The following is a 185915-nucleotide window of genomic DNA, read 5'->3' as shown; positions in this document are numbered from 1 at the left end:
TCCTCTCCCGCCCCGGCGTTGCCGTCAGCGCGAAAGAGGCGTGATTCTAGGCAGCTCCCGCGCCGAGCGCAAGGGGGTTGGTGAAATAAATTTTAAACCCCACGTGCGCTGCCGCACACGGGGGCTTTTAAGCTGATGAAGCCGATCCCACTGCACCTGCCAAAGGCATTCACACATGCCCGTCAATTCGACTCTATATATAGGAACCCGCCTATGGGCTGAAGGTAGGGCGCACTGTCGAGTATCATGCCGCGATCGCACCACGCACAAAGACCGAAGATGGACAGCACCACCCAATCCGACGAAGCAGACCTCCGCGCCGAATACACGGCGCTCCGCCAACGCGCCACGATGCTGGAGGAACAGGTTCCGACTCTCCTGCAGCGCATTTCAGACGTGTTGCCTCGCATCGGGGGGCAATCCGAACAGGCAGACGATTACCGGGAATGGCTGGTCGGCGCGCGAAACGCGGCCTTGGTATCCATCGAAAACTATCAGCAGGCGATCCCTTTCCTGCAGACGGCCGAGTCGATTATCGAGCAGCTCGACAAGACGCCGGTGCGCGAGGAAGACACGGAATGGCGCGATGCGTTGCTGCAGCGCCTGGACGAGCTGATCGACGTGGCTGCCTTCATGGTCGACGACGCTGCGGCAAGTTACGAACATGCGCAGGAACCTGATCCCGCAGACGTGCCCCCATCCCTCCTCGACGATTGAACTGCCGGACGTGCCGCTGCAACCCAGTGAACAGACTTCACTTCGCAAGCGGCACCCACTCCCCGCACCGGCTATACGGCCACACGTCTCCAGCATCGCAGTCTCAGCCACTCCAACGGGAAGACACGACTGCTTCAGCTTGCCCCTTGCCGATGCGACGGCACGAATGGTCGGGTACAGTTTCACCGCTCGTCACATATATCGACGCGCTTCCCGTAAAAGCTCACCTCCTCCACGCCGGTGCATCACGCCGGTGCATCACGCCGCTTCAGAAATGTGATCCAGACTCGCCGAGCACGCCGTCCCGGAACACAACTGCCTTCAACATGCTGGCCAGTGCTGGCCGCCGTGCCTCTACAGACACAACCCGATCGAATCGACGCCATTGCACGCGCCCGCTCCGACCAAGCTACGGCGCAATACGACCGCCACTCGCGCCCGCCATCGGCACCCGTATGAACCCACCCTCCGCATCGCCGAAAGCGCACGCGCGTCCATCGAGCACGAACTGTGCAGTCAGCGCGCAGAGCGCTGCGTCTCTTGCATCGACGGAAGTCAGCGTCGCAACATCGATTCCCAGGCCGGCCAGCAATTGCTTGCGCTGAACGCGCTTCTGCTTCGCGGATGCAACGTCCTTGCCCAACAGCGCGCACGTGATCGCATGCGGATACGTCTCGAAACTCACACGTCCGCCGGCGTAGCCGGGCGCACTCAGAAGCGGATACGCATCGGCCAGCGCCCGATAAACCCGCTCCCCGGTGAACATCCAGTCGTAGAAGCCCGTCGTATTGGCAAGCGCCCGTTCCCGCGCAGGCGTCGAGAACAACGAAATCCGCTCGCGCACCAGCGCAAGTTCAGCCGGTCGGTGACCGTCGCCCGCCCACCATCGGCTCGGCGAATCGACGCCCACAGCCACGACATCATGTTCGACACACAGCGGGAGCAGCGCCTCCGGCGCGACCCGCTCGGCGCGATACAGGATCGACGTGCCCCTCAGGATCACGAGGTCGCATTGCTTCCTGGTTCCGCCGACGTCGACGCCCGCGACGGCCTGCATCGCCGACGCCGCAGCCCGTGCGCGCACGGTGCCGGACGCCGCCCGCTGCGCCGGCATGGTCATGCCGACGGCCGCGCGTCGTACGCGGCATCGAATATCGCCTCGAGCCCTGGATGCACGCCGCGCATGCGATCGACGACCGACTTGGCCCAGTCGAAGTACGCCTGCTTCCGTTCGAGCGGCCAGTCCGCTGGCGGATAGTTCGCGATGTCGCGCAGGTTGCAGATCTTGTCGGCCAGCTTCACGAGCTTCGCTCGACGGCTGATCTGCGCCGCGTGTTCGATCTGGAGACGCTTGCGCTCGTCTTTCGGCAGCGCCTTGTCGTCCGTCACCTCCATCACGATGTCCGCGACATCCTTGCCGAACAGGCGCAGCAACTCCTGCTCGGTCGTCTCCGTGTCCTCGACGGTGTCGTGCAGCACGGCGGCGACGATCACGCGCTCGTCCTCGATGCCAGCCTCGTTGGCCAGCACGTCGGCAAGCGCGATCGGATGATTGATGTACGGAGACGCGTCACCGTCCTTGCGCCGCTGATTGCGATGCCTGTCGGCGGCGAACGCAATCGCTGCTACCAGCTTGTTCATGATTCCCCTTGAGTGACCGGACCCGCCGGCCCGGCCGGTGGTCCGGCCAGTCCTGCACCAGCACATTCTCGCAGATACCGCGAACGCCGCGACGACGGCCCGCCTACGCGCGCCGCTGCGTTCGGGCGTCCGTGCATCCGTGCATCCGTGCATCCGTGCATCCGTGCATCCGTGCATCCGTGCATCCGTGCATCCGTGCGTCAGGGCGTCAGGGCGTCGGGGCGTTCGTGCGTTCGTGCGTTCGGGACGCCACCTGCCCGAACCTACGCGACAGCCGGCTCCCGCTGCAGCGCCACCACGTTGACCTGTTCGCCGAACACGTCCTTCACCATCGGCAGCAGGTGATCGTGGTGCGTGAGGAACAGCACCTGCGTCCGCGTGGACAGGTCCCGCAACGCCTCGAGCCCGGCCCGCGAACGCGCGTCGTCGAAATTGATGAACAGGTCGTCGGCGACGAACGGCAGCGCCATCCGGTTCGCGAGCTGCAATTCAAGCGCCGCGATACGCAACGCCAGGAACAACTGGTCGCGCGTGCCCTCGCTCATCCCGGTCACGTCGACCGACGTGCCCTTCGCGCGCCGCGCGGATAGCGCGGGCGGCGTTCTTTCGGTATCGATCGTGAGCCTCGCGAACTCGCCAAGCGTCAACCCCGCAAAGATTTCTCCCGCGCGCCTTAGCATCGGCCCCTGCTTCTGGTCGCGATAGCGGTCCGTCGCCCACTTCAGCAGCCGGCTCGCGGTCGCCGCTTCAAGATACTGTTCGGCGGCATCGCCCATCGATGCCAGCGCTTCCTGCCGCTTCGCCTCGGCCACGGCCGCGTTCGCCTGGCCGCTGATCGCGCCGAACGCCTGCTCGGCCACCACCTGCCTCTGCACGCATTCGTTCAGCCGCTTGCCGACGTCGGCCAGTTCCTGCTTCACCGACTCGAGGCGCGCGGGCACCTCGGCGATATCCTGCTCCGCAACCTCGACCTCGATCGCCTGCTGCGACAGCCCGTCGCCGTCCCGGACCAGCGCCTCCTGCGCCGCGCCGATCGCCTTCAGCAATTCGCGTCGCCGGTCGGAACGTTCGGCAAGCGGCAGCGCCGCATCGACCGAATCCAGGCCGGCCAGTTGAAGGAGCGGCTGAATCCGCGCATCCGCGCCCGCGACCGTCGCAACCGCGTCCGTGACCTTGCCCTCCGCGTGCCGGATCGCGTCATCGGCGCGCTCGATCGCTTTCGCGGTTTCCTTCGCGGCCGACAAACGCACCGTCAGCCGGCGCGCCACCTCGAACCAGTCACCAGCCGTCAGCCACGCAGGATCGAGCACTTCGGCAAGCCGACGCGCGCCGGACTCCAGTGCGGTGAGATCGGCACGCATCGCGGCCATCCGGTTCCGCGGCGCATCCGCTTCGGCGAGCTCCGCCGCGACCGCGTTCGCGAGTTCGACTGCGCCTTCCGCCGCCGCGAGGGTCACGGCGCTCGCGGTGAGATTCGCGTCTGCCAGCGCGTCGCGCCATTGCACATGCCACGCGTCGTAGGCCGCCTGCGCGTGATCGACCTTCAGTTGCGCGCCCGCGCATCCGCGTTCGGCCTGCCGCGCCTGGTCCTCGAGCGTGCCCTTTTGCGCGATCGATTTTTCCGCCGACTGGACGAACGATTCGGCCGTGACGACCAGCGCCGGCAGCCCGTCCGTTTCGTTCCCGCGCGAGACTGTTCGCAACGCGGCCAGCAGTGCCGCCTGCGCCACGGCGCGCGCCGCGCGCGTCTCGTCGAACTCGTGCTGCAGGCGGGCGAGCGTCGCTTGCGCGGTCATCACCGCATCGCGCTTTGCCAGCCAGTCGTTCATGTCGGCAAGCGGCATGCCCGGCACGCCGGCTGCCGCCGCGTGTTGCGCCCACGCGTCGCGGCCGGCGGCCAGTTCCCGCTCGCGTTCGCTCAACGCGACCTCCCTGCGCGTCAGATTCGCGCGGGTCGACTCGACCTGCTGACGCAGTGACTGCAGCGTCGCCGCCGCCTGCGTGGTGCCAAGGCGGGCGTCGACGAGTTCGTCCGCGAGGCGAATCGCATCGTCGACGGCCGGCGCGCCGGCTTCGACACTGACGGTCCCGCGCTTGACCTCGCCCCACGCATCGTCGCGGCGCGCACGCGCCGACAGCACGTCCGCGGTCGTCACGACCTTGTTGTTCTCGGTGAAATGCTTTTCCTGCAGCTCGAGCCGCTCGAGTTCTTCCTGCGCGTTCTCCAGCGCTTCGCGCGCCGCGGCAACCATGCTCGCCTGTTCGCTGTCCTCTTTCAGCAACGCGGCCAATCTGGACGCGGACGGCAGATCGAGCGTACGCAGCGCCTCCAAGGGCCGGCGCCATTGTCCGAGTCCGTCGAGCGCGTCCTGCAACGCACGACCGGCAGCCACGACTTCGCGTTCCAGCGCCTGCTCACGCTGCCCGCTGCTCCTGAAACCCTGTGCGTCGGCAAGCGCCGCGCGGAGCGCCTCCGGCACGTCGACGGTCGACAGCGTGTCGAGCCGATCGCTCAGTTGCGCATGCTCGCGCGTCTTCTCCTCGAATGCGTCGCGCGCGCCGATCAACGCCTGATGCAATGCACCGTGTTCGCGCAGCAGGTTGGTGACCGTCTTCAGCGACAGCGCCTTCGGCAGTGCGGCGCGCAGCGCCGCTTCGTCTGCCGGCCAGCCGAGCTGGGCGGCCGCACCGAAAGCGGCCGACAAGTGACGCTCGACTTCCGCCTCGCGCAACAGCAAGTCTTGCGGATGGTTCGCGCACGCGCTGCGCAGCGTGTCGAGCGTGTCGATGTCGCCCGCCAGCGCCAGCACGTCAGCGTCCGCGTCGATCGCGTCGCGCGTCTGGCGCTTGCCGGCCAGATCCGCACGCCGCTCCTCCAGCACCTTTTGCTCGGCCGCGAGATCGCCCTGCGCCTTCAGCAGATCCGCGTAGGCCGTCGGCGGCATGTCGACGACGTCGCCGAGCTCGGCCAGCACGGCCTCCTTGACCGTCAACTCCTTCAGGTATGGCGCCAGCCGTCGTACGCGCTCGAGCTTCGAGCGCAGCGATTCGAGCCGGCGCTGTTCGGCCCGCAAGCGCTCGATCTCCTGCTCGACCACTTCGCACGCTTCCTTGCGCTCGACCCAGTCGCGCGTGCGAACCTGCACCGCCTTCAGTTCGCCCACCGCTTCGTTGAAGGCCGCCTCGGCCAACGCAAACGCGCTGCCGCTGCGCCGCGGCGCCCACAGCTCGCCCGAGCGCGCTTCGAGCTCCTCGCGCACGGGCCCGAGGCTGCCGACGCCGGCCGCCGATTCGTACAGCACCTGGCCAAGCTTGTCCGATGCGTCGAGAATGCTCCTGCCGCCTTCGACGAGCCGCCCGTGATCGAGCCCGAACATCTGCTCGAAGAATTCCTTGCTCGCGCCGTCGAGGACGGCCGCAAGGTAATCGTCCGGCAACTTCTCGTCGGCAGGCGTGCGCAGCGGACTGCGGCCGCGCGCGCGATGGAACGCAAGTTCGCCGACACCGCTTTGCAGCACACCGCCGATCCGCAGCTCCGGCGTGCTGTGCAGGAAATCGAGCGGCGTCTGCAGCTTCATGCCGAACAGCAGTTCCGATACGGCCGTGCGAATCGTGGACTTGCCGGCTTCGTTCGGTCCGACGATCACGTGGAAATCGCTCGCCGCCTGCGGAAACCGCAGCGTTTCGTCGGTGAATTTGCCGTACTTGATCAAATCGAGTTGCTTGATGCGCATCGCTCATTCTCCCCGGGCCAGGCGCGCCAGCAGCGCGGGGCCCACCTGCTGCACCAGTGCCGCCAGTTCGCCGGACCTGGCGAGCCCGAGCAGCGGCGCCTCCTCCTTCACCTCGCTGCGCACCTTTCCGACGAACGGCCGCAGGTCGCGCTCGAGCAGCGCGAGGAACTCCGGATCATGCGCCGCGGCAGCGAGGATCTGCTTCAGGTCTTCCAGCGCTTCGAGCTGTTCGCTCGCCCCGTCCGACACGTCCGCGGCGGACGTCGCGAGCTTGACCTTCTCGAGCCAGAGCCGCTCGTTGCCGATGATGCCGATCTGGTTCAGCACTTCCGCGCGCAACTGCGTCGCTCGTCCGAAGAAGAGACCATGCGCGGGCGTCCGCCCGGTCACCGTTACGCGCACCGCGCGGGGCACGTGGCCGTCGATCGACAGCAGCGCCTCGAGCGACTGGCCGATCTTGCGCGACAGGTCCGCGACCGACGCGCAGTCGGACGCATCGACCGACACGGCTTCCCAGCGGAGCACGTCCAGATACAGACGCTCGACGTGCGTGTGCCCGTTCTCGACGGTGACGATGACGGCGCCGCGCCGCCCCGTCTCGCGAATATGCCGGCCCTGCAGGTTCCCCGGAAACACGATCGTGGACCGCTCCGACCACTGCTGGAATTCGTGCACGTGGCCGAGCGCCCAGTAGTCGTAGCCTTTCGCGTGCAGCTCCGCAAGCGTGCAGGGCGCGTAGCTCGCGTGGGCCGCATAGCCTTCGAGCGCGGTATGCAGCACGCCGATGTTGTAGTGGCCGGGCACCGGCTCCGGATAGCCGAGCACGAGGTTGTCGACGACCGACTTGTCCTTGAAGCTCTGTCCGTGCAACGCGACGTTGAATTCGGGCAGCACGTGGACTTCCGGCTTGCGGTGACTGAAGACCGTGACGTTGTCCGGCAGCGTCAGCTTCTTCGTCATTTCGCTCTCGGCGTCGTGGTTGCCCCACAGCACGAACGCGCGGATGCCCGCCTTGCGCAGGCGCCCCATCTGCTGGCTGAAGAAGATGCCGGTGTTGTGGTCCTTCCAGTCGCCGTCGTACAGATCGCCGGCGATCACCAGAAAGGCCACCTCATCGTCGATTGCGCGGTCGACGAGCTGCCGCAGCGCCTCGCGCGACGCATTGCGAAGCTGCGCGGCCGGCGCATCGGGATAGGCACTCAGGCCATGCAGCGGGCTGTCAAGATGTATGTCTGCCGCGTGGATGAACTTCACGACGATTCCTCAAATACGGTTCGGGTAGGGCGCAGGCGATGCCGACGGACGGCTGCCGCAGCCGTGGCGTCCGGGCGGCATCTCCGGAACCGCCAGATTGTAGTGGTCATTGCGCTGCACCGATCGTCATTGAACGGCGACAGTGTAGGGCCTTTCCGGTCCACGGCTTCCGTCGACGCGTGGATGACACCGCGCGGACCATCCGTGCGCGCTCCGCCTGAAGCGGTTGTCGCTGCCGGGGCGTCCGCACGGCACGTCGAGCCCGTCGACCGTCGAGACCGCCGCGTATGCGCGGATGCCCTGGTTGCGCAGCACGATCGCGTAGCGCGGACGCCACCGGACAGCCGTGTTGTAGAATACAGATATGCCGACACTTGTGAGCCCGATTTACCGCGCGGCCGTTACGGTTGGCAGGCACACATGTCATCCGGCGAGTGTCGGCAGCACGATGTGCGGGCCGCTGCGAACCCGGCAAACACCGTGACGCGCGCACCCGGAATCGCGGCCAAACACTGAATGAATCGGCGCCGCTGGCGCCCGAAGGATATCTGGAAAATGGCAGGCTACTCGTCATTGCTGCGGGAATCGCGACCGCGCGTACGTGAGACCAACGCACCCAAGCGAGCCGGGCTCACGGTCAACGACCTGTACGAGCAATTGAAGGCCATGGCCGTCCTCTACACCATCCGGCCAGGTGAAAGAATCAATGAGCTCGAACTCGCCGAAAAATTCCAGGTGAGCCGAACCCCGCTCCGGGAAGCGCTCAACCGGCTCGTCGCCGAGAACCTGCTGCATTTCGTTCCCAATCGCGGGTTCTTTATCCGGGAACTCAACCGGCAGGACATCTTCGACCTGTTCGAGTTTCGTCGCAGCATCGAGGCGTCTGCCGTCCAGCTTGCCGTCGAGCGCGCCGATGCCAAGGACATTCGGGCGCTGCGCAAGTTCTGGAAGGACGTGATGAAGAACAAGGCCCACGCCCCCGCGGCCGAACTGGTCATCCGGGACGAGGAGTTTCATGTCCGGCTCGTGGCCTTGTCCGGCAACAACGAGATGGTGCGCGCGCTTTACGGCGTGAACGCACGCATCCACTTCGTGCGCTGGGTCGATCTCGAACAGCGTGGGCACGATGCGTTCGCCGAGCATCTCGAGATTCTCGATGCGATCGAAGCACGCGATGCGCAGCGTTGCCGCGAACTGACGGAGACGCACATTACCTGCCGCATGGAAGAGATCACGAAAGTCGTCGACGCCGGGGTCGTGAAGCTCTTCTCGCAGTAGAAGCGGCTCGACCGGTTGCCATCGGAAGCCACGGCGGCATTCCGGGCTCCCCGGCCCCCGGCCGACGTCGGATCATGCGGCGCTCACACGCGTCGCGGCAAGCCACTGTGCGGTGTCGTTCAGCGCTCGCGTCGCCGCGTCGAACATTTCGTCGATCTGATCGTGCGTGATGATCAGCGGCGGGCAAAAATTCACGACGTCGCCTGACGCCCGCGTGATCATGCCATGCACACGCGCGCGATCGCCTGCGTAGGACGCAACCCCCGCGGATGGCGGGAACGACTTCCTCGTGTCCTTGTCGGCGACAAGCTCGACGGCGGCGATCAAACCGTGCCCGCGTGTCGTCCCGACCAGGGGATGCTCGCCGAGCGCCGCCACGCGCGCCTGAAAATGCGGCGCGATCGCCTGCACTCGCCCGACCATGTCGTCGTCTTCATAGATCCGCAACGCTTCGAGCGCCACAGCCGCGCACACCGGATGCCCGCTGCAGGTGAACCCATGCGCAAAAGTGCCGATCCTCTCGCTTTCGCCAAGCATCGCACGATGAATCCGTTCGGAAACCATCACCGCGGAAATCGGCGCGTATCCGGCTGACAGCTGTTTGGCGAGCGTGATCACGTCGGGTGTCATCCCGAACGATTCCGTGCCGAACATCTTGCCCGTGCGGGCGAATGCGCAAATGACCTCGTCGGCAATCAGCAGTATGTCGTGCTTTTTCAGCACGGCCTGGAGCTTTTCGACGTAGGTGGCCGGCGGAAGAATCATCCCGGCAGACGCCATGATCGGCTCGGCAAAGAACGCTGCGATCGTGTCCGGGCCTTCTGCCAGGATCAACTGCTCGAGAGATCTCACACATCGGGTCGCAAATGCCTCCTCGGTCTCGCCCGGCAGTCCATAGCGATAAAAGTCGGGGCAATCCGTGTGCAAGACCCGGTCGATCGGCAGATCGAAGTCCTGATGATTGGTCGGCGATCCGGTCAGGCTTCCTGTCGCGATCGTCACACCGTGATAGCTTCGGGAACGGGCGATGATCTTTTTCTTCTTCGGCCTGCCCAGTGCATTGTTGTAATACCAGACCAGCTTGATCGCGGTATCGTTGGCCTCCGATCCCGAGTTCGCAAAGAACACCTTCGACATCGGCACCGGCACCATCGATATCAGTTTCTCGGCGAGCCTGATGGACGGTTCCGACGATTTGTGGCCAAACGCGTGATAGAACGGGAGCCGGCGCATCTGCCGATCGGCAGCGTCCGCCAGGCGGGTTTCGCTGAAGCCAAGCGCCGCGCACCAGAGTCCGCTGAGGCCTTCAAGATAGCGGTTGCCCTTGTCGTCGTAGACATATACCCCTTCGCCGCGGTCGATCACCATCGGACCGACCGTCTGATGCGTACTCAGGTTGGTATACGGATGAATGTAGTGTTTGATGTCGCTGCTGTGCGTATCGGCACGTTGCATTTGCTGACTCCATCACTCGAGATCACTCGAGACAATTTGAAAAGGTATCCGAATCGCAGTGCGCGCCTTGGAGCGCGGCGACAATGGCGGCGACCTGGCCGTCACGCCATCAGGCCGTCCATCGGAATGGCCGGCTGGCGCCCGGCAATCAGATCGGCGGTTATCCGCGCGGATCCGTGAGACATCGTCCACCCGATATGACCGTGACCGGAGTTCAGGAACAGGTTCCGATACCGTCGGCGGCCGAAGCACGGCAGGTTGTTCGGCGTCATCGGCCGCAGGCCGGCCCACATCTCGGCACGATCGTAGTTCGCGCCGTCGGGATAGAGTTCCTGCGTCACGCGCTTCATGAACGCGAAATCCGACGGCTTGTGACTCGTGTCGTAGCCGGCGAATTCCGCGGTCGCCGTTACCCGGATCCGATCGCCGAATCGCGATACGGCGACAAGATTGTGCTCGTCGACCGCAGCGACGTTCGGCGGCGCAGCGTGCCCCTCGATCGGAATGGTGAGCGAGTATCCCTTGACGGGATAAATCGGCAGATGGATCCCGACCTGTCGGGCGAGAGCGGGGCTGTAGCTGCCGAGCGCGAGCACGTATGCATCGCCTTTCACGAGGCCGTTATCGGTGCGGACCCCAACGATTTCGCTGCCCGATGTCTCGAGGCTGCGAATCGTGGTGCCGGTGCGGATCTGCCCGCCTCGCGAAACGACCTTGTCGGCCAGCGCCCGCGTGAACTTCGCTGGATCGCCCGTCTCGTCGGTCGGACAATAGATCGCGCCGACGATCCCCTCCTTCGCCGACGAAAGCGCCGGGTCGAGCGCGACCACTTCGTCGCGGGATAGCACCTTGATGATCTGGCCGTCCGATTCGAGCAGTTTCATCTGCATTACGCCTCGGTCCAATGCCTGCTGACTCCGGTGGAAATAGAGGATGCCTCGATCGTTCCTGTCATAGTCGAGTGGATCGTCGGCGACGACCTGCTGAAGAACGGCCTGCGAGTACGCGGCAAGCCGGTGCTTGAGCAGCGTGTTGCGGCGAGCCTTTTCCGACGTGCACTCCATCAGGAAGCGCCAGGACCACGTGTAGAGGCGCGGGTCGGCGGAGAACCTGAAACGCAGCGCCTGATCCTTCAGGACCAGCGATTTCAGCAGCGTCAGCGGCGCCTTCGGCGACGACCAGACGAACGAGTGGCCCGGCGCAATCATCCCGGCATTCCCCCAGCTCGTCTCGCCAGCCACGACCTTCTGGCGATCGATCAACACGACTTCGTGGCCATCCCTTTGAAGTTGGTACGCGGTCGTGACGCCGACTACCCCGCCGCCCAGCACAATAACTCTCATGATGTCCTCAAGTCCGAAGCGTATTCGATGTGGGTCACGCAACGTCGCGACACACCCCAAAGTGTCGACAGCACTGTATATCTTACAAAAGACAAAATCAATGAGGGCAACAACGTCCCATGAAAATCGTGATGGAACGGGAGTTTCCCTATGTGTCGATAAAAGTGTCGACAGTTGTGTGTAGCATACAGTAGCCTATGACGGTAGTCATCGTGACTTTTTCAAGGAGAAGCAATGCAGATCAAGCGATACGAAAGCGGCAAACGCATGAGCCAGGCGGTCGTGCATGGCGGGTTGGCCTTTCTTGCCGGGCAAGTCGCCGACGACCCGAGCCAGGACGTGAAAGGCCAGACGGCCCAGATTCTCGCGAAAATCGATCGGCTGCTCGAGCAGGTCGGCTCCGAAAAGGCGCGGATCCTGTCGGCCACCATCTGGCTCGCCGACCACGCCACGTTCAACGACATGAATGCGATTTGGGACGCCTGGGTACCGGAAGGCGACGCGCCGGCGCGGGCCTGCGTGGAGTCGAAGCTCGCGTTCCCGCAATACACCGTCGAGATCGGGGTGATCGCCGCGGTGTGACCACGCATGCGCTGGCAGCCGCCGTATGGGATGTCAGCGCACACGACGCCTCGGGTCAACGCCCGGCGTATCGGGGACGCGACGACGGGGCGAATCGAACCACCTTGAATGGACTCCCTTCGAATGGACACCCTGGAATCTGTTGAGCGATACGAGCGGCTCGATTTCGCGCTCGATCGAGGCATCTCGCACCGTGCTGCGATCGGGCTGGTCGTGCTCGCGACCGACCATACGATAGAATACGAATGGCGCAAGCTCCTGGCGCTCGATGGCGTTGGCGTGTATGAGAGCCGCATTGCCAATTCGGCCGACATTACGCCGGAAACGCTCAGGAAGATGGACACGCTCATCGCGCCCGGCGTCGCCGTGATCCGGCCGGGCGAACGTCTCGACGTCGTCGCCTTCGGCTGTACGTCCGCGTCGATGGTTCTGGGGGAAGAGCGGGTGATGGACCGGATCAGGGAGGCGCGTCCGGAAGTCGCTTGCACGACGCCCATCACGGCCGCCCGTGTCGCGATGAATGCCCTTGGTGCGACGCGCATCGCGCTCCTGACGCCGTATGTGCGCACGATCAACGAATCGCTCCGTGAATACCTGGCCGGCCGCGGCATCGACGTCGTGCGCATGGGTTCGTTCGAGCATTCGGACGACAACGAGGTGGCCCGGATCGACGCCGACTCGATGCGAAACGCCATTCTCAAGATCGGCCGCCATGACGATGTCGATGCCGTGTTCGTTTCGTGCACGTCGCTTCGGCTCGCGGATCAAGTCACGGCGATCGAGCGCGAACTCGGCAAGCCGGTGACGTCGAGCAATCACGCAATGGCCTGGCACGCGCTTCGCCTAGGTCAGGTCAAGGACACACTCCCACAATTCGGCCGCCTGTTTTCCGTCTAGCGCTACCGCCGGGCCCACCGCAGTTCGCCGTCATCGTAGCGAAAGGCCTGCATTGCACGATATGTCGTGTCGGCATGTCCAATCATGGAAACCTCATGAAGAAACTCCCCCTGTTTGTCACTGTCACGCTGGCCGCCGGCGGCGCTTACGCCAAGGACTGGTCGACCCTCCGCTTCGGCGTGGATCCCACCTATGCGCCGTTCGAATCGAAGGCACCCGACGGCAAGGTCGTCGGCTTCGACATCGATCTCGGCAACGAGATCTGCCGCCGCCTGAATGCGAAGTGCGTGTGGGTCCAGCAGGATTTCGACAGCATGATCCCGGCCCTGAAAGCGAAGAAGTTCGACGGCGTGCTGTCATCGATGACGGTCACGCCAGAGCGGGCCAAACAGATTGCGTTCACGCAAAAGCTCTACAACACGTCGACACGTCTCGTCGCAAGGAAGGACGCGCATCTGGCGCCGACGGCCGAATCGCTGAAGGGCAAGTCGGTAGGCGTCCAGCAAGGCACGATCCAGGAAACCTACGCGAAGGAGAAATGGGCGCCGAGGGGCGTCAACGTCGTGTCGTACCAGAACCAGGACCAGGTCTACAGGGACCTGGAGTCGGGCCATCTGGACGCGACGCTGCAGGACGCACTCGGCTTCCTGAAAACACCGCGCGACGCAAGCCTCGCGTTCGCCGGCCCGGCGCACCAGACGGGGGATGCCGCGATCGGCCTGCGCAAGGAAGACGGCGACCTCAAGGCACGGATCGACAAATCGATCGCCGACATGATCAAGGACGGCACCTACAGGAAGATCGAGTCGAAGTACTTCGATTTCGACTTGTACGGCGGTTAAGCCCTTTCGCCATCGCCCGCGCCGGCACATGGAAGCGAGCCGCACCTGTGCGGCTTTCGGCCTGTCACGCGGGCGATGGAGCCCGACGTGATGCGAGCGGCCGGACGATGTGTCCGGCCGCCCGTTGCGACATCTACGCAACCTGCTTCAGCTCGACGACCAGCGGACGCGAAAGCTGCGCGACGGCAACGCGCCATTCGGCGTCCACCGATTCGAAGTTCCGCTCCTTCACATGTCCGTAGCCACGGATCTTTTCGGCAATCGACGCGGCGCGCAGCGCCGCCTGCAGGTTCCGGGCATTTCCGTGGCGGATGATCTCGTCGACGGTCTGCTCATAGCGGACGATGAGGCTGCGTTCCAGCTTGCGTTCCGCGCTATGGCCGAATACATCGAACGGCGTGCCACGCAGGAATTTAAGCTTCGCGAGCGTCCTGAAGACCGGGAGGATCCACGCACCGTATTCCTTCTTGCGCGGCTCGCCGGTCCGCTCGTCCTTGCCGGCCAGCAGCGGCGGCGCGAGATTGAATGCAATCCGGAAGTCGCCTTCGAACTGCTGCCTCAGGCTCTCGACAAACGCGGGCGACGAATGCAGCCGCGCCACCTCATATTCATCCTTGTACGCAAGCAGCTTGAAGTAGGCGCTTGCGGCTGCCCGGGTGACTGCATCCTCCTTGGGCACGATGCGCCGTTCCCATTCGCGAACCCTGCTCACCAACGAACGATAGCGTTGCGCATAGGCGGCGTTCTGGTAGGCGGTGAGGAACACGGCGCGCCGCTCGATCATCTCGTCGACCGTCACGGAAAGCTGCAGCGACTCGCGCACCGGCTTCGCCGCGACCAGCGCCTTCTCGGCCGCACTCGGCGACAGCGCGACGCGACGCCCCCAAAGAAACGCCTCCTGGTTCGAGGAGACTGCCGCCCCGTTCAGTTCGATTGCCGAATTGATCGCATCGGCACTGACCGGGATCAGTCCGCGCTGATACGCGTAACCCAACATGAACATGTTCCCGGCAATCGTGTCGCCGAACAGATTGAGCGCATATTTCGTTGCGTCGACGAACTCGACGTGATGCTCGCCGACAGCGGCGACCATGCCGGCTCGCAGGTCTGAAGCCGGGAACTTGAGGTCCGGATGCCGCGTGAACTCGCCCGTCATGACTTCGTGCGTGTTGACCAGCATGCGCGTTGCACCCTTGCGGGTGGTCGCGAGCGTCTTGCGGCTGGCGGCCACGACCATGTCGCAGCCGAGAACGACATCCGCGCCGCCGGCAGCGATCCGGATCGCGTTGATCGCAGCCGGATTCTTGCCGAATCGCAGATGCGACCATACCGAGCCGCCTTTCTGCGCGAGGCCGGCCATATCGAGGATGCCGCAGCCCTTGCCTTCCAGATGCGCGGCCATACCGAGAATCGCGCCGATCGTCACGACGCCGGTACCGCCGACACCCGTGACGATCATCGAAAACACGCCCCGTTCAAGCGACGGCAGTTCCGGCTCGGTCAACGCCGGGAAAAGTGTCGCGTCGGGTCGGATCGTGGCGGATTTCCGCAGACTGCCGCCATGCACGGTCACAAAGCTCGGGCAAAAGCCGTTATTGCACGAATAGTCCTTGTTGCACGCCGACTGATCGATCTCTCGCTTGCGCCCGAACTCTGTCTCGAGCGGCACCAATGACACGCAATTGGATTTCACGCCGCAATCGCCGCACCCTTCGCAGACGAGATCGTTGATCACCAGGCGCTTTGCGGGATCCGGAAATTGCTTGCGCTTGCGACGCCGGCGCTTTTCCGCGGCACAGGTCTGGTCGTAAACGAGCACGGTCACACCCGGGATGCCGCGCAATTCGTCCTGCACCTGCTGAATCTCCGAGCGATGATGAAGGGTCACGCCGGACGCCCATCCCGCATCGGCCGGATACTTCGACGGATCGTCCGAGACGACCGCGATGCGGCCAACGCCTTCGGCGCGCACCTGGGTGGTGATCGTCATCGGACTCAACTGGCCGTCGTGACGCTGCCCTCCCGTCATTGCAACCGCGTCGTTATAGAGAATCTTGAAGGTGATGTTCGTCTTCGCGGCAAGCGCGGCTCGAACGGCCAGCAGCCCCGAGTGAAAGTACGTGCCGTCGCCCATGTTCTGGAACATGTGCGTGCGCCTGGAAAACGGCGCCTCACCTACCCAGGCCATGCCTTCCGCACCCATCTGCGTATAGCCGAGCGTATTGCGGTCCATCGTCTGCGCCATCCAGCTGCATCCGATGCCCGCATACGCCTTGCTGCCTTGCGGGACCACAGTCGACGAGTTGTGCGGGCATCCGCTGCAGAAGTAGAAGCTGCGCTGCATCGCCTCCGGCGCAAACGCGACATGGCTCAACTCGCGCAGAAACGCCACGCGCTCCGCGAGTCCGTTAGCGCCTGCGAGAGGCGCGATGCGCTCACCGAGCGCGATGGCGATCTGTACCGAGTTGAGCGACATCTCCACCGGAAACAGCTTTCTGCCCTGCTCGTCGAGCTTGCCGATCACCGCGGGCGCGTTCGGTACGTGATAAAGGATGTCCTTGATCTGCGACTCGAGCAGGCTGCGTTTTTCCTCCACCACCAACAACAGATCCAGTCCGCTGGCGAATTCGCGCAGCCCTTCCGGTTCGAGCGGCCACGTACAAGCGACCTTGTAGATCGCGACACCCATGGACGCCAGCTCCGCCTCGGCAAGATTCAGATCGTCGATCGCCTGCAGCACGTCGAGATGGCTCTTGCCGTGCGTAACGATGCCAATGCGCGGATTGGCATTGCCGAGCACCACCTTGTCGAGCAGATTGGCGCGAACGAAAGCGCGCACCGCGTCCAGCTTGTAGTTGTGCAGCCGGTATTCCTGCTCCTGTGGCGTATCGGGCTGGCGCAGATTCAATCCACCCGGGGGCATTTCCACGTGATCCGGCAGAACGACGTTCACGCGCTCAGCGTCCACGTCAATGGTCGCCGAAGCGTCTGCCGTGTCCTTCACGCACTTCAGGCCGACCCAGCATCCCGAATAGCGCGACAAGGCCCAGCCGTACAGACCGTAGTCGAGAATCTCCTGCACGCCGCTCGGGCTGAGGATCGGGATCGATGCGTCGACCAGTGCGAACTCGGACTGGTGGCATGTCGTCGACGATTCACAGGTGTGGTCGTCGCCCATCAGGACGAGCACACCGCCGTGCTTCGAACTGCCTGCCAGGTTCGCGTGCCGGAACGCATCGCCGCTGCGGTCGACGCCGGGGCCCTTGCCGTACCAGATCGCAAACACACCGTCGTATTTGCCGTCGCCGCCGACCTCGACCTGCTGCGTACCCCAAACGGCGGTCGCGGCCAGATCTTCGTTCACGCCCGGGACGAACACGACGTTGGCATCGGCAAGGAATGGCTTCGCCTTGCCGATTTCCGCGTCATACGTGCCAAGCGGCGATCCACGATAGCCGGAAATGTAGCCGGCGGTGTCGAGTCCGCTGGCCTTGTCGCGGCGATGCTGCATCAGCGGCAGCCGGACGAGGGCCTGGACGCCGGTGAGGAAAATCCGGCCGCTGTCGAGCGCATATTTGTCGTCGAGGGTAACTTTACGCAGTGCCACGTTCACTCCTTTGCCCCGATGCGCGCATGCGCGGATCGAGCCTTCCTGTTCCACATGTCGAATCCAGGCCGTCCGCCGCAAAAATCGCCGACGGGGCCGTTTGAAGGTTCACGCAGCACGCTCGAGCGCGCCGTCCTTCGAGAACGGCGTAATCAGCGCCACGATGCTGCCGCGCGGCAACGTCGATTCGGCCGAAAGCGGCACCCGGGTCATTGAATAATCCATGCGTGTCTCCTGCGATGTTCCTGCTGCTTCACGAGCGTTACCGGCAAACTCGCTGATTTCCTCCTGCACCTCTGCCAGTGGCAGAAGGCAGTCTTCACAACACACTTAATAATACATAAGTGTCGACACTGCGGCGGAAAATTTGCCTCTTGAGCGGCACTTGTTCGATTTGATCTTCGGCGTCGTCCGCAGTTGATGGCGCGCGGCCGAGCGGACACCTCGGCGTCGCGCTAATCGCGCCGGTCGTTCCAGCGGTAATAGAGCATCGCGCCGATGGCAAGCTGCTTGACGAGCGCATGCGCGGAAATCGTCCGAAGCGGCGAGAACGGCAGCGGCGATCGGCTCTCATCCGCAGTCAGCGCGACTTCGGCAAGCTCACGCCCGGCAACCGTCGACAATGCAACGCCACGCCCGTTGCAGCCGAACCATGTGTAAAGACCGTCGTCGAGCCGCACGAAGCGCGGCATCCGGTCCGGCGTGATCGCGAAATCGCCATGCCACACATGCGTGAACCGAAGCGGAAAATCGTTCAGCTGCGGATACATGCGCCGCAGCCGGGCACCGATCCGCACGGGCAGTCGACGTTCATACCCGGCCGGTACGACGAGCGCTCCGCCGGTGACGAGCCGGCCATCCTGGTCGAAACGCGCGAAATGAAGATCGGCCTGCGTGTCGGACATCGCATGGTCGAACGGCAAGATGGTGGCACGCAGCGCGTCGGGCAACGGCTGTGTCGCGATCTGGTATGACCGCATCGGCAGAAGCGCGTGACCGATGCCGGGCCATGGCGCGCGCGTGGCTCGCCCGGTGTAGCTGTGGGTGGCAATCAACACCCGGCGCGCATGCACGCGGGCCGCGCCGTGCGCGGCCACCCAATGGCTCCCCGCCCGAGCGAGGGACGACACTGGCGTTCGTGTATGGAGGATCGCGCCCGCGTCCTGCGCGACTTGCGCGAGCCCGCGAACGAACGCCAGCGGATTCAGGTGCCCGCCGGTCGGGTTCTGCCAGCCGCCGTGCCAGAACGACGAGCCGGTCAGCTCCGCGGTGCGGTCCCGGTCGAGCATCTCGACGTCGATTCCGCGCCGCCGCCATTGGTCGACGCGCGACTGCGCGAGCTTGAGGCGGCTCGCGCGATGCGCAGGCTGGATCCAGCCCGCCTGTACGGCCGCGCAGTCGATCCGGTGCCGCCGCACGAGGTCGAACACGGCATCCGCAGACGTGCCGATGATCGAGACGAGCGATTCCCCCTTGTCCGAACCATGTTCCGCGACGATCGCGTCCGGATCTGCGCGCGTCATCGCCGGTATCACCTGTCCGTTGTTCCGGCCTGACGCGCCCCAGCCTATCTCGGCCGCTTCCAGCACGACGACTCGGGCGCCACGTTCGGCTGCATGCAGCGCGGCACTGACGCCGGTGAAGCCGGCGCCGATCACGAGCAGGTCCGCGACGCTCGTGCCGGCCGGAAGCGGCGTGGTCGGCACGGCCGGCGCCGATGTCGCTGCCCACAGCGACGGCGGGAGGCGGTCGAGATCGCGATTTGCATCAGGCATCGTCAGGTCCGGGAATGAAGCGGGTCAGCGGCCGCTGTGGCCTGCTTTCCTGCGAGGGCACGGAAGGTCCGGTTCAATGTGTCCGTCCGCCGAGGTACAGCTTGCGCATTTCGTCGCTGGCCAACAGGTCGGCGGCATTGCCTTCGAGCGCCACTTGCCCCATCGACAGGACATACGCTCGATCCGAGATACGCAGCGCTTCCGTCGCATTCTGCTCCACCATCAGCACCCCGACACGCTCCGTATCGCGCAGTTCGACTATCGCGTCGAACACTTCCGACAGCATCTTCGGCGAGAGCCCCGCGGAAGGCTCGTCAAGCAGCAGAAAGCGCGGACTCGGCATCAGCGCGCGGGCCAGCGAGAGGATCTGGCGTTCGCCGCCGGACAGGCTCGATGCGCGCGCCGCCGATTTGCGCTTGAGGACGGGATACATCGCGTAAAGCTGCTCGAGTCTGAGCCTGCGTGCCTGCTCCGGAACGAACTGGCCGCCGAGCGCGAGGTTTTCCCAGACCGATAGCGCACCGAACACGTTATCGGTTTGCGGCACGAAGCCGATCTCGCGCTGGCGAATCTTCCTGAATACCGGCACTTGCCCGATATCCGTGTCGTCCAGCGAGATCGATCCCTGTCTCGGCAGCAGGTATCCGGCGACGGTCTTGAGCAATGTCGACTTCCCGCAGCCGTTGGGGCCCAGGATCGTCACGATCTCCGGCTGCTTCGCGCCGATCGAAATGCCGCGGAGAATGTCGACGTCACGCGAGTATCCTGCCACTACGTTTCTGACCGAAATCATGCGGCTGCTCCCGCGGTTTGATAGTTCAGGGGGTTCTTCTTGCCGAGATAGGCCTCGACGACGCCTTCGTGGTTTTCCAGCTCCGCGGGCAGACAATCCGCGACCGTCTTCCCCTTGTCCAGCACGACGCACCGGCTGCAGGTTTCCGCAATGAAGTGCATGTCGTGCTCGATGATGACCAACGTAATGCCCTGCGCGTTGATCCGCTTGAGCGTGGTGACCAGTTCTGCGCGCAGGTTCGGGTGCACGCCCGCCATCGGCTCGTCCAGCAGAAGCAATGCCGGTTGCGCCATCAGCGCACAGGCGATGCCGAGCAGCTTCTTCTGCCCACCCGAAATCGATGCCGCGGGCAAGTGAGCAACCTGGGTCAGGAGCAGTTCGTCCAGAAGGTGATCCGCTCGATCGCGCGTCTCGCGCTCGATTTTCCGGGTCGCGGCGAACCCCGCCAGCGTACTCATCAATCCGTGACGACGAATCGATGCGGCCATGACGGTCTCCTTCACCGTCATCCGGGTCGGCATCGACGGGAGCTGAAACGTGCGCCTCACGCCTTTCTCGGCGATTCCGTGGGGTGGCAGCCCGTTGACGGCTGCGCCGCAGAATTCGATCACCCCTCGTTCGATCGCGCAATAGCCGGTAATCGCATTGAGTACGGTGCTCTTGCCGCATCCGTTCGGCCCCAGCAGCCCGACGATCTCGCCGGCCTGGATCTGGAAACTCAATCCCGTGAGCACGTGATTGCCCCCGAACGATTTGTGGACGTCATGCAAACGGAGAATGGTGCTCATTGCGGGCTCCGGATTCGTTCGGGAACAATGCCGCCAGGGCGAACGAGCAGGCATGCCAGAAGCACGCAACCGATCGTGCCGAGCCTCACGGCACCGGCGATATCGCTGCCGATGTCGAGGTAGTCCTTGGCAAACGGCACGGCGCTGTAGATCACCTGCACGAGCAGCACGCCAAGCACGACGCCGACGTTGTTCCCGAGCCCGCCGATCATGACCATCGTCCAGACGACGAACGTCTCGGACGCGAGCATATAGTCGGGCCCCACGAAGCTCATGTAGTGCGCGAGCAGCGCTCCGCCGATCGACGCAATGGCAGCACTTGTCATCGTCACCTTGATCTTGAGCGGAACCAGCCGATATCCGAGGCTCGTGGCGAGCGCCGGCTCCTCGCGCATCAGCCGGATTGCCCGCCCGAATCGTCCGCGCGCCAGCCGGTGGCATGCGAAGCAGGCAAGCGCGGTCAAGGCGAGCGCAAGCGCGAAGAACGCAAGATCGCCTTGCGCACCGGAATGCGTCGGGAAAATCGGACGCACACCGCTGATTCCCTGCGCACCCCCGGTCAGCCAGTTTTCGTTCAGCGCGACCGTCCGGATCAATTCGGCTACCGCCAGGGTTGCAATTGCCCAGTAGTCCGATGCAAGATTGCGGCCCAGATTGGCCATCACGAACCCGACAGCCATGGCGAGCGCGACACCCGCCATCAGCCCGACCGCCATCGGATAACCCAGCGACGACATGATGGCCGACGCGTATGCGCCCACCCCCGCAAACGCGACAAATCCGAAGTTGAGCAGCCCCGCGAAACCGGCCTGCAGGTTCAAGCCAAGCGCGAGAAGCGCGTAGATGCAGCTGAGGGTAGCAACGTGCAGAACGAAGCTATACACGGCGGACCTCCCGATCGAAGATGCCATACGGCTTGAGCAGCAGCGCGACGAGCAGGATGACGAACGATGCGGCACTGATGTACGTGACGGGAACATAGACATCCGACGTGCCGAACATCCAGCCGAAATCCAGATTCGTCACGAGCGTTTCCGCGATCGAGATCAGCAGGGCGCCGGCCGCCGCACCGAGCGGATTGCCGAGCCCGCCCAGAATGGCAGCGGCGAACACGGGCAGGAGCAGATTGCTCCCGAGTCCGACGTGTACGGTCTCGGTCAGGCCGAGCATCGTCCCGCCGAGCGCAGCGAGCACGCCACTCAGGAACGTAATCCCGTTCACCACGCGGGCGCCATCGACACCCGTCGCGGCAGCCAGCGCGGGATTCGACGACATCGCACGCATCGATCTCCCTACGCCGGTCCGGAACAGCAGGATAGCGAGCAGCACGACGCAGCCGAACCCGCACGCGATCGACGTGATCTGGTCGACCGAGATCGTCGTCGCGCCGACCTGCAGCGGGCTCGGCAGGGTCGATGCATAGCGCCACGGACGCGAACCCGCGACGCCGAGTATCGACGCAATCAGGATCATCGAAATCGCGAGCGAACCGATCATCGCGATCGAACTGCCAGAACGCAGCAGTCGTTTGAACACCAGCGCGTTCAGCGCCACCGCAAGCAGCCCGGTGCCGACACAGGAACCGATCACGGCAAGCGGGAACGGCAGGCCGGCCTTCGTGAATCCCAGCGTGGCAAAGGCGCCCAGCATCGCGTACTGGACGTGCGCGACATTGGGAAACCTGACGAGCGAATAGACGACACTCAGACCGACCGCGACGAGCATGATGTCGGACGTCCGGATCAGCACGTCGATGAGGAATTGCAGCATGGCAGCTCTCCTGGAGCCAGCCGCGCACATGCGCGGCCGGGCTTATCGGGCGACGACCTTCGTGTCGAACCTGACCTTGTCGTACGGCTGCTCCTGGCGCTGGCCGCCCGCGTCGAACGAGATCGTTCCGGTCGCGCCGTTATAGGCACCGAGCGCACGCATGGCCGCGCGAATTTTCGCGGGATCGGTCGACCCGGCCTGGTTGATCGCGGCAGCCGCGACCATGACGCCGTCATACGCATAGCTGCCGAACGACGACTTCGGGGCTTCCTTGTACTTTTGGCGATACGCGTCCTCGTACGACTTTCCGCCCTGGCCGGTCGATGCGACTTCGAGCCCCTGCTGCCCCTGTGCCGCCTGCGGCACGGTATCGCTGGTACACATCGTCAGGTAGATGCCATACCACTTCTTCTTGTTGAGCCCGAGTTCATAGGCCTCGCGATTGATCGTCGCCGCCTCCTGTCCGTAGGCGGTGTAGACGTAAGCTTGCGGCTGGGACCGGCCCATCTGCTGAAGCTCGCGGCGGTACGTCGATTGTCCTTCGCTATACAGCACGAGCGACGACACCTTCCCGCCGAGGGACTCGAAGCGCTTCTTGAACTCGGATGCGACGCCCTGTCCGTAAGCGTTGTTGGGGGCAATGAAGGCGACGTCCTTGAGGTTCTGACCAAACACGTCCGTCGCGGCAAAGCGGGCCGACAGGTCATCCAGGCCGATCACGCTGAACGACCCGTCGCCGATCTTGCGGACCTGAGGGCTCGACGAGCCGATGTTGATATGCACGTCACCCTGCTGGACCACATACTCGCCGACCGGAATGGTGATTCCCGACGAAAACTCCCCAATCACGACCGGCACCTTGTTGACCGAGACCAGTTTGCGCGCGGCGCCAAGCGCAGTTGCCGCGACGCCACCCGAATCTTCCACCATGACCTGCAGCTTCCGGCCGAGCACGCCATTGCGTGCGTTGACCTGCTCGACGGCGAGTTCGACGCCCCGCCGCTGGTCGTCGCCAACCGATGCGCTCGCACCGGTGAGCGGCAGCACGGCACCCAGGGATACGGTCTGGGCAAGCGATGCGCCGGCCGACATCAGCAGGACAGTCGCGGCAACACTGGTGGACAGCACTTTCGCAAACTTCATGGTGGTACCTCTTGAGCGGAGGGTTATAAACTACACAAGTGTCGACACATTAGCGCAAAAAAATGCGCGTCAATAAAGTTCATCAGGTCTGGAAAGCGGCGTCGGCCGCGCATCGCTTCAATCCTGTCACCCCAAGCGGGCAACTCGGCGATCCGGGCAGGCTCGATGCGCAGGCGCGAAGTGGATCGATGCTTTCAGGTTACCAGAGTGTCGACACTTTTGTATTCTAGTTTTCCCCGATTTCGGTTGCCCTGCTGGCGGATATCACCACGTCGCCGCTTGACCCTATTGCCGGGCGCGCGGCAATCCGTATATAAAACCGCGATGGACAAGGATCTCTGGATTCGCGACCCCGTCGGCGCCTTTCGCGCCTGGCAGGAAACGGAGGCGACCGGCGCGGACCGGCGGCCCTTCGCACCCCGCTCGATCGTCCAGCACGTGGCGATGTTCGACCGCTTCCTGCGCTATCTGCTCGCGCGCGGCGTGACGCCGGCGACGTTCGGCCCCGAGCACGTCGAAGGGTTCCTCGCGGATCTCGAGCGCACCTGTGCGCCGGACAGCTCGACGCGCGCACGCTACGCGAAGCTGATCGATCGGATCGGCAGGCAACTGGCGTCCGTGGGGCTGCGCGAAACGAATCCCGCCGAACGGATCGCGCGCTTCGTCGCCTGGCCGGACAGCGAACCGGAACCCGTCTGCCTGCCGCCGGCCGCCGACCACGCACTGCAGGCGTACGTGCAGCCGCATGCCGGCGACGGCCCGGTCGAATGCAGGAATCGCGCGATCGTCGCGCTGCTGCTTGGCTGCGGCATCACGTCCCGGGAAATCCGCACGACGACGATCGATGCGCTCGATCTCGACGCACGCAGCCCGACGCTTGACGTGCGCCGGCATGGCGCGCGGCCCGAACGGCGGATCCCGCTCGAGCGCTTCGCGCGCAAACCGCTCGCAGCCTGGCGCGCGCGGGTCGCCGGCGAACCGGCGGCCGCGCTGCTGTTTCCGGCGCCGCGCAGCGGACGTGCGATGAACGACATGTTCCTGCTGCTCGTCGTTCGCAATGCGCTGGCCGCGATCGGCTTCGACGCGCCTGACATGAGCCCGCGCGTGCTGCGCAACACGTACGCACGCCGCCAGCTGCTCGCAGGCCGCAGCCACGCGGACGTGAATGCGATGCTCGGCCTCGTCACGTCCCGGACTGTCGTCCGGATCCAGCAAACGCTTGCGCAGGATGCCGGCGCGCGCATTGCCGATCGTTCTCGCTGATTCCCGCGCGTTTGAGGGTTTGAGGAACGGCACGCGCTGCAACACCACCGCGCGCACCGCGTGCGCCTATCGGTTCGGCGGCTGCTGGCAGATCACGCCGTACCAGCCAAGCCCCTTGTACGTCTCGTAACCGGGCGTCGCCGCGAACGACACCATCGTACCGTTGTGCATCCGATAGAAGCCCGCCGCCTTGCCGTCCGTCTGCAGGCGGAACTGTTCCTGCAGCACGCCCTTGCCGTCCGAACTCGCGATCACGCGCGACGACGCGTCGACGATCATGCAGCGGGTGCGCGCCCATTCGTCGTCGCTCAACCGCACGCCGCCGACGACCGCCGCCGCCTGGGGCGCCCAGTCGAAGAAAATGACGAGCGCGCCGAGCACCTGGCCGTGTGCCTGGCCACCCGCGCGAATGGCGGTCGAATACGTCGCGACCTGCGCCTGTTTCAGCCACGGCAGCGTCTCGATGTCGGATGCCGCGTACTCGGCCCCGGAGCGCGTCTTCATGGCGGCCTTGAACCAGGGCGCGTCGTGCACGTCGCGTCCCTGCACCGGGTAAGTCGCGTCGCGCCCGCTCGCCACCACGATGCCGTCGGCATTCACGACCCACAAATCCTTGTAGACCGTGTAGCTGTCGAGGATCACCGACAGCCGCGCCGACGCATGCGCGCTCGCCTCCGGACTCTCGCGCATCACGCAATCGACGAGCGCCGAATCGGTCGCCCACCAGCGGACATCGCACGAGCGCTCGTACAGGTTGCGGTCGATGATGTCGATCATGTTCAGCGCGAGATCGGCGCAGCGCTGGCCTTCATGCGAACGCATCCGCTCGATCATGCTGTCGCCGAGTTCGGTCAGGCGTGTCAGCGCCCCCGCGAGTTCCTTGTTGAGCCCATCGGTGATGTCGCCGATGCGTTTCGAAACGTGCTTGACCTGGTTCGCGACCACCGCGAAGCCTTTGCCGGCATTGCCTGCGCGGGCAGCCTCGATCAGCGCATTCAACGCGAGGAAGGTCGTCTCGCGGTTGATGTCGTTGATGTCGCCGATCTTGCCGGTGGCCAGCTTCTTCACTTCATGGGTCAGGTCGACGATTGCTTGTGGATTGGCCATGTTTTGGGTCTCTCTCGTTGTCACGTGCGTGGTGTGTCGCCCGAAGAGGAACGCAAGTTCCGGGCCTGCTCCAGCGCGTGAAAATGCCCGTATCGCGGACGAATGCCCGCCACTCGTCCGTGCATGCACGCCAGTTGCACCGGCGATGCACCACGATGGGGGTGACCCAGGTACGGTTCGCTGACTGTCGTGTCCGGCGCGGTGCGGCCGAGGCCCATGCACCGTCAGCGCAGCGGCCAGTCGAGCCGCCATGACAGATTGCGTCGTGCCTGCGCTTCGCAGCGGTCGTGGAACAGGTCGGTGTGGTAGATGCGCGGACGTGCGAGCAAATCGCCGAGGATCGCGCGGACACTTGCGTCGTAGGCACGATCGTCGAGATCCGGGCGCTCGGCCCGGAGCCGCAGGCCGTCCTCGCGAAAGCGGCCGCGCGCCGCGCCGAGTACCGCGAGGTCGATGTCGACGGCGAAGCGGTCGTCCGGCTTGCCTGGCACGCCCCGGTGCCGGGTCGCGAGGATCATGTCGCGGACATGCGCGGCGGATGCGATCCGCCCCGCCGCCCGCTGCACGAACCAGTCGGCGCTGCGCGCCTCGTTGTCGCGCGCGCCGGGCCGGTAGATCACGTCGTGGCACCACAGCGCGAGTTCCACGGCATCGGGATGCGGGATTGCGCCGCACGCCCAGTCGAAATCGCGCAGACAGCGGCGGATATGGCGCAGCGTGTGGTAGTGACGCGTCGCTTCGCCATAGCACTGCGCGAGATCGGCATAGACGGCTTCGGCATCGCGGCCGCCGCTGCGTGACCACAGTGCGATGAAGCGCGCTTGCGTCTGGTTCATCGTCGCCTCTCTCCGTCGATCCGACGCGCACGGCAGCGCAGCGCCGCCTCGTTCCCGCGCTCGCCCGCCTCAGTGCCGACCGCAATGCCGGCCGCACGCAGCCGTCCCGCGACGGCGTTCAAAAGAACTCCTTGCGGATGTCGATGCTCGACCGCTGCCCGATATGCCGGTAGTTCTCCGCGAGCCACACTTCGGCTTCGCGCCGCCCGTTGTCGCGCAGGCTGCACAGAAAGTCCCAGTCCGCGTTGTACTTGCTGGACACGCTGAGCGCGCACATTTCCTCGTCGGAACGGATCGAATGGATCAGCATTTCCTTCATCTCGTCGCGCTTGACCTTGCCCTGCTGGATCAGCTCGGTCACGAACGCGATCGCGCGCATCTCGCGCATCAGCGACGAGTTGAAGCTGATCTCGCTGATGCGGTTCAGGATGTCGGCCGCCGTCCTCGGCACGCCGGGGCGCACGAGCGGATTGATGTGGACGATCACGACATCCTGCGTGTTGCAGTGGTAGATCAGCGGGTAAATCGCCGGATTGCCCATGTAGCCGCCGTCCCAGTAATGCTGGCCGTCGATCGTGATCGCCTGGAACAGCGTCGGCACGCAAGCCGACGCGAGCACCGCTTCCGCGCACACGTCGTCGCCCGTGAAGATCCGGATCTTCCCCGTCTCGACATTGGTCGCGCTCAGGTAGAGACGGATCGGGCAGTGCCTGCGCAACGCGTCGAAGTCGACGTGACGCTCGAGCACTTCGCGCAGCGGATTCAGGTTGTGCGGATTGAACTGGTACGGCGAGAAGATGCGCAGCACCATGTCGGCGAACACATACATCGGCGAGTGATCGAGCCCGAAGCTGTGCGTCCCTTTCAGCCACGGCGTCCAGCGCAGCGGGTTGTATTGCTCGGCGGACTGTGCGATCGCGTGCCAGAAGTCGTGCAGCGCGTCGCGCGCGCCGGGCGTGCCGCCCCGCAGCAGCCCGTCGGCCAGCACGGTTGCATTCATCGCGCCGGCGCTGGTGGCACTCACGCCTTCGATCGCGAGCCGGCCGTCCTCGAGCAGGCGGTCCAGCACGCCCCACGTGAACGCGCCATGCATCCCGCCGCCCTGCAGCGCGAGCGCGACCGGCTTGGGTTCGTCGCTGTCATGGTGTTTCGTGTTGTTCGTCGCCATCTCCCGTCTCCCGTCGTCGATGCTGCCTGTCGATGGCGCTTGCCGATGCCGATTCGCACCGTGCCCGTGACACGTGGCGTCCACCTGCGTTCATGCGCGCGTCGGCGCCGATCGTTCACCCGCCGGGTGCCGCCAACGACTCGAGCAATGCGCTGACCTCCTGCAGGTCGACCGTATCGAAGCCTTCCGCAAAACCGGCGCAGACGTCGGACAGCATCTTCCTCGCATCCGCGGTCTCCCCCTGGCTCACGCGCAGCCGGGCAAGGTCCCGCACCGCGCGCAGCTCAAACGAACGGGCGCCCTGTTCGCGTGCAATGTCGATCGCCTTGTGCAGGCAGCCTTCGGCCTGCTCCGCACCGGGCGGTTCGCCGACGCCGCTGCCGTCGTCCCGCATCGCGAGCAGCAGCGCTGCCTTGAGCCGATACAGCTCGGCCTCGTAGCAGCGTTCTCCGGACCGGCCCGCCATCGCGATCCCCTCATCGATCGCGCCTAGCCCCGCTGCCGTATCGCCAGCCTTCCGGTAACTGTCCGCGAGCAGCGCATGGAAATACGAGCAGCCCATCGCGGCGCCCGTCGCGCGATACCGCTCGATGCCCGTGCGAATCTGCGCGATCCCTGCGTCGACGCTGCCCTGCTCGCTCAGCGCCCAGCCGTGAAGTACCGCGCCCCACCCGGACCAGAACGGCAGCCCCTGCTCGGTCGCGAGCGTCATCAGCGCGTCGGCGCGCTCGCGAGTCGGCGCGACCTCGCGCCGGAGATGATGCAACTGCGCGGTATAGGCAAGCGTCAACGCGAGCGTCGGGACGTTGGGGGTCTGCCGGGCGCGCCCGAGCGCATCCTCGCTGCGCTGGTTCGCCTGATCTGCATAACCCTGGTGCCACAGCGTCCATGCGAGGAAACTCAGGCCACGGATGCACGGATCGATCACGACGTTCGCGATCGGCTCCGGACGCGGTTCCGCATCGAGCAGCGCAAGCGCCCGGTCCTGATGCGCGCGGGCGGTGCCGAGATCGCCTTCGAAGAACAGGGTGGCAGCGAGCGCGAGATGGCCCTCCACGAGCAGCCCCGGCTTGTGCGCGTGCCGCGCCATGCGCAGCAGCCGGTCGCCCAGTTCCCGTGCCGGGCGGTACTCCGCGCGCAGGTGGTAATAGGTCCTCAATCCGAGCAGCACCGGAAAGAGCTGCGACGTCTCGCCCGCCTGCTCGCACAGCGCGAGCGCGCGCGTGTAGTTCGCCTCGACCTCCGGCGCGCCATAGCCGCGCACGGCCATCAGCGCAGGCCCCAGCGCCAGCCGCAGTGTCAGTTCCTGATGCGCGCGCTCGCGCGTATCGGGCAAACGCTCGAGCAATTCCAGCGCCGTACCGAGGTGGCGCACCGCGTCGGGCTGTGCGGAATGCTGCAGCGCCTGTTGCCCGGTACGGTACAGATACTCGATGGCCTTCTGCACGTTGCCGCTCAGCCGGTAGTGATGCGCGAGCTCGTTGCAGTAATCGGCGATCCGCGTCGGAAACAGCGCCTCGATCGCCTGCGCGGTGCGCTCGTGCAGCGCACTGCGCCGCTCCATGAGCAGCGAGTGGCCGGCCACTTCCTGCGTCAGCGCGTGCTTGAACGAATATTCGACTTCCGGGAACGCGGGCCGCTCGTAGATGAACTCCGCCGTGTTGAGCCGGGCCAGCAGCCGGCGCAGGTCGTCTTCGGTCTGCGCGACCTGCGAGTCGCAGATGCGCCGGATCAGGCTGAACGGAAACTCCTTGCCGATCACCGCGAGCGTCTGCAGCAGCTCCTTTTCCTCGATGGCGAGCCGGTCGATACGGGCCGCCAGCACGCCCTGCACGGTCGTCGGAATATGCAGCGCGGCCGGCGTCTGCACGATCCGGTAGCGGCCCGGTTCGCCGACGAGTGTCTGCTCCTCGACGAGCGTCTGGACCACTTCCTCCATGAAAAACGGATTGCCTTCCGTCATGTCGAGGATGCGCGCCTTGAGCGGCCCGAGGCCGGGATCGTCGCCGAGCAGCGCGGTGAGCAATCCTTGCGCCTCGGCCGGGCCCAGCGGCTCGAGCCGCAGCCGGGTGCAATGCGCGGCGCCGTCCCAGACTGCCGGATACTCGGGCCGGTAGTTCACGAGCAGCAGGATTCGCGTGTCCGCGACGCGTTCGATCAGGCACGTGAGGAACGCCTCGGTCTCGCGATCGAGCCATTGCAGATCCTCGAACAGCAGTTCGATCGGCTGGTCGCGGCTCTCGCGCGTCAGCAGCCGGATGATCGCGTCGAACGTGCGATCGCGGCGGATCTGCGGATCCATTTCGGCGAGCACCGAACCGGGCTCGCCGGCGCCCAGCAGATAGAGCAGGTACGGCACGAGCTCCTCGAAGCTGCGCTCGAGCGTCAGCGCCTTGCCCATGACTTTCTCGCGGCAGCGCCGTTCGTCGTCCTGTGCGGTGATCTGGAAATAGTTCTTCAGCAGCTCGATCAGCGGCAGATACGCGAACGCCTTGCCGTGCGACACCGAGAAGGTTTCGAGCACCAGACAGCCGCGCCGCGAGCGTTCCTTGAATTCATGGAACAGCCGCGACTTGCCGACCCCCGCCTCGCCGACCACCGCGACGACCCGCCCGCGGCCCGCCTTGGCCTCCTCCAGCGCGCCGTGCAGGTGTTCCAGTTCGGCGTCGCGGCCGACGAACCGCGCAAGGCCGCGATGCGCGGACAATTGCAGCCGCGTGCGCAGCGCGCCGAGACCCAGCACCTCGTACACCGACAGCGGCTCGGGAATGCCCTTGACCTGGGTGGCCCCGAGCGCCTTGAACTCGAAATAGCCTTCGGCCAGCTTGTGGGTCGAATCGCTGACGAGGATCGACGACGGCGTCGCGATTCCTTCCATCCGCGACGCAATGTGGATCGTATGCCCGACCGGGTCGTAATCGGTATGCAGGTCGTCCGTGCGGATCGAGCGCACGACGACTTCCCCGGTATGCACGCCGACGCGAATCTGCAGCGGAATGCCCTTCTCCAGACGAATCCGGTCGCCGTGCCGGCGCATCGCGTCCTGCATCCGCAGCGCCGCGAACAGCGCGCGCTGCGGATGGTCCTCGTGAGCGATCGGCGCGCCGAACAGCGCGAGGATGCCGTCGCCGAGCGACTTGGCCACGTAGCCTTCGTAGTAGTGGACCGCTTCCATCATCAGCGCGACGACAGGCTCGATCAGGCGGTGCGCCTCTTCCGGGTCGAGGTCGTGGATCAACGCGGTGGAACCGGCCATGTCCGCGAACAGCGCGGTGACGGTCTTGCGCTCGCCGGCGGTCTCGCCCCGCGCTTCCATTGCCGCCTGTTCGGCGAGGATGCGCTCGGCGAGGTGGTGCGGCGTGTAATGAATCGGCGGGACCGGTGCGACCGAGGGTGCGGAAACCGTCCGCGGTCGCGACGACGGCACGTCGCTCGAATCGCCAAGCGGCGCGCCGCATTCGCTGCAGAACTTCGCGGTCGGGCCCGACTCGTGGCCGCAGCGCGGACACGCGCGCGTCAGCATCGTGCCGCACGCCTGGCAGAAGCGGGCCCCGGCGGGATTGTCGAATCCGCAATGTGCGCAGCGCATACGCTCCTTCCCTTGCCCGGTGCCAGCTTTTAATCATTCTAGTGCCGTACCCGGCTGCGGCAAGGCGCTGGTCGAACGCAATGCGCGCCGGCGCGCGAAGCGGCGCTTACGCCGGCTTCGCATGTGCGCGCGGTTCCGCTTCCGGGCGGTGAACCGCGACGGAAGCCGTGTCGCACGCGTTGCGGACCTACCCGCGCGGCACCGGCTGGATCAGCCTCAGGATTCGATTGTCGTAAGGCGATTGCACGACCTCCGCGATGCGAATGTCGGCCGCAGCCGGATGGAGGGGATTCAGCAGGAAGTTGTACGCATACGGCACGACTGCGCTCGGCACCCGCAGCAGCCCGCTCGGCTTCGTTTGCAGCCACTCGGTGCCGGCGCCTTTCGTCCAGTCGGGATTCGTGCGCCAATCGTCGGGCGCGTCGGCTTCGGCGATCTCGGCGACCGCGACCGAATCGGGCACGTCCACCCGCGACAGCTGATACCCGCTCGGCAACTGCGCGATCGAACCGATTTCCAGGTGGACGAGCGTCTCGAGCAGCGCGAGCGCCGGGTGCTCGGCAAGATAGACGACCGGCTGCCCGGCGAAATGCCAGCGTCCGCCGGCACGCAATCCGCCGATGCCCTTCAGGTCGGCGTAATTGCTGATCCGCCACAGCGTCGTCAAGCGAAGTACCCCTCGTCGATCTGCGTGAGGGCTTCTTCGACGAGCCGCGCGCCGTGCTCCGTGCTCGCCATGTCGAGCGCGGTGCGGCCGCCAAAGCGCTGGAGCCCGCTGCGCAGCCATGTCATCGCCTTGTCCTGCTCGCCGAAGGTGGCCGCCGCCTGCGCGACGATCCGCGCGAGACGGATCGCCTTGTCGGACTCCTCGGGCGACAGGCGCTCATGCGCCTGGCGGCGATGGCTCAACGTTCGCCGCGGGATGATGAATGCCAGTTCGTCGGACTTGAGGCCGTGCTCGGACAGCCGGTCGATCACGTCGACGTCGACACGCGCGCTTGCCAGCTCGGCGAGATCGGCGCCCGACCGGACACGGATCGCCAGCAGCTCTTCGAGAATCGTGAATTCGGCCTGACGCGGGTGCGCGATGCCTGTCGGACGAAAGGCGATGGTGCTCATGACCGCTCCTTGGCAATTTGCCCAATCAGTATAGGCGTTTTGCCTAAAGCGTGTGAGACGCGGGGGTGCGATCGATGCGACAAGGCCACGTGCGCTGACGCCATGCGGCTGGCCGCGGGGTCAGGCGAATCGAAGATTCGCTTCGGCGAGGCTTGGCGGAGATTCAGTATATAAAGGCGCTGATGGGTGTCTCCAAGTTGTCACGTAACAACTATTTACATCATAGAAATTCAATGGAGCCCCCTGTCGCACTCCTGGGCACGGATCCGAAACGCCCGGTTCAACGCGTCCGACTCTGCTCATTCGTTTCGTTTCCGCCCATAAATAATCAGACGAAATGCGCTTACCTCGCCGAATTGTTTACCCGGTTGCAACAATTTTTCACTGAAATCGGTATTTCCGGCCGATGCCGCCATCGCTACGATGCAATCAACCGCTCAGCACAACCAGTGAAGCGCGAAATCAATGAAACCGGAGGTCACCATGAAGTCGATCATTTACGCTGTCGTCGCAGCCACCGCCCTGACCGCCTCGTATGGCGCATTCGCCCAATCGAGCCAGGTGACGCGTGAACAGGTTCGCGCGGAACTCGTCCAGCTCGAACAGGCCGGCTACCGGCCGGAAGTGGCGGACCTGCAATATCCGCAAGCGCTGCAAACCGCGCAGGCGCGCGTCGCGAACGCCGACGCAGCCGGTTATGGCGCGCAGGCAGCCGCCGGCGTCCGCGCGGGCCGCGTCGTGCCGGTCACGCAGAACGGCCCCGGCTCGACCTACTTCGGCCAGTAAGCCGGACTGCCGCGTCGCGGATCGCGACGCGGATCGAACACCACGCCCCCGTTCACCGGGGGCGTGGTGTTTTTGCGTTCGACGTCGGGGAAAAAATCCTGTGGCCGCGCCCGACGTCACGGGATCAGGATCTCGCGGGAACGACTGACGCGCACAACGCGGGCTGGGCTGGGCGGGCGGTGCTCATTCGCCGCTCGCGGAATAAAAATGCTCAGGAATGCTTGCGTTTTCGCGGATCTCTCCATGCCACTCACGTGACACACGACACGAAGCCGAATCGGTCCCTGCCGTCCGTCCGCCTCCGCCCAGTCGTCACGGTTGCTAGGAACGCACGCAGCATTGACGCCCTGGACCAAAATCCTGCAGATCCGGTTTGCCGCCTGTTCGACCTGCCCCCTCGACGCGTCGTACCAATTCCGTACCGTGTCGATGCAGGCCAGGGTGAAGACGCGGCCCGGCGAAATATCAAGGTCGACTTTCCGCCACGCAATCGGCAATCGGGCCCACGCAAAAGCACCGCGTGCCGCACGACGATCGCGCACGTTTAAGCATAGAATTCCGGCGTGTGCCGAGCCGGTCGATGCGGGCGGAAGCGGGCCCGCAGCGGCATCTGCGGCGACGCCGAATGCCGTCGCGCCCGCCCGGCCGTCTTGACGCTGTATCCATGAGAATTTTCCACAAGGAGCGGTTTCATGTCTCAAACATCCGGATCCATGATCACCTTCCGCCGCCCGGACGGTCAGGAACTGCAGGGCTACCTCGCCACGCCGGAAAAGACCGAGGGCGCGCCCGCGGTCGTCGTCATCCAGGAATGGTGGGGCCTGAATGACCAGATCCGCGGCGTCGCGGACCGGCTCGCACGGTGCGGATACTTCGCGCTCGTGCCCGATCTTTTCCGCGGCAAATCGACGGTCGAGGAAGCCGAGGCGCACCACCTGATGACCGGACTCGACTTCGGCGACGCCGCATCGCAGGACATTCCCGGCGCGGTCCAGTATCTGAAGACGCGCGCCGCGCGCGTCGCCGTGACGGGATTCTGCATGGGCGGCGCGCTCACGCTGCTGTCGATGCAGTTCGCCGACGTGGACGCCGGCATCACGTGGTACGGCCTCCCGCCGCTCGACTACATCGATCCGTCGAAGATCAAGGTCCCGTTGATGGGCCATTGGGCGACGCAGGACGCATTCTTCACGATCGACCAGGTCGACGCGCTGGAGAAGAAGCTCGGCGATGCGCACGTCGGCTTCGAGTTCCACCGCTACCTCGCGCATCACGCGTTTGCGAACGAAACGGCCGTCGGCCCGGCGCGTCTGGCTGCGACGCAGTTCGATCCGGTGTGGTCGCAGCTGGCGTGGGACCGCACGCTCACGTTCCTGGGTCGTACGCTCTGGAGCGAACAGAGCAAGTAAGCGCGACTCCGCGCGCATGATCGCGCTCCGCCGACGCAGTAAATGCGGTCGGCTGAGCGCGGTTCACGCCAGACCTCGCCCATCCGTTTCACCGTCGGCTTTTCCGCCGCTAACCTCTGCGGAGCCGGGTCGGGATACCTGCGATCGCGCTCAGTCGTGGGTTGCGCACAGTGCCGCCTCGTCGGCAGCCAGCATCTCGGGCACGCATTCGCGCAGGAAATCGACAAACGTGCGGATCTTTGCGTCGAGGTACTGGCGTGACGCATACAGCGTGTAGACCGTCAGCTTCTGCAATCGGTATTCGGGCAGCACGCGAACCAGCGCCCCGCTGCTCAGCGCGGGCAGCGCGGTCGACATCGGCAGCGAGCCGATGCCGAGACCCGCACGCAATGCGGCGCCGAGCGCATCGGCGATGTTCACCTGAAAGTCGGGCTGCGGCAATTCGAACGTCTCGCGGCCGTTGGGTCCGTCGAGATGCCACCGGTCGCGCGGAAACACCGGCGTGACGATCTGCAGGCACGCGTGCCCCTCGAGATCCTTGACCGTCTGCGGCGTGCCGCGTTCGCGCAGGTACGCGGGCGACGCGCACAGCACGCTGTGTACGGCGCCGAGCCGCTGCGACACGAGCCCCGAATCGGGCAGTTCCGTCGTGCTCAATTGCAGCGACACGTCGTAGCCTTCGTCGATGATGTCCGGCACGTGTTGCGACAACGTCAGTTCGACCGCCACCGCCGGATATCGCTGCCGATAGCGCACGACCGCGGGCACCACATAAGCCTGGCCGAAACTCGTCGTCGCGTGCACGTGCAGCCGGCCCGACGGCTTGGCCTGCGCATCGGCTGCTTCCGCTTCCGCCTCGTCGATATAGGCGAGCACCCGCTGGCAGCGGTCGAGGTAGCGCTGCCCCGCGTCGGTCAGCGCAATGCGGCGCGTGCTGCGATTGAGCAGGCGCGTGCGCAGGTGCGTTTCGAGCTGTGCGACCGAGCGCGATGCGTACGCTGTCGTGATGTCGAGGCGCTGGGCGGCACTCGTGAAGCTGCCTTCCTCCGCCACGCGGACAAATATCCGCATCATCTGTAGCGTATCCATCGACATGCCCTCGGGAATGACATCGCCTCGCGCCGTGCGGACCCGGTGCGTCGCGACGCGTGGGCCCCGGTCCGTTCCTGTATCGTCGCAGCGCGAGCCATGCGACGCAACATGCCGCCACCGTCGTTGCGACGTCGGGCAGGTACCGCGTGCCGTGCGATCGCGCGACGTCGCTGCGGCGCCCGGCGAATCCGCTCCCGCGCCGATCAGGACGGCGATATCCGCTCCGGAACGAATGGTGCGGAACAGTACAACACCGGTCAGGGCGTGTCCAGTTCCGCCAACCGACAGCACTGCTTGCTACGCGCGCACCGGCGCGTCGAACGGATCCCGCAGCACGATCGTGTCGTCGCGCTCCGGCCCGGTCGTGATCAGCGAGATCGGCACACCCGCAACCGCCTCGACGCGTGCGATAAAGCGGCGCGCTGCCGGCGGCAGATCGCCGAGCCGACGCTTGCCGCCGACCGCTTCGGCCCACCCGTCGAACTGCTCGTAGACCGGCTTCGCGCGGGATTGCGCCGCGAGGCTCGCAGGCAAATGGTCGACGCGCATTCCGTCGAGTTCGTAACCGACGCAAAGCCGGATCGCGTCGAATCCGTCCAGCACGTCCAGCTTGGTCAACGCGAGCGAATCGATCCCGGACACCTTCACGGCCTGTCGAAGCTGCGCGCCGTCGAGCCATCCGCAGCGGCGTGGCCGGCCTGTATTGACGCCGTACTCGCGACCGCTTTCCCGCAGCCGGAGACCGACCGCGTCGTCGAGTTCGGTAAGGAACGGCCCGCCGCCGACACGCGTCGCGTACGCCTTGGTCACGCCCAGCACGTGGCCAAGCTTGGATGCGCCGAGCCCCGTGCCGGCCGCGGCCGCCGATGCGACGGTGCCCGACGACGTCACGTACGGATACGTGCCCCAGTCGATGTCCAGCATCACGGCCTGCGAGCCTTCGAAGAGAATCTTGCTGCCATGATCGTGCGCGTCGTTGAGGTCCGCCCACACCGGACGAACGAACGGCAGCACCTTCGGCGCGAGCGCAACGAGCGTGGCCAGCATCGCGTCCCGGGGGAATTCGTCGAGCCCCACGCCCCTGAACCACGCATTGTGATGATCGAGCAGCGCATCGAGCTTCTTCGCGAGCGTGTCGGGCTCGGCCAGATCGCCAACGCGCAACCCGCGGCGGCCGACCTTGTCTTCGTAGGCGGGGCCGATCCCGCGCAGCGTGGTGCCGATCGGTTCACGCCGCAGCTTTTCCTGCGCCGCATCGATCGCCCGGTGGAGCGGCAGCACGAGCGTCGCGTTCTCGGCGATCGACAGGTTGTCCGGGCTTACCGTCAGCCCGAGCGCCGCGACGCGGTCGATCTCGGCGAGCAGCGCCTCGGGATCGAGCGCAACGCCGTTGCCGATCACGCCGCGTTTGCCGCGCACGAGCCCGCTCGGCAACAGCGCAAGCTTGTAGGTCTTCCCGTCGACGACCAGCGTGTGTCCCGCATTGTGGCCACCGTTATATCGCGCGACGATGTCGGCCTGCCCGGCGAGCCAGTCCACCAGACGCCCCTTTCCCTCGTCGCCCCATTGTGCGCCCACCACCACGACATTCGGCATGTTCCGCTCTCCATGTGAGAAATTTCGACACCATTCCGGCCCAGTGAGCCGTTTGTGTGCCATATTGGCGGAGCCTTGCGCAGTGATCAAACGATTAAACCTGAGATATCGCGTGAGTTTATTTAACGCGAAATGACGTGAAGCGATGAGCCGGAAACTTCCTCCATTGAATTCTCTGCGTGCGTTCGAGGCGGCCGCGCGGCATGGCAGCTTCACGCTGGCCGCAGACGAGCTGTGCGTGACGCACGGCGCCGTCAGCCGGCATGTCCAGCAGCTCGAAGCCTGGCTCGGACGGCCGCTGTTCGAGCGCCACAACCGGCGGGTCGAACTGACCGACGCCGGCCGCGCATATCTTGCCGAAATCGGCGCCGCGTTCGACCGCATCGCGCTCGCTACCGCGCAGCAGCTTCGACTTGGGCAGCAGCAGGTGCTGCGCGTCAGCGCGCCGGCCACGTTTTCATTGCGCTGGCTCGTGCCGCGCCTGTCGTCGTTCCAGGTCGCCCATCCGAACATCGAGGTGCGGCTGTCCACGTCGAACGAGCCGATCGACAAGCTGCGCGACAAGGTCGACCTGATCATTCGCGGCGGCCCGCTGCCCATCGACGGGTACGTGGCCGAAGAGTTTCTTTCCGAAGTCCGCCTGCCGGTGTGCTCGCCGAAGCTGCTCGAAGGGAAGACGCTGCGGACACCCGCGGACCTCGTCGACTTCACGCTGCTGCACGCGGCGACCTATCCGGGGATGTGGCCGGAATGGCTGGCGGCGGCCGGGCACCCACAGCTCGCGCCGCGGCATTCGCTGACGCTCGAGCATTTCTATCTGACGCTGCAGGGTGCGCTCGACGGCCTCGGCGTCGCGATGGGGCCGATTGCGCTCGTCGCCGACGATGTCGCCGAAGGCCGGCTCGTGCAGCCGTTCAAGACGCCGGCATTGCCGCCGTGGCGGTACTTCACCTACGTCGCCGAAGCGCGCGCAGAAGACGGCGCCGTGCGCGCGTTCAAGGACTGGCTGGCACACGCGGGGAATGCCGCGGCGCCGCGCGACGGATGATTGATGATGGATGACGGCGCGTCGACGTGCGGCGCTTCGCAATGTCGGCGATCACGTCGACCGGAACGATATAAGTATCGGTCGCGCATGCAAGCGACAAGCTGGACGTTCGTGTGATACCGTCGGCGCCATCGCGGTCGCCGTGACGGGAATCACACGACGGATGTCGCTTCCGGCATGAAGTCGACCGGCACACGGGTGCACCTTCCGTGTGGATCCTGGATTTTCATGCAATTTCGTTAACGCGTAGCATACCGAAGCAAATTTTCCGGCCGCCAGCCGCATGAAATATCAAAAGGACAACCAATGTCTTTTCGGTGCGCTCACGGCGGACTCGACAACCGGTTCGCAAGAGACGCGATGTGCGTGACATCGCGAGTGGAAGCGGGCGATACGCGACGAATGCCGCGCATCGCCCAGGCATTGCTTACTGGCTGGCGCCAGCCGCGGCGTTGGCCTTCTTCTGCGCGTCCTGCAAGTTTTGCGGATAGTTCGGGTCGTTGACCGCCGGCTTGTAACCCGCGGCTTCGAGTTTCTTCAGCTCGGCGGTGTTCTTTGCCCGCGCTGCCTTGCGCTCAGCCTTGCGCTGCGCGCGCGCTTCCTTGCGTGCCTGACTCTTCGCTGCCTTGGCAGCCGCCTTCGCATCCTGCGTGGCGGTCGCAGCAGGCTCGCTGGCGGTTTGTGCGAACGACGAGGCCGTCCCGCCGATCAGGAACGCTGCTGCGGCAGCAACAAGCGTGAACTTTCTGAATTGAATTCGCATCGCTGGACTCTCTGTTCTGATTGGTTACGGTTTGACGTACGTAGAGATACCGCCCCTGCCCCGACGCGAGCATGTCTCACTCGGGGCTTCTGCATCATAACGCGTTGCAGCGCACGTGGTGCCGTCGAGATTGATCGTCCGGGCATTTACCGATGTGGCCCGCGGGGCATGCTGGGTTGAAACACGTCGACTGTCGTTGTCCCGGAACGATGAACGATGCTGGCGTTGTCGCCGATGGCCGAACTGGTGCGTTCGTCACGCGCTGCAAAGGGTGTTTCAATGCGTGGAAGGTTGACTTCTCGACGCGAAGAGCACGGTTTGACGCGATGTCCGATTCGCAGTGTCGGCGTCGCCCATGTGAAGCGTCGCGCAGGGTGTCGCGAGAAGGTCATGACGCTCCGTGAGAGACGGCACAATCGTCATGTGATTGTTCGCTGGCCGGTATCGCAACACATGCGCATCGCGCGACAACTTCGGGCATGCAGGCAGGCACGCTCCGATCACATCTCACTCGACGAGCGACCGACAACGACCCTGCAAAAGCACGACGGGGTGGAGCGCAGCAAGGTGATCGAGCCGCATCGATTCCGGCTCACGTGTAGGGACGGGAGGCAGACGAGCCATCTCGACCAATAGGTCACCACACCTGTCCGAGCGACGTTACCTGTAGCGCGTGCCGTTTTATACCTTTGGCTGGAACAGACCATGACCGGATACCTTGCGTGCGCCGCCGACGCCGAAGTGAAGATGGGCGAGTTGTTTCATTCACCGCGTCGGTCAATCGCACTGTGTCGTGATTGCGCGCGTCAGGTCGCACAACAGAGGTCGAATGCTGTGGGATCAAGGCGACGACGACGGGAGACAAACGTGGACAACCTCACAGGAAGAGCGGCGTCGTAAGGGTTCCGGGGTCGTGGAATTCGACAGTCTGTGTGCCTCCACTCCAGCTGACAGACGCCACAGAAATCGGCTCATTCAATTCGTGCAGAACATCATGACGGTGAGCTTTTCCGGGATCGGCTATGCCAGGAAGGTGAGCTTCTTCGGGAACCGGATGTCGCGTTGATTTCGGTGAGACGCTGCGGCATCAATCCACTCACGTCGACGGAAGAATCACGACGAGGTGGGCGTGCGCCACAGGAAACACGTTAGAGGTACGCCCGCGGGATGCAGCGTTTCATGAACGATCGTGGGAAGAAATGGATGAAGGGTCGATACGAACTGATGTAGGCATCTCGTAGGCGCGTCGATGCACAGGCGCGAGAGTGTCTGCACGTGGGATATTCGCCAACGCGCAACTGGATCCGCCAAGACTGATGCCTTCCGGTCCGCGATCGGCAAATTTTGCTGTGAGGCGTCGCAAGCATTCGAGTCACTCACAGGCCAGGCTGTGAAGAGTGCTTCGAATGGCGCACCGCTGTGTCACGGGAGACCCTCGGTCGGACGGCGCAGATCCGGATGTTGCTCACACCTGAAGTGGTGGTCGAGCCGCCAACCATGGATGGATACCTGACACCGAGACGGACGGTTGCACTCCCATAACAGGGAACCTATCGACTGGAATCAGCGTTTTTCACCCGATTTGCTCCCATAACTTTCTACGTTTCGGTGCTTGTAAGTAGGTACTCACGTCCTGATTTGGCGTTCAGGCGGCTGAAATACCGACGAGATGGTGCGTTGCGACCCGAGGAAGCGTCCACAGTCGCGGCTCCGGAGCCACCAAATACAGCTACCGGCAGCTACTGGGTAGCGGTTTATGGGGGCGTGGTCTTTCCTGGAGCGCACGTGTGTTTACATCTTTAGAAAGCAACGTTTACTACTTTAACTACTTTTAGACGGCTCACAGCCTTGACTGGCAAGGGTTTGACCAGTGTTCGGTACCCATTTATGGGAGCAGAGGTAGAAGGGTCTGGTGTCTCAGGTCTGTGGATTTGGGGAGATGGGTAGCAGGCTGTGGGGATTCGGGGATGTGGATATGGGGCAAGCGTAGCCGGTTATGGGATTTTGGTCGCGAAACTTCATGGGGAGCCGTCTATGGGAGCCTGTTGAGGTACCCATTTATGGGAGGTCGAGACGGGATCGGGCGAGGGTGATTGCTTCGGGCGTGTCCTTGGGTAGCAAGTTATGGGAACTCAGAAAGGTAGCCACTTATGGGCTGAAGTTGCCGGCGCGCCAACCAGTCTCTGCTAGCAGCTCGAACCGGGGTTCCCCATAAACAGGATCGGTCGACCGTAAAGGTCCCCTTTTATGGGGATTTTTGAAGGTTGCCTTCTATGGGACCGATCCTGCCGCATCGGCGCTGTATGATCGCACGCTCCAGAATTTGGACGTCTCCGAAGGTGCCCATCCATGGGAGCTATTCAAGGTAGCCCGTTATGGGAGGAAAGCAGCGTCGTGCTGCACAGCACCACGGATTCCACTGAAACCCGCAGTTTTAGTCGTTTGCTTACCATAAACGGGTACCTTAGACCGGGCCCTGGCGAAGCCCAACACGATTGCCACGTACGAAAGGTAGCTGCTTTTGGGATGGGTATTGGCGGATAGGTAGATGGTTATGGGGAAAAACGCGGGTCGCCTCGTCAAAAAAAACCCTTTGTCGCTGATAAGTTAGCTGCGATTGTGCAAGTGACATGCGAGCAAGGACGTTGCTCCCGGAGATGAAAAGGTATAAAGTCCGCTCTCAACAAGGCAACCTTATCCGGACATCACGATGCCGCGAAAGCCCGCAAGCAAAGGCTCCGACAAACAGGTCTCTCTGTTCCAGACGCCAGAGCCTCCCGACTTGCTGCGCAAGGCGGTCCAGGCGATTCACATCGCGCCCAAGTCGGGAAAGATCGGCCTGCAGCAGCGCAAGATGTTCAGTTCGCTGATCAAGAACGCGCTCCGGCAGGAGGCGTTCGAGCCGGGGCGCACGAGCTTCTCGATTTCGATCGCGTCGCTTTCGCACGAAAGCGGGCTGAACAGCAACAACACGAAGTACGTGAAGGACACGGTGAACTCGCTCATCAGCACCGTCGTCAACTGGGACTATCTGGCCGCGGATCGCTCGACGGTCTGGAAGGCGTCGGGCCTGCTGGCCGGTGCCGAGCTCGAGCAATCGGTACTGAAATACAGCTTCTCGGACCAGATTCGCAGCGAGCTGCTCAACCCCGAAATCTATGCGCTGATCGATATGCGAATTGCGCGCGAGTTCCGGCGTTCGCATTCGCTCGCGCTGTGGGAGAACACCGTGCGCTACGAAGGGATCGGCATCACCGCGAAGATTCCGCTGCCGAAATTTCGCGATCTGATCCTCGGCCAGGACAAGGCGTCGCAGTCGTACAAGGAATACAAGCTGTTCAAGAGCAAGGTCCTGGTGCCGTGCATTCAGGAGGTAAACGAAGTTTCGGACCACACGCTGGAACTGATCGAACACAAGTCCGGCCGCAGCGTGGAAGCGGTGCAGTTCAAGGTGATGCGCAAAACGAGCGCGGACACGGTGGAGGAAGGCGACGTCAAGAACGAGGCGCTCGTCGACGAAGTCGCGAAGTTCGGCATTCCGCGATCGGAGGCGCGCCGGCTGATTACGCAATACGGCGTACAGCGCATCAAGGCCGCCATCGCGTACACACTCAATCGGACCACGAAGAAGAATGCGGCGCCGATCGACAATGTGGGCGCGTATTTCCGCAAGGCGCTGACGCACGGCTACACATTGTCTGACGGACAGTCGACTGACGCGGCCGCCCCTGCGAAAGAAACCCAGCAGAGCAAGCAGGAACAGATCCGCGACAAGTATCTTGCGGCCAAGATCGACGAGGCAGGCGCGTACTTCCGAGAACTGGAGATCGATGACCAGACCAAGCTCATCGAGCGCTACAACGAGACGGTGGCAGGTTCGAAGGATCTGACGCTGTCGCCGAAGAAGAAGGCGAGCAAGCTCGCGCAAACGAGCTTCTTCCGGTGGCTCGCGCTGGACACCTGGGGCGAGCCGACTTCAGATGACCTGCTGGAGTTCCTGCTCCGAAGCAGTCTCGCCGGGAACTGAAAAAGAGGCCTCGCAATTTGCGAGGCCTCTTTATTTGGGCACCTTACTTTTGCGCGCTGGCGAGTTCGGCGACATACGTGTCAATCACCGCCTTGAGCTTGTCGGCAAGCGCCTCCTGATGCGCGGTGTCGACGCCCTTGAGCTGCAGATCGAGACGCCCGTCGGGGTAGGTCTTCAACTGGCCAATTGCGCGCGAATCGACTGCGAAGTCGTGACGAACACTGTAACGTGTCCGTCCTGCCTTCTTGTTTGCGTCGCTCTGCGTACGCAGGAAGTTCTCGAGATCGCGCACGGACTTCTTGCGGTCGATCACCGCGGACAGCAGCCGGTCGGCCGTCGGCTCGCCGAGCCGCTCGAAGATCAGCTTCAGGAAATACGCAGCCTGCAGGCCGACGACGTCGTTCGCCGCGGCCATCCGCTCGAGGAGCGTATTGGACAGCGCGTTGAGCGAAAGCGTCTTGCTGATCGTCGCCTTGTCCTTGCCGATCTTTTCGGCCAGCGTGTTCTGGTCGGGGAACACCTTCTCGTCGAGCAGCCGTTTCCACGCGACCGCATCGTCGAAGATCGTCTGGCGCTCGTGATCGTGGTTCGCGCGGTAGGCGATCGTATAGAGCTGCTCCGGCGTGTGATCCGACCGGAACGTCGCGTTGATGTATTCGTCGCCGTTGATGCTCGTGGCGCGCAACCGGCGTTGCCCGTCGATCACGACGAGCTTGCCGGGAAACTCCGGCAGCCGGGTCACCTTGATCGGCTCGATCTGCCCTTCCCGCTTCAACGTCAGCGCAAGTTCGTGCAGGCTCGATTCCGAATAGAAGATCCGCGGGTTGAACGGGTTCGGGATGCAATCCTTCACGGCAACCTTTTGAGGTGCACCGAGATCCGTTGCATCGACGGGCGCTGCCACGACCTGCTTGAGCACCGGCGTCTCGTTCGCAGCGGGTGCGGCCGGCGACGGTTCGGGCAGCCGTGTTTCCAGCGCCGCGTTTTCCTGCGCGAGGCCGCGCAGCAGACCGGCTGCGAGGTGGAGGTTGCCCGTCGCCTTCTTCTCTTTCGATGTGTCCTTAGCCATGAGCGGTTCCGGTAGCTCGCGTCGACGCGATGTATTGAGCCATTTCGGTGACCAGCCTCTCGATCTCCGCACGGGCTTCCTTGAGGCCCTTCAGGTACCGATTGTGGTGATGAATGGTGGTTCCGAGCGCGAAGGTCTGGCGATACACCTCGCGTTGGGCGATCTGGCTATCCAGCAGATGCTCCCCTATTTCTTCAGCCTTTAGAATTTTTAGAATTTCTTCACGCATTTTAGTTTTTCCATTGACACTATTGAGCATCAATGCGGAAGAAAGGCTCGGGTTACGGACTGCGCGCATGGATTCGATCATGCGGATCATCGCGACGGTGCTGTACAGATCCGCGGGCGACGGTGACAGCGGGACGAGGCAGAAGTCGGCGACTTCGAGCACCGACGCGATACGCGGGTCTTCGAGGTTGCCGGGGCAGTCGACGACGATCACGTCGAAATGCGCGTCCTGCTTCTTGATCTCTCCGCCGATGCCGCGCCCTGCAGGTGCCAGCGAGAGGACGGTCATCGGCAGGGTGTTCTCGCCGCTCGTGACCCAGCGCACCGAGGTGCCCTGCGGGTCGGCATCGATAAGCGCAACCTTGTTCCCGCCGGCCTCAAAGGCTGCCGCGATGTTGACGGAGATGGTTGTCTTTCCAGTTCCACCTTTTTGATTGCTGACGGCGATCTTGAAAGCCATTAAATTCCTCCAAGGAGTTTTGCGTAATATATTCAGTTGCTGGAGAAATGTCCAGACAAGACGTCTTTTGCAGCGAAATTTTCTAGATCGAGATGGTTGTCACGTGACAATCGGACAGATGGCCAACGTTCGTCGCGTGTCGTTCGAGAACGTACGTGAGAAAAAACGACGATAAGGCCCACTGCGAAAATTCGACTTGGAATCGAAGAGCGGGAAATTCAATCAAGCGGAAGTGTTATCGAAAAGCATTACAAATTTCGATCGATGACTCGATGCTGGTCTGATGGCACTCAACGAGTCGATGAGGTTTGGGGCTGGCTAATGAATGTGCAGTTGTCACGTGACAAATAACTATGCACCCGCGAATGGGAGTTGGCGCGACTGCAAGCATCGTTTATCTGCAAGGTGACACGTCGACGATGTCTCCACTTGGTGCGAGGAATTGATGACACTGCGGGTTCCGGTTGTCACGTGACAACCGCGGCCCAGGGGCGCGGGCGTGGTAACAGCTGTTCAGGTAATAGAAAGAAAAAGACGGCTGACGCCTTCCGTACACGGTGAAATTCCAGTGACGCGGAGAACATAGCGTTGACTCGGAATCTATCGCTGGTCGAAGAGTTGTCACGTGACAACTCTTCGAGCGGTCGAGGCTACAGTATCCCGACAGCATAGTGACGTCTATTATTGGATGCGCAGTAGCTGACCCGTTCATTCGGTCGGAGTGCGGTTCCTATTCCCAGAAATGCGTCGAATATGATTCGCCACTTCGCGGTAGGCCTCAGTGCTTCCCGCTTCCGGGTGACAGAGTGATTGCCGCGTGCTTGACAGCGTATGCAGTGTGGGTCGTGCGTTATGCACGGGGCAACAAGTTCATCGGCGCAGGCTATTCGCAGTGTTTGATGTGACCCCAATAATCTTGGCCTCATCGTTGGCGGTGAATACGCCGTCTGTCGGATCATGGATCCGTCGCGCTTGTCTTGGCGTCGACGGATGAGTGTCCGCATGGGGAGTTTCTGTCGCAATCACCAAACGTCGATAAGGCAGCGTCGCGCAGAAGCGGCGCTGGATCAAACGTTTGAGTTGCCGACGTGGAAGAGCCGCGACCCACATCGTGAAACAAATGTGAGAAATGGGGCATGCTCGCAAATCCTTGTGTGATAAGGGTTTACAGGAAAATCTTCACGTTGTTTCACGCATCCGGCCTGTTTTTGACTCGACGGGATAGGGGTGAGTGCTATTCCGTGACTAATTCCCACAGGAGTTGATGGGCAACGGCGAAACAGTGCATTTTGAAACGTGTTTTGTAGTGTTTGATACGTTTCGGCCGTCTGGCTAATCGATAACGCCGGGGTGCACGCGCTGAAACGAGGGCAGTTGTCACGTGACAACCGTGCATAACGCCCTTGGTCGTCCAATGAATTGTCATCAAAGCGCAAGCGCTTGTAAGGCGCCAGCGGTGATTCATGGCCCGAGCAGTCAGGTCAGTCGTGATGCATATGAAGCTGCAGCAATGGATCGACACTTCGTGAAGCAATTCAAGCGACGCGCGTCATTACAATCCATTGATTCAATAACCCGTGCAAACGATATGGTCGGCAGTCCAACGCTCGAGCCACTGCGCAAATTGTCGATTTCCCGACGCGGCATCGAGCCGTACCGACAGCATTAGCCGGCGCGGCTCATCGTGTTGGCTTGCGTCCCGATGGGCGCGTTCTGGTGGAGGCGAGCGCCCTAATCGCTCGTCGGTAGCAGGCAGCAGATTTCCCGTTCGGTATACGGTGCGAGAACGGGAAGCGCATCCGGGGCGTCAAGCAGCGCAAGCAGTCTGTTCAACGCGTCGCACAAAGGGACGGTCATGTCGACGATAACGACGCGGGCCGGCCGGCGGATCCGTGTGATCCGGCTTGACCTGGACCGACAGTTCGGTCGTTACCCGCAAGTCGAGTTTCAGAGCGAATCCGAGGTAGGGCCATTCGCGGCTCGCTTCGAGCCCTTACGTCGACGCGGGCAACTAGAACAAGGTGATCAGGATGCGACTGGCGTCGTATAAGATTTCGGTGCTCCGGGTCATTCGCTTGGTGCCCTGCACGATGTGAGCAAAGACTCCACCAGAAGGATCGGTGACGTCGGCGCCCCTTTCGGTAAAGGCTCAGTTTCGGAATCGCGGTAGGCGGATGCTCGACGCCCTCTGCCACCTCGCCACCCCGTCGACCAGTGCCTGCCGCAGATTCCCTTCGCGGTCCCGCTTTCGATGACCTACAATCGCCGGCCCTATCACGTCACTGCCCTCGGTTCGCTTCGCGCGGTTGTATCGAACTTTTGCGAATCGGATCGTGCACATTTACGGACGTGTGAAGATTCAGGCAAGCAAACGTCCCGAACGATTACTTGTACCGCACATTCGCCGGAGGTTTCGCCAAACCGTAGGATCGTTGCTCGTCCGCATTGGATTCTCGCGATGGGATTGCCAATTCTCAACAGTGCCGACCGGAAAAGTCGGGTTGGGAGGGGGCGTGACGGATGGGGTCTCCATGCACTGCGACGCGGAAAGGCGAGCGGATACTCGGGTTCATATACGGAACGATGCACCCTTCACCAAACCATCGTCAGGTGCGGATGACGCCAGCCAGCAACCAAAAGGCGCGGGGAATCGGGGAAATCCGGAAAACAGCATGTCGATCCGGCCGTTTACCGGCGGAACATCGTGACTCTGTCCGACACGCCAAGGGCGGCCCAAGCGGTCTAGGTCGTCGCGACCGTTCTCCCGACGGCCGAACCGGGCGACCCGCAGGCCGCCGTTTCCAGGCAGACAAACCTATTTGGCCGCACGCGATGCACAAACCGCGGGCCACAGCGACTTCTGCGTACGTGCCATTTCAGCCACCTTGCGCCACCAGCGCTCGCCGCGATGCGGCGAGGTCAGATCCAGCCGCTCGCCCATACGCGGCGTCGACAGTTCGACGCCGCGCGCAACCGCCAGCGTCGTCACGCGCTCGAACGGCTCCTGCCAGCGATGCATTGCCAGATCGAAGGTGCCGTTGTGAATCGGCACGAGCCAGCGTCCGCGCAGATCTTCGTCGGCGATTACCCAGGACGCCCACAGTGTGCTGTTGCCGTCGAACAGGCTGCGGCCGGAGAAGTGCTGGGCGGGCGTGGCGGTCAACGTCAGCCCGCCGATCTCTGCGCTCTGCCACCAGTCGAGCTGGCGCACTTTCGCTGCATCGATGCCCCATTCGATCAGGCGGTCGCCGACGCCGAGCGGCGTCACGAACACGCCGGTTGTTGCGGCGAGCGCGAGCACCGTGTCGCGGTCCAGGTGGTCATAGTGATCGTGCGACAGGATCACGCCGCGCAGCGGCGGCAAATCGGCAAGTGCGATCGGCGGCGCATGGAAGCGCCTGGGGCCGACGCGGCGGAACGGCGACGCACGCTCCGCGAAGACGGGATCGGTCAGCCAGAATTCGCCGCGCAGCTTGATCAGCAGCGTCGAATGCCCGAGCCGGTACAGGCTGCGATCAGGCGCCGCCTCGAGCTGTTCGCGGGTCAGCGAATCGACCGGGACGGGGCCCGCCGGCACCGCTTCTCGTGGCTTGTTGAACAGCATGTTCCACATGACGCGCATCATCTTGCCGAACCCTTCGACCGGCCGCGGTGCGACATTGCGGAAACGTTCGCCGTCGTGTTGCGGCGAGGCTGCGGACTGAGCACGGCCGCGCTCGACGGCGGCGAAGCCCAGCGTACGATAAATGAAATCGGGGAGCGATGTCATGGAAATCCGTCGGAAACGAAAGTACACCGGCCAGTGTAGTTTGTTTTCGAGAAAAGTAAACTGCCGGGTGTAAAATTTCAAGATGGATACGAACATCACTCATCAACGTCTGACCGATCGAAAGCGCGCGGCCATCGTCAGCGCCGCGATCGAGGAATTTCTCGCGGCCGGCTACGACGCGACCAGCATGGACCGGATCGCCGCACGTGCGGATGTGTCGAAGCGCACTGTCTACAACCATTTCCCGAGCAAGGAAGCATTGTTCGCCGCAATCCTTCGCCAGCTGTGGGATGCGACCCATACGGGCAACGCGCCGACCTATCGCGGCGACGTGCCGCTGCGCGAGCAACTGGTCGAATTGCTGGCGCGCAAGCTGCGCCTGCTCAACGACGATGCGTTTCTTGCACTCGCGCGGGTCGCGATCGCAACAGGCATCCATTCGCCGGAACGCGCGCGCGACATGGTCGAGCGCCTGGGCGAACGTGAGGAGGACGTGACGGTCTGGATTCGTGCAGCAGCGGCGGCAGGCCGGCTCGCGGTTCCGGATCCCGCATTCGCGTCGCAGCAATTGCAGGGTGTCGTGAAGGCTTTTGCGTTCTGGCCGCAGGTGACGATGGGGCAACCGCCGCTTGGCGAAAAGGCGCAGAGGCAGGTCGCGGAATCGGCGGCCGACATGTTTCTCGCGTACTACGAGCGGAACGCGAGTGAGGGCGGGAGCGGCACAAGGAACCGGCGTTGAAGCGCAATGCAGCGCCGTACCAGCCGGAACACGTCGCCAGGTGTCGCTGGTCGTTGCTCGATCTCGGAATTGGAGCGTTTGGCCTACATTGGAGGAAGCAACGCGCGTCACGCGATGCACGTCGCACGACCGAACCGCGCGTCGACACGTCGCCGGTTGCATCGTGAACGAGTCGACAACGCGCCGCCGCCGGCGCGATTCAGAGGACGGACAGTGAGCAAGCACGAATGAAGACGCTGCTGATCATCTACCATACGATGACCGGAGGCACGCGGCAGATGGCTGAAGCGGCCGCCGACGCAGCACGTGAGCAGCCCGGCGTGACGGTCCGGCTGCAACGCGCGGACGAGACGAGCCCGGACGATGTGCTCGCGGCCGATGCGTATCTGTTCGCGACACCCGAGAACCTTGCCGCGATGTCGGGGCTGATGAAGGATTTTTTCGACCGCTGCTATTACGCGGCGCTCGATCGCGTCAACGGCCGTCCGTATGCGGTGATGATCTGCGCCGGCAGCGACGGGCAGAACGCGCTGCGCCAGATCGACCGCATCGCGACCGGATGGCGGCTCAAGAACGTCGCACCGGGCCTGATCGTCTGCACCCATGCGCAAACACCCGAGCGCATTCTGGCACCCAAGTCGATCGACGCCGACGATCTCGCACGCTGCGCTGAACTCGGCGCCGGTCTGGCGGCAGGCCTCGCGCTGGGCGTCTTTTGAAGGCGAGATTGCGCGGTACAACCATGTCGCGCGTGGGGTTCGGCCGACATCGGCATTTCCCATAAATGGCTACCTGGCGAAAAGGCCGCCGGGAGTGCGCGGTGCTGATGCGATCTGCATCGTGAATTGACACGACTAGCGAAGCCTCGCCGCTTCGTGCCGACGCGGAACGCATGCTCCGTGAGATGCGTGTCGCGGCAGACCACCCACTCCGAACCGCACGATCCCATACGCGGCAACGTCGGTGTTCGCGTGCACCGGTCAGCGATTCACCGCGAATCCATAGCAGGAAATGCCCGTTCGAACGCGGGCACCGCTTGTTCCCTGACATTTCGAACTCCATAACAATGGAATACCAGCGCTTGCGCGGAGTCCGTACTGAGCTGCGTAGTAATGTGATGGGCACGCACGACCGAGCGATGACCCGCAGACGGGCGGTCACTTGGACCGTCCGTCCGGTCGACCAAACGGTTCAGAACTGCAAACCTGCTTGCAGTTTTGAAACGTGTTGCAATCGAACGCGCTGCCATTCGATAGTCAAATCAAGCACATAGGTGTGGCGATCGACGCTGGCCTGCCACTTGCTTGAGATGGCCCGCATCGCTTCAGACCGTGACACATCGTGTGGGCCGGTTTCGTCCGACGACCGTTGATCCTTGCTTACCATGACTCATACCCCCATCCAGTCCATCCTGATCGCGAACCGCTCGGAAATCTCGATTCGCGTGATGCGCGCCGCCGCGGAGCTGAACATCCGCACGGTGGCGATCTATTCGAAGGAAGACCGCCTCGCGCTGCACCGCTTCAAGGCGGACGAGAGCTACCTGATCGGCGAAGGCAAGAAACCGCTCGCCGCCTATCTCGACATCGACGATATCCTGCGCGTTGCGCGGCAGGCGAAGGTCGACGCGATCCACCCCGGCTACGGCTTCCTGTCCGAGAACCCGAATTTCGCGCAGGCCGTCATCGACGCCGGCATTCGCTGGATCGGCCCCGCGCCCGACGTGATGCGCACGCTCGGCAACAAGGTGGCCGCGCGCAATGCGGCGATCGCCGCAGGCGTGCCCGTGATGCCGGCAACGGCGCCGCTGCCGCACGATCTCGACGAATGCAAGCGCCTGGCCGCGGCGGTCGGCTATCCGCTTATGCTCAAGGCGAGCTGGGGCGGCGGCGGACGCGGAATGCGTGTGCTCGAAAGCGAACGCGATCTCGAGACGTTGCTCGCCGCCGCGCGGCGCGAGGCGCTGGCGGCATTCGGCAACGACGAGGTCTACGTCGAAAAGCTCGTGCGCAACGCACGCCACGTCGAGGTGCAGGTGCTCGGCGACACGCACGGCACGGTCGTGCATCTGTACGAACGCGATTGCACGGTGCAGCGGCGCAACCAGAAGGTGGTCGAACGTGCGCCGGCGCCGTATCTCGATCACGACGGCCGGCAGGCGCTATGCGAAGCGGCGCTGCGCCTGATGCGCGCGGTCGGTTATACGCACGCGGGCACCGTCGAATTCCTGATGGATGCCGACACTGGCCAGTTCTATTTCATCGAGGTGAATCCGCGCATCCAGGTCGAGCATACGGTGACCGAGATGATCACCGGGATCGATATCGTAAAGGCGCAGATCCGCATCACGGAGGGCGGCCGGATCGGCCTCGACGACGACGTGACGGACAGCAGCGGCGCGATCGTGCAGCGTGCGGCCGGCGTGCCGGCGCAGCCGGCGATCCCGTTGAACGGTCATGCGCTGCAATGCCGGATCACGACCGAGGATCCGGAGAACGACTTCCTGCCCGACTATGGCCGGCTCACTGCGTATCGCAGCGCGGCGGGCTTCGGTGTGCGGCTCGATGCGGGCACCGCATACGGCGGCGCAGTCATCACGCCGTACTACGATTCGCTGCTCGTGAAGGTCACGACCTGGGCGCCGACGGCGGCCGAATCGATCCACCGGATGGACCGCGCGCTGCGTGAATTCCGGATTCGCGGCGTCACGTCGAACCTGCAGTTCCTCGAGAACGTGATCAACCATCCGGCGTTCATCGCGGGCGACGTCACGACCCGCTTCATCGACCGGACGCCGGAACTGCTCGAATTCGCGAAGCGCGGCGATCGCGCGACGAAGCTGCTGCGCTATCTCGGCGAGCTGAACGTGAACGGCAACAGCGAGATGGATGGCCGCACGCTGCCGGCGTTGCCGCTGCCGAAGCCGGTGCTGCCGAAGATCGATACGACCTCGGCGACACCGCCCGGCACGCGTGATCGGCTGCGCGAGCTCGGGCCGGAGAACTTCGCGCGCTGGATGCTCGACCAGAAGCAGGTGCTGATGACCGACACGACGATGCGCGACGCCCACCAGTCGCTGTTCGCGACGCGCATGCGCACGGCCGACATGCTGCCGATCGCGCCGTTCTACGCACGCGAGCTGTCGCAGCTGTTCTCGCTCGAATGCTGGGGCGGTGCGACGTTCGATGTGGCGCTGCGCTTCCTGAAGGAAGATCCGTGGGAGCGTCTGGCGCTGCTGCGCGAGCGCGTGCCGAACATCCTGTTCCAGATGCTGCTGCGCGGCTCGAACGCGGTCGGCTATACGAACTACGCGGACAACGTCGTGCGCTTCTTCGTGAAGCAGGCTGCGCAGGCGGGCGTCGATGTGTTCCGCGTGTTCGATTCGCTGAACTGGGTGCGCAACATGCGGGTCGCGATCGATGCGGTCGGCGAGAGCGGGATGCTGTGCGAAGGCGCGATCTGCTACACGGGCGACCTGTTCGACACGTCGCGCGCGAAATACGACCTCAAGTATTACGTCGGCATCGCGCGTGAATTGCAGCAGGCCGGCGTGCACGTGCTCGGCATCAAGGACATGGCCGGCATCTGCCGTCCGCAGGCGGCCGCGACGCTCGTGAAGGCGCTCAAGGAGGAGACGGGCCTGCCCGTGCATTTCCATACGCACGACACGAGCGGCATCGCCGCGGCGTCGGTGCTCGCGGCGATCGGCGCGGGCTGCGATGCAGTGGACGGTGCGCTCGACGCGATGAGCGGCCTCACGTCGCAGCCGAACCTGTCGAGCATCGCTGCGGCGCTGGCCGGCAGCGAGCGCGACCCGGGGCTCGATCCGGACCGCCTGCACGAAGCGTCGATGTACTGGGAGGGCGTGCGCCGCTACTACGCGCCGTTCGAATCCGAGATCCGTGCGGGCACGGCCGACGTCTACCGTCACGAGATGCCGGGCGGCCAGTACACGAACTTGCGCGAGCAGGCCCGCTCGCTCGGCATCGACCATCGCTGGACCGAAGTGTCGCGCGCGTATGCGGACGTGAACCGGCTGTTCGGCGACATCGTCAAGGTCACGCCGACGTCGAAGGTGGTCGGCGACATGGCGCTGATGATGGTGGCGAACGACCTCAACGTCGACGACGTGTGCAATCCGGACAAGGACATCGCGTTCCCGGAGTCGGTCGTGTCGCTGTTCAAGGGCGAGCTGGGTTTTCCGCCGGACGGCTTTCCGGCGGACCTGTCGCGCAAGGTGCTCAAGGGCGAGCCGCCGGCGCCGTATCGTCCCGGCGACCAGATGCCCGCAGTCGATCTCGACGCGGCCCGGGTGCAGGCCGAGACGGCATGCGAGCGGCCGCTCGACGACCGGCAACTCGCGTCGTACCTGATGTATCCGAAGCAGACCGTCGATTACTACGCGCACGTACGCGCGTACAGCGACACGTCGGTCGTGCCGACGCCCGCTTTCCTGTACGGCCTGCAGCCGCAGGAAGAGGTCGCGATCGACATCTCGCCGGGCAAGACGCTGCTCGTGTCGCTGCAGGGGCAGCATGCGGACGCGCAGGACGGCGTGGTGAAGGTGCAGTTCGAACTGAACGGTCAATCGCGCACCGCGCTGGTCGAGCAGAAGACCACCGTGCACGCGGGCAAGGAGCGTCACAGCCTGCCGAAGGCCGATCCGGCTAATTCGCTGCACGTTGCCGCGCCGATGCCGGGTTCGGTGGTGACGGTGGCGGTGCAACCGGGCCAGCGCGTGACGGCCGGCACGACGCTGATCGCGCTCGAGGCGATGAAGATGGAAACCCACATCGCGGCGGAGCGCGATTGCGAAATCGCCGCCGTGCATGTGAAGGTCGGCGAGCGGGTCGCGGCAAAGGATCTGCTGATCGAACTGAAGGGAGCTGGCTGACGGGGGAGGGCACCGGCAGGCGTGCAGCGCGGAGGAGGCGGCGTACCACACCGCGCTGCGAGCCTGACGGCGCTGGTGCCGCTTTCCGGAATCCGTCGCCGCGCTCGAGTGGGTGGCGACGAACCGGTTCAATACATGAGCGCCGGCCCGATACGGGCGCTGCGCTCGCGACCGGCGCCGCGGACCGGTCAGTCCGCCGTTGCCGCCTGTGCCGGCTGATGGTATTCGGGCCACAGCGTCTTCACGAGATCGCGCGACGCGCCATGCGCATGGCAACAGTCGGTCTTGACCGGCTTGCCGCTGCCGTCCCGGTTGCCGAGCGACGACGGGCGCACGGCAACCATCGTCCGGAACGCAGTGGTCGCGAGCGGCGCATTCGCTGCAATCCGGTGCGAACATGTGCGACCGCGCCACCGTCTCTACCCCGGCGCTGCCACACGCCTGTCAGCCGTCGCGCCCGCGTACCGGTATACTTCACTCCTGCGTTGTATCCGGCATCCCGGCCGGGTGCCTGAAACACGGGGTGTGCGCCAGCCGCTCAGGCTGTGCGTTCCGCGTCGACGACGGATGCGCCGAAGGCGTCCGTGACGTGCTGCTGCGTATTGCGCGGCACGGCTTTGCACCGCGTCGACTAGCGCGCGAGCCGAGTCGCCGCGGAAGTCACGCCTTACCTATTCCTGGTGGATTGAATTTATGGGTTTTGAACAACTTGCCGAATTGCGGAACCAGCTCGCGGCCAAGGCCAAGCAGGAACGCAATGCCAAGCGATCGCAGTCCGAGGCGAAGCCGTCGTCCGGCGGCACGCCGCCGTCCGGGGCCAAGGCATCATCCGGGGCCAGACCGGCTGCCGGTGCTAAGGGACCTTCCGGCGCCAAGGCATCTTCCGGTGCAAAGGGGGCGTCCGGTGCAAAGGGGGCGTCCGGAGCCCGCTCGTCGACGCCGGTCGACCCGATCATCGTAGCGATCGGCAAACTGCAACGCCGTTTCCCGCTCGCGTTTCCGAAGAATCCGGCGCCGAAGGTGCCGCTGAAGGTCGGCATCTGGGCGGATCTCGCCAACGAAGCGCAAGCGGTCGGGTTGAGCGAAGACGAGCTGCGCGAAGCGATGGCGACGTGGTGCCGGGGCAACCGCTATTGGTCGTGCCTGGTCGAGGACGCGGTGCGCGTCGATCTGCAGGGCAACGAAGCCGGGCGGGTGTCGAAGGACGACGCGGCGCGCGCCAGACGACTGAAGGCGCGACGCCCGGGGAAGGGCGCTGCGCAATCGGCGAAGGCCGAGTCGAAGCCGGCGGAGGTCGCATCGCAGCAAGCGACGGCCGAACCGCAGCAGGCGGACGTCGCGCCGCAGGCGGAGAACGTCGACGTGCAAGCGGCGCAGGCTGAATCTCAAGCGGCAAAGACCGAGTAACGCGTCGCCGTGGCCGCCAGCGATGCCCCGGATCGCTGGCGGTATGTTTGAAGGTTGCCTTTCCGCGAGTCCGTATGCCACGGCGCAACGCCGATGGCAGCGAGCGATTCACGAACGATGTCGAGCGGAGCCGCCGGTCATCGTTCGTCTTATCGGACGCATTGCGATGTGTGAGTCCGGGCTAACCTCACGGGTGGCCTTGCGACACGGCACGATACCTCCCTGCTGTTGGGGAACGATATCGAACGAGGAGGTCGATGATATTCGCACGACTTCCGATTCTGATTATCAGTTTTCCTAACCATGGAGCCTGCCGAGTCGTCCGTCGACGAAAATGAAGACGGCGCGTGACCTTGCATGAAGGACGTGTGCCCAGCCGTGATGGCGGGGCGCGCATGGACTCCACGTCCGGAATGCGGCACTTTCGCGCATCACGGCTCCCGAAAGCCAATCGACAGGATCATATACCCCCGTACCCTATATGGAATTGGGTATTGAGATATACTCCCCCACCCTATCTGGAGGGTGGTGATGAGTCACACAGTTCGCGAGAAGCAGAAGCTGCTCAATCGGGTTCGCCGTATCAAGGGCCAGGTGGAGGCCATCGAGCGCGCGCTCGAGGAGGAGCGCGGCTGCAACGACGTGCTGCAGCAGATCACGAGTTGCCGCGGCGCGATGAACGGGCTGCTGGCCGTCGTGCTCGAGGACCATATCCGCACGCACCTGGTCGACGCCGAGCACGACGACGGCCATGACGAAGGCAGCGCGACCGAGCTGCTGATCGACGTCGTGCACAGCTATTTCAAGTGAGACACGACATGAGCGATTTCAACGACGCCGCATTCGGCGCCGGGCACGATCACATCTTCCTCGGCGCGGCGCACGAGCAGAACGAACGCAGGACGTGGGCCGTGATCGTGCTGTGCAGCGCGATGATGGTTGCGGAGATCGTCGGCGGAAGCCTGTTCGGTTCGCTGGCGCTCGTTGCCGACGGCTTGCACATGTCGACGCACGCGGGCGCGATGCTGATCGCCGCGATGGCCTATACGTATGCGCGGCGCCACGCGAGCGATCCGCGGTTCGTGTTCGGCACCGGCAAGCTCGGCGATCTGGCGGGGTTCACCAGCGCGATCGTGCTGGCGATGATCGCGCTGCTGATCGGGTACGAGGCTGTGTCGCGTTTCCTGTCCCCGGTACCGATTCATTTCGGCGAGGCCATTCCGATCGCGGTGCTTGGCTTGCTCGTCAACCTCGCGAGCGTCTGGCTGCTGAGCGGCGATCATCATGGCCACGGTCATCATCACCATCACGGGCACGGCCATGATCATGGCGAGCACGCGCACGACGACGAGCCGAAGCGGATCTTCACCCGCGCGGGCGTATTCGATGTCACCGTGTTCGAGGACGGCGTTCCGCCGGTCTTCCGGATCGCGCCGGCAACGGACGCAGCAACGTCGGGCGGCGAACCGGTCTCGGTGACGACCGTGCGTCCCGACGGCACCCGGCAGGTGTTCGCGATGGTGGATCGCGGCGGTTATCTGGAATCGCTCGACACCATTCCGGAGCCGCACGCGTTCAAGGCCGTCGTGCAAATCGGCGACGACGAGCATGCGCTCGAATTCGTCGAGCACGATCATGATCACGACGACGCGCACGCTGCCGCGGCGCGCGACCACAACATCCGATCGGCGTACATCCACGTGATGGCGGATGCTGCGGTGTCGGTGCTCGCAATCGTCGGGCTCGTGCTCGCGCGCGCATTCGGCTGGGTCTGGATGGATCCGCTCGCGGGCATCATCGGTGCGCTGGTGATCGCCAACTGGTCGTACGGCCTGATGCGCGACACGGGTGGCATCCTGCTCGACATGCGATCCGATCCACGAATGGAAGAGCGGGTGCGCGACGCGGTCGAGGGCGGCGGAGACCGCATCGCGGACCTGCACGTGTGGCGTCTCGGGCCCGGTCACATGAGCGCGGTCGTGTCGGTGGCGACCCGCGACGGCAGCCGCGATGCGCGCTTCTATCATGCGCTGCTCGGCCGCCTCAAGGGCCTGTCGCACGTGACCGTCGAAGTCGTGCGCGTGCAGCCGGGGGCGTGACAGATGGCCGTCAAGTCACCTTGCGTCGACATCTGCTCATTCGACGGACGAACGGGATTCTGCATCGGCTGCTTCCGCACACTGGAGGAAGCGCGCGCGTGGAAGAAGATGACGGATCATCGGCGGCACCAGATCGTCAATGACCGCGCGCGGCGGCAAGCGAAGCTCGAACGCGGGACGCCGACCGAACGTTAGTCGTCGAGCGCTGCGCTGCCTACGACTCGAACGGCGTCATCCCCGACTGCAGGTAATTCTCGATGCCGACCTTCTTGATCAACTCGAGCTGGGTCTCGAGCCAATCGATGTGGTCCTCGGTTTCGTCCAGAATGTTTTCGAGGATTTCGCGCGACGCGTAGTCCTGCACCGATTCGCAGTACGCGATCGCTTCCTTGCAGTGCGCCTGGGACGCGCGCTCGAGCTTCAGGTCGCACTCGAGGATCTCTTCCGTATGCTCGCCGACGAGCAGCTTGTGCAGGTCCTGCAGGTTCGGCAGCCCGTCGAGCATGAAGATGCGTTCGATGAGCGCGTCCGCATGCTTCATCTCGCCGATCGATTCGTCATACTCGTGCTTGCCGAGCTTGTCGAGCTGCCAGTGACGATACATGCGCGCATGCAGGAAGTACTGGTTGATGGCCGTCAGCTCGTTTTTCAATTGCGCGTTCAGATAGCCGATGACTTTCTTGTCGCCCTTCATAGCGATGTCCCCCAATCGAGCGATGTTCACTTTCGTGACGTCGTGCCGTTTCAACGATAGTCAGTGAACCGTCGAATCACAATCTCGCGACGCCAACGAGGCGGCGAACAGGACAACGAAAACGGAAGGAGAATCAGTCGCATTCCGTGCGCGATGATCAGGCTGGAATCTCCATCGGCGCGCGCAGTTTCGGATCGCGCAATGCGGCCGGCGTGTCGCTCGCCGTCGTGATGTCGCCGCCGGGCAACGCGCGCGGCGGAGCGCGGACACGCGGGCGGCAGCCGGCTTCGTCGAGAACCCCCGCGGCCGGCGCACCGCCGGCGCGTATGGGATAATGCCGCCTTTGCCCGGAGCGCAGCTCAAGAGGTTGTTCGCAAGGGCGTGTGTGGGGCCTTCAATCCCGTGGCCCGCTTCCTTACTGCGATATTCATTCAGCAACCACAATGCCCGCATACCGTTCCAAAACCTCCACCGCCGGCCGCAACATGGCGGGCGCGCGCTCGCTGTGGCGCGCCACCGGCATGAAAGACGACGACTTCTCGAAGCCGATCATCGCGGTCGTCAACTCGTTCACCCAGTTCGTGCCCGGCCACGTGCACCTGAAGGACCTCGGCCAGCTCGTCGCACGCGAGATCGAAGCCGCGGGCGGCGTGGCCAAGGAATTCAACACCATCGCGGTCGACGACGGCATCGCGATGGGCCACGACGGCATGCTGTATTCGCTGCCGAGCCGCGACATCATCGCGGATTCCGTGGAGTACATGGTCAACGCGCACTGTGCCGATGCGATGGTGTGCATCTCCAACTGCGACAAGATCACCCCCGGGATGCTGATGGCCGCGATGCGCCTCGACATTCCGGTGATCTTCGTGTCCGGCGGCCCGATGGAAGCCGGCAAGACGCGCCTCGCGAATCCCGTCACCAAGACCGTCGAGCTCAAGAAGCTCGACCTCGTGGACGCGATGGTGATCGCAGCCGACAGCGCCTATTCCGACGCCGACGTGGCCGAGGTGGAGCGCTCCGCATGCCCGACCTGCGGGTCGTGCTCGGGCATGTTCACGGCCAACTCGATGAACTGCCTGACCGAGGCGCTGGGCCTGTCGCTGCCCGGCAACGGCACGGTGGTGGCCACGCACGCGGACCGCGAGCAACTGTTCAAGCGCGCCGGCCGCCGGATCGTCGAACTGACGCGCGAGTACTACGAGCAGGAGAACGCGCGCGTGCTGCCGCGCGCGGTGGGCTTCAAGGCGTTCGAGAACGCGATGACGCTGGACATCGCGATGGGCGGCTCGACCAACACGATCCTGCACCTGCTGGCGATCGCGCGCGAAGCGGGCATCGACTTCACGATGACCGACATCGACCGGCTGTCGCGCGTCGTGCCGCAGCTGTGCAAGGTGGCGCCGAACACCAACAAGTACCACATCGAGGACGTGCACCGCGCGGGCGGCATCATGGCGATCCTCGGCGAGCTGGACCGTGCCGGCAAGCTGCACACCGACGTGCCGACCGTGCATGCGCCCACGCTGAAGGACGCGCTGGATCAGTGGGACATCGCCCGCACGCAGGACGCCGCCGTCAAGACTTTCTACCTGGCCGGCCCCGCAGGCATTCCGACGCAGGTTGCGTTCAGCCAGGACACGCGCTGGCCGAGCCTGGACCTCGACCGCGCCGAAGGCTGCATCCGCTCATACGAACACGCGTTCTCGAAGGAAGGCGGCCTCGCGGTGCTGACGGGCAACATCGCGCTCGACGGCTGCGTCGTGAAGACCGCAGGGGTGGACGAGAGCATCCTCGTGTTCGAGGGCACGGCCCACGTCACCGAATCGCAGGACGAGGCGGTCGAGAACATTCTCAACGACAAGGTCAAGGCCGGCGACGTGGTGATCGTGCGCTACGAAGGCCCGAAGGGCGGCCCCGGCATGCAGGAAATGCTGTACCCGACGAGCTACATCAAGTCGAAGGGCCTGGGCAAGGCCTGCGCGCTGCTGACGGACGGCCGCTTCTCGGGCGGCACGTCGGGCCTGTCGATCGGCCACTGCTCGCCCGAGGCGGCGGCCGGCGGCGCGATCGGCCTCGTGCGCGACGGCGACAAGATCCGCATCGACATCCCGAACCGCACGATCGACGTGCTGGTGTCCGACGAGGAACTGGCGCGCCGCCGCGAAGAGCAGAACGCGAAGGGGTGGAAGCCCGCGAAGCCGCGTCCGCGCAAGGTGTCCGCGGCCCTCAAGGCGTACGCGAAACTGGTGATGTCGGCCGACAAGGGCGCGGTGCGCGACCTGTCGCTGCTCGACGACTGACCCTGCGGCGGGCTGCGTGCCTGTCTGCTGCCAAACCGCTCTCCGGAGCGGTTTTTTTTTGTGCGCCGGGGGCGGCTGCGTGGATCGTGACGACGACGCATGTGTCGCCGTCACGCAATCGATGTGAATCGCAGCGATGCCGGCCCGCGTTTCGCGTCAGGCGAGCAGATCCTCGTAGAAGGCTCCGAACGGACGGCTCGGGTGGGCGATCTGGATTTCGAGGATCCACAGCCCGGCGTCGGGGCACGCGTCGAAATCGCCGAGGTTGCCGGCCTTGTAGATCGCATGCGGAAAGTCCGATACGCGATGGCCCTTGATGTCCACGTTGAGGCGCCAGCCGAGCTCGGCGGCGCGCCGTTCCGCGTACGCGTAAAGGGCGGTGCCTGCCGCGCCGGTCGACTGCCAGTGCTGCTTCACGTCGTCGAACAGCGTTCGCGCGGCATCCGCGCAGGCCTGCATTTCCGCATCGTCGCCGACGACGAACGTCGCACCCGCGTCGAGGGGTGGGCGGATTGTCCATGCATCTGCGTGCGCGGCGGCGTGTCGGCTGCCATCGGACGAAATCGAGCAGCGACTGACGGATAATGTCCGCGCCGATACGTCGACGCCACCCGGATTCAACGCGCCGTCAACGGAGCATGAGACAGTTCGGCTGCGCGTGGACGGCCGGGGCCCGCCCGGCCGGGCAACCCGCCCCGGGCGCCTCGGGCCGTACGGGCCCGCGTTGCAACGTTGATCACAACACGACCGCCGGTCCTGAACCGTGCACACCGACCCTGAATATATGAGTTCGAGATTCAACGCGATCATCATCGCTCTGACCGCCGCCGCGCTGTTCGGCGCCGCGACGCCATTTGCCAAAGCGCTGCTCGGCACGATGTCGCCGTTCATGGTGGCCGGCCTGTTCTACCTCGGCAGTGGCGTCGGCCTGGGTATCGGCATCGTCATTCGCCGGCTGCGCCGGCCCGCCGCACCGACCGGCACCGGGCAGTCGCTGACGCGATCGGAAATCCCGTGGCTGGCGGGTGCGATTGCCGCGGGCGGCGTAGCCGGGCCCGCGCTGCTGATGCTCGGCCTCGCGAGCACGCCTGCCGCCACGAGCGCGCTGCTGCTCAATCTCGAGGGCGTGCTGACGGCCGTGATCGCGTGGATCGTATTCCGCGAGAATGTCGATACGCAGGTGTTTCTCGGCATGGTGGCGATTGTCGCGGGCGGCGTGCTGCTGTCATGGACGCCCGGCGAAGCGCGCGTGCCGCTGGGCGCATTGCTGATCGCCGGCGCGTGCCTGTGCTGGGCGATCGACAACAACCTCACGCGCAAGGTGTCGGCCAACGACGCGATGGTCATCGCGTGCCTGAAAGGGTTGATTGCCGGTCCCGTCAACATCGCGATCGCGCTGGCGGCCGGCGCGACGCTGCCGCCGCTGACGGCAACCGCCGCCGCGATGCTGACCGGGCTCGGCGGCTACGGGATCAGTCTCGTGCTGTTCGTCGTCGCGCTGCGTCATCTCGGCACGGCGCGCACGGGCGCGTATTTTTCCGTCGCGCCGCTGTTCGGCGTCGCGCTGTCGCTGCTGATCTGGCCGGAGCTGCCGGCCGTCACGTTCTGGATCGCCGCGGCACTGATGGCGCTCGGGATCTGGCTGCACGTGCGAGAGCGGCACGAGCACGAACATACGCACGACGCGCTCGAGCATACGCATCGTCACCGTCACGACGAGCATCACCAGCACGAGCATGATTTCCCGTACGACGGTGCCGAACCGCACTCGCATCCGCACGTGCATCTGCCGATCACGCATTCGCATGCGCATTTCCCGGATATCCATCATCGGCATCGGCATTGATCGATTGCGCAGAGGGTGTCCTGACCGGGGCCGCACGTTAGTTCCGGGGCTATCGAACGGTCGACGGGAGATAGCCGAAGCATTCCTGGAATCGTTCGGTAAAGTGTGCGCGGGATTTGTAGCCGGACGCCTCTGCAACGCGTGCGATACCCCACGTGGTGGTCTGGACGAGCATCATCGCGTGGTGCATGCGGACGTCGATCAACAGGTCTTCGAATGAGCCGCGTGTCGACGTAAAGGAGACGTGCGAACACGGCGGTCGTGTTGCCAGCGGCTATCATGTGGCGTCAGTCACGGATCCGGAAAACCGTCAGGTGGCGCAATGACAACCAACATGAGTCCCGGCAACAGCGGAAGCGACGAGACCAGCAGCACGTTCGCGCAGCGCATGAGTTCGCAGATTCCGGCAATCGTGCCGGCGCGAACCGCGCTTGTCGTCATGCATTACCAGACCGACATACTCGGACTCTTTCCATCGGTTGCGCCTGCCTTGCTCGCCAATACGCGGAAACTCTGCGACGCGGCGCGGGCCAAAGGCGTCAGCGTCTATTTCGCGAACCTCCGGTTCAGCCCCGGCTATCCGGAGGTCAGCCCGTTGAACAAGAACGGGCAGGGAATCAAGCAACTCGGCCTCTTCGTCGACGATCGGACCTCGCCGGAGTTGGGCAAGCAGGCCAACGAACCGCTCGTCATCGCGCATCGCGCCAGCGTGTTCTTCGGCACCGATCTGGAGGTGCGGCTGTCCGCACAAGGTGTCGATTCGCTGATCATGGTCGGTATTGCGTCGACCGGCGTCGTGCTGTCGTCGGTTGCATATGCGAGCGACGCGGACTTCCGCCTGTACACGGTCAAGGATTGCTGTTATGACCCGGATCAGGTCGTGCACGAACATCTGTTTTCCACCGCATTCGATTCGCGGACAACGGTGCTGTCGCTGGCGGAGGCGTTGCTGCTGCTTGCCGATGCCGTTCGACACGATTGCGCAGATCAATGGACTCAGCCGTCGATCGACGGAAAACGATAAATAAAACTGCCGCGAGTTCATTAACATGGGCGAACGGGCTCGAGGCTGCGGCACCACGGAATTCGCTGGCGGAACGTTCATGTGCTTGGACACCTGAGGAGAAACAGCATGCGAGTCGTCGTGTTGGGGAGCGGTGTTGTGGGTGTGACGTGCGCCTACTATCTGGCACGCGCAGGCCACGAAGTGACGGTCATCGATCGTGAGTCGGGGCCTGCGCTCGAAACCAGCTTTGCGAACGCTGGCCAGATTTCCCCCGGCTACGCGGCGCCGTGGGCTGCACCAGGCGTGCCGCTCAAAGCGGTCAAATGGATGTTCCAGAAGCATGCCCCCCTTGCGATCCGGCCTGATGACGCAGACAAGCAATTCCAGCTGCAATGGATGTGGCAGATGCTGCAGAACTGCACGGCTGAGCGCTATGCGGTGAACAAGGGCCGCATGGTTCGACTGGCCGAGTACAGTCGCGATTGCTTGCAGGCACTGCGTGCCGACACCGGGATCGAATACGAAGGCCGCACTGGCGGGACGCTCCAGGTGTTTCGGACCCAGCAGCAGCTCGAAGGCGCCGCAAAGGACATCGCCGTGCTGAAGGAGGCGAACGTTGCCTATGAGCTGTTGATGCCGGCGGATCTCGCGCGGGTTGAACCCGCACTTGCGGCGACGTCGTACAAGCTGACCGGCGGGCTGCGCCTGCCCGGAGATGAAACCGGCGACTGCCAGCTCTTCACGACACGCCTTGCGGCACTTGCGGAACAGCTCGGCGTGACGTTCCGCTACAACACCGTCATCGATCGCCTTGTCGTCGAAGGTGGCCGGGTCGTCGGTGCGCTGCATGGCAGCAAGCTCGTGCATGCGGACGCATTCGTGGTTGCGTTCGGTTCGTATTCGACGAAATTCCTGTCCGGCGTCGTGAAGATTCCGGTCTACCCGCTCAAGGGTTACTCGATCACCGCGCCGATCGCGAATGAAGCGGCCGCGCCGGTGTCGACCGTGCTCGACGAGACCTACAAGATCGCCATCACGCGATTCGAGAAGCGCATCCGTGTGGGTGGCATGGCGGAAATCGTTGGCTTTGACAAACAGCTGCGTCTGGCCCGTCGCGAGACGCTCGAGATGTGTGTCAACGACCTTTTCCCGGGCGGTGGCGACACGGCGAAGGCGACGTTCTGGACCGGACTGCGCCCGATGACACCGGACGGTACGCCGATCGTCGGCCGGACAGGCCTGCCGAATCTGTTCCTCAACACGGGGCACGGCACGCTCGGTTGGACAATGTCTTGCGGCTCCGGACAGTTGCTCGCCGATCTGATCTCGGGCAAGAAACCGGCGATCCAGCATGACGACCTCAACGTGTTCCGATACGCGGATGAGCCTGCGCCGCCGGCTGACTTCGAATTGAACTGAACGGGATCGGGGGCGGCAGGCGGCTACAAGAGGGAGACGGAACGGAAGGCGCGATGGCCGGACCCGACAGGGTCGGATCCGAAGGTCGGCGGTACGATGCGGAGCAGCCGCTCGAATGGGCGGGTGACAGTCAAGACAAACGGCTGCGTTTGGCCGCGAAGCGTCGCCGTCATATAGAATGATTCGCTTTGCCTGTACGCCCATGTGGTTCAAAAATCTTCAGCTTCATCGTCTTCCGGCGCCTTGGGCCGTAACCCCCGATCAGATGGAAAAATGGCTGGCGCCCCACGCGTTTCAGCCGGGTAGCAGCGTCGAGATGCAGAGCGTCGGCTGGGCATCGCCGCGCGACGACGGCGCGCTCGTGTATTCGATCAACCGGCAGATGCTGCTGCTGTTTCGTGCCGAGAAAAAGCTGCTCCCGGCGTCGGTCGTCAATCAGGTGACCAAGGCCCGGGCGCTCGAAATCGAAGAGCAGCAGGGCTTCAAGCCGGGGCGCAAACAGTTGCGCGAACTCAAGGAGCAGGTTACCGACGAACTGCTGCCTCGCGCGTTCACCATCCGCCGCGATACCCGCGTGTGGATCGATACGGCGAACGGCTGGCTCGTCATCGATGCGGCTGCACCGGCTGTTGCCGACGACGTTCGCGGCCTGCTCGTGAAATCGATCGATCAGTTGCCGCTCGCGAGCGTTCGCGTGGCGCTTTCGCCGGTCGCCGCGATGACGGATTGGCTGCTGTCCGGCGAGGCGCCGGGTGGATTCACCGTGGACCAGGACGCCGAGTTGCGCTCGAGCGGCGAAGGCGGCGCCACGGTGCGATATGTCGGCCACGCGCTGGAAGCGGACGACATGCGCCGGCACATCGAAGCCGGCAAACAATGCATGCGCCTTGCGATGACCTGGGATGACCGGATCTCCTTCGTGCTGACGCCTTCGCTGACGATCAAGCGTGTCACGCCGCTCGACGTGATCAAGGAAGCGGCGGATCCCACCGCGCAGAACGACGATGAATGCTTCGACTCGGACGTCACGCTGATGACGGGTGAATTGGGACGGATGCTGACCGATCTTGTCGATATCCTGGGCGGCGAGCAGCTCGACTCGATTCCTCAGGCGGCAGCAGCCTGAACGCCTTCGGCTGTCGAGGATCATCGCCCCGCGACGGCGAGGTTTCGCGCCGTCGCGGCGGCCGGCAAATCTTCGACGAATATTCTTGATGGATGGCGAGGTCCGGCATCGTTGCCAGAATCCGGCGAGGATAATGAACCCCGCCGCTGGACAATGGCTGCTCGCGACGATGCCCATTTCAGCCGACCGTTCTAACGGCCCAATAGGCGACCGCCGCGAAGATAGCTGCTACCAGGAAGGCAACGGCCTTCCCGGAAGTCCTGGTCATCTCCCTTTCAGTCGCTGCATCCTTCAACGCGGCATCATGGGTGAAAAGTTCCGTTCGGCAGTGCTTGCACCGAACTGCCGAATCGGGATTGTCGACGTAGCAGAAGTAACACTTTTTCATTGGCTACCATAGCTTCGTTTATTGAGTCGCTGTCGACTCGGCTTTTCCCGCTACCGGAACGCCCCGCTTTGAAGAAGCCGGGCCACGCCGCGACATGCGGTATTGGCAGCATTGGAAGACGCCGTGCCAAGGCAAGCGGATATCCGTTTGTCCTGGCACGTCCCGTGGCCGCGCCCGATGAGTCAGCCGCGGCCGCCTGTCCGATCGCCTTGTCGGTCAGCGCTCCGATGAAGCGCGTCCAAGCTAGCGCGGCGCATAGCCGCTGGTAACCGAGTTGATCAGCAAGCCGTCGACATAGACGGAAACGGGCTCGCCATCCGGCGACGTCAGCAGGTTCGCGATGTTGTGCTGGCCCGGCAGTTTCATCATGCCTCCATGCACGGCGGCCATGCCGTGATGGTCGAGTTCGTCGGCGAAGGGCAGATCCGTGATCGCGAGGGTGTTCATGGCGTGCTCCTGATCGATGTGACGTGTCGTGTCGGATTGGGGGCGCAATACTTGCTTTGATCAGGGCAAAAGCCGTGCCAAAAGTTTGCTGCATCTGTGCGACACGCGGCCGGGGCCCGGCAGAACAAGGCGAACGCGTGAATCGAGTCAGTGCGCGCGATCGATCTCACCCGCCCTGATTGGCATGTGTGACGGATTTAGGCGGACAGGGCGCGTCCGACCGTTGCGGCTCTGCCAACAGCCCGAACAGAACAACTCAGCGTGTCGAAGCCCAACGATCAATCACGCGGCCAAGTGCTTGCCTGATCCGGCGTCTCTGTCTGAACGATCGGAACTGCCCGGCTGCTGCCTTACGCAGCTGGGGGCAGTCGACCCGAAGCGGTCGCTGGGCACGGCTTCCCAACTATGGCCGCTTTTCATTGCAAAACTGACACTTGCTCGCAAAGACTTTCTGCAGTTTCTCGCGAACTTCAACGGTCACCGGCCGAGGTTCGCCGGCCGCGGGATGCGGGTCGCGAATCGTGTCGCGCAAGCGTTCCGCGCGGACCGGATCTGTTTCGCGTCAAGGAGGGGGCCCCGTCTTCATAAGTCGTCGGGTGTATTCTGGGGAATCAGCGGAGGGCAGCGATGAATGCTACCTATGCTTACGACGAGATGAGCAACGGCCTCCAGACATTGTGGGAGGACGGCGAGCGCATCTTCAGCCGGACACGATGGCCGGCCAATGGCGGCGACGAGACACTACTCATCGCCCGGCCCGCCGTCGAGCAGCCCTCCCCCGCCAGCCTTGATCGGCTCGCTCACGAATTCGAACTGAAGGACGAACTCGATGGCGCGTGGGCTGTGCGGCCGCTGGCGCTGGTGCGCGAAGGCGGCGGGACGCTGCTGGTGCTTGAGGATCCAGGCGGTGAGCCGCTCGCGCGGCTGGTCGGCGCGCCGATGGCGGTGGGCAGTGCGGTGCGCGTCGCCGTCGGCATTGCCGCGGCGCTGGGCAAGCTTCACCAGCGCGGCCTCGTCCACAAGGACCTCAAGCCTGCCCATATCCTCGTGAACTGCACGGACGGGCAGCCGCGCCTGACCGGCTTCGGTATTGCCTCGCAGCTGCGACGCGAGCGACAGGCGCCCGAGCCGCCGGAGACCCTCGCCGGTACGCTTGCCTACATGGCCCCGGAACAGACCGGGCGCATGAACCGCTCGATCGACGCCCGCAGCGATCTGTATGCCCTTGGCGTCACGCTCTATCAGATGCTCACCGGTGCGCTGCCGTTCGCCGCAGCCGATCCGATGGAGTGGGTGCATTGCCATATCGCGCGAAAGCCCGTGGCGCCCAGCGAGCGGCTGGAGGGCGTCCCCGCCGCGTTGTCGGCCATCGTCATGAAGCTGATGGCCAAGACGGCCGAGGAGCGCTACCAGACCGCCGGCGGCGTCGAGCGCGATCTGCGGCGCTGCCTCGCCGGGTGGGAAACCCACGGTGACATCGACGACTTTGCACCCGGTCAGCAGGACACGCCCGATCGGCTGCTCATCCCGGAAAGGCTCTACGGGCGCGAGGGCGAGGTCGAGACCTTGCTGGCCTCCTTCGATCGCATCGTCAAAAGCGGCGCGCCGGAACTGGTGCTGGTCTCCGGCTATTCGGGCATTGGCAAGTCCGCGGTCGTCAACGAATTGCACCGGGTGCTGGTGCCGCCGCGCGGGCTCTTCGCCGCGGGCAAGTTCGACCAGTACAAGCGCGACATCCCTTATGCGACGCTCGCTCAGGCTTTTCAGAGCCTCGTGCGACCGCTTCTCGGCAAGCGCGACGCCGAGCTTTCCGGCTGGCGCGACGCCTTTGTCGAGGCGCTCGGGCCGAACGCACGGCTCATCGTCGACGTCGTGCCCGAGCTCAAGCTCATCATCGGCGAGCCGCCCCCTGTCCCCGAGCTTGAGCCGCAGCAGGCACAACGCCGTTTCCAGCTGGTGTTCCAGCGTTTTATCGGCGTCTTTGCCAGGGCGGAACATCCACTGGCGCTCTTTCTCGACGACCTGCAATGGCTCGACGCGGCCACGCTCGATCTGCTCGAGGACTTGTTGACCCGCTCCGATCTGCAGCACCTGATGTTGATCGGCGCCTATCGCGATAACGAAGTTATTGCTGACCATCCGCTGAGGCGCAAGCTCGAAGCCATCAAGGCCGCTGGCGGGGTGGTCGCCGAAATCGCGCTTGCGCCGCTTGAGCAAGCGCATCTGCGGCAATGGCTTGCGGACGCACTTCGCTGCGAGCCCGCGCACGTCGCACCGCTTGCGCAAATGGTTCATCAGAAAACCGGCGGCAATCCGTTTTTTGCCATTCAGTTCCTGTCGTCGCTCGCTGACGAGGGCATGCTCATCTTTGACCACGATGCTGCCCGCTGGTGCTGGAATCTCGACCACATTCACGCCAAGGGATATACCGATAACGTTGTCGACCTCATGGTCGCGAAGCTCACGCGCCTGCCGGGCGAAACACAGCATGCATTGCAGCAACTGGCCTGTCTTGGCAATAGTGCCGAGACGACGACGCTCTCACTCGTCCTCGGGGCGCCGGAGGAGCAGGTTCATGGGGCGCTCTGGCCCGCCGTCCGGCTGGAACTGGTCGAGCGTGGCGCGGCTGGCTACCGGTTCGCCCACGACCGCATTCAGGAAGCCGCGTATTCGCTGATCGCCCAAGCGCGACGAGGCGAAACTCACCTTCGAATCGGCCGACTGCTGGCGGAACACACGCCGGGCGGGAAGCGCGACGAGGTGATCTTCGAGATCGTCAATCATCTGAACCGCGCGATCCCGCTGATCGGGTCACGCGCGGAGCGGGATCAGCTCGCCGAGTTCAATCTGATCGCCGGGAGGCGCGCCAAGGCTTCCACCGCCTACGCCTCAGCGCTCAAGTATCTGGCTGCTGGCGTGGCGCTCGTGGGCGACGATGGCTGGGGTCGCCTGCGGGAGCTCATCTTCGCGCTGGAGTTGAACCGGGCCGAATGCGAATTTTTGACCGGTGCGCTGGCGGCGGCGGACGAGCGTCTGGCGGCACTGGCAAAGCGCACGAAAGATTCGGTGGAAGCCGCGCGCGTCGCGTGTCTGCGCGTGGATCTCCATGTGACCCTCGATCAAAGCGGCCGCGCGGCCGCCATCGGTCTCGAATACCTCAGACATCTGGGCATCGAGTGGTCGCTGCATCCGACGGAAGAGGAAGCGCGCCGGGAGTATCAGCGGATCTGGTCCACCCTCGGAAACCGCCCGCTTGAGGCACTCGTCGATCTGCCCTTGATGAGTGACCCAGCATCCCTCGCAACTGTCGATGTTCTGGCCAAACTGGCGGTGGCTGCCCTTTATACGAATCGGAACCTGCTTTGCCTGGTCACCTGTCGCATGGTCAATCTGATTCTCGAGCATGGCAACGCTGACGCATCCTGTTTCGCCTTTGTGTGGCTCGGCGTGATCGCCGGGCTGCACCTCGGCGACTACGAGACTGGATATCGATTCGGCCGGCTCAGCTACGAGCTGGTCGAGCAGCGCGGGCTGAAGCGCGACGATGTAAGGGCCTATATGATCTTTGGCGGTATGGTCCTGCCGTGGAAACAACCTGTCCGGGCTGGCCGTGAACTGGTGCGTCGCGCGTTCGAGGCGGCCAGCCAAAGCGGGGACCTCACTTGCGCGGCGTACAGTTGTAGCCACCTGAATACGAACCTGCTTGCCGCCGGCGATCCGCTCGAGCAGGTGCAAGGCGAAGCCGAACGGGGTCTCGCGTTTGCGCAGAAGATGCGATTCGGTGCCTTCATTGACCGCATCGGCGCCCAGCTCGGCCTGGTACGGACGCTGAGGGGGCTCACGCCGACGTTTGGCCGCTTCGACGATGCGACTTTTGATGAGCTTCGGATTGAGCGCCGCTTTACGGAGAACCCGAATCTGGCAATGGCCGAGTGCTGGTACTGGATCCGCAAGCTGCAGGCGCGGTTCTTCGCAGGCGACTATGGTGCGGCGCTCGACGCCTCATTGCGGGCGCGACGGCTGCTTTGGACGTCGCTAACCTTCGAAATCGCCGAGTATCACTTTTACAGCGCGTTGTGTCGCGCGGCCTCATTCGATACGGCGACGGCTGATGAGCGACAGGTTCACATTGACGCGCTTGCTGAGCATCAAAGACAACTCGAGATTTGGGCAGATATTTGCCCGGAGAATTTCGAGAACCGCGCTGCCCTCGTGGGCGCGGAGATCGCCCGGATCGAAGGCCGCGCGCTCGATGCCGAAGCGCTTTACGAACAGGCTATCCGCTCGGCCCAGGCAAACGGCTTTGTGCACAACGAGGCGCTTGCCAACGAACTGGCTGCACGTTTCTTTGCGACGCGAGGTTTGGAGAAAATCGCGCGCGTCTACCTGCAGGATGCCCACGACGCCTATCTGCGTTGGGGTGCCAATGGCAAGGTGCGACAGCTTGAACAGTGCTACCCGCACCTCAAGCCTTATGCGGACCATGCGCGCCAGACGGCCGCACCCGGAACGCCAATCGAGCAGCTGGATCTCGCTACCGTGCTGAGCGTCTCACAGATCGTGTCGGGCGAGATTGTGCTCGAGAACCTGATCGAAGCGCTGATGCGCACCGCCGTGGAGCACGCCGGTGCGCAACGCGGCCTGCTTGTGCTCCCGCGGGATGCCGGGCTATGGATCGAGGCGCAGGCCGATACAGACGGCTCCTCAGTCACGGTCGCGCTCCGCAAGGCGCCGATTGCTGCCGCCGAGCTGCCCGAGTCGATTCTTCAGTATTGCGCGCGTACGCAGGAGAGCGTCATCCTCGACGATGCCTCAGCTCGGGGCGCGTTCACCGACGACGCGTACATTGCCCGCGTGCGGGCGCGATCGATCCTCTGCCTGCCTCTCGTCAAGCAGGGAAGGCTGATTGCATTGGTTTATCTGGAAAACAACCTCGCCGCCGGCGCTTTTACCCCGGCAAGGATTGCGGTCTTGAAGGTACTGGCTTCGCAGGCCGCGATGACGCTGGAAAATGCCCGTCTGTACCGTGATCTCGAAGAACGCGAAGCGAAAATCCGGCGCCTCGTCGACGCCAACATCGTCGGGATCTTCATTGGGGATCTCGAAGGCGGAATCCTCGAAGCCAATGACGCGTTTCTTCGTATCGTCGGATACGACCGTGACGATCTCCTGGAGGGGCGTCTGCGCTGGAGCGACCTGACGCCACCAGAATGGCTTGAGCGCAACAGAAGAGAGTGGATGCCGGAACTGAAGATCACGGGGACATTGCAGCCCTATGAGAAAGAGTACTTCAGGAAGGACGGCAGCCGCGTGCCCGTGCTGATCGGCGTTGCGATGCTGGACGAGAGCGGGACTCAAGGCATTGTGTTCGTGCTCGATCTGAGCGAGCGCAAACGGGCGGAAGCGCAGGCACGCCAGATGCAGCTCGAGCTCGCGCATGCCAACCGCGTCACGGCCATAGGGCAGCTCGCGGCCTCGATCAGCCACGAAATGAAGCAGCCGATCGCTGCGACGGCCATCAATGCGTCAACGGGTCTGCGCTGGCTTGGTCGCGAACCACCCGATGTGGCAGAGGCCCGCCAGGCATTCGAGCGAATCGTCCGCGATGCCAGGCGTGCAGGCGAGGTGATCAAGCGCATTCATGGTCTTGTCAAAAAGGCCCCGACGTGCAACGAAATCCTGCAGCTCAACGACGTGATTCGCGAGGTCACGGTGCTCACGTCGGGTGAAGCCCACGGGAGCGGCGTCTCGGTTCAGCTGCGGCTTGCAGAGGATTTACCGTTCATCAAAGGCGACCGGGTGCAACTGCAACAGGTGATGGTGAACCTTGTTATCAATGCCATCGATGCGATGAGCACGGTGGACGTGGAGCCGCGGGAATTGACGATCAGCACCGCCATGGATAAGCCGGGTGCCGTCCTGGTGACGGTGTGCGATTCCGGGCCGGGTGTCGCGCTCGAGAACATCGAGCGCCTCTTTGAGCCGTTTTATACGACAAAGACCAGCGGGATGGGCATGGGTCTGTCGATCTGTCGCTCGATCATCGACGCACACGGCGGCCGGTTGTGGGCAAGCGCCAACGTACCTCGCGGCGCTATCTTTCATTTCACGGTGCCCGTCCATCCCGCTGTTTCGGCGTAAACCGGCCTCGTATTCCGGACCGCAAGGTAACGCGTCACCGGCGACCTCGACGACCGCGTCCCGGTCGCGTCCGCCCTGGAAACGGGGCGGACACGTCGTGCAGATTCAGATCACCTAGAATAGCTACCGTCATCGTCAGCGGTGACGTGCAACCGTCTGACAAAAAAAATGAAGTGCATGCCGGATGGGGAAAGGAGGCAAGATGAGTGCCGGGTCGCATTCTACTTCGGCCCAGAGCCCGCACGATCGCGAAGACCCGGTGGTCTACGTGGTCGACGACGACGAGGCGATGCGTTTTGCCCTCGACGGTTTGCTGCGCTCGGTTGGGCTACGTGTGGAGACATTCGAATCGTCACGGGACTTTCTTGCTTTCCCGAAGCCCGACGCGCCCAGTTGTCTGATTCTCGACGTCAGGTTGCGCGGCGAAAGCGGCCTTGCCTTGCAGGAGCAGATTGCAAAGATCGATGTGCGCATGCCGATCGTGTTCATGACCGGGCATGGCGACATCGCGATGACAGTCAAGGCCATGAAAGCGGGGGCTGTCGATTTCCTGGCGAAGCCGTTTCGTGACCAGGACATGCTGGACGCAGTCGCCAATGCGTTGGCGCGCGATGGTGAGCGTCTCGCCGCCGAACAATCGATCGCGGCGCTTCGGGCTGCCTATGATTCCCTGACACCGCGTGAACGAGAGGTGATGGGGTTCGTCGTCGCCGGCCTGATGAACAAGCAGATTGCCTCCGAGATGAATCTCAGTGAGATCACCGTGAAGATTCATCGCGGGCAGGTCATGAAAAAGATGGCGGCGCGCTCCGTCGCGGATCTCGTCAGAAAGTCGGAATCGCTGGGTGTCAATCCGCAGCCACCGAAGCATTCCTGAGAGGGGCGAGTTCGGAAGCGCCGTCCCGGCGTCTTGTCGATCCGCTACGGCCGGTCCAGCGCAACGTTGAGCCAATACGCGATGGCCTCGGGATCAACCGGCTTGTCGAGTACAGCCAGCACACCACTTGCCAAGGCCTTTTCCTTCAGGTTGGCCGATGGGAATGCCGTAATGAAGATGGTCGGCGGCGCATACCCGAGTGCAATGATGCGGTCGTGCATTTCGACTCCCGACATGCCGGGCATCATGACGTCGGAGATCAGGCATGACGTCGAGGCGACATGGCCGGATTGCAGGAACTCCTCTGCCGATGCGAACAGGCACGTATGCCAGCCGAACGAGCGTATGAGGCTCCCAGTCGCGAGGCGGACGGCCTCGTCGTCGTCAACAATCGAAACTACCTGATCGGAACGCAAGATTAGCCTCGATCTTCGGGAAACGGAGTTCACGCAGTAACAACGCCACTGCATGCACCACGCGTGCGTTTGCGATTCCCAGCGTAGTTCCCACGCCAGAGGCCGGGAATCATACACAAGTATTAGTCCGCCGCATTCGCATCGCCCAATCCTGCTCATATCCTGCGACGATTGCAGATCCGCAGATACGGCGAACTCATCCTTTGATATGAGTTGCGGCGTTCCCATCGGCGCGTGTCACGGCCCCGCGGGTTATACCCTCGTATGAGCGCTCGAAGCCTATGTAGGAGCTGCGCCACCCGTCCGTAGAATGGTCTTGAGGCGCCCGCGCGCCTACCCTTGTGTCATGACCGATGCGATCGCGCAGTGCGCCTCGCAAAACGTCGTGTGATGTGGTGGCCAGTCTCGAGAGGAAAACATCATGTTCAACGTGCTGAACAACTGGATCTTTGTCGGCGCGAATGCATACGACGAGTACACGTTCGTACCGTGGCTGAACCGGAACGTGTATCGGCGGACAGTGGAGCTGCACCGCATTTGCTTGCTCTAGCCGCTGAGCAACGCTCCTGCTTCGCCGGGTCTGGTAGCAACCGCGCTGCCGGTGCCGTTGCCGCTGCCGCGCTCTGGCCCGAATGACACATCCAGGTTCCTACGAATGGAGTTTGCAATGACACCAGCCCATGCAGCTGAACGCGAACTGGATTTGTCGTCGGCGCAAGCAACGCCGGTCGTCTTCGTCGTCGACGACGACATCTCGGTGCGTGAGTCGCTCGAAGCAATGATTCGCTATGCCGGTCTCATTGCAGAAACGTTCGCTTCCGCACAAGACTTCCTTGGCCGCCCCCGCACGACGGTCCCGAACTGCCTGGTGCTGGACGTCGGTCTTCCCGATCTCAGCGGCCTCGACCTGCAAAATCTCATTGCATCCGAGCGTACCGACATGCCCATCATCTTCATCACCGGCCGCAGCGACGTGCCGACAACGGTGCGGGCCATGAAAGCCGGGGCGGTTGAATTTCTCACCAAGCCCTTTGACGACCAGGTCCTGCTCGATGCCATCCGGCACGCCATCGAGCGTAGCCGCGCGGCATTGAGCGAAGGCGTAGAGCTGAAGGCGATCCAGGATCGCTACGACTCACTCAGTCGACGCGAGCGCGAGGTCATGGCATTGGTGGTGACCGGCCTTTTGAACAAGCTGGTGGGATGCGAGTTGGGCATCAGCGAGATCACGGTGAAGGTGCACCGAAGGCACGTCATGCAAAAGATGAACGCCCGCTCACTCGCCGAATTGATAAGTATGGCGGGAAGACTTCATGCTTGCCGCGCGCCACGGGCAGCGCTGCAAATCGCTGCGTGAGCGGTGGAGCCGACCCGCCCGAGCGCGCTCCGCGCCCTGAACGGCAGGTCCGCCATTTGAGGCTCGGTTATCTTGAACCGTACGGGCCGCTGTGTTTTCTGCTGCATGTCGGTTCATTTGATCCGGTGAAGGCAACTGCGTGGAGCAGATGTGAAATCGGCGATTCATAAGCCACTTGGGTTCAAGACTCAGTTCCGTCTCTTGATTGGCACCCTTGCGGTATGCTTTGTCGCATACGTCATGTGCTCGTTGGTTGTCCTCAATGGGTTGGAAGTAAACGGACCGTTGTACAAAAAGATAGCGCTAAGCAAGGATCTGACTTCGGACGTTCTGCCTCCACCCGAATACGTGATCGAGTCTTACCTGGTGTGCTTCCAGCTTGTCGAGGCGAGCGCGGCCGAGCAGCAGCGCCTGATCGACCGACTCAAGATGCTGAAAAAGGACTACGACGACCGTCATCGCTACTGGGAACGACAATCGCTGAATCCGGATACCCGACAAGCGCTCCTGGGACAGGCAAATGCCGCAGCGCTCTCCTTCTATCAGACTGTCTTCAATGACCTCATCCCCGCGGTGCAGCGCGCCGACCGGCTCGCGGCAATCGATGCGCTGGCCAGTATTTCGCGGGAATACGAAGTTCACCGCAAGGCGATCGACCGGGTTGTCCAACTAGCGAGAATGGACACCGAGACGGTGGAGGCCAAAGCCCGGCAAGGAATATGGGCTGGGTTCTTGTTGCTGTGCGCGGTCTTCGTCCTTGCGGTCGTCAGCAGCGTATTCATAACCCGTTGCCTGACAACACTGAACAGACAACTCGAAGCGCGCGAAGCGAAGATCCGGCGCCTGGTCGACGCCGACATTATCGGAATCTTCATCTGGGAGCTCGAAAGCATCATCGAGGCCAATGATGCGTTCCTCCGCATCGTGGGCTGCGAACGTGAGGATCTTGTCTCCGGTCGCGTCCGCTGGACAGACCTGACCCCGCCGGAATGGCTCGACCGCGATCTGCGACATTGGCTGCCAGAACTGAAGCGGACCGGCCGCCTGCAACCGTTCGAGAAAGAGCTTTTCCGGAAAGGCGGCGGCCGGGTACCCGTGCTGATCGGCGCGGCGAGCTTTGAAGCAGGCGGGAACCAAGGTGTCGCTTTCGTGCTTGATTTGACCGAGAGTAAGCGCGCAGAGGCCGAAGCACGCGAAAGTGAGCGCAGCTACCGCGAGATCCAGTCCGCGCTGGCGCACGCAAACCGCGTCACGACCATGGGGCAGCTCACGGCCTCGATCAGCCATGAAATCAAGCAACCTATCGTCGCGTGTGCCACCAACGCCGAGGCGGGTTTACGCTGGCTGAGCGCACGGTCGCCGAATCTGGAGGAAGTTCGGCAGGCGCTTGAACGTATCACCAAAGACGCAAGGCGCGCCAGCGAAGTTGTGAACCGCATTCATGGCCTCGTCAGAAAAACCCCGACGTGTATGGAGTCGGTGCAGATCAACGAGGCGATTCGCGAGGTCATTGCGCTGGCGCGCGGTGAGGCCGAGAAGAGCCGCGTTTCCGTACGGATGGAACTTGCGGAGGAATTACCGCTCGTTCAAGGCGACCGGGTGCAACTCCAGCAACTGATGCTGAACCTGACCATCAACGCCATTGAAGCGATGAGCGCGATGAACGTCGAGCCGCGGGAATTGACGATCAGCACCGCCGTGGATGAGCCGGGTGGTGTCCTGGTGGCGATGTGCGATTCCGGGCCGGGTGTCTTCCCCGAGAACATCGAGCGCCTCTTTGAGCCGTTTTATACGACCAAGACTACCGGTTTGGGCATGGGCCTTTCGATCTGTCGATCGATCGCCGAAGCACACGGCGGCCGCTTGTGGGTCAGTGCAAACGTCCCCCGTGGCGCTATCTTCCAGTTCACGGTGCCCGTCCTTCCAGCAGTTGCAGCGTAAGACAGCCCCGCGTTCCAATGCGCCGCGATCGTCGCGATTTGGCATGCTGAACATGACGCAGTGCCATGAGGGGTTGCGCGCATTGTCGAATGGAGACGTTTTCCGCGCGCCCGCGGTCAACATCGCCGGAAGACTTCATCCTGGCTGCACGTCCGAGTGACAGATAGCGCAGGTCCCTTCACGCCTATGGCCGCATCAGTCCGGATATCATGTCACCGCACCCTCAGCGCGACAGGTGCCTCGTCGCGATACCCGCCTCCGAGCGCCTTCGACATCGCGATGTCCTGACTCAGGCGCTGCCCGTCAATTTCCAGCATGGAGATGCGTTCGAGCAACACGGGCTGGCGGGCGTCCATCGCCGTCAGCCGGCTCGCGACGCCCCTTTCATAGCGTGCTTGCGCACTCGCCTCAGCGAACGATACCGCATCGATCTTCTGCGCCTGCAGCGCGGCTTCCTCATCGAGGTCCTGAAGCCTGCAGCCCGTCACGGCGACATCGCGCACGGCGTTCAGCACCGCCTGGTTGTACTGCGTGATCAGCGCGTTGCTGGCGGTGCGCGCGCCGCTCAGGTTCGCGTTGAGCCGGCCGCCATCGAAGCGCGATGGCGAACAAGCTCGCTCCGCAGATGACCATGAAGACCCCACGGGCAAAGCGCAGGTCGGCGATGGCGGCGGCGCCGATGAGGCAAAGCAGTACCTTCGACGCCACCAGGGCGAGCAGCGCGGTGGAATTGATCGACGCGTCCAGTTCCAGCGGCGCTTCAATCAATGCCCAGCCACAAGTCACGACTACAGATGCTTTGAACAGGCGCTGCGATCTGGGCGCCGATTCGCCCGGGTCCTTTGGAACGGGTTTCGAAAGAACTTCATTGCAGTCCAGCGCGTTGATGAAGTCGGCCGTTTTCCGGGGATTCGCGAGAATGTCTCCTGTGGGCGGGACGGGAGCCTTTGTCAGGCACGGCGTTGAATCCTTCCAGCGCGTCGTGCATGCCGAGAGCGCGCTTCGCCGGCTTGCCGGAGCCTTGACGTTGCATGTGCCGGAGCGGCGGTTCTGCCAGCCTGGCGGATAGCTTGCGCGCCGCACAGCGCGAGCCGCACGATACGCAGGCCGCGGGCGCCATATGGCTCGTTTCCGTCTTTCATCGGACAGTCCTCCACGCAGACATTGCCGGCCGCGATTGGGCGGGCGGATACACATTCCACGATCCGTCGTCGTGACGAAAAAAGAAGATCGACAGCAGACCGCCGGGACGCATCGCCTCGACGCACACATACCGACGATGCATCTGCGTGTGGCAGAAGCGCGCAACGTGCGCGGGCATCGCAGGCGTGGGCGCGAGCCATTTTTCGACGGCCCGGCGCAGTGTCTTTTCAGTCGCGCTCATGATGGTCTCCTTAAGATCTCCGTGTACTTCAAGCTCCAGTCGCGGCATTCATGCTGCCTGCGCCAACAACGGCGCGGACGGCTTTCACGCGGTCAACGATGAACGTGCTCACGAGGCACAGCAGCGCGTGGACGCCGGTGCGTGGATCCGCAAGGCAGGCACGAATCTGTTCGCTGCGGCTAGCGCCGAGCAGGCACCACGCGCAGAAGTGCTCGCAGTTGTTCGTCAGCAGGCGATAGCGGTTCTCCCCGAGGCGCGAGCGGGCACGCAGCACAGCTTCTTCGCCGCAATACGTCGGGAACGGATGCCGACGCACGGCAATGGCATGGCCGTCAGCGAACGCTTCGAGCGCGACTTCCTCGACGGGACCGCGGCGCTCGGACGTGGCGAAGCCAGCGTAGTGAATGACCTTGCCGCTACCGGCATAAATACCGTGATGCTGGTAGCCACGACGTTGCGTAATCAGGTGGGCACCGAGATCGGGCTCGTCGTTGAAACCGCGGAGCGCGACGTCCGACAATGGCAAAGCGGCTGGGCGGTTTGCGACCTGCTCGCTGCTTGATCGCTGGAAGTTACGGTTCATGGCGTGGCTCCAAGTCCGGGAGTGAACGGCTGATGCGACGAACGGCCGACGACGCAACCTGAGGAGTGAACGCGTCTGGTGCGTCGTCTTGCGAACCAATTTAGGTTGTGCCCCGCACAGTCGCAATTGCACTTTGGTTTAGGCATGACACGACATGCCTTCTCACCGACACGAAGGTGTAGCTAACACCATCGTGCAATGGCGCTCTGCACCGCCGTCGACCTAACCTCGTTTCCTGGACGACATCTTTCCATTTTGGCGAGTGGCTCATGGACACGTTTCAATGCATGCGCATCTTTGTAAAAGTGGCGAGTGACGGAGGATTCACCTCCGCGGCCAGGAGGCTCAACTTCCCTGTGCCACTCGTCTCACGTGCTATCAATCAACTCGAGACGCATCTGGGCAGCCGGCTGTTGCACCGGACGACGAGACACGTTGCCCTGACGGAGGCGGGCGAGCGTTACCTGCGCCGATGCGAGGGAATTCTCTCGAGCCTTGATGATGCGGAAGCCGAGGCCCGATCAGCTGCGGCGCATCCCACCGGGCGGCTGCGTGTTCACGCGCTTTCGAGCTTCGGCCATCAGCTGGTGGTGCCGGCAATACTGAAGTACCAGCAGCGGTTTTCCGAAGTCAGGGTCGAGGTCACGATGACGGGAACGATTCCCGACATGCTGGAGGACGGCTATGACGCGTCGATCGTACTCGCCCCGGAATTGCCAGGCTCCAGGTTGGTCAGCATGAGGCTCGGAACCATCCGCGGCGTGGTGTGCGCGTCCCCGCGATATTTGGCGAGCCACGGCGTACCCAGCGTGCCTGAAGACTTGCCCGATCATCAGTGCCTGCTGTTGACCACGGCCGTGTTCCCATTTGACAAATGGGTATTCGCAGGCGCCGGTGAGACCTTCCCGGTGAACGTCGGTTCGGCTCGCTTGACGGTCAACGCGATGGAAGCGCTGGAGCCGGCGGTAACAGAAGGACTTGGTGTCGCGATTCTGCCGGCTGGCGTTGCGCTGCCACATTTGCGCTCGGGTGCATTGGTACGGCTTCTTCAGGGATATGAGGCACAGCCCATGCACGTCTATGCGTTGTATCCGTCCCGGCGCTTCCTCGACGCGAAGATCCGCTTGCTCATCGATCTGCTTCGCGAAGAGGTGACGTCGATGCTGGAGGCTGACGAGCGTGCACTGGCAACGCTTGACGGATGCGACCTCATGAACCGCCAGAAGTCCGGTTGGCAACCGTGATGCACCCCCGATACTTCATGCCCTGAGAAATTTCCGCCACGGAACATGTCAGGAATTCTGCGCACGCCTTACTCAAGGCTGGCCACGTGTTCAAGGAAATTCGTTTGCGGCGACGTAGCACCCACCACAACCCCGGGCCGCATCGATTCGGTGCTGCTTGGAATGCAGGGCGTGCTCGCGACGGGCATGGTCACTTCTGCATTTGGTCACGCTGTCCAGGAGGCCGCGCGCCGCGGCGGCATGAAAGGCGAAGCCCGGACCAGCTGTGAGAAGACATTCCTTCCCACCGATACGAAGGTGTCGCTATACCAACGTGCAATGGCGTCGCGCACGGCTTACAACCTAAATTGAAATCCGGGAGCAACGAGTTCGCGACGCGAGCCGTGGTGCTGCCGCAACAGGATGATCATCATGCCGACCAACGTACTCGACCTCTCGCGCGCCCAGTTCGCGATGACCATAATCTTCCACATTCTGTGGCCGATCCTGACAATCAGTCTCTCGATATTCCTGCTGCTGATCGAAGCACTGTGGATCCGCACGAACGACGTGATGTACTACCGCCAGGCCCGCTACTGGGGCAAGCTGCTCGTGCTCAACTTCACCGTCGGCGTGGTCACCGGCATTCCGATGGAGTTTCAGTTCGGCACCAACTGGTCCGGCTTCTCGCAGTTCAGCGGCCAGTTCGTCGGCAATATCCTGGGTTTCGAAGGCGCCATGGCGTTCATGCTCGAAGCCGGATTCGTCGGTGTGATGACGCTCGGTTGGGGGCGCGTGCCACGTGGCGTCCATCTCTTCGCCACGGCGATGGTAGCGCTCGGTTCCAGCATTTCCGCGTTCTGGATCATGGTCGCCAACTCGTGGATGCAGACGCCCGCCGGCGTTGCCGTCGTCAACGGCAGGCTTGTGGTGACGGACTATCTGGCGGCCATCTTCAACCCCGACATGGTGTGGGGCGTCTCGCACATGTGGGTGGCCGCGATCGAAACGGGCATGTTCGTGATTGCGGGCATCTCCGCGTATCACCTGTTCCGCCGGCGGCATCCCGAGTTCTTTGCGCGTTCGTTCAGGATCGCACTGGGCTTGCTCGTCTTCGTTGCACCGATCCAGGTCTGGCTCGGCGACTCGAGCGGCACCAGCGTGTTCGCGACGCAACCCGCGAAGGGTGCCGCCATCGAAGGACACTGGGAGACCAACAAGCCCGGTACGGGGGCCGCATGGTCGCTCGTTGCGTGGCCGGACCAGCAAAAGCAGCGTAACGACTGGTCGATCGAAGTGCCGGGGCTGCTCAGCATCATCGGCACGCATTCGCTGCACGGACAGGTCAAGGGGCTGACGGACTACCCGCGCGCCGACCAGCCGCCGATGGTGCCGCTCCTTTACTACGCATTCCGCCTGATGGCGGGCATCGGCTTCGCGTTCACGCTGCTCGCGTTCTGGACGGCGTATGCGCTGCGTAAGGCACGCGGCAGTCTCGATGGCCTTCTCGCACAGCGCAAGCTCTTGCTGGCATGGGTGCTATGCATCCCGCTGCCTTACCTGGCTGTCGAGGCCGGGTGGATCGTGCGCGAAGTGGGACGTCAGCCGTGGGTTGTCTACGGACTGATGCGAACGAGTCAGGCCGTGTCCACGGTGCCCGCGGCCTCCGTAACGGCCAGCATGGCGATGTTCTTCGCGTTCGACGTCGTGTTGCTCGTCACCTTCTTCCTTCTCGCACGGAATTGGCTGAGGAACGGCCCCGATCTCACGGCCATACCACCCGCAACCACGATCGTTTCGCCGCAGACGGCGGCGAGCGAATACTGAAGTCTCTTTCTCCAACTGAAGGGGGATGGTTCGATGGATAGCACCACACATTCACTGCTTGCCGTCACGTGGTTCGGCCTGATCGGCCTGATGCTGGTCTTCTACGTCGTGACGGACGGATTCGACCTCGGTGTGGGCGTGCTCACGCTGCTGAGAAGAAAGCGCGAAGACCACGACGCGATGGTTCAGACCATCGGTCATGTGTGGGATGCGAACGAGACATGGCTTGTCGTCGTCGGCGGTGGCCTGTTCGGCGCGTTTCCCGCGGCCTACGCGATCCTGATGCAGGCACTCTATCTGCCCGTCATGGCGATGCTCGGCGGGCTGGTCATGCGCGGTGCGGCCATCGAGTTCCGTCATGGCGCCCGGTATGGAAGGCTGTGGGACACCGTGTTCGGCGTGGGCAGCCTCATCGCGGCAATATCGCAGGGCGTCATACTCGGCAAGGTGATCACGGGTTTCCTGCCTGGCGATCCCAGCACGGTGTTCATCACGGTGACAGCCATTGGCGTGGTGACCGGCTATACGCTGCTCGGCGCGACCTGGCTCGTGAAGAAGACGGTGGGCGCTCTCGAACTTTGGGCCCGGCGGCTGGCCTTGCTGAGCGCGCAGCTCACCGTGGCTGCCGCGATCGTGCTCACTGCGGCAACCTGGATCGACGGCGTGGCTGTCCATGCCCGCTGGTCCCAGCCGGGCGTGCTTGCCCCGCTTGCGGTACTCGGCGCGCTCGCCGTGCTGTCGTACGTCTGGCTCAACGCGTCGCTCTATCGGAGAAGCGAACGCGCGCCGTTCCGCGCAGCGGTGACGCTCTTCATCGTATCGTTCGCGGGCCTCGTGATCAGCCTCTATCCGGACTTCATTCCCGGCAGGCTCTCGGTCTTGCAAGCCGCGTCGGATACGCTGACCCTCGCGTTCATGCTGATCGGGATCGGCCTCGTGTTCCCGGTGATGATTGGCTACAACCTGTACCAGTACTCGATTTTCCGCGGCAAGGTGATCAGCAGCACGCGTGCGGAAGGTTAGCCGGCGCGGCGCTGCAGCGTGGCCGATCTGCCGCGCTCCGCCCGGAAAGCGGCGAAAGTGAAGATGGACCCGGGACCGCCTGCGCGGTCCCGTATGTTTTGAAAGCGGTTCGACGTTGGCGAGAAAGCCCGTCAAGCGAGCCGAATACCCGGCTGAGCCAGCCCGTTGATCTGCTCCGCTGTCCAGAGCAGCGTTGCCCTGCGAAAGCCGTGCAGCGCCTGCTGATGACGCCGGTACAACATCGCGTGACTGAGCTGCGCGAGTCTCCCCCGAATGAGCCCCCCTGGAAAGAAGCCAAAACGCCCAAGCGTGCCGAACGCATCGTATTCGCTCAATGACACGAGCGATCCAAAATCGCGGAATTCGAAGCCCGGAAGAGCCTTGTTTTGACGGACCCATTCCGGCAGGTGGCGCGCCAGGTGCTCGGCCTGTTGAGTGGCCACCTGCGCGGTGGGAGGAAGCGGTCGCTGCGCGCCTTCCAGCGTCAGGGCAGCGCAATCGCCGAGAGCAAAGATGTTCTCGTCGTGCAGTGCCTGTAGCGTACGCGACACCACGATCTGGTTTGCCCGGTTGGTTTCCAGGCCAGCCAGCCGGTTCATGAAATCAGGCGCCTTGACACCAGCAGCCCATACCATCAAATCCGCTTCGGCAAGCTTTCCGTCTCCGTACCGGAAGCCTCCCGGTTCCGCTGATGAGACTGCCGTCGAGGTCGCTACGCGAAAGCCGATTTTCTCGAGTCGTTGCTGGCTGGCCGACGAGATCTCCGGTGGGAAAGCCGGAAGCACACGTGGTCCAGCCTCGAGAAGCGTCAGGCTCAGCCTTTGTCTGATCGAGGGATCGCCATAGCCGGCAGCGAGTTCGAAAAGATGACTCAGCTCGGCGGATAACTCGACCCCGGTCGCACCAGCGCCCACAATCGCAACCCGGAGCTCCTCGTCCTTGACGACGGAGCGAAGCGCACGTTCGCGCAACGCGACGTTGAACGTCTCCGCTTGCTGCTGGCTGTCAATGAGATGGCAATGCTCGATGACGCCAGGCACGCCAAAATCGTTCGCGCGGCTTCCCAGGCACAGCAACAGCACATCGTATGGAACCGTTCGCGGCTCGAGCATCAAACCGCCCTCGTGCGCCGTCATCGCAGCAAGCCGCACTTCGCGCACTTGCCGGTCCAGCCCGCACATCTCGCCCGGTTGATATGTGAAGCCGTGCCGACGCGCATGTGCGAGATAGATCACGCGCTGCTGATTCACGTCGCGCGTACCCGCCGCAATCGTGTGCAGCATGGGTTTCCAGATATGCGTCGGGCTTCGGTCGATCAAGGTGACGGTTGCTTCACCCGGTCGACCCAATCGGTCGCCGAGTCTGGTGGCAAGCAGAATCCCGGCGATTCCGCCACCTGCGATAACGATGCGCGTTGGCTTTTTCATGGCAGGTTCCCAATGAACGATGGACGATTTCGAATGGCCCGCCATTAACCTGCAAACTCGATGACGTGGATCGTCTCCATGCGTCGCTCACGCTGCCTTGCCAAACCACTCCACCGACGAGAAGCGTGCAGCGGAAGGCTCGGACAGGTGCATATGCGTGATTGAAGCCGGACCACGGAAGAGTTCCGGAAACATGGCGGGAAAAGCATGCCGGAGGCATGGCACAGGCCGCGGCAAAGCGTCGGCCTGCGAACCAATCTAGGCGGCACACGACGCAGTCGCAATTGCACTTTGGGTTAGGTATGACGCGACATTCCCTCCACCGATACGAAGGTATCGCCGACACCATCGTGTAATTGAGTCGCGCACCGCTGACCGCCTAAAGTTGGTTCATGAGCAACGCATCCCCACTCTGGCGTAGCTCAAACGTAGCCGGTCACACAACGTCACATGAGCATCGCGCGCCGCGGGAACGACGACACCGATTCCCGGCGGCATTCGGCCTCTCGCTGACGTTCGGTGGCCCTGTCAATTGCAGCGACGCGAAAGGACACACGATGACTCAGTTTCAGACCAACGGAAGCAACGCTTCTCAGGGCGCGACCCGCTCCGGACGATTGTTTCTCCTCGAATTGAGCGGCGGCCGCATTCACTCGATGAATCCCGACGGCTCCGATCGCAGGACGATCGTCACGGACTGTCGGATGCCCGACGGCATTGCCGTCGATACGGATGCCGGTCATATCTATTGGACCAACATGGGTTCGATCGGCCCCCATGACGGCTCGATCGAGCGCGCCGACCTCGATGGCAAGAACCGCGTGCTCATCGTCCCGCAAGGCATCACGCATACGCCGAAGCAGATCCACCTCGACAAGGATGGCGGCAAGCTCTATTGGTGCGACCGCGAGGGCATGCGCGTGATGCGCGCCAACTGCGACGGCTCTCAAGTCGAAACGCTGGTCGAGGCCGGTCGCGGCGACACCGACCGGCACGACCAGATGCGGTGGTGCGTCGGGATCACCGTCGATCCGAAGCTCAAGAAGATCTACTGGACGCAAAAAGGCCCGGACGACGGCGGTCGGGGCCGCATCTTCCGCGCGAACCTGGAGATCCCGCAAGGCGAAAGTCCGGCGACGCGCTCCGATATCGAGGTGCTGTTCGATCATCTGCCGGAACCGATCGACCTCGAGCTCGACCTCTTGAACCGCGTCCTCTACTGGACTGACCGTGGCGATCCCCCGCGTGGCAACACCGTCAATCGCGCCCCGATCGACGAAGCGGCGGCGCCGGAGATCGAGATCACGCACCTGCTGGAGGGAATCGGCATCGCGCTCGACGTTCCCGGTAACCGGATGTTCTTCACGGACCTGGGCGGCTCGGTCTATTCAGCGGATCTCGATGGAAGCGGCGAGCGCAATTTCCTCTACGCCCAGGGCAATCTCGCCGGCATCGCCTACGCCGAAGTCTGACGCACACATTGGAGAAATCACATGAGCGACACCAAACCCATTCGCCGCATCACCATCATCGGAACGGGCGTGATCGGCGCGAGCTGGGCCGCGCTGTTTCTCGCCAAGGGATTGCACGTCGTGGCGACGGACATCGCACTGGACGCGGAATTCTCATTGAGGAAATTCGTGGACGCCGCCTGGCCGGCGCTCACGAGATTGGGCCTCTCGCCCGGCGCGTCGCAGGCGAACCTGACGTTTACGCCTGTGCTCGAGGAAGCGCTCGCAGGCGCGGACCTGGTCCAGGAAAACGGCCCCGAGCGGATTGATTTCAAGCAGAAGCTCTATGGACAGCTCGACGAACTGCTGCCAGCCGACGTGATCATTGCGTCGAGCTCGTCGGGACTCACCATGAGCGAAATCCAGAAGGGCGCCGCGACGCATCCCGAGCGTTGCGTCATCGCCCATCCGTTCAATCCGCCGCACCTGATCCCGCTGGTCGAAATTGTCGGCGGAGCCAGGACTTCCGAGGAGACGATCCGGCGCGCAGCGGAATTCTATACGTCGATCGGGCAGAGGACGGTGCGGGTCAACAAGGAGATGCCCGGCCACGTCGCAAACCGGCTGCAGGCCGCGTTGGCGCGCGAGGTGTATTACCTCGTCGCCGAGGGTGTGGTGAGCGCCGCCGACGTCGACACTGCGCTGTCCTGGGGCCCGGGCCTGCGCTGGGGGCTGATGGGCAACTTGATGCTCAACCATCTTGGCGGCGGTCCAGGCGGCATCGAGCACTTCTTCCAGCAGTTCAGCGGCCCGATGACGGCCTGGTGGAAGACCCTCGGCACGCCGGTGCTGACCCCGGAAGTGCAAGAGAAGCTCATCGGCAGCGTCCATGCCGAAGTCGGATCGCGCTCCATCGAGGAGCTGGAGGCGGAACGCGACGAGTTGCTGCTTGGTCTGCTTGAGCTGCGCAAGAAAATAAGCATGACGAATTAGACGATATCGATCTCGCCGGTCGCATAAGCGCTACCGCAACCGCCGGGATCGGTCACTCGACTGAGGCGCTTTTTTTCGGCTTCTAGCCACAGCAACAGGATTCGCAAAATGCCTACCACTGCCACTGCAGGCAACACCACCACGAAGCAGCTTCCGCCGCCGAACATTGATTTCTACCACTATGCAGACACCTTGGCCGGAAGCCAATCGACTCGCGTCGGGCGCCCAGTCCTTCCGGGACACCGCGCGCGTGTTCCTAGGAGGGCACGTACCAGATGCAGAACCTGATCGTCGGGATGGCGATCACGGGGTTCAGCGCATTCATCTGAAACCACAAGCGAGCCGGCGCGCTTTTCGCCGTCGCGCGAACCAGGAGGAAAGCTCAACATGTCATCGACAATCGCGACACCCGAATCTTATTCAGTAGCAGTACCAACCAACCAATATGAAGGATCAATGACGCTCGAAAACGTCCTGTACGAAAAGCGCGGCTCGATCGCGTACGTGACCGTCAACCGCGCCGAGGTGCTCAACGCCCTGAACATGCAGACATGGAAGGATCTGCGAATGGCTTTCGAGGATGCGCGCGAGGACGCTGCCGTGCGCGGTGTCATTCTCAGCGGAGCGGGCGACAAGGCATTCATCGCCGGCGCCGACATTGGCGAGCTCGCACACGCGAGCTCGATCGAAGCGGAGCAGGCGAGCCGCTCCGGGCAAGCGGTGCTCGACCTGATCGAGAACCTTGGCAAACCCGTGGTCGCGGCGATCAACGGCTTTGCACTCGGCGGCGGCTGCGAGACGGCAATGGCGTGCACCATTCGCATCGCCGCGGAGCACGCGAAGCTCGGCCAGCCCGAGGTCAAGCTGGGATTGCTGCCCGGCGGTGGCGGCACGCAGCGGCTGCCGCGCCTGATCGGAAAAGGCCGCGCGCTCCAGCTCATCTTGTCCGGAGAGGCGATCAGCGCACAGGAAGCTTATCGCATCGGGCTCGTCAACGAGGTCGTTCCGACAGCCGATCTGATCCCGCGTGCGGAAGCCATTCTGAAGATGATCGCGGCGAACGCCCCTGTCGCCGTGAAGTTATCGCTCGACGCGGTGAACAACGGATTGAACGCGAGCCAGAGCGAGGGCCTCGCCCTCGAAGCCTCCTACTTCGGACTGTGCGCCGGGACGGAGGACAAGAAGGAAGGCACGTCCGCCTTCCTCGAAAAGCGCGCCCCGCAGTTCCAGGGGCGGTGAAGCCAGCACGACGAATCAGGAGAGACTCCATGGCAAGCGACAACATCTTTTCCGAACTGAAGGTGGTTGACTTTTCGAGCTTCGTCGCGGCGCCCGGCGCTGCCGTGATCCTGTCGGACTTCGGCGCCGACGTCATCAAGGTCGAACCGCCGGGCGGTGACCCCTGGAGGCGTGGGCACAAGATTGCACCGCAGCCGGCGGCGGATGATCCCTATCAGTGGCATCTCGCCAACCGCAACAAGCGCAGTATCACGCTCGACCTGAAGTCGCCCGACGCCCATCGGGTCCTCCAGCAGCTTGTCGCGTGGGCTGACGTATTCATCGTCAATACGCCGCATCCCGCACGCAAGAAATTGAAGCTCGAATACGACGATGTGGTGCGCTGGAACCCGCGCCTGATCTATGCGGATCTCACCGGCTTTGGCGAAAGCGGGCCGGATGCCGCCATGCCCGGCTTCGATATCACGGCATTCTGGGCGCGTAGCGGCCTGCTGTCGATGACACGCGACGCCGGCGCGCCGCCGACCTGGCCGGTGGCCGGAAGCGGCGATAACGCAACGGCACTCGGAATCTATGCGGCGATCGTCACGGCGCTCTACCGCCGCGAGCGCACCGGCAAAGGATCTTACGTCACGACTTCGCTCCTGGCTTCAGGCGTCTGGTCGGCAAGCGTTGCGATCCAGGCCGCTTTGGTCGGCGCGAAGTTTGCCGCGCCGCACGATCGCATGCATCCGGCGAATGCGGCGCTCAACGTGTACCGCGCCGCCGACGGCACCTGGTTCGTTCTCGTCGTCACGCCCGACAAGCTGGCCGCCGTCGCGACCGCCATCGGTCGCCAGGATCTGCTGGCTGATGCACGGTTTTCCGATCCGGCGAAGCTGACGGCGAATATGCCGCAGCTCACGGCAATCCTCGACGATCTTTTCGCCGAGCAGCCGATGGAGCACTGGCACGAAGTTTTCGGCAGTGCACACGTCACGTACGGCGCCGTGCGCGGACCGGAAGAAGTGGTCCAGGATCCGCAGTTGCGCGCAAACGATGTCATCGTTCCGCTCGAAGGCGCCGGCGGCAAGCTGACCGAAACGATCAGCAATCCGCTTCAGGTGCATGGCGTCGACAAGGTTCCGGCGCGGCGCGCGCCCGACCTCGGTGAGCACTCCGAAGACATCCTTCGGGAACTGGGATTCGACGCAGAGGACATCGATGGCCTGCGCGCGAGCGGCGCGGTGCCGAAAGTCAACGAACACGCAGCGTGACACGGCGACCTGACACTGTGAAAGGAGCAGCAATGAGCGACATCATCACCGAGCGTACCGGCGGCATCCTGCGGGTCGCATTCAACCGTCCCGAGAAGAAGAACGCCATGACAGGAGGCATGTACACGCGCCTGGCGGATATCTTCAACGAGGCCGCCGACGACGACGAAATCCGCGTCGTGCTCTGGCATGGCGCCGGCACGGCGTTCTGCGCAGGCAACGACATCGAGGATTTCCTCAAGCATCCGCCGCGGCCGGGTGATTTTCCTCAGGGTCGCCTGATGGAGGCGCTGATCAGGTTCGAAAAGCCGATCGTCGTGGCCGTGCAGGGCGCGGCGATTGGCGGCGGAACCACGATGCTGACCCACTGTGACTTCGTTTACGCAGGCGAGAGCGCGAAGTTTCAGATGCCGTTCATCAACTTGGGACTGGTGCCGGAATTCGGATCGAGCTTTTCGGTACCGGCGTGCGTCGGCCATCTCAGGGCGGCGGAATTGTTCCTGCTCGGAGAGCCTTTCACTGCCGCGCGGGCGGTGGAGCTGGGGCTCGCGACTCGCGTAGTGCCCGACGCCGATCTGCTCGCGACCGCCACCGAAACGGCACTGAAGCTGGCGGCAAAGCCGGGCAGCGCGCTGCAGGCGAGCAAGCGGCTCATCAAGCAGGCTTCAATTGGCCAGCTCAAAGAGGCTGTGGAGAGTGAAAACCAGGCGTTCATGGTGCACGTAAGCTCGGCAGACGCCAAGGAAGCGTTGTCGGCCTTCCTCGAGAAGCGTCCGCCCGACTTTACGAAGAGCTCGACGCACGAGGCGGCCGAATAGTCCGTGCTCGACCTGCACGCTCCCGAAACCAGCAAGGAACCCGACGGCATCATCGTTGATGTTGGACACGATGCCTGTCGAATCGACCACGCCTCCGAGCGAGATTCATATGTTGACCGACATTCAACGCGACATCATCAAGGCCACTGTTCCGCTGCTGGAAACGGGCGGCGAAGCGCTGACAAGACACTTCTACAAGCTGATGCTCGACGGGTATCCGCAGGTGCGTCCGCTATTCAACCAGACTCACCAGGCCAGTGGCTCCCAGCAGCGCGCGCTTGCCAACGCCGTGCTCACGTACGCGCGCAACATCGACCACCTCGGGGCGCTCGGTCCGCTTGCCACACGGATCGTGAGCAAGCACGTTGCACTGCAGATCCAGCCCGAGCACTACCCGATCGTGGGCGCCTGTCTGCTGCGTGCGATTCGTGAGGTGCTGGGCCCGGACGTCGCGACCGACGCAGTCATCGACGCATGGGGTGTGGCCTACCAGCAGCTTGCCGATATGCTGATGAGCGCCGAGCGTCAAGCTTACGACGCGCTGGCCAGCGCGCCGGGAGGATGGCGAGGTGAACGAGCGTTCCGCGTGGTCCGCAAAGTCCCCGAGAGCGCCGAAATCTCCTCGTTTTACCTGGAGCCAGTCGATGGCGGTCCGATACTCGACTTCATTCCTGGCCAGTACATCGGGCTTCGCCTGAACGTGAACGGCTCGGAAATCCGCCGAAACTATTCGCTGTCGGCCGCGCCCAACGGGCGTAGCTACCGGATCAGCGTCAAGCGCGAGCCCGAAGGCGTCGCGTCCAACTTTCTCCACGACGAGGTGGCTATAGGAAGCACGCTCGAGCTCTTCCCGCCTGCTGGCGAATTCACCCTCCGCGATAGTGACAAGCCCCTCGTACTCATCAGTGGTGGCGTGGGAATCACGCCAACGCTGGCCATGGCCGAAGCGGCTTTGCACCGCAGCGAACGAGGTGTCGTCTTCATCCACTACGCGCGCAATGCGCTGGTGCACGCTTTCGCCGATGTACTCAGGGCATGGCATGCTCGTTTTCCGCGGTTTCAATCCTACGTCGTATATGAAGAAACCCAAGCACGGGAAGCGCGCGTTCCGGACGCGGTAGGCCGGCCGACCCTGGAGCAGCTGCGGCACTGGCTTCCGGCCGACGGCGACTTCGACGCCTATTTCCTCGGGCCGAAGCCGTTCATGGCGTTCATCAAGCGGACGCTGCGCGAACTGGGCGTACCCGAGGACAGAAGCCGATACGAGTTCTTCGGCCCCGCCGAAGAACTGAACTGAGATGCGAATCGGCCTGCCCCAACAGGGGCAGCCGAGCCGCCATTGACAGCGACAAGCCGTTGCCCGACGAAGAGCGGGTGATGTTCGCCATAACGCAAGCGCAGGCGTTGCGCGCGCAACTCGACGAGGGTCGCGACACGATCGCGACAATGAAGAGCGAAGCGCATGCGATGGAGCAGACCGTCCTGCGCACGATCGCCGTACCTGAGAGTATGCCGGCGGCACTCGAGCGCGCGCAGCGCAAGCGCATCGTGTACGTCGGCGGCCGCCCCGGATCGAATGCGGTGATCCGGCGGCTCGTGGAGTCTGCCGGCGGCACGCTGACCGTTCACGGTGGCGGCATCGAAGACCGCAAAGGCAAGCTGGCGGCGCTGATTCCCGGCGCGGACCTGGTCGTGTTCCCGGTCGACTGCATCGACCACGATTCGATGAATACGCTGAAGCGCATGTGCGAGCGGCATCGGATTGCGTATCGCCCGCTCAGGACTGCGAGCGTCGCAAGCTTCGTCGACCTGATGAGCGACGACCAGGATGATGCGGCGCAGCCGTCGAGCTGCGCACGCGTGTCGGCGTTCTGCCTGCGGCACGGATAGCGCCGCGCTTGCGTCAGCGCTGCATGAGCCCGGCGAGGACCGCGATCTGCTTCGCGCAATGCGCCTGCGCCTGACGCTCGATCTCGCGATAGACGCGGACGATCTCTTCGCCGACCGGCGTCAGCGTGCAGCCGCCGCCGCTGTGCCCGCCTTGCTCCGATACGGTGGCAGGCGACGTCAGCGAGCGGTTCAATTCGTCGATCAGCAGCCAGGCCCGGCGGTACGACATGCCGAGGCTGCGCGCGGCCGCCGAAATCGAACCGTGCTCGCGCACCGCTTCGAGCAGCGACACCTTGCCGGGCCCGAGCGCGACCGTGTCGCCCATGCGGATGCGCATGCGGAAACTGACCTGCGGTGCGTCGATCTCGGGCCGCGTCGCGGCCGGGGTGGGCTCAGTCTTGGGTTTCGTCATGCGCGACAGAATACACGAACGTGCCATGCGTGCGCGGGCGGCGCCACTGCGTGCGGGCGGATCGTTCGGGCCGCTAGCGGAGCGGCGGAAAGCACACCGTGTAGTCTTCGCAGCCGGGGCATCCGGGCGCCGGCGCGGGCGCCACGCCGAGGGATCGGGCGACCTCCCGCGCGAGGAATTTCTTCCAGCGCAGGTTGTGCACGTTGCGCGCGGCCAGCGCGGGGAAGTAGCGCTCCAGCATGCCGGTGACGGCTTCGCGTCCGTCCAGACCGAGATCGCGCCACAGGTGATCGGGACGCAGGCACGCGTAAGCGATGATCGATGCAACGCAATCGGCGTCATCTTCCCTGACCGCACGACTGACGTCGCGCAGCAGCAATGCGTGCAGTGTCGCGACGAAGTCCGCATGAGCGTGATCGGCGATCGCGATGGGTGTCGTGGTGACGGCAGCGAACACCGATCGCGGAAAATGCCGTGCGAGCAGGGCGGCCACCTGTGCACGCGACAGTCCAAGCCATGCCAGCTCGCCGCGGCCGGCGCGCGCCGCGATCAGCGCCGCAAACAGGATCGCATCGGGCGAACCGGCATCGCCCGCACCGGCCAGCAGCGCGCGCCGGTGCCGCTCGCAAGCCTGCGCGGCGACAGATTGATCGGAAGGCGCAGCGGACGTCACGGTGAAGCCGCGTACGACATGATCCGCGCACGGCCGTTCATGCGTTACTCGACGCCGACGATCACGCTCGACGCCTTGAAGATGGCCGTTGCCGCGTTGCCGCTCGCGAGCCCGAGGCGCTCGGCACTGTCGTTGGTCACGATCGCGACGACCTGCGCGCCGCCTGCCGCGGTGATCGAAACCTCCGAGTTGACCGCGCCCTTCGTGACCGACGAAACCGTCCCCGCGATGCAGTTGCGGGCCGAAACCTTGCTGCTGTCGACGTCGACCATCACGACGACCGACGACGCCTTGACCAGCGCGAACGCGGCGGAGCCGGCCGTGAGGCCGAGCGACGCGGCGCTGCCGTGCGTGATGACGGCGACGATGTCGAGGCCGTCCTGCGTGCGAAGCGTGACTTCGTCGTTGACGGCGCCGGCCTTGACGGCCGCGACCTGACCGACGAAATGATTACGGGCGCTGGTTCGCATGGTGAATCTCCGCTGAGGATGCCGCTGCCCGGCGGGCAGCGGAAAGTGGATGGCGTGCATCGGGCAGTTTACCGCCAATACGCTCGTCCGGCGGCATGCGGATGCCATGTCGCGAATCAGGAAAACCCCGCGAAATCGTCCGGCTGCGATGCAGCGGTCGTCATGTAGCGATCGCTACGACGCTATTCAACGCTATTACGCCGCGATGATCATTCGCGCGCAGCCGCATCCGTCGCATCCGTCGCATCCGTCGCAGCCTTCGCCGCTTGCGGCTGCGCGCGTTGCGCGTCCGGTGCCGCATCCGTTTCCCAGCCGCCGCCGAGCGCGAGGAACAGCCGCACCTGATCGGCGGCGACCTGCCCCTCGGCCGCCGCGACCTGCGCATGCACGCTCGTCAGCGTGCGGGTCGCATCGAGATCGGAGATGAACGATTCGCGGCCGGCCAGATAAAGCCGGTGCGTTTCATCGGCCGAACGCTTCGCCGATTCGTACGCGGTCTGCAGCGCGTCAGTGCGCTGCGTGTCGGCCGCGTAAGTCGCGAGGGCCGTCTGCGTTTCGCGCAGCGCGTTCAGCACGACGCCGTCGAAATGCGCGAGCGCGCCGCCGGTCGCGGCTTCGGCTTCGCGCACGCGCGCGCGCTGGCCGTTGATCGGGAACGTCCAGCTGATCAGTGGTCCGAACGACCAGCGGTTGGTCGCCGGCGAGAACAGGTCGCCGGCGATGCCGGTCGTGCCGGCCGAGGCGCCGATGCTGACCGACGGGTACAGCGCGCCCGTCGCGACGCCGATCCGCGCGGTGTCCGCGGCGAGCTGCCGCTCGGCTTCGCGCACGTCGGGGCGGCGGCGCAGCAGCGCGGTGCCGTCGCCGATCGGAATCGGCTGGCGCAGCTTCGGCAGGCGCTCGCAGGTGGCGACCGTTTTCGGCAGATCCGCGGGCGCGCGCGCGAGCAGCGCGGCGAGCTGGTATTGCGCGACCTTGCGGCGCCCTTCGAAGCGCGGGATATCGGCCGCGAGCGTGCGCACCTGCGTCACGCCGCGCGTCACGTCGGTCTGGTTGCCGCGTCCGGCATCGCGCAGCCGCTGTGACATCCCGACGCGCTGTTTCTGCAGCGCAAGCGACTCCTTCGCGATCGCCAGCTCGTCGCCGGCCGAGCACGCTTCGACATACGCACGCACGACGTCCGCGACGACCGTGATGCGCGCGAGATCGCCGGCGGCCTTGACGGCCTCGCTGTCCGCGCGCGCGGCTTCGACGCCGCGCCGCAGCTTGCCGAACAGGTCGAACTCATACGACACGTTGATGCCGAGCGTGCCTTCGTTCACGACCGGCAGCTTGTTTTCCAGCAGAAACTGCTCGGCCGACTCCTGCGCGCGTTGCACAGCGCCTTCCGCGCCGCCGGAGAACCCGCCTTGTTGGTTCGCGAAGTCGATCGCCGCGCGCGAGCGCGCGAGGTTCGCGGCCGCGACGCGCAGGTCGGTGTTCGATTTCAATGCGTCGCGGACCAGATCGTTGAGAACCGGGTCGTCGTAAAGCTGCCACCAGTTGCCGGGCACCGCGTCGTACGACACGAGCGTGCCGCCGGCACCGTCGAGCGCGCCGTTCGCGAGCGGCGCGTTCACGTACGCCTGCTGCGGCAGATGGTAGTCGGGGCCGACCGACTTGCAGGCGCCGAGTGCGAGTGCGAGCGGCGCGAGCGCCGCCGCGAGCCGGATGCCAGGCCGCGTCATTGCGACGCTCCCGCCGCGCTGGCGCTCACGCTGGCCGCCGCGCCCGAAACGGCCTGCGCAGCAGCTGCATCGCTTGCACCGTTCGATTTCGCCTTGTCGTCGCGGCGCGCGTCCGGCGCGCGCATCGCGACGGTCGCGGTGCGGCCGGCGATCATCCGGAAGTCGTCCGGCACCTCGTCGAGCGCGACGCGCACCGGCACGCGCTGCGCGAGGCGCACCCAGCTGAACGCCGGGTTCACGTTCGGCAGCAGGTTCGCGCTCTGCGTGCGGTCGCGGTCCTCGATTGCGGCGACGATGCTCTGCACATGGCCGCGCAGCGCACGCGGCTCCCCCATCACCGTGATGTCGACCGGCTGGCCGATATGGATGCCGCGCAGCTTGGTTTCCTCGAAGTAGCCGTCGACGCGGAACGAATGCTGGTCGACCACCGACAGCACCGCGCGCCCGGCCGGCACGTATTCGCCGACGCGCGGCGCGCGATCGCTCAGGTAGCCGTCCACGGGGCTCACGATCGTCGTGCGCTGCAGGTTCAGGCGCGCGGTGTCGAGCGACACCTGCGCATCCTCGAGCGCGGCCTCGCCCTGTTCGACGCGCGTGCGGCTTTCCTCGACCTGCTCGCTCGCGACGAGATTGCCGAGCTGCTGGTTGCGCGCGTATTCGCGCTTCGCCTGCGCGAGCGTCGCGCGGCGCTGGTCGAGCGTCGCTTTGGCGAGGCGCTCGGCGAGCGCGTAGCGGGCCTGGTCGATCACGAACAGCACCTGGCCGCGCTTGACCGGCTGGTTGTCGACGACGTCCACCGACGTGATGAGGCCCGACACGTCTGGCGCAACCTGGATCACGTTGGCGTTCACGCGCCCGTCGCGCGTCCACGGCGAGAACATGTAGTAGTTGATGATCCGCCACAGCACGAGGCCGGCCACGACGACGACGATCAGGGTGAGCAGGATCTGTCCTGCGGAGAGCCAGGATTTTTTCACGTTAGGTAGCCACGAAATGGTGGGACACGATCACGACGGCGGCCAGCACGAACACGTAGATGCCGAGGTCGAAGATCGAACGGTGCCAGACGAGGCGATAGAAGCCGATGCGCGTGAGCCCGGCGCGGATCGCGACGTTGATCAGGTACGCGATCAGCATCAGCACGAGCGGGGCCGGCACGAACACGCCGAAGATGTCGATTTCGCCGATCATGGTCGCGGTCGCAAAAGCGTGGAAAGGGAAAGCCGGTTCATGACTGCGCTCCACCCGGCGCCTGCGGCGGCTGCCCCGCCGCGGCAGGATACAGCGACAGCCTCAGCCCGACGAGCGCATGCAGCGTTTCGCGCAGCCAGCGGTGCGTCGTGGGCGCGGCCGGCCGTGCGTCTGCCGCAGCGTCGGCCGCCGGCGCAGGTGCCGGCAGGTGGCGGCCGGCAACCCGGCGCAGCGCGTCGTCGATCGTCTCGCGCAGCTCGGGCGGCGCGGGCTGGCGCTCGTTGGCCGCCGCGCAGCGCGTGAAATGGTCGGTCACGCCGGCCAGCACGCGATCGATCGCGTCTGGCAAGTCACCGACGAGCTTGCGGCGCGTGCGGCGCAGGTCGAGTGCGTTCAGCGCGATGCGCAGGTCGCGGAAACTTTCGATCGACGGATGGCGGTGGTCGTCGGACGCGCCGAGGCGCGGCAGCAGCAGGGTCACGCGGTCGAGCATCCGCGACGCGTGGTTGCGCTGGTCGTCGAGCGGCTGTGTCGACGCGGAGCGCGCGACGTCTTCCCAGCCCGAGCGCAACATGCGCCGCGCGGCCAGCTCCGCGCCGAACGGGCGGGTCGCGCGGGTCCACACGAACGCGAACAGCAGCCCGGCGACGCCCGCGAGGTTGCTGTTCAGGAACACGAGGAAATCGGCTTCGTATGCGCTCTGGATGCTGATGAACGTGGCCGTGTTGACCGCGACGAGCATCGTCACCATGTTGAATTGCGGGCGCGGCAACAGCGTGCCGACCAGGATGAACGGGCCGGCGAACATCAGCACGAGCATCTCGAAGTCATGCACGTGCGGCAGCACGACGAACAGGTACAGGCCCGCGAACACGACGCTCGCGCAGGTCGAGAGGAAAAACCGGAACACCATCGGCGCCGGTTCGTCGAGCGCCGCGAAGAAGCTGCACGCAACGGCGAGGAGCGTGACGGCGCCCGCGCCGTCGTGCCAGCCGGAGCTCACCCACAGCCAGCAACCGACCAGGATCGCGCAGACTACCGACAGCGTCGAGAACAGCATCATCCCGCGGTCGAAGAAACGCTCGGTGCCGCCGAGCCGCCAATGCCGGTAGCGCGGCTGCCACACGCCCGATTCGTTCGCGATCAGCGCGCGCAGCGAGCGGCAGTCCTGCCAGATGTCGATCACCTGGCGCAGCCGCCACAGCCCGTTCGACAGCAGTGCGCCGTCCCAGCTCGCGAGCGCGCTGTCCGGCGGCTGCAGCGCGGCGATGCGCTCGCGCAGCCGGTCCGCGGCCGGATCATGGGCCTCGTCGCCGGTGCTCGCGGCCTTCACGGTCGGCAGCGGCGCGTCGAACCACTGCGCCGCGTCGGCCAGCAGCTCGTCGAGCCCGGCGGGACGCAGGTGCAGGTCGCGCATCAGCGCGAGCAGCGGATCGGCGAGCGACGACATCAGCGGCAGGAACAGCTGCATCCGGCCGCACAGTGCCTGCGCGCGCGCGAGGATCCGCGGATGCGCGTGGTCATAGCCGAGCTGGCTCACGAGGAACTCGAGGCCTGTCACTGTCGACGCGAGACGCTGCCGGCACGCGGACAGTGCCTTGCCGGCGATGTGCCCGGACAGCGTCTCGCGGCCGTAGAACGCGGCATCCTTGAACCACGTGTCCGTGCGCTCGATCAACATCGGTGCGAGCCGGCTCGGGAAGATCGTGCTGCCGACCACGCTCGCGCAGACGATGCCGAGCACGATCTCCTCGGTACGCGAAATCGCGACGTCGAATATCGTGGTCGGGTCGGTGACGGTCGGTAGCGCGATCAGCGGCATCGAGTAGCCGGCGAGCATGAACACATAGCTGCGCGCGGTGCGGTCGGAGATCGCGAGGTAGAGCAGCGTCCCGCACCACGCGGCGACGATGACGCTGAACAGGAATGGTGTCTCGACGAACGGCGGCACGAACAGGATCGCTGCGGCGGCGCCGAGTGCAGTGCCGAGCGCACGGTACAGCGCCTTCGAGCGCGTCGCGCCGACGAACGGGTTCGACACGATGTAGACGCTCGCCATCGCCCAGTACGGGCGCGGCAACTGGAAGTACAGCGCGAGGAACAGCGCCAGCTGCGACGCTGCAAACGTCTTGACCGAGAACAGCCAGTCGCGAAGGCTCGGGAAAGTCATGACGGGCGTTGGTGCGGATCGGGATGGCGCGGCACGGCATCGTCCGCGCCGGGCTCGTTGAACGCGTTCAGCACGCGCAGCGCGGCCTCGAGATCGGCGCGCGTCACGCTTTTCAGCACGCGGGCGCGCAGCGTGCGCAGATCGTCCTCCATCATCGCGGTGACCGATCGGCCGGCGTCGGTCAGCGAGATCGTTTTCGCGCGGCGGTCGCTCGGATCTTCGTCGCGGCGCACGAGGTCCGCCGCGCAGAGCTGGTCGAGCAGACGCACGAGCGACGGCCCTTCGATGCCGACGTAGTCGGCCAGCGTGCCTTGCCGCACGCTTTCGCCGAGGCGCCCGACCATCAGCAGCGGCGCCGCGCACGCTTCGGAAACGCCGTATGCGGTCAGCACCGCGTCGCTGGTGCGCCGCCACTTGCGGGCGGACAGCACGAGCAGGCTGCTGACGGCGAGACGGAGGTCGTGCAGGTTTGTCATGGCCGAGATGATAGGGGCAAAACAATTCGATAGCAAACTATCGGTTTTTGTCACGCGGGCGTCATGTCGGCAGGCAGGCTGGCACCCGGATCCACGCAATTTAGGGGGTGAATCCGGTTTGGGTCAAGGCGGGTGGGGCGGGTGATGAGAGGGCGGGTGCGGAGATCGGTACTGCGTCCGTGGGGGCGGTGCGAGGCGCGCGCGATTGCCGGCATTCGTCTGAGGTAAGCCGCGGGGCGCGACGGCGGAACCCGGACGGCTCGAGCGTCACGATCGCTGCGGCTCGATGCGTGACGCGCTGACCGTCCGGGCCGCCGGCGGCCCGTTGAACCGGAGCGGGGCCCTTGTCAGGGGATGGGGGTCAAATGAAGTACCTGACTGACCAGGTAATTCACATTGAGCCAATTGGCCGCCAGGTTCGTGACGTTGACCGTTCCGATACCCGTGGCGAAATTCCAGCCGGTGCTGGTGCCATAGGCTTTCGCATAGCTGGCATTGCTCGTCGAAAGCACGCCGTACGTGCCGCTCGGGAGAAAGCAGTTGGTCGAACCCGAGCAATTCACGTCCATGTCGCCAGACGTGACGTTATAAAACACGCAGTTGCTGGCGACGCGATTGCCGATGCTCGAATTGCAGACGCTGCTGCCCAGCAGGACGTTCTGAACGGCGGCCAACTCGTAATAGACTGGGCCTGGATTGCCCTGGCGGGCCCCGCCGGTGTACTGGTTCACCAGCGCCTGAAAGCCGGCCCAGATCGGGGCGGCGAATGACGTCCCGCCACCGCCGGACCACCCGCTCGGTGCGCCCGTGCACGTTGCGCCGCCGTTGGACGTATCGGAGTCGCAGACAACGTAGTAATGGCCCCAGACGCCGCTGGCCGCGAACAGGGAAACATCAGGAATGTCGCGCACCCCGTCGATCGGATTGCCCGCGACCAGCGCCTGCCAGACTGGCTTGGCGTACCCTTGGCACGTTCCGCTGACCACACCGCCTAGCGACGGACTTCCCGTCGCGCAACCGCTCGGCCCGCCGCTGCCGGCCGATATCGTCAAGAAGGCGGACTTGCCCGTCGGACTGTTGCACAAGCCGTTTGCGCCATAAGTCGTGCTGTAGCCGAGGGCCCTGGCGATCAGCACGCTGGCGCACGAATTGTTCCAGGGGATTTCGGGAATATAGGAGATCGCGGAACCATAGGTCGACGTATTGCCTGAATTCCAGTAAGAACCGGTCACGCCCGCGGATGCATCGCCGAAATCGGTTCCGCCAACCGCGACGTTGTAGGGTGTCGAAGCCAGGCCGCTGACACCGATTCCATGAGTCGCATTCGACTGTCCTGCGTCACAGCTCGCCGCGCCCTGATCTCCCGCCGAGACGAACACCGAGATGCCGAGGGCGGCTGCCTGCTGATAAATGGCAGCGTAGGCCGCATTGGCCGCGGCGCCGTTCTTCGCCTCGCACTCCCCGTAGCTCACGCTGATGATCGCCGGCGGGTTGCTGCCGTTCACCAGGTTCTGCAGTGCGATCAAACCGCCGAACGTCGTGCTGGTATCGCCACAGGACGCCAGCATGATCGATGCGCCAGGCGCCGCCGCGCTCGCCCACTCTGCATCGAGCACGGCTTCTCTTTCGCTGGCAGCGACGACACCGGGATTGGAACAATTATTGGCACCGCTCGCGGGGGCCGGATGGACCTGCGCGAATGCACCGCTCGTATAGCCGGATAAGCCGAAGGCCGAGCGAAATGTGGTCCAGTCGGCCGTGCTGTAGACGTTGGTGTTCTCGATGACGGCAATCGTCTGTCCCTTGCCGGAGATGCCTGCGCGAAGCAACGGATTCGCGTTGTAGATGGTCGCGAGGTCGGCTGGAACAACCGCATGAAGCGTTGCGCTGCCGCCGGCGAACGTGTAATCGGAACGCGGCCTGAAATCCGTATGCGGCGTGAAATCGCTTAGCGAGACGATCCCGCGTACAACGTCCGCAAGGGCAGCGGGAATCTGCGGATTGCTTGCGTTTGCAATATGCGCCACGCCATTGGCCGCAATATGATGAATTTCCGTGCGGAACGCGTCACGTATTTGCCCCGCCGTTCCCGAGAAATCGATCACCATTCCGCCGGACTGGACGCCGTTTACCGTGAGCCCGTGCCGGGAAAGCCAATCGCTGACCGCGTTGACATCCGCGTCCGCCGGACCGAACCTCGAGCGGAACTGCGCGGCCGTGAGCCATTGATGGAACTCCGCCGATTTCGGATCGTGAAGCAGCGTCATGAATCTGGCGAGATCTGCGTCCCGTTCCGCCGGCCGCTTCAGAAGAAGCTGCACATGGGAAAGCACGCGCGTGTCGTCGATCGCGCCGTGGTCATTGACGGCGTTCACCTCCGGACGAATGTTGCCTGGCAACGTCACAGTCTTTCTGTCGTCGACAACCTGTGTGACAAGCTGTCGTGCCGACTGCGCCATTGCTACGGATACCTTGCCGAATATCACGAACGGCAAGAGAAGGCTCACTGCGATGACCGAGTCACGTCTTGTGAACATGGTGTATCTCCCGAATTCATTTACCGTCGTCAAAACATCGGGCGATGTGATGCGCTAGCTTGCTTGCAACGAGCGCAACAGCATTTCTCGATGTGGAGCGCTCCGATGTCCCGGGCGGTCCTCGTCTTGTTGATTGATTTCTGGTCTGATGAATGTTCGGCGGCGACAAGCAGATGGCAATCGTCGCCATGTCGGAAACGAGATTCAGTTCAACCCCATGGTTTACCGGCACGGATGGAGCGGCACGCAAGTTCTACGCCATTCGGCACAGGCCGGCTGAACAACTTCGGCAAATCAGCTCGGGCGAGCCTGTGCGAACAGCCTCGAGACTTTTCGGGCAACCGCAGGTGTCAATGTGTCGTAGAACACCGGGCGATCCACCACGCACGTAACGTAACGTGACGTAACGTCTCCACCTTCTCGCAGTACGGTCGTTCGATTGCGTCAATAGCCGTTGCAAACGGTCCTTTGAATTCGGCAATCACTTACCGACAACGACGGGTATTTACATTCACCGATAGCGATTGATGACAAGCACGGCGGGATTCACGACAGGGCGCAGGATTTGCCAGTGAATTTTTTTTGAAAATATGCAATTTTCAAGGGCCGCATCGAGAAAAAAACATGCTAAGAAAATGAAAGATATTTAAATTCCAGCACTCCGGCATACTATGGACAATCCTTGAATTTTCCATTGGCGGCGGCTTTAATTATTTCCGATGTCACCATAATTCACTCTGGTTGCCGCGCCGAGTATCGCCGCCTGAATTTCTGAAATCCACCGTATGGGGCCGCGCATTTTCGACGTCGCGGTCGTTACGCCACTAACGGCAGAAGTACGATTGCGGACGAGATGCGCACATGACAACACCGAAGCCCAACAATGCTTCGTCGGGAAATGTGGAGCCCCGGCCCCATGTCGAGCCTGCGACGCTCGACGAGGTTTACGACTGCGTGCCGGCAATGATGCACTCGATAGATGCCACGGGCCGCCTGATCCAGGTCAGCGACATGTGGCTCGCCACGCTGGGTTTCACACGGGGCGAGGTCATAGGCCGCCTTTCATCGGATTTCCTGACGGCATCATCGAGAAACCATGCCCGCGATGTCGTCCTGCCGGAATTTTTCCGGACGGGGCGATGCGACGACGTCGAATATCAGATGACCCGCAAGGACGGAACGATCATCGACGTGCTCCTGTCAGGAAAGCTGTTACGGGACGCGTCAGGGAATCCGTTTCGGTCCATTGCGGTCATCCGGGACATCACCGACAAGAAGAAGCTCGATCGCGCGTTGCTGGAGAGCGAGCAACGTTACAAAGCGCTCTTCCAACATGTCCAGGCCGGATTTGCATTGCTCGAACTGGATGCAACGAGCGGCGAAACACCGGCATTCGTGTTTCTGGCGGTCAATCCGGAATTCTCGATCTTGTGCGGCCTGCCGCAATCCCGAATCATCAACGCGCAAGCGGGCGTCGTGCTGTCCGGTCTGGTGCATGAGCCTTTGACTTGCGAGGCGATCCTGCGCGAAGTTGCCGAGACCGGTACGCGAAGGGAAATGACGAATGTGAGCGGGCCGCGAGACAGCTGGTTCGACATGGTCTGCTATCGCCCTGGTACGCGACAGTGCGCGATACTCGTTCACGAGACGACGCAACGCAAGCGGATGCAGGAAACGTTGGCGCAGCAGCACGAGCAGATTCGCGTGACATTGCACTCGATCGGCGATGCGGTGATTGCGACCGACACGGCAGGACGTGTGCAGTACCTCAATCCGATGGCGGAGCGCATGACGGGCTGGCTGTCGGAACAGGCCAACGGTCAGCGCATTGAGAACGTGTTCCATGTCTTTGACGAACGCACGGGCATTCAAGCGGCGAATCCCATCAAGCGATGCCTGCGTGAGGATCGCGCCATTCAACTCGACGATGGCACGGTGCTGGTATCCAGGAACGGCATGCGTTTCTCGATCGAAGATTCCGCCGCACCGATCAAGGATTCGAACGGCGTGACTTCGGGCGTCGTGCTGGTGTTTCGCGACGTCACCGACGAACGTCAATTCTCGAGGGAAATGGCATACCGGGCGACGCACGATGCGCTGACCGGCCTGATCAACCGGACCGAATTCGAGTCGTGCCTCCAGCAGGCATTGTCGGGGGCTCGCGGTTCCCCGAAGCCTGGTGCGGTTTTCTACCTCGACCTCGACCAATTCAAGCTCGTCAACGATACATGTGGCCACGCGGCAGGCGACGCCCTGCTCAAGCGCGTGGCGTCACAACTCGAAGCGGGCCTCGATATCCCGCATACGCTCGCCCGGCTGGGCGGTGACGAATTCGGCATCATCCTGCCGGACTGCTCGATCGATGAGGCCGAGGACATCGCCTCTCGCCTCTGCAAGCGCGTTGACGAGATGCGTTTCGAATACAAGGGCTGCCACATCTGTGTTGGCGCGAGCATCGGTGTCGTGCCGCTCGACAGCGATCTGGAGTCGGTGGACGCCATCATGCAGCATGTCGACAGTGCATGCTATGCCGCCAAGGATGCCGGACGCAACCGCGTGCATGTCTGGTCCGGCACGGATCAGGCGATGCGCGCGCGAATGATCGAGATGGACTGGGTGCGCCGGGTGAGGCAGGCGCTCGACGAGAATCGCTTCATGCTGTACGCGCAGGAGATCTTTTCCTTGCAGGTGCCCGCTACCGCAAAACGATTCGAGGTGCTGCTGAGGCTCCCCGGTGAAGACGGCAACCTCATCTCGCCCAGCGCATTCCTGCCGGCCGCGGAGCGCTTCAATATCGCCGGTCGTATCGATCGGTGGGTCGTCGATCAGGTATTCAGATGGATGGCCAGCTATACAGACAAGCTGGATCATATCGAGTACGTGTCGGTGAATCTCTCTGGCCAGTCAATCGGCGATTCGGATTTCTTCGATTACCTAAGGAATCTGTTGAGCACTTATCCGCTCAATGGAAGCAAGATTTGCTTCGAAGTAACCGAAACCGCTGCGGTGACGAATCTGGATATTGCCGCCACGTTCATCAACGCGCTGAGGAAGTATGGCGTGCGATTCGCCCTCGATGATTTCGGAAGCGGCGCGTCTTCGTTTGGATACCTCAAAGCGCTACCGGTCAACTATCTCAAGATCGACGGGAGATTCATCAAGAACCTTCATCGGGACGCGCTCGACAGGACGGTGGTCAGGTGCATTCAGGAGGTCGCGAACGTGCTCGGCAAGGAAACCATCGCCGAATTCGTCGAAACCGCGGAGATATCCACCATCCTGACCGAAATGGGCGTTGGCAGTGCGCAGGGATTTTTCCTGCATCGTCCGCAGCCGATATCCGTTGTCCTGACTTGTCGGTCATCCACTGCCCTCGACAGTCCTGAGCGACACCGCGACCTCTTGCTCGCGCGAGACAAGTCACAGCCGACCAAGCCTTCCATCGATACCGACCGGCCGTCGTGACAGTCGAACATCGTTGATACGGCGAGCGACGCGTGGCACCGAGAACGACAGGGCCGAATTCGCCCGCGTTCAGGCCAATGATGGCGCCGGAGCGACCGCTCGCGGCGCCCATTCGGTCGTTTGCTGCGTGACCGGCCACCGACGTAGCCGGTCCTCACGCAACGCGGGGGCCGTGCCAGCCGGTTTCACCTCATGAGCGAGTCAATGTTGATGCGGCTCCTCGTAATGAGGCCGCAGGCGCGGGTCGTCGTCATGGCGCCACGGATCGCGATCGTGCGGATGTCGATGCGCCCATTCGTCGTGGCGCCAGTATCGATGGCCGTCCCAATAGCGGTCACCATGCATGCCGGCGGTGACGTTGACGTCGGCCGGCATCCGGTGCATCTGACCGTACGGTTCAGGCGGCGGGCCTTCCTGAGCAATCGCTGTACCCGCGGTCAGCCACGCACTGCCTGCGATGAGCGCGATCCATGCCGCGCGGCAAAAAATGGAACGTACATGCATCGTAGCCTCCTTGTTCCGGACAACATGAATCCACTCTACCCACGATAGGCGCGCGCACTTGTGGCGACTTGTAAGCGCACATTTCACCGGGCGCGACCATCGCGACGACGCGCATTGCGCGGCATCGGACCGGCACATGGGAACGCAACCCGGACGGGAGGCAGCTTCGATGCGGCGGGCCAGTCAGAGACGGTTACATCTGTGCGGCGATATCCAGCATGACATGACGCGGCTTCAGCGCGTTACGACGCGCCACGCGCACCCGCAACACGTTGCAGCACGGTCATCGGGCCGAGCGTCCTGATGATCTGCATCTGGGCGGCGTCGCGCACGAACAGCGAGCCGGCAAAGCCCAATGCGTTGATCGAAATGCCGTCGACGCGCTCCCTGGATCTTGGAACGGCCAGCATGCCTTGCGGCATCACGAGCAGGTTGTAGGGCGCGGATTGATGCGCTTCGCCGGCGACATCGATCGCATGCAGGCCGATGGCATCCAGCAGGTCGCGATAGACGCCGAGCGCACGCTGCGCGATGTCGATCGGCGACGTGCCGGGTGACAGCGTCAGCCTTGCGAACGCGTGCGGAAACGCGAGACCCGCGACGGCGCAGACCGAACCTTCGTCGCGGGCGGAAGCGAGAAGCGGCGCGATCGGCGGCGTGGGTTCGCCTGCTGCAAACGGCAACGGGACGATCTGCAGATGCTTGTGCGGCTGGCTCGCACCGGCCGCTCGTCCGCCGTTGTAGAAACCGAGGCCCGGAAACTCGGCCATGCACGTGAACAGCGCGGTGAAGTCGGCCGCGTTCAGCAGCGCTTCCTGCGGCTCGAAGCGGCGCGTGACGATCAGCAGGTGATGGTCGATCACGTTGAACTTGTTGAGCAACGCAAGGTGCGTGTCCGTGATGTCGGCAACGAAGAGATCCGGGTCGCAGGGCAGAAACGGATCGCTCGAGCCGCGTTCCGGGGGCAGGCCGGCCTGTCGTTTCCGACCTTCGTCATCCTTGCGCGCAAGGCTCGATACCTGGCGAACCAGAAAGCGCACGCCGCCGTCTTCAAGCGTCGTCTGCGTGGTTTCGATCGGGCGCAGCGCACCGCAGGCCAATGCGTGTTCGCTCTGGCGCAGGACCGCGGGCCAGAGCATGCCGGGCTGAAGGCGCAAAGGGTGACGCATGGTGGCAAAGGCAACCGGCCGCGCTGGCTCAATGCGTCGAGATCACGATCGCCGCGCGGCGGTTCTGCGCACGCCCGGCGGCCGTGCGGTTGTCACCCACCGGGTCGCGCTTGCCTTTCCCGATGGTCTCGACGCGCCCGGCAGGAAGGCCGGTGTCGACGAGTTCGATCGCCACGACCTCGGCACGGCGTTGGGACAATTTGAAGTCGTAGGTGTCCGCACCCTCCGCGTCGGAGTAGCCATAGACGCGCACGCTGTTAAGCCCCACCGACACAAGCGTGTGGCCGATGCGCTCGACGATCCGGCGGACGTCGGGCTTGAGGTTGTAGCGGTCGAAGTCGAACAGGATCGGTCCGGTCGAGCCGAACTCGAAACCCTGCTCGGTCTCCTGGAATCCCGCCGACTTGAGTGCCTCGACCTGGGTATGCGTCAGACCGCGATAAAGCGGCGGCGTCTTGCAGCCCCCGAGCAGCATGCACAGGAGCAATGCGCTCCCAATGCCCATCCGCCAGAAGCCTGCAGGAAACGAGTGTCTGTTCATCGCATTCCCCTTGAGCGCGACCGCGTTGCGCGTTGTTTCGAATCCTTGCGACGGCCCGGGCTGCCGGGCCGGAACATCATGTCACGCCGGACCGGCGACACCTTCGGCAAGCTGCCATGAGCCCGGCCGTGCGCGCTTGGCCCGGTACATCGCTCCATCGGCGGCGCGCAGCAAGCCGCCCGCGTCGAACGCGTGATCGGGATACAGCGCAACGCCGATGCTCACCATGGCGGCCACCGTGCGGCCATCGGGCAACACGATCGATGGCGTCATGCTGGACAGTATGTCCTCGGCAATACGGGCGGCGCTGGCCGCATCGCGCATCGGCGCGAGCATGACGGCGAATTCGTCCCCGCCCAGGCGAGCAACCAGATCAGCCTCGCGCAACTGCGTGCACAGCCGTGCCGCGATGCCGATCAGCACCGCGTCGCCAGCGTCATGTCCGAGGCAGTCGTTGATCTCCTTGAAACGGTCGCAGTCGAGATACAGGATCGCGACCCGCTGCCCCGTCACCATGGCCTCGCCGAGGGCGCGCGTGAGGCGAGCCTCGAACTGCGCACGGTTGGGCAGGCCGGTGAGGGCATCGTGGGTTGCCTTGTGTTCGAGCGACGCGTTCTCGTGGCGCAGGTTGTTTTGCCAGTCCTCGAATTCGTCGAGCAACGCGTTGAAGTCGTCGCCGAGCTGGTTCAGTTCGGCAATTGCCGCGGGCTCGACCCGCTGCTCGAACGCGCGCTCGCGCCGCACTGCGTGGGCGACGCCGGCCAGCGCGCGCAGCGGCGCGATGATGTTGCGCAGCAGGCGCTTCGAGCTGACATACGCACCCAGCACGCTGACGGCGAGGCAAGTCAGGATGCCGCCGACGCCGCCGAGCAGGAAGGCGAAGAACTGGTGACCCTGGCCACGCACTTCGACATAACCGACGACGATGCCGTCGTGCGCCACCGGTACGGTCACGGGCCCAGGCAGCACGATGGCGGCGACTTCCCGCTCGAGTCTCGCGATTGCACTGCCGGCGGGCAACTGCCATGCCGCGAATGGCCGGCCGCTGCGATCCGTGACGACGATCTCGGCCACATCCTCGTCTTTCGCGATCATGCCGATCGCCTCGGTCGCCGCGATGCGGTCGCCGAACACCAGCGCCGCCTCGACCGTGTAGCCGAGCGAGCGGGCCAGCAGGTTCAGGTTGTTGCCGGCGTAGGCACGCAATGCGATCACCGCGACCACGATCAACGACACCGCGGCCATTGCGACGGCGACGAACGCCAGACGCAGGTGCGCGCGGCGCAACACGTTCTGCAGCGTCGGGCGCGGCGTGCGCGGAGGGAAAATGGGGGGCGCGGGCTGCGTCATGGCGTCACCGGCCGCCGCGACAGATTGAGCACGTTCGGATGAACCCGTACGCCGCTGCGCGCCACCGCGTCGAGATTGATATCGAACGTGACGCGTTCGCCATCGACATTGAGGCAGAACATGCTGCCCGCAGTGCAGGACGGATCGTGTTCCGCGATAGTCAGGACCGGATGGCCCGCCACGGTGGCTCTGACCTGCTGCCTCTGATCGTCGCTCAGGTCGCCGAGATAGACGACTTCGCAGTCTGCGCCGAGGGCGGAATCATCGAAGGGGACCTGCCGCACGTCGAGCGGCGTCGAGCCGGCCTGCAGCGTGTCGACCAGGCCGTGCGCGTAGTCGGGCCGGCCCGTCACGCACAGGTGCAGGCGGGCGGGCGGCGTCGGCCAGTGCGTGAAGCTGATGATGCCCAGCACGACCTGGCGCACGGCGGCGTCGCGTGGAGAAATGGCGGGATCGGCGCGGTTTGCAGTGGTGGCGACGGCCAGCACCGTTGTGACTGGTTCGACCGTATCGGCGGGTGTATCGGCGGGCGTGTCGGCGAGCGCAGCCGGCGCCGCGCCCAGCGCGCAAGCTGCTGCGAGCAGCGCATGGCGAAGCGAGGCCGTCCAGCAAAACCGGCGGCAGTTCGCCCGCGCGGCGATTGCCGCCGCGCCCCTTGGCGTCATTGCGGCCGCATGACAGGCTGCCGCCGCGCACACCCTCGCATGCATGATGAAAACATTCGTTGGCGTCGATCCAGGTGCTGCCTCCTGGCTCCCGCCATTCGCGGGCCTGCACCGCTTCACACATTCATCTTAGACACAAAGTCGCGCGATCAACCAGTTGGGAAACACCCGCGAGCATCCTGGAGAGAACGCCGACCTGGCGCTTGCGCCGCCGTGCCGGCGAGCGCGTTAGCCGTCGTCGACCCGATCGGGATTTTGTCAGCGGATACCAATGGTCAGTAGATACAGATGACGTCTACCTGGTGCTCACATGTAATCGCTATCCAGGCTGCGATTCGCTTCCACAGAAGCGGCTTGGGCGTGTATCCGAGCATTGCCTTGGCGCTGTCATTTGAAGCGCCGGTCAGCCGCGTATGGAGTAATAGACCGCTTCTTCGTCAGCCGAATTCAGCGCGTCGTCCACCCTGACGCCCGGCGGCGTCGGCGCGCCGACCCAGCGCGCGAACACCGGCAGTCATTCGGCGACGGGCACCGGGAACGAAACCGGAATGCGAACATAAACCGAAGAATTGGTCATGCGTAACGCAGGGTTGACGGGTGACGGGTTCACGACGTGGATTTCATGTGAGTCTCGCTTGCGCCACCTCTACGACAACCTGGCCGTGTTGCGCGCCCTGTAGGCGACTTCATCGCAGGACGGCCTCGCTGTTCGTGTATAAAGGAGGCAACCTTGGACAAGCGGAGGCCGGCGTGGCCGAAACCCCACCTTCGAACCCGAAGCCGGCTGCTGAAGGCTTGCGCACATCAGGTTGGCACCGCGCCAGGCCATGGGCCATCGTCGGCGGCATCGGCCTTCTGCTCGCGAGCTTGCTGGCGGTCTTGAGCCCATTGCGGGAAAAATCGGATGAACGGGCGCTGACCGACCTGGGATTTTCCAGGGGCACCTGCAACGACAGCGAAGGTTCAGGTATCGCACCCGATTCAGGGTGCCTGGCGTTGCGGGCAAAGCCGGAAACGACGACGGCGCAGGTCGCGGCTGCGATGCCACATCTGAGAAAGCTCGGCCTGAGGCTCGAGCTGAGTCTGGCAGACACCGAGGTCGATAGCATCGACTCGCTGAACGGACTGGATCGCCTGGAATCGCTCGACCTCACGGGCACGCCGGTCTGGAACATCGATGCGCTGAAGGGCACGCGTTCCCTCAGGAATCTTGTACTTCATCGCACCAAAGTCGAGAACGTCGATGCGCTAAAAGGATTGACCGGCCTGCAATCGCTCAATCTCTGGGAGACCCGGGTCTCGAATCTCGATGCGTTGAAGGACCTGACGAATCTGCGGCAACTCGACCTTCGGGACACGCAGGTGCGCGACCTCGACGCGCTCGAGAAATTGCCTCATCTGGAAACGCTCAAGCTGGGCGGTGCCAGGAATGTCCGCGACATCGAGCCGCTCGGCCGGCTCACCACGCTGACGACGCTCGACCTTAACGAGACCCGAGTCGAGCGCATCGATGCGTTGAAGACGCTGCATGATCTGCAGGCACTCTATCTGGCAAACACGCCAGTCCGGAACATCGATTTGCTGACGGAAATGCCCGCGCTGACCACGCTCGTGCTCGACGGCTCCAAAGTCGAGAACGTCGCTGCGACGCGGGGCTTGGTCCGGCTGGAAACGCTCGTGCTTGCGCGCACGCAAGTCACGAACATCGATGCGCTGAAGGGCCTGACGGGCCTGAGAAGACTCAATCTCGCCGACACCAGGGTCGACAACATCGATGCGCTGAGTGGGCTGACGGGCCTCCAGATGCTCAATCTCTTTCGCACCAGGGTTCGGAACATCGATGCGTTAAAGGGGCTGACCGGTCTGCAAGAACTCTATCTCGCCAACACGCCGGTCCAGAACGTCGAAGTCCTGAAAGGCCTGACCGGACTGCGAGAGCTCGTTCTCTATGGCACGATGGCCAGCAACGTCGATGAGCTCAAGGCAGCCTTGCCAAACACTCGAGTCGTTTGGTGAATGGCTCGATCAACGACGCCAGTCGAGCAGGCGCAGGCCGCGCACCCGGTTATGCGCCAAAGCAACGGTCACGCCTTCCCGGTATCGACCGGAGTCGTATTGATTCCGACCACGCGTTGTCCTTCCTTGCTGTCCTCGACTCGCCAGCCTCGCGCGTTCAACGTCTCCCGTATCTCGTCGGCCTTTGCCCAGTCCTTGGCCGCTCTGGCCCGCTCGCGCTCGCCGAGTAACGCCCGGATGCTGTCCGGAATGTCGGAGGCAACCGGCATCCAGTCGTGCAACCCAAGGCCCAGCACTTGATCGAAGCGGTCCACCGTCGCTCTCAAGGTTGCCGGTGGAAGATGGCTTTTGGCGAGTTCCCAAAGCACGGCCAGCGCCCTCGGAAGATTCAGGTCGGCATCCACTTCAGCATCGAATCGCGCGGCGAAATCCGGATCGACGCGGCCTCCTTCGGGCCATCCGGAATAGAGCTGTCGCAGCCTGTTCAACGCTGTCTGCGCGGCCTCGACAGACGCCCAGCTGAAATGCAGCTTGCTCCGGTAATGGGCCGTCAGGCACAGGTAACGGTAGGCGAGCGGTTCGATGTTGCGCGTCTGCAAGGTCACCAGACGAATGAAATCGCCACTCGATTTCGACATCTTCGTGTCGGCATCGAGCGTCAGAAAGTGCCCATGCATCCAGAAGTTCGCGAGCCGCGTGCCGTGAGCCGCCTGGGTCTGCGCAATCTCGTTGCTGTGGTGCACGGCGATGTGGTCTTCGCCGCCGCAGTGGATGTCGAACCAGATGCCGAGGTATTTGGCCGACATGGCCGAGCACTCGATATGCCAGCCGGGGAATCCGCGCCCCCATGGGCTATCCCATTCCATCTGCCGCGTGACGTCCGCCGGACTGAACTTCCATAACGCAAAATCCGTCGGGTTTTTCTTGGCGCCGACTGCGACGCGCTTGCCCGCCTGCAGGCCGGCAGGATCGAGCCGTGCCAGAAAGCCGTAATCGTCCTGCCTGCTCGTATCGAAATAGATGCCGTCATCGATCCGATACACGTAGCCGGCGCGTTCCAGCTCGCCGATGAACGCGATCTGCTCGGCGATGTGATCGGTCGCACGGCACCATACCGTCGGCTCCAGCAGGTTGAGGGCGCGCCAGTCGGCGACGAACGCGTCGGTGTAGCGCCGGGCGATGGCCCACGCCGATTCTCCGGTCCGCCGGCTGCCTTTTTCCATCTTGTCTTCGCCTTCATCGGCATCGGAAGTCAGATGACCCACGTCGGTGATATTGACGACGTGCCGCACGTCGTAGCCGTTGCGCATCAACGCGCGACGCAGGATGTCTTCGAACACGTAGGTTCTCAGATTGCCGATGTGCGCGTGGTCGTAGACGGTCGGGCCGCAGCAGTACATGCCGACCCGACCGGCGTGAATCGGCGTGAACGGGCGCACGGTACGCGACCAGGTGTCATGCAGCGCAAGCGGCATCGGGTTTCTCCGTCATGAACGTGTCGGGCCAAAACAAAAAGGCCGCCGGTTTTGCAACGGGCGGCCAGTAGGCAATTGATCGAATGCATCGCTAGATCGCTAGACGCATCTTCCCCCTGGCACGTTCTGACAACATGCGCGGACCAGCGAAGCGGGGAGTCGGGTTTGAGCGAGCATGACAACGATCCTAACGTCTGTGGGCTGCGCAGGTCAATCTCGCCGCATGACTGCATTCGGCGCCGGCGTTGCGAACAATGAGGCTGGTGTTGGACGGACAGGAATGACTCGCGACCCGCGCGATGCATTCCGGAGAAGGTACTTTTGACCGCAAGGAACTCATTGAAACGTACGAGGCGCCGGCGTAAATCGAAAATAAATCGAAAAAAAATCGGTGGTGCGAATTGCCCGCTATTCGTATTGCGTTAAAGCAGTCATCATCGTCCTGCAACGTATCGGCGTTACGCTGGACGTCATATCGACTGCGCTGAATGGTCTCGAGGAAGAGTTCACTCATCACGGATTTCAGGAAATCCGGCTGGCCAACCATTCACGTGAATGATTGCGGCATTCAGGAGAGCATCAGTCATGACAGAAAAAAAACGAATTCGGGCTGCGCTTTTCGCCGCAGCGATCGCGACGATTGCGCCGGCCTGTCAGGCGTATAACTCCACCGACTGGCTGGCGAACACCTATGGCACCCTCGCCGCCCACGTGGGCAATACCGCGCGTTCCATGTGGGTCGCGCCTGAAGGCGTCATCTATACGGCCTCCATGTGGGACGAATATGAGGGCGGCGTCGCCATCTACCAGAACGGCCGCAGCGCCGGCTCGATCGGCGTTCACGGTGAATTCCAGGGCAGCGCCATTACAGGCAATGCCACATCGATTTTCGCGGCGCTCCAATACAACAAGTCGTACGGAAGCGGTGCAGTGGGGCGATACAACCGCACCACCCGGATGCGCGATCGTTTCATTCAGGTCACCGCGTCGACCGACCAGCTTCGGGTCGACGTCGTTACCGGACTCGCCACCGCGGGCTCGCTCCTCTATGCGAGCGACTTTTACGGCAATCGCGTCCGGATCTACACGACCGATGGTGTCTGGCAGCGCGACATCAACGTGTCGGGCCCGGGCGCGCTCGCCGTAGATGGCGCCGGCAACGTGTGGGTCGCCCAGAAGCGTGCGGGGACGATCGTCGGGTTCAGTCCGAGCGGCGCGCTGCTGAACACCATCCGGATGCCCGGCGGGTCGCAGCCGTCGGCGCTGTATTTCGATGCGTCATCGAAGCAGCTCGTGGCCGGGGACGAGGGGCCCGACATGAACATCAAGCGCTACACGCTGTCGGGCACGCCGGCGCTGGCCGGCACGTTCGGCGTTCGGGGCGGTTATCTCGACACCACGACGGGAATCAAGGGGCAGGTGGGCGCGAAGCGCTTCACCCGCGTCGCCGGCATCGGCAAGGACACCGCCGGCAACCTCTATGTGCTCAACAACCCGTGGGGCGGCGGGTGGGATCTCGGCCGCGACGGCGGCACCGACATTCACGCATACGACGGTGCCGGCAACCTGCGGTGGGTGCTCCAGTCCGTCAACTTCGAGGGCGTCGCCGCGCCGGACCCGGCCACGGATGGCACGTTGTTCTATGGCGGCACCAACATCTACACCGGCAGCGCCGGCGGCACGTTCGTCGCGAACACCGTCGATCCGTTCACCTATCCGTCGGATCCGCGCATCAACGTGAACGACCCGCAGCGCGACGAGCATTTCGGGCAACTCGTTGCCGTTGGCGCGAACCGGATCCTCGTGGCGTCCGGCCAGAACCCGGCGATCTTCTACTTTTTCCATTTCAACGCGGCGAACGGCTACATCGCGATTCCGGATGCATCGATTCCAGGGCCTGCGTTCAATGCGACCCAGCGGGTCATGAACGGATTCTGCATCGACAGCAACGGAGGCGTGTGGGCCGGCCTCGACAAAACCGGTTCGATCTACCACTACCCGCTGACCGGCTTCGACGCGAGCGGCAAGCCGACGTGGGGGCCCGGCATCCCCATCCGCATTCCGCAGAGCATCCAGCCGCTGACGCGCATCATCTACCTCGCGGACAGCGACACGATGATTCTCGCGCAGGGCATCGTCGGGAGTACCGACTGGACGGCGGTCGGCACGCGGATCGAGGTGTATCACGGCTGGAGCGCGGGCAATACCACCGTACCGAATCCGGTGATCAATCTCGCCAGCTCCGGTGCCAAGTCGATCGACGCGGCCGGCAACCACCTGTTCGTCGGCTACTGGTTCAGCAGCAGCGGGCAGGCCAAGCCGAACGTCGACGCTTTCAATCTCGCGACCGGCAACCTCGACACCACGCTGGTCAACACCAGCAGCACGACCGTGGACGCCAGCAGCGCGCTCGATTCGATGTACGGCATCAGGGCATATCGTCGATCGACGGGTGAGTACGTGGTCACGAAGAACAACGTCAAGGGTTCGAGCATCACGGTTTATCGCTGGACGCCCTGATCTCCGTCAATGACCAGGGCGCCCACGCGACCGTCCGGGTCGAACGACACCTCCGCCTTCGGACGGAGAACGGAGCCGTAGCGCCAGTGACTGCTGCGTCGGGGCGTTGCCCATGGTTCTGCTGTCTGGTCCGCGTCGGGCCGGGCCGATCACACCGCACCCAGCAGCGCCTTCGGTTCGAGAAACGCCTCGAGCCCGAACGTACCGTATTCGCGGCCGATGCCCGATTGCTTGAACCCGCCGAAGGGCGCCGCGGGTTCGTGCGCGAGCGTGTTGACGAGCACGCGTCCCGCTTCGATCTGCGACGCTACCGCGCTGGCGCGCCGGGCATCGGACGAGCAGACGTAAGCCTGCAGGCCGTAGCGCGTATCGTTGGCGATTGCGATCGCTTCGTCGGTGTCGCGGTAGGCAATGATCGACAGCACCGGTCCGAATATTTCGTCGCGCGCGATGGTCATGTCGTTGCGCACGTCGCTGAACACGGTCGGACGCACGAACCAGCCCGCGTCGACGCCATCCGGACGTCCGCCGCCACCGGCAATCAGGCGTGCGCCTTCGTCGACACCGATGCGGATGTAGCGCTGCACGCGGTCCCATTGCTTCTGGCTCACCATCGGGCCGATGCGCGTGCGCGGGTCACGCGGGTCGCCGGACGGGTAATCCGCCACCGCGGCGGCGATTTTCTCCTCGAATTCCGCAAGCCTCGCCTGCGGCACCAGAATGCGCGTGCCGGCGATGCACGCCTGTCCGCTGTTCATGAAGCCGGCCTCGAGCGCGAGCGGCACGGCTGCGTCGAAATCGGCGTCGTCGAGCACGATCATCGGCGACTTGCCGCCGAGTTCCAGCGTCACACGCTTGAGCGTGTCTGCCGCCGTGCGCAGAATCGTCTTGCCGACGGCCGTCGATCCCGTAAACGACAGCTTTGCGACGTCGGGGTGCGAACAGATCTCCGCGCCGACCGTGTCGCCGCGCCCGGTCACGATATTGAACACCCCGGCCGGAAGCCCCGCTTCGTGCAGCGCCTCGGTGATCACGCGCGTCTGGATCGCGCTCATCTCGCTCGGCTTGATCACGGCCGTGCAGCCCGCGGCGAGCGCTGCCGCAAGCTTGCCGCAGATGAAGCCCGCATCGCTGTTCCACGGCGTGATCAGCCCGGCCACGCCGAGCGGATGCATCACCACGTCGGCTGACCCGGCGCGGCGGACGAACGAATACTGCTCGAGGGTGTTCGCCGCTTCCAGCAGCACGTCGCTCGCGTGGCGGGCCATCCAGCGGCCGCGCGACACGGGGGCGCCGTATTCGTCGATGATCGCTTCGAAAAGTTCATCCTCTTTTGCCGCGACGGCCGCATGCATGAGCCGCAGCATCTCCACGCGCTCGCGCTTGTCCGTGCGCGAGAACGCCGGGAATGCGCGCTTGGCCGCCGCGATCGCGGCGCGCGCGTCGTCGGCGTCGGCAAGCCGTACGCGGCCGATCACCTGCTCGGTCGACGGATTGAAAAGATCGAAGCGCTCGTTGCCGTGCGGCGTCACGAACGCGCCGTCGATGTAGATCTGGTCGATGGTCTGCATGGTCTGTCCAAAGATGCGTTGTCGTTCACGCAAGATAGGCCGTCGTTATTGAACTGACTAGCCGTACAATCGGGGATGACTTGTTGAGCAGAATGGGACAATGAAGACCTCCGGACTTGGCGAACTGGAAGCCGTTCTGGCCGTTGCGCGACATCGCAGCTTCCGCGCGGCGGCGACCGAATTGAGCGTGTCGACGTCCGCACTGAGTCATGCGGTCGCGGCGCTCGAAGCGCGCATCGGTGTGCGCCTGTTCAACCGGACGACCCGCAGCGTGTCGCTCTCCGAGGCGGGAGACCAGTTCGTGCGCAGCATCGCGCCAGCCCTGTCGACCATTCAGGCCGCATTCGAGCAGGCCGGCAGCTTCCGCGACACGCCGTCGGGCACGTTGCGCATCAATACATCGGTGGGGGCAGCGAATCAGGTGATGCCGGTCTTCATCGCGTTTCTGGAGCGCTACCCCGAGATGAAGCTCGACATCGTCACCGAGGGGCGGCTGATCGATATCGTGGTCGAAGGATTCGACGCGGGCATTCGTCTGATGGAATCCGTGCCGCAAGACATGATTGCCGTGCCGTTCGGTGACAGGCAGCGCTTTGCGGTGGTCGGCAGTCCGGCGTATTTTGAGCGGCACGCGCGTCCGCGCACACCCGCGGATCTCGCCGCACATCGATGCATTCGCAGCCGGATGCCGAGCGGGGCCATCTACCAGTGGGAATTCGAACGACACGGCGAGACGCTGCGCATCGATGGCGACGGTGCCATGACGCTGAACGACGCGGGCCTGATGCTTGCGGCGGCGCGCGCGGGGCTGGGTCTTGCCTATTTGGCCGAATGGCACGTCAAAGGGGATCTGGAGGCCGGCACGCTGGTGCGGGTGCTTGAAGACTGGACCCCGGCGCTGGACGGGTTGTGCCTGTACTATCCGGGCCGGCGCCATGTGCCCGCCGGGCTGCGCGCATTGATCGACACGATCCGCGCACATGCGGACGCCCATGCCGCACGCGTGGCCGGGAACAGAAAGCGCCGCTCGCCGCCGGCGCTTGGCACACGGCGCTGAAGGGGTGCCTGGCGATCAACCTGCCCGCGCGAGAAACTGCCGGATTTCATCGGCGAGCCAGTCGCGCAACGCGCACACCTTCGGGTCGTCCCGGCTGCCGATGCGATAGACGAGATCGTGGCCGCGCTCGGCCTTCAGGCGAACCTGGGGGAAGGGCGCAACCAGGCGCCCGGCGGCAATGTCGTCCGCGACGATCACGCTGCGTCCCAGCGCCACGCCTTCGCCGCGGATCGCAGCCTCGATGGCGAGGCTGCCGTGACTGTAGGCCGGACCGCGATCGCTGCGCACGCCAGCCACGCCGGCCAGCGCAAACCATTGCTCCCAGTTGGCCAGCATGCCGTCCTCGTGCAGCAGGGTACAGGCGGCAACGCTTGCCACGGACGACATGCCACCCATCTTCGCCAGATAGGCAGGACTGCAAACCGGAGTCACCGTCTCTTCCAGAACCCGCTCGGCGAGAACGCGCGGATAGCGGCCGCTGCCGTAGCGTATCGCCACATCCGCGTCGCCGTCGTTCAGGTCGACATACGTATCGGTCACATCGAGATGGATGTCGAGTTCAGGATGCAGTGCCTTCAGCCGATGCAGGCGCGGCGCGAGCCACTTGTTCGCAAAGGAAACGCTCGCGTTGATCTTCAGGCGCGCAATGTTGTCGTGCGCACGCAGGCGTTCCGATTCCTTCGTCAGCTCGGCAAGCACGCGGGTCACGGCAAGCAGGAACTCGGCGCCGGCTTCGGTCAGGGCGATCCGCCGGGTCAGGCGCTGGAACAGCGCGACGCCAAGATGGCTTTCGAGCGTCTTGATATGCCGGCTCACCGCGCCATGCGTGACGTGCAGCTCCGCCGCCGCCAGCGTCATGCTCAATAACCGTCCGGTTGCTTCGAAGGCGCGCAGCGTTTGCAGAGGGGGGAGCCGGTCGAACACGGTCGGGACATGTGTGAGTTTTGCTCACGCATTATATGACGACAAATGGTTTGTCAGGCAACGGGGGCGTCGTCAATATCTGTCCGTAGCCGCGGGGCGCCGTTGGCCGGGATGCATGGGAGTGGCGCTCGATCGCATCGGCAGCGGCACGTCGCTGTCGCCGGAATTGCGCTCGTGCTCGAGGTTGCGATGCGCTGCGCGCCCTTCGAAGTTATCGGTTTTCGTGTCGTTTCGCTGATCATGATTCTTGTTCTTTTCAAACTTCTCGTTACGCCGCTCCTGCTGTTGACTGCAACGATGGCCGCTCGCCGCTGGGGCGAAGCGGTTGGCGGGTTTCTGGTGAGCCTGCCGCTCACGTCGGGGCCGATATCCGTGTTCCTGGCACTGGAGCATGGCTCTGCGTTTGCGGCGCACGCGACGGCGGGTTCGCTGGTCGCAACGGCGGCGCAAGCGGCGTTCTGCATCGCCTATTGCAGATTGGCGACCCGTGGATGGCCGGTGGCCCTGGCGGGCGCGTGCGCGGCGTTTTCCGTCGTGGCCGGCTTTCTGCAATGGTGTGTGCTACCGGAAATCGGCCTGTTCATCGTCACCATTCTGGCCGTCGCGCTTGCGCTCAATCTCATCCCGAACATCACGGCCAGAACCGGCCGGCTCGATCCGGCCTGGTGGGATTTGCCGTTGCGCATGGCGCTGATTGCCGGCCTCGTGATCAGCGTGACGTTGATCGCGCCTTATGTCGGACCCGAAGCGAGCGGCGTGCTCGCGTCGTTCCCGTTCATGGCGATCATTCTTGCGGTGTTCGCTCACCGCATGAGCGGTCATGCGGCCGCGCAGCAATTGATACGCGGCATGGCCGCGGGACTGGTGGGCTTTGCTTCGTTCTTCTATGTGCTGAGCATGATGCTGACGCGGACAAACATGCTTGCCGCATACGGCACTGCGATCCTCTGCACGCTCGCGATACAGGCTGTTTCGTTGTACCGGATGCGTGTTCCGGCCGCTTTGCCGACCGAGTAAGCGCACTGCGAATGAATCCCGGATTTGCGCTGGCCGGCGGAAAGAGGAGGGTCAGAAGCCGCTTCTTATCGTGCGCAGGAAGTCACTGGCAGATTGATGCGTGTTGACTGCGTTGATGATGTCGGTGAGAAACCACGGCAGAATCAATTGCGTATCGGGGTCGCTGGCGCCGACGCTGAGCACGGTCGGTTTCGACGTGGTGGCCGCGCGCGTCGCACAGTGGCTGCCTCGCGGGACGCATGTATGGGTCTCGGGCGGGATCTGCTGGGCGTCTTGCTTGCTGGCGGGCACTGACGAGCAGCCGGCAGCGAGCACGACCAGCACAACGGTAGCGTAAAGCGGCGTCACGAAATGAACTCCAGCTACGTTACTTCGACAGAGTGGCTGGTGACGAGTTCGTCAATGCATGAAGTCGATCGTGGCAATGCGGAGACGCTTGTCCACCGTGACTTCCATCATTCTCCATGAAGGGCGCCGCGCTGCGCGGCGCGAGCGTCGTTGTCGCCGGTGCCGGCTGGTCTGGCGTGTGTTTGGCAGGCGGGGTATGCGCTGCAATGATTCGCGGCTTACTTGAGCTTCCAGATTCCCCAGATCGCAATCAGGAAGCCAAGGCCGAATCCGCAGCCCAGCAAGACGTATGTTTCCATGTGGTGCCTCTGAAATTGCGCCAGCCGTGCCGGCGTCAGTGTACGAGCAGCAATGTCGGTACCGTGTTGCCCGAGCCGTTGCATGGTGTCCCATGCTGTGTGGCGGCGCGGCGCGTGACGTTTGGTCGGCGAATACTACGCTTGGCAGCTTTCAGTTCGCATGCGCGATTCCGCCTCCGTTGCCGTCCCGTTTCCGGCGTTGGAAATAAGTCCGCTGCAATGGCGGCTCCCGGACTACAGTGAACATTTCCCCGGCACCATTGAGACGACCGCCTTCACACGACGGTTGACGTGAGGTCGAGCCATGCAACTTCAAACCGGTAACCTGTTCAGCTTCGACGGGAAGCGCGGCGACGACGAGCGGATCGACATGCTCGTCACGGGAGCGCGCCTGAACGTGGAGCGGATCGTGTCGATGGGACACGCGAGCCCCGAGGGGTTCTGGTATGACGACTCGCGCGCTGAATGGGTCCTGCTGCTGTCGGGTGCGGCCGCGCTCGAGTTCGAAGAGGACGCGACGCGGCTCGAACTGCGTCCCGGCGACTACGTGCTGATCGAGCCGCACTGCCGGCATCGCGTCGCGTGGACGCATGCAGAAGAGCAAACCATCTGGCTGGCGATCTATCACGAACGCTGAGTCGAGCGCCGATTCATATGGATTGGCCGGGACTCGATCCGACGGGTAGCGGACCGCCTTCAGCCTGCGATTGCAGACTGAAGGCCGGGCCGGCAGCGGAGTCGGATGCCAGCGGGGCGGCCGTTGGCATCCGTCGCGCTCAACTGCGGATAAACGCGAGCAAATCGGCGTTGATCGTTTCGGCGTTGGAGGTGGGCATGCCATGCGGGAAGCCCGCATAGGTCTTCAGCGTGCTGTTCCTGGCCAGCTTCGCCGACAGCAGGCCGGAATCGGCGTAAGGGACGATCTGATCGTCGTCACCATGCATCACGAGGACGGGAATCGTGGTGCTCTTCAGGTCTTCGGTGAAGTCGGTCTGCGAGAAGGCGACGATGCCGTCGTAGTGGGCCTTGGCGCTCCCCATCATGCCCTGCCGCCACCAGTTCCAGATGACGCCTTGCGACGGCGTCGCGCCGGCGCGGTTGTAGCCGTAGAAGGGGCCTGCCGGAACGTCGTAATAAAACTGCGCCCGGTTCGCCGCGAGCTGGGCCTGGAGGTTGTCGAACACCTCCTTGGGAAGGCCGCCCGGGTTGCTGTCGGTCTTGACCATCAGCGGCGGAACGGCGCTGATCAGCACGGCCTTGGAGACGCGGTCTTCCCCATGACGGGCGACGTAGTGGATGACTTCGCCACCGCCGGTGGAATGGCCGACATGGACGGCGCCCTGCACGCCGAGATGATTGACGACCGCGGCGACGTCGTCGGCATAGTGATCCATGTCATGGCCGTCCCACACCTGGCTGGATCGCCCGTGGCCGCGACGGTCGTGCGCGATGACGCGGAAGCCTTGCGCCAGGAAGAAGAGCATCTGGGCGTCCCAGTCGTCGGCGCTGAGCGGCCACCCATGATGAAAGAAGATGACCTGTGCGTCGCGCGGACCCCAGTCCTTGTAGAAGATGTCGACACCATCTTTCGTTGTGACGTATCCCATGATTGCTCCTGGTCAGTGGGCGATATCCATCAGTGACATGCTTGCCGGTTGCTGCCGATCAGTGATGGCGGGTTGATCGAACGGCAAGGTGGCCGCCGCGTTTCTGTTGGCGACGAAGCGACTCTAGGATTAAAGTTAGGTTTAATGTCAATACGCTGACGAGGCAAGCATGAGAATCGGGGAGCTGGCGAAGCTCAGCGGCCTGACGGCCTCCCGGATCCGTTTTTACGAGGCAGAAGGGCTGATCGCGGGCGTCGAACGCAGTACGAATGGCTATCGCGACTACTCCGAGGATGCGGTGTGGATGCTGGAGATCATCTCAAGCGCGCAGAGCGCAGGGTTCTCGCTCGAGCAGATCCGTCATCTGCTACCGGTGGGGGCCGGCGACTGGCAGCATGACGGGCTGCTGGAAGCGCTCGAACGGAAAGTCGCCGAAATCGACGCGATGCAGAAGCGCCTCAACGAGAACAAGGCGCAACTGCTGGTCGCCATCGACAGCATCAGGAACAGGCCGACCGATTTGAACTGCTCCGAGCGGACGCGGTGGGTGATGGATCGGCTGCGCGATCACGGGGTGGTGTCGAACCGGGGCAAGGGCCGTCGCTCAAGCGCGGAATGATTCGAACGCAAGATTCGCAGCCAGGACGACGACCGACGCGGTCCTCTATTCCGGCGCTTGACCTTAAAGTTGAGTTCAACCTTAAAGTGCTTGCTGACTGCAGTGCGTCAGCAGGCTTCGGGTGTTGCCTGCCACGGTCAATCATCGAGGAGGGGCAACGAACATGGACAGGCGGTTCACACAGGTCGAATTCGGGCCGCACAAGGTCGACGTGCCTGAAGGCGGGTACTACGACCGATTCCGGATGAACCCGAACCTGGACGAGGTGGCGCGCGATCCCGCCGCGGGGAACATCGATTTTTTCCGTCGGATACCGAAGCGCCAGGTTGCTTCGAGGGTCGGCCCGACGTGGGCGCCGAACTTCTACTATCGTTCCAGCAACATCCAGCTGTTGTTCCTTGCGCCGCTCGAACGCTTGCGGGCCATGCTGCCGGTGCCGCTCGAGCCGCTGCGGGCGCTTCCGGGGCACGGGCTGGTGGCGCTGACGTTCTTTTCCTATTCGGTCTGCGATAACGATCCGTATGACGAAGTGTCCGTCGCGGTGGTCATCCGCCGGCCCGGCGCGCGAGGGTCGCACGCGCTGGAGCTGATCGATTCGATGCGCCGCCGGAGCTTCTTTGCACATGTGCTGGCACTTCCCGTCACCACGGAGATTGCGCGGGTGCGCGGCGTACACGGCTATCAGCTGCCCAAGTGGCTCGCCGATATCGACGTGAACATCGGCGCCGACGCAAGCGCTCGCATCGCCGGTCCGGGCGGCCGGCCGGATCTGAGCCTGACCGCGCCGCTCCCTGCGCTGAGCAACGTTGCGCCCCAATCGCGGATGGGCACGACGACCATGATCAATCTCATCGACGGCGAATGGCACCAGACCTCGGTGCAGACCAATACGCTGTCGTTCGCGCAGCGTATGTTGCCGCGCGACGTCAAGCTGGTGCGGCATGGCGGACCGCTGAGCCAGTTGCTCGATGGATTGGGGGCCTCCTCCATCGTTCGTCTCGACGTGGTCAAGGACGCGCAACTGGTCCTCAATCTGCCGACGCCTTTAAACGCCTTCGATGGACCCGCAAAGTAAAGGCAGCGACGCTGATGCTCCCATACTCCCGCTCCGAAGGAATCGTCCATGACCACGCCGGCCTATGATCTCGTCGTATTTGGCGCCACCAGCTTTGTCGGGCAGATCCTGACCCGCTACCTGTCCGAACATCTGTCGGGCGGCGGCGAGACGCTGCGCTGGGCCATCGCCGGCCGATCGGAAACGAAGCTCAGGCGGGTCAGGGATTCGCTGGGCGCGGCGGGGCAGGCGTTGCCGATCATCGTCGCCGACGCGGCCGACGAAGCGCAACTGCAGGCGCTATGCGCGCAAGCGCGCGTGGTCGTGTCTACCGTCGGACCCTACGCGCTTCATGGGGAGCCGCTCGTCAAGGCCTGCGTGGAAAGCGGCACGGACTACTGCGACCTCACGGGCGAGACCCAGTGGATCAAGCGGATGATCGAAAGGTACGAGGCCGCGGCCCGGCAATCGGGGGCGCGCATCGTCCATTGTTGCGGCTTCGATTCGGTTCCGTCGGACATGGGCGTCTTTTTCCTGCAGCAACAGGCCATGCGGCAATGGGGTGGGCCGGCCGCGCAGGTGAAGATGCGCGTCAGGACGCTGAAGGGAGGGGCATCGGGCGGAACGGTGGCGAGCGTGATCAACGTTGTTCGGGAAGCGGCGGCCGACCCCGCGTTGCGCAGGGAACTGCTCGATCCTTATTCGCTGTGCCCGAAAGGTCACGGATTCACGGTGCGGCAGCACGCGGTCAGATCGGCCGAATTCGATGGCGACTGCGCTGCGTGGATCGCCCCCTTCGTGATGGCGGCCATCAACGAGCGGGTCGTGCATCGCTCCAATGCGCTTGCGGGCAACGCCTATGGCAGCCGGTTCACCTATGACGAAGCCGTCATGACCGGCACGGGCCTCAAAGGCCGCCTCGCCGCCCTGACGATGGTGGCCGGCCTGGGCGCGTTCATGGTGGGCGTCGTCATCAAGCCGGTGCGCAGCCTGATGGAGCGGTTCCTGTTGCCGAAGCCCGGTGAGGGGCCGAGCGTCGAGGCCCAGTTGGCCGGCCGCTACGATTTGCGATTCTTCGGCCGCACCGACGACGGGCGAACCCTGCGTGTCAAAGTCACCGGGGATCGCGATCCGGGTTACGGCTCGACGGGCAAGATGCTGGGCCAGGCCGCGATCAGTCTCGCGCTGGATTGCTGCAGGGACGGCGACAAGACAGGGCGCGGCGGCGGCTTCTGGACGCCTGCCACGATGTTCGGCGAGCGCTTTGTCGAGCGTCTGGTTCGCCATGCGGGGTTGCGTTTCGAGTTGATGTGACACGTTGCGTTCCGTGCGTGAACCCGCCTGCCGCGTTACAGGAGTGCGACGACCTGTTCGGCGGTCGCCTTCGCCGACTGCGGATTCTGGCCGGTCACCAGGCGACCGTCGACGACGACGTTCGACGTGAACGGCAGCAGCGCCTTCTCATAGCGCGCACCGCGCTGCTCCATTTCCTGCTCGACGTTATAGGGCACCTTCTTCGCGACGCCGGCCAAAATTTCTTCCACCCACGAATAACCGGTGATCCGGCGCCCGGCGACCAGCAGCGTGCCGTCCGACAGCCTCGTGTTCAGTAATCCGCAATATCCGTGGCAGACCGACGAGACGACTCCGCCGCGTTCATAGATCTCGCGCGTGAGCCGCTGCAACCCGGCATCGTCCGGGTAATCCCACATGACCGCGTGGCCGCCGGTGAAATAGATCGCATCGAAATCGGCCGGGTCGATCTCGTCGGGCCGCGCCGTGTTCGCGAGCAGCGCCTGGTTGGCCTTGTCGGCGCGCCATGCTTTCGCGGCGGCATCCGCGTGCGGCCATTTGAGCGAGCGGGGCTCCAGCGGCGACACGCCGCCCTTGGGACTCACGAGCTGCTGCTGATACCCTTTCGCCGCGAAGATGTGATGGGCATGGGTCAGCTCGGACAGCCAAAGGCCGGTCGGTTGCGACGGGTCGGCGTAGTGCGCGACGTTGCTGACGACGTGAAGTATGCGCTTGGTCATGATGCGATTTCCCCTTCATCGGCCACGGGCGGCCGTCGTCGACGCGCCGCCGTTTTGTCAGATGGCAGAACACATACCCATGGCCTCGATACGCTTGCCGAGGAAAACCATAACCTTTAAGTGAAGTTAAAGGTCAAGATCTTTTTTCCTTGCCCGCTCCAGCGCGCTTTTCAGGCAGAACGAGACCGTCCAGCAAGGTCGTCAACGCATCTTCGATCGCATGATCGCCGACTTTCTCGCGCACCAGCCGTCCGTCGATCGCGAGCATCGTCAGGCCGTGGAGATGCGCCCAGCAGGCTGTCGCCTGGCCGAGCGCGGGGCGCGGGCGGATCGTGCCGGCCCGCTGACCGTGCTCCAGGATGTCGACGACCAGCAGGAAGGGCGCTTGCGTGCGCGGATCGAGATGGATATCCGAAGGCTCCCCGGCATCCGCGGCGAACATCAGGCGATAAAGATCCGGGTTCCGTTGGCCGAATGCGAGATAGGCGTAGGCCAGCGCACGCATGACCGCTGGGGCGTCCGACGCAGGATCGACGGCTGCGGCGAGCGCATCGCGCAGGCGATCGAATCCGATCAGCGCCAGTTCGTGAAGCAATGCCGCCTTGTCCGGGAAATGGCGGTAGGGCGCGGAGTGGCTGACGTTCGCCCGTCGCGCAATCTCGCGCAGCGTGAATTGCCAGCCCTGCTGCTCGTGCAGCGTGTCGAGCGCCGTTTCGATGATCGCGCGCCGCAGATCCCCGTGGTGATAGGCCTTTTGCGCGGCGTCTGCGTCGGCATCTGACGGCATCGTGTTGCTCCAATGTTGACAGGGAACACATTGTGATCCTATGATCCGGATCAAGCAAGTTGACAGTGTCTACATCGACGCAACCCCGTGAGGTGCAACATGGCCGTTTCCGCAGAATCCAGCTCGAGCATCGACCCGGCGGCGTTGCTGGCCCGCCAGCGCAGTGCATTTGTCAGGGAGGGGCCGCCGAGCATGGAGCAGCGCAAGGCGCGGCTCGCCCGCCTGCGCGCCGCGGTACTCGCTCATCGCCGTGACGTGGAGGAGGCGGTCAGTGCCGATTTCGGGCATCGCTCGCGCCATGAGACAGCGATCATGGAACTGGTCGGCGTGATCCAGGCGATCGATTACCTGACGCAAAACCTGCGCCGCTTCATGAAGCCCCAGCGCCGGCACGTCGGGATCTTCTATCGCGCCGGGCAGGCTCAGGTGGAATACCAGCCCGTGGGCGTCGTCGGCGTGATGGCGCCGTGGAACTACCCGTTCTCGCTGACGTTCATTCCGCTGGCCACCGCGCTGGCTGCCGGCAACCGCGCGATGCTCAAGCCTTCGGAATTGACGCCGCGCACCAGCGAGATCATCCGGCGGATGCTCGCGGACACCTTCCCGAGCGAGGAAGTCGCGGTCGTACTCGGCGGCCCGGAAGTCGGCGCCGCCTTCAGCGGCTTGCCGTTCGACCATCTGCTGTTTACCGGCAGCACGCAGGTAGGCCGCAAGGTCATGAAGGCGGCAAGCGACAACCTGGTGCCGGTGACGCTCGAACTGGGCGGCAAGAGCCCCGTGATCGTGGCGAGGGGCCATGTCGATGGCCGGACGATGTCCGACATCGCGTTCGGCAAGCTGTCGAACGGCGGGCAGACCTGTGTTGCCCCCGACTATGCGCTGGTTCACGAAGACGATCTGGACGCATTCGTCGCACAATACGATGCGGCAGTGGCCCGCTTCTATCCGGACGGGCCAACCAGTTCGGATTACACATCGATCGTCAGCGACCGGCATTACGATCGCCTGAGAGGGCTCGTCGACGACGCGCGACGCAAGGGCGCGCGGGTGATCGAGGCGGGCGTGAGTCCGCAGAGCGCGGCCACCCGCAAGCGCACGCTTGCGCCCACGTTGATCGTCGGGGGAAGTGACGACAGCGCGGTCATGCAGGAAGAGATCTTCGGGCCGATCCTGCCCGTGCGCACGTACCGCACGATCGACGAGGCAATCGACTACGTGAACGCTCGGCCGCGGCCGCTTGCGCTCTACTACTTCGGCGCCCGGAATGGCGATTGCGAAACGGTGCTGAAGCGAACCACGTCAGGCAATGTCGGCATCAACAACACGCTCATGCATGTCGCGCAGGAAGACCTGCCGTTCGGCGGCATCGGGCCGAGCGGGATGGGCGCTTATCACGGCATCGAGGGATTCCGCGCGATGAGCCACGCCAAGGGGGTGTTCGTGCAGGGGCGCTTGAGTCTTCCGAGTCTGCTGCGTGCACCGTTCGGCAAGCTCGCCGATTTCGCGCTGGCGGCACTGCTCGGGCCGAGCCGAAACCCGGGCGGCGCACGCGTCTGGCGGCCGCGTGCGGACTAGCGGCAGCAATTAGCAGGACAGACCCTGGAGCGATGGAATGACGCTCGGCGACACCAGGTGGCAGATGGTTCTCCACGTGCCTGACGCCGCGCACGCCCTCGGCCGCGATGGATCGTAAAGTGCGCTCACAAACCTTGCGGCAACGCTTTGGTGTCGCGGGCCACGCTTGCCCGGCTCTTCAGCGAGCCGACGACGGCCACTCCGCCGGCTTGCTGCACGTTGGCCAGTTTCCGGGCCCAATACGCTTCGATCTCCGCGATCAGGTCCGACGGCGGGGTGCCGTAGTTTTCAGCGGCTGCGTCGCCCCGGCCCTCGACGATGGCCCACCGGAAGAGCGCCAGCGCTGCGGCCGAGCCAGCGTCGTCCCCGGGGTCGGCTTTCATCAGGATGAATACGACACCAGGAATCGGCCAGGCCTGGTCGCCGGGCGGATTGGTCACCGTCTGGTAGAAATCGTCATTGCCGCCCCAAGTCACGGATTCCACCGCAGCCTTGAAACTTGCGGCCGATGGCTCGACAAACGCGCCACTCTGGTTCTGAACGATCGCGTGGGCGAGGTGCGCCGGCGCGGCATAGGCCAGTTCGACATAGCCGATCGCCCCCTTCACCTGCCGGACATAAGTGGCGACGAGCTGGCTGTTCGTGGCGTTGACCCCCACGGGCCATTTGACCGTCAGGCCGCTGCCCACCTGGTCACGCCATTGCGTACTCACCGCGCAAAGGTAGTTTGTCCAGTTGAAGGTCGACCCGGAGCGATCCCCGCGATGCACCACGACGATTTTCAGATCAGGGAGCGCGAGACCGGGATTGACCGCCTTGATGGCCGCGTCATTCCATTCGGTGATCTTGCCCAGGTAGATGTCCGCCAGCAGCGCGCCCGTCAAGTGGAGCTGTCCCGCGGCAATGCCATCGAGGTTGACCACCGGCACGAGGCCGCCCGCCGCCACCGGAAACTGGATGAGTCCCGATGCGTGCAATTCGTCGGGTTTCAGCGGCATGTCCGACGCGCCGAATTTCACTTTCGCCGCTTTCAGCTGATCGATGCCGTTCCCGGAGCCAATGGCACGAAAACTGACCTGCTGGCCGGTCCTGTTGTAATAGGAGGCGGCCCACTTCTGCATCAGGGGATCGAAGAAGCTCGAGCCGGCGCCCGTGATCCCGCCCGCCGCCTGCGCTGCCAACGCATGACCCGCGACGACGCACGTCACCGCTATACATCGAAACAGCGGCCACAGGTAGCGCGCCGTCGGGGGAATCAGTGCGGAAATCAGAACGACAATGGTGCGCTGGAATTTTGTGTTCATGGCGGCGGCCCCATCAAGCGTTTGGGTTGCGCCTGCCCACCCGCCCAAGGATCGCGGCGCGCCGGCAGGTACGCATGCACTGTATGCGCTGGCCGCATGCGCATGAATCAGGCGCCCTTCCTAAACGAGGCTAGGGGATTGTCTTATTCGGGGGGCGGGCGCCGCCCTACTGGCTGTCGATCCACTGAATCGCGAAGCGCATCAGCTCCTTGCCGTTACGGATATTCAGCTTTTCCTTGATGTTGGCCTGATGCGCCTCGATGGTCTTCACGCTCCGATTCAGTTTCCCGGCGATTTCGCGGCTGCTGAAGCCGAGTCCGATCAGGTGCAGGATCTCGAATTCGCGTTCCGAAAGGTTCGCAATCGGGCCCTCCGGCTTTTTTTGTGGGACCGTAAGGGCCCGCGCCAGCTTTTCATGCATGGCGGCGCTCAAATAAATATTGCCTGCCAGCACTTCGCGGATGGCGCTCACGACGTGCTCCGTGGCCTCGAGTTTCATCAGGTACCCGTTTGCCCCGGAGCGCAGCGCGCGCTCGGCAAACAGGCTTTCGTCATGCATGCTGAGGACGAGGATGGCCAGATCCGGGTAGCGGTGGCGGAGGGTCTTGACGAGATCCAGGCCGGAGTCCGATTGCAGGCTGAGGTCCACAATGGCCATGTCGGGCCCGCAGGCCATCGCCGCCAGCGCTTCATCGGCGCTGCCGGCCGCACAGCAGACGTTCAGGTCCCCTTGCAGATTCAGCAGGTGCGTCATCCCCTCCCGGATGATCGGGTGGTCATCCACGATCAGGATGCGAGTCGCGCGGGCGGAACTAGACGATTTCCCGTGCATCGCCCGGGCCCTCCGGCAGCGGATAGCGGATGGCGACCGTGGTGCCGCCGAAAGCATTGCGGGTCACGGTGCAGGAGCCGCCCAGAAGGCTTGCCCGGTGACGCAGGTTGTGAAGTCCCGATCCCGACGCATGCGCCATTTCTTCCTGGCCAAGGCCCACCCCGTCGTCACTGATTGAAAGCGTCTGCATGCCGCCTGTCCGCTCCAGGTCGATCCACAAGCGCCGGCCCTGGCTATATTTCAGCGCGTTGTTGACCGCTTCCTGTGCCGCGCGGTAGAGGTTGATCTGCGTGAGCGGATCCAGCAAGTCCACATCCGGTGCGATCTGCAGCATGCAATCCACGCCGTTGAGCGTGCGAGCCGTCTCCGCCAGCCCATGCAGTCCGGCCGCAAGGCCACCATATTCCATGGCAACCGGGTCCAGGCCATGGGCGATTCTGCGGGTCATCAAGGCCGCCTGCTTCACCAATCCGACGATGATTGCGGCATCGGCGGCAGCCGGGTGGCCCAGGCTCTGCAGCTTCTGGTTCAGCGCGGCGCTGTACAGACCGAGGCTGGTCAGGTGCTGGCCAAGTCCGTCATGCAGTTCCCGGCCGATGAGCCGCTGCTGCTGGTCGCCGATCCGGATCAGTTCTCCTTCCAGCAGACGGCGTTGCGCCATCTCTTCCTTGAGTTCCTTGTTGGTCTTCTCCAGGTCTTCGGTGCGCTCCTGGACGCGCCGTTCCAGGTCGATGCGGGCGGCCTGCAGCAGGCTGAGGACACGCTGCTCCTGTGTACGCGCCGCCACCAGCAGCAGCCCGGCTACCGCCACGACGTTCGCGAAGATGCACCACCCGACGAGGCTATCCACCGGCGTGTCGGCGGCGAAGGGGCCCGTGCCGTGGGTGGTACCCCAGATGGCCACGATCGAGACCATCAGCGTCGTGAGGCTGATCCCCAGGTGACCGAAGCGCAGCGCCGCCCAGACGATGAACGGAAAGACCGCCAGGGCGGCAGGATAGTAGCCGTGCCCGGCAAATTGCGGGGCATCGAAGATGAGGTAGCTCACCCAGAACGTCGCAACGGCCAGTGCGCACGCCTCGACGGCCTGCTGTGTGGAGCGCAACGGGTTCGAATACGTGAGGACGCTGAAGAGGGGCGGCGCGGCGACCAGGACGCCCATCATGTCGCCGAGCCACCATTTCAGAAAGGTTGCGCCGTACTCGGCGGGCGGCACCAGGCCCGCGCCAAGCAGCGCGGTTACGCCAATCAGCGCACTGACTGCCGTGCTCGCCACCGCGGCGAGGCCGATGAAAGCCAGCACGTCGTGGATGCGGTCGAGGGTGAGCTGGAATCGGACCGCGCGGTTCAACAATATCGCTGCCGTCAAGGTTCCGACCATGGCGCCGGTGCCGATCACCGCGGCCACGCCTGCGGGCACACCCCCCGACACGTTGGCCAGGAAGGAGCCAATCGCAATGCCCGGGGCAACGGTGAAGCCCAGCGCGAGCAGCGCAACCAGCGCGATGCCGCTGGACGGCCACACCAGAGAGACTGCGCCGCCCACGACCGCAAAGGCAAGGCCAAGCTTTGCGCCCGCGTAATACGCCAATGCAACCATCCCGGTGCGCAGGAAGAGGCTGAACCTGGACTTGCCCCGAATGGTAAGCATTGTTCACACCATATCCTGAAGGACAGATCCTTGCGGGCGTCAACGCGTTCTTTCGTCAGCCAATTGGGTCGCTCGGCGCTTGCTCCCGGCCGGACTTGATGATTGTGGCGGCAGCCACTGCGTTAATCAAACGCTACACAGCGCAGCGCTCCCGGGTCTCTGCAGGACGCGCGCCGATCGCTGTTCGCTGTTCGCGTCATCGATATGCCTGCCGTCGTGGAGTCACGTTAGCCGAGACGCGCGACACGACGGCCATGCCCGTTCACGGTCTGTCCCACGGTGGCACGCCTGAAAACGCGTCGACCAGAAAATCGATTGCCGCACGGACTTTCGAACTGACGTGGCGACGGCTCGGATACAGCGCGAGCACGTCGATGTCCGGCAAGCGGTATTCAGGCAATACCCGAACGAGCCTGCCCGCGCGGAGATCGTCGCCAATCAGGAACGTGGGCTGCCAGATCACGCCTTGCCCTGCGAGTGCCGCCGCGCGTGCCGTGTCGCCGTTGTTGGTGCGGATGTGGCAGTTGACCTCGACAGCATGCGTGTTGCCGTCGTGGTCCATCAATTGCCAGACATCTGCCGTGGTGGCGTAGGTATAGCCGATGCATCGGTGTGCGAGCAGGTCCGCCGGTAAGGCCGGATGTCCGCTGCGCTTCAGATAGTCGGGGGACGCGCACAGGATGTTTGTCGATGTCGCGAGTTTGCGGGCCGCATGGTCGGCCGTGCCGGCGTGCGAGATGCGAATGGCCAGGTCGAAGCCCTCCTCGACGATATCGACGACGCGGTCAATCAGCGTGATGTCGAGTTCGACGTCCGGATATCGCTGCATGAATCGAGGCCATAGCGGCGCGAGATGCAGGATGCCGAAGCTGACCGGCGCATTGATACGCAGCCGTCCGCGCGGTTCGATCGACGTTGCCGACACGAGTCCTTCCGTTTCCGCAACGTCTTCGAGGATCGTCTTGCATCGCGAATAGAGTGTTTCGCCGCCTTCGGTCAATGACAGCTTGCGCGACGTGCGGTTGAGCAGTCGTGTACCGAGATGCGCCTCCAGTTCGTTCACATAGCGGGTTACGTTCGCGGGCGACGTTTCGAGCGCGTCGGCCGCGCGCGCAAAGCTGCCCCGATTCACGACGGTCATGAAGACCTCAAATGCGCGCAGCCGGTCCATATCTGTTCGCCTGTCGTTCACAAAAGCTGAATGTTACCGCCATATTTTTGCTATTTCCGTACAAAGAGATGAATCCTATAGTGCCTCTCACGGAGCCGACGCATTGGGCATCGGTCCATCAATGACGCAGGAGATTGAACATGCAACGCTTGACAGGAAAAGTCGCGATCGTCACGGGCGCCAGCGCAGGGATTGGTCGCGCGGCCGCAAAATTGTTTGCCGCAGAGGGCGCGAAGGTCGTGGTGGCGGCGCGCCGCGAAGCCGAACTCAACGCGCTCGTTGAAGAGATCGCCCGTGATGGCGGAACGGCCGTGTCGCTCGCAGGCGATGTGCAATCCGAAGCATTCGCGAAAGCGCTGGTCGAACTCGCCGTCAGCCGCTTCGGCCGTCTCGACATCGCGTACAACAACGCGGGGACGCTCGGTGAAATGGGACCGTCCACCGGGATCTCGGAAGCGGGCTGGTCAGCCGCGCTGGCCACCAATCTGACGAGCGCGTTTCTCGGCGCCAAGCATCAGATTCCGGAAATGATCAAGCAAGGCGGCGGGTCGATCATCTTCACGTCGACGTTCGTCGGCTATTCGTTCGCGTTTCCGGGCACCGCCGCCTATGCGGCGAGCAAAGCCGGGCTGATCGGACTGACGCAAGCGCTCGCGGCCGAATATGGCCCGCATGGCGTGCGCGTCAACGCCATCCTTCCGGGCGCCGTGGACACGGAGATGTACCGCGGCATGAACGACACGGCCGAATCGCAGGCGTTCGTGACAGGCCTGCACGCGCTCAAGCGAGTCGCGAAGCCGGAAGAGATTGCACGGTCGGCGCTCTACCTCGCATCCGACGATGCGTCCTTCGTGACGGGTACGGCTTCGTTGGTCGACGGCGGTGTGTCGATCACGCGCACATGATTCGTTGAAGGCAGTGTCTGCAGGTTCGCCGCCGCGTTCCGATCGACAGGGCGGCGCGTAATCGTGAAACGGCGGCGGATGTCATCCGGCCGCCGTTTTCGTTTTCACGTGACGGACGCGATCGTCAGGTCACTGACGATGCTTCGATTTCCGCTGTGCACGCCGACGGCATCGCACAAGGATGCACCGGAACGAAGCCGTCAGAACTTGTGCCGGATCCCGACGATCGCGAGTTCCTGCGTATCCGTGCCCGAGTTCACGCCGTACGAGCCGACCGATGCCGCGGCCTTCACGATCGCGCCGCTCGCGTTGAGCGTCCGGCCGCTCGCCTTCTGGTAGCCGAACAGCGCGTACAGGTCCGTGCGTTTCGACAGCGCGTAGTCGCCGCCGAGGTTGACCTGGTTGTAGTGCGCGGAAGTCGGCCCCGTCAGCGACGTGTAGTTGTAGCCGACACCCGCGCGCAGCGCCGGCGAGAACTGCCAGTTGAGGAACGCCGAGCCGTTGTTGAACTTCGCGGTCTGGTTGAACGCCGACAGCGTATCCGTACCGTATTGCGTATTCGAATACGCGAGGCCGAAGGTCGCCGGGCCGAGCACGTACTGGCCGCCGACGCGCACGATCTGAATCGACTTCGCGCTCGAGAAGCCCTGGTTGATGACGGTGTTGAACAGCGTGTCCGAGCTGCTCGACCACGTGCGCACGCCGTTCGCCGTGCTCGTGCCGCCGTTCGCGAAGAAGTAGCCGGCGCCGAGCGATAGCGGACCGTTCGCGTAGCTCAACCCGAAGCTGTACGTGCGGCCGCTGCCCGTCGCGCCCGCGACGCCGCCGAAGCCGTACAGCGCTTCGAACTGCAAGCCGGAAATCAGCGGGCTCGTGTACTTCACCGAGTTCGACACGCGCAGGCTGTTGTCGTAGTTGTCGAGATCGCCGGGCGTCGCGAATACGCCGCCGAAGTAGTTGTCCGCGGTGAGGCCCTGCACGAGATCGACAATCGGATCGTACTGGCGGCCGAGCGTCACGGTGCCCCACGTGTTGCTCGTCAGGCCGACCACCGACTTGCGGCCGAACTCGCGTCCGCCCTGGTTGAGCGTGCCCGTGCCGACGTTGAAGCCGTTCTCGATCTGGAACAGCGCGGCGAGGCCGCCGCCGAGATCCTCGATGCCGCGCAGCCCCCAGCGGCTGCCCGACAGGTTGCCGCTGCTGAACTTGATGAGATTCGACGCGTTGCTGCCGCTCGCGTTCTGCGCGTTGTGCACGTATGCAATGCCTGCGTCGACGATGCCGTACAGCGTGACGCTGCTCTGCGCGTGCGCATTGCCAGCGGCGAGCGCGGCCGGCAGTGCGAGAAGGGTGAGTCGCTTGAACGACGTCATGTTTTGGTTACCCCCGTGGTCGATTGGTCGGACGAATCGCTGAACGATACGGACCACGCACTTTCGAGGGAACCAATAATTTGTCGAATCGTTATCAGGGGCGGATGGGCTTGTGCCGGGGCGGGGGATGTGGCAGCGCGCGATGCGAGCAACGCGGAAATGCGGTACGGCAAGCGCCTACTGCACCACCTCTGCGGCCTCCCAAGACCGATGAACACGATCTTCTTCCATGTCAGCCACGCGAACTCGAGCTGATAGTCGGGCCAGGGTGCGCGCAGCAGCGCGTGGGGCGCACCGGGCAGGCCGACGAAGTGCCGGCGGATCATCCGAGGTATGCTGCAGCCGCAATGAAGCGCAGGAGGTTCGAGGGCGAAGGCGCCGCGAACGATCTGGCCATCTCGATCCGAGGGACTTTGAATGGATATCCGCGCAGTCATTTTCGATTTCGACCTGACGTTGGCGGACTCGTCCGCAGGCATCGTCGAGTGCACGCAGCATGCGCTGCGCGAACTCGGCTACGAAGCCGCGGCGAGCGAGCGGATTCACACGGTGATCGGGCTGCCGCTGCAGTCGATGTTCCATACGTTGACCGGCGACGACAGCGGGGCGCGCGCGGACGAATTCGCGCGCCGCTTCGTGGCGCGGGCGGACGTCGTGATGGTTGCGTCGACGAAGATCTATCCGGAAGTCCCGCGGCTGCTCGCGCGGCTGCACGAGCTGGAGATGGCCATCGCGATCGTGTCGAGCAAGTTTCGCTACCGGATCGAAGCGATACTCGATGCGGCCGGATTGCGGGAGCGGATCGACCTGATCGTCGGCGGCGAGGACGTGCAACGCCACAAGCCGGACCCGGAAGGGCTCGTGCTCGCGCTGGCACGGCTCGATATTCCACCGTCTGCGGCGCTCTACGTCGGCGACCACGCGGTCGATGCGCAAGCAGCGGAGCGGGCCGGCACGCGATTCGTCGGCGCGGTGAGCGGCTCAACGTCGTTCGACGCGTGGTCGCGCGTCGGCAAGGCGGCGGTCACGCGCGATATCGGCGAGCTTGCGGATCTCGTGCGGCAACCACTACGCTGACGATCGCCGCGCGTTACCGGCTTGCTTGCCGGTATGGCCACGCGCAGTGAATCACATCCCGGGCGGCGCGAACGTCAGCGTGTACGGGTTATACCGATGCTTGTTGTTCGAATCGTGCCGATCATCGCACCGAAGTCGAATCGGCGGCGCTCGCGTGCAACAGCGTCAGCGCGTCGCGAACGAGATGCGCGAAACCGGCCGGCTGATGCCGGTCGCCGGATTGCTGGCCGCCGATCAGGCACAGATGCGCGAGCCGCCCGACGAGCAGTGCCTTGACAGGGTCGTCGATCCGCGAGCGGCAGACCGACATCGCAAACGACAGCCGGGTATCGTCGACGCGGCGCTGGAATTCGGCCACCAGCGGATCGCGACGCGCCCACGCGCGGATCGCGATTTCCCGTTCGGGCCGCTTTTCCGCGGCGATCGTCATGTAGCGCGCGAGCACATCTTCCAGCCCGTCGCCTTGCGCGGCATAGGCGAGCATCCGCTCCACATAGTCGGATTCCCATTGCGCGAGCAGCGCGCGGACGTAGTCGGCCCGGCTGCGGAAGTGATGGTAGAACGACCCGCGCGTCACGTTCAGGCGTCGCGCCAGCTTCTCGGCGGACACCGCGGCATAGCCGTCGCGATCCAGCGCATCGAATCCTAGCCGAGCCGATCGTGTCTGTCGCTAACGCTTCGAAGCCCGGATTCCGCCCGGGTATCGAAGGCGCTCGTCGCGCGGTCGATCGATCGGTGAGCGCGGCGTCCGCGTATCGCCATCGAAGCACAAGCGTATCGTGCCGCGCACGCGCCGTCCGTGCCGCTCGCCGGCAACCCAAGCATGATCCATGCCTTCGACGGCCAGCGCCCCCCGGTCGCCACGGGCACCAGTTGTCCCGCCGTACCACGCGTCCACCGAACTCCACTACACTCGCGCTTATGAGAGGTCCGCCCCCGCGCGGCCCCGCACAATCAGGAGATTTTGTGGATCTGTTCCAGTCGATGGAAGCTTTCGTTCGCGCAGCCGAAGCGCAGAGCTTCGCCAACGCCGCGCGCCAGCTCGGCGTCGCGAAATCGGTCGTCACCGCGCGCGTCAAGCAGCTCGAGGAACATTTCGGTGTGCCGCTGTTCCATCGATCGACGCGCGCCGTGCGGCTGTCGGAGCTCGGCGAATCGTATTACCGCGAGTGCAGCGCGCTCGTGAACAAGGTGCACGAACTGTCGGCGCGCTCGTCGAACGATCCGCAGGCGCTCGCGGGCACGCTGCATGTGCACGTGCTGCCGGGTTTCGCGCTCGGCCATTTCTCGCGCGTGCTGACCGACTTCCGCGAAGCGTACCCGCGCATCGAGTTCGTCGTGACGGTCAACGACCGTGTGATCGATCCGGTGCAGGAGGGCTTCGATCTCGCGCTGCAGATCTATCCGGCGGCGTCCAACCTGCTGATCGAGCGGCGGCTGTTTCCAGTGCGCGGCACGCTGTGCGCCGCGCCGGACTACCTGAAGGAAGAGCCGCCCGTCGAAACCCCGCTCGACCTGCTGCGCCACGATTTCGCATGCTATTCGTATTACCCGTGGGGCGACCGCTGGCCGCTGATGCGCGGCAGCGAACGCTTCGAGATCGCGCTTTCGCCGGTGCTGAAGACCAACAGCGTGCATCTGCTGCTCGAGTTCGCGCGCGCGGGCGCCGGCATCGCGTACCTGCCGACGATGGTCGCCGCGGCCGACCTGCTCGAACAGCGCCTCACGCGCGTGCTGCCCGACTATGCGGCGCCGCCGCTGTGGCTGTCGGCGGTGTACCCGGCGTCACACCGGGCGACGGCGAAGGTCAAGGCGTTCGTCGATTTCCTGCGCACGCGCTATGCGCGCGAACCGCAATGGGACAAGGCGCTCGGCATCGCGACGGGCGAGGACGAGCCGGGCAGTATCGACGACGAACTCGCATAGAACGGGACCGGCACCCACGTTCGCAGCCCGCACCCATGCCCATGCCGGAGCCAGAGCCAGAGCCAGAGCGCAGCCGGCCCGACGCTCGCCGTACCCCCTCAAACCACCGATCCGGCCCACATTTAGGTAGTTTCCCTAGCCGCCGATCGGCGCACGCATGGTTCGCGAAACCCGAACCTCGAACCATTGCCGGGCCCCGGCCGCTGCGCCTAATCTTCATGCCAACGGACACCAACGTTCAACGGACATGGAGACAGACATGCAACGCACCCGCCTCGGCAGCCTCGACGATTTCCAGAAAGGCTCCATCGAAATCATCACCGGCCGCCCCGAACACTACGTGATGTCGAACGTGTTCGAGGTCGCGAGCCGCTCGGCGCCTTACGAGAAGGTCGTCGTCGGCAAGAACCTCAAGTACGTGATCGAGACGCTGCGCGCGGAGGGCGAATCGCCGTGGTTCGCCGCGTCGCACGACGAGTTCGCGATCGCGCTCGACGGCGAGATCACCGTGCATTTCATCAAGCCCGCCACCGCGCCCGCGTCGCCGGACGTCGAGGGCACCGTACGGCTCGACGCGCCGCCGCAGGGCGTCAGCATGGGCTACGTGCGGCTGCGCCGCGGCCACCAGGTGCTGCTGCCGGCGGGCGCCGCGTACCGCTTCGAGGCCACGAAGCCCGGCGTGCTGCTGCAGCAGACGATCCTCGGTGCGTGCTCGGTCGAGAAGTGGGCCGACATCTGCATCCATTGACCAGCGGCACGCCGCTGCCGCCGCCAGACGATTTCGACAGAATTTAGACAGGAGCCCGAAATGCAATCCGCACCGCACCAACAACACGTCACCGCGACCGACCCGGATTCGGTTACCGGCTATCGCACGTTCCGCCTCGGCGAGTTCGAGTTCAGCCGCGACGCTTACTTCGTCACCGTCAAGTGGCCGTCGAACGGCCAGCAGCGTTCGCACCAGATGCACGCGGACGACTTCCTGCGCGCCATGATGCGCGACGTCGCGTGGGGCTTCTTCTACGGCTGGGTGAACTTCGACGAAGTGATCGGCACGCGCAACCACTACGGCCGCGTCGACATGTACGCCGGCGCGTACAACGCGAGCTTTCGAGAAGCCGGCGCCGACTACAGCGAGCAGTTCGACACGCCGCTGATCATGGCGACGTTCAAGGCGATCCTGAAGGACTGGGTGAACGAAGGCTTCGATCCGTTCGCGGCACCCGAGGAAACCGGCTCCGCGTTCGGCCCGAAGCACGGCGACAACGTCGGCGCGATCGAGCGCACGCGCATCGCGACGAAGCGCATGCCGGGCCTCGAGGGCGATTCGCCGCTGCGCGACGACCTGCCGGTCAACCGCCAGTTCGCCGATATCGAGCAGGACGAGCCGGAGATTCACGCGGCGCCCGGCTTCGAGCAGGAACTGCACGCGTTCAACCTGTTCAAGTACCTGTCGCGCTCGGACGTCACGTGGAACCCGTCGGTGACGTCCGTGTGCAAGCAGAGCCTGTTCTGCCCGACCACCGAGGAGTTCGTGCTGCCGGTGTTCCATGGCAACGACCGCGTCGAGTGGTTCCTGCAGCTGTCCGACCAGATCATCTGGGACGTCGCGGACAAGGACACCGGCGAGCCGCGTGCGCGGATCACGATGAACGCGGGCGACATCGCGGCGATGCCGGCCGACATTCGGCACAAGGGCTACTCGCAGAAGCGCTCGATGCTGCTCGTATGGGAGAACGCGACGCCCGATCTGCCGAAACGCTACGAGAGCGGCGAACTGCCCCCTTACCCCGTCCAGATGTGAGCCGTGCGGCGCGCCGCGCCGCGTTTATCACAGGACGACTGATCCACTGGTGTTGCAGCGCACGGTGCCGGACCGCCGGCCCCGCAGGCGGCGTGTCGCCTGCGAATCCGCGCCGGCACCGCACGAATGCAGGACTGACATGCAAACCCAACTCTTCATCAACGGCCGTTTCGTCCCCGCCGCGAGCGGTGAGACGCTCGCCACGCTGAACCCGCACGACAACTCGGTGATCGCCGACGTCGCGATGGCCGGCCACGCCGACATCGATCGCGCGGTCGAGGCCGCGCAGGCCGCGTTCCCCGCGTGGAGCCGGCTCGCCGCGATGGAGCGCGGCCGGCTGCTGCTCAAGCTCGCCGACGCGATCGAGGCGAACGCCGACCGCCTCGCGCGGCTCGAATCGCTCGACACGGGCCACCCGATCCGCGATACGCGCAATCTCGACGTGCCGCGCACCGCCGCGACGTTCCGCTATTTCGGCGGGATGGCCGACAAATTCGAGGGCTCGGTGATCCCGGTCGAACAGGGCTTCCTGAACTACCTGCTGCGCGAGCCGGTCGGCGTCGTCGGCCAGGTCGTGCCGTGGAATTTCCCGCTGATGTTCACGAGCTGGAAGATGGCGCCCGCGCTCGCGGCCGGCAACTGCGTCGTGATGAAGCCGGCCGAGCTGACGCCGCTGTCGAGCCTCGCGATCGCGGAGCTGATGGCCGAAGTCGGCTTTCCGGACGGCACCGTCAACGTGCTGCCGGGGCTCGGGCAAGTCGCGGGGCAATACATCGCCGAGCACCCGGGCATCGGCAAGGTCGCGTTCACGGGTTCGACCGCGGTGGGCCGCAAGATCGTGCAGGCGTCGAGCGGCAACCTGAAGAAGGTTCAGCTCGAACTGGGCGGCAAGGGCGCGAACGTCGTGTTCGGCGACGCGAACATCGACGCGGTCGTGCAGGGCTCCGCGTTCGGCATCTTCCACAACCAGGGGCAGGCGTGCATCGCGGCGTCGCGGTTGATCGTGCATGAATCGGTTGCCGACGAACTGCTGGAGAAATTCACCGCGCTCGCGCGTTCGATCAAGCTCGGCGATCCGCTCGACCCGACTACCGAAATGGGGCCGCTCACGTCGCGCCAGCATCGCGACCGCGTGCTGTCGTTCGTCGACGTCGCGCGCGGCGAGGGCGGCCGCGTGCTGTCCGGCGGCAAGGCGCCCGATGCGGCCGCGCTCGCGAACGGCTGCTATGTCGAGCCGACGATCGTTGCCGCGAAGCCGACCGACCGCGTCGCACAGGAGGAAGTGTTCGGGCCGTTCGTGACGGTCACGACGTTCCGGTCCGACGAAGAAGCGCTCGCGATCGCGAACGGCACCGAGTACGGCCTCGGCGCCGGCCTCTGGACCCGCGACCTGCAGCGCGCGCACCTGTTCGCGCGCAACCTGAAGAGCGGGATGGTGTGGATCAACTGCTACAAGCGCGTGAGCCCGGCCTCGCCGTTCGGCGGTGTCGGCGCGAGCGGCTACGGCCGCGAGATGGGCTTCGAGGTGATGCGCGAGTACACGCAGGCGAAATCGGTGTGGGTCAACGTCGACGCACAGATCCCGCCGTACTACCCGCGTTGAAACCGCTCACGGAGCACAGGGAGCACACGACGATGCAATCGTTCATCTACAACGGCCTGCCGTCGCGGGTCATCTTCGGCGCGGGCAGCCTCGCGCAGCTGCCGCGGGAAATCGAGCGGCTCGGCGCAACGCGCGCGATCGTGCTTTCCACGCCGCCGCAGCGCGCGGATGCCGAGGCGCTCGCGCAGCGGCTGGCCGAGCGCGCGGCCGGCGTGTTCGCGGAAGCGGTGATGCACGTGCCGATCGAGACGGCGCGTGCGGCGCGCGACTATGCGGCGCAGGTCGGCGCGGATTGCGCGATCGCAATCGGCGGCGGCTCGACGACGGGGCTCGGCAAGGCGATTGCGCTCGATTCGGGGCTGCCGATCGTCGCGGTGCCGACCACGTATGCGGGCTCGGAGATGACGCCGATCTACGGGCTGACCGAAGCGGGCGTGAAGAAGACCGGCCGCGATCTGCGCGTGCTGCCGAAGACGGTGATCTACGACCCGGACCTGACGCTGTCGCTGCCGGTGCCGATGTCGGTGACGAGCGGGATCAACGCGATCGCGCATGCGGCCGAAGGGCTGTATGCGCAGGACGCGAACCCGATCGTGAGCCTGATGGCGCAGGACGGGATTCGCGCGCTGGCGGCCGGGCTGCCGCGCATTGCCGCCGACGCACGCGACGCCGATGCGCGTGCGGATGCGCTGTACGGCGCGTGGCTATGCGGCACGGTGCTCGGCAGCGTCGGGATGGCGCTGCACCACAAGCTGTGCCACACGCTCGGCGGCACGCTGAACCTGCCGCATGCGGAGACGCACACGATCGTGCTGCCGCACGCGCTCGCGTACAACCGCGACGCAGCGCCCGACGCGATGCGGCGCATCGCGGCCGCGCTCGACGCCGACGATGCCGCGCAGGGCGTGTTCGACCTCGCAAAGTCGAGTGGCGCACCGCTCGCGCTGAAGGACATCGGGATGCGCGAGACGGACATCGACACGGTGCTCGATCTCGCGTTGCAGAACCCGTACTGGAATCCGCGCCCGCTCGAACGTGCGCCGCTGCGCGCGCTGCTCGAAGCGGCGTACGAAGGCCGCCGGCCCGCGTAAGCGCACGGGCGAGCGTCGCGCCTTAACGCAACTAACGGTCGATCGTTCGCGCGACCGCCGACCGCGCGCCGAATGCTCGGCGCGCGGGGAAGATCCGCGGCCAGCCGCGACAGACGACCGGCGTCAGACCGGTCGGGACAAACCGCTTTGCATGGGACCGAAGCAGGCGACGACAGCCTTGCGCGAGACCCGACCTGGCGATGGAGCGCGAAGTGCGGCCGGCACCGATCGACCGCTTCGCATGGATTGGAGACAACGATGAAACGCTTACCCCACGACGGCGCTCGCCGCCGCTTCATGACGCTCGCCGGCAGCGGCCTGCTGCTTGCCGCCGCGCCTTCTCTCGCACCGGTCGCACGCGCGGCCGGCACGCGCACGCTGAAGATCGGCTACGTGTCGCCGCAGACGGGCCCGCTCGCGCCGTTCGGCGAAGCCGACCGCTTCACGATCCAGCAGATGCAGGCCGCGTTGAAGAACGGCATCGCGATCGGCGGCAAGACGTATCCGGTGTCGATCGTCGTGAAGGACAGCCAGTCGAACCCGAACCGCGCGGGCGAAGTCGCGAGCGACCTGATCCTGAAGGACAAGGTCGACATCATGCTGGTGTCCGGCACGCCGGAAACCGCGAACCCCGTCTGCGACGCATGCGAGCTGAACGAAACGCCGTGCGTGTCGACCGTCGTGCCGTGGCAGCCGTGGTTCTTCGGGCGCAAGGGCGACCCGAAGAAGGGCTTCCGCTTCACGTACCACTTCTTCTGGGGGCTCGAGGACGTGATCGCGGTCTACACCGGCATGTGGCAGGGGGTACAGACCAACAAGTCCGTGGGCGGCCTGTTCCCGAACGACGGCGACGGCAATGCGTGGGGCGACCCGAAGCTCGGCTTTCCGCCGGTGCTCTCGCAGAAGGGGTTTACGCTGAAGGACCCGGGCCGCTTCCAGAGCATGACGCAGGATTTCTCCGCGCAGATCGCCGCGTTCAAGCAGGCGAACACGCAAATCGTCACCGGCGTCGTGATTCCGCCCGACGCGAAGAACTTCCTGGTGCAGGCGCGCCAGCAGGGGTTCCGGCCGAAGGTGATCTCGATCGGCAAGGCGCTGTTGTTCCCGACGTCGATCGAGGCGCTCGGCGATCTCGGCAACGGCCTGTCGACCGAGGTGTGGTGGTCGCCGGCGCATCCGTTCAAGTCGTCGCTGACCGGGCAATCGGCGCATGCGCTCGCCGACGCGTACGAGCAGTCGACCGGCAAGCAATGGACGCAGCCGATCGGCTTCGCGCACGCGCTGTTCGAGATCGCTGTCGATGCGCTGAAGCGCGCGAAGGATCTCGATTCGAACGAGTCGGTGCGCGACGCGATCGCGGCGACGAAGCTCGACACGGTCGTCGGCCGCGTTGCATGGGGCAGCGGCCCCGTGAAGAACGTCGCGAAGACGCCGCTCGTCGGCGGCCAGTGGGTGAAGGGCACGAAGCACCGCTTCGACCTCGCGATCGTCAACAACCAGCTCGCGCCGGCCGTGCCGCTGACGGGGCCGCTGAAGCTGATCGGCTGACGGGGGGAGGGCAATGGACACGCTGCTCAGGCTGACCGGCGTCTCGAAGCGCTACGGCGCGTTGACGGTCACCGACGACATCAGCTTCGCGGTCGCGCGGGGCGAAACCTACGGGATTCTCGGCCCGAACGGCGCGGGCAAGACCACGCTGTTCAACCTCGTCAGCGGCGACGCGAAGCCGGACGCGGGGCAGGTCGAGTTCGACGGCGCTGACATCGGCGCGCTGCCCGCGCACCGGCGCTGCGCGGCGGGGATCGGCCGCTCGTACCAGGTGCCGCGGCCGTTCGGCGCGATGACGGTGTTCGAGAACCTGCTCGTCGGCGCAACGTTCGGCGGCACGCTCGCGGGCGACGCGGCCGATGCGCTGTGCATCGACGTGCTCGAACGCACGGGGCTCAAGCGCCGCGCGAACCAGCTCGCCGGCTCGCTGACGCTGCTCGACCGCAAGCGCCTCGAACTCGCACGCGCGCTCGCGACGCGGCCGCAGTTGCTGCTGCTCGACGAGATCGCGGGCGGGCTCACCGAGGCGGAGACGCACGCGCTGATCGACGAGATCCGCGAAATCAAGGCACGCGGCGTGACGATCGTGTGGATCGAGCACGTCACGCACGCGCTGCTCGCGGTCGCGGACCGGCTGCTCGTCATCAACTTCGGCAAGAAGATCGCCGAAGGGTTGCCGCGCGACGTGATGGCCGACCCGGAAGTCCGGCGGGTCTATCTCGGACTGGAGGCGTGACATGACACATGACGCAAGCGCCGGCGGCGCACTGCTGCGCACGGCCGGACTCACCGCGTTCTACGGCGATTTCCAGGCGCTCTACGGCGTCGACGTGACGATCGCGCCCGGCGAGATCGTCGCGCTGATCGGCGCGAACGGCGCGGGCAAATCGACGTTTCTCAAGTCGGTTGCGGGGCTGCTGCGGTCGCGGCCCGAGCAGATCGTCTATCGCGGCGAGCCGATCGGCGCCGCGCCCGCATCGCGCATCGTCGGCAAGGGCATCGCGCTCGTTCCCGAAGGGCGGCGGCTGTTCGCGAGCCTGTCCGTCGAGGAAAACCTGCTGCTCGGCGCGTATTCGGGCCGGCCCGGGCGCTGGGATCTCGCGGCCGTGTATGCGCTGTTCCCGGTGCTGAAGGAGCGCAGCGACCAGCCCGCGACCGCGCTGTCGGGCGGCCAGCAGCAGATGGTCGCGATCGGCCGCGCGCTGATGAGCAACCCCGACCTGCTGATGTGCGACGAGCTGTCGCTCGGGCTCGCGCCGGTGATCGTGCGCGAGATCTATGCGGCGTTGCCGTCGATCGTCGGCAGCGGGATGAGCGCGCTGATCGTCGAGCAGGACGTCGCGCTCGCGCGCAGCGTGTCGTCGCGGTTCTACTGCTTCCAGGAAGGACGCGTGTCGCTGTCCGGCGTCTCCGCGGACGTCTCCGACGACGCGATCACGCAAGCCTATTTCGGAGTCGCCGCATGAACGCGTTCGTCAATCTCGTCATCCAGGGCGTGCTGCTCGGTGCGCTCTACGGCCTCTTCGCGCTCGGCCAGTCGCTCGTGTTCGGCGTGATGCGGCTCACCAACACCGCGCACGGCGATTTCATCGTGCTGCTGGCGTTCGTGCTGTTCGCGCTCACGGGCGTCGCGCACGTGCCGCTCGCGATCGCGATTCCGGTCGCGCTGGCGGTGGCGTTCGCGGCCGGCTACCTGCTGCAGTTCGGCCTGCTCAATCGCGTGAGCGGCCGCGATCCGCTGCCGTCGCTGATCGTCACGTTCGGGCTGTCGATCGTGATCCAGAACGTGCTGCAGCAGCTGTTTTCGGCCGACCCGCGCTCGCTGCCGGTCGGCGGCTTCGAGACGCGCAGCCTGACGCTGCCGGGCGGCATTGCGATCGGCTACCTGCCGCTCGTCACACTCGCCGTCGCGGTGCTGCTGACGTTCGCGCTGCAGTGGCTGTTCGGCAAGACGCCGCTCGGCCGCGCGCTGCGCGCGACGTCGGACGACCGCGAGATCGTTCAGCTGATGGGCGTGTCGCACCGGCGCATGTACGCGCTCGCGATGGGCATCGCGTTCGTGCTGATCGCGGCAGCGGCCGCGCTCTATGCGATGCGCACCGCCGTGTCGCCGTCGGACGGGCCCGCGCTGCTGCTGTACGCATTCGAGGCCGTGATCATCGGCGGGATGGGCTCGTTCTGGGGCACGCTCGCGGGCGGCATCGCGCTCGGCGTCGCGCAGCAGGCCGGTTTCGCGTTCGACCCGGGCTGGGGCATCTGGCTCGGTCACGTGCTGTTCCTCGCCGTGCTGGTCGCGCGACCGCAAGGCCTCTTTCCGAAGACGAAGACCGCGTAAGGAGTGACGTCATGTTGATGCAATGGAAGCGCACGCCGTCGACGGCCTGCGCAGGGCCGCAGTGCGGGCAGCCGGCGGCCGCCGCGCGCGGATTCGACGTGCGCCGCACGACCCGCGCGAGCCGCGTCGCGCTCGTCGCGGGGCTCGCGGTGGCGGTGGCGTTCGCGTTCGCGCCGATGTGGGCAGGCCGCGACACGATGCACGACCTCACGCAGTTCGTCGCATACCTCGTGTTCGCGCTGATGTGGAACCTGCTCGCCGGCTACGGCGGGATGGTGTCGATCGGCCAGCAGGCGTTCTTCGGGATCGGCGGCTACGCGATGCTGATCCTCGCGAACGTGTGCGGCGTGTCGCCGTTCGTCGCGGTGCCGATTGCCGCGCTGATCGCGGCGGCGATCGCGGTGCCGGTGTCGCTCGTTGCGTTCCGGCTCGAGGGCGGGTATTTCGCGATCGGCACCTGGGTGATCGCCGAGGTGTGTCGGCTGACGTTCGCGAACGTGTCCGCGCTCGGCGGCGGGTCGGGCACGAGCCTCACCGCGCTCGCCGACGTGCCGCGTTCGCTGCGCGATTCGCTGACGGTCTGGCTCGCGCTCGCAATCGCCGTCGCGACGATCGGGCTGCTGTACGGGTTCCTGCGCTCGCGCGCCGGGCTTGCGCTCACCGCGATGCGCGACAACGCGGTGGCGGCAGGCAGCCAGGGCATCGACGTGCGCCGCGTGCGGCTCGGGGTGTACGTGGTGGCCGCGGCCGGCGCGGCGCTCGCGGGCGGCCTGTATTTCGTCGGCAACCTGCGGATCTCGCCCGATGCCGCGTTCTCGGTGAACTGGACCGCGTTCGGAATCTTCATGGTGCTGATCGGCGGGCTCGGCACGCTCGAAGGGCCTATCGTCGGTGCGTTGATCTTCTATTTGCTGAACAAGTTCCTGTCCGACTACGGGACGCTGTACCTGATCGGGCTCGGCGTGCTCGCGATCGCCGTGACGACGTTCTTTCCGCGCGGCATTTGGGGCTTCGTGTCGGAGCGCTACGGGCTGCAGTTGTTCCCGCTCGGCCGGCGCGTGGTGTTTGCCGATGCGCCGGCGTCGCCGGCCGGGACGCCCGGGACGCCGGAGGGCCACGCGCGTCGCGGGGCCGGCACGCAGGCCGCACGTCGTGCATGAGGAGGGGACGACATGGACACGCGATCCACGACGGGCTGTGCCGGAGCGGCGCACATGAGCGCCGCTCCGGCGCGCGGCCGGCTGTGTGCGCTCGACGATGTACCGGACGGCGGGGCGTTATGCGTCGCCCGCGGCGCGCACCGGGCGGAGGGGGGCGGCACACATTCCGCCGCTGTGGACGCTGCCGGTGATACGGGCAACACCGGCAACACGCGCAACACGGGCAACGCAGGCAACACGGACCTCGTCGTGCTGCGCCGGCGCGACGAAGCGTGGGCGTATCGCAATGTCTGCCCGCATTTCTCGATTCCGCTGAACTACGAGCCGGGCACGTTCTGGACCTACGACGCGCAATGGCTGATGTGCGCGCATCACAGCGCGATGTTCCGTTTCGAAGACGGGATCTGCGTCGACGGTCCATGCGAAGGCGCGGCATTGACGGCGGTGCCGGTGCGCATCGTCGACAGACAGATATTCCAACGAGAGACGGAGGAGACGTAAGTGAGGAGCAATACGATCAAATGGACGTGCGCATGCGCACTGTCCGTGCCGGCGCTCGCGTCGGCACAGAGCAGCGTCACGTTGTCGGGCCTGATCGACGCGGGCGTGACCTATGTGAACAACCAGCACGGCGGCGCGGCGACGCTGTTCGACAGCGGCGTGTTCGCGCCGAACCTGCTGACCTTCAAGGGCACCGAGGATCTCGGCGGCGGCAACAAGGCGCTGTTCGAGTTGACGTCGCAATTCGATCTCGGCAACGGTTCGACGATTCCGGGCGCCGGCCAGCTGTTCAATCGCACCTCGCTCGTCGGGCTGTCGAACGACCGCTACGGCACGCTGACGTTCGGCAACCAGTACGACTTCATGTTCGAGACGCTGACGCTCGGCCTGTTCGACGGCGCGTTCCTGTTCGGCGGCATCTACGATTTCCGGCAAGGGCCGTTTTCCGCGCTCGGCGTGCCGAACAACCCGACCGGATCGTTCGACTTCGACCGGATGGCCGGCGCGACGCGTGTGTCGAACTCGGTCAAGTACCGCAGCCCTGCGATCGCGGGCTTCACGTTCGGCGCGATGTACGGGTTCGGCGGCGTGCCGGGCGCATTCTCGGCGGATGCGACGACGAGCTTCGGGTTGAACTACGCGAACGGTCCGCTCGGCCTCGGCGCGGCGTATGTCGACGTCAAGTATCCGCAGCTCGGCAACGGCCACGAAGGCATCCGCAACTACGGGTTCGGCGCGCATTACCAGTTCCCGAGCGTGCTCGCGATGCTGCTGTACACGAACACGAAGAACACCGCGACCGGCGCGAAGATCGACGTGTACAAGGCGAGCGCGCTGTGGACCATCTCCGGGCCGTGGTCGGCCGGCCTCGACTATGCGTACATGCACGGCAATGCGGCGCTCGACGGCAATCGCGCGCATCAGGCGACTGCCGCGGTGCAGTATCACTTCTCGAAGCGCACGTTCGTGTACGTCGAGGCGATCTACCAGCGCGCAAGCGGCGACAACGCCGTGACGCAGGCGTGGATCAACGGGCTGCTGCAGCCGGGCGCCGCGGCAAGCAACCGCTCGCAGACGCTCGCGCGGATCGGTCTGTCGACGCGGTTCTAGCGGCAAGACTGTTTGGGGGGGCGGCGTCATGGCGGCGCCGGCCCATCCGCCGCCCCGCGTTCGAGGCCACATACGGGCCACATACGGGCCACATTCGAAGCCACATTCGACGCCGATGTGGCTCCTCTCTGGAAACGACGAGGTTCGACGCGCTGACGAATCAAGTCGGTAGATCGCATAAACCTCTCGCAGCGGCTCGAAGACGTTCCATCGCACCGTCGATCCCGGCGGCAGGATGACCCGATCGCCGGCGCTGATTTCGATGATTTCACCGGTCGCGTTGTCGGTCGGATTGGCGCGGTATGGTTGTCGTCCGGCTCAAGAACTACGAGATGCCGACGTGGCGATGCATGAGAAATTCCACGGCGGTTTCAGAGGACACGCGTAGCCGACAGAATTATTCAGGGCCGCTTGGATTGCCTCACAATTGCCTTATGAGTCGGGTAACATCTGGACCGCTTAAGCGAAGCGCTAGCGCTATTACTCGAACAACGTAACAACAGACATGAGCCCCCGACAGAGCACGCCCGATCAAAAAGAGCGAGCAACCATCGTTTGCCGCCAGGGGCGTCACGTCCTGCTCGTGGCGCGCACTGCGTCGCGTTGGGCGTTGCCGGGAGGCATCATCAAGTCTGAAGAATCTCCGCTAGACGCAGCGTGTCGCGAGCTCAGTGAGGAAACGGGCCTGGTGGGTCTGGAATTGACCTATGCTTTCCAGTTCGAGGGATTGACGAAGCTGCACCATGTATTCGTCACCGACGTCCCGGTGCACGCAAAGCCGCGACCTGGCAGGGAGATCACGCGGTGCCGATGGTTCGGAAGTTTCGAGGTGCATTCACTTCCGACCAGCGTGCCTACGCTGAAGATCGTAGAGCTTGTGTATCGCCGTTCACTTGTGGCAGCGGAAGAGGTGTCTCCGGGCCGATAGCGTCGTAATCGGATACCGGGACTGGATGGGCCGGCTTCACTGTAGATCTGCACTGTCGAGGCACCGATGAACAGTACGTACGACTATCACGGTTACACGATCGACGTGCGGTGCGAAGGCGAGGCAGGCCTTGCGGACACCGGCCCCAAGGCGTCGAGCGGCAATCCGGGATACGTTGCAGTCGTACAGGTCCGGATTCGCGACACGTCCTCTCTGCTTTTCACCCCCGTGCGGCTGGCAGGCGATCGCGGCAAGCCGTTTGCCGAAGGCCTGGACGCGTTGCGTGCCGGACGGGCGGCCGGACAGATCATCATTGACGACCTGCTGCTGAGCGTCCCGATGTGCGACCTGCAATCGCGGAACTAGCCGGCATGTATCGGCTCCTGGTCGAGGTGCCGCGCGACCGCGACGGCAGCTTCACGCCCATGCCGATTCCCTGCCATTCGAGCTGCTTCTTCGCTGGCGTATCCATCGGCGATCGCCTGCCAGAACGGCCGCCGCTCTGAACGATGCAGAGCGGGCGGCCGCCCCGGTGACCGCCTCTTTGCCAGCTTGCCGGGAAATGGCCGATGCAAGCGGCAAGCCGCCTGGCTGGCGGCTGTACGTCATGTCCCGCCGTCACCGCGTCCGGGAAACACCGATTGGTCCGCCATACTGAGGAATTCTGTCTCGCATGGGAACCCATTCCTCGTTCGCGACGACGCGTCTCACATGAGCGGCGATGTCTTCCATCGGCGCGAACCAGACATCGCCTCTCGCGACGAGCGCTTCGATGAATTGCGCCATCGCTTCCCATCGGGCGAGACGTCCGGTCGCGAACGGATGCAGTACGGGCACCCACAAGCCGCCATACTTGTAGCACGCATCGAACTCCTCGACGAACGCCTGAAGCCCGGCGTGCGGCGCCCGCACTGGCATCGTGTAGTCGAGGTCCATCGAATGCACGTACTGGGGCCAGTCGTCGAGTCCCCAATGCGATGGCAGCTCGACGAGCGTGCGGCCGCTTGCGCGGCTCTCGACCAGATACGGGATGTCGGCGCCCATCAACGACGCATCGTACGAGAAGTCGCGTTCGAGTAGCAGGTCGATCGAATGATCGGAAAAATTGTAAAGCGGCGCGCGCCAGCCACGCGGCCGCTTGCCGGTCGCGCGCACGATCGCGTCGATCCCGCGATCGAGCCAGTACGCCTCGTCGTCCGCGTCGCGCGTGGCGGGATTCTCGTGCAGATAGCCGTGATGGCCGATTTCGTTGCCGCCTTCCAGCATCGCTTCGATGGCCTCGGGATACGTCTCGATGCACCACGCCGGCACGAAGAACGTCTGCCGGATGCCGAGACGCTTGTACGTATTCACGATGCGCGGCACCGCGATGGTCGGCCCATAGCGCAGCATTGAAATTGCCGAGACGCGCTTGTGTGCGTCCGTCGGATGCTCGAGATGGATCAGGCTGTCGGCATCCATGTCAAACGTCAGGCATGCCGCGCATTTCGCGCCATTGGGCCAGGGAATCGGATTGTCGATCATGTCGATTGGACTCGTGAAAGGAAATTGATCGGGAGTGCGTCGGGTGTAGCGTGCGTTCACGCGAAAGGCGTTTCGATGTCGGTGGATGCGCCGATCGGGCGCGATGCCGTGCGAAGGGACGGATGTCGCCGTGCGAGCGCGTAGTACGCGAGGCCGGCGACCAGCAGGCCGAACTCGAAACTGAGGTCGCCCCAGCCGAGAGCGTCGCGCATCAACGGGCTGACATACGACGGCGAGTTCGAGAACAGTACCGATGCCGCCGTGCCGACCACGAGCGCGATCACGCCGGGCCAGAAGATGCCATTGCGGTACCAGTAGGCGCCGCTTCCCCACTTCATCCACGCGTCCGCCTCGTAGCGGCCGCGCCGCAGGAAATAGTCGACGATGACGATCGACGCCCATGGCGCGGTCCAGAACACCATGTAGTTGAGAAAGCCTTGATAAAGTTCGTAGAACTGGCCATAGAAGACGGTCACGATACGCACCACGAGCGTAAACAGCGCGATGATCGTCAGCGACGTGATCCGGTTGATCGGAATGCGAATCGCGAGCAGGCCCAGTCCCGCGGTGTAGCCGTTCGGGACGTTGACCGCGATGCCGCCGAGAATGATCGCCAGCAGCAGCGGCACCGTGAACCACGCAGGCAGGAAGGCGGAGAGCTGGCTCACGGGATCGTCGCCGAGCGAGCCGCCGAGCGCGGTCGCGCAGAGCACGCCGATCAGCTCGCAGAACACCAGCGCGATGAACTGCCCGCCGCCCGATGCGACCGTGAGCTTTTTCCAGCTTGTGTCGGCGGGGAAGTAGCGGCTGTAGTCGGACGCGAAATTGCACCAGCTGATCGGATACGCGAACACGATACCCATCGCGATCAGCCACGTGCCGAACGAGGCGCCGTCGTGATGGCCCGCTTTCGCGATGACCGCGTTCGCATGCGGAAACACGAGCACGGCGAGCGCGCCGAACAGCAGCGCGAGCACGACCGCGATCCATTTTTCGGCGGCGATGATCGTCGCGTGGCCGAAGATGGCCAGCAGGATTTCCGCACCGAGCACGATCGCGAGCGACACCCACACCAGCGCGTGGCTCTGCCAGCCCATGAGCTTCAGCAACGACTCGAGCGCTTGCGTGGCGACGACGGAATTGATCGAAAACCAGCTCAGCGCTGACACGACGCTGACCGAGTTGGGAAGGAACGAACCGAGCTGACCGAACGAACTGCGGGACGTCATGATGCCCGATGTGCCGGTGCGCGGGCCCATGATCGTCGTCAGGCCGAGCACGAGGCAGCCCAATGCGTTGCCGACCAGAATCGCGCCGACCGCCTGCCGGAACGACAGGCCCTGCGTGAGCACGAGGGCACCCGTCACGACGACCACGTAGTTGATGTTTGCGCCGATCCACATCTTGAACAGCTCGATCGGCGTACCGTGACGATCCCGTGCGGGAATCGGCTCGATCGCATGCTGCTCGATGCGCCACGCTGCGTCGGACTGCACGTCGCCGCACGGATGGTCGCTGTTGCGTGTCTGCATGACATCTCCTCGTGTTGTGGTTTGCGTCCGTACGCATCGTCCATCGTGTGTCGCGATTCGTTGCCGGAGCGAACGTCAGGATTCGTGCGGACGGGTTGGATTCTGGGTTGCAAAATATGTCGAGAAAATACGGAGTTTGCGAAGTGAACTTCGGGATTTCTCGAAATGGAAATACCGGCACGTCAAATCGTGTACACGGATCTTTTTGCGTCATTCGACGAACAGGCCGGCCGCCGTCTTCTCCGATGACGCGCGGCGAGGATTCCGCGTTCCATCCTGCATTCACCGTGCTTTTCTTGCTGGCCGTGTCGTCATCGCGACCGCGCACCCGTCGCGCACCCGCCGCGCACACTATTTTCAGGAATTTCCGCCAGCCGGAAATTCGGCCTTGAACTGCGAAATTCGCCGGACAAGACTAGTACCCGACATGCCGCAGCGGCCGGGTTCGAAACGGCCGCGAATCGCCGATGCCGGGCGTCGCCTGGCCGCGCACAACATCACTTCAACGCAGGAGACGAACATGGAGCAGCAGCTGGCGGACGAAGGCGCCGCATGTGGCGTCGTCCCGAGGTCGGGCGAATCGGGCGGGGAGCAGTCATTCGAGGAGCGGCTGTCGACCGGCCACGTGGTCGGGCTTGCGATGGCCGACGTATCGCCGACGATGGCGGTGTTCCTGCTGTCCGGCGCGGTGTTCGTCGCCGGCGGGACGTTCGCCGCGGGCGTGAACATCCTGATGATGGGCGTCGTGGTGCTGATCGCGCTCTGCCTGGGCGAACTGGCTTCGATGTTTCCGTCCGCGGGCGGCATGTACACGCTGGTGCGCGAGACGTTGCCGGCGCCGTTCAGCTGGATCACGAAGCTCAACTATCTGCTGCAGGGCGTGATCATCCCGGCGTCCATCGGTCTCGGCATCGCGCAGTTTCTGCGCGACATGATCCCCGCGCTTCCGATTCCGGACGCAATCGTCGCGACCTCGACGATCGCACTGGCGGCGCTCATCGCGACGACGAAGGTCGAGGTCGGCGCGTGGCTGACCGCGGTGATGGTCTTCGTGGAGCTGACCGTGCTCGGCATCGTGACGGTGGCGGGCTTCACACATGGCCATCAGCCGCTCGGGCAGCTGGTGTTTCATCCGACGATGCTGAATGCGACGAGCAACGGAACGCTCGCGGTCGGTCTCGCGGCGATGTTCGCATCGCTCGCGCCGGCATTCAACGTGATCAACGGCTACGACGCCGCGCTCGGGTTCGCGGAGGAGCTCAAGGGCGGGCGCAGGAATATCGGCAAGGCAGTCGTCTGGGCGGCGGTCATCGCATCGATCACGATCATCGTGCCGCTTCTCGCGGCGATGGTCGCCGCGCCCGACCTGAACGCGTTCCTGAAGGCGCCGTCGCCGGTTCTTTATTCGGTCGAGGCCGCGATGGGGCCGTGGGCGAAGTACGTTGTCGACATCGGCGTGACCGTCGCACTGTTCAACGCCGGCCTTTCGCTGCTGATGTATTTCGGCCGCGGCGTCTATGCAACCGGCCGGGACGGTGCGTGGCCCGACACCGTGAACCGCTACATCGGTTCGCTCAACCCGCATTCGGTGCCGGCGCGGGCGACGCTCGCCCTCGCGATTCCGGCGTGCGTGCTCGCGTTCTTCAGCTATCTCGACTGGCTGCTCAACTTCTCCGGGACGATGATCGCGGCCGTCTATTTCTGTATCGGGCTCGGTGCGCTGCGCTCGCGCGTCTCGATGAAGCATGTCGAGCGACCCTTTCGCATGCCGCTCTGGCCGTTTCCGCCACTTTTCGTCGTCGCGTTCACCGGCTTTGCGCTCTATTCACAGGACAGCCAGTACCTGATCGGCGAAGCCGTGCTGATCGTCGCGGGCATCGTGCTGTGGCGACTGTCGACGCGCTGGTCACGCCGCGCGCGATGACGAGGGGCACGCGTTGAAATGCATCAACTCATGGAGATCGACATGACACGGAACGTAGTCGCAATTACGGGCGCCGGGCGCGGCATCGGGCTGGCAACGGCGATGCGCTTCGCGCGCCAGGGCGCGCTGCTGAGTCTCAATTACGAGCAGTCGAAGGACGCGCTCGAGGAAGTCGTCGCGCTCGCGCGGCACCACGGCGGCGACGCGCTGCTCTATCGGGCCGACGTTGCTGACCATCGCCAGGTGGAGGCGTTCGTCGCGGCCACGGAAGCGCAATTCGACCGGCTCGACGTCCTCGTGAACAACGCGGGCATCCTGCACTCGGTCGCCACCGCGGACGAGTCGTGGGAGCGCTTCGAGCGCACGCTGGCCGTCAATCTTGGCGGGACGTTCGCCGCGATCCGGGCAGCGCTGCCCGGCATGGTGAAGCGCCGCAGCGGCCGGATCGTCAACGTCGGATCGGAACTCGGCCTGATCGGCTTTGCGAGCTACGCGTCGTACTGCGCGTCGAAGGGCGCCGTCATCGCGTTGACGAAGGCGGTTGCGAAGGAAGTCGCATCGGCGAACGTGCTCGTCAACTGCGTGGCGCCGGGCCCCATCGAGACACACATGCTGATCCACGACACGGTCGAGTTCAACGACGAAACGCGCGAGCAGGTGCCGCTCAAGCGCTTCGGCCAGCCCGACGAAATCGCCGCGGTGATCGAGTTCCTCGCGGGACCGGGCGGCAGTTTCATGGTCGGGCAGGTGGTGAGCCCGAACGGCGGCACCGCGATCTGACGGCGGCGGGCACGGACGCATGGGACACGACGCGAACGCGGCCGGCGTGCAGGCGCTGCTGCGCGGACTGACGATTCTCGACGTGCTGGCCGATTCGCCGGACGGCCGTGCGGGCCTCGCGGACATCGCGCGGCGGGCCGGCCTGTCTGCGAGCACGACGCACCGCCTGCTGGCAACCCTCGCCGAACGCGGCTACGTAGGGCGGGAGCCGGACTCGAAGGGATACGTGATCGGTCATCGGATGATCCATTTTTCGTCCACGGTCAGGCGGCGCACGGCGCCATTGCGGCGCCTCGTCAGGCCGCATCTCGAGGCCATTACCGCCGAGACCGGCGAGACCAGCAATCTGGTGGTGCTGGACGGGCAGAGCGTCGTCTACGTCGACCAGATCGAAGGCACGCGTGCATTGAGGATGGTGCCGGGCATCGGCTCGATTTTTCCCGCGCACACGTCCGCATCGGCGAAAGCCATCCTCGCGTATCAGATCGATGGCGCCGGTCTCGACGAAATTTTCGACGCGCAGCCGCTCGTCAGGCATGCGGCGCGCACGTTGATCGATCGGCGCGACTTCGAGTCGGCATTGCGCGACGTCGTGATGCGCGGATTCGCGGTCGAGGAGAGCGAGCTGGCGGAGGGCGCGAGTTGCATCGCGGCGGCGATTCGGGGACGAAGCGGCGTCGCGGTCGGGGCGATCAGCGTCCCGGGGCCGACGCACCGGGTGCTCGCGCCGGCGCCGGATCGATTGGGCGTGCTGCTCGGGAAGCACGCGCTCGCGGTATCGCATGCACTGGGGTTCAGGCAGCTCGCTCGGGCGGCCGTGTGACGCGGTGCATGCACAAGTGAGCCGAAGCCGGCATGCGCCTGTCGAAGCGGGCGCGAGGCGGCATCGGCGGAAATCGGCTTAACGCAAAGGAGACGCAAATGAGTGCAACGATGGTGACGGGCGGCCTCGGCTATGTCGGCCGCAAGATCGTGGGCCAGTTGATGGCGGCCGGGCAGACGGTCGTGTCGTTCAATCGCGATTACGCGGAGATCGGTGGCGAGCATCTGGTAACGGTGCAGGGCGAACTGTTCGATATCCCGTGCCTCGTCAGAACGATCCGGCAATACGGCGTGACGACCGTGATTCACACGGCGGCGATGTCGCACCCGGATCTGTCGATCGAGCTGCCGCTCACGACCGTCGCGGCGAACATCGACGGCACGGTGCACCTGCTCGAGGCGATGCGGCTCGGGGGCATCAAGCGGCTCGTCAATTTTTCGTCGGAGACGGTGTACGGGCACGTCGACGGCGAAGTGACGGAGGACCGCAAGCTGTCGCCGACGACGCCGTACGGCGTGACCAAGGTGGCGACCGAACTGTTCGGCAAGGTCTACAACGACCTGTACGGGATGGAGGTGGTATCGCTGCGCGTGTCCGAAGTCTACGGACCGGGCAACAAGATGCCGCAGATCACGCGCGACATCGTCAAGACGGTGCTGGGCGGGCAGCCGTTCGCCATGGAGGCCGGCGCCGATCACCCGTTCCAGCTCATCCACATCGACGACGTCGCGCGTGCAGCCATCCTCGCGTCGCGGGCGACCGGCGTGAAGGGTTCCGTGTTCAACATCACGGGCGGGGAACGGTGCTCGATGCGCGAAATGGCCGCGATCATCAGGAAGAAACTGCCGGACGCGCACATCACGATCGGCCCCGGCCACTGGCATCTCGATCGTCAGGGGCCGTGGAACAGCGACGCCGCCGCAAGAGAGCTCGACTACCGCGCGTCGTGGACGCTCGAAGGCGGGATTCACGACTATATCGACTGGCTGCGCCACAACGAATACTGACCGGGGCCGTCGGGCATTCGAACACTCTGGAGGAACGCATGTCGACAAACACGATGGCAGAAATGACGTGGGCCGAGTACCAGCGCCGCCTGGCGACTGAGCCGCTCGTCGTGTTGCTGCTGCTCGGCGCGCTGGAGCAGCACGGACATCATGTGCCGATGGGCACCGATCACCTGCTGCCGGGTGCGATCTGCAACGCGGTCGCAGAGCGAACCCCGGCGCTCGTCGCGCCGCCGGTCGCGTACGGATACAGGTCGCAGCCGCGCATGGGTGGCGGGAATCACTTCCCCGGTACGACGAGTCTCGGCGGCGGCACGCTGAGAGCGGAGCTCATGGAGGGCGCGCGATGACGAAGTCCGTTCCGCAGCACTACGTCGGCGTATGGCAGCGCGCGAAGCTGAGGCGCGGCACGTCGCCGCTGGACGTGACGACGCGCGTGTTCTGGCTGCAGACGCCGCGCTGGCATGCGGACATTCGCGTGCCGGCCGATCGCGTCGATTTTGCCCGCGTCGCGAGCATCGGCGAATGCGACGACCGGCAGCTCGACGCGTTGCTTCAGCAGGAGGCGTTTTGCGGGATCACGTCGGTCGACGGCGACGTCTGCCGCTGGCATCGCCAGATCGACTACCGTTTGCGCGAAACCGACGACTTCGGCCGGATGGCGTTCGAAGGCGACCGTGCCGAGGAGTTCGGCATCGCGACCGACTACTACGAGCTCTGGCACCGGCTGCCGGACAGCGCGGGGCCGAGCATCGCGCTCGAACGGATCGACTTCGCCGACGGCGCGTTCCGGCGCGCGTTTCTGTGCATCGCCGGCGACTATTTCATCTACGCGCGCGATCGGGCGCTCGGGACCTCGCCCGCCGTGCGCACGCGCAGCAAGATCGCGCTCGGTACCGCGACGCGCGCCGAGATCGAAGCGTTCGTCGATTTCGAGTCGTCGTTCGGGAAAATCGTGAGCGGTGCCGGAACAATCACGTTGTCGACGCTGCCGTGGCGCGAAGGCGCGATCGCGTTCGAGATCGAGTCGCTCGCCGTTGCCGTTGGCGGTACGCACGCGCGCGAAAGCGGCTGGCGGCCGATCGAAGGGTCGGGTGTATATCCGTCGGCCGGCTGTGCGCTGGCCGAATGGCGCTAGCGGCGGCGTCGTGCGCGACGACGCGCGTACGCGTTGGCACGTCGCCGCACGGAACGTGCGCGCGTATCTGGCGTGGATGCTGAGCGCGCGCGCGTCGGCGCGCACGCAGATCGGGGCCGTGCGACACGAGGCCGTCAGCGCTGCCGAAAGCCGAGCGCCTTCGACACGACGAGCGCCTGATCCTTGATCAGACTCCCGATTCGGTCGGCGTTGGGCGACAGCACGCGGACGGTCGGCCCCGGTACGCTGATCGCGGCGATCGCGACGCCGTCGCGGCCTCGTATCGGCGCGGCGAGGCAACTCACGCCGTCTTCGAGTTCATCCTTTTCGATCGCGTATCCGCGCGTCGCGACGGTGTTCAGATCGTCGACAAAGGTTTCGCGGTCCGTGATCGTGCCGCTTGCGATCTTCGTCAGCGGCGCGCTGCCGAAGATCAGCTCGAGCGAGCGTGTATCGCGCTGCCACGCGAGGATCGCCTTCGCCGACGCGGACGTGTAGGCGGGAAACGTCGCGCCGACGCCGGGAACCATTCTCAGCGTATGCGTCCCTTCGATCTGGTCTACGTAGACGGCGTCCGTACGGTCGAGCACGACGAGGTTGCTCGTTTCGCCGGTCTGCCGCGTGATCACCTCGAGTCGCGGGCGCGCAAGTTCGCGCAGCGCGGAAATCCGGCGCGTGATCGTCGACGCGAAACGCAGCAGGCGGTTGCCGAGCACGTACGACCGCGATTCGCCGTCGCGGCCGACGTACCCGTGGTCGACGAGCGTCGTGAGCAGCCGGTGCGTGGTACTCGGCGACAGGCCGGTGAGCCGCGTGACTTCGGACAGGCTGGCCTTGCCGTCCGGTGCGTCCGCGAGAACGTCGAGGATCTCGAGGCCGCGCAACAGTGACTGCACGTTGCTGCTCATCTGGTCTCCGATTCGGGTGAAGGGCGCCGCCGGAACGCGCGAGCGTGTCGCGACGACATGGCAAGTGTCGGCGTTCGATTCGCTCGATTCAATAGCGAATGCACCGGTGGCCGACGGGCGCCAGTGTGCCCAATTAGTTCGGAAATGGTCGAAGTTCGATTCCGAAATGCCGTATTTTACCGGCCTGACTCTTTCCCTAGACTGAATGCCGAAACACGATGACCGCGCGTCCCGCCTGAGGGCGCGCGGCGGCACGATCTTGACGACGATGGAGGAAACATGGGCGAGAACAGTTATGACAAGGGGCGGCTCGACTTGCCGTTCGTCGGAATCTGCACGTTCGCGAAGTCTTCGCTGTGCCTCGACTGGGACGCGATCGACGCGGACGTCGCGGTGATGGGCGCCCCGTTCGACTGCGGCACGCAGTGGCGCGCGGGCGCGCGCTTCGGGCCGCGTTCGATCCGTGAAGCATCGACGCTGTTTTCGTTCGGCCACAGCGGCGCTTATGACTTCGAGGACGACGTCGTCTACCTGCCGAACGACGAGGTGCGCATCGTCGACATCGGCGACGCCGACATGATCCACACCGACACCGAAAAGAGTCACGCGAACATCGAGTACGGCGTGCGCAAGATCCTGGCCGCCGGCGCGCTGCCGGTCGTGATGGGCGGCGATCACTCGATCAACATTCCGTGCATCAATGCGTTCGAAGGGCAGGCGCCCTTTCACGTCGTGCATCTCGATGCCCATCTCGATTTCGTCGACGAACGGCATGGCGTGCGGCACGGCCACGGCAATCCGCTGCGGCGTGCGGCGGAGAAGAGCGTGGTGTCGGGCATGACGCAGATCGGCATCCGCAACGTGTCGTCGACCGCGCGCGACGGGTACGCGCAGGCGCGACGGATGGGCTCGGACATCGTGTCGGTCCGGGAGCTGCGCCGCCTCGGCATTCAGGGCGTGCTGGATCGGATCCCGAAAGGCGTGCGCTACTACCTGACCATCGACATCGACGGCTTCGACCCGTCGATCGCGCCGGGAACGGGCACGCCGAGTCACGGCGGGCTGCTGTACTACGAGGGACTCGAGCTGATGGCCGGTCTTGCCGAGCAGGGCGATGTCGTCGGCATCGATCTCGTCGAAGTCGCGCCCGATTACGACCATTCGGGATCGACGTCGATCCTCGCGGCCCAGTTGCTGCTCAACACGATCGGCCGCGTGATGCATCAGCGCAAGATCCGACGCCAGCGCACGCGCTGACGGTTGTCTCCGGGCGCCGTCCCGGCGGCCTTGGCACGGCGCGACGGCGCTCAGGCCGCCGGTTTCCTGCGCGGGCGGGCGCGCTGGCCGCCGATCTCGGCGGCGGCCGCCAGCAGATGCTCGTGAAACGACTGCACGACACGCGCGGGCTGGCCGCCTTTGCGCGTGATGATGCTGAATTCCAGGTGCGTGACGTAGTGTTCCGGGTCGACGCGCAGGAGCAGGCCGCTGTCGACCCAGGGGCGCGCGTAGTGCGGCGGCAGAAAACCGATGTAGTTGCCCGACAGGATCAGCATCGCGCGGCCTTCGACATTGTCGACGAGCGCCGACGCGTGCGACATCCGCAGCAGTTTCAGTTCGAGGCTCCCGAGATAGGCGCGGGCGGCGAGCCGGCATTGGCTCAGCGCGCCGATCGGGATGCGCTCGTTTGCACGCTCGGCGAGCGGATGCATCGATGCGCAATAGAGCCCCTGTTCCTCGCGATAGAGCGGCGTGTAGTTGAGCCCGGCGATCTGTGCCGGGAACGGGCCGACCGCCAGATGCAGGCGGCCGTCGAGCACGTGCCGTTCCATGTCGCCCGGCGTCTCGATCTGAACCTGCAGCCGCACATCCGGCGCGGCGCGGCCGAAATTGCGAATCGCGACCGGCAGCGGCGATTGCTGGTCGGTCAGGATCGCCTCGACCATCCCGAAGTGCAGCGCGCCCTGTAGTTGATTGCGCAGCGCGCCGGCTTCCATCTGAAACGTGTCGACGGCGCCGAGCAGCCGCTGCGCCGCCTCGTGTAGCTGAACGCCGTCGTCCGTCAGGCGGAATCCGCCGCGCCCGCGTTCGCACAAGCGAATCCCGAGCCGGGTTTCGAGCTGGGCCATGTACTCGCTGATGCTCGACGCACCGATGTTCAGAATCGGCTGAGCGGCCGCGAAGCCGCCGCATTGCACGATCGTTTCGAAAATACGCAGCAGTTTGAGATCCGTGTCCTGGAGCTTCATGGTCGACTCGCTGGATTATTTCGGAAACTGCCGAAGCAAGTTCCGGGAATTGACCATTTTATTGAGGAAATTGATTGGCCAGAATCAATTTCGTGTCGGTGGGGACGATGGCGTCGCTCCCCGGCGCGACGAGGCCGGTGCGAGACCGGCGGCGATGCCAACCTGCGATTGAAGGGGAAAACGATGATGAGCAAGCGTAAAGCACACATGAAGCTGACGGCGGGAGTGGTGCTCGGTCTGGCGTCGATGTGCGCCGTCGCGGGTGACGAGCAGGTCGTCAGGATCGGCCTGACGGGGCCGTTGACCGGCCCGCAGGCAGCGATCGGCAAGGACGACGAGAACGGCGTGCGGCTCGCGATCGAGCGCCTGAACGCGCAGGGCGTCGTGATCGGCGGCAGGAAGACGCACTTCGAGCTGGATTCGCAGGACGACGCCGCCGATCCGCGCACGGGCATGACGGTCGCGCAGAATCTCGTCGATGCGAACGTCAAGATCATCTTCGGGCCGTTCAACTCGGGGGTCGCGATTCCGATCTCGAACCTCGTGAATAACGCGAGCATCGTGATGGCGACTGTCGCATCGAATCCGTCGATCACGCAGCACGGCTATCCGTTCGTCTTCAGGATTTCCGCCAGCGACACGCAGCTGGGCAGCCGGATGGGCACCTTCGCCGCGCAGCAGCTCAAGGTGAAGCGCATCGCGGTGATCGACGATCGTACCGCGTACGGCCAGGGCGTCGCCGACGAATTCATCCGGTCGGCGACGGCCAACGGGATCGAGATCGTCGACCGCGAATACACGACCGACAAGGCGACGGACTTCGTGTCGATCCTGACGCACATCAAGGGCACCGGTGCGGAAGGGATCTTCTATGGCGGCTACTACGCGCAGGCGGGCGCGCTGCGCCGGCAGATGAAGCGACTCGGCATGAACGGCTACCTGATGGGCGGTGACGCGATGTGCAACGCGGAACTCGGGAAGCTCGGCGGCGCCGCGGTCGACGAGCGGGTCTATTGCCCGCAGGGCGGGCCGGTGCTGGAGCAGACGCCCGAAGGCCGGCAATTCAGGGCGGACTACAGGAAGCGGTTCGCAACCGATCCGCTGACCTACAGCGCGGCGCTCTACGACGGGATGAACCTCGTCGCGCAGGCGATGGAGAAGGCCGGCTCGACCGATCCGGCGAAGTATCGCGCCGCGTTCGCCGACATCGATTTTCGGGGCGTTTCGGGGCACTACCAGTTCGACCGGAATCGCGATTTGCGAGATTCACCGATCACGATCTATACGTATCGGCAGGGCGTTCCTTCGCCAACGAAGCAGTAACCCGAAGCGGGTCGCGTCGCACGCGACCCGCACGATGCGCGACCGCGCTCTGCGCGAAAACAGCCCGCGAGCAGGGCCCGCATCGTGCGTGTCACCGGACGGCTTCGCCCCTGGCCTGCAGATCGGCGTGATACGAAGAGCGCACCATCGGTCCGGAGGCGACCTGGCTGAACCCGAGCGCCTGCGCGCGTTCTCGCAGTTGCGCAAATTCCGCCGGCGTGACGAAGCGCTGGACTGGCAGGTGGTGCCGGGACGGCTGCAGGTACTGGCCAAGGGTCAGCATGTCCACGCCATGCGCGCGCATATCGTGCATGACCCGTTCGACTTCCTCCAGACGCTCACCGAGGCCAAGCATCAGGCCTGACTTGGTCGACACGTGCGGCACCGCGGACTTGAACGCCTGCAGCACGTTGAGCGAATGCTGGTAATCGGCGCCCGGCCGCGCCTCGCGGTACAAGCGCGGCACGGTTTCCAGGTTGTGGTTGAAGACGTCCGGCGGAGCGGCTGCGAGTATCTTCAGCGCGACGTCGAACCGCCCGCGAAAATCCGGCGTCAGGGCTTCGATCTTGAGCAGCGGATCGATTTGCCGGGCCTCGCTGATGCAGGCGGCGAAGTGGGCGGCGCCGCCATCGCGCAGGTCGTCGCGATCCACGGACGTGATCACCACGTACTTGAGCCGCATGGCCGCGATGGTTTCGGCCAGCCGCACCGGCTCGTCCGGATCGAGCGGATTGGGGCGGCCATGCCCGACGTCGCAGAACGGGCAACGCCGGGTGCAGATGTCGCCCATGATCATGAAGGTGGCCGTACCATGGCTGAAGCATTCGCCGAGGTTCGGACAGCTTGCCTCTTCGCACACGGTGTGCAGCTTCTGTTCGCGCAGGATCTTCTTCAGCGCGAGCACCTCGCGCGAGCCCGGGAAGGCCGCGCGAATCCATTCCGGCTTGCGCAACATCCGGGCCGGCTCGGTCGCGACGATCTTCACGGGGATGCGTGCCATTTTCTCGGCGGCGGAGAGCCTGGTTCCCGCGGCCATCGAAATCTTGCTGGTTTGCGTGTTCGCCATCGCTCAACCCCGATAGTATCGTTGCGGCACGAACGGGGTTTTGGCCACCTCCATCCGCACTGGCTTGCCGCGTACGATGGCATTCAGCGCCGTACCGAGTGCCGCGAACTCGGCCGCGACATATCCGATGGCCACCGGGCCGCCGTGCGTCGGACCAAACCCGCCGCTGGTCACCTTGCCGATCGTCTGGCCGTCGAGGCTGGTGAGGTCGGCGCCTTCACGCACCGGCACCTTGTCGTTCACGCGCAGGCCGACGCGCTTTCTGCTCACGCCTTCCACGAGCTGCCGGGCAATCGTATCGGCGCCCGGGTAGCCGCCCGCGCGCGCGCCGTCCGGACGCCGGACTTTGGAGATGGCCCACAGCAAGCTGCCTTCGATCGGTGTGGTGCCGGTGTCGATGTCGTGGCCGTACAGGCACAGGCCCGCTTCGAGGCGCAGCGAGTCGCGTGCGCCCAAACCGATCGGCTCGACCAGCGGGTCGTCCAGCAGCAGGCGCGCCAGTGCTTCCGCGCGGCTGGCCGGAACCGAGATCTCGTAGCCGTCCTCGCCGGTGTAGCCGGAGCGGCTGACATAACATTGCGCACCGGCCAGTTCGACCCTGGTGCTCTGCATGAAGGTCAGCGAGGCCAGCCGGGGCACGAGGCGTCCCAGAACGGATGACGCGGCCGGGCCTTGCAATGCCAGCAGCGCACGGTCGGCAAGTTCGACGACCTCGCAACGGTGACCGATCTTTTCCTTCAGATGGTTGATGTCCTGAGCCTTGCAAGCGGCGTTGACGACCACGTACAGATCGCCGTCGCCGAGGTGGGTCACCATCAGGTCGTCGAGAATGCCGCCTTGTTCGTTCGTGAACAGCGCATAGCGCTGCATGCCCGCCGGCAGATCGATCACGTCGATCGGCACCAGCGTTTCGAGCGCGGCAGCGGCAGCCGTGCCCGACAGCATGACCTGCCCCATGTGGGAGACGTCGAAAAGGCCTGCCTTGTCACGTGTGTGCAGATGTTCCTTCAGTATCCCGAGCGGGTACTGCACCGGCATTTCGTAACCGGCGAACGGGACCATCTTCGCGCCAAGGTCGACATGCAGGCTGTGGAGTGGGGTACGGGAAAGTTGAGTGGTCATCGTCATTCCAGAAAATGTGGGGGGGGGGGGCGCGAGCATGCGTTGCGGGGGATCCGGGCGGGGACGCCGACGCGACGGCCCGGACGATCAGGACTCGCCGATTACCGGCCGTATACCGGGAATGCGGCACACAGTTCGGCAACCTGGCGCTTCACGCGCTCGATGACCGACGGGTTTTCCACGTCGGCCAGGATGTCGCAGATCCAGCACGCCACGACGCTTGCTTCGGCCTCCTTGAAACCGCGGCTGGTAATCGCCGGCGTGCCGATGCGGATGCCGCTGGTGACGAACGGGCTCTGCGGGTCGTTGGGCACGGCGTTCTTGTTCACGGTGATGCGTGCGCTGCCCAGGGCTGCATCGGCGGCCTTGCCCGTCAGCCCCTGGCGGATCAGGCTCACCAGGAACAGGTGGTTGTCCGTGCCACCGGAGATGATGTCGTAGCCGCGCTCGACGAACACGGCGGCCATCGCCCTGGCGTTGGCGACCACCTGCTGCTGATAGGCCTTGAATTCAGGGGAGAGCGCTTCCTTGAACGCCACCGCCTTGGCGGCGATGACATGCATCAGCGGGCCGCCCTGGATGCCGGGAAACACGATGGCGTTGAGCTTCTTCTCGATCGCCGGGTTCGCGCGCGCCAGAATCAGGCCGCCGCGCGGGCCGCGCAGCGTCTTGTGCGTCGTGGTGGTCACCACGTCGGCATGGGGCAGCGGGTTCGGGTAGAGTCCCGCGGCCACGAGGCCGGCCACATGAGCCATATCGACGAACAGGAAGGCGCCCGCGGCGTCGGCGATCCGGCGGAATCGTGCCCAGTCCACGACGCGAGAGTAGGCCGAGAAGCCGGCCGTGATCATTTTCGGCTTGTGCTGTTGCGCGAGTGCCTCGACCTGATCGTAGTCGATCTCGCCGGTTTCCACGTTCAGCCCATACTGCACGGCCCGGTACAGCTTGCCGGAAAAGTTGACGTGCGCGCCGTGCGTCAGGTGGCCGCCGTGAGCCAGGCTCATGCCGAGTATCGTGTCGTGCGGCTCGATCAGTGCCATGTAGACAGCGGCGTTGGCCTGGCTGCCGGAGTGCGGTTGCACGTTGGCGTAGTCGGCGCCGAACAGCGCCTTCGCGCGATCGATCGCCAGTTGCTCGGCGATGTCCACGAATTCGCAGCCGCCGTAGTACCGCTTGCCCGGATAGCCCTCGGCGTACTTGTTGGTCAGCACCGAGCCTTGCGCCTGCAACACGCGCGGGCTGGTGTAGTTCTCGGATGCGATCAGTTCGATATGGTCTTCCTGGCGCGTGCGCTCATGCTCCATCGCCGCCCACAGTTCGTTGTCGAAACCTTCGATCTGCATGTCTTTGCTGAACATTCGTCTTTCTCCCGACGTCGGAGCCGCGCGCGACGCCCGACAGGCGTTGCGCCGCATGCGTATCCTTCGTCTCGTTATGGGTTAAATGCGGTAATCGCCGGAACAGCCCGCTCGCATGCGGAGATCCGATCCGCCGGGCGAACGGGTGTGCCACGCTATGATCGATACGCTTCCATCGGCGGACACGAGCACACCAGATTGCGGTCGCCATACACGTTGTCGACGCGCGACACCGGCGGCCAGTACTTGCCGGCTGCCATCTTCGCTACCCCATACGGGTAGACGGCCTGCTCGCGCGAATAGGCGTGGCGCCACGCGTCCACCAGTTCGGCCGCGGTGTGCGGAGCGTGTTTCAGCGGATTGTCGTTCGCGTCCAGCGTGCCCGCTTCCACCGCGGCGATCTCGGCACGGATGGCGATCATCGCGTCGATGAAGCGGTCGAGCTCTGCCTTCGATTCCGACTCGGTCGGCTCGATCATCAGCGTGCCTGGCACGGGAAAGCTCATGGTCGGCGCGTGAAATCCGAAGTCGATCAGGCGCTTGGCGACGTCATCGACGCTGATGCCGCTGCTGTCCTTGAGCGGGCGCAGGTCGATGATGCATTCGTGCGCCACGCGGCCGTTCGGGCCCGTGTAGAGAATCGGGTAGTACGGCGCCAGGCGGCTGGCGACGTAATTGGCGTTGAGGATGGCTGCCTCGGTCGCGCGCTGGAGGCCTTGGGCCCCCATCAGCGTGATATAGGTCCAGGTGATCGGCAGGATGCTTGCGCTGCCGAACGGGGCCGCGGATACCGCGCCGATTCCCGCTACCCGGCCCGCGCCGTGCCCGGGCAGGAACGGCGCCAGATGGGCCTTGACGCCAATCGGACCCACGCCGGGGCCGCCGCCTCCGTGCGGGATGCAGAAGGTCTTGTGCAAGTTCAGATGAGACACGTCGCCGCCGAAGGCGCCCGGTTGGGCGAGGCCGACCAGTGCGTTCATGTTGGCGCCGTCGATGTAGACCTGGCCGCCATGGGCATGGACGATGTCGCACGCGTCGCGCACGCGCGCTTCGAACACGCCGTGGGTAGACGGATAGGTGATCATGATCCCGGCCAGGTCGCGGCTGTGCTGAGCGGCTTTCGCGTTGAGGTCGTCGATGTCGACGTTGCCGGCGTCGTCACAGTTGACCACCACGACCCGCATGCCGACCATTTGCGCCGATGCCGGGTTGGTACCGTGTGCCGACGACGGGATCAGGCATACGTTGCGCTGCGCCTCGCCGCGGCTCGCATGGTACGCGCGGATCGCCAGCAAGCCGGCGTATTCGCCTTGCGAGCCGGCATTCGGTTGCAGCGACACGGCGTCGTAACCGGTGACCGCACACAGCATGGCTTCCAGTTCCTGCGCCAGCGCGCGATAGCCTTCGGCCTGTTCGGCCGGCGCAAACGGATGCAGCTTCGCGAACGCCGGCCACGTAATCGGCACCATCTCGGTCGTGGCGTTCAGCTTCATCGTGCAGCTACCGAGCGGAATCATGGTGCGATCGAGCGCCAGGTCCTGGTCGGCGAGGCGACGAAGATAGCGCAGCATCCGGGTTTCCGAATGGTGGCTGTTGAAGACCGGATGGGTGAGAAAGGCACTGTGGCGCTGCAGGGGGGCGGGGAGTGCGTCGGCGGTAGTCGCTTCCACAACCGCAAAGTCAGGAACCGCCCGGCCTTCGGCGAAGATCGTCCAGAGCGTGCCGACGTCCTCGGGCGTGGTCGTCTCGTCCAGCGCGATGCCGACCTGGTGGTCGCTGATGGAACGCAGGTTGACGTGGCGCGCGCAGGCCGCGACGTGCACCGCAGCGGTACGACTGCCGCTGTTGACCGTGATCGTATCGAAGCAGTACTCGGTCGGCACGGCATACCCGAGCTGGCGCAGACCCGCGGCCAGGGTCGCGGTGAGGCGGTGGATACGTCGTGCAATGGTGGTCAGGCCCTGGGGACCATGGTAGGCAGCGTAGAAGCCGGCGATATTGGCGAGCAGCACTTGCGCGGTGCAGATGTTGCTGGTGGCTTTCTCGCGCCGGATGTGCTGCTCGCGCGTCTGCATGGCCAGGCGCAGGGCGGGGCGGCCATGGGCATCGACCGACAGGCCGACCAGTCGCCCCGGCATGCTGCGCTTGAACGCGTCGCGCGTCGCGAAATAGCCGGCGTGAGGGCCGCCGTAGCCGAGCGGCACGCCGAAACGCTGGGTGGTGCCAACCGCCACGTCGGCGCCGAATTCGCCCGGCGGCGTGAGCAGCGTCAATGCAAGCAGATCAGCGGCGAACACCGCCAGCGCACCGTTGGCATGCAGTGCGTCGACAACGCCGCGGTAATCGTGAATGTCGCCGTAGGTGCCCGGGTATTGCAGCAACGCTGCGAAGCAGTCGATGCCCGACAGGTCCCGGCGTGGATCGCCCACGATCACCTCGATGCCGATCGGTTCGGCACGGGTGCGGACGATTTCGATGGTCTGCGGATGGCAATCACGTGCGACGAAAAACACCTGGCTTTCCGACCTGGCGAGGCGCTGGCAGAACGTCATGGCCTCGGCGGCTGCCGTGCCTTCGTCCAGCATCGACGCGTTGGCGATTTCGAGGCCGCTCAAATCGGCGATCATGGTCTGAAAGTTGAGCAGGGCTTCCAGGCGGCCTTGCGAGATTTCCGGCTGGTACGGCGTGTAGGCGGTGTACCAGGCCGGGTTCTCCAGCACATTGCGCTGGATCACCGGCGGGGTGTGCGTGTCGTGGTATCCCATGCCGATGAAGGACTTGAAGACCTTGTTGCGGCTCGCCAGCTCGGCCAGCCTGTCCAGTGCCTCGGCTTCGGTGCAACTCTGCGGCAGGGCCAGCGGGGCGTCACTGCGGATCGCTGCCGGTACCACCTGCGCGATCAGTTCATCGAGGGAGCCCACGTTGAGTTCGGTCAGCATCGCGCGTTGTTCGTCGGCATCGGGGCCGATGTGGCGCCGGACGAACAACGCTCGCTGGGTGAGGGAGTCGAAAGGGATCATGGCAGTCTTCCTCAGGCGCCGATATAGGCACGATAGGCAGCCCCGTCCATCAAGCCGTCCAACTGTTCCGGATGGTCGATACGCATGCGGAAGAACCAGCCATCGCTTTCTGCCGCCTCATTGACGAGGCTCGGCTCGTCGGCAAGCGACGCATTGACTTCCAGCACGGTGCCGGACACGGGCATCTTGACCTCGCCGGCGGCCTTGACCGACTCGACGGCCGCGGCTTCCTCGTCCCGGGAAAAGGCACGGCCTTCGCCTGGCAACGCGACATAGACGAGATCGCCAAGCTGCGACTGTGCATGATCGGTGATGCCGACGGTGGCACTGCCGTCCGCTTCCAGACGCAGCCATTCGTGGGATTCGGTGTACTTGATCTCGCTCATTTGCTCACTTCCTGACAGGGTTGCGCTAAGTGAAATGGCAAACGCAAGCCGGAACGGCAACGGCGGGAGGATGATCGAGGGATCGGCATCCGGACCGGGGCATTCCAGGCTGCGTGCCTGATGCCCCCTCTGTCCATTTGCCTGAGAGATTACGCGTCCCGACAGGGCGCTTCTCCTTCGGCGAGGCGTGGTCGGCGACCAGTGGCCTACTCTCCAGAGCGCTAGTCGATATGTCGGTCCTTTTGCCTGAGAGTTTCTGGGGCGATTCCCCTTCGGCGCCGCCAATGGCGGTCTCTCCCGACACATCCCGATAGCTGGTGACAATCTAGTCGGACGCCATTTGCGTTGTCAACTCGTCTTTGTCACCCGGCTCGTGCGGGGCAGAGGTCGCGGCGCATGGCGCTCGCCATGCGATGCCGGTGCCGGGCCTTGCATGACAAGGCGTTGCCAGGATTGCCGTCGGCGCGATACTTCGGTGGAATCCGAAATGAATATCCGAGATTGTCTATGCGTCCACCGCGCGAGAACGCGGCGCTATGCGTTGGCCATCAGGTCGTCCATGAACGCGCGCAGAACGGTCGGCTGCGCCGCACCTCGCTTGGTGATCGAGGAAAACGGCCATGTCGAGCCGAGGCGCTCGGAGGCAATCTGGCGCATCTGGTCCGCGTCGACCCAATGCTGCGCGTAATGCTTGGGCAGAAAGCCGATATAGGCACCTGTCAGGATCAGGATCGCTTGTGCCTCGATATTGTCCACCGTGGCGGCGGCACTGCCGCTCTTGAGGAGTTGCAGATCTCGTTGCTGCAGAAAGCCGCGCGCGACGACCTGGCTTTGCCTGATCGCGCTGATCAGTTCGTCGCCTGCCGCGTCGCTCGAGAACAGCGGGTGGTACCGGCTGCAGTAGAGCCCATCGGGCTCTTCGTACAGTTGCGTGTAGGACAACCCGGCAACGGTAAGAGGGAAATGCCCGATCGCCACGTGCAGCCGCCCGTCGAGCACACGTTCCTCCAGTTCGGCGGGGGTCCCGATGTAGATGTCCAGCTGCACGTCGTGGCCACGAGAGACGAACTGGCGTAGCGTGCGCGGCAGCATGCTGTCCGTGTCGGTGACCGTGTTGTCGATGATGCCGAGATACAGCGTGCCCGAGATGCGTTGCTTGAGCGCATGGGTATCCATGCAGAAGGTCTCCACCGCCAACAACAGGCGTTGCGCCGACTCGTAGGTCGCAACGCCGTGTTCTGTCAGACGAAATCCGCTGCGGCCGCGTTCGCACAACTTGACACCCAGACGCGTTTCCAGGCTCGTCATCTGCTCGCTGATGGTCGACTGGCTCACATTCAGTGCCGCCTGCGCGGCGGCGAATCCACCGCATTTCACGATGGTCATGAAAATTCTGAGCAGTTTCAGGTCGACGTCCTGCAGTTGCTTCATTTTTCGCTCTCCTCCATGGTTTTCATCGGAAAAAGTCGATATGAATATCCGATGTCTCCTATTTTTTCGGTGCAAATTCTTCCCCATAGTCGCGGTAAAGGCAAGCGCGCAGACGACTGGCCTTGGGAGACGATCCACCGATGGAGACGGAGACAATGCAGAGCAATACGTATGAGAAAGGCCGGCTGAACCTGCCGTTTGTCGGCCATTGCACCTTTGCGAAGGCGCCGGTTTGCCTGGACTGGGAACGCATCGACGCCGATGTCGCGATCCTCGGCGCGCCGAATGACATGGGTACCCAGTGGCGTTCAGGTGCGCGCTTCGGGCCGCGCGGCATCCGCGAGGCGTCCACCCTCTTTTCCTTCGGGCACGCTGGCGCCTACGATCACGAAGACGACGTGCTCTACCTGACCGAGGATCAGCTGCGCATGGTCGACGTGGGTGACGCCGACATCGTGCACACCGACATGGGCGCGAGCAACGCGAACATCGAACTGGCCGTGCGCAAGATTCTCGCCGCCGGCGCAATGCCCGTGGTGCTGGGCGGCGATCATTCCGTGCATGCGCCGGTGATCAAGGCGTTCGAAGGCCGCGGGCCGATTCATATCGTGCATTTCGACGCTCACCTCGACTTCGTCGACGAGCGCCACGGCGTGCGATACGGCCACGGAAACCCGCTGCGCCGCGCGTCGGAAATGGAGCACATCGCCGGCATGACGCAGCTCGGCATCCGGAACGTGTCGTCTTCCAATCGCAGCGACTACGATGCCGCCCGTGCAGCGGGCTCCAACATATTGTCCGTGCGAGATGTTCGGCGCCTCGGTACCGAAGGCGTGCTGGAGCAGATTCCGGACAGCGGTGCGTACTACATCACCATCGATATCGACGGGTTCGACCCATCCATCGCGCCGGGTACCGGTACCCCCAGTCACGGCGGCTTCCAGTATTACGAAGTACTGGAAATCATTCAGGCACTCGCCAGACGAAGCCGCGGCAACATCATCGGCATGGATCTGGTCGAGGTCGCACCAGCGTATGACCCGACCGGAACGACGTCGATTCTGGCCGCGCAACTGCTGATGAACAGCATCGGCTTCATCTTCCATGCGCGCAGTCTGGCAAGAGGACGCTGAGCGTCCGCATCCGTAATCCGGGGGTGTCCCGCACGACGCCCGAAGTCATCACCGCAAAGCCCGACGGCCTTGAAGCGAGGTCCGGGGCGGGCATATCAAGGAAGATCAGAATGGATGCCGTTGTTGCGCAATATCTCGACCGCCATGGCGTTTCGCATGCGACCCGAAGCTTTCTTGCCTCGTCGATGAGGATGTTCATCGGCGGCGAATGGGTGGAGGGCGGCGACGGCCAGGTCAGCGCCGTCACCGAACCTTCTACCGGAGGCGTCATCACGCACATTCCGTTCGCGACGACGGCCGATCTCGACCGCGCGGTGGCGGCGGCGCGTCACCAGTTCGACCATGGCGAATGGCGTCGCCTGAAGCCGCTCGAGCGTGAGCGTCTGCTGCACCGATTGGCTGATCTGATCGAAGCCCATGCGGACGAACTGGCCGAGATCGAATCGATCGACATGGGAAAATCCGTCGTGCAGGCGCGCGCGATCGATATCCAGGGCACTGTCGATACGTTCCGCTATTTTGCCGGTTGGGCCTCCAAGTTGCATGGGCGTACGGTCGAGCCGTCGTTGCCAGGTAATTACCTGGCCTATACGCGAAAGGAGCCGATCGGTGTAGTGGGCGCGATCGTACCGTGGAACTATCCGTTGCAGACGATGGCGTGGAAACTGGCGGCTGCGCTGGCGGTCGGTTGTACCACGGTTGTCAAGCCGGCCGAGCTTACGTCGCTGTCGACGCTGCGTTTTGCCGAACTGGTTCAGGAAGCCGGCATTCCGGACGGCGTGGTCAACATCGTGACCGGGCGTGGCAGCGTGATCGGTGCCGCGATGGCAAGCCATCCAGGCATCGACAAGCTGACGTTTACCGGCTCGACGCCGGTCGGGCGCGCCGTCGGGCAGAACGCCGTTCAAAACATCAAGCGCGTCACGCTGGAACTCGGCGGCAAATCACCCGTCATCGTGCTGGACGATGCCGATATCGATGCCGCCGCACAAGCCGTGGCCAACGGCGTGTTCTTCAATTCCGGGCAGGTCTGCGATGCAGGGACGCGTGCCTACATTCACCGCAGCATTTACGATCGCTTCCTGGCCGCGCTCGCCGAATACACGTCGACGCTGAAGATTGCCCCCGGGCTGGACCGCGATTGCTTCATCAGCCCGCTCGTGTCGGCCAAACAGAAGGACACCGTGCTTTCGTACATCGAAGCCGGGATTCGAGAAGGCGCCGAATGCTACTACGGCGGGCGCCCCCAAGAGGGCCCGGGTCATTTTGTCGAGCCGACCATCTTTGCACATTGCCGTAACGACATGCGCATCGTCCGCGAGGAAATATTCGGACCGGTGCTGGTCACCGCGCCGTTCGATACGCTGGACGAGGCCGTGACGCTCGCCAACGATTCGTCGTTCGGCCTGGCTGCCGCGATCTATTCGAACGACCTCGGCCGGGTGCACGGCCTGATCCCGCAACTGCAGGCCGGCACGGTTTATGTGAACGCCCACAGCACCATCGATCCGTCGCTGCCTTTCGGGGGATTCAAGACGTCCGGGTTCGGCAAGGACCTGGGGCCGGAGCAGCTCGACTACCTGATGGAAACCAAGGCGGTCTGCATCACGCTGCCCTGAGCGCGCATACGCTGCGAGCCCTTCCGAGCCGGCACGCATGGCGACTGCCTGCGGCCGGCCGGAAGCGGCCGCCCGGACTATGAAGCCATCGAACTGTTGGTCCGACAGGGCTCGATGAAATTGCACGGCATCACCCTTTGAGATCATGGGGTACATCATGCAAGCAGAAACAAAGGCACTGAACGTGCCGCGTAGCGATCAGAGTGCCATTGAAGGGCGCTCGATCGATTTCGTTCCGGAAAGCGAACGTACCGACAAGCTGTCCAGCCAGGGCCCGTTCTGGTTCGTCGGAAACTTCACGTTCTTCACCATGACCATCGGCTTTGTCGGGCCGAGCGTGGGTCTTGATTCGCTCTGGACGACCATCGCCGGAACGCTGGGCATCATGTTCGGTACGCTGTTCATGGCCTTCCATGGTTCGCAAGGCCCGCACCTTGGTCTTCCGCAGATGATCCAGTCTCGTGCGCAATTCGGATATCGCGGCGTGGTGCTCGTGCTGTTGGCGACCTTGTTCGTCTTCGCGGGCTTCAACATCGTCAACCTCGTGTTGATGATGCAGGGGCTGAGGACGCTGTACAACTGGGACCCGATGCAAGTTGCGCTTGCGGTGACGGTGCCGGCCACCGTCCTGGCCATCCTCGGTCATGACTGGATGCACCGGACGTTCAAATGGTCGCTTTATCTTTCGCTGCCGCTTTACGGCATCGTAACGTTGGCGGTGCTGATGGGATGGATCCAGGACGCGCCGGCAGCGACGGGGGGCGCGCCGGCCGCGCCGCTGGGATTCAACTGGACCGGGTTCATCGCGCAGTTTGCAGCCGCGGCCAGCTACAACATCGCCTACGCCCCGTATGTATCGGACTATTCCCGTTACCTGCCGAAGAACACCTCGAGCAGCAAGCTGATCACGGCTGTGTTCGTGGGGGCATCACTATCCGGCGCATGGATGATCGCGGTTGGCGGCTGGCTTGGGGCACACCTGCATGCCACCGATGTCCTGGTGGCGCTCAACAGCGTCGGTGCAGGCATTGCCCCGAAATTGGGAGCCGTGGTCGTGGCCATCACGATCCTCGCGTTCCTTCCGGTGATTGCCATGAAAATCTACAGCGCCAAGCTCACGGCCATTACCAGCGTGGACTCGTTCAGGAAGGTCGAGCCGACCGCGAAGGCACGGATCATCGCGATCATCTTCGTCGTGCTCCTGCAGTTCGGCGTGGCAATGCGCATCTATACGTCGGGTTCCGGTCTTTCGGTGCTCAATATCTATCTGGTGGTGATGCTGTACTTCCTTGTGCCCTGGACCGCCGTCAATCTCACCGATTACTTCTTCGTCCGCAAGGGCCGCTATGCGGTACCGCATTTTTTCCGCCCGAACGGCAATATCTATGGGCGTTGGGGGGTCCGTGGCCTGCTGTCCTATCTCATTGGATTCGTGGCGATGATCCCGTTCTTCTGTGTCTTCGACGGCGATCGTGAAGTCTACGTCGGTCCGCTCGCCAGGGCGATGGGCAGCGTGGACCTGGCCTGGCTGGTCGGGCTGTTCGTATCTGCGCTGGTGTACTACGTGTTCTGCGGTTCGCTCGACTTGCAACGAGAGGAGGCGGTGATCAGGCACATCGAAGAGAACATGCCGGAATACACGACTGGCGAGAAACATCGCGCCTGACGCAGCGGCCCGGATCATTTATCGAGGTAGATAATCGTGACTACAAAATACTACGACTACATCATTGTCGGAGCCGGATCGGCTGGATGCGTATTGGCAAACCGCCTGACCGAGGATCCGAACGTCAGCGTCCTGATACTCGAATATGGCGGAAGCGATCGTAGCATCATCATCCAGATGCCGAGTGCGTTCTCCATGCCGATGAACACCCGGAAATACAACTGGCACTACGAGACCACACCGGAACCGCATTTGAACGGACGCCGCCTGCATTGCCCGCGCGGCAAGGTGCTCGGCGGGTCGTCGTCGATCAATGGTCTGGTTTATATCCGCGGTCACGCGTGCGACTTCGATGAATGGGAATCCCTTGGCGCGCGCGATTGGGGATACCGGCATTGCTTGCCGTATTTCCGCAAGGCGGAAAACTACAAATTCGGCGGCGACGACTACCGTGGCGCTGACGGCCCGCTTAGCACCAACAACGGCAACAACATGCAGAACCCGTTGTACGGTGCCTGGGTGGAAGCAGGTGCCCAGGCCGGCTACATCAAGACAGACGATTGCAACGGCTACATGCAGGAAGGGTTCGGGGCGATGCATATGACGGTCAAGGACGGCGTGCGATGGTCGACAGCCAACGCTTATCTTCGTCCGGCGATGCAACGGCCCAACCTGACCGTCGTCACGAATGCGATGACGCGCCAGATCGTGCTGGAAGGAAAACGTGCCGTCGGTGTGATCTATGAGCAGGGGGGTGTCACGCACACTGTTCGCTGTGCGCGAGAGGTGCTGGTGTCGTCCGGGCCGATCGGCTCGCCCCATCTGTTGCAGCGCTCGGGCATCGGCCCGTCCGAAGTGTTGCGCAACGCGGGTATCGAAGTCAGGCACGACCTGCCCGGCGTCGGTGAGAACTTGCAGGATCACTCGGAAATCTACATCCAGTTCGAGTGCAAGGAACCGGTGTCGCTCAATGGCAAGATGGGCTTGCTCGGAAAGGCGATGATCGGCCTGCGCTGGTTGCTGTTCAAGGATGGGCTGGGCGCCAGCAACCATTTCGAAGCGGGCGGGTTCATTCGTTCCGAAGTCGGCCTGCGCTGGCCGGACATCCAGTTCCATTTCTTGCCGGCGGCCATGCGCTACGACGGAGACAAGCCATACAAGGGCCACGGCTTCATGGTGCTGACCGGACCGAACAAGCCCAAGAGTCGCGGTCATGTTCGCGTACGGTCTGCCGATCCGTATGAACATCCCGAAATCCGATTCAACTACCTGGAGCGCGAGGAAGACCGCGAGGGGTTCCGCCGCTGCGTGCGCCTGACGCGTGAAATCGTCGGTCAGCCGGCGATGGACCGTTTCCGCGGGGTGGAACTGGCGCCGGGGCCGGATGTGAAAACCGACGATCAGATCGACGCCTTCGTTCGCGCCAACATGGAAAGCACCATGCATCCGTGCGGCTCGTGCCGGATGGGTGAGGATGACATGGCAGTGGTGGATTCCGAACTGCGCGTGCGCGGCCTCCAAGGCTTGCGTGTGATCGATTCGTCGGTGTTCCCGACCGAGCCGAACGGTAACCTGAATGCGCCGACCATCATGCTGGCCGAGCGGGCCGCCGATCTGGTGCGTGGCCGGCCGATGCTCGACCCATCCAATGTATCAATCGGCCTCGCGGAGAAATGGGAAACCCAGCAGCGCACCAGCGCTCCCAAGCGCAGGGTTGCCGTATAAATGGCGCATTCAGGCTGGCTCGCGCAGCCGGACACAATGCATGGCGGTGACAGGAACCCAATCGAGGAAATGATTGCGCTGCAGCCGCCTCTCAAATTGAGTTCGCCGGTTGGGAACTCAATTTGAGAAATTTCACCGTGCCGGCCACGTCGAGCGGCAATCCGGGATACGTTGCAGTCGTGCAGGTCCGGATTCGCGACACGTCCTCGCTGCTTTTTACCCCCGTGCGGCTGGCAGGCAATCGCGGCAAGCCGATTGCCGAAGCCCTGGACGCGTTGCGTGTCTCGATGAGCGTGTGACCATCGCGGACCTGCCGCACTGCCGACTCCGCCTAGCGAATTCGCGAGACAGCTTTCAGCACGGCACGTCCCTCGTCCGTTACCCGGATCGGCCGGCAGTCCGACGCCGATGGATCGAAGGCGACCAGCTGGCGCTCCAGCAGCGCGAAAAGCTCCTCGCGGTCGGAACCAATCTGGTCCGGGGCATTCCACACCATCATCAGCGTGGTGATTTCGTGCGGACTCAACATTGTGAGCATGGGGTCCTCGTATCGAAACTATCGGATTACGGGTACATGCGCCGACGCATGGCGCATCCACATCTCGGTGTTGTCAGCAATGGCTCGCACGATCACATGACCGCAGCCCAAATCGTCGCGTTCAGCGTGCGCGTCGCAGTTTTCGTGTGGACTGGGCGGTGCGTGCCGTGCGAAAGGTCTAAAAGCGCGGGACGCTTCGTGATTGGGTTTCGTATTGCGAGCCGACGACCTTCAACCATTCCGCGTGGGTGTGCGACGCAATGGCGGCAAGCTGACCACCATACGACCATGCCCGCTCGGCGCGCGACTGAAGGAGTTTCGTTTGCTGTGCGATAGCCTGTTCGGGTGCCTTGCACGACAGCGCTTCGGCCCAGTACGACCTGATTTCCGCAAGCGCCTGTCGGGCCACTTCCAGGTTGAGGTGAACCATTCGCTCGCAGCCTTCGAATGCCTGGTTCGACAGCGCAAACATGGCGGCTGCATTGGCTTTGCTCGACACGGCAAGTTGCTCCGGCGTGTACCCCGTCATTCGTCCCCTCCCAAGTATGGTTCGACGCGAATCTTGCATGCAGCTGCCAAGAGACAAGCCGGGCAAACCCCGACTATTTCCTGCGTGAACGTAATGTCGATTCGGAGTCGGCATTCTAGCTTGGTCGGATCGAATTCTGCGCGCCGGTTTCGTAGGTAGATGCCCGCAGAAAACGTTACCAGCCGTGTGGATCGAGCAGACGGAAAAATGACGTGAAGCCGAACAGGCGAGTCCGGCATCGGTCAATCATTCGCGCGATGCAATGGCCACGAAGCGCAGTCGTGCCCCCGCCCACCTGCCCGCAAAAACGAGTCTGCCGCGTGCACGGATGCACCGGCGCCCAGGGCAGGCCGGCACGGGTCACGTGCCGGCCACCATGCCCCCGCCCACTCAACGCTGCGCCACCGCGCCGCTATCCGCCGACCACCCGCCGCCGAGCGACTTGTACAGTGCGACGAGCGCGAGCGCCGTATCGCGTTCGGTCTGCGCGAGCTTGTCGTCGGCCGCGTGCAGCGCGCGCTCCGCATCGAGCACCGGCAGGAAGTCGGTGAGCCCCTGCCGATACAGCCGCGTTGCGACCGTCACCGCATCGCGATCCGCCTTTACTTCGTCGGCGAGCCGGTCGCGCCGCACCTGCGTGCGGCCGTATGACGACAGCGCCGTTTCGACGTCGCGCAGCGCGCCCAGCACCGTGCGGCGGTAGACGGCGGCCGCTTCGTCGGTCCGTGCCTGTTCGGCGCGCACCGCGAAGCGCACCTTGCCTGCATCGAAGATCAGCCAGCTGATGTTGGGGCCGACCTTCAGGTAGCGGCTCGGCATCGTGAGGAACGACGACGCGTCGAGGCTCTGGAGTCCGGCCACGCCCGTCAGCGAAAAGTGCGGATACAGGTCGGACTGCGCGACGCCGATGCGCGCGTTGGCCGCGGCGAGGCGCCGTTCGGCCGCGCGGATGTCGGGGCGGCGCTTCAGCAGGTCCGACGGCAGCCCGATCGGCACGTCCGCGACGGGCGCCGGAATCGGGCCGGGCGCGTCGAGCTCGGCCAGCACCTGTTCCGGCGGATGCCCGACGAGCGCGCCGATCCGGTAGATCGCCGCGCGCGCGTCCGCCTCGAACGCCGGAATGTCGGATTCCGTATCGGACACCTGCGCCTGCGCGCGCAGCACGTCGAGGCGCGACGCGAGCCCCGCGTCGAACTGCGAGCGCGTGAGCGCGAGCGCGTCGCGCTGCAATGCCGCGTCGTCGCGCGCCACCGCGAGACGGCGTTGCGCGCCGCGCAGCTCGACGTAGTTGCGCGCGATTTCCGCGAGCAACGTCAGCATCGCGTCGCCGCGCTCGGCAACCGCCGCGTCGTACGACGCATCGGCCGATTCGACGGTACGCCGCGTGCCGCCGAACACGTCGATTTCCCACGACGCGTCGAAGCCGGCCTGGTACAGGTTGCCGTTGGTGCCCTTGCCGAGCCCGCCGGGCTGCACGCCGACCGGCACGTTTGCGCTGCCGTGCGTGCGGTCATACGCGGCGCCGGCCTCGAGCGTCGGATAGTAGGCCGAGCCTGCGATCCCCTGCCGCGCGCGCGCCTCGCGCACGCGCGCTTCGGCCGCGTCGAGGTCGGGCGCCGAACGCAGCGCGTCGTCGATCAGGCGGTCGAGCACCGGGTCGCCGAGGTTCTTCCACCACAGGTCGGGCGCGGCCTGCGCGGTCGCAAGCGGCGGCGCGGCGGGCCGTTCCGCGTAGGTCGCCGGCAGCGCGGGATGCGGCGCGACATAGTCGGGGCCGACCGTGCAGCCGGCGAGCCACGCGCAGAATGCCGCAGCCGCGAGCGCGGCTATCGGCCGGCTGCGTCGCCCCGGCTGCACGGCCTGCTCAGCCTGCACAGGCTGCATGGACTGAACGGACCGCGCTGGCAGAACAGACTGAACGGCCTCCATGCCGCGCGCTGTCAATTCAGGAATCCGAGCCATGTCGGCCGCTCCCGAATGGCGATGCGCGTTTCGACCGACATGCCGGGCGAGATCCAGCGCAGCGCGTCGCCCGGCTTGTCGAACACGATCTTGACGGGCACGCGCTGCACGACCTTGACGAAGTTCCCGGTCGCGTTTTCCGGCGGGAGCAGCGCGAAGCGCGCGCCGGTGCCGCGCTGGATGCTGTCGACGTGGCCGCTCAGGCGCAGGTTCGGGAATGCGTCGACGCGGACCGTGACCGGCTGGCCGGGACGCACGTCGGTCAACTGCGTTTCCTTGTAGTTCGCGATGATGTACAGCGTTTCCGGCACGACCGACAGCAGCACCTGGCCCGGCTGCACGAAATTGCCGGGCTCGACGCTCTTGCGCGCGACGGTGCCGTTCTCGGCCGCATAGATCTTCACGTACGACAGGTTCAGGTTCGCCTGCGACAGCGTCGCGCGCGCCTGCTCGACCGCGGCCGCGGCCGTCAGCGCCTGCGAGCGGGCGAGCCGCGCCTGCGCCTGCGCGGCCTCGATGCGAACCTGCGCGGCGACCGCGGTCGCGCGCGTGCTGGCGGCCGCTGCCTTGCCTTCGTCGACGCGTTCCGACGATACCGCGCGGATGTCCGACACCGACTGCAGGCGGCCGAGATTGGCCTGCGCGAGCCGTGCGTTGGCCTGCGCGACGTCGAGCTCGGCGCGTTGCCGGGCGACGTCCGCATCGGCAACCGGAATCTGGTCCTGCGCTTCGCGCAGCTTGCCTTCCGCGTTCGCGAGGCTCGCCTGCGCCTGTGCGAGCTGTACCGCGTAGTCGCGCGGATCGAGCTCGACCAGCAGCTGGCCCGCGCGTACCTTGCTGTTGTCGTCGACGTACAGCGTCTTCACGTAGGCCGGGATCTTCGGGATGACCGACACGACATGCGCATCGACGTACGCATCGTCGGTGGTCTTCTCGTACAGATCGGGCACGACGAAATAAAGCGCGGCGAGCGCGAGGATCACGGCGCCGGAAATGGCGATCGTCAGCGAACGGCGGTTGTCCGCGGGCTTCTCGGCGGGCTTCGCGGGCGGCGCCGAAGCCGACGGCGCGGCGCTCGCCGGGGCGTCGGGCTGCTTGGGCGGCAATGTTTCGTTCATGGCGATTCTCGGCGGGGAGGGCGTGGTGGCGTCGTGAGACGGCAGGCGTTCACGTGGGTCCTTACTTGGTTTGAACAGGGGTGGGCGGGACGATCGGCAGCACGCACAGCGCGAGCACGCCGACGATCGCCATGAAGGCGAACGCGTCCGCGTACGCGTAGGTCGCGGCCTGGCGCGCGCCGTGCTCGGCGAGCACGCGCAGCGCCGCTTGTCCGCTTTCGAACGGCGTATAGCCGCCGTTCGTGCCGAGCGTCGACGCGACCTTGGCGAGCCAGTCGCGGGTGACCGGGTTGTCGACGCGGACATGGTCGTAGAGCCGCGCCGAGTGCAGCGTCTCGCGATGCGAGATCAGGATCGTGAGGATCGCGACGCCGAGCGACGCGCCGAACTGCCGGAACGTCATGTACAGCGACACGCCGTCGAGCAGCCGGTTCTGGTCGATGCGCGCGACCGTGCCGCTGCCGACGGCCGGCAGCAGCGGCGCGAGGCAGCACGCATACAGCATCAGCGGCACGATGAAGAACGGGCCCGGCGTGCCCGACGTCATCAGCCGGTTGAACGTGACCATCGACGCGATCAGCATCAGCAGCGCGATCGCGATCGCCTTGCGCTGGCCGATGCGTGCGATCAGGTCGACCATCGACGGCCGGATCGCGGCCGCGAACAGCGCATACACGCACATGATCTGCCCGGTCTGCGATGCGCTGTAGGTCTGGCCGGCGAGATTGCGCAGGAATTCGGGCAGCACGAATACGCTGCCCGACAGGATCATCCCCGTGAACACGCCGAGCACCGCCGACGACAGCACGTTGCGGTCGAGCAGCAGCTCGAGGCACAGCAGCGGCGTGCGGTTCGACGGGCTCGACTGCCACGCGACGAACAGGACCAGCGCGGCCGCGCACGTGAAGCCCAGTGCGCGCAGGTGCGCGGAGCCGAACCAGTCGTCGATCTCGCCGCGGTTGAGAATGATCTGCAGCGACACGAGCGCGACGCCGAGCAACACGATGCCGGGCCAGTCGGTTGCGACATGGCGCTCCGACGACGGCCGCGGCAGCGTCGGGAAATGACGTGAGATCAGCCACAGCGCGCCCGCCGCGTACAGCAGGTTCGGCAGGAAGATCAGCCGCCAGTGATAGTGCTCGGTGATGTAGCCGCTCGCGAGCAGGCCCGCGGCGCTCGACAGGTACAGCACCGTCGACACGCGCATCAGCGACGGGCTGCGCTGCGGCTTCGGCATCAGCACGTAGATGCTCGCGCGCCACCAGACGACGAGCCCCGCGCCGGAGAACCCCTGCAGCGCGCGCCAGAACAGCATCGCATCGAATTCGGGCGACAGCGCGACGCCGATCGACGTGGCCGCGAACGCGACGACGGTCGCGAGCAGGAAGCGCTTGTAACCGACGTGTCCTGCGAGCCAGATCGACACCGGCACGCCGAGGAACAGCGCGCTGCTGTAGATGGTCAGCAGCCAGCTCGCCTCGTCGGCGGACACGCCGAGCGAGCCGGTGAGGTCCGGCAGCACGAGGTTCATGCTGTCGAACGTATAGAACTCCATCCCGGTCGCGAGGCCGAGGCCGAGCAGCAGCAGGCGAACCTGCGCGGGCGTCATCGCGGTGGCGGCGGCAGGCGGCGCGGCCGCCGCAAGCGGGGCGGAGGAAGTGGTTTCGCTCATGTCTTGCCGGGCAGGCGCGGCGGCGCGTCGTGACCGGCGCGCCGCCGCGGTACAGGTCAATGCAGGTCAGTGGCCTTCGCTCGCGCCGAACATCGTCTTCGCGTAGATGATGCCGAGGCCGTATGCGCCGCCGAACTGCGCAGCGGTCGTCGTGGTCTGCACGTAGGTTTCCGTGCGTGCCCAGTCGCGCTGCAGTTCGAGCAGGTACTGCAGCGACGTCATCGGGCGTGCGCCGGCCTGGATCATGCGCTGCAGCGCGCGCTCGTGCGCTTCGTCGGAGACGTCGCCGCACGCGTCGGCGATCACGTAGACCTCGAAACCCTGGTCAATGGCGGACAGCGCCGGGCCGACGATGCAGACCGACGTCCACAGGCCGGCCAGCACGATGCGGTCCTTGCCGATCGCGTTGACGCGCTCGGCGATGCGCGGATCTTCCCAGGTGTTCATCGACGTGCGGTCGATCAGTTTCTCTTCCGGAAAGACCGACGTGATTTCCTCGAACATCGGGCCCGAGAAGCTCTTCTCGGCGACGGTCGTGAGGATCGTCGGCACGTTGAATTCTTTCGCGGCCCGCGTGACGAGCGCGGCGTTGTTGCGCAGCGAGACGGCGTCGATCGACTTGGTCGCGAACG

Annotated in this window: 160 protein-coding genes, 1 pseudogene and 1 riboswitch (1 of these 162 running past the window's edge); of the genes and pseudogenes, 81 read left to right on the top strand and 80 right to left on the bottom strand. The window is 64.4% G+C overall.

Annotated features, from left to right (window positions below; translation table 11 throughout):
* Positions 1 to 279 precede the first annotated feature (279 nt).
* Entirely contained in the window at positions 280 to 717 is a 438-nt protein-coding gene (locus ACV22Z_RS19545; protein ID WP_448077930.1) for an ATPase, read from the top strand.
* A 409-nt stretch (positions 718 to 1126) separates the two neighbouring features.
* On the opposite strand, the gene ACV22Z_RS19540 is transcribed toward ACV22Z_RS19545, so the two are convergent.
* From ACV22Z_RS19540 to ACV22Z_RS19525, 4 genes are all read right to left on the bottom strand, one after another.
* A complete protein-coding gene (locus ACV22Z_RS19540) occupies positions 1127 to 1774 on the bottom strand; it encodes a DUF429 domain-containing protein (protein WP_448077929.1) in 648 nt (215 codons plus the stop codon).
* A 59-nt stretch (positions 1775 to 1833) separates the two neighbouring features.
* A complete protein-coding gene (locus tag ACV22Z_RS19535) occupies positions 1834 to 2358 on the bottom strand; it encodes an HD domain-containing protein (RefSeq protein ID WP_448077928.1) in 525 nt (174 codons plus the stop codon).
* A 263-nt stretch (positions 2359 to 2621) separates the two neighbouring features.
* Complete coding sequence (locus ACV22Z_RS19530; RefSeq protein ID WP_448077927.1) at positions 2622 to 6092, bottom strand: AAA family ATPase; 3471 nt, start codon at positions 6090 to 6092, stop codon at positions 2622 to 2624.
* A 3-nt stretch (positions 6093 to 6095) separates the two neighbouring features.
* Entirely contained in the window at positions 6096 to 7346 is a 1251-nt protein-coding gene (locus ACV22Z_RS19525; RefSeq protein WP_448077926.1) for a metallophosphoesterase family protein, read from the bottom strand.
* Between the two features lie 555 nt (positions 7347 to 7901).
* Between ACV22Z_RS19525 and ACV22Z_RS19520 the strand changes: the two genes are divergently transcribed.
* A complete protein-coding gene (locus ACV22Z_RS19520) occupies positions 7902 to 8624 on the top strand; it encodes a GntR family transcriptional regulator (RefSeq protein ID WP_448077925.1) in 723 nt (240 codons plus the stop codon).
* Positions 8625 to 8696: 72 nt separating this feature from the next.
* On the opposite strand, the gene ACV22Z_RS19515 is transcribed toward ACV22Z_RS19520, so the two are convergent.
* Both ACV22Z_RS19515 and ACV22Z_RS19510 read right to left on the bottom strand, forming a co-directional pair.
* Positions 8697 to 10079 carry an aspartate aminotransferase family protein gene (locus tag ACV22Z_RS19515; RefSeq protein ID WP_448077924.1) on the bottom strand — a complete coding sequence of 461 codons (1383 nt, stop codon included), beginning with the start codon at positions 10077 to 10079 and terminating at the stop codon, positions 8697 to 8699.
* Positions 10080 to 10180: 101 nt separating this feature from the next.
* Positions 10181 to 11422, bottom strand: coding sequence for a D-amino acid dehydrogenase (locus tag ACV22Z_RS19510; protein ID WP_448077923.1), 1242 nt, complete (start codon positions 11420 to 11422; stop codon positions 10181 to 10183).
* A gap of 234 nt (positions 11423 to 11656) precedes the next feature.
* Between ACV22Z_RS19510 and ACV22Z_RS19505 the strand changes: the two genes are divergently transcribed.
* From ACV22Z_RS19505 to ACV22Z_RS19495, 3 genes are all read left to right on the top strand, one after another.
* Positions 11657 to 12004: a RidA family protein gene (locus ACV22Z_RS19505; RefSeq protein ID WP_448077922.1), complete on the top strand. Its 348-nt coding sequence runs from the start codon at positions 11657 to 11659 to the stop codon at positions 12002 to 12004.
* A 123-nt stretch (positions 12005 to 12127) separates the two neighbouring features.
* On the top strand, positions 12128 to 12901 hold the full coding sequence (locus tag ACV22Z_RS19500) for a maleate cis-trans isomerase family protein (RefSeq protein WP_448077921.1): 774 nt from the start codon (positions 12128 to 12130) through the stop codon (positions 12899 to 12901).
* A gap of 95 nt (positions 12902 to 12996) precedes the next feature.
* Entirely contained in the window at positions 12997 to 13743 is a 747-nt protein-coding gene (locus ACV22Z_RS19495; protein WP_448077920.1) for an ABC transporter substrate-binding protein, read from the top strand.
* A gap of 133 nt (positions 13744 to 13876) precedes the next feature.
* On the opposite strand, the gene ACV22Z_RS19490 is transcribed toward ACV22Z_RS19495, so the two are convergent.
* The 7 genes from ACV22Z_RS19490 to ACV22Z_RS19460 all read right to left on the bottom strand — a co-directional run bounded on the left by ACV22Z_RS19490 (position 13877) and on the right by ACV22Z_RS19460 (position 23619).
* On the bottom strand, positions 13877 to 17356 hold the full coding sequence (locus tag ACV22Z_RS19490) for an indolepyruvate ferredoxin oxidoreductase family protein (protein WP_448077919.1): 3480 nt from the start codon (positions 17354 to 17356) through the stop codon (positions 13877 to 13879).
* A gap of 449 nt (positions 17357 to 17805) precedes the next feature.
* Positions 17806 to 19125, bottom strand: coding sequence for an NAD(P)/FAD-dependent oxidoreductase (locus ACV22Z_RS19485; RefSeq protein ID WP_448077918.1), 1320 nt, complete (start codon positions 19123 to 19125; stop codon positions 17806 to 17808).
* Between the two features lie 73 nt (positions 19126 to 19198).
* Positions 19199 to 19918, bottom strand: coding sequence for an ABC transporter ATP-binding protein (locus tag ACV22Z_RS19480; protein WP_448077917.1), 720 nt, complete (start codon positions 19916 to 19918; stop codon positions 19199 to 19201).
* Positions 19915 to 20706: an ABC transporter ATP-binding protein gene (locus tag ACV22Z_RS19475; RefSeq protein ID WP_448077916.1), complete on the bottom strand. Its 792-nt coding sequence runs from the start codon at positions 20704 to 20706 to the stop codon at positions 19915 to 19917. Before ACV22Z_RS19475 ends, ACV22Z_RS19480 begins: the two co-directional genes overlap by 4 nt.
* A complete protein-coding gene (locus ACV22Z_RS19470; RefSeq protein WP_448077946.1) occupies positions 20703 to 21590 on the bottom strand; it encodes a branched-chain amino acid ABC transporter permease in 888 nt (295 codons plus the stop codon). The genes ACV22Z_RS19475 and ACV22Z_RS19470 overlap by 4 nt, the downstream gene beginning before the upstream one ends.
* On the bottom strand, positions 21583 to 22476 hold the full coding sequence (locus ACV22Z_RS19465; protein WP_448077915.1) for a branched-chain amino acid ABC transporter permease: 894 nt from the start codon (positions 22474 to 22476) through the stop codon (positions 21583 to 21585). The genes ACV22Z_RS19470 and ACV22Z_RS19465 overlap by 8 nt, the downstream gene beginning before the upstream one ends.
* Positions 22477 to 22518: 42 nt before the next feature.
* Positions 22519 to 23619, bottom strand: a complete 1101-nt coding sequence (locus ACV22Z_RS19460) for an ABC transporter substrate-binding protein (RefSeq protein WP_448077914.1) — start codon at positions 23617 to 23619, stop codon at positions 22519 to 22521.
* Between the two features lie 324 nt (positions 23620 to 23943).
* On the opposite strand from ACV22Z_RS19460, the gene ACV22Z_RS19455 reads away from it, so the two are divergent.
* Positions 23944 to 24882, top strand: a complete 939-nt coding sequence (locus ACV22Z_RS19455) for a tyrosine-type recombinase/integrase (RefSeq protein ID WP_448077913.1) — start codon at positions 23944 to 23946, stop codon at positions 24880 to 24882.
* A gap of 66 nt (positions 24883 to 24948) precedes the next feature.
* Here ACV22Z_RS19455 and ACV22Z_RS19450 read toward each other — a convergent pair whose 3' ends face one another.
* From ACV22Z_RS19450 to parS, 6 genes are all read right to left on the bottom strand, one after another.
* Positions 24949 to 26241: a methyl-accepting chemotaxis protein gene (locus tag ACV22Z_RS19450; RefSeq protein WP_448077912.1), complete on the bottom strand. Its 1293-nt coding sequence runs from the start codon at positions 26239 to 26241 to the stop codon at positions 24949 to 24951.
* Positions 26214 to 26825: an HD domain-containing protein gene (locus ACV22Z_RS19445; RefSeq protein ID WP_448077911.1), complete on the bottom strand. Its 612-nt coding sequence runs from the start codon at positions 26823 to 26825 to the stop codon at positions 26214 to 26216. Before ACV22Z_RS19445 ends, ACV22Z_RS19450 begins: the two co-directional genes overlap by 28 nt.
* A gap of 118 nt (positions 26826 to 26943) precedes the next feature.
* Positions 26944 to 27993 carry a patatin-like phospholipase family protein gene (locus ACV22Z_RS19440; RefSeq protein WP_448077910.1) on the bottom strand — a complete coding sequence of 350 codons (1050 nt, stop codon included), beginning with the start codon at positions 27991 to 27993 and terminating at the stop codon, positions 26944 to 26946.
* 115 nt (positions 27994 to 28108) lie between these two features.
* On the bottom strand, positions 28109 to 31582 hold the full coding sequence (locus ACV22Z_RS19435) for an adenylate/guanylate cyclase domain-containing protein (protein ID WP_448077909.1): 3474 nt from the start codon (positions 31580 to 31582) through the stop codon (positions 28109 to 28111).
* A gap of 187 nt (positions 31583 to 31769) precedes the next feature.
* Entirely contained in the window at positions 31770 to 32249 is a 480-nt protein-coding gene (locus tag ACV22Z_RS19430; protein WP_448077908.1) for an RES family NAD+ phosphorylase, read from the bottom strand.
* A complete protein-coding gene (gene parS, locus ACV22Z_RS19425; protein ID WP_448077907.1) occupies positions 32246 to 32701 on the bottom strand; it encodes a type II RES/Xre toxin-antitoxin system antitoxin in 456 nt (151 codons plus the stop codon). The genes ACV22Z_RS19430 and parS overlap by 4 nt, the downstream gene beginning before the upstream one ends.
* Positions 32702 to 33166: 465 nt before the next feature.
* Here parS and ACV22Z_RS19420 point away from each other — a divergent pair, with 465 nt between their 5' ends.
* Complete coding sequence (locus ACV22Z_RS19420) at positions 33167 to 33487, top strand: DUF4148 domain-containing protein (RefSeq protein ID WP_448077906.1); 321 nt, start codon at positions 33167 to 33169, stop codon at positions 33485 to 33487.
* Between the two features lie 692 nt (positions 33488 to 34179).
* A complete protein-coding gene (locus ACV22Z_RS19415) occupies positions 34180 to 34896 on the top strand; it encodes a dienelactone hydrolase family protein (protein ID WP_448077905.1) in 717 nt (238 codons plus the stop codon).
* Between the two features lie 150 nt (positions 34897 to 35046).
* On the opposite strand, the gene ACV22Z_RS19410 is transcribed toward ACV22Z_RS19415, so the two are convergent.
* Positions 35047 to 35985 carry a LysR family transcriptional regulator gene (locus ACV22Z_RS19410; RefSeq protein WP_448077904.1) on the bottom strand — a complete coding sequence of 313 codons (939 nt, stop codon included), beginning with the start codon at positions 35983 to 35985 and terminating at the stop codon, positions 35047 to 35049.
* Between the two features lie 300 nt (positions 35986 to 36285).
* The gene (locus ACV22Z_RS19405; RefSeq protein WP_448077903.1) at positions 36286 to 37584 is read right to left on the bottom strand and encodes an adenylosuccinate synthase; all 1299 of its coding nucleotides are present in this window, start codon (positions 37582 to 37584) and stop codon (positions 36286 to 36288) included.
* A 145-nt stretch (positions 37585 to 37729) separates the two neighbouring features.
* Between ACV22Z_RS19405 and gcvA (ACV22Z_RS19400) the strand changes: the two genes are divergently transcribed.
* A complete protein-coding gene (gcvA, locus tag ACV22Z_RS19400) occupies positions 37730 to 38632 on the top strand; it encodes a transcriptional regulator GcvA (RefSeq protein ID WP_448077902.1) in 903 nt (300 codons plus the stop codon).
* Positions 38633 to 39059: 427 nt separating this feature from the next.
* Here the strand turns inward: gcvA (ACV22Z_RS19400) and ACV22Z_RS19395 are convergent, their stop codons facing one another.
* Complete coding sequence (locus ACV22Z_RS19395) at positions 39060 to 39395, bottom strand: DUF4148 domain-containing protein (protein WP_448077901.1); 336 nt, start codon at positions 39393 to 39395, stop codon at positions 39060 to 39062.
* A 2710-nt stretch (positions 39396 to 42105) separates the two neighbouring features.
* Between ACV22Z_RS19395 and ACV22Z_RS19390 the strand changes: the two genes are divergently transcribed.
* Positions 42106 to 43422, top strand: coding sequence for a RepB family plasmid replication initiator protein (locus tag ACV22Z_RS19390; RefSeq protein WP_448077900.1), 1317 nt, complete (start codon positions 42106 to 42108; stop codon positions 43420 to 43422).
* Positions 43423 to 43465: 43 nt separating this feature from the next.
* On the opposite strand, the gene ACV22Z_RS19385 is transcribed toward ACV22Z_RS19390, so the two are convergent.
* The 4 genes from ACV22Z_RS19385 to ACV22Z_RS19370 form a co-directional block, all read right to left on the bottom strand.
* Entirely contained in the window at positions 43466 to 44491 is a 1026-nt protein-coding gene (locus ACV22Z_RS19385; protein WP_448077899.1) for a ParB/RepB/Spo0J family partition protein, read from the bottom strand.
* On the bottom strand, positions 44484 to 45179 hold the full coding sequence (locus ACV22Z_RS19380) for a ParA family protein (protein ID WP_042585344.1): 696 nt from the start codon (positions 45177 to 45179) through the stop codon (positions 44484 to 44486). Before ACV22Z_RS19380 ends, ACV22Z_RS19385 begins: the two co-directional genes overlap by 8 nt.
* Positions 45180 to 46910: 1731 nt before the next feature.
* A complete protein-coding gene (locus ACV22Z_RS19375) occupies positions 46911 to 47069 on the bottom strand; it encodes an AraC family transcriptional regulator N-terminal domain-containing protein (RefSeq protein WP_448077945.1) in 159 nt (52 codons plus the stop codon).
* A 925-nt stretch (positions 47070 to 47994) separates the two neighbouring features.
* Positions 47995 to 48948 (bottom strand): MBL fold metallo-hydrolase, encoded by a 954-nt coding sequence (locus ACV22Z_RS19370; protein ID WP_448077898.1) that lies wholly within the window; start codon positions 48946 to 48948, stop codon positions 47995 to 47997.
* Between the two features lie 82 nt (positions 48949 to 49030).
* On the opposite strand from ACV22Z_RS19370, the gene ACV22Z_RS19365 reads away from it, so the two are divergent.
* The 3 genes from ACV22Z_RS19365 (at position 49031) to ACV22Z_RS19355 (ending at position 54581) form a co-directional block, all read left to right on the top strand.
* Complete coding sequence (locus ACV22Z_RS19365) at positions 49031 to 49687, top strand: TetR/AcrR family transcriptional regulator (RefSeq protein ID WP_448077897.1); 657 nt, start codon at positions 49031 to 49033, stop codon at positions 49685 to 49687.
* 227 nt (positions 49688 to 49914) lie between these two features.
* Complete coding sequence (locus ACV22Z_RS19360) at positions 49915 to 50406, top strand: flavodoxin family protein (RefSeq protein ID WP_448077896.1); 492 nt, start codon at positions 49915 to 49917, stop codon at positions 50404 to 50406.
* Positions 50407 to 51071: 665 nt separating this feature from the next.
* Positions 51072 to 54581, top strand: a complete 3510-nt coding sequence (locus ACV22Z_RS19355) for a pyruvate carboxylase (RefSeq protein ID WP_448077895.1) — start codon at positions 51072 to 51074, stop codon at positions 54579 to 54581.
* A 188-nt stretch (positions 54582 to 54769) separates the two neighbouring features.
* Here the strand turns inward: ACV22Z_RS19355 and ACV22Z_RS19350 are convergent.
* Positions 54770 to 54982, bottom strand: a pseudogene (locus ACV22Z_RS19350) (DUF2889 domain-containing protein); the annotation flags it as partial.
* A gap of 292 nt (positions 54983 to 55274) precedes the next feature.
* On the opposite strand from ACV22Z_RS19350, the gene ACV22Z_RS19345 reads away from it, so the two are divergent.
* The 4 genes from ACV22Z_RS19345 (at position 55275) to ACV22Z_RS19330 (ending at position 58282) form a co-directional block, all read left to right on the top strand.
* Positions 55275 to 55988: a ProQ/FinO family protein gene (locus tag ACV22Z_RS19345; protein ID WP_448077894.1), complete on the top strand. Its 714-nt coding sequence runs from the start codon at positions 55275 to 55277 to the stop codon at positions 55986 to 55988.
* 531 nt (positions 55989 to 56519) lie between these two features.
* Positions 56520 to 56798: a metal/formaldehyde-sensitive transcriptional repressor gene (locus ACV22Z_RS19340; protein WP_448077893.1), complete on the top strand. Its 279-nt coding sequence runs from the start codon at positions 56520 to 56522 to the stop codon at positions 56796 to 56798.
* Positions 56799 to 56806: 8 nt separating this feature from the next.
* Positions 56807 to 58087 carry a CDF family Co(II)/Ni(II) efflux transporter DmeF gene (dmeF, locus tag ACV22Z_RS19335; protein ID WP_448077892.1) on the top strand — a complete coding sequence of 427 codons (1281 nt, stop codon included), beginning with the start codon at positions 56807 to 56809 and terminating at the stop codon, positions 58085 to 58087.
* A 3-nt stretch (positions 58088 to 58090) separates the two neighbouring features.
* Positions 58091 to 58282: a DUF1289 domain-containing protein gene (locus ACV22Z_RS19330; protein WP_448077891.1), complete on the top strand. Its 192-nt coding sequence runs from the start codon at positions 58091 to 58093 to the stop codon at positions 58280 to 58282.
* Between the two features lie 19 nt (positions 58283 to 58301).
* Here the strand turns inward: ACV22Z_RS19330 and bfr are convergent, their stop codons facing one another.
* On the bottom strand, positions 58302 to 58781 hold the full coding sequence (gene bfr / locus ACV22Z_RS19325) for a bacterioferritin (RefSeq protein WP_448077890.1): 480 nt from the start codon (positions 58779 to 58781) through the stop codon (positions 58302 to 58304).
* A 443-nt stretch (positions 58782 to 59224) separates the two neighbouring features.
* Here bfr and ilvD point away from each other — a divergent pair, with 443 nt between their 5' ends.
* The gene (ilvD, locus tag ACV22Z_RS19320) at positions 59225 to 61084 is read left to right on the top strand and encodes a dihydroxy-acid dehydratase (protein ID WP_448077889.1); all 1860 of its coding nucleotides are present in this window, start codon (positions 59225 to 59227) and stop codon (positions 61082 to 61084) included.
* 156 nt (positions 61085 to 61240) lie between these two features.
* Here the strand turns inward: ilvD and ACV22Z_RS19315 are convergent, their stop codons facing one another.
* Positions 61241 to 61543, bottom strand: a complete 303-nt coding sequence (locus ACV22Z_RS19315) for a hypothetical protein (protein ID WP_448077888.1) — start codon at positions 61541 to 61543, stop codon at positions 61241 to 61243.
* Positions 61544 to 61868: 325 nt separating this feature from the next.
* Here ACV22Z_RS19315 and ACV22Z_RS19310 point away from each other — a divergent pair, with 325 nt between their 5' ends.
* Positions 61869 to 62930: a DMT family transporter gene (locus ACV22Z_RS19310; protein ID WP_448077887.1), complete on the top strand. Its 1062-nt coding sequence runs from the start codon at positions 61869 to 61871 to the stop codon at positions 62928 to 62930.
* 49 nt (positions 62931 to 62979) lie between these two features.
* Here ACV22Z_RS19310 and ACV22Z_RS19305 read toward each other — a convergent pair whose 3' ends face one another.
* Positions 62980 to 63201 carry a helix-turn-helix domain-containing protein gene (locus ACV22Z_RS19305; protein WP_448077944.1) on the bottom strand — a complete coding sequence of 74 codons (222 nt, stop codon included), beginning with the start codon at positions 63199 to 63201 and terminating at the stop codon, positions 62980 to 62982.
* Between the two features lie 51 nt (positions 63202 to 63252).
* On the opposite strand from ACV22Z_RS19305, the gene ACV22Z_RS19300 reads away from it, so the two are divergent.
* The 3 genes from ACV22Z_RS19300 to ACV22Z_RS19290 all read left to right on the top strand — a co-directional run bounded on the left by ACV22Z_RS19300 (position 63253) and on the right by ACV22Z_RS19290 (position 66481).
* Positions 63253 to 63954: an isochorismatase family cysteine hydrolase gene (locus tag ACV22Z_RS19300; RefSeq protein ID WP_448077886.1), complete on the top strand. Its 702-nt coding sequence runs from the start codon at positions 63253 to 63255 to the stop codon at positions 63952 to 63954.
* An 81-nt stretch (positions 63955 to 64035) separates the two neighbouring features.
* Complete coding sequence (locus ACV22Z_RS19295) at positions 64036 to 65355, top strand: D-amino acid dehydrogenase (RefSeq protein WP_448077885.1); 1320 nt, start codon at positions 64036 to 64038, stop codon at positions 65353 to 65355.
* Positions 65356 to 65557: 202 nt separating this feature from the next.
* Positions 65558 to 66481, top strand: coding sequence for a recombination-associated protein RdgC (locus ACV22Z_RS19290; protein ID WP_448077943.1), 924 nt, complete (start codon positions 65558 to 65560; stop codon positions 66479 to 66481).
* Positions 66482 to 67112: 631 nt separating this feature from the next.
* On the opposite strand, the gene ACV22Z_RS19285 is transcribed toward ACV22Z_RS19290, so the two are convergent.
* Positions 67113 to 67316 (bottom strand): hypothetical protein, encoded by a 204-nt coding sequence (locus ACV22Z_RS19285; protein WP_448077884.1) that lies wholly within the window; start codon positions 67314 to 67316, stop codon positions 67113 to 67115.
* Positions 67317 to 67943: 627 nt separating this feature from the next.
* Here ACV22Z_RS19285 and ACV22Z_RS19280 point away from each other — a divergent pair.
* On the top strand, positions 67944 to 73457 hold the full coding sequence (locus tag ACV22Z_RS19280) for a trifunctional serine/threonine-protein kinase/ATP-binding protein/sensor histidine kinase (RefSeq protein ID WP_448077883.1): 5514 nt from the start codon (positions 67944 to 67946) through the stop codon (positions 73455 to 73457).
* A 202-nt stretch (positions 73458 to 73659) separates the two neighbouring features.
* Positions 73660 to 74334: a response regulator transcription factor gene (locus ACV22Z_RS19275; RefSeq protein WP_448077882.1), complete on the top strand. Its 675-nt coding sequence runs from the start codon at positions 73660 to 73662 to the stop codon at positions 74332 to 74334.
* A gap of 44 nt (positions 74335 to 74378) precedes the next feature.
* On the opposite strand, the gene ACV22Z_RS19270 is transcribed toward ACV22Z_RS19275, so the two are convergent.
* Entirely contained in the window at positions 74379 to 74750 is a 372-nt protein-coding gene (locus ACV22Z_RS19270) for a response regulator transcription factor (RefSeq protein WP_448077881.1), read from the bottom strand.
* Between the two features lie 421 nt (positions 74751 to 75171).
* Between ACV22Z_RS19270 and ACV22Z_RS19265 the strand changes: the two genes are divergently transcribed.
* The 3 genes from ACV22Z_RS19265 (at position 75172) to ACV22Z_RS19255 (ending at position 78048) form a co-directional block, all read left to right on the top strand.
* Positions 75172 to 75300, top strand: a complete 129-nt coding sequence (locus ACV22Z_RS19265) for a hypothetical protein (protein WP_448077880.1) — start codon at positions 75172 to 75174, stop codon at positions 75298 to 75300.
* 117 nt (positions 75301 to 75417) lie between these two features.
* Positions 75418 to 76107: a response regulator transcription factor gene (locus ACV22Z_RS19260; protein ID WP_448077879.1), complete on the top strand. Its 690-nt coding sequence runs from the start codon at positions 75418 to 75420 to the stop codon at positions 76105 to 76107.
* A gap of 150 nt (positions 76108 to 76257) precedes the next feature.
* The gene (locus ACV22Z_RS19255) at positions 76258 to 78048 is read left to right on the top strand and encodes a sensor histidine kinase (RefSeq protein ID WP_448077878.1); all 1791 of its coding nucleotides are present in this window, start codon (positions 76258 to 76260) and stop codon (positions 78046 to 78048) included.
* A gap of 212 nt (positions 78049 to 78260) precedes the next feature.
* Here the strand turns inward: ACV22Z_RS19255 and ACV22Z_RS19250 are convergent, their stop codons facing one another.
* On the bottom strand, positions 78261 to 78563 hold the full coding sequence (locus tag ACV22Z_RS19250) for a hypothetical protein (RefSeq protein ID WP_448077877.1): 303 nt from the start codon (positions 78561 to 78563) through the stop codon (positions 78261 to 78263).
* An 86-nt stretch (positions 78564 to 78649) separates the two neighbouring features.
* Here ACV22Z_RS19250 and ACV22Z_RS19245 point away from each other — a divergent pair, with 86 nt between their 5' ends.
* Positions 78650 to 79117 (top strand): hypothetical protein, encoded by a 468-nt coding sequence (locus ACV22Z_RS19245; protein WP_448077876.1) that lies wholly within the window; start codon positions 78650 to 78652, stop codon positions 79115 to 79117.
* Positions 79118 to 79186: 69 nt separating this feature from the next.
* Here the strand turns inward: ACV22Z_RS19245 and ACV22Z_RS19240 are convergent, their stop codons facing one another.
* Positions 79187 to 79432 (bottom strand): hypothetical protein, encoded by a 246-nt coding sequence (locus ACV22Z_RS19240; protein WP_448077942.1) that lies wholly within the window; start codon positions 79430 to 79432, stop codon positions 79187 to 79189.
* A 28-nt stretch (positions 79433 to 79460) separates the two neighbouring features.
* The gene (locus ACV22Z_RS19235; RefSeq protein WP_448077875.1) at positions 79461 to 80015 is read right to left on the bottom strand and encodes a lecithin retinol acyltransferase family protein; all 555 of its coding nucleotides are present in this window, start codon (positions 80013 to 80015) and stop codon (positions 79461 to 79463) included.
* Between the two features lie 269 nt (positions 80016 to 80284).
* On the opposite strand from ACV22Z_RS19235, the gene ACV22Z_RS19230 reads away from it, so the two are divergent.
* The 4 genes from ACV22Z_RS19230 to ACV22Z_RS19215 are packed head-to-tail and all read left to right on the top strand — an operon-like array spanning position 80285 to position 84088.
* The gene (locus ACV22Z_RS19230) at positions 80285 to 81259 is read left to right on the top strand and encodes a LysR family transcriptional regulator (RefSeq protein ID WP_448077874.1); all 975 of its coding nucleotides are present in this window, start codon (positions 80285 to 80287) and stop codon (positions 81257 to 81259) included.
* A gap of 45 nt (positions 81260 to 81304) precedes the next feature.
* Positions 81305 to 81610 (top strand): hypothetical protein, encoded by a 306-nt coding sequence (locus ACV22Z_RS19225; protein WP_448077873.1) that lies wholly within the window; start codon positions 81305 to 81307, stop codon positions 81608 to 81610.
* A 60-nt stretch (positions 81611 to 81670) separates the two neighbouring features.
* A complete protein-coding gene (locus tag ACV22Z_RS19220; protein ID WP_448077872.1) occupies positions 81671 to 83065 on the top strand; it encodes a cytochrome ubiquinol oxidase subunit I in 1395 nt (464 codons plus the stop codon).
* A gap of 33 nt (positions 83066 to 83098) precedes the next feature.
* A complete protein-coding gene (locus ACV22Z_RS19215; RefSeq protein ID WP_448077871.1) occupies positions 83099 to 84088 on the top strand; it encodes a cytochrome d ubiquinol oxidase subunit II in 990 nt (329 codons plus the stop codon).
* A 131-nt stretch (positions 84089 to 84219) separates the two neighbouring features.
* Here ACV22Z_RS19215 and ACV22Z_RS19210 read toward each other — a convergent pair whose 3' ends face one another.
* On the bottom strand, positions 84220 to 85515 hold the full coding sequence (locus ACV22Z_RS19210; RefSeq protein ID WP_448077870.1) for an NAD(P)/FAD-dependent oxidoreductase: 1296 nt from the start codon (positions 85513 to 85515) through the stop codon (positions 84220 to 84222).
* A 557-nt stretch (positions 85516 to 86072) separates the two neighbouring features.
* Here ACV22Z_RS19210 and ACV22Z_RS19205 point away from each other — a divergent pair.
* Both ACV22Z_RS19205 and ACV22Z_RS19200 read left to right on the top strand, forming a co-directional pair.
* Complete coding sequence (locus ACV22Z_RS19205) at positions 86073 to 86987, top strand: 3-hydroxyacyl-CoA dehydrogenase (protein ID WP_448077869.1); 915 nt, start codon at positions 86073 to 86075, stop codon at positions 86985 to 86987.
* A gap of 21 nt (positions 86988 to 87008) precedes the next feature.
* Entirely contained in the window at positions 87009 to 87959 is a 951-nt protein-coding gene (locus ACV22Z_RS19200) for a 3-hydroxyacyl-CoA dehydrogenase NAD-binding domain-containing protein (protein WP_448077868.1), read from the top strand.
* Here ACV22Z_RS19200 and ACV22Z_RS19195 read toward each other — a convergent pair.
* Positions 87956 to 88126: a hypothetical protein gene (locus tag ACV22Z_RS19195; RefSeq protein ID WP_448077867.1), complete on the bottom strand. Its 171-nt coding sequence runs from the start codon at positions 88124 to 88126 to the stop codon at positions 87956 to 87958. The two genes, ACV22Z_RS19200 and ACV22Z_RS19195, sit on opposite strands and share 4 nt — an antisense overlap.
* Before the next feature lie 289 nt (positions 88127 to 88415).
* On the opposite strand from ACV22Z_RS19195, the gene ACV22Z_RS19190 reads away from it, so the two are divergent.
* The 5 genes from ACV22Z_RS19190 (at position 88416) to ACV22Z_RS19170 (ending at position 93162) form a co-directional block, all read left to right on the top strand.
* The gene (locus tag ACV22Z_RS19190; RefSeq protein WP_448077866.1) at positions 88416 to 89198 is read left to right on the top strand and encodes an enoyl-CoA hydratase-related protein; all 783 of its coding nucleotides are present in this window, start codon (positions 88416 to 88418) and stop codon (positions 89196 to 89198) included.
* Positions 89199 to 89227: 29 nt separating this feature from the next.
* Positions 89228 to 90454 (top strand): CaiB/BaiF CoA transferase family protein, encoded by a 1227-nt coding sequence (locus ACV22Z_RS19185; protein ID WP_448077865.1) that lies wholly within the window; start codon positions 89228 to 89230, stop codon positions 90452 to 90454.
* Between the two features lie 32 nt (positions 90455 to 90486).
* Positions 90487 to 91272, top strand: coding sequence for an enoyl-CoA hydratase (locus ACV22Z_RS19180; RefSeq protein ID WP_448077864.1), 786 nt, complete (start codon positions 90487 to 90489; stop codon positions 91270 to 91272).
* A 109-nt stretch (positions 91273 to 91381) separates the two neighbouring features.
* Positions 91382 to 92569, top strand: coding sequence for an NO-inducible flavohemoprotein (gene hmpA / locus ACV22Z_RS19175; RefSeq protein WP_448077863.1), 1188 nt, complete (start codon positions 91382 to 91384; stop codon positions 92567 to 92569).
* A gap of 80 nt (positions 92570 to 92649) precedes the next feature.
* Positions 92650 to 93162, top strand: coding sequence for a DUF2325 domain-containing protein (locus tag ACV22Z_RS19170; RefSeq protein WP_448077862.1), 513 nt, complete (start codon positions 92650 to 92652; stop codon positions 93160 to 93162).
* 13 nt (positions 93163 to 93175) lie between these two features.
* On the opposite strand, the gene ACV22Z_RS19165 is transcribed toward ACV22Z_RS19170, so the two are convergent.
* The 9 genes from ACV22Z_RS19165 to ACV22Z_RS19125 all read right to left on the bottom strand — a co-directional run bounded on the left by ACV22Z_RS19165 (position 93176) and on the right by ACV22Z_RS19125 (position 102818).
* The gene (locus tag ACV22Z_RS19165) at positions 93176 to 93574 is read right to left on the bottom strand and encodes a winged helix-turn-helix domain-containing protein (RefSeq protein WP_448077861.1); all 399 of its coding nucleotides are present in this window, start codon (positions 93572 to 93574) and stop codon (positions 93176 to 93178) included.
* A gap of 73 nt (positions 93575 to 93647) precedes the next feature.
* On the bottom strand, positions 93648 to 94247 hold the full coding sequence (locus ACV22Z_RS19160) for a nitrogen fixation protein NifQ (RefSeq protein ID WP_448077860.1): 600 nt from the start codon (positions 94245 to 94247) through the stop codon (positions 93648 to 93650).
* Between the two features lie 44 nt (positions 94248 to 94291).
* Entirely contained in the window at positions 94292 to 94717 is a 426-nt protein-coding gene (locus ACV22Z_RS19155; RefSeq protein WP_448077859.1) for a TOBE domain-containing protein, read from the bottom strand.
* Positions 94718 to 94926: 209 nt separating this feature from the next.
* On the bottom strand, positions 94927 to 96444 hold the full coding sequence (locus ACV22Z_RS19150; RefSeq protein WP_448077858.1) for an efflux transporter outer membrane subunit: 1518 nt from the start codon (positions 96442 to 96444) through the stop codon (positions 94927 to 94929).
* On the bottom strand, positions 96441 to 97421 hold the full coding sequence (locus tag ACV22Z_RS19145; RefSeq protein WP_448077857.1) for an efflux RND transporter periplasmic adaptor subunit: 981 nt from the start codon (positions 97419 to 97421) through the stop codon (positions 96441 to 96443). The genes ACV22Z_RS19150 and ACV22Z_RS19145 overlap by 4 nt, the downstream gene beginning before the upstream one ends.
* A gap of 1 nt (position 97422) precedes the next feature.
* Complete coding sequence (locus ACV22Z_RS19140) at positions 97423 to 97635, bottom strand: DUF1656 domain-containing protein (protein WP_448077856.1); 213 nt, start codon at positions 97633 to 97635, stop codon at positions 97423 to 97425.
* 37 nt (positions 97636 to 97672) lie between these two features.
* Complete coding sequence (locus ACV22Z_RS19135; protein WP_448077855.1) at positions 97673 to 99805, bottom strand: FUSC family protein; 2133 nt, start codon at positions 99803 to 99805, stop codon at positions 97673 to 97675.
* Positions 99802 to 100281, bottom strand: a complete 480-nt coding sequence (locus tag ACV22Z_RS19130; RefSeq protein ID WP_448077854.1) for a MarR family winged helix-turn-helix transcriptional regulator — start codon at positions 100279 to 100281, stop codon at positions 99802 to 99804. The genes ACV22Z_RS19135 and ACV22Z_RS19130 overlap by 4 nt, the downstream gene beginning before the upstream one ends.
* 347 nt (positions 100282 to 100628) lie before the next feature.
* Positions 100629 to 102818: a S53 family peptidase gene (locus ACV22Z_RS19125; RefSeq protein WP_448077853.1), complete on the bottom strand. Its 2190-nt coding sequence runs from the start codon at positions 102816 to 102818 to the stop codon at positions 100629 to 100631.
* A gap of 861 nt (positions 102819 to 103679) precedes the next feature.
* Here ACV22Z_RS19125 and ACV22Z_RS19120 point away from each other — a divergent pair.
* Positions 103680 to 106283: an EAL domain-containing protein gene (locus tag ACV22Z_RS19120; RefSeq protein WP_448077852.1), complete on the top strand. Its 2604-nt coding sequence runs from the start codon at positions 103680 to 103682 to the stop codon at positions 106281 to 106283.
* 201 nt (positions 106284 to 106484) lie between these two features.
* On the opposite strand, the gene ACV22Z_RS19115 is transcribed toward ACV22Z_RS19120, so the two are convergent.
* From ACV22Z_RS19115 to ACV22Z_RS19095, 5 genes are all read right to left on the bottom strand, one after another.
* Positions 106485 to 106787 carry a hypothetical protein gene (locus ACV22Z_RS19115; protein WP_448077851.1) on the bottom strand — a complete coding sequence of 101 codons (303 nt, stop codon included), beginning with the start codon at positions 106785 to 106787 and terminating at the stop codon, positions 106485 to 106487.
* 242 nt (positions 106788 to 107029) lie between these two features.
* Complete coding sequence (locus ACV22Z_RS19110; RefSeq protein ID WP_448077850.1) at positions 107030 to 107956, bottom strand: ATP adenylyltransferase family protein; 927 nt, start codon at positions 107954 to 107956, stop codon at positions 107030 to 107032.
* Positions 107957 to 107984: 28 nt separating this feature from the next.
* Positions 107985 to 108497 carry an OmpA family protein gene (locus ACV22Z_RS19105; protein ID WP_448077849.1) on the bottom strand — a complete coding sequence of 171 codons (513 nt, stop codon included), beginning with the start codon at positions 108495 to 108497 and terminating at the stop codon, positions 107985 to 107987.
* An 81-nt stretch (positions 108498 to 108578) separates the two neighbouring features.
* Positions 108579 to 109847, bottom strand: a complete 1269-nt coding sequence (locus ACV22Z_RS19100) for a diguanylate cyclase domain-containing protein (RefSeq protein ID WP_448077848.1) — start codon at positions 109845 to 109847, stop codon at positions 108579 to 108581.
* Positions 109844 to 110557 carry a YfiR family protein gene (locus tag ACV22Z_RS19095; protein ID WP_448077847.1) on the bottom strand — a complete coding sequence of 238 codons (714 nt, stop codon included), beginning with the start codon at positions 110555 to 110557 and terminating at the stop codon, positions 109844 to 109846. The genes ACV22Z_RS19100 and ACV22Z_RS19095 overlap by 4 nt, the downstream gene beginning before the upstream one ends.
* A 705-nt stretch (positions 110558 to 111262) precedes the next feature.
* On the opposite strand from ACV22Z_RS19095, the gene ACV22Z_RS19090 reads away from it, so the two are divergent.
* A complete protein-coding gene (locus ACV22Z_RS19090; RefSeq protein WP_448077846.1) occupies positions 111263 to 112528 on the top strand; it encodes a leucine-rich repeat domain-containing protein in 1266 nt (421 codons plus the stop codon).
* 68 nt (positions 112529 to 112596) lie between these two features.
* On the opposite strand, the gene cysS is transcribed toward ACV22Z_RS19090, so the two are convergent.
* A complete protein-coding gene (cysS, locus tag ACV22Z_RS19085) occupies positions 112597 to 114003 on the bottom strand; it encodes a cysteine--tRNA ligase (protein ID WP_448077845.1) in 1407 nt (468 codons plus the stop codon).
* Positions 114004 to 114394: 391 nt separating this feature from the next.
* On the opposite strand from cysS, the gene ACV22Z_RS19080 reads away from it, so the two are divergent.
* Positions 114395 to 114562 (top strand): hypothetical protein, encoded by a 168-nt coding sequence (locus tag ACV22Z_RS19080; RefSeq protein ID WP_448077844.1) that lies wholly within the window; start codon positions 114395 to 114397, stop codon positions 114560 to 114562.
* A gap of 26 nt (positions 114563 to 114588) precedes the next feature.
* On the top strand, positions 114589 to 116523 hold the full coding sequence (locus tag ACV22Z_RS19075; RefSeq protein WP_448077843.1) for an SMP-30/gluconolactonase/LRE family protein: 1935 nt from the start codon (positions 114589 to 114591) through the stop codon (positions 116521 to 116523).
* A gap of 149 nt (positions 116524 to 116672) precedes the next feature.
* Here the strand turns inward: ACV22Z_RS19075 and ACV22Z_RS19070 are convergent, their stop codons facing one another.
* Complete coding sequence (locus tag ACV22Z_RS19070) at positions 116673 to 118094, bottom strand: aldehyde dehydrogenase family protein (RefSeq protein ID WP_448077842.1); 1422 nt, start codon at positions 118092 to 118094, stop codon at positions 116673 to 116675.
* Between the two features lie 100 nt (positions 118095 to 118194).
* Here ACV22Z_RS19070 and ACV22Z_RS19065 point away from each other — a divergent pair, with 100 nt between their 5' ends.
* A complete protein-coding gene (locus tag ACV22Z_RS19065) occupies positions 118195 to 119151 on the top strand; it encodes a LysR family transcriptional regulator (protein WP_448077841.1) in 957 nt (318 codons plus the stop codon).
* A 15-nt stretch (positions 119152 to 119166) separates the two neighbouring features.
* On the opposite strand, the gene gcvA (ACV22Z_RS19060) is transcribed toward ACV22Z_RS19065, so the two are convergent.
* Positions 119167 to 120075, bottom strand: coding sequence for a transcriptional regulator GcvA (gcvA, locus tag ACV22Z_RS19060; protein WP_448077840.1), 909 nt, complete (start codon positions 120073 to 120075; stop codon positions 119167 to 119169).
* A 174-nt stretch (positions 120076 to 120249) separates the two neighbouring features.
* Between gcvA (ACV22Z_RS19060) and ACV22Z_RS19055 the strand changes: the two genes are divergently transcribed.
* Positions 120250 to 121092: a hypothetical protein gene (locus ACV22Z_RS19055; RefSeq protein WP_448077839.1), complete on the top strand. Its 843-nt coding sequence runs from the start codon at positions 120250 to 120252 to the stop codon at positions 121090 to 121092.
* A gap of 51 nt (positions 121093 to 121143) precedes the next feature.
* Here the strand turns inward: ACV22Z_RS19055 and ACV22Z_RS19050 are convergent, their stop codons facing one another.
* Entirely contained in the window at positions 121144 to 121440 is a 297-nt protein-coding gene (locus tag ACV22Z_RS19050) for a hypothetical protein (RefSeq protein ID WP_448077838.1), read from the bottom strand.
* A gap of 603 nt (positions 121441 to 122043) precedes the next feature.
* Between ACV22Z_RS19050 and ACV22Z_RS19045 the strand changes: the two genes are divergently transcribed.
* Positions 122044 to 122376, top strand: a complete 333-nt coding sequence (locus ACV22Z_RS19045; RefSeq protein WP_448077837.1) for a cupin domain-containing protein — start codon at positions 122044 to 122046, stop codon at positions 122374 to 122376.
* A 139-nt stretch (positions 122377 to 122515) separates the two neighbouring features.
* Here the strand turns inward: ACV22Z_RS19045 and ACV22Z_RS19040 are convergent, their stop codons facing one another.
* Positions 122516 to 123346 (bottom strand): alpha/beta fold hydrolase, encoded by an 831-nt coding sequence (locus ACV22Z_RS19040; protein ID WP_448077836.1) that lies wholly within the window; start codon positions 123344 to 123346, stop codon positions 122516 to 122518.
* A 169-nt stretch (positions 123347 to 123515) separates the two neighbouring features.
* Here ACV22Z_RS19040 and ACV22Z_RS19035 point away from each other — a divergent pair, with 169 nt between their 5' ends.
* The 3 genes from ACV22Z_RS19035 (at position 123516) to ACV22Z_RS19025 (ending at position 126333) form a co-directional block, all read left to right on the top strand.
* A complete protein-coding gene (locus ACV22Z_RS19035; RefSeq protein WP_448077835.1) occupies positions 123516 to 123965 on the top strand; it encodes a MerR family transcriptional regulator in 450 nt (149 codons plus the stop codon).
* A gap of 163 nt (positions 123966 to 124128) precedes the next feature.
* Positions 124129 to 125040, top strand: a complete 912-nt coding sequence (locus ACV22Z_RS19030; RefSeq protein WP_448077834.1) for an acetoacetate decarboxylase family protein — start codon at positions 124129 to 124131, stop codon at positions 125038 to 125040.
* A gap of 48 nt (positions 125041 to 125088) precedes the next feature.
* Positions 125089 to 126333 carry a saccharopine dehydrogenase family protein gene (locus tag ACV22Z_RS19025; RefSeq protein WP_448077833.1) on the top strand — a complete coding sequence of 415 codons (1245 nt, stop codon included), beginning with the start codon at positions 125089 to 125091 and terminating at the stop codon, positions 126331 to 126333.
* Positions 126334 to 126368: 35 nt separating this feature from the next.
* Here ACV22Z_RS19025 and ACV22Z_RS19020 read toward each other — a convergent pair whose 3' ends face one another.
* Complete coding sequence (locus ACV22Z_RS19020; protein WP_448077832.1) at positions 126369 to 127052, bottom strand: type 1 glutamine amidotransferase domain-containing protein; 684 nt, start codon at positions 127050 to 127052, stop codon at positions 126369 to 126371.
* A 133-nt stretch (positions 127053 to 127185) separates the two neighbouring features.
* Positions 127186 to 127839, bottom strand: coding sequence for a TetR/AcrR family transcriptional regulator (locus ACV22Z_RS19015; protein ID WP_448077831.1), 654 nt, complete (start codon positions 127837 to 127839; stop codon positions 127186 to 127188).
* 99 nt (positions 127840 to 127938) lie between these two features.
* Here ACV22Z_RS19015 and ACV22Z_RS19010 point away from each other — a divergent pair, with 99 nt between their 5' ends.
* Positions 127939 to 129414 carry a coniferyl aldehyde dehydrogenase gene (locus ACV22Z_RS19010; RefSeq protein WP_448077830.1) on the top strand — a complete coding sequence of 492 codons (1476 nt, stop codon included), beginning with the start codon at positions 127939 to 127941 and terminating at the stop codon, positions 129412 to 129414.
* A gap of 125 nt (positions 129415 to 129539) precedes the next feature.
* Here ACV22Z_RS19010 and pstS read toward each other — a convergent pair whose 3' ends face one another.
* The 4 genes from pstS to ACV22Z_RS18990 all read right to left on the bottom strand — a co-directional run bounded on the left by pstS (position 129540) and on the right by ACV22Z_RS18990 (position 134372).
* Positions 129540 to 130718: a phosphate ABC transporter substrate-binding protein PstS gene (gene pstS, locus ACV22Z_RS19005; protein WP_448077829.1), complete on the bottom strand. Its 1179-nt coding sequence runs from the start codon at positions 130716 to 130718 to the stop codon at positions 129540 to 129542.
* A 166-nt stretch (positions 130719 to 130884) separates the two neighbouring features.
* On the bottom strand, positions 130885 to 131502 hold the full coding sequence (locus ACV22Z_RS19000; RefSeq protein WP_448077828.1) for a response regulator: 618 nt from the start codon (positions 131500 to 131502) through the stop codon (positions 130885 to 130887).
* A 28-nt stretch (positions 131503 to 131530) separates the two neighbouring features.
* Positions 131531 to 133201, bottom strand: coding sequence for an MASE1 domain-containing protein (locus ACV22Z_RS18995; protein WP_448077827.1), 1671 nt, complete (start codon positions 133199 to 133201; stop codon positions 131531 to 131533).
* Positions 133202 to 133463: 262 nt separating this feature from the next.
* Complete coding sequence (locus ACV22Z_RS18990) at positions 133464 to 134372, bottom strand: LysR family transcriptional regulator (RefSeq protein WP_448077826.1); 909 nt, start codon at positions 134370 to 134372, stop codon at positions 133464 to 133466.
* Positions 134373 to 134512: 140 nt separating this feature from the next.
* On the opposite strand from ACV22Z_RS18990, the gene ACV22Z_RS18985 reads away from it, so the two are divergent.
* Positions 134513 to 135277, top strand: a complete 765-nt coding sequence (locus ACV22Z_RS18985; protein WP_448077825.1) for an SDR family oxidoreductase — start codon at positions 134513 to 134515, stop codon at positions 135275 to 135277.
* 200 nt (positions 135278 to 135477) lie between these two features.
* On the opposite strand, the gene ACV22Z_RS18980 is transcribed toward ACV22Z_RS18985, so the two are convergent.
* Positions 135478 to 136650, bottom strand: coding sequence for a porin (locus ACV22Z_RS18980; protein WP_448077824.1), 1173 nt, complete (start codon positions 136648 to 136650; stop codon positions 135478 to 135480).
* A gap of 417 nt (positions 136651 to 137067) precedes the next feature.
* On the opposite strand from ACV22Z_RS18980, the gene ACV22Z_RS18975 reads away from it, so the two are divergent.
* Positions 137068 to 137727 (top strand): HAD family hydrolase, encoded by a 660-nt coding sequence (locus ACV22Z_RS18975; RefSeq protein WP_448077823.1) that lies wholly within the window; start codon positions 137068 to 137070, stop codon positions 137725 to 137727.
* 121 nt (positions 137728 to 137848) lie between these two features.
* On the opposite strand, the gene ACV22Z_RS18970 is transcribed toward ACV22Z_RS18975, so the two are convergent.
* Positions 137849 to 138361 carry a TetR/AcrR family transcriptional regulator gene (locus ACV22Z_RS18970; RefSeq protein WP_448077941.1) on the bottom strand — a complete coding sequence of 171 codons (513 nt, stop codon included), beginning with the start codon at positions 138359 to 138361 and terminating at the stop codon, positions 137849 to 137851.
* Positions 138362 to 138693: 332 nt separating this feature from the next.
* Here ACV22Z_RS18970 and ACV22Z_RS18965 point away from each other — a divergent pair, with 332 nt between their 5' ends.
* The 15 genes from ACV22Z_RS18965 (at position 138694) to ACV22Z_RS18895 (ending at position 152239) form a co-directional block, all read left to right on the top strand.
* The gene (locus ACV22Z_RS18965; protein WP_448077822.1) at positions 138694 to 139653 is read left to right on the top strand and encodes a LysR family transcriptional regulator; all 960 of its coding nucleotides are present in this window, start codon (positions 138694 to 138696) and stop codon (positions 139651 to 139653) included.
* 259 nt (positions 139654 to 139912) lie between these two features.
* The gene (locus ACV22Z_RS18960; protein ID WP_448077821.1) at positions 139913 to 140401 is read left to right on the top strand and encodes a hydroxyquinol 1,2-dioxygenase; all 489 of its coding nucleotides are present in this window, start codon (positions 139913 to 139915) and stop codon (positions 140399 to 140401) included.
* A gap of 60 nt (positions 140402 to 140461) precedes the next feature.
* Entirely contained in the window at positions 140462 to 141457 is a 996-nt protein-coding gene (locus ACV22Z_RS18955; protein WP_448077820.1) for a hydroxyquinol 1,2-dioxygenase, read from the top strand.
* 139 nt (positions 141458 to 141596) lie between these two features.
* Positions 141597 to 143060 carry an aldehyde dehydrogenase family protein gene (locus ACV22Z_RS18950; protein WP_448077819.1) on the top strand — a complete coding sequence of 488 codons (1464 nt, stop codon included), beginning with the start codon at positions 141597 to 141599 and terminating at the stop codon, positions 143058 to 143060.
* A gap of 32 nt (positions 143061 to 143092) precedes the next feature.
* Positions 143093 to 144151, top strand: a complete 1059-nt coding sequence (locus ACV22Z_RS18945; RefSeq protein WP_448077818.1) for a maleylacetate reductase — start codon at positions 143093 to 143095, stop codon at positions 144149 to 144151.
* A gap of 258 nt (positions 144152 to 144409) precedes the next feature.
* Positions 144410 to 145699 (top strand): ABC transporter substrate-binding protein, encoded by a 1290-nt coding sequence (locus ACV22Z_RS18940; RefSeq protein ID WP_448077817.1) that lies wholly within the window; start codon positions 144410 to 144412, stop codon positions 145697 to 145699.
* Positions 145700 to 145712: 13 nt separating this feature from the next.
* Positions 145713 to 146435 carry an ABC transporter ATP-binding protein gene (locus tag ACV22Z_RS18935; protein ID WP_448077816.1) on the top strand — a complete coding sequence of 241 codons (723 nt, stop codon included), beginning with the start codon at positions 145713 to 145715 and terminating at the stop codon, positions 146433 to 146435.
* 1 nt (position 146436) lies between these two features.
* Positions 146437 to 147165, top strand: a complete 729-nt coding sequence (locus tag ACV22Z_RS18930) for an ABC transporter ATP-binding protein (RefSeq protein WP_448077815.1) — start codon at positions 146437 to 146439, stop codon at positions 147163 to 147165.
* Entirely contained in the window at positions 147162 to 148034 is an 873-nt protein-coding gene (locus ACV22Z_RS18925; RefSeq protein WP_448077814.1) for a branched-chain amino acid ABC transporter permease, read from the top strand. Before ACV22Z_RS18930 ends, ACV22Z_RS18925 begins: the two co-directional genes overlap by 4 nt.
* An 11-nt stretch (positions 148035 to 148045) precedes the next feature.
* Positions 148046 to 149194, top strand: coding sequence for a branched-chain amino acid ABC transporter permease (locus tag ACV22Z_RS18920; protein WP_448077813.1), 1149 nt, complete (start codon positions 148046 to 148048; stop codon positions 149192 to 149194).
* Between the two features lie 54 nt (positions 149195 to 149248).
* Positions 149249 to 149695, top strand: a complete 447-nt coding sequence (locus tag ACV22Z_RS18915) for a Rieske (2Fe-2S) protein (protein WP_448077812.1) — start codon at positions 149249 to 149251, stop codon at positions 149693 to 149695.
* Positions 149696 to 150805 (top strand): porin, encoded by a 1110-nt coding sequence (locus ACV22Z_RS18910; protein ID WP_448077811.1) that lies wholly within the window; start codon positions 149696 to 149698, stop codon positions 150803 to 150805.
* Positions 150806 to 151310: 505 nt separating this feature from the next.
* Positions 151311 to 151733, top strand: coding sequence for an NUDIX hydrolase (locus ACV22Z_RS18905; RefSeq protein WP_448077810.1), 423 nt, complete (start codon positions 151311 to 151313; stop codon positions 151731 to 151733).
* A gap of 66 nt (positions 151734 to 151799) precedes the next feature.
* Complete coding sequence (locus ACV22Z_RS18900) at positions 151800 to 152099, top strand: hydrogenase maturation factor (RefSeq protein ID WP_448077809.1); 300 nt, start codon at positions 151800 to 151802, stop codon at positions 152097 to 152099.
* A gap of 5 nt (positions 152100 to 152104) precedes the next feature.
* Positions 152105 to 152239: a hypothetical protein gene (locus tag ACV22Z_RS18895; RefSeq protein ID WP_448077808.1), complete on the top strand. Its 135-nt coding sequence runs from the start codon at positions 152105 to 152107 to the stop codon at positions 152237 to 152239.
* Between the two features lie 112 nt (positions 152240 to 152351).
* On the opposite strand, the gene ACV22Z_RS18890 is transcribed toward ACV22Z_RS18895, so the two are convergent.
* Together ACV22Z_RS18890 and ACV22Z_RS18885 are read right to left on the bottom strand one after the other, a co-directional pair.
* Positions 152352 to 153257 carry a polysaccharide deacetylase family protein gene (locus tag ACV22Z_RS18890; RefSeq protein WP_448077807.1) on the bottom strand — a complete coding sequence of 302 codons (906 nt, stop codon included), beginning with the start codon at positions 153255 to 153257 and terminating at the stop codon, positions 152352 to 152354.
* 56 nt (positions 153258 to 153313) lie between these two features.
* Positions 153314 to 154789, bottom strand: a complete 1476-nt coding sequence (locus ACV22Z_RS18885; protein WP_448077806.1) for a purine-cytosine permease family protein — start codon at positions 154787 to 154789, stop codon at positions 153314 to 153316.
* 520 nt (positions 154790 to 155309) lie between these two features.
* On the opposite strand from ACV22Z_RS18885, the gene ACV22Z_RS18880 reads away from it, so the two are divergent.
* The 6 genes from ACV22Z_RS18880 to ACV22Z_RS18855 all read left to right on the top strand — a co-directional run bounded on the left by ACV22Z_RS18880 (position 155310) and on the right by ACV22Z_RS18855 (position 160461).
* On the top strand, positions 155310 to 156713 hold the full coding sequence (locus ACV22Z_RS18880) for an APC family permease (protein WP_448077805.1): 1404 nt from the start codon (positions 155310 to 155312) through the stop codon (positions 156711 to 156713).
* Positions 156714 to 156755: 42 nt separating this feature from the next.
* Positions 156756 to 157493: an SDR family NAD(P)-dependent oxidoreductase gene (locus ACV22Z_RS18875; protein ID WP_448077804.1), complete on the top strand. Its 738-nt coding sequence runs from the start codon at positions 156756 to 156758 to the stop codon at positions 157491 to 157493.
* Between the two features lie 19 nt (positions 157494 to 157512).
* Positions 157513 to 158316: an IclR family transcriptional regulator gene (locus ACV22Z_RS18870; RefSeq protein WP_448077803.1), complete on the top strand. Its 804-nt coding sequence runs from the start codon at positions 157513 to 157515 to the stop codon at positions 158314 to 158316.
* 98 nt (positions 158317 to 158414) lie between these two features.
* The gene (locus tag ACV22Z_RS18865) at positions 158415 to 159323 is read left to right on the top strand and encodes an NAD-dependent epimerase/dehydratase family protein (RefSeq protein ID WP_448077802.1); all 909 of its coding nucleotides are present in this window, start codon (positions 158415 to 158417) and stop codon (positions 159321 to 159323) included.
* A 38-nt stretch (positions 159324 to 159361) separates the two neighbouring features.
* Positions 159362 to 159673 carry a creatininase family protein gene (locus tag ACV22Z_RS18860; protein WP_448077801.1) on the top strand — a complete coding sequence of 104 codons (312 nt, stop codon included), beginning with the start codon at positions 159362 to 159364 and terminating at the stop codon, positions 159671 to 159673.
* Positions 159670 to 160461, top strand: a complete 792-nt coding sequence (locus ACV22Z_RS18855) for a hypothetical protein (protein ID WP_448077800.1) — start codon at positions 159670 to 159672, stop codon at positions 160459 to 160461. Before ACV22Z_RS18860 ends, ACV22Z_RS18855 begins: the two co-directional genes overlap by 4 nt.
* A gap of 134 nt (positions 160462 to 160595) precedes the next feature.
* Here ACV22Z_RS18855 and ACV22Z_RS18850 read toward each other — a convergent pair whose 3' ends face one another.
* Positions 160596 to 161369, bottom strand: a complete 774-nt coding sequence (locus tag ACV22Z_RS18850; RefSeq protein ID WP_448077799.1) for an IclR family transcriptional regulator — start codon at positions 161367 to 161369, stop codon at positions 160596 to 160598.
* A 279-nt stretch (positions 161370 to 161648) separates the two neighbouring features.
* Here ACV22Z_RS18850 and speB (ACV22Z_RS18845) point away from each other — a divergent pair, with 279 nt between their 5' ends.
* A complete protein-coding gene (speB, locus tag ACV22Z_RS18845; protein ID WP_448077798.1) occupies positions 161649 to 162626 on the top strand; it encodes an agmatinase in 978 nt (325 codons plus the stop codon).
* Between the two features lie 50 nt (positions 162627 to 162676).
* Here the strand turns inward: speB (ACV22Z_RS18845) and ACV22Z_RS18840 are convergent, their stop codons facing one another.
* On the bottom strand, positions 162677 to 163615 hold the full coding sequence (locus ACV22Z_RS18840; protein WP_448077797.1) for a LysR family transcriptional regulator: 939 nt from the start codon (positions 163613 to 163615) through the stop codon (positions 162677 to 162679).
* On the opposite strand from ACV22Z_RS18840, the gene ACV22Z_RS18835 reads away from it, so the two are divergent.
* On the top strand, positions 163614 to 163787 hold the full coding sequence (locus ACV22Z_RS18835) for a hypothetical protein (RefSeq protein WP_448077796.1): 174 nt from the start codon (positions 163614 to 163616) through the stop codon (positions 163785 to 163787). The genes ACV22Z_RS18840 and ACV22Z_RS18835 overlap by 2 nt on opposite strands.
* 14 nt (positions 163788 to 163801) lie before the next feature.
* Complete coding sequence (locus tag ACV22Z_RS18830) at positions 163802 to 164938, top strand: branched-chain amino acid ABC transporter substrate-binding protein (protein WP_448077795.1); 1137 nt, start codon at positions 163802 to 163804, stop codon at positions 164936 to 164938.
* A 91-nt stretch (positions 164939 to 165029) separates the two neighbouring features.
* Here ACV22Z_RS18830 and lipA read toward each other — a convergent pair whose 3' ends face one another.
* From lipA to ACV22Z_RS18800, 6 genes are all read right to left on the bottom strand, one after another.
* Positions 165030 to 166004 (bottom strand): lipoyl synthase, encoded by a 975-nt coding sequence (gene lipA, locus ACV22Z_RS18825; RefSeq protein WP_448077794.1) that lies wholly within the window; start codon positions 166002 to 166004, stop codon positions 165030 to 165032.
* A gap of 3 nt (positions 166005 to 166007) precedes the next feature.
* Entirely contained in the window at positions 166008 to 167132 is a 1125-nt protein-coding gene (gene gcvT, locus ACV22Z_RS18820) for a glycine cleavage system aminomethyltransferase GcvT (RefSeq protein ID WP_448077793.1), read from the bottom strand.
* 95 nt (positions 167133 to 167227) lie between these two features.
* Positions 167228 to 168484: a serine hydroxymethyltransferase gene (gene glyA / locus ACV22Z_RS18815; RefSeq protein ID WP_448077792.1), complete on the bottom strand. Its 1257-nt coding sequence runs from the start codon at positions 168482 to 168484 to the stop codon at positions 167228 to 167230.
* A gap of 155 nt (positions 168485 to 168639) precedes the next feature.
* Positions 168640 to 171504: an aminomethyl-transferring glycine dehydrogenase gene (gene gcvP, locus ACV22Z_RS18810; protein ID WP_448077791.1), complete on the bottom strand. Its 2865-nt coding sequence runs from the start codon at positions 171502 to 171504 to the stop codon at positions 168640 to 168642.
* Between the two features lie 11 nt (positions 171505 to 171515).
* Positions 171516 to 171890, bottom strand: coding sequence for a glycine cleavage system protein GcvH (gene gcvH, locus ACV22Z_RS18805; RefSeq protein WP_448077790.1), 375 nt, complete (start codon positions 171888 to 171890; stop codon positions 171516 to 171518).
* 224 nt (positions 171891 to 172114) lie between these two features.
* Positions 172115 to 172200, bottom strand: a riboswitch (glycine riboswitch).
* Between the two features lie 224 nt (positions 172201 to 172424).
* Complete coding sequence (locus ACV22Z_RS18800) at positions 172425 to 173321, bottom strand: LysR family transcriptional regulator (RefSeq protein WP_448077789.1); 897 nt, start codon at positions 173319 to 173321, stop codon at positions 172425 to 172427.
* Positions 173322 to 173476: 155 nt separating this feature from the next.
* Here ACV22Z_RS18800 and speB (ACV22Z_RS18795) point away from each other — a divergent pair, with 155 nt between their 5' ends.
* From speB (ACV22Z_RS18795) to ACV22Z_RS18775, 5 genes are all read left to right on the top strand, one after another.
* Complete coding sequence (speB, locus tag ACV22Z_RS18795; protein ID WP_448077788.1) at positions 173477 to 174454, top strand: agmatinase; 978 nt, start codon at positions 173477 to 173479, stop codon at positions 174452 to 174454.
* Between the two features lie 110 nt (positions 174455 to 174564).
* Positions 174565 to 176073 carry an aldehyde dehydrogenase family protein gene (locus ACV22Z_RS18790; protein ID WP_448077787.1) on the top strand — a complete coding sequence of 503 codons (1509 nt, stop codon included), beginning with the start codon at positions 174565 to 174567 and terminating at the stop codon, positions 176071 to 176073.
* A 157-nt stretch (positions 176074 to 176230) separates the two neighbouring features.
* Complete coding sequence (locus tag ACV22Z_RS18785; RefSeq protein ID WP_448077786.1) at positions 176231 to 177739, top strand: purine-cytosine permease family protein; 1509 nt, start codon at positions 176231 to 176233, stop codon at positions 177737 to 177739.
* A 36-nt stretch (positions 177740 to 177775) separates the two neighbouring features.
* Positions 177776 to 179464, top strand: a complete 1689-nt coding sequence (betA, locus tag ACV22Z_RS18780) for a choline dehydrogenase (protein WP_448077785.1) — start codon at positions 177776 to 177778, stop codon at positions 179462 to 179464.
* A 137-nt stretch (positions 179465 to 179601) separates the two neighbouring features.
* Positions 179602 to 179763, top strand: a complete 162-nt coding sequence (locus ACV22Z_RS18775; RefSeq protein WP_448077784.1) for a hypothetical protein — start codon at positions 179602 to 179604, stop codon at positions 179761 to 179763.
* Positions 179764 to 179795: 32 nt separating this feature from the next.
* Here the strand turns inward: ACV22Z_RS18775 and ACV22Z_RS18770 are convergent, their stop codons facing one another.
* The 6 genes from ACV22Z_RS18770 to ACV22Z_RS18745 form a co-directional block, all read right to left on the bottom strand.
* Positions 179796 to 179993, bottom strand: a complete 198-nt coding sequence (locus ACV22Z_RS18770) for a hypothetical protein (RefSeq protein ID WP_448077940.1) — start codon at positions 179991 to 179993, stop codon at positions 179796 to 179798.
* A gap of 187 nt (positions 179994 to 180180) precedes the next feature.
* Positions 180181 to 180531: a TIGR01841 family phasin gene (gene phaP / locus ACV22Z_RS18765; RefSeq protein WP_448077783.1), complete on the bottom strand. Its 351-nt coding sequence runs from the start codon at positions 180529 to 180531 to the stop codon at positions 180181 to 180183.
* 390 nt (positions 180532 to 180921) lie between these two features.
* Positions 180922 to 182415 (bottom strand): efflux transporter outer membrane subunit, encoded by a 1494-nt coding sequence (locus ACV22Z_RS18760; protein WP_448077782.1) that lies wholly within the window; start codon positions 182413 to 182415, stop codon positions 180922 to 180924.
* 56 nt (positions 182416 to 182471) lie between these two features.
* On the bottom strand, positions 182472 to 183611 hold the full coding sequence (locus tag ACV22Z_RS18755) for an HlyD family secretion protein (RefSeq protein WP_448077781.1): 1140 nt from the start codon (positions 183609 to 183611) through the stop codon (positions 182472 to 182474).
* 61 nt (positions 183612 to 183672) lie between these two features.
* Complete coding sequence (locus ACV22Z_RS18750; RefSeq protein ID WP_448077780.1) at positions 183673 to 185283, bottom strand: MFS transporter; 1611 nt, start codon at positions 185281 to 185283, stop codon at positions 183673 to 183675.
* A gap of 66 nt (positions 185284 to 185349) precedes the next feature.
* Positions 185350 to 185915: the 3' portion of a hydrolase gene (locus ACV22Z_RS18745; RefSeq protein WP_448077779.1), read on the bottom strand. It continues 88 nt past the right edge of the window; the window shows 566 of its 654 coding nt (coding positions 89-654); its start codon lies beyond the right edge, outside the window; the stop codon is at positions 185350 to 185352.

The organism is Burkholderia sp. PU8-34 (genome assembly GCF_053427725.1).
The sequence above is the reverse complement of the archived record's forward strand: the minus strand, read 5'-3'. Positions and strand labels throughout refer to the sequence as shown.

Excerpts from the sequence above, each read along its gene's own strand:
- ACV22Z_RS19520 (WP_448077925.1), top strand. The coding sequence starts at position 7,902 with ATGGCAGGCTACTCGTCATTGCTGCGGGAATCGCGACCGCGCGTACGT.
- gcvH (WP_448077790.1), bottom strand. The coding sequence starts at position 171,890 with ATGAGCGAGATCAAGTACACCGAATCCCACGAATGGCTGCGTCTGGAA.
- pstS (WP_448077829.1), bottom strand. The coding sequence starts at position 130,718 with ATGAACACAAAATTCCAGCGCACCATTGTCGTTCTGATTTCCGCACTG.
- ACV22Z_RS19445 (WP_448077911.1), bottom strand. The coding sequence starts at position 26,825 with ATGAACCAGACGCAAGCGCGCTTCATCGCACTGTGGTCACGCAGCGGC.
- ACV22Z_RS19450 (WP_448077912.1), bottom strand. The coding sequence starts at position 26,241 with ATGGCGGCTCGACTGGCCGCTGCGCTGACGGTGCATGGGCCTCGGCCG.
- lipA (WP_448077794.1), bottom strand. The coding sequence starts at position 166,004 with ATGGCGAACACGCAAACCAGCAAGATTTCGATGGCCGCGGGAACCAGG.
- ACV22Z_RS19370 (WP_448077898.1), bottom strand. The coding sequence starts at position 48,948 with ATGACATCGCTCCCCGATTTCATTTATCGTACGCTGGGCTTCGCCGCC.
- ACV22Z_RS19530 (WP_448077927.1), bottom strand. The coding sequence starts at position 6,092 with ATGCGCATCAAGCAACTCGATTTGATCAAGTACGGCAAATTCACCGAC.
- ACV22Z_RS18860 (WP_448077801.1), top strand. The coding sequence starts at position 159,362 with ATGTCGACAAACACGATGGCAGAAATGACGTGGGCCGAGTACCAGCGC.
- ACV22Z_RS19245 (WP_448077876.1), top strand. The coding sequence starts at position 78,650 with ATGGCGAACAAGCTCGCTCCGCAGATGACCATGAAGACCCCACGGGCA.
- ACV22Z_RS19485 (WP_448077918.1), bottom strand. The coding sequence starts at position 19,125 with ATGCCTGATGCAAATCGCGATCTCGACCGCCTCCCGCCGTCGCTGTGG.
- ACV22Z_RS19435 (WP_448077909.1), bottom strand. The coding sequence starts at position 31,582 with ATGCGCTGCGCACATTGCGGATTCGACAATCCCGCCGGGGCCCGCTTC.
- ACV22Z_RS18940 (WP_448077817.1), top strand. The coding sequence starts at position 144,410 with ATGAAACGCTTACCCCACGACGGCGCTCGCCGCCGCTTCATGACGCTC.
- ACV22Z_RS18830 (WP_448077795.1), top strand. The coding sequence starts at position 163,802 with ATGAGCAAGCGTAAAGCACACATGAAGCTGACGGCGGGAGTGGTGCTC.
- ACV22Z_RS18870 (WP_448077803.1), top strand. The coding sequence starts at position 157,513 with ATGGGACACGACGCGAACGCGGCCGGCGTGCAGGCGCTGCTGCGCGGA.
- ACV22Z_RS19115 (WP_448077851.1), bottom strand. The coding sequence starts at position 106,787 with ATGCATGTACGTTCCATTTTTTGCCGCGCGGCATGGATCGCGCTCATC.
- ACV22Z_RS19390 (WP_448077900.1), top strand. The coding sequence starts at position 42,106 with ATGCCGCGAAAGCCCGCAAGCAAAGGCTCCGACAAACAGGTCTCTCTG.
- ACV22Z_RS18960 (WP_448077821.1), top strand. The coding sequence starts at position 139,913 with ATGCAACGCACCCGCCTCGGCAGCCTCGACGATTTCCAGAAAGGCTCC.
- ACV22Z_RS19480 (WP_448077917.1), bottom strand. The coding sequence starts at position 19,918 with ATGATTTCGGTCAGAAACGTAGTGGCAGGATACTCGCGTGACGTCGAC.
- ACV22Z_RS18990 (WP_448077826.1), bottom strand. The coding sequence starts at position 134,372 with ATGGACCGGCTGCGCGCATTTGAGGTCTTCATGACCGTCGTGAATCGG.
- ACV22Z_RS18800 (WP_448077789.1), bottom strand. The coding sequence starts at position 173,321 with ATGAAGCAACTGCAGGACGTCGACCTGAAACTGCTCAGAATTTTCATG.
- ACV22Z_RS19170 (WP_448077862.1), top strand. The coding sequence starts at position 92,650 with ATGTTCGCCATAACGCAAGCGCAGGCGTTGCGCGCGCAACTCGACGAG.
- ACV22Z_RS18915 (WP_448077812.1), top strand. The coding sequence starts at position 149,249 with ATGAGCGCCGCTCCGGCGCGCGGCCGGCTGTGTGCGCTCGACGATGTA.
- ACV22Z_RS19190 (WP_448077866.1), top strand. The coding sequence starts at position 88,416 with ATGACGCTCGAAAACGTCCTGTACGAAAAGCGCGGCTCGATCGCGTAC.
- ACV22Z_RS19285 (WP_448077884.1), bottom strand. The coding sequence starts at position 67,316 with ATGAACACCCTCGCGATCACGGATCTGCCCTTCGCCGACGAACTCGAC.
- gcvP (WP_448077791.1), bottom strand. The coding sequence starts at position 171,504 with ATGATCCCTTTCGACTCCCTCACCCAGCGAGCGTTGTTCGTCCGGCGC.
- ACV22Z_RS19215 (WP_448077871.1), top strand. The coding sequence starts at position 83,099 with ATGGATAGCACCACACATTCACTGCTTGCCGTCACGTGGTTCGGCCTG.
- ACV22Z_RS19540 (WP_448077929.1), bottom strand. The coding sequence starts at position 1,774 with ATGCAGGCCGTCGCGGGCGTCGACGTCGGCGGAACCAGGAAGCAATGC.
- gcvA (WP_448077902.1), top strand. The coding sequence starts at position 37,730 with ATGAGCCGGAAACTTCCTCCATTGAATTCTCTGCGTGCGTTCGAGGCG.
- ACV22Z_RS19365 (WP_448077897.1), top strand. The coding sequence starts at position 49,031 with ATGGATACGAACATCACTCATCAACGTCTGACCGATCGAAAGCGCGCG.
- ACV22Z_RS19230 (WP_448077874.1), top strand. The coding sequence starts at position 80,285 with ATGGACACGTTTCAATGCATGCGCATCTTTGTAAAAGTGGCGAGTGAC.
- ACV22Z_RS19465 (WP_448077915.1), bottom strand. The coding sequence starts at position 22,476 with ATGCTGCAATTCCTCATCGACGTGCTGATCCGGACGTCCGACATCATG.
- ACV22Z_RS19415 (WP_448077905.1), top strand. The coding sequence starts at position 34,180 with ATGTCTCAAACATCCGGATCCATGATCACCTTCCGCCGCCCGGACGGT.
- cysS (WP_448077845.1), bottom strand. The coding sequence starts at position 114,003 with ATGCCGCTTGCGCTGCATGACACCTGGTCGCGTACCGTGCGCCCGTTC.
- ACV22Z_RS18975 (WP_448077823.1), top strand. The coding sequence starts at position 137,068 with ATGGATATCCGCGCAGTCATTTTCGATTTCGACCTGACGTTGGCGGAC.
- ilvD (WP_448077889.1), top strand. The coding sequence starts at position 59,225 with ATGCCCGCATACCGTTCCAAAACCTCCACCGCCGGCCGCAACATGGCG.
- ACV22Z_RS19040 (WP_448077836.1), bottom strand. The coding sequence starts at position 123,346 with ATGGGATACGTCACAACGAAAGATGGTGTCGACATCTTCTACAAGGAC.
- ACV22Z_RS19135 (WP_448077855.1), bottom strand. The coding sequence starts at position 99,805 with ATGACTTTCCCGAGCCTTCGCGACTGGCTGTTCTCGGTCAAGACGTTT.
- ACV22Z_RS19495 (WP_448077920.1), top strand. The coding sequence starts at position 12,997 with ATGAAGAAACTCCCCCTGTTTGTCACTGTCACGCTGGCCGCCGGCGGC.
- ACV22Z_RS19225 (WP_448077873.1), top strand. The coding sequence starts at position 81,305 with ATGTCAGGAATTCTGCGCACGCCTTACTCAAGGCTGGCCACGTGTTCA.
- ACV22Z_RS18905 (WP_448077810.1), top strand. The coding sequence starts at position 151,311 with ATGAGCCCCCGACAGAGCACGCCCGATCAAAAAGAGCGAGCAACCATC.
- ACV22Z_RS19095 (WP_448077847.1), bottom strand. The coding sequence starts at position 110,557 with ATGCATGCGAGGGTGTGCGCGGCGGCAGCCTGTCATGCGGCCGCAATG.
- ACV22Z_RS19235 (WP_448077875.1), bottom strand. The coding sequence starts at position 80,015 with ATGAACCGTAACTTCCAGCGATCAAGCAGCGAGCAGGTCGCAAACCGC.
- ACV22Z_RS19380 (WP_042585344.1), bottom strand. The coding sequence starts at position 45,179 with ATGGCTTTCAAGATCGCCGTCAGCAATCAAAAAGGTGGAACTGGAAAG.
- ACV22Z_RS19200 (WP_448077868.1), top strand. The coding sequence starts at position 87,009 with ATGAGCGACACCAAACCCATTCGCCGCATCACCATCATCGGAACGGGC.
- ACV22Z_RS19315 (WP_448077888.1), bottom strand. The coding sequence starts at position 61,543 with ATGCAGGCCTGCGCGGATGCCGCGCGAACGCTGTTCGACGACGTGAAG.
- ACV22Z_RS19535 (WP_448077928.1), bottom strand. The coding sequence starts at position 2,358 with ATGAACAAGCTGGTAGCAGCGATTGCGTTCGCCGCCGACAGGCATCGC.
- ACV22Z_RS19240 (WP_448077942.1), bottom strand. The coding sequence starts at position 79,432 with ATGAGCGCGACTGAAAAGACACTGCGCCGGGCCGTCGAAAAATGGCTC.
- ACV22Z_RS19345 (WP_448077894.1), top strand. The coding sequence starts at position 55,275 with ATGGGTTTTGAACAACTTGCCGAATTGCGGAACCAGCTCGCGGCCAAG.
- ACV22Z_RS19045 (WP_448077837.1), top strand. The coding sequence starts at position 122,044 with ATGCAACTTCAAACCGGTAACCTGTTCAGCTTCGACGGGAAGCGCGGC.
- ACV22Z_RS18850 (WP_448077799.1), bottom strand. The coding sequence starts at position 161,369 with ATGAGCAGCAACGTGCAGTCACTGTTGCGCGGCCTCGAGATCCTCGAC.
- ACV22Z_RS18855 (WP_448077800.1), top strand. The coding sequence starts at position 159,670 with ATGACGAAGTCCGTTCCGCAGCACTACGTCGGCGTATGGCAGCGCGCG.
- ACV22Z_RS19310 (WP_448077887.1), top strand. The coding sequence starts at position 61,869 with ATGAGTTCGAGATTCAACGCGATCATCATCGCTCTGACCGCCGCCGCG.
- ACV22Z_RS19475 (WP_448077916.1), bottom strand. The coding sequence starts at position 20,706 with ATGAGCACCATTCTCCGTTTGCATGACGTCCACAAATCGTTCGGGGGC.
- ACV22Z_RS18945 (WP_448077818.1), top strand. The coding sequence starts at position 143,093 with ATGCAATCGTTCATCTACAACGGCCTGCCGTCGCGGGTCATCTTCGGC.
- ACV22Z_RS19150 (WP_448077858.1), bottom strand. The coding sequence starts at position 96,444 with ATGACGCGGCCTGGCATCCGGCTCGCGGCGGCGCTCGCGCCGCTCGCA.
- ACV22Z_RS18980 (WP_448077824.1), bottom strand. The coding sequence starts at position 136,650 with ATGACGTCGTTCAAGCGACTCACCCTTCTCGCACTGCCGGCCGCGCTC.
- ACV22Z_RS19395 (WP_448077901.1), bottom strand. The coding sequence starts at position 39,395 with ATGCGAATTCAATTCAGAAAGTTCACGCTTGTTGCTGCCGCAGCAGCG.
- ACV22Z_RS18880 (WP_448077805.1), top strand. The coding sequence starts at position 155,310 with ATGGAGCAGCAGCTGGCGGACGAAGGCGCCGCATGTGGCGTCGTCCCG.
- ACV22Z_RS19515 (WP_448077924.1), bottom strand. The coding sequence starts at position 10,079 with ATGCAACGTGCCGATACGCACAGCAGCGACATCAAACACTACATTCAT.
- ACV22Z_RS19210 (WP_448077870.1), bottom strand. The coding sequence starts at position 85,515 with ATGAAAAAGCCAACGCGCATCGTTATCGCAGGTGGCGGAATCGCCGGG.
- ACV22Z_RS19075 (WP_448077843.1), top strand. The coding sequence starts at position 114,589 with ATGACAGAAAAAAAACGAATTCGGGCTGCGCTTTTCGCCGCAGCGATC.
- speB (WP_448077798.1), top strand. The coding sequence starts at position 161,649 with ATGGGCGAGAACAGTTATGACAAGGGGCGGCTCGACTTGCCGTTCGTC.
- ACV22Z_RS18760 (WP_448077782.1), bottom strand. The coding sequence starts at position 182,415 with ATGCAGCCTGTGCAGGCTGAGCAGGCCGTGCAGCCGGGGCGACGCAGC.
- ACV22Z_RS19275 (WP_448077882.1), top strand. The coding sequence starts at position 73,660 with ATGAGTGCCGGGTCGCATTCTACTTCGGCCCAGAGCCCGCACGATCGC.
- ACV22Z_RS18840 (WP_448077797.1), bottom strand. The coding sequence starts at position 163,615 with ATGAAGCTCCAGGACACGGATCTCAAACTGCTGCGTATTTTCGAAACG.
- hmpA (WP_448077863.1), top strand. The coding sequence starts at position 91,382 with ATGTTGACCGACATTCAACGCGACATCATCAAGGCCACTGTTCCGCTG.
- ACV22Z_RS19035 (WP_448077835.1), top strand. The coding sequence starts at position 123,516 with ATGAGAATCGGGGAGCTGGCGAAGCTCAGCGGCCTGACGGCCTCCCGG.
- ACV22Z_RS19410 (WP_448077904.1), bottom strand. The coding sequence starts at position 35,985 with ATGGATACGCTACAGATGATGCGGATATTTGTCCGCGTGGCGGAGGAA.
- ACV22Z_RS19025 (WP_448077833.1), top strand. The coding sequence starts at position 125,089 with ATGACCACGCCGGCCTATGATCTCGTCGTATTTGGCGCCACCAGCTTT.
- gcvT (WP_448077793.1), bottom strand. The coding sequence starts at position 167,132 with ATGACGATGACCACTCAACTTTCCCGTACCCCACTCCACAGCCTGCAT.
- dmeF (WP_448077892.1), top strand. The coding sequence starts at position 56,807 with ATGAGCGATTTCAACGACGCCGCATTCGGCGCCGGGCACGATCACATC.
- ACV22Z_RS19355 (WP_448077895.1), top strand. The coding sequence starts at position 51,072 with ATGACTCATACCCCCATCCAGTCCATCCTGATCGCGAACCGCTCGGAA.
- ACV22Z_RS18885 (WP_448077806.1), bottom strand. The coding sequence starts at position 154,789 with ATGCAGACACGCAACAGCGACCATCCGTGCGGCGACGTGCAGTCCGAC.
- ACV22Z_RS19505 (WP_448077922.1), top strand. The coding sequence starts at position 11,657 with ATGCAGATCAAGCGATACGAAAGCGGCAAACGCATGAGCCAGGCGGTC.
- ACV22Z_RS19125 (WP_448077853.1), bottom strand. The coding sequence starts at position 102,818 with ATGTTCACAAGACGTGACTCGGTCATCGCAGTGAGCCTTCTCTTGCCG.
- ACV22Z_RS18790 (WP_448077787.1), top strand. The coding sequence starts at position 174,565 with ATGGATGCCGTTGTTGCGCAATATCTCGACCGCCATGGCGTTTCGCAT.
- ACV22Z_RS18770 (WP_448077940.1), bottom strand. The coding sequence starts at position 179,993 with ATGTTGAGTCCGCACGAAATCACCACGCTGATGATGGTGTGGAATGCC.
- ACV22Z_RS18895 (WP_448077808.1), top strand. The coding sequence starts at position 152,105 with ATGTATCGGCTCCTGGTCGAGGTGCCGCGCGACCGCGACGGCAGCTTC.
- ACV22Z_RS19300 (WP_448077886.1), top strand. The coding sequence starts at position 63,253 with ATGACAACCAACATGAGTCCCGGCAACAGCGGAAGCGACGAGACCAGC.
- ACV22Z_RS19405 (WP_448077903.1), bottom strand. The coding sequence starts at position 37,584 with ATGCCGAATGTCGTGGTGGTGGGCGCACAATGGGGCGACGAGGGAAAG.
- ACV22Z_RS19330 (WP_448077891.1), top strand. The coding sequence starts at position 58,091 with ATGGCCGTCAAGTCACCTTGCGTCGACATCTGCTCATTCGACGGACGA.
- phaP (WP_448077783.1), bottom strand. The coding sequence starts at position 180,531 with ATGACGGGGTACACGCCGGAGCAACTTGCCGTGTCGAGCAAAGCCAAT.
- ACV22Z_RS19070 (WP_448077842.1), bottom strand. The coding sequence starts at position 118,094 with ATGCAGACCATCGACCAGATCTACATCGACGGCGCGTTCGTGACGCCG.
- ACV22Z_RS18750 (WP_448077780.1), bottom strand. The coding sequence starts at position 185,283 with ATGAGCGAAACCACTTCCTCCGCCCCGCTTGCGGCGGCCGCGCCGCCT.
- ACV22Z_RS19195 (WP_448077867.1), bottom strand. The coding sequence starts at position 88,126 with ATGTTCGGCGGCGGAAGCTGCTTCGTGGTGGTGTTGCCTGCAGTGGCA.
- ACV22Z_RS18900 (WP_448077809.1), top strand. The coding sequence starts at position 151,800 with ATGAACAGTACGTACGACTATCACGGTTACACGATCGACGTGCGGTGC.
- ACV22Z_RS18835 (WP_448077796.1), top strand. The coding sequence starts at position 163,614 with ATGGTCGACTCGCTGGATTATTTCGGAAACTGCCGAAGCAAGTTCCGG.
- ACV22Z_RS19010 (WP_448077830.1), top strand. The coding sequence starts at position 127,939 with ATGGCCGTTTCCGCAGAATCCAGCTCGAGCATCGACCCGGCGGCGTTG.
- ACV22Z_RS19105 (WP_448077849.1), bottom strand. The coding sequence starts at position 108,497 with ATGAACAGACACTCGTTTCCTGCAGGCTTCTGGCGGATGGGCATTGGG.
- glyA (WP_448077792.1), bottom strand. The coding sequence starts at position 168,484 with ATGTTCAGCAAAGACATGCAGATCGAAGGTTTCGACAACGAACTGTGG.
- ACV22Z_RS19440 (WP_448077910.1), bottom strand. The coding sequence starts at position 27,993 with ATGGCGACGAACAACACGAAACACCATGACAGCGACGAACCCAAGCCG.
- ACV22Z_RS19545 (WP_448077930.1), top strand. The coding sequence starts at position 280 with ATGGACAGCACCACCCAATCCGACGAAGCAGACCTCCGCGCCGAATAC.
- speB (WP_448077788.1), top strand. The coding sequence starts at position 173,477 with ATGCAGAGCAATACGTATGAGAAAGGCCGGCTGAACCTGCCGTTTGTC.
- ACV22Z_RS19290 (WP_448077943.1), top strand. The coding sequence starts at position 65,558 with ATGTGGTTCAAAAATCTTCAGCTTCATCGTCTTCCGGCGCCTTGGGCC.
- bfr (WP_448077890.1), bottom strand. The coding sequence starts at position 58,781 with ATGAAGGGCGACAAGAAAGTCATCGGCTATCTGAACGCGCAATTGAAA.
- ACV22Z_RS19015 (WP_448077831.1), bottom strand. The coding sequence starts at position 127,839 with ATGCCGTCAGATGCCGACGCAGACGCCGCGCAAAAGGCCTATCACCAC.
- ACV22Z_RS19280 (WP_448077883.1), top strand. The coding sequence starts at position 67,944 with ATGAATGCTACCTATGCTTACGACGAGATGAGCAACGGCCTCCAGACA.
- ACV22Z_RS18865 (WP_448077802.1), top strand. The coding sequence starts at position 158,415 with ATGAGTGCAACGATGGTGACGGGCGGCCTCGGCTATGTCGGCCGCAAG.
- ACV22Z_RS18950 (WP_448077819.1), top strand. The coding sequence starts at position 141,597 with ATGCAAACCCAACTCTTCATCAACGGCCGTTTCGTCCCCGCCGCGAGC.
- ACV22Z_RS19180 (WP_448077864.1), top strand. The coding sequence starts at position 90,487 with ATGAGCGACATCATCACCGAGCGTACCGGCGGCATCCTGCGGGTCGCA.
- ACV22Z_RS19020 (WP_448077832.1), bottom strand. The coding sequence starts at position 127,052 with ATGACCAAGCGCATACTTCACGTCGTCAGCAACGTCGCGCACTACGCC.
- ACV22Z_RS19165 (WP_448077861.1), bottom strand. The coding sequence starts at position 93,574 with ATGACGAAACCCAAGACTGAGCCCACCCCGGCCGCGACGCGGCCCGAG.
- ACV22Z_RS19340 (WP_448077893.1), top strand. The coding sequence starts at position 56,520 with ATGAGTCACACAGTTCGCGAGAAGCAGAAGCTGCTCAATCGGGTTCGC.
- ACV22Z_RS18875 (WP_448077804.1), top strand. The coding sequence starts at position 156,756 with ATGACACGGAACGTAGTCGCAATTACGGGCGCCGGGCGCGGCATCGGG.
- ACV22Z_RS19220 (WP_448077872.1), top strand. The coding sequence starts at position 81,671 with ATGCCGACCAACGTACTCGACCTCTCGCGCGCCCAGTTCGCGATGACC.
- ACV22Z_RS19100 (WP_448077848.1), bottom strand. The coding sequence starts at position 109,847 with ATGACGCAGCCCGCGCCCCCCATTTTCCCTCCGCGCACGCCGCGCCCG.
- ACV22Z_RS19130 (WP_448077854.1), bottom strand. The coding sequence starts at position 100,281 with ATGACAAACCTGCACGACCTCCGTCTCGCCGTCAGCAGCCTGCTCGTG.
- ACV22Z_RS18925 (WP_448077814.1), top strand. The coding sequence starts at position 147,162 with ATGAACGCGTTCGTCAATCTCGTCATCCAGGGCGTGCTGCTCGGTGCG.
- ACV22Z_RS19065 (WP_448077841.1), top strand. The coding sequence starts at position 118,195 with ATGAAGACCTCCGGACTTGGCGAACTGGAAGCCGTTCTGGCCGTTGCG.
- ACV22Z_RS19265 (WP_448077880.1), top strand. The coding sequence starts at position 75,172 with ATGTTCAACGTGCTGAACAACTGGATCTTTGTCGGCGCGAATGCATAC.
- ACV22Z_RS19185 (WP_448077865.1), top strand. The coding sequence starts at position 89,228 with ATGGCAAGCGACAACATCTTTTCCGAACTGAAGGTGGTTGACTTTTCG.
- ACV22Z_RS19460 (WP_448077914.1), bottom strand. The coding sequence starts at position 23,619 with ATGAAGTTTGCGAAAGTGCTGTCCACCAGTGTTGCCGCGACTGTCCTG.
- ACV22Z_RS18995 (WP_448077827.1), bottom strand. The coding sequence starts at position 133,201 with ATGCTTACCATTCGGGGCAAGTCCAGGTTCAGCCTCTTCCTGCGCACC.
- ACV22Z_RS19030 (WP_448077834.1), top strand. The coding sequence starts at position 124,129 with ATGGACAGGCGGTTCACACAGGTCGAATTCGGGCCGCACAAGGTCGAC.
- ACV22Z_RS19155 (WP_448077859.1), bottom strand. The coding sequence starts at position 94,717 with ATGCGAACCAGCGCCCGTAATCATTTCGTCGGTCAGGTCGCGGCCGTC.
- ACV22Z_RS18755 (WP_448077781.1), bottom strand. The coding sequence starts at position 183,611 with ATGAACGAAACATTGCCGCCCAAGCAGCCCGACGCCCCGGCGAGCGCC.
- ACV22Z_RS18890 (WP_448077807.1), bottom strand. The coding sequence starts at position 153,257 with ATGATCGACAATCCGATTCCCTGGCCCAATGGCGCGAAATGCGCGGCA.
- ACV22Z_RS18785 (WP_448077786.1), top strand. The coding sequence starts at position 176,231 with ATGCAAGCAGAAACAAAGGCACTGAACGTGCCGCGTAGCGATCAGAGT.
- ACV22Z_RS19205 (WP_448077869.1), top strand. The coding sequence starts at position 86,073 with ATGACTCAGTTTCAGACCAACGGAAGCAACGCTTCTCAGGGCGCGACC.
- ACV22Z_RS19420 (WP_448077906.1), top strand. The coding sequence starts at position 33,167 with ATGAAACCGGAGGTCACCATGAAGTCGATCATTTACGCTGTCGTCGCA.
- ACV22Z_RS19260 (WP_448077879.1), top strand. The coding sequence starts at position 75,418 with ATGACACCAGCCCATGCAGCTGAACGCGAACTGGATTTGTCGTCGGCG.
- ACV22Z_RS18935 (WP_448077816.1), top strand. The coding sequence starts at position 145,713 with ATGGACACGCTGCTCAGGCTGACCGGCGTCTCGAAGCGCTACGGCGCG.
- ACV22Z_RS18920 (WP_448077813.1), top strand. The coding sequence starts at position 148,046 with ATGTTGATGCAATGGAAGCGCACGCCGTCGACGGCCTGCGCAGGGCCG.
- ACV22Z_RS18955 (WP_448077820.1), top strand. The coding sequence starts at position 140,462 with ATGCAATCCGCACCGCACCAACAACACGTCACCGCGACCGACCCGGAT.
- ACV22Z_RS19110 (WP_448077850.1), bottom strand. The coding sequence starts at position 107,956 with ATGCGTCACCCTTTGCGCCTTCAGCCCGGCATGCTCTGGCCCGCGGTC.
- ACV22Z_RS19120 (WP_448077852.1), top strand. The coding sequence starts at position 103,680 with ATGACAACACCGAAGCCCAACAATGCTTCGTCGGGAAATGTGGAGCCC.
- parS (WP_448077907.1), bottom strand. The coding sequence starts at position 32,701 with ATGAGCACCATCGCCTTTCGTCCGACAGGCATCGCGCACCCGCGTCAG.
- ACV22Z_RS19500 (WP_448077921.1), top strand. The coding sequence starts at position 12,128 with ATGGACACCCTGGAATCTGTTGAGCGATACGAGCGGCTCGATTTCGCG.
- ACV22Z_RS19455 (WP_448077913.1), top strand. The coding sequence starts at position 23,944 with ATGGACAAGGATCTCTGGATTCGCGACCCCGTCGGCGCCTTTCGCGCC.
- ACV22Z_RS19385 (WP_448077899.1), bottom strand. The coding sequence starts at position 44,491 with ATGGCTAAGGACACATCGAAAGAGAAGAAGGCGACGGGCAACCTCCAC.
- ACV22Z_RS18985 (WP_448077825.1), top strand. The coding sequence starts at position 134,513 with ATGCAACGCTTGACAGGAAAAGTCGCGATCGTCACGGGCGCCAGCGCA.
- ACV22Z_RS18930 (WP_448077815.1), top strand. The coding sequence starts at position 146,437 with ATGACACATGACGCAAGCGCCGGCGGCGCACTGCTGCGCACGGCCGGA.
- ACV22Z_RS19360 (WP_448077896.1), top strand. The coding sequence starts at position 49,915 with ATGAAGACGCTGCTGATCATCTACCATACGATGACCGGAGGCACGCGG.
- ACV22Z_RS19510 (WP_448077923.1), bottom strand. The coding sequence starts at position 11,422 with ATGAGAGTTATTGTGCTGGGCGGCGGGGTAGTCGGCGTCACGACCGCG.
- ACV22Z_RS19140 (WP_448077856.1), bottom strand. The coding sequence starts at position 97,635 with ATGATCGGCGAAATCGACATCTTCGGCGTGTTCGTGCCGGCCCCGCTC.